Consider the following 223,498-nt stretch of genomic DNA (forward strand, 5'->3'; position numbering starts at 1 on the left):
CGCCTCTTTGGCGGCGAATTTGCCCAGTCCCTTGCGGCCTCACCGGCATCCGACCAATGGACCGGGCCTGTGCGCTCCGCACTGGGTGTCCATCTGGTTCAGGTCAGCGCCAATGCGCCGCCCCGGCTTCCGCCTTTCGAAGACGTGAAGGCAAAGGTGCTGGCGGACTGGCAGGACCAGACACGGCGCGAGGCAAACGAGAAAGCGATCCAGGACATCATCGCCCGTTACAAGGTCGAGGTCGAAGGCATCAATGCCGAATAGGCCTGCCATACTGCGCTGGCTGGCGGCCTGCCTGACAGGGCTTGCCGCGTGGCTGATGATGGCTGCCCCCGCAGCGGCGCACGAAGTCCGTCCGGCCTATCTGGAAGTCATTGAAACGGCCCCCGGCACATATGACGTAACCTGGAAACAGCCGGTGCTGGATGGCCGGCGCCTGAAGATCGACCCGGTTTTCCCGGAGGCCTGCGCACGCGAGGGCGAATATGTTGCCTCGCCCGGCGGCACGCTGGTGCAACGCTGGACCACGCATTGCGATCTCAGCCAGGGCGAAATCCGGATCGACGGACTGGAACGCACACTGACAGATGCCTTCGTGCGGATCGACCGGCTTGAAGGGGACGACATCGGCGCGGTGCTGCGCCCGGCAGCACCTGTCCTTGACCTGACCGTGCCGACCGGTGCGCCGGTGGCCACCTATTTCCGGATCGGGGTGGAACACATCATTTTCGGGTGGGACCACCTTCTCTTCGTGCTGGGCATGGTGCTGCTGGTACGGCCGCGCCAGCTCCTGCTCACGCTGACGGCCTTTACGGTGGCGCACTCCATCACGCTGGCCGCGGCGACGCTCGGCGGCATTACCCTGCCCGGGCCACCGGTAGAGATCACGATCGCGATGAGCATCGCCCTTCTGGGGGCTGAAGCCATGCACCGGATCAAAGGCTGGAACACGCTCAGCCAGCGCATTCCCTGGGCCATCGCTTTCGGGTTCGGCCTGATCCACGGCTTTGGTTTTGCCGGGGCGCTGGCGGAAATCGGCTTGCCCAAGGGCGCCGAAGCCATGGCGCTTCTGCTGTTCAATGTGGGCGTGGAGGCCGGTCAGATCCTGTTTGTGAGCGTGCTGCTGGCACTGGCCTTCGTAGTGCACCGGCTGGCCCAGAAAGCGATGCTGCCTGCGCGCGCCGTTCTTGCCTACTTCATCGGTTTCATGGGCAGCTACTGGGCCATCGAGCGGATCGCCGGCGCCTTCTTCGGCATCTGATCCGCTACAGGCCCAGCGCCTTCCACAGCATACGCGCGGCCACGACGGCCAGCAGGATCGCGAACATCCGGCGCAGGCGCGCCGCGTCCAGCTTGTGCGCCAGCGACGCGCCAACCGGAGCCATGGTGACGGTAAACAGCGAGATCAGCGCGAAGGCCGCAAGGTTCACATGGCCGAGCGAAAAAGGCGGCAGCCCTTCCCGTCCCCAACCGATATAGATCGCCGCGAGGGCAGACGGCAGTCCGATGGCCACACCCCAGCCGGCTGCCGTCGCCACAGCCTGGTGGATCGGGCGGCCATACAGCGTCATGAGGCTGACACCGAACGTCCCCCCGCCGATCCCCATCAGGGCCGAGAGTGCCCCGACGGCCATGCCCAGGCCCCCTCTCAGCGGGCCCTTCGGCATGTCTTCGGCAAGGCGCCATGTGGGACGTCCGAAGAAGAGCTGCGCCGACAGCACAAAGGCCAGCGCACCGAAAATGCCGAGCAGCGCCCGCTTGGACAGGAAGCCGGTCAGCGACATGCCCGCCAGCGCGCCCAGCATGATCCACGGAGCCCAGCCCCGGATGATCGACCAGTCGACGGCGCCATGGCTGTTATGGGCACTGACACTCCGCGCCGAGGTGAGGATGATCGTGGCAAGCGAAGTCGACACGGCCACATGCATCGCCGTCTCGCCATAGCCCATGGCATCGAACAGGAAGTACAGGACCGGAACGATGATCGCTCCGCCGCCAATACCAAACAGGCCGGCCGCCAGACCCGCGGCAGCGCCTGCCAGCGCCAGCGCGACCAGCAAGGGCCCATACTGAACGGCCAGTTCCATCATGTTTTCCCTCCCGCAAAGCCTGTCAGAGGCTTCCCGGCCCCATTCAACTGCGATTTGACTATGCAGGCTGTTTGCACGAGCCGACAGGCCAAGGCCAGCCTGAAACGCTGCGTTCTGTTGCAGGCGCTACGCAGCTCCCTTGCAAAACAGTCCGTTCCGCCTCGCAAAACCTTACCCGATACTTGCACCGCATAAGGAAATTCGGCCGCTTTCTTAGCCCTGCAGAAACGTTAATCGGCCATAACCTATCCCGGGTGTGTACAAGCGGGACAAGCTCATGTTGAAAAAGCTGACCTCATGGAAAGAAAATCGCGACGGCAATGTCGCGATCATTCTGGCGATCGCCATCGTGCCGATTCTCGTTCTGGTCGGCATCGCAATCGACCTGCAGAATACCAATACGAGCCGCCAGTTCATCCAGTACACAATGGACAATGCCGTGATTGCCGGTTCGCGGGAAATGCAGGCGGGCAAGTCCAAAGCCGAAATCAACGCCTACATCAACAAGTTCGTTGACGGTGTGGTGAAGGCAAAGAATTACGCCATTTCCTGCAAGCCGGTCGAAGTGGCCTACTCGGAAGACAGCCAGGACATCAACGCAACGATCAAGTGCCAGCAGGAAACCACGCTGACAGAACTGATCGGGTATCACTATCTGGATTTCACCGTCACGTCCGGCTCTACCTACGGGATCGGCAAGGTCGACGTATCCTTCGTTTTCGACATTTCCGGTTCAATGGGCTGGGACGGCAAGATGGACGCCCTGAAGGATGCGGCGGAAGATGCCGTCGACGTGCTCCTGCCGACCGGCGCGACCGCCGATATGGGCGACGTGCGAATTTCCATGGTATCCTATTCGGACTATCTGGACGCTGGTGACTATTTCCAGAAGGTCACCAACAAAAGCCCGACGAGGACCTATTCAGACACCTATACGACAACCGAACGCGTTTGCGTTGAGTGGAGACGCAACGGCCGTTGCCGACGCTACGAATACCAGTATGTCGAGCACACGACGACCAAGAAGATCACCAATACCTGCGTGAAGGAACGCCTCGGATCCGAAGCCTATACAGACGAGGACCCCGGTCCGTTCGCATGGATTGAAGCAGTTGACGCCGAGTATGATTCCTATCGCGATCGCTGGAATGTTGACAGCTGCAACCCGATCGGACCTCTTCCGCTGACGGACAACCGTAGCAAACTGAAAACCTACATCAATGGCCTGAATGCCAATGGCGGCACCGCCGGCCACATCGGTATCGCCTGGGGCTGGTATGCGATCTCTCCCAAATGGCACAGCGTCTGGCCGTCGGGCTCCGATCCGCTCGACTATGACGAGCCGGATTCGGCCAAGGCCATGATCATCATGACCGATGGTGACTTCCTCAACTGGCATAATACCGGCGAAGGCAGCTCCTTCGATCAGGCCAAGAAGCTGTGCGACAGTATCAAGGAAGAAGGCGTGCGGGTTTACACCGTGGCCTTCCAGGCACCGAACCAGGGTAAGGAAATTCTGGAATACTGCGCATCGGGTACGGAGTTCGCGTTCAAGGCGGAAAGCGCCGACGAACTGACCGACGCCTACACCAAGATCGCCCAGTCCATTTCGGACCTGCGCATTACCTACTGATCCGGCAATTGGCGGGGCCGCTCAGCTGAGCGACAGCCCCGCCAGTTCCCCCGCTTCCCGCCAGCCCTTCAGAATGGCGAAATACGGGTCCGGCCCGGCCCCGTAGGATGCATCCTGACGGCTCCGGTCTCCCGGCTTGCCTTCATTATTGTAGTAACCAGGCGTGCATTCTTCCAGGAACTTCTGGCGCAGCATGGCCTTCTCGATGATCGTGTCGACCCAAGCTTGCTCGGCCTCTTCGGTGAGTTCGAACCGTCCGGCTTGCCGCGCCTTTGTTTCCACCAGCGTGTAGCCGATCTGCACGGCCTGTTCGGCCAGAAGGTGCGGATAATTCGCGGTGAAGCCGGCCTGTGCTGGCCCCATGACGAACATGTTCGGGAATCCGTGCACGAACATGCCATGCAGGCTGCGCATGCCCTCCCCCCAGACCTCGGCCAGTGACACGCCCTGCTTGCCGACGGGATTGTATCCGGCCCGGCGGGTATAGTCGGTGCCGACCTCGAACCCGGTCGCATAGATCAGGCAGTCGACCTTGTACTCCCTACCCTTCACGACCACGCCGTGCTCGGTAATGGCGTCGACACCTTTGCCTTCGGTGTCCACCAGTGTGACATTTTCCCGGTTGAACGCCGCAAGATAGTCGTCGTGGAAACAGGGCCGTTTGCAGAATTGCCGGTACCAGGGCTTCAGGGCTTCGGCCGTCGCAGGGTCTTTCACGATCTCGTCGACCCGGCCGCGCACCTGCTCCATCTTCTTGAAATCGGCGAGCTCTGCGAGCTCTGCCAGTTTTTCCGGCGACAGGTCCTTGTTGCCTTCCTGCGTCGCGATGTGCAGCAGGTTTCGGATAATGTCCGTCCACCCATCCTTCACCATGTCGACCGGCGCAAACCCGCCGGAGACGAGCGTATTGAAATTCTCCATCCGCGCCTTCTGCCAGCCGGGCTGAAGGCTTTTCACCCATTCATCATCCGTTGGCCGGTCGCCGCGATAATCCACCGAGGACGGCGTGCGCTGGAAGACGTAGAGGTGCTTTGCCCCGCGCGCGAGATGCGGCACGCACTGCACCGCCGTCGCGCCGGTACCGATAATGCCGACCACCTTGTCGGACAACTTGTCCAGCCCGCCCGCGCAATCGCCACCGGTATAGTCATAGTCCCAGCGGCTGGTGTGGAAGGAATGGCCCTTGAAGGTCTCCACGCCTGGAATACCGGGCAGCTTCGGCCGGTTCAGCGGGCCATTCGACATGACCACATACTGCGCCGTGAAATCATCGCCGCGATTGGTCAGAACCTGCCAGGCCTTTCTGTCTTCATCCCAGTTGAGACCTGTAATCTCCGTTCCCAGAAGGGCGTTGCGATAGAGATCGTAATGCCGGGCGATCCGCCGGGAATGTTCGAGGATTTCCGGCGCGCGGGAATATTTCTCCACCGGCATATAGCCGGTCTCTTCCAGCAGCGGCAGGTAGATATAGCTCTCAATGTCGCAGGCCGCACCGGGATAGCGGTTCCAGTACCAGGTGCCGCCGAAATCGCCGCCCTTCTCCACCATGCGAATGTCATCGAAGCCGGCTTCGCGCAGTTTCCCCGCGGCGAGCAGACCGCCAAACCCGCCACCGATGACGCAGACTTCCACATGGTCCGTGACCGGATCGCGGGGTTCGAAGTCGCTATAGGGATCGTCGATATAGTGGGCGAAGTCGCCCGCCATGTTGACATACTGGTCGTTGCCCTCGGCGCGCAGGCGCTTGTCCCGTTCGGCGCGATACTTGTCGCGCAGGGCGTCCGGATCAAACGCCTCAGGCCGTGCATCATCTGCCATGGCCGCTTCCTCCTGATGTTTCCTCGTCCGGATCTTTTTGCCCGGCTGGGGCCAGTTTACCGGAACCCGGCCGCCTGAAACAGGCTGACCCAACGCCAACCCGGGGCAGAAAACGGCAACGCGCTGCCAACGACCTTAAATGCCGGTTACTTCTCCGCTTGACGGAATGCGGCGCGGCGGCGAAGGGTCCGGCGCATGCGCCTGCCCCATCCGATCATCCTTGTCTGCCTTGCCGTCCTGTGCGGCTGCACGCTCGACGCGACCATGAAGGGCGTCACGCTGGGCGGTACGGGCGTGATCACGGCCACGGCCTGGCGCTATATCCTGGCGTCCGTGATCATGGTCAGCCTGTTCGTTGCGGCGCGCCGTCCGATGCCGGGGCGAAAGGCCATCCGTTTCCACACATTGCGCTCCATCGCGCAGGTCCTGTCTTCGGTTACCTTCTTCTACGCGCTGACCCAGATCACGCTCGCTGAGGCGGTGGTAATGGGCTTTACCGCCGCGCTGATGATCGCGCCGATTGCCCGCGTCCTGCTGGGCGAGCGCATGAGTCCGGTCACGGTCGGCGCCTCGCTCGTCGGCTTTGTCGGCGCCGCCATCGCCATTTCCGGAGAGCCCGCCAGCGCGCCGGTCGGCGGCACCCGCATCTATGGCATTGCGGCCATGCTGGTCTCCGCTGTCGGCTATGCACTCAATATCGTCCTGTTGCGGATGCGCACAAAGGAGGAGGACGCGCTGACGCTGGTCACCTTCATGAACGTGCTGCCGGCCCTGTTCCTGATCCCCTTCCTACCCTTTGCCGGTCCGCTGCCGGAGACCAATGCGTGGCCGCTGCTGGCGGGGGCAGGTATCGCTGCTGTGGGGATCTGGTCGTTCATGACGCTGGCCTATGCCCGCGCCAGGGCGCAGACGCTGGCGCCGTTCGAGTATACCGGCCTGATCTGGTCGTCCCTGCTCGGCTATGCCTTCTTCCATGAGATTCCGAGCCTGCGCCTCTATGGGGGCGCGGCGATCATCATCCTCGCCTGCCTCGTCGTGGCATTCGAAACCCATTTCACCGCCCGCCGGGAAGCTCGCGCGGCAGCTGCCGAAATCGCGCCCTGACGCCTACCAGACCCCCGCATTCTTGAGCGCCGTGTCGAGGTCGGGCGGAATGTCGAGCGCTGCCTCGCCGGATTTCAGATCCCGCGGGGCATCTTCGGGCTTCAGGTAACGCCAGCCCTGGAAGGGGCGCTTGGCCTGCGCATAGGTCCGCACCAGTTGCGGATCAAACACGAGGGCACACATGTCCCGGCCCTCGGAATCCTGCTCCTGCCGGATGTCGACAATCCGCTGGCGCACGCGGATCGCGCCTTTCACCACCCAATAGATAGATCCGCCGCGCAGGATCTCTTCCGCACGTTTTGGAAACATGCGCGTGAAGTGCATTGGATTCGGGGAAGTTTTCAGGTAGCGCGCCTGCCAGTTCGCGATGTCATCGACATCTTCGGAGCCCACGCTGAGTTTCACCATGTGAATCGTCATGGACGTCAGTCTAGCGCGCCGCTGCGCGCAGGCCAAAGCCGCTACTGTATCAACTGGGCAGATTCGAATTCCTGCTGGGCTTCATTGCTGGCGAAGAAGAATTCGGCGTTCACGATATTGGCGGAATAGCGCCGGTCGATCGTGCGGAACGCGGCGCGGGCCTGCAGGTCGATCGAAAAACCTGAGACATAGCTCATGCCCCAGCGCGGCTCTGTCCGGATGAAATAGGACTGGTCGTAGCGGGTGAGCGTCCCGCCTTCCGGCCCGGAGACCGGATGCGGCAGCGTGTAGTCGATACGCAGGAAACGCTCGCCCACCGGGTCCAGCCAGGCCGTCGCGGCGAGGCGCTGGGCGGCCCAGACGTCGAACTCGCCATCATTGCTGGAGGGGCGGTGGTGGAAGGAGACTTTCCAGGCTGCGCCCTTGTCGTCGACGACCACCTGGGGGCCGAGGCTGGCGCGCAGATCGTCCGGGAAGAGGCGCCCGTCCGGGGCGGCCTCACTGGCCCATTCGGCGGCAACCGTATCGAGTTCCTCGTCGTCCCCCTCCCAGGCCAGCGCCGTCCAGCGGTCCCGGCCCTTCTTGCGCGGATCGAAGCGGTAGACGCGGCGGGCATGGGAGGACTGGAGCTCTACCGTAAAGGCGGCGCGCAGCGTGGTCGGCGCCTCCGTCGCTTCCAGCGCGGCGTTCATCGGGCCCGATCCTGTGGCCAGTGTGAAGGTGAGCAACCAGGCGAGAAACATGACGGCGAAGCAATCCTCCGGGCAGGGTTAGGCCCGGATTACGGCATCACTACGGCGGACTAAGCCGGACTAAACCATGACCAGGGCGGACCACAGCATGCGCCAGCAATGATTTACGTGAGTTGAACAGGACCAGCCCGGACTTCACCGGACTTGATCGCTCAGTCCTTGTCGGCGTCCTTGATCGGCACGCCATAAAGCTCGAGCCGGTGGTCGACCAGCCGGAAGCCCAGCCGTTGCGCGATCAGTTCCTGCAACTCCTCGATTTCCTCGGAGTGGAACTCGACCACTTCGCCGGTGCGCACATTGATCAAGTGATCATGGTGCTCGTCCGGCACTTCCTCATAGCGGGCCCGGCCATCGCGGAAATCATGCGCCTGGATGATTCCGGCATCCTCGAACAGTTTCACGGTCCGGTAGACCGTGGCCAGCGAAATGGAGGCATCCTGGGCGTTGGCCCGGCGGTGCAGTTCTTCGGCGTCGGGGTGATCCGTCGCGGACGAGAGAACGCGGGCAATCACGCGGCGGGGCTCCGTCATGCGGAGACCCTTCTCAACGCAGAGTTTTTCGAGTCGATCCATGCTACGTATTTGCCCTTAGCGCGACGGTAAGTCCAGTTTCAGTTGGTCGTTCCTGATAACAGTGTCAACTGCGGCCAGCCGCGCAAGGCGGGCAAGCTCCGCCTCCAGCCGCACGTCACGGGCCCCGGTCCAGACGACACCCGGCTCCGGCCAGACCTGCTCCAGTGTCAGCGTTCCGGCCGCCCGGTCGGCTTTGACCTCCACCCGGCCGACCATCCGGTCCCCTTCCAGAAGCGGATAGACATAATAGCCCCAGCGGCGTTTGGCCGCCGGGACGAAGATCTCGATCCGGTAGTCGAAGCCGAACAGGCGCTGCAGGCGCGCGCGGTCGCGGATCACCGGATCGAACGGGTTGAGAATTCGCAGGCGCGAGGTCGGCGCCGGGGCCGCCGCCAGCCGGGCCTCGATGTCTGCCGGGGCGAGCGCCGTCGTCCATTTGCCGTCCGCGCCTTCGATTCGCACAGGCACCAGGTCTGTCTGCCGGGCCGCCCAATCCTTCACTTCAGCGAGGTCGGCCGCGTCCCAGAAGCGCTGGATGTCCCCTTCCGTACCAAAGGCGAGCCGGGCGAGCGCCTCGCGGCAGAGCCAGTCCACCTGTTCATGGTCCGGCGGCTCGTCTTCCCGGTGATGGCCAGGAATCACCCGTTCGGTGAGGTCGTAGAATTTGGTGAAATTCTCGCGGTGCGACGTCGAGAGTTCGCCAGCGTACCACATGTAATCAAGCGCCAGCTTGTGCGGCGGACGGCGCCACATCTCGCGCGGGCCTTCGACTTTCGTGTCGAACGCCTTGGTGCTGAGCGGGCCTTCTTCCCGGATCCGGTCGATCAGGCCGGCGCGGCCGTCCTCGTCCAGCATGCCGCGATGCCATTCCCAACCGCGGACTTTCTCCTCCAGCCGCCGGAACTGGCGCCGCCAGTTGGGATAGAATTCCATCGGGATGACCGAGGCATCATGGGTGAAGTGTTCGAAGACGCCGCGTTCCTTGCGCATCAGCCGGTCGAGCATGGGCTCGCGATAATTCTGGTTGCGCGACCAGAGAATATGATGGTGCGCGCGGGAGACGACGCGGATCGAATCGAGCTGCACGAAGCCGAGGCCGCGGATCATGGCAGCCAGATCCAGCGGCCCGGTCGGCGTGGCCGACAGGCCCTGCGCATCCAGCCAGAGGCGGCGCGCATCCCGGTTGCGGATTTCGAATGGTGCCCCGGTCATACGCTCATCACTCGAACAGTTTCAGCTGGCCGCCATCGGGATAAACACCCTCCCGCGCCAGCAAGGCCTTCTTGGTCAGCATACCACCTGGCGCGGAAAATCCACCCAGCCAGCCATTGGCGCCCAGCACCCGGTGGCACGGCACGATCACCGGCCAGGAATTGCGCCCCATGGCCATGCCGATGGCCTGCGCCCCGTTCGGCCGGCCAATCCGGGCGGCGAGTTCGCCATAGGTGACGGTCTTCCCCCAGCCGACTTCGCGCAAGGCGTCATAGGCGGCGCGCTCGAACGCCGAGTGGCGTTTCATGTCCAGCCGCAAACCGTCAAAGCCTGTGGGCTGACCGGACAAAAAGGCCTGCAGATCCGCAATCAGTTCAGCGATTTCCGGCGGGACATCCGCGGCCTTCACCCGTTTCGCGCCATGACGGGTCAGGCGCGCGAGACAGTCTTTCGGATCTGCCTCCGGCAATTGCACGCCGGTCACCCCCGCCTCTGTCCAGGCGAGGCCACACCGGCCGATCGCGGTTTCAAACTGGGAGGCCCACTCCTCGAACATAGGGAGAACATTTCCCGGTTTGAGGTGTGAGTCCATCCCTGTCCGGACCAAATCGCGATCAGGCGAGGTGTTTTGCAAAGAAATTGAGCGTCCGGCTCCAGGCGAGCGTCGCCGCCGCCTCGTCGTAGCGGGACGTCGTGTCATTGTGGAAGCCATGGTTTACGCCCTCATAGAGGTAGACCTCGTAAGGCTTGCCCGCGGCATTGAGCGCGTCCTGATAATTTGGCCAGCCCGCATTCACCCGGTCGTCCAGCCGGGCGAGGTGGATCTGCAGCGGCACTTCCAGCTTCGCGGCATCTTCCGCACTCGGCCAGCCGCCATAATATGGCACCGAACAGGAGAGCCAGGGCTGTTTCACCGCCATCAGATTGGTGATCGCCCCGCCGAAGCAGAAGCCGGTAATGCCGACCTTGCCATTGGTCGCCTCATGGTCGCGCAGGAATTCCGCCCCGGCCATGAAATCGGCCAGCATCTTCGCGCTGTCGCGCTGGGCCTGCAGGGCGCGGCCGTCATCATCATTGCCGGGATAGCCACCCAGCGGATAGAGCGCATCCGGTGCGAAGGCCGTGTAGCCGGCCTTTGCCGCGCGGCGGGCGACATCCTTGATGTGCGGATTGAGGCCCCGGTTCTCGTGCACGACCAGAACGCCGGGGCGGACCGCGCCGCCTGCGGGACGCACAAGATAGCCGGCCATTTCGCCCGCCCCATCGGGGGAGCTGTAGGTGACCATCTCGGCATCCAGCTTACCGTCGCTCTCAGACGTCTGCTGTTTCGAATAATCCGGCATGACGCAAGCGGCCAGCGAGGCAACGCTTAGTCCGCCCACCGCGTACTTTCCAAGTCCCTCGAAAAAGCCCCGCCGTGACAGGTGGCCGTGGCAGTATTCGTCATAAAGGTCGAAAACGCCCTGCGGGATGTCTGCCGGTTTCATGTCGTCTGCCATTGCGTATCCTCCTGCTGCTCAGGCGATCGTAACGCAGCGGGGGGATTTGGGTAGGGTTTTTGGAATCACGATCTTGTGGCACCAGCCCCCTCCGACCACTTCGCGGCCACCTCCCCCGCTTCGCAGGGGAGGATAAGTCCGGAACGTGCCGCAGGATGATCCTCCACCGCTTGCGGGGGAGGTGGCAGACGGCACGGCCGGCTGACGGAGGGGGGGGTTAGAGCCCCATATTCCGCGACATCAGCACGGCATCGACCGGCACATCCCGCCCGGCAGTGTAGTAGCGCGGGCGGCGGCCGTCCTCGGTGAAGCCGAAGCCGCGATAGAGCGCGCGGGCGGGCGCATTGTCTTCGGCGACGTCGAGCGTGATGCGGGAGACGCCCCGTTCGCCCAGCCGGTTGATGAGCGCGCCGATCAGCGTGGTGGCGAGGCCCTGACGGCGAAGGTCCGGATCTGTCGCAACGGTGAGAATGTCGCTTTCCCCGGCAATCGTCTGCGCCATGACGAAGGCGGCGAGGTCCCCGTCCCGTTCCACACCGAGTGTGAGAATGGAGGTGTCCAGCAACAGGCCGCGGAAGGAGACCGCGCTCCACGGGTCGTCAAAACAACGCATATGCAGCCGGCTCATGCGCCCCGCATCTTCTGCGCGCAGGACGAGCACCGGATGGGTCACTTGCGCGGCTCCGGCAAGGTGGCGTCCGGCTCGCGCGCATAGACCGGGGACGGAGGATGTGCTGCCGGATCGAACTCGCCCCCCTTGATGGCGGCGGTGATGGCGGAGGGCCGGAGCGGGCGCAGGTCCAGTCTGTCTTTCAGCTCGCCCAGCGCATCGGCATTGTCCATGAAGATCGGCGCATGAAAGCCTTCCAGCATGGGCAGCAATTGTTCGAGGCGCAGTTCCAGCACGTCGGCAATGCCCTGCCCCTCGCTGATACCCTGTATCCACCAGGTCTGGTCCGGCGGGCGTTTCTGCCCGGCAAGGCAGCCCATGACGGTGCCTTCCATGCCGGCGGGAATTGCGGCCTCGAGACTGGTCACGCCGACACAGGGTGCGCCCGTCACCAGCGACAGGCCGCGCGCATAGGCGACGCCGATGCGGATGCCCGTGAAACTCCCCGGGCCGGTCACGACGGCGATGCGGTCCACATCTTCCAGCGTCACGCCCTCCTCGTCCAGCAGGCGCTGGACAAGGCCGGGTAAATGCTTGTCCTGGCCGCGCGCCATCACCTCGCGCGCATCGGCGAGAATTTCGCCATCGCGCACGAGCGCCACATCCATGGCGGTAAAAGCGGTGTTCAGCCCCAGAACCAGCATCGTCTTGCCCGCCTAGAGAACGCGGCAGGCCTCGTCGAAGGAGAGACGCGGCGAGCGGTCGAAGATGGTCGTGCGGTCGCCATGGCCGATATTGCAGATGAAGTTGGCTTTCCAGTTCTTCATCTCGCCGTCCTGGCTTTCGAAGAACTCCTTGTTCACCGCGTCTGCATCGAAACCGGACATCGGGCCGCAATCGAGGCCGAGCGAACGGGCCGCCAGCATCAGGTAAGCGCCCTGCAGCGTTCCGTTCCGGAAGGCGGTCTCTTCCTTGATATGATGGAACCAGTCCTTCGCTTCCGGTGCATGCGGGAAGAGCTGCGGGATTTTCTCGTGGAACTCCATGTCATAGGCGATGATCACCGTCCACGGAGCTTTTTGCGTCTTCTCGCGATTGCCTTCCGACATCAGCGGCACAAGGCGCGCCTTGCCCTCTTCAGAGCTGACAAAAACAAACCGTGCCGGGGAATTGTTGGCGCTGGTCGGGCCGAGCTTGGCCAGGTCATACACCGCGCGGATCAGCACTTCCGGCACATCTTCCTCGCGCCATCCATTATAGGAGCGCGCGTCGCGGAAGATCACATCCAGCGCATGGTCGTTCACGGGGTGGGCCATCGGGTCAGTCCTTCTGCTTTTGGGATATGCGGCCCGTCTTCGCGCGGGCCGTCAAGAGGTCAGATCGCGCTCAGAGCACGGCCTCGACAGCCGTCACTTCCGGCACATAGGTCTTCAGCATGTTCTCGATGCCCTGCTTCAGCGTCATGGTTGATGACGGGCAGCCGGCACAGGCGCCGCGCATGGAGAGATGGACGATACCCGTGTCGGGTTCGAAACGGTGAAAGATGATGTCGCCGCCATCCTGCGCCACAGCCGGGCGGACGCGTGTCTCGATCAGCTCACGGATTTCCTCGACGATCTCGGCCGCTTCGCCCTCATAGGTCACATCGGCCTCGGCAGAGGCGGACGGCTCGGCGCCCTCCTCCACGACCGGCAGGCCGGCCATGTAGTGGTCCATGATCGCGGCCAGAACCATCGGCTTCACATGCCGCCAGTCCTTGTCTTCGGCCTTGTTGATCGACACGAAATCATTGCCGAGGAAGACCCGCTCCACGCCGTCCACCTGGAACAGGGCCCGGGCCAGAAGGCTGATGCGCGCACTGGCCACGTCCGGAAAATCGAACGGGCCGCGATCGCCCGCCACTTCATGTCCCGGCAGGAATTTGATCGTGTCGGGGTTGGGAGTCGGTTCGGTCTGGATGAACATCGCCGCCTGCCCTTTCTGTCTAAAGCTTCACCTGCGCAACAGATGGCGCGGGTGGGCGGGCGTATCAAGGGCTGAACGGTTAAGCAGCTGGCCTTACTGGCCCGCACCGGCGACGGCCGGATCGAGCTGGGCAACCTCTTCCTCAGCCGGTGGCAGCGGCTGTTCCAGGCGTTCGGCCAGTTCTTCCGAGGTGCGCTGGGCATCGCGGAGGAAGAAGCCGAGGCTGGCGAGGTGATTGGCCATGATGGCGCCATCGCCCTTCTGGTTGGAGACGACCAGCGGGCGGATCTTCGCCGCGCGGGTCCAGGCGGCTTCGGCCTTGTCATAGGCAGCCATGGTGGCGGTATCAGTCAGGCTGTCACGATCGGCGCGGCGGGCGGCCTTCAGCATCTGCAGCGCGATATGGGCGCGGGCCTTGGCACCGTAGAAGACGCGGATGTCCTGTTTGGAGGCCGGCCAGCCGGTCGATTCCTGATAGATCTGGGTGGAGAGGTCGTCCTGGTCGGCAACGGCCCAGCCGGCAAACATGCGGGCTTCCTCGGCGGCCAAAACCCGGCGGTCGGCCACTTTGACCAATCCACGGCTGGCGCGGGAGTCGAACCGGTTCAGCGCTTCGGCGGCGGCGGTCAGGCGCGGGCGCATGTCTTCGCCGGGAATGCCATCGAGCAGGCGGGAAGCGGCAATCAGGTCCGCATCCGGCTCGCCATTTTCGTCAGGCACGGCAGCAGCGGCCATACGGGTAAATTCGGAGAGGCCGTCAGCCGTGGCTTCCTGCCAGGCCGGCATGGCGGTCAGGCGGGCCTGCGGGTGCCAGTTCGGCTTGTCGTCGGCCCAGCCCTTCCCTTCCAGCTCGCGCGCAATCTTGGTGATGGCAATGCCGGATTCCGGGAAGGCCCATGCCTGGCCGTCGGCGAAGACGATGTCGGAATCGTCGATCTTGTGGGACATCATCACCGAGAACGGGTAAGCGCCAACCAGAGCGAAGAAGAGACTCAGTTTGAACAGGAAAATCGTGCGGCGCCAGAAGCCGCGGAAGAAATCCATGATCGGGTGAGGCTCAGCCTCGTCCAGTTCACGCAGGTGCTCTTCGGACACCTCGTTGGGATCTGGTCCCTCTTCAAGATAGGCAGCGTGCAAGCGGCTGTCGAAGGCCATACTCTACAAATCCCCGGCTCTGGCGCGGTGTTGCTTCCAGATCACTATGCTTCCAATTGTGGCATTTTAACAGGTCATTAACTGTTAAATGTCCGCAACCTGCAGGATCTGCACGCAAATGCCGCGCCAGAAGCGCCGGAGATGTTGAATTCAGAGGCAGACAGGGGCTGTCCGCAGTCGGATCAAGCGACTCAGTCGCCGAGTCCCTTGACCTCTGCGCTGGTTACCACGGTCTGCGAGGTGCCATCCGAATCACGGAATTCGAGGGACAGATCGACCGTGTCGCCCTCGGCGATGTCAGGGTCGACTCCAAACAGCATAAGGTGATTGCCACCGCGCTGGAGCACGATGGGGTCGCCCTCGGATGCAGTGAAACTCTCCACCTGGCGCATCTGCATGACGCCGTCTTCCATCGTCATCGTGTGCAGCTCGACCCGGTCGGCAATATCGGTCGAGGCGCCGACCAGCTCCACCGGCGCGCCGGTCACATAGGCCATCAGGCCGCCACCCGCGACATCTCGGCCCGCGGCCGGCTTGATGACGAAGGCATCCTTCACTTCGATAACGGACTCGCCGGCGGGTGCTTCGGCCGGGCCGGAACAGGCAGCGAGCAGCACGGCAGCGGCGGGAATGAGAGCGCGGAACAGCATGGAGCACATCCTTTCAGAACTGATGGGCAAGTCGTAACCCGGCTGCCGGACGGGTCAATGTGCCGGAATGGCACGCCGCCCGCCAGCCTGGTCTTCAGGTCGAAGCTTCAGGGCCGCCAGTAACCGACGGCGCGGCGCACCTCTTCCATGATCGGCGCAGCGATGGCGTCGGCCCGCTCTGCTCCGTCCTTCAGGATCGCGTCGATACCGGACTGGTCCGCCAGGATGTCGCGATAGCGCTGGGTGATCGGCGCCAGATGGTCGACCATGACTTCGGCCAGCGCCGGCTTGAACACGCCGAAGCCCTTGCCGCCATATTCGGCCAGCACCTGCTCGGTCGTCAGGCCGCTCACGGCGGAATAGATTCCGACGAGGTTCTCGACTTCCGGACGCCCTTTCAGGCCTTCCACTTCGGACGGCATGTCGCCTTCCAGATCGGTCTTCGCCTTCTTGATCTTCTTCGCGATCAGGTCGGCATCATCGACGAGGTTAATGCGCGAGAGGTCCGACGGGTCGGACTTCGACATTTTCTTGGTGCCGTCCTTCAGGCTCATGATCCGCGCGCCGGGGCCCTTGATCAGCGGTTCCGGCAGCGGGAAGAAGCCCGGCACATCGTATTCGCGGTTGAAGCGGTCGGCGATGTCCCGGCTGAGCTCGAGGTGCTGCTTCTGGTCCTCGCCGACGGGCACATGGGTCGCCTTGTAGGCCAGGATGTCTGCCGCCTGCAGGACCGGATAGGTGAAGAGGCCCACAGAGGCGCGCTCGGCATCCTTGCCGGCCTTGTCCTTGAACTGGGTCATCCGCTCGACCCAGCCCATGCGCGCGACGCAGTTGAACACCCAGGCCAGCTCGGCATGGGCCGGTACCGACGACTGGGCGTAGACAATCGATGTCTTCGGGTCGATGCCGCAGGCGATGAAGGCCGCCGCGATCTGGCGGGTCTGGTCGGCCAGCACACCTTTCTCCACCGGCATGGTGATGGCGTGCATGTCGACGACCGAATAGACACAGTCCCAGCCGTCATTCTGGAGGTCGACGAACTTCTTCAGCGCGCCGAGATAGTTGCCGAGGTGAAGGTTACCGGTCGGCTGGATACCAGAGAAGACCCGCTGGGGGCCGGTGTATTCGGTTGTGTTCGTGTCAGTCATGGCCAAGCGCTGTAGCCGATTTACCTAGCGGCGCAAGGCCCCCGTGATGTCGCGGGGCCGGATCGCGCCGGTCAGGAAGGCTGCAACCGCGTAAATCAGGCCGCCTGCGAGGATCACAATTGCAGCGGCGAGCGCCCGCGAGTCGATGATATTGTCCCGCAGCCACTGGAAATTGTGGACCATGAACCAGACAGACCCGGCCATCACGCCGCTGGCGATCAGGGCGCGCACCGTGCGTGACACGAGGACTGGCCCCGGCCTGTACCAGCCGCGGGCCGCCAGCGTGGTGGCCAGCAGAAGCGCATTCACCCAGGCGGCCACAGACGTCGCGATGGCAAGACCGATAAAGCCAAGCTGGCCCTGACGGCTGAGCCAGAAGAAGAGGCCCGCCCCCAGCACGATGTTGATGACGACGGAGGTGAGCGCAAAACGCATCGGCGTCTTGGTATCTTCCCGCGCAAAATAGGCCGGCGCCAGAACCTTGATCAGCACGAAGGCCGGCACACCCCAGGCATAATGGAACAGCGCCCCGCCGGAGGCTTCGGCATCCGACTGAAGGAACGCCCCGCGCACAAAGAAGGCTTCGATCAGGAAGACCGGCGCGACCAGCAGCGCGGCCGCCGCCGGAAGCGTCAGCGCCATGGCGAGGCCGATGCCTTCATCCATCGTCGCCTGCCCGCCTGCATGGTCTTCGCTGCGCGCGGCCCGGCTGAGGCGCGGCAGGATGGCGACGCCGACCGCCACACCCACAAGACCCAAGGGCAGCTGGTAAAGCCGGTCGGCGGTGTAGAGCCACGACTTCGCGGCCTGTTCGAAACTGGCGAGGGACTGGCTGACGATGATGTTGATCTGCGTGCCCGATGCCGCGATCGTGCCCGGCACCGCCAGCGCCATGACCTTCTTCACCGCCGGTGTGATGCGCGGCCAGCCAATCAGGCTGAGCCGGACTTTCTGGCGGCGCACGCCCCACCAGAGCAGCGACACCTGCAACACGCCGGCGATCAGCACGGCCACGGCAGCGGCCTTTGACACAATCTCCGGCACGTTGGAGATCAGCGCCGCCGGGATGAGGCAGAGATTCAGCAGCGTCGGCACGCCGGAGGAGAGGATGAACCGCTGTCCGGAATTCAGCACACCCGAGAGCAGCGCCGCCAGCGCCATACAGGTGAGGTACGGCATGGTGATCCGTGTCAGGAGCACGGCCAGATTGTAGTGCACCGTGTCATCCGCCTGCCCGCCATGAATGACCAGCAGCACCCAGGGCATGAAGATCTGCGCCAGAATGGTCAGCGCGGCGGTGAAGGCGAAGAGGACGCGCATCGCCTCCTGCGCCACGGCCTGTGCCGCTTCCGGCCCCTCGGCCTCCAGCGTGCGGGCATAGGTCGGCACGAAGGCGGAGGCGAAGGCCCCTTCGGCAAAGATGCGGCGGAACAGGTTCGGGAATTGCTGCGCCGTTACCCAGGCATCGTTGATCGGTCCGGCGCCGAGCTTTGCCACCAGCAGAATATCCCGCGCAAAGCCGAGGATCCGGCTGCCCAGCGTCAGCGAAGATTGCACCAGGGTGTTGCGGGCGATGCTCATGGGGCCAGTCGTGCAGGGGTTCTCAGAAACTGTCTACGGCCCGCGACCGGCGCAGTTTCCGGGCCGGTGTGTGCGGGGCATCCGGTTCATGGCGGCCCAATACGTCGAGAAGCTGTTCGCGCAGGGACTCTTTGAGGGCAGCGTCCTGTTCCAGTTTCTTTCCGTCCTCGGTCTGCACATAGAAGGCATCGAACATGCGCTCGCCAAACGAGCCGACATGCGCCGAGTGGATCGAGACGCCGGCATCGGCCAGGCAGTTCGCCACATCATAGAGCAGCGCCGGACGGTCGCGCCCGGCAATGTCGATCACCGTATGATCGGCCGAGAGGTCATCACGGATCTGGACAGACGGGTGCACCAGGAAGGCCGCCTGACGCCGGCCCATCCGCTCGCGCACGGTCATGTCGCCCGGCTCACCGGCCAGCACTTTGCGCAGGGCCACTTCCAGCCGCTGCAGGCGGGCCGGATCGTCCTTGCCAAACGGCTTGTCCTGAATGTCGTGCAGCATGAACACGTCGATGATGCCGCCTTCGCGGCTGGTATAGACCTGCGCGGCAATGATGTTGGCGCCATTATGGGCGAGCGTGCCGGCAAGGTCTGCGAACAGGCCCGGCCGGTCTGCGCCGGAAACGAACAGCGCCATCGCGCCGCCCTCCAGCGACAGGCGGTGATGCACCTGGTCACCGCCGCCATTCAGGGCCTGCGCGTGCCACGCAAGGTCTTCGACGTCGAAGCCCGTCCAGTAGGCGGTTTCCATTTCCAGCATCAGCGGCGGAACCGTGCCGAGCCGGTCGACCAGTTCCTGCTGGCGGCGTTCGGCGCGGGCTTCGAGTTCGGCCTGCACGCCGGCCTCGTCCGTCCGCCCGCCGCGCAGCGCAGCGGCGGTGTTGTGATAGAGGTCCGTCAGCAGCTGGCCCTTCCAGGCGTTCCACACGCCGGGGCCGACGGCCTTGATGTCGGCAATCGTCAGAATGTAGAGCAACCGCAGCCGCTCCAGCGAGCCAACCATTTCGGTGAACTTGGTCACCGTGCGCGGATCGGAAATATCCCGCTTCTGCGCCGTCTCGCTCATCTCCAGATGGTGGCCGACCAGCCAGGCGACGAGCTCGGTCTCGTCTTCAGACAGGCCGAGCCGCTCACATGCCTTGCGCGCGGTCTTCATGCCGGCGATCTGCTGGTCGCCCTTCCCCTTGCCGGTGTCGTGCAACAGCATGGCGAGGTAGAGCGCACGGCGGTTCTCAATCAGGTCGAACAGTTCGCCGACCAGCTTGATCGGCTGTTCGTCGCGGCCATGCTCCATTTCGGAAATCGCTTCGACAGCGCGGATCGTATGCTCGTCCACCGTGTAGTGGTGGTACATATTGAACTGCGTCTGCGCGACGATGCCGCCGAATTCCGGAATGGCACGGCCGAGAATGCCGGCTTCGTTCATCCGGCGCAGGATCAGGCCGGGATCGTCCCCGCCGAGAATGGCATCAAGGATCAGCGCCTGCGCCTCCGGCTTCTCGCGCACCCGTTCATTCAGGGCACGGAGCGCCCGCGTCAGCAGGCTCAGCGCGTAGGGGTGGATGTCCTTGCCTTCATCGCGCGCCACAATGAACAGGCGCAGCATGTTCAGCGGATCGGACCGCATCGCCTTGTCGTCATCAACACTGACACGGCCATTGTCCAGAATGAAGCCCGGCGTATCCAGTTCCACCGGCCCGCGCACCGGCAGGAAGCGGCGCAGTCCTTCGGGCTTTTTCTTCTGGTCTGCTTCCAGTTTCGCCGCCAGGATCCGCGTCAGGCCGCCGACATCCTTGGTGACGAGGAAATAGCGCTTCATGAAGCGCTCCACCCCCTGCTGGCCTCGCCGGTCGCGATAGCCCATGCGGGCGGCGATCTCCGGCTGCAGGTCAAAGCTGAGGCGTTCCTCTGCCCGGCCGGTCACAAAGTGCAGGTGGCAGCGTACCGTCCACAGGAACCGCGCAGCACGGATGAAGACAGTGTATTCATGGTCGGTGAACGGCCCGGCCCTCATCACGTCTTCCAGCGTCACGCCGCCATAGATCTGCTTGGAGATCCAGTAGAGCGTCTGCAGGTCGCGCAGGCCGCCCTTGCCTTCCTTCAGGTTCGGTTCGACCACATAGCGCGCATCGCCTTGCCGGGCGTGGCGTGCATCCCGTTCGGCCAGCTTGTCGGCGATGAACTGTGCGTCGCGGCCCTTCACGGCGCCTTCATGGAAGGCTTCGACCATTTCGTCAGCCAGCGCCTCGTCGCCGCAGATATAGCGCGCATCCAGCAGACTGGTCTTGATGGTGACATCTTCCAGCGCCATCTTCACGCAGTCGCTCGGTGTACGGAAGGCATTCCCAACTTTCAGCCCCATGTCCCACAGGGCATAGAGCATGTACTCGACCACGCTCTCGGTGTGCGGGCTCACCTTGTAGGCACGCAGGAACAGCAGATCCGTATCCGAGGACGGTCCCATCACGCCGCGGCCATAGCCGCCGGTCGCCATGATCGCGATCCGTTCAGCCTCTGTCGGGTTGCGGGCCCGGTGCACGTGCGTGGTGGTGAAGTCGTAGAGGGCGCTGATCACTTCGTCCTGCACGGCGGATAGCAGCCGCGCCGTGTCCAGCCCGTCGGCCCCTTGCTGCAGGCGCTCCTGCGCGATCATGCGGCCGCGAAACATGGCCCCGTGCAACAGGTCCAGCGCCGCCTTGCGGGCCGCCTGGGGGTCCCCGTAATTGTCCTGCGCCGCAGCCGTCAGCTTCACGCGCAGGGCGCGGCCATCGATGATGTTGGAGATACGCCATTTCCCCGGCCGGCGCAGAAGCGGGCTGCGGGTTTCGAGGAGCGTCGGGGCCTTGCTGGGCGATGTGTTCATGGGGGCTGTCTATAGCAGGTTCCGGGGCGGGTTCTATGCACCCTTTTCCACACGGACCGGCAGGATGCGGGACTTCTTCACCACGCCATAGGCGAAACTGGTCTCGATCGAGGCGATTCCGGGCAGTTTCTGGATCGTGTGACGCACCAGCTGTTCGTAATCATCGAGACTGCGGGCAACGATTCGCAGCTCATAATCGGCCCCGCCCGTCATCAGGTAACAGTCGAGAATCGCTTCGGTTTCCGCGATTTTCTTCTCGAAGGCCTGCACGTTTTCCTGCGAGTGATTGGCGAGGCGGATGCGCACCAGGCAGGTGATGGGATAGCCGCAGGCCTTCTGGTCGACGAGGGCCGTGTAGCCCTGGATCACCCCGGCGGCCTCCAGGTTTCGCACGCGGCGCAGGCAGGGCGATGGTGAGAGGCCGACCTCCTCGGCGAGTTCGAGGTTGGTGAGGCGTCCATCGCGCTGCAGGGCGCGGATAATTCTGGCATCTATGGCATCCATGAGCGCCAGTATTGGCATATTATGCCAATTTACAAGCTTTCAGCGACGCAGTTCGGCACCCTTCGCCCACATTCCCATGGTAAAATCACCCACAAAGATGGAGATTCCCATGGCATTCGACGCATCCCGCCCCCTAGGCCCTGCCACCCGCGCCATTCATCATGGCTATGACCCGGCTAAAAACGACTATGCGCTGACTCCGCCGGTGCATCTGACGTCTACCTTTGCCTTCCCGGATGCGCAGACCGGCGGCGCGCTGTTTGCCGGCGAAGCGGAAGGCCACATCTATTCCCGCATCTCGAACCCGACCGTCGCCCTGCTGGAAGACCGCATCGCCAGCCTCGAAGGCGCCGAAGCGGGCCTCGCCACCGCCAGCGGCATGGGCGCGATCAGCTCCCTCATGTGGACACTGCTGGCCCCTGGCGACGAGATCATCACCGACCAGACGCTCTATGGCTGCACCTTCGCCTTCATGCGCGATGGCCTCTCCCGCTTCGGCGTGAAGATCACCCATGTCGACCTGCGCGACCCGGCAAACCTCTCCGCCGCCATCAGCGAGAAGACGCGGATCGTCTATTTCGAGACCCCGGCCAATCCGAACATGCGGCTTGTCGACATCCGCGAAACCTCCCGCATCGCGCACGCCCATGACGCGCTTGTGGTGGTGGACAACACCTACGCCTCTCCCCTGCTGACCCGGCCGATCGAACTCGGCGCGGACTTCGTCGTGCACTCGGCGACCAAATATCTCGGCGGGCATGGGGACCTTGTGGCGGGCATGGTGCTCGGCCGGGCGGAGGCGATCAAGGACGTCCGCATGATCGGCGTAAAGGACATGACCGGCTCCGTCATGTCGCCCTTCAATGCGATGCTGGTGATGCGTGGACTGAAGACCCTGCAGCTGCGCATGGCGCGCCATTGCGAGAGCGGGCAGAAAGTGGCGGAGTGGCTGGAAGCCCAGCCCGGCGTCGACACTGTCTACTATCCGGGCCTGCCGAGCCATCCGCAGCACACACTGGCGAAACGCCAGATGGACGGCTTCGGCGGCATGATCGCGTTCGAACTCGCCGGCGGTTACGAGGCCGGCATCAGGATGATGAACCGGCTGCAGCTGATCCGCCGCGCCGTCAGTCTCGGCGATGCCGAAACGCTGATCCAGCACCCGGCCAGCATGACCCATTCGACCTATACCGAAGAAGAACGCCTCGAACATGGCATCAGTGATGGCCTGATCCGCTTGTCCGTCGGATTGGAGGACGTCGAGGACATCCTGGCGGACCTTGAGGCGGCGCTGGTTTAGGGCCGGGGCCTAGCGCGCCAGGAACTCTTCCAGCGTTATGGTCCCGCTGACATCCGCATCGAAGCTTTGGAAGACCTGCCCGATGCGGAGTGCCATTTCGCCGGGGACCTCATCCGTCTTTCCAGTGGCCCAGCGCTGGTCTGCCGTTGCTGCAGCAAACTCTTCCGCCGTGTCGCCCTGCCCGAAAGCCAGCCCCGCCGCCATGCCGGCCACAAATGCCCGCGCCAGATTGTCTGTGGGCGCGGAAAACTCTTTCAGTGCGATGACCCCATCCTGATCGGCATCGAGACGGTGAAACCTGAGGGTCGCATCTGCGATATAGTGAAGGCGGAATTCCTCTGGCGTCACTTCGCCATCCGCATTGGTATCCTGCTCCAAAAACTGGTTATGCACCATGTTGGTCAGCCGCGTGCGAAGCCTGTTTGCGTCGCCAGCCTCCATCGTATCGAAGGATTGCGGCAGATACGGCTCGAGGATTTCTCTTTCCGTGAGGCGACCATCGGCATTCGCGTCTTGCGCCTTGAAGCTGACCTTCCATGACGGCACATCATCGGCCCGCCCCGGCAGTGCGGAAAGACTCGCCCCGCCAACCACAAGGGCCGCCACCCCACCTGCCCGGACCCACCAAGGCGTGCGCCGGATCGCCTCGATAGGCCGGGCAACCATGGGCTGGTGAAATCGCGCCACATATTCCTCGATCAGGCGGCGGATGGCGCCGGAGGCCGTCTCGCCCTGCTGTTCGCAGGTTTCGTGAAAGGCCTGCTTGGTTTCAGGCGAGAGACGCACCTCGATCTTGTCGGTCTTTTTCGATCTGCGCTGGTCCGCCATCGCTGCCTCCGTTTGCTTGCCCTCATCACAAGCGAAACGGGTGCAGCCTGCCAACCCCCGATTGTGTCAGGAAGGCCGAATTTCGTGTCATGACATGCGGGAAACAGCGCTTGGTGGACGGCTCAACCCTACTCCACCGGGCTCTGTTCGTTCAGCAGGTCGGCTTCCTTGCTGCTGGCGCGTTCGGCGTCGACTTTTTCGTCGATCGTGTTGTCGGCGGCGACGTCTGCGGCTTCGCTCGTATCAAGCGGCGCTTTGGGGCGCGGCTGTTCCGGTGGGCTGGCGGCACGTCCGTCCGGCTTCGTGCTTTTCAGCGCGTCTTCCACGCCGCTGTCGAAGCGGACGCGGTAGATCGGTTCCGGCAGGGTGAAGCCGCCGCTCTCGAGCGCGTCCTTGGTCGCTGCGATGGCGAGGCCGCGGGCCTTGCCGAAATTCGTCTCCCGCTGGTCGACCCAGCCCATGAAGCGCAACACGATATTCGAGTCACCGACCGTCTGAATGTAGGCCTCCGGCTCCGGATCTTTCAACACGAACGGCAGCGCCTTCATCCGGTCGAGGCCGAGTTGCATGGCCGCTACCGGGTCGTCGGCGGCATCGACACCGAGATCAAACTGGAAACGGCGCTCTGGATTGCGGGTGTAGTTCAGGATCACCGCCTTGAAGACAGTGGAGTTTGGAATGCGGAGGTGATTGCCATCCAGCGTCATCAGAACGGTGGAGCGGGAGGTCAGCCGCATCACCTTCCCTTCATGCTGGTCGATCACGACATGCTCGTTCGCGCGGAAAGGCTGGCGGACGCTGAGCATGATGGAGGAGATATAATTCTCCAGCGTGTCGCGCACTGAGAAGCCGATGGCGAGACCGATGACCCCGGCCCCGCCGAGGATCGTGCCCATCATGGCCGTGGCGCCGAGAATGTTCATCGCCGCAATCAGCGCCACCAGCAACATCACGATCCGGAAGGCCCCGGAGACCAGTTCCACCAGGAACGGATTGGGCAGGATGAGGCGCCAGAAGCTGCGCCAGGAAGCGAGCAAATGTCCCAGCAGCGCAATCACCAGGAACACGCCGAGCGACACGCCGTATAGCGGCAAGGCGCGGTAGACCTTCTGCAGCCGGCCTGACGGATCCCCGAAGATCGGGGGCGAGCTGTCCTCCACGGCAAGGCGCCGCTCGATCTGGTTCTCCACCGTGACGACGCCATTGACGCGCAGGGCGATCTCCTCGGCGCGGGTCACGGCAGCACTGCTGGCCACTTCACCGCCCAGCGTGACCACGCCATGGTTCACCTCGACCGTCACCCGGCGGAGCGTCGCGATCTCGGCGAAAATGTCGGAGATGCGGGTCTTGATCTCCGTATCGCTCGCCTGCGGGGGCGGGGTCTGGATGGCAGGCGTCGGATCCACCGGGGGCTCCGGCGCCTGAGCTAGTGCAGCAGGGCTCATCAGTATGAGGCACAGCACCAACAGGCCGGTATGGAGCCAGCCTGTCAGCCGTGCGGGCATGCCGCTCAGGTTTCTGTTCGGGTTCACCCTTCCAGAATACACGAGATGCAGGAAGGTTCCATCCGGAGCGTTCCGGACTAGCCCACCACCTCTAACTCATCCCCAAACCAGAGGGGGGAGTTGGCGAGGTCGATGAATTTCTTCTCGTCCTCCAGCAGTTCGGCGCCGGCTTTTGCCGCCGCCTCGCTGGTGTTGGCGGCCATCGCCTCCTCGCTTTCGAACCAGAGTTCGGCAACGCCGTCATAGGAGGGCGGCCCGCCGCGGCTGGCCTGCATGCCGGCATTCATTTCATCATAGGCCGTATGGTTCTGGACGTAGCGGAGGATGCCGAGCGTCTTTGCGTGCTTGGCCACCAGCGGGGCGTGCGTCTCGCGCCAATAGGTCTGGAACTCCTCCCGCGTGAGATGCGGGAGGCGCCGCAGGCAGAATGTCAGCTTGATCACAGCAGGTCTCCGCCCGCTGCGGCAGCGCTGGTGCCGTCCTTCTTGAAGGCGCGGATCACGTTCTTGCCGGTGATCCATTTGTGCACTTCATCCGGCCCGTCGACGAGGCGCTGGGAGCGGATGTGCGTGTACCAGGCGGCCAGCGGCGTATCGAGCGAATAGCCAAGCGCGCCGTGCAGCTGGATCGCGGTGTCGACCACCTTGTGCACCATGTTGGCGAGGAACACCTTGGCGATGCCGTTCTCCTGCCGGATGTCCATGCCGTTCTCGGCCTTGTAGGCAATGTGCATCAGCATCAGGCGTGCGATGTAGAGCTGGCTGGCGCATTCGGCCAGCATGAACTGGACACCCTGCCGGTCTTCCAGTTTCTTGCCGAAGGTCTCGCGGCTGGTGACATGTTCCGTCGCCAGATCAAGTGCACGCTGGGCCATGGCGACATTGTGCATGCCATGGCGCAGGCGCCCATAGGCGAGCCGGTGCTGGCCCATGGCAAAGCCCTGCCCTTCGCCGCCGAGCAGGTTCTCTTCCGGCACGACGAGGTTCTCGATCTTCACCTCGGCATGGCCGCCGCCCATCTCGGCATAGTGCGGGCCATGCACCGCCATGGTGGGGATGTCGCGAATGATGTTGTAGCCGGGGTTCGGCAGTTCCACGATGAAGGTGGAATATTGCTGGTGGCGCGGCGCCTCCGGATTCGTCTTGGCCATGACGACCGCAATGTCAGCGGCAGTGGCGGCGGACGAGAACCATTTCTCACCATTAAGGACGTAGTTGCCCTTGCCGTCTTTCACGGCCGTTGTCTGCATGCCGGTCGCGTCGGCGCCGGCGGCCTTTTCCGTCATCGAATAGCAGATCCGCTTTTCGCCATTGATCAGCGGCTTCAGGTATTTCTCTTTCTGGAAGTCGGTGCCGTGGGCCAGCAGGGTCAGCATGGTCGCATCGTCCGGGCCCTGCGAGTTCATGGAGAGCGCGCCGAGATGGCTCTGCCCGAGTTCCATCTGCACCAACGCATTGGCCAGCGGGCCGAGCCCCATGCCGCCATGCTCGACCGGGAAGAAGGGCAGCCACAGGCCTTGCGCGCGGGCCTTCTTGCGCAGTTCCGCCAGCACGTCCTTGTAGGGTTTGCCGGCCGCCATTTCCTTCTCGGCGGGGATGCATTCCTCCTGCACCCATTTGCGCACGCGTTCGCGGACTTCTTTCGCTTCTTCCGGTATCGTGAAATCAATCGCCATGTTTCGCTCCCTTGTTTTTCTGACAGCGAGGCTAGTGCCAACCGCCGCGCCCGCAAGCCTGACTTCGCGTCAGACCGGGCCGGGCCGGATCGGGGCGCACCTTTCATTCTGGCGGGATCACCCTTACCTCTACGGCATGACACAGGATCATTCCGGCCATCACGATCACGAAGGGTCCGGCAGCCACTGCCACCATGACCATGGGGCGAAACCGGACAAACCCGACAGCGCCTATGATTATATCCCGCCCGGTTATACCGGCACGGTGTGGACTTGTCCGATGCACCCGCAGGTGCGCGAGACGTCCAATACGGGCTGCCCGATTTGCGGCATGGCGCTGGAAGCGGAAACCGCGACAGCAGAAGAGGACACGTCCGAACTGGACGACATGACACGGCGGTTCTGGGTGGGCGTTGTCCTCTCCATACCGCTGCTGGTGCTGACAATGGGCGAGATGATCCCCGGCGTGTCTCTGCCCGGCTTTACGAAGACGCCCGCCTTCAACTGGGTGCAGGCGGCGCTGGCGACGCCGGTCGTAGCCTGGTGCGGCTGGCCATTCTTCGTGCGCGGCTGGCGCTCTGTCGTGAACCGCAGCCCGAACATGTTCACCCTGATCGCGCTCGGCACAGGCGTCGCCTATCTCTATTCGCTGGCTGCCACGGTGGTGCCGGGCATCTTCCCGGACACCCTGCGCGGACATGACGGGCGCGTGCCGGTCTATTTCGAATCCGCCGCCGTGATCACGACGCTTGTGCTGCTGGGGCAGGTTCTGGAGCTGCGCGCCCGGCGGGCCACGTCCGGCGCGATCCGCGCCCTGCTGCAGCTGACCCCGCCGACGGCCCGCATCGTCCGAGAGGATGGGACGGAAGAAGACATCGAACTGGAAGAGGTGAAAACCGGCGATCGCCTGCGCGTACGCCCCGGCGAGAGCGTGCCGGTCGATGGCGAGATCCTCGAAGGAAATTCCAGCGTGGACGAGTCCATGGTCACAGGCGAACCGGTGCCGGTGGAAAAGGCGAAAGGCGACACGGTCACCGGCGGCACGGTGAACCAGACCGGAACCTTCGTCATGCAGGCCACCCATGTCGGCGACGAGACGCTGCTGTCGCGCATCGTGAAGATGGTGGCCGAGGCCCAGCGGTCCCGCGCACCGATCCAGGGCCTTGCCGATACGGTCTCCGGCTGGTTCGTGCCAGCGGTGGTGCTGGTCGCGGTGACGACCTTCGTCATCTGGCTGCTCGTCGGACCTGAGCCGCGCTTCGCCCACGCGCTCGTCAATGCCGTCGCGGTGCTGATCATTGCCTGCCCCTGCGCGCTTGGCCTCGCGACACCCATGTCGATTATGGTGGCCACCGGCAAGGGCGCGCAGGCGGGCGTGCTGATCCGAAATGCCGATGCGCTGGAGACGATGGAAAAGGTCGATACGATTGTCGTCGACAAGACCGGCACGCTGACCGAAGGCCACCCGGAACTGGTGACCGTGGAACCGGTAGAGGGATTTTCGGAAGAAGACCTGCTGACGCTGGCCGCCGGGGTCGAGACCTCGTCCGAACATCCTCTCGCCGCCGCCATCGTACGCGGCGCGGAAAAGCGTGACCTGAAACCGGGCAAAGCCTCCGGCTTCCAGTCGACCACCGGCGAAGGCGCCGAAGCCGACGTGGACAGCCGCAAGGTGGCGGTCGGCAATGCGAAGCTGATGCAGCGGATCGGCGCCTTTGACGAGGTACTCGCCAGCAAGGCAGATGATTACCGGGCCAAAGGCCAGACCGTCATGTTCGTCGCCGTGGACGGCTCCCCTGCCGGCCTGATCGGCGTGGCCGACCCGATCAAGGAAACCACGCAGGACGCCATTGACCGTCTGCATGCAGAAGGCCTGCGGGTCGTCATGCTGACCGGCGACAATGAGACCACCGCCCGCGCGGTCGCCAAGACGCTCGGCATCGACGAAGTCCATGCCGATGTCTCCCCGGAAGACAAGAAAGATGTTGTCGCGAAACTGCAGGAAGGCGGCGCCGTGGTGGCCATGGCCGGTGACGGCATCAATGACGCGCCCGCCCTCGCCCTCGCCAATGTCGGCATCGCCATGGGCACCGGTACGGATGTCGCCATGGAAAGTGCCGGCGTCACGCTGGTGAAAGGTGACCTGATGGGCGCAGCAAAGGCACGAACGCTCAGCCACGCGACGATGCGCAACATCCGCCAGAACCTGTTCTTCGCCTTCGTCTACAACTCGCTGGGCGTGCCCGTAGCGGCGGGGATCCTCTACCCCGTCTTCGGCCTTCTGCTCAGCCCGATGATCGCGGCAGCGGCGATGAGCTTGTCTTCTGTTTCCGTCATAAGCAACGCATTGCGGCTTCGTGCGTTGAAGCTTTAAGCAGCACGGACAAACCCGCGGGAAAATCGAGTGAGTGAAGACCAGTACAAGCAGGGATCGCTGACGCTTTCGGGCACAGTTGCCATGGGCACCGGTGTCATGATCGGTGCCGGTATCTTTGCGCTGACAGGACAAGTTGCCGAACTCGCCGGCAGCCTGTTTCCGCTGGCCTTTCTGGCGGCAGCGATCGTGAGCGGTTTCAGCGCCTATTCCTACATCAAGGTGTCGAACAAGTATCCGAGCGCGGGCGGCATCGCCATGATCCTGAAACGTGCCTATGGACCGTCGACCGTCACTGGCGGCGCGGCCCTGCTCATGGCCTTCTCCATGATTATCAATGAAAGTCTCGTCGCCCGCACCTTTGGCACTTACACCTTGCAGCTTTTCGGGATCGAAGGTGGCATACTCGTGCCATTGCTTGCGGTTGGCCTGGTTGTTCTCGCCTTTGTGATCAATATCGCCGGCAACCAACTGATCGACCGCATCTCTCAGATTACAGCAGTCCTGAAGATAGGCGGGATCCTGATCTTTTCCCTGGTGGCGCTCTGGGCAGCCGGCTTCGGTTTTCAACCCGCAGAAAAGGATCTTGTCAGCGGCACCTCGCCCGGCGGCTTCCTGGCCGGCATCGCCCTGGCCATCCTTGCCTATAAGGGCTTCACGACAATCACCAACAGCGGCGACGAGGTGAAAGACCCGGAACGGAATGTCGGGCGGGCGATCATGATCTCGCTGGCGATCTGCACCTTCGTCTACCTTCTTGTCTGCTTCGCCGTCGGCTCCAGCCTGACAGTGCCGGAAATCATTGCAGCGAAAGACTACGCGCTGGCAGAAGCCGCCCGGCCTGCGCTGGGCAATTACGGGCTGTGGTTCACCGTCGCGATCGCCATCATTGCGACAGCATCCGGTCTGCTCGCCAGCCTGTTCGCGGTGTCGCGCATGCTGGCCATGCTGACCGATATGAACCTCATCCCGCACAAGCATTTCGGCATGCCGGGCACGGTCCAGCGCCACACGCTCGTTTACACTGTGGTCGCCGCCGCGCTTCTTGCTGCCTTGTTCGATCTCAGCCGGATCGCGTCTCTCGGCGCGATCTTCTATCTTGTGATGGACATCATCATCCACTGGGGCGTGTTCCGGCACCTCAGAAAGGATGTCGGGGCGGCATCAATTGTTCTGGTCACAGCCATGGGGCTGGATGCTTTCGCGCTCACCGCGTTTCTTGTCCTGAAGTGGCAAGCCGACCCGGCCATTGTCCTTATCGCTGCATCGGGCGTCCTGATTATCTTCGCATTCGAACGCTTTTTCCTGAAAGTGTGGCGAAACGAATAGGCGCCAGACAGCAATCCGGCGCCCCATGCACTGTTCCGTTTACTGTGTTCAGGAAGGCTCAGCCTGTCCGTAATCCACCTGCGTGAGATAGAGCCCGTCCGCCGGGGCGATGGGGCCGCACTGGGTGCGATCGGCAGCGGCGAGGATGTCGGCAATCCAGCCAACCGGCTGCTTGCCCCGGCCGACATCGACCAGGCTACCAACCATGGAGCGCACCTGCCGGTGGATGAAGCTCTGCGCCCGGCAGGTGACGATGATCCGCTCCCCTTCCTGCCAGACCCTGATTTCGTTCAGCGTCTTCACCGGCGTCAGCGCCTGGCAGTCTGAATCGCGGAACGTGCTGAAGTCGTGCGTGCCGACCAGCGCCTGCGCGGCCTCATGCATCTTCTCTGCACTGAGTTTCGACGGCACCCGCCAGGCAAGCCCCCGCTCGAGCGCAAGGTCTGCACGGCGGTTCACGATCACATAGCGATAGTGGCGCTGGGTCGCGTTGAAGCGGGCGTGAAAGTCCTCCGTCACCTCTTCGGCCTTCAGCACGGCAATCGGGTGCGGGCGCAAGTGAAAATTCATCGCGTCAGCCACTTTGCGGCCGCGGTCTGTCTGCAGATCCATATGCGCGACCTGGCCGGTGGCATGCACGCCGCTGTCTGTGCGCCCGGCGCCGAAGATTTCGACCGGTGCCCCATCCAGCTTCGCAGCCGCCGCCTCCAGCGTACCCTGGATCGTGGGCACGCCGGGCAGCTTCTGCCAGCCCTGGAACGGGCCGCCATGATATTCGATGAGAAGTCTGTAGCGAGGCATCGGCCCGCCCCTAGCCGAAGGCAGCCGGATACGTCAATTCGCCCTCTGCCGGGGCCCCGGGATTGATGACCCGCGCCATGAAGGCCGGTCCCGACCAGGGTGCCTTGAACGGCCGTGCCAGGTCGGCCGAAAAACCGAACGCGGTATAGAATTCCGGATGGCCCAGAACGAAGACAATACTCTCGCCCCGGCCGGTCATGACCGTCAGGCCCATGCGCACCAGGGAGCTGCCGATACCCCGTCCCTGCGCCTCGGGTCTTACACTCATCGGCCCCAGACCGACGCCGGCGGGTTTTCCACCTATGAGAATACGGAAAAACTCGATATGAGCGACAAGCTCATCGTCCCGATGCGCCACAAGGGACAGGAGCGAGTCCTGGTCTGCGTGAAGCCGGCGGACAATCGCCGCTTCTTCCGGACCATTGAAAGCCAGTCTGTTTAGTTCTGAAACTGCATCAAGATCAGCAGGTTGGAGGCGGCGGATCCACGTCTTGTTCATGTCTGAGCCATTCTGGTCGCATGGTGTGAAGCGCGCGTCCACCCCGGCGCACGCCAAACGACAGCAAATTGATCGGCACTCGGCAACCGCCCCCCAGCAGCGCCTTCACCCTAAACGGGAACTGCTGTAAATACAACACAATTGCAGGTTTTCGCCGGTATCGCGGCCCTAGAACAGCATCGTGTCCGGAGGAATGGGCTGGCCATTCAGGAAGCGGACGGCATCCAGCGGTTTTCCGCCCGGTTTCTGCAAACGGGTGATCCGGACGGTCCCGCCATCCCCACAGGCCACCAGCAGATTGTCGTCCAGAACCATGCCGGCCGGGGCCGAGGTCTCCTGGCCTGACCGGCGCGCGCCGAGCAGTTTCAGCCGCGTGGGCGATTCATCGCCGGGCTGGGTCCAGTTGCACCAGGCGCCGGGAAATGGCGACAGGCCGCGGATATGGCAATCCACCTCACGGGCCGGACGGTTCCAGTCGACTTTCTGGTCTGCCGGCCCGAGCTTGTGGGCGTAAGTGATGCCCTCTTCCGGCTGCGGCTGAGGTGTCAAACTGCCATCCGCAAGGCCGGCGAGTGCGGCCGGGGCCAGCTCGGCGGCGAGGTCTGCCAGCCGGTCATGCACGCTGCCGGCTGTGTCTTCGGTGGTGACCGGTGTGCGGCGGGAGGCAAGCACCGGGCCGGTATCGAGCCCGGCATCCATCAGCATCGCGTCGACGCCCGTCTCGTCATCGCCCGCCATGATGGCGCGCTGGATCGGCGCGGCGCCCCGCCAGCGCGGCAGGATCGAGGCATGCATGTTGAGACAGCCAAGGCGCGGCGCGTCCAGAATCGCCTGCGGCAGGATCAGGCCATAGGCGACGACCACGGCCGCATCGAGGCCGAGCGCGGCGAATGCTTCCTGCTCGGGCGCTTTCTTCAGGCTCTTCGGGGTACGGACTTCGAGGCCCTGGCTTTCAGCATAGGCATGCACAGGTGTCGGGGTCAGCTTCTTGCCCCGGCCGGCCGGGCGCGGCGGCTGGGAATAGACACAGGCGATTTCATGCCCGGCAGCGATCAGCGCCTTCAGGACATCGACGGCAATGTCCGGGCTGCCCATGAAGGCGATACGGAGCGGTCTAGTCATGCAAGCTCTCTTCCAGGCCCAGCGAGGCTAACGGAACCATCCGAACCCGCCATAGCGGATTCCGCCATTCAGGCTGAGCCAGAGCACGACACCACCAGAAATAAGAGCCGCGAGCAGCAACCGGAACCATGTCTTTGCGAAAAGCCCCCGCATCCGAGGATCAGGCGACGTTTTCGCGCATCGCGCGCAGCTTCGCCTTCTTCACCTTGTCGACTGCGCGCTGACGCTTCAGGCGGGACAGGTGGTCGATGAACAGTGTGCCTTCGAGGTGATCCATCTCGTGCTGGATACAGACAGCGTAGAGGTCCTCGGCCCATTCCTCGACCTTGAAGCCATCATAATCGAGATAACGGATCAGGCATTTTTCCGGCCGTTCGACCTGGTCGAAAATGTCCGGAACGGAGAGGCAGCCTTCTTCATAAGGCTGGGTCTCTTCCACCGTCTCGACGATTTCCGGGTTCACGAAAAACTTCGGCTGGGGCTCCTCGCCTTCCTTGGCGAGGTCCATCACGATGACGCGCAGCGGTACGCCGATCTGGATCGCGGCCAGGCCAATGCCCGGCGCGTCGTACATGGTTTCCAGCATGTCATCCATGAGCGCGCGAATTTCGTCGGTGACGCCACCCTCAACGGGCTTCGACACCTCTTTCAGGCGCGGATCAGGAACAGTAAGAATTTCGCGAATAGCCATGATTTTTCAGATAGGCGCGCGCCCCCGCCCGGTCAACGGCTGGCAGTCATTCGGCTGCGGGCAGCCGTTTCGGGTCTCCGAGGTCCAGCTGGCCGTTCTCCGGCGTATTTGCGCGGGATTCGATCTGCTTCGGCTCGGCCGGGGCCTTGTTCGGCGGGGCGATCTTCATGTCCTCGAACTTGCGCAGCGTCGGCAGCACACGCTTGTCGAAGGACCCCATCATGGAATTGAAATGATCGACCGAGCCATTCAGCGATTTGCCGAGCTTTTCGACATGGCCCAGCATCACGCCCATCCGCGTGTAGAGGTCTGCGCCGAGCTGCGCCGCCTCCATGGCGTTTTCGTTCATCTGATGCTGGCGCCAGAGATGGGCCACCGTCCGGGCGAGCGCGATCAGCGTTGTCGGCGTGGTGACGATCACTGACCGGCTCATCGCCTTCTCGATCAGGTCCGGCGAATGTTCCAGCGCGGCGGCGAAGAAATTCTCCCCCGGAATGAACATGGCGATATAGTCAAACCGGCCGCCGAGATTGGACTGGTAGTCCTTTGAGGCGAGCGTGTTCACATGCCGCTGGACGCTGGCGGCGTGAGCCTTCAGGTGCGCGGCGCGCTCGGCCGGGTCCTCGGCATTGACCGCCTCCATGTAGGAGGCGAGCGAGACCTTGGAGTCGACCACGATCTGGCGTTCGCCCGGCAGGTGGATCACCGCGTCCGGGCGCTGGCGCCCCGCTTCGGTGTCGTCATGGACCTGTTCCGAGAAGTCGCAATGCGCCGACAGGCCCGCCTGCTCCATCACATTGCGGAGCGTCATCTCCCCCCAGCGGCCACCGCCTTTCGGGGCCGTCAGGGCGCTGACGAGCTTGCCGGTCTCGGACGTGTTCAGCTTCAGGCTCTCATGGATCGCCTTCACCTGTTCCTGGATCGCGGACTTGTCCTCGGTGCGGACTTTCTCGATCTCGTCCACGCGTTTCTTGAAGGCGTCGAAATTCTCGCCGATCGGCTTGATCAGCTCCTTCAGCTGGCCCTGCGCGCCTTCCTTGTGCTTCTCGAACGTCTCGTTCGCGAGCTGCAGGAACTGGGCATTTGCCTGCCGCAGCACGCCCTGCGCCATGTCGGCGAATTTCTTTTCGTCTTCAGCGCTGCGGGCTTTTGCTTCGGCGAGGGCGATCTCGGCTTCGCGGGCGACCGATTCCAGCGTCTGCGCGCGCTGCAGGGCAGCTTCGCGCTCATCGGTGGCGCGCTCAAGGTCCAGCGTCAGCCGCTCGGCCTTTTGCTGCGCGGTGCCAAGCTGCATCCACGCAATGACACCTGCGCCAAGCGCGAGGAAGAAGAGGATCAGATGGGCAAGGTCAAAGCCCTGCCCGGCAATGGTGACAATCGGTTCCATTCCGCCTCTCTGGCATGATTCTGATGGAACATATACGGAACAGAAGCGGGTGTCGAGTTGGTGAATGTAACCACCCAGAGCCCGCGCTCGTGCTTCGACTTCGCTCAGCATGAGCGCTCTTAAAGGACGGACTCATCCTGAGCGAAGTCGAAGGATGAAGCGGCGGAGCCCTGATGGCCCCTCACCCCTGCCCACCTCAGAACGGCAACTTAAACCCCGGCATCATGCCGCCGAAGCCGGCGGTGGCTTCTTTCATGGCGGCTTCCATCGCCTCGTCGAGCCGGCGGCGGGCGTCGGCATGGGCGGCCTTGATCAGGTCTTCCAGGATTTCCGGCTCGTCGCCCATCAGGCTCGGGTCGATGCTGAGGGAGACGAGTTCCCCCTTGCCGCGCAGGCGCACTGTCACGAGGCCTGCGCCGGAGACGCCATCGGCCTCGGTCGACTCAATCTTGGCCTGCACTTCCTGCATCTTGCCCTGCATCTGCTGGGCCTGCTGCATGATCTTGGCGAGGTCTTTCATGGTCGGGTCCTTCAGGCTTGGCGGCGTGAGTTCAGGTCTATGACGTTTTCGGCGTCGGCGGGAATATCGGGGCTCGCCCGCTCCTCGTCGACAACATCCACAATGGTGGCGCCCGGCAGGCTCTTCAAGGCCGCCGCGATGAGCGGATGCGCCGCAGCCGAGGCAAAGCGTTCTTCCCTGGTGCGGATTTCGGCGGCACGTACCGTCTCTGCCCCGCCGCGGATCTGCTCCACCACCCAGTCATCGCCCGTCTGGCGTTCGAGGAAGCTTTTCAGCCGGGCCAGCACGTCCGCCGGGGCGGCGGCTTCCAGTTCGCAGGTGAAGTGGCCGTAGCGGATCGGTCCAGGCTTCACATAGCGCTCCATCTCGACCTGGAGATTGATCTCGCGAAGCTCCGTCAGGTGGGCGAGGATGCTGTCAAAGCTGTCCAGCCCGCCGGCGTCGGGCGGGGCCTCAGCCTGTGCCTCAGACTTTCCCGGCGAGGCTTTGCCCTCCGCGATCATGCGGGCGGCTTCTTCCGGGGACGGAAGACCGGCGGAGGCGACAAGGCGCAGGATGACCATGTTGAGCGCGGTGGCCGGGTCGGGCGCGACCTGCAGGACATTATAGCCCGACAGAAGGATCTGCCAGGTTCGGGCGGCTTCGGCCGGCGTCAGGCGCTGGGCCATGGCGCGGGTGCGCTCCACCCAGTCGGCCGGGCCGCCAGGCTGGTAGTCGTCGCCCGTCGCCTGCGCGATGGAAATATCGGCGGCGATTTCCAGCAGGTCTTTCAGGATGATGGCCGGGCCTGCCCCGCCGCGCACCTGGTCCTGCACTTCTTCCAGCGCCGCTTTCGCCTCGCCTGCGATGGCTTTCTCGAAGGCATCCATCAGGCGGCCCCGGTCGCCGAGGCCCAGCATGTCGCGGACGGCGGCGCCGGTGACGGCCTCCCCTTCCAGCGTCTGCACGATGGCCTGGTCGAGAATGGACAGCCCGTCGCGGACCGAGCCTTCGGCAGCCCGCGCGATCAGGGCGAGGCCCTCTTCGGAAACTTTCGCGCCTTCCTTCTCGGCGATGCGGCCGAGATGGGCGGCGAGCGCGGCAGGCTCCAGCCGTTTCAGGTCAAACCGCTGGCAACGCGACAGCACCGTGACCGGCACCTTGCGGATCTCGGTGGTGGCGAAGATGAACTTCACATGCGGCGGCGGCTCTTCCAGCGTCTTCAAGAGCGCGTTGAAGCTGGCATTCGACAGCATGTGCACTTCGTCGATGATGTAGACCTTGTGCCGGGCCGAGACCGGCGCGTAGCGGGCCCCGTCCAGCAGGTCGCGCATGTCGGCGACGCCCGTGCGGCTGGCGGCGTCCAGCTCCAGCACGTCCGGATGGCGCGAGGCCATGATCGCTTCGCAATGCTCGCCCAGCGGCTTCAGATTCACCGAAGGGCCGTCATGATCGGCGGAGGTGTAGTTCAGCGCGCGGGCCAGCAGGCGGGCGGTCGTCGTCTTGCCGATGCCGCGCACGCCGGTCAGCATGAAGGCGTGGGCAATCCGGCCCGTCTCGAACGCGTTGCGGAGCGTGCGGACCATGGCCTCCTGGCCGATCAGGTCCTCGAAGGTGCGGGGCCGGTATTTCCGGGCGAGCACTTCATAGGCGCCGGGCTTTGCCGGGGCCTCGTCTTCCCCGAACATGGAGAAGGTCGCGTCATCGCGCTCGGTATCGGAATCGGTCTCGCTCATTGGCCGGGACCTTAGCCTCTGCGAGGGGCCGGGCCAATGGGGGCAGTGACTCGCTTCAGCCTTCGAGCAGTTTCTCGCGGATGGTGTCCTGCTGGGCCTCGGTCACGCCGAGGGTTTCGGTGAGGTAGGCGTCGATGGAGCCGACTTCGCCGATGATCGTGCCCATGGCGGTTTCGAGGTAGGGCAGCCGGACGCCGATGAAGGGGCGGAAGACTTCCGGCTCGTAGTTCTTGCCGATATGGGCGTTGAACATGGTGGCGATCTCGCCGAGGCGTCCGTCCACATCCACCGCCTCATTGGTGAGGATGTAGTCGGCGTGGATGTCGTCCTGCGCGACGCCCAGCACATGGTGGGTCAGCGCGCAGAGAATGCCCGTGCGGTCCTTGCCTGCGGCGCAGTTCACAAGGCCGGCTTCATCGTCCTTCAGCTCCGCCAGATGGCCAAACCAGGTGGCGAACAGCTCCCGGTGGTGCGCCTTGAAGGGGGCGACCCGGTAGTAATCGGTCATCCAGGCCTCGGCCTTTTCGGCGTCGGCCTCGACTTTCGTCAGGAACTGGTGATGCGGCGCCTCATGCTCGCGGCCGCCATCATGGGTAATGGTCATTGGGGCGGACCATTTGCCCGGCTGGCGCTCACGCTCGTCCGGACGGCGCAAATCTGCCTGAACGGCGATGCGTTTCTGCCGTATCTGCTGCAGATCGCCATGCGTGGCCTCGGCATAATGGCCGGAGCGGAACAGCCGTCCCTGCTTTACGTGGCCCCCATGACGGGAGGCATAGCCCCCGAAATCCCGGAAATTGCGAACGCCTTCAAGCGGCAGGATACGATCTTTCATAATGAAGGCAGCTAGCGCGGCCCCGCGCGCTCGTCTACCCTGACCCTATGACAAGCCCTTCATGGTGGGGGCTGGGAACCGAATGCTTTCGCCGGGCGTTCAAGTCCCGAGAATAACAGAACCAGGAGTTCACAATGACCCGTCTTCGTTCAATGATTGCTGCAGCCTGCCTTGCAGTGGGGACGGTTTCCGTCACCGCCTGCTCCACCCTGCCCGACGAGGTGGATCGCGCCGAAATCGACGCCGACAGCCGTCAGGCGCTGAACCAGCTCTACGCCAAGAATGACGCCGCCCGTGCCATCGGCCAGCAGGCCCGCGCCGTGCTGGTGTTCCCGTCCATCGTGAAGGCCGGGCTCGGCATTGGCGGCGCTTATGGCGAAGGCGAAATGCGCCAGGGCGGCGCGGTGACTGGCTACTACTCCACCTTCACGGGCTCCTGGGGCCTGCAGGCCGGCGCCCAGCAATATGGCTATGCCGTCTTCCTGATGAATGACGACGCGGTGGAATATGTCCGCGAGTCCGATGGCTGGGAAATCGGTGTCGGCCCGACCGTGGTGCTGGTGAATGCCGGCGTCGCGCAGAACCTGTCGACCACCTCCCTGCAGGACGACGCCTATGCCTTCATCTTCGACCAGAAGGGCCTGATGGCCGGCATCAGCATCGAAGGCACGAAGATCAACAAGCTGGACTAAGCTGATCCACCAAAAGAAAAGCCGGCGCAGCCAAACGGTTGCGCCGGCTTTTTTGTGCGCGATGGCCGGTTACCGGAACGGCGGCTCGTCGAAGCTGCGGAGTTTGCGGCTGTGGAGCTTGGCGCCCTTGTCGGCGGCGAGGCGTTCGAGCGTCTCGATGCCGATGCGGATATGCTCGCCGATGGCGCGCTCGTAGAAGCGGTTGGCGGCGCCCGGCAGCTTGATCTCGCCATGCAGCGGCTTGTCCGACACGCAGAGCAGCACGCCATAGGGCACGCGGAGGCGATAACCGTTGGCGGCGATGGTCGCGCTTTCCATCTCGATGGCGATGGCGCGCGACTTGTTGAACCGCGGGGCCGAGGCCGAGAAGCGCAGCTCCCAGTTGCGATCATCCGTGGTCACCACGGTGCCGGTCCGCAGGCGCTTCTTCAGCTCGTCGCCGGATTCGCCGGTGACATGGGCGGCTGATTCCTGCAGCGCGATCTGAACCTCTGCCAGTGCCGGGATCGGGATCTCCGGCGGCAGGACGGAGTCGAGCACATGGTCTTCACGCAGATAGGCGTGGGCCAGGACGTAATCGCCGATGGCCTGCGAATGGCGCAGGCCGCCGCAATGGCCGACCATCAGCCAGCATTGCGGGCGGATGACGGCCAGATGGTCCGTGATCGTCTTTGCGTTGGACGGGCCGACGCCAATATTGACCAGCGTGATGCCGGTATTGTTCGCCGCGCGGAGGTGATAGGCCGGCATCTGCGAGCGGCGCCACGGCGAGGCGTCGATCTCGGCGCGGGACGTGTCCGTCGGCTCGGTGATCTCCAGCCCGCCCGGCACCGACAGGGATGTGTAGCGCGATCCGTTGGCGAGCTGTTCCAGCCCCCAGTCGCAGAACGCATCGACATAGCGATGGTAGTTCGTGAACAGAATATAGTGCTGGAAATGCTCCACCGGCGTGCCGGTATAATGCTGCAGCCGCTTCAGGGAGAAATCGGTCCGCAGGGCATCGAACAGGGCCAGCGGACGTTCGGTGAAGGGCTCGTAGAGATCGCCATCGGCCACTTCATCGCCGATCTCGGAGAGGTCCGGGCTCGGAAAGTGGCGGGCGAGTTCGGCCGGGGAAATTTCCTCAAGGCCGGACGCCTGCCCCTGCTCCCACACATAGGCGTAGGGCATTTCCGACTGCGAGCGTTCGACGAACAGCTCGATCTCGTAATATTTCAGCAGCGGGGTCAGCTGCTCCATCAGATAGGGACGGAAAAAGTCCGGCCGGGTGAAGGTGGAAATATAAGTGCCGGGTTCCGAGATGCGTCCGAAGGAACGGGAGATCCGCGGGGCCGGCCCATCCGGATTGTAGACGATCCGGATCTGCGGATAGCAGAACGCGCCGGAGGCCCGTAGCGCCGGGTCGGGCGGCGTGCCTTCATGCAGGAATTTATCGAGGGCGGCAGCTTGCGCCTCAACGGCCTCAGCGTAGAGCTTTTCGAGGGCGTCGATGACGGCTTCAGGTGTAGTGAGTTTCGACATGGCGCCATCTGCCCCAGAGGAAGGGGCCTGTCAATTCACCTTGATATGACAGCGGCCAGCACACCTGCCCGGCGCGGGGCAAGCCCGGCCGGTGAAAAGCCATGTGTTTTCAGGAAGCTTCAGCCGGAGTCGAGAACCGGCAACCAGCTGAGCGCCGCATCGTGCAGTGTCCAGAACAGGTCGCGCGTGACGGGCCGGTTCTGCAGCCCGGTACAGGCGGCCGGCGGCACGTCCGCGACGGGCAGCGGCAGCGATTTGTCGGCCCGGATGCGGGCGAGCTTGCGGCGGAAGCGGATGACCTGCGCCTCCGGGTCGCTGAGCGCCTGTTCCAGCGCCGCGAAGCGATTCATCAGCCGCTTGGCCGGCACGAGATCATGCGGGCCAGGCCGCGCGTCGGGATCTGCCCGCCCGGCCTCGTAACGGGCACGGGCCGCAAGCCGCGCAGCGAGGCGGGACGCTTTCTGCGCGGGCGACGGCGATGTCTCGGTCAGGCGGAAGACAGGCAAGGTGAAGACGCGCGGTTCCGGCGCCGGACGGCCAAGCGGCACGTCTTTCGCAGCGGCCTTGCTTGGCGATACCGGCTCGGCCTCGGGCAGCGGCGTCTCCATGGCGGTCAGGAACAGGATACGGCGCACCATCGTCTCCAGCCGCTTCAGCTCGCCGTCCATCGCCCGGCAGACGGCGCGCGGCAGGAAGGCGCGCATGCCCAGCGGGCCGAGGCCCAGCCGGGTGGCAAGCGCAGCGGCCTGCTGACCGGCGAAGGCCCAGGCGAGGCCAAGAGAAGCAGAGAGGCGAACGGGTGAAATCATCATGGTGCTTAGCCTGCGCCCTTCCCTGTTCCGACGGATTGAGGCCTCCCCTGTCCGACAGCAAGCAGCGGGTGGGCGCGCCCTCCGCAAAGGCGATAGGTCCAGCAGAGGAAAAAAGGAGACCTGCCCATGTCATTCCGGATTCGTGCCCTGCCCGCCGCCCCGTTCGCAGGCCTCTCCGGCCTCGACGAGGCGGCCCTGTCCGCCAGGCTTATCAAACGCCTGATGGTGGATACGTATCCTGGCTATCCCTGCCGCGTCAGCCTTGAGGATGCCCGGCCGGGCGAAACGGTGCACCTGCTCCACTACACCCATCAGGAGGCAGAGACGCCCTTCCGGGCCAGCCATGCCATCTATGTGCGCGACGGCGTGGCATCCGCCGACCTGCCGCCCGGCGAGGTTCCGGACATGATCCGCAGGCGTATAATTTCGCTACGCGCCTTCGATGCTGACGGCATGATGGTTAACGCCGAGGTCACCGACGGCATTGACGTAGCGGCATGCATCGGGACCTTGTTCCGGCATCCGTCCACAGACTATATCCACCTCCATTTTGCAAAGCAGGGTTGCTTTGCTGCAAGGGTCGACCGCGCGTAAATCTTGAAGGATTTCTGACAGTTCGCCTGACAGCGGGTGACCGCAGTGCGCGCTGCCTTTGGCAGGATGCGGCAAAGCTTTGGGCAGACGTGCACGAACGGCAGGCGGTCAGGATTCCTACATGCTTCTGGCAGCAGCTGGCTGACAAATGCCTCTTGAAATGCTGCGCATGCGAGACGATTGTTGCGGTGCAGCACGCGACCGCTTCGGGGCTGGCCAGCGTCTGCCCGGGAGTGTGTGTTTCCGGGCCGGCGTGTTTCGGGGCGATTGAGTTGCGTAATGCGCGCTGAGGGAGGAGTTTCAAAGCCGTTGGGAAGACGGCACCAAACTCTGAAGGACTGAATTCTCATGATGAAACAAATGATCGCGGCCGCTGCCCTCGTTGCCGTCGTGCCGTTCGCCGCTTCCGCTGAAGTGTCCACGCCGATCACCGTCGACATCTCCTATGACCACGACCTGCTGGCATCCGATTCGGGCGCCGAGCTCGTGCTCTCCGACATCCGCTCCCAGGCTCGCAGCGCCTGCACCTCTTCCGGCAGTAAGTTTGGCCGCGGCCCGGTTGTTGACCGCGCCTGCGCCGATGACGTGATGGCCCAGGCGGCCGTCAAGATCCTGCAGGAGCGTGAAGAAATGGGCCTGACAACGGCTCCGAAGTTCGCCCGTCTCGCATCGGTCGAAACCGCCTCTTACGAACAACGCTAGACCATTTCCTCCCGGAATAGCGTTGGAGGGGCGCCCGCGGCCACGGGCGCCCCTCACTGATTCCGGCTACAGGGCCCGGAATCCCGAATGCTAGAAAGACCCGGCCGGGAAAACCGGGTCTTTCCGACTGGGCTGGCTGCCGAAGGGGGTCTATTTCCAGCGGCCAGGCTTGCGGTACCAACCCCGATTGGTCTTCACCCACTGGTCCGGCACCCAAAGTGCGCCGGCATGCGGGGGTGAGCGGTCCCAATGACCGTCGACCCAGACAAAGTCAGTTCCCGTCCAGTTCCAGTAGCCGCTGATCCAGACCGACAGGGAGGTCGGACGCGGCGGAATGATCACGGTGCGCGGCGGCGGCGGCGCCGTCGTGATGTAAACGGTGCCCGCCGGGGGCGGCCCATAATGCCGGTACGGCCCGCCGTAGCCGGCACAGGCCGTCAGCAGTGTGAGGCCGGCAACGGCGGCGGCAGCGCGAAGAGCGGTTCTTCCGGACATGGTTCACCCTCCCCTCACATGCCGCGATTGTAGGATTGCAGCTCGCCCCAGCTCAGCTGGCCGTCATCATTCGTGTCGGCCTCCAGCCAGGCGTGCTCGCCAAAGCGCATGTATTCCTCGCGGCTGACAATGCCATCGCCATTGCCATCCATGACACGGTAACGCTCGGTCTTGCGCAGGTTCGCCTGCTGGCGCATCAGCGCCTGGCGTTCCGGATTGGTATCGCTGTAAGGGCCGGGGCCGAAGCGCGTGGCATGGTATTCTTCCAGCGTCAGGCCGTTTCCGTCCGCATCCATCTGGTCGAACATGTCCTTGTGCCAGTCTTCGAATTCGACGCGGTTGACGCGGGCGTCGCCGTCGCGGTCGAATTTGCGCAGACGGTCCTGCGTACCGATGTAACGCCGGTCACGGTCCGGATCGCGGATCATGTCACGGTCGCGATCCCGATCCTGCAGCTTGTCGCGGCCGGAGGCCGGATCCATCACCCGGAGCCGGTCGCGATCGGTGTCGCCAGCCATGGAGCCCATGCCGGCGCCCTGCCCGGTCCCTTGTCCACCACCCTGCCGATTACCGCCTTGCGCATAAGCAAGACCCGAAACAGCAACAGCGCCAGACAGGATCACCGCTACTCCGAGGCATTTCAGTTTCAGCATTTCTACCTCCTCATGCTGAACGCGCCGCAGGCAATACGCGGCTGCCAAACCCTCCCAGTTCAGGGTCTGTCTGACAGAATTGGCTGACATTTGCCTGACGGGTGCAGTCGTCCGCCAAGGACGCGCCCGTCTGCCCTGCCACGGCAGACCCTTGTTGTAAGGTTAACACAGTATGGAAGCTTCGTGCCTGTTGTTTTCCCTATCTCAACAAGGCCGGGGTATCCGCGTGATATGGAAAACTGTCTCTCGCATCTGACGAGCTCACTGGTATCGAAGGATTCCGATACAATGGGCACAGGCAAGTCAGATCTCTTTGCGTCCGCGCTTGCGGTCGTTCGCGAACATCTCGGCCTGGATGTTACCTATATTTCTGAAATCACCGAACGGCACATGGTTTACCACCATGTCTGCGACCCGGCTGGCCGGGACGACCTGGACAATGCGCGGCTCAGCGCCGGCGACAAGTTGGCGCACAAGCAGACCTACTGTCACAATGTCTCCATCGGGAACCTGCCGGAACTGATCTGCGACACGCAGGCGATCCCGTTTTCGCGCGAGCTCTCGGTCACGAAAAACCTCAATATCGCTTCGCATATCGGCGTACCGATCCAGCTGAAGGACGGGCGCATTTACGGCATGATGTGCGGCTTCAGCCACACGGCGAACAAAACGCTGAACGAACGTGACCTGGCAACCATGCGGATCTTCGCCAATCTCGTGGGCGAGCACCTGGACGAAAAGATCCGTACCGAGGCGATTATCGAAACCAAGCGCCGCCGCGTGCGTGACGTGCTCGACTCCGGCTCGCTGGACGTGGTCTTCCAGCCGATTGTCAACATCACCAGCATGCAGACCGTTGGCTATGAAGCCCTCAGCCGTTTCTCCGGCCCGGGCGCTTGCCCGCCGGACATCCTGTTTGCCGAGGCCGACGATGTCGGCTGCCTGGCCGAGCTGGAACTCAGCGCGATCGAAAAGGCCCTCAACGCGATGCCGCGGCTGGAACCGCGCCGGTTCCTGTCAGTCAATGCATCGCCCTCCACCATTGTCAGCGAGGACTTCCTGCAGCTGGTGTCACACTATCCCTTGCAGCGGATTGTTATCGAAGTGACCGAGCATGCGCAGGTCGGCTGTTACGAGGAGCTGAAAACCGCCCTCGCCCCGCTGCGCCGTCAGGGCACGCGCCTTGCCGTGGACGATGCGGGTGCGGGCTATGCCTCGATGCGCCATATCCTCCAGCTGCACCCTGACATCATCAAGCTGGACATGAGCATCACGCGGGACCTGGATTCCTGCGCCTCGCACCGGGCACTCGTCCGCGCGCTTGTGTCGTTCACGCAGGAAACACGCGGCCATGTGGTCGCCGAAGGGATCGAGAAGGACTCAGAGCTCGCGATCCTGCGCGAACTCGGCGTGCACAAGGGACAGGGCTACCTGCTCGGACGCCCGTCGATGCAATTGCCCGACCTGCCGGAATCGGACCTGCGCCTGCGCGCCTGAGGCAAGCCGCTTTTCCGGAAACCCGCCAGACCAGCTTAGGCCTGCGTAATGTCCGCGAAGGCATGACGGGTGTCGCCGCCTGCGGGCAATCGGACGGCTTCCTCGTCGCGGGCATCGCTGAGCCAGTCAGCCCCCGGCACGAAGGCCGCAACCTGCAGGATAAGCCCGCCGCGACGCAGCACGGCCCCAAGATGCTCTACCGCATGGCAGAAGCTGAAAGCGCGTGTTTCGAAGCGAAAGCCAATTGCATCACAATGTGCCGCCAGCCGACAGGCCGGATCATAGGCCCAGGAGATTTGGCACTCAGCCGTTCGACCACTGACGACCAACGGGACCGTTTCATAGACATGATCCGAAAAGGGTCCCTCAGCAAATCCCGGCGGCGGGCCGGGCGGCGTCTTCGGCACAGGCAGGATACGCCGCCAGCCCCAGCTGGGCGGTCGCGACGCCGGTGGCGGCAAAACCGAAGCGGGTTCTGGTGCTGATGTAGGCGCAGGGACGCGCGGCACCTGGCTTATCCAGTAGACATCCTGCCGGGCAATCGCGCTTTCAAGGTGAGGGAGGACATCCTCTGCCGGATAGCCACCAAAGCCACCCTGCCCGACTTCGGCCCGAAGCGCCTCGAAAAGCGCCTGACGGGCCGAAGAATCGGCTGCATCAATGTCCTGAAGCCGGTGGATGACCCAGCCGAGGATGTCGCTGCGCACGCCCATCCCTGCAAGACCATCCGTCCCTACCCGGCCCTATTCGGCCGGGACATTGTCCGGCTTGGCGGCGGGGCGCTTGTCGAACCTGGTCCAGACGCCGTCATCGCCGTGCCATTCGCCCTTCGTGGCACCTTTGGAATATTCCGTGGCGCGCTGTTCGAAGAAGTTGGCGTGCTCGACACCGTTGAGAATCTCGGTCAGCCACGGGATCGGGTGCTTGGTGACGCCATAGATCGGCTCCAGCTTCAGCTGGCCGAGGCGCCAGTCGGCGATGTAGCGGATGTAGTTCTTGATGTCGTCGGCGGTCATGCCTTCAACCGGGCCCATCTCGAACGCGAGTTCGATGAACTTGTCTTCCAGGCTGACCACGGTGCGGCAGCACTCGCGGATGCGCTCACGCAGCTCGTCATTCATCACGCCCGTTTCGGCGCAGAATGTGTGGAACAGCTTGATCATGCCTTCGCAGTGCAGCGACTCGTCGCGAACCGACCAGCTGACGATCTGGCCCATGCCCTTCATCTTGTTGAAGCGCGGGAAGTTCATCAGCATCGCGAATGAGGCGAACAGCTGCAGGCCTTCCGTGAACGCACCAAAGACGGCCATGGAGACCGCGATGTCTTCATTCGTCTTGGTGTCGAACTGGCCGAGATAATCGTGCTTCGCGGCCATTTCCTTGTATTCCATGAAGGCCGAGAATTCGCTGTCCGGCATGCCGATGGTTTCCAGCAGCAGGGCGTAGGCCGCGATGTGGATCGTCTCCATGTTGGAGAAGGAGGATAGCATCATGGACACTTCCACCGGCTTAAACAGCGGCATGTAGTGTTCCATATAGTTGGCGCCGACCTCGACGTCAGACTGGGTGAAGAAGCGGAAGATCTGCGTCAGCAGGTTCCGCTCGGCATCCGACAGTTTGACCGCCCAGTCCTTGCAGTCCTCGCCCAGCGGCACCTCTTCCGGCATCCAGTGGACCTGTTGCTGCTTCTTCCAGAAATCATACGCCCACGGGTAGCGGAACGGCTTGTAAGCGCGGCTCGGGGTGAGCAGTCCGGGAAGCGAAGAATCGGTGGCAGCCATGACGGGCCTCCTTGGCATGCGAGTCGGTTATAAGGGTAATCAACACCACATATAGTGCTTAAGAAGCGTTAATCACGCAAGATGCAGCGTGTCGCGTGCGGCATTAGTCCACAGGGTTGCGCACAGGAAAGGCAAGCATGGCACGATACTCCGCATGCCGGACAGAGGAAATTTTACAGAAAGAGACCAGGCTGCATTATCAGGAACAGGCTCTGAAGAGGCATATGAGATGAGTCGGCAACTCTTCACGCTGGCATTCCCAGAAACCAGCCCTGGTGCGCGGGCCTGGATGGATGGGGTACGCGCTGAACATGATCAGGACTTCGCGAGACGGGTCGCGCCCCACTTCACGCTTGTTTTCGGGGACAGCTCCGTTCCGGAAGAAGACTATCTGCAGCATGTCCGGACTGTCGCCAGCACAGCCGCTCCCTTCCCGTTCGCCTGCAGGCGCGCCGTCACTGGTACGGACCATCAGGATGAAACCGGCTACGCTTTCCTCGTTCCCGACACAGGTGACAGTGACATACTGGAACTGCGGAACCAGCTGCACACCGGCCCCTTCTCGGGCCTGCTGCGCGTCGACATTCCCTATGTCCCGCACATAACGGTCGGCCGGTTTGCCAGCGTCGAAGCCGCCGGGCAGATTTGCGATTCACTGAATGCATCCGGTATCGAAGTGTCAGGCCGGATCACCGCGCTAACGGTTGTTGCCATGGATACACAAGGCACGATCCAGGAGATTCAGGCCATCCCTCTGTCTGGCAGTGCGGCATAGCGCGCAGCTCACCCCCCATCCAGCATCGCTAGCGCCTTTGTCTGCGCGGTCCGGATGTCCGGTTCCACATTTACGTGCGGCGCCTCAACACCGTGGGCGGCCAGAGCGGCTTCGTTGGCGGGGCTGAGGCCGGTCAGCCAGACGGCGATCTTCCGGCGGTGGGCGGCTTCGACCAGGCCTTCGATCGTGTGGGCCGCAGTCGAATCGATGAAGGGCACCTGAGAGAAATCGACGATCAGGGCGCGGTGCTGGTCGCCGATCCGGTCGAGCACTGAGCCGATGGTGGCGGCCGCGCCGAAGAAGAAGGCGCCGGAAATACGGTAGACGATCACGTCCCGGCGGGTGCTGGTGGCCTCGTCATAAGGCACGCGGGCACGCACATCATCGGCCTCGTCCGGACGGACGAGCGGCGCGCCGAGTTCCACCGTCGCGGCCTGTGACATGCGCTGGATGAACAGGGCTGCGCCAAGGGCGAAGCCGACAATGATCGCTTCGGTCAGGTCGCGGAACACGGTGAGGCCAAACGTGGCGAGCAGGACGGCCGCATCCCCTTTCGACGCGTTCAGCAAGCGCCAGAAGGCGTGCTTCTCGAACATGTTCCACGCGACCACGGCCAGCACGCCTGCCAGCGCGGCCATCGGGATGAAGGCAATCAGCGGCGCGGCAAGGATCATCAAGCCGAGCAGGAAGACCGAATGCAGCATGCCGGCGACCGGCCCGTGCGCCCCTGCCCTGACATTCGTGGCCGTCCGCGCAATCGTGCCGGTCACACAGATACCGCCGAAAAGAGCCGAGCCGATATTGGCCGCACCCTGCGCGACGAGTTCGCAGTTGGAGCGATGCCGTCGCCCGGTCATGCCGTCCGCCACCACGGCGGAGAGCAGCGACTCAATCGCCCCCAGTAGCGTGAAGGAAATCGCGGCGGGTAGAACATCGGCCACTTTTGCCATGGAGATCGTCGGCACATGGGGCATTGGGAGGCCGGCCGGCATCGCGCCGAAGCGCGTGCCGATCGTGGCAATGTCCAGATTTGCCAGCGCCGTCACCAGCGCTGCCAGCACCACGGCCAGCAGGATACCCGGCCAGCCCGGGCGAAAGCGCTTCAGCGTGAAGATCACCGTCATCGTCCCCGCGGCAATGGCAAAGGCGCCCCAGTCAGCCGTGGGCGCAGCGGCGGCCAGCACAGGCAGTTTCTCAAGGAAGGGTCCGGGCTCTGGCCCGGCGAGGGTGAGACCGAACAGATCCTTCAGCTGGCTGGAGCCGATGATGATGGCGATGCCCGCGGTGAAGCCGACAGTGACGGGATACGGCACGAATTTCACGAACGTCCCGAGACGCAACCAGCCCGCGAGCGCCAGCATGACGCCGGACAGGAGCACGGCAAGGATCAGCCCGTCCATGCCGTGGGTCGCGGCCGTCGTGTTGACGAGCACGATGAACGCGCCCGCCGGTCCGCCAATCTGGAACCGGCTGCCGCCCAGAAGCGAAACAAGAAAGCCGCCAATGATCGCCGTGATCAGGCCCTGCGCCGGGCTCGCCCCTGATGCGACAGCTATGGCGATGGATAATGGCAGGGCGACGATGGCAACCGTCAGGCCGGCAATCGCATCAGCCCGAAGCTGGTGCAGGCCGTAGCCCTCGCGCAGTACCGTCACGAGTTTCGGCGTGTAGAGATCGGCAAAACCGGGCGCGGGTGGCGCCGCTTTTTGCGTGAATGAAGTCATGGCTGGCCTGCCCCGCTATCCGCGTATGCATACCTCATACACCACCAGAACGTGTAGGCGAAAGAGGCACGACGCCTCAGCTCTGCTCAAGCATGGCCTTTCGGTATTCCGCGTCGCGTTCGGCGCCGATGAGAGAGCGCACCGTGTCCGGCGTGTAGCCGAACTGTTCCAGCGCCCGGGCGGACATCTGCAGACCGGCCTCGATGGCATCCGGTACGACGTGGGTGGCGCCAGCCTGGAACAGGCTGCGCGAATGGTCCGCATCCTGCGCGCGGGCAAGGATCGGGATTTCAGGACGGCCCCGGCGCACGGCGCGTACAATATGCTCGGCCGCCTGCGGGTCATCGATGGTGACCACGACCATGGCCGCGCCCTCCAGCCCCGCCTTGTCTAGGATTTCCTTACGGGCCCCGTCGCCGAAATAGACGCTCCAGCCCTGCTTGCGGAGGCGAGCGACCGTATCCGGCCGGCTGTCCAGTGCGACAACGCGGGTGTTCTCTTCATCTAGGATACGCGCCACCGCCTGCCCCACGCGGCCGAACCCGGCGATGATCACATGGTTTTCCAGCTCTGCCTTCTCCGCCGGAAGCGTCGTGGCCTGGCCCTGCCCTTTGCTCTGCATCCGCCGTACAAGGGATTGTGACCCGCGCCAGGTGACCGGGATCAGCAGCATGGAGAGGCCCGCAACGGCCGAGACGAGCGTTGCCTGATCACCGGTGATTACGCCGCCGGCCGCCCCTGCCGCCAGCACGACGAAAGCGAACTCACCCGCTGGGGCAAGGAGGCCCGCTGTTTCTGTCGCCAGTTCCGGGCTACGCCCGAAGATCCGGACAGCACCCCATGCGATGGCATATTTCACCACCAGCAGCGTGATCAGCCCCATCAGGACCAGCGGCCATTGCTGGGCGATGACGCCAAGGTCGAGCCCGAGACCGACTGTCATGAAGAAGAGGCCGAGCAGCAGCCCTTTGAACGGGTCGAGGTCGACCTCTGTCTGGTGCTTGAATTCGGTCTCTCCCAGCATCAGGCCTGCCAGGAAGGCCCCAAGGGCGATGGAGAGACCGGCGCTGGCCGTCAGCACGGCAGCGCCCACCACAGTCAGCAGCGTGATCGCCATCAGGAAGTCCCGCCCGCCTGCGTCTGCCGCCATCTGGAACAGGCGGCGCAGCAGGAAGCGGCCGATCACCAGAAGAATGCCGACCGCCAGAACGCCCTGCACCGCGGCTTCGAGCAGGACGGTGCCAAGGTTTGCCCCGGCCTCCGACGAGGCAAAGCCGACAAAGATCAGGATGGGCGCGACCAGAATGTCCTGGAACAGGAGCACGCCGAGGGCCGTCCGCCCGACAGGCGCCGATGCCTGATGGTTCGCCGTCATCAGCTGCATCACCACGGCGGTGGAAGACAGGGCAAGCGCCAGCCCCACCACAATGGCCGCCGTCAGGTCGAAATCGAACACCGTGGCCAGGATCGCCAGCAGGATAGCGCTGGCTGCGGCCTGAACGATTCCTGCGCCGAACACGATGCGCCGCAGCGACCAGAGCTGTTCGACCGACAGTTCCAGCCCCAGCAGGAAGAGCAGGAACAGCACGCCCAGTTCAGCAAAAGGCGCAGCGGCTTCGGGCTCGGCAATGGTAAACATGCCCAGCGGAGCCCAGGTGTCCGAGAAGGAACCGAGCCCCCACGGCCCGAGCGCAACCCCCGCCAGGATGAATCCGACCACCGCCGGCAGTTTCAGCATGCGCAGCGCGGGCACCAGCAGGCCTGCTGCGATCAGGAAGACCAGCGCGTCCTTGATCAGGATTTCGTGGCTTCCTTCATGCATGCGGATTTCCCCGTATTTTCGATTCGCTGGCCCCGGTGCCGTCACAATTATCTTCTATCGGACCGGGCCCACACTCTCCAAGGGAAGACATTACGTTGCATCAAGATTCTGCGGAAATGCTGGCACATGGCGTTCCATACCGGCCTGCTGTATGGAAAGTATCTGCTATGCGTTTCATCTATGCCGCGTTTCTGAGTTTGTTTGCCTGGCTGGCCGCGCCGGCGCTGGCCTCTGCCGCCGACGTGTATCGCGATGTGGTCTACAACCACATGCCGGCGGTCAGCGATGGCAATTTCACCATGGACATCTACGCCCCGGACGAGGCGGAAGACCTGCCCATCATCATCATGGTGCATGGCGGCGCGTGGACGTATGGCAACAAGCAGAATGCCATTGGGGAGAAACAGGCCGACTTCTTCACCGATGAAGGCTTCATCTATATCTCGATCAATTACCGCCTGGCGCCGGACCACCCCTTCCCGGCCGCGGTCGAGGACCTCGCCTCCGCCATCGCCTTCGTTTACCGCAACGCCGAGGATTATGGCGGCGATCCGGACTCGATTTTCCTGATGGGGCACTCTTCAGGCGCCCACTCTGTCGCGCTTGTATCCATTGACCCGCAATATTTACGCAATGAAGGCCTCGGCCTCAGCGTCATCAAGGGCACCGTGCCGCTGGACGGCGCCTCCTACAACCTGGTGCGTACCGGCGAGCGGAAGGGCGAGCTGCCGCGTTTCTACCGGCCGGCCTTCGGCAGCCAGGAAACCGTCTGGCGCGAAGCCTCCCCCACGCTTCATGTGATGGATGGCCGGCGCATTCCGCCATTCCGGATTCTCTATGTCGACCGGCCGGTCTCCCCGGACCGGGCCAAGGAACTGGCCGAAACGCTGCGCGAGCACGGTTATGACGCCGAAGCCATTCTGGCGAAGAACCGCTCTCACAAGAGCCTCAACAACAGGCTCGGCATGGACGGCGACAAATACGGCCCGATGATCGCCGACTTCTTCCGCAGCCAGATGAATTAGGATTTCAGGCTTTTCAGGAGTTCCTGAAGCCCGGCAAGGGTCCGGCGGATGGCCGCCCCCGTCATGGCCCCCGGCTCGCAGCGCTGGACCTGTTTGAGAATCGCCATCGCCGCCCGCACGCCCTGCTTCGTCGGCTGGCGCCTTGCCACCTGGTCGATCGCCTCAATGGCGGCCACTTTCGTATACTGGTAGGCATCCGGGTTCGACCGGCCCGCAATATCAGCCAGCGCTTCGATCACTTCCTCATCCGGCTGGCACGTGGCCAGGAGGCGGATGACGTGCTGCTTGAACTCCCTAAGGCCCGCCCGGCGCGCTGTATGGAACAGGATTGAGCGCAACACTTCGATGGTCAGGTGCACATTTGCCGGGGTCTCCGACAGGTCTGTCGAGATCCTGTCCAGCATTGTGTAGAGGTCCGATTCCGGCGCACCCTTCTCAGCCATATTGTCGAGCAGGACGAGACGCGGCGTCAGGTCGAAGTCCGGCCGCTCTACCGAAATGGCCGCGATGAAGGCCCGGGCAACCGGGTCCTTGTATTCGCCATGCATCTGGCCCAGCCGGTCCGCATTGTAGCGGCGGAAGTCGACAAGGCCCGGCCGGGTCGACTGAACATTCAGATTGAAATGAATTTTGTGGGCCTGCTCTGGCGTCGTGTGCTTCTCCGGCCATGGCGCGCCCGGACGCAGGCAGGCCATCATCGTCCGGCGCAATTCGGCTTTCTCAACAAATGTGTCGAGCCGGTCGATCAGGCCCGGACGGAACTTGTTCGCCGGATCGGTGCCCGCCTTGTAGAGCCGCTTCTGCTGGCGGTTGCGGCCTGTGATCGAAATGGCCTGCAGCAACGAGGCGATCAGAACAAGGTCGACCGTCGAACGTGCCATGAAAACCGCATGCTGGGAGGCGACCGTGTTCATCGAAATCAAGTCTGAGTCCGCCCCCGGCCGCGGCTGGCCAAAATTGTAGATCTCGGCCCAGTCGACAATCGGCACCGCCTTGATCAGGGTCACACCGAAATAGCCGAACCAGTCGAGGAAACCTGTCTCCTGCCCTTTCGGCAGCTGGAACATGTCTGGCCCGAACAAGCCGCTCCAATGCGCATTGCTCATCATGATCGGGATCAGGAAGAAGACGAACAGGAAGCCCAGCAGCGTCTCGTCACGATAATCCTCGCGCATGGATGTGCGGTAGGGCGTGGTTGGCTTGAAATCCGTCAGGGCGGCAAGTGCGCGGTCGTCTTCCACCCAGCTCCAGAGACGGGAGACAGAGACCGCCGCAACGATGCCGAGCGCACAGGGAATGAGCCCCCATTTCGGAGGCAGGTACCAGCCGAGCAGGCAGAGGCTGATCAGGATCAACCCCAGAATGCCGTAACGCGCTGCACCGGAGCGATGCTCCATCCCGGTCATCACGGCGACAATCCGGACAAGGAAAGTATCGACCGCGTCATAGAAGGCCGCCAGCGGGCGGGCGCCGCGCGCGGCAAAGCTGAACACACGGCTCAGCCAGCGCACCGGCGTCAGCTGTGACAGCGGATCCATGAACACGACGACGGCGAACGCCCCGACCACCAGGAAGCCGATGGCAATCCCGATTAGATTGTCGAAGGACACGGACTCATTGAAAATCCCGGCACAGATCGCAAAGACGATGATGCTGCCAACAACCAGCGTGGCGACCAGCGCTCCCATCGCTTCGGCATCTTTGGAATCGTTCATGCCGTCGATATTGGCGCGTGGCACGTCCGTCTTGCGGCGCTCAGCAGCCTGAAAACGGGACAGGTTCACGGCGTTCCAGGCGAGCGGCAGGAATGCGAGCGCCAGCGCAGCAAAGACACAGGCAATAAAGGGCGCACCCTGCAGCTGGTCATGCAACGCACCGGACAGGCCCCCGCCCCATTCGGTCACGGCTGCAAGCCCGCCGGACAGACAAACGAGCAGGCCAACACAGACCGCCGGCAGGCGTAGCGATGGACCATGCGCAAAATTGTCAGGTGAGTCCCGCAATAACAGGATCAGCGGCAGCCAGAACACGACTGTCCCGCTGAGGAACCAGAGTTTCGCATCTGACGACTGCAGCACCGGCTGGCCGGAGAACGTGTGCCAGAACACAAGCGCGGTCAGGCCGGCAAAGGCGGCCAGTGCCCAGAGGACAAAGGGTGTCTGCCGCCAGGCCCGGAAACTCTGCCAGCGGCCCGGCGCGCGGGTGTCAGTCCCTGCCTCTTCCGCATTTTCTGCGTCCAGTATGTCGTCCGCCCTGGCTTCCCCATCGGCCATGGCCACCCCCTCGTTCTCTCTCCGAAACGATTTTCACCGGGTGGACCCGAGAGTCAATTCGACTCCGGGTGGACAGGGCGTTCTAGTGGGCGCTGCAGGCGGCGGGCGTGTCGAGGCCGAGGAGCGGTAGCCCTTCGGCACAGAGCTCGTGGCCGCCCTCCCAGATCATGTGCAGCGCGACGTAGAGAATGATGGCCAGACCGGCAAAGGCGATCCAGCGGTGCCGGTTCAGGACTTTCGCAATGAAAGTAGAGGCAACGCCCATCAGAAGGATCGAAAGGGCAAGGCCGAAGACCAGCACGACCGGGTGCTCCCGCGCCGCGCCGGCGACGCCCAGCACATTGTCGATCGACATGGACACATCGGCGATGATGATCTGCGTCACCGCCTGGCGCAGCGTCTTGCGTGACGTCTGTCCGGCCACGGTGCCGTCCGCGTTGAGGTCTGCACCGGCCAGCGCCTCTTCGGCATTAAGCTGGGCCTCTTCCCTCAGTTCCCGCCACATCTTCCACGCGACCCAGAGCAGCAGCACGCCGCCCGCAAAAAGGAGGCCGATAATCAGCAAGAGCTCTGCCGCGACCAACGCGAAAGCGATGCGCAGCACGGTCGCGAAGATAATCCCGATCAGGATGGCCTTGGCGCGCTGGCGCTTCTCCAGCCCGGCGGCCGCGAGGCCGATCACGACAGCATTGTCCCCGGCGAGCACAAGGTCGATCGCCACGACGGCGAAGAACGCCTGCACGAGTTCCGGAGACAGGAAAGAAAGGTCAGCGACCATGGCCCAGAGGCCCCTTTTGCGCACCCGGCCATATGCCGGGGCTCAGACCACCCAATGTGGGGCGCACGGGCCGGGCCTGCAATGAGGCAAACTCAGCCCCATTACAGACCGGCGGCATGACTTACGGTTCGACGACGTTGAACCAGAAGGGCGCGGTTTCCAGCGCGCTGAACCAGGCAAGCAGGGCCGATGGGTCGCCTTCCACTTTCGCCTCTCCTGCCTTCGCAATGTCCTGGAAGCTCCGTGTCTGGAGGATGAGGTCATTGAATGCGGTCCGGGAAATTGTCAGCGTCGCAGCCGGCGATCCGGACGCAGAGCCTGGCCGCGGGAAGGCTGTGCTTGTACCCACATCCAGCATCAGCGTTTCTTCGGTGTCGGGGAAGACGAAGTTCAGCGTGAACGGATCACGCGTCAGCTTCTCCGGCGCATACCGGACGGCCAGCGCATTGAACAATTCCACCGTGGGAACACCTTTCAGGAAGTCTGCATTGCCGAGACGGATTGCCTGATCCGCCGGAAGGCCGCGGCGCAACTCAGCCGCACCGGTCAGATAATAGTCGCGCCACGCCCCGGATTCGGCCTGGAAACCCATCTGCTCATAGGTCGAGGCCAGCCAGTCACGGCCCAGCTTGTTTTCCGGATTGGCAAAGACCACCGCGTTGAACACTTCGGCAGCCCAGCGATAGTCCCCTTCCTTGAAGGCCTTCTCGCCAGCCACCAGCGCGGCATCTTCCCCGCCTGCCAGCGCGACCATCCGTTTGGAGCGCTCTTCCATGGGCCAGGCATTGTAGGTGGCGGGCACGCCATCCCACCAGCCGAAATAGTACTGGTAGACTGCCTTGGCGTTGTGGTTCAGCGTGCCGTAATAGCCACGCGTATCGAAATGCGTTTCCTGGACATCCGGCTCCGGAATGTCCTCCGCGATTTCAAACTGGGTGCTCCCCTGGTTTGCCCGGCGCACCGTCTGGTCATGGGTATAGCGATAGACGTCACGCTGGCCGCGCAGATAGTCCTGCACATTCTCCGTACCGAATGTCGGCCAGTGGTGCGAGGCGAAGGACAGGTCAGACTTGTCCGCATAATTGACCAGCACATAATCCAGCACGCGGCTCCATTCGAGGAAATCACGCACCTTGGCGCCGCGCAGGGTGAGGCCGTTGTGGAAGGTGGCCGTGGCGACCTCCGCCGTACAAAGTGCCCGGAAGTCCGGCAGGTAGAACATGAACTCGGCCGGCGCTTCGGTGCCCGCCGCATCAATAAATTCGAAGCGCACGCCATCGATTGTGCGCTGCGTACCCCGGCCTGAAATCTCCTCCGTCGGCGGGATGAAACCGGCAGTGCCCTGCGACAGGGCCGGCCCCAGACCGGTGCCAACCTGCCCGGTTGCGTCGTTGGGGAGCGTGCCGCCGAACATGAGGATTGCCCGGCGCGACATGTAGTTGCCGGCCAGCAGGTTTTCCGCGATGGCATTTTCGGTAAACCCGATCGGAGCGAGCACCGGCACGCCATTGGCGATGTCAGCCTCTGAAATGACCCCGCGGGCACCGGCAAAATGGTCGGCATGAGAATGGGTGTAGATCACGCCGCTGACCGGGCGTTCGCCCAGCGTGTCATTGACCAGTTTGAGGGCTGCCGCCGCGGTTTCCTTGGCTGTCAGCGGGTCGACAATGATCCAGCCGGTTTCGCCCCGTATGATGGACATGACCGCCAGATCATAGCCGCGCACCTGATAGAGCCCGTCCTTGACCTCGAACAGGCCATGCTTGGCGAGCAGCTGCTGCTGGCGCCAAAGGGACGGGTTCACCGTGTCCGGCGCCGGGCCTGTGATGAAGTCCTGCGCATTGACGGACCAGACGACCTTGCCGGTCTCGTCCACAATGTCTTCCTGGATCTGGGCCAGCAGCCCATGGTCGGCATCTTCGAAGTCGCCGGGCTGATCCAGCGGCAGGCGTTCGGCCAGTGCGGCGTTTGCCGCCTTGGTCGCGTCGGTCGCAACACCCGCCTCGGGCGCCGCATCGGCTTTCGGCGGCGTCATGGCCTGTTCGGAACAGGCAGCAAGGCTGATCAACGCGGCAAGCGCGAGGGCGGCATATCTCATCTGGGTCCTCCCGGAATTTTTTGCGCAGTCTGCGCCGGACCGGACAGAGGCACAAGAAACCCCTCATGATCCCGCGCTAGTGATACAACTCTGGTATGTATACCAGAGCGCAGGATAATCCCAGCATTTATTGACACTTTGGGCGCCACAATATCACATCATCATACTGTCGGTATGTATAACTTCTCACCGCACCTCAGAAATTTCCGGCCCTGGAGTCAAAATCCACATGGCCAGCCCGTCTTGGGACTATGGCGCCGGATGAGCCTGTGCCAGAATTCCACCTGAGGAGACCTCCTGATGCAATTTGCTCTGTTCCTGTTTGAAGACGAAGCCACTTTTCACGCCCTGCCCGAAGACCAGCAAATGGCCATTGTGGAAGAACACATGGCCTTTTCCAAAGAACTGCAGGCCGCCGGCGCCTATGTCACCGGTGTCGCGCTGGAGCCCGCCGGAACCGGGAGGTGCCTTAAGGCCGCCGGCGATATTCAGGATGGTCCGTATGCCGACACCAAGGAACAGATGGGCGGCGTCTATGTCATCAATGCCGGGTCCATGGCCGAGGCGGAGGCCTGGGCCCGGAAATGCCCGGTGCACAAAAGCGGCGGCACGATCGAGATCCGCCCCGTCCCTGATTATGGCAGCGCCTGACTCGTCAGTTACCGATGCACGCGCGGCCGCAGAATGGGCCGCACGAACCTGCTACGGGAAACTCGTAGCGCAATTGACCGCGCAATATGGCGATGTCACCCTTGCTGAAGACGTGCTGGCGGAAGCCTTCGCCAGCGCGCTCGCCAGCTGGCCGGTGAGCGGCGTGCCGGACAATCCGGAAGCCTGGCTGATGAAGGCTGCTTCGCGCAAAGCGGTCGATGCCGCCCGTAAGGCCGGCACCGCTGCGCGCCATGCCCGCACCACCCGGCCCTTGATGACTGACGCCGACATGACGCCCCCAGAAAAAGACGGATCAGTTGATCGCGACCGGCGGCTGGAACTGTTGTTCCTTTGCGCCCACCCGGCCCTCCCGGCCCCCGCCCACACGGCCCTGATGCTGCAGACCGTGCTCGGCTTCACTGCGGAAGACATCGCGGCTGCCATGCTGGAAAGCCCGGCGGCAATCGGCCAGCGGCTCGCCCGGGCGAAACGCCTTCTGGCGAAGGGCAACATCCCGTTCGCCATACCGCCCGACCATATTCGCCGGGAACGTATGGCGGCCGTCCTTCGCGCAATCTATGCCGCCTATACAAGCGGATGGGAGAACATTGCTGGCGGAACGGATCCTGTGACCGGACTTGCGTCGGAAGCCGAATGGCTGGCGCGCTGCCTGATCCGCCAGGTGCCGGGCGATGCCGAAGCGAAAGGCCTCCTCGCATTGATCCTCTATTGCGAAAGCCGTCGCGCGGCCCGGCGGGACAGTGCGGGGCGATACGTCCCGCTGAATGATCAGGATACGGCCCTCTGGGACGAAGCCCGCATCCGCGAGGCCACCGCCCTGCTGACCGAGGCCTCGCAGGCAAAGTCTCCCGGGCGCTTTCAGCTGGAGGCTGCCATCCAGGCCGTGCATGCCGCCCGGCGCGAAACCGGCTGCACGGACTGGGCGCTGATCTGCCAGCTATACCAGGCCCTGAGGAGCACGGCACCGTCCGCCGGGGCGCAGATCGGTGAAGCCGCCGCCCGTTTGCAGGCCGGAGAGCCGGAGACAGCGCTCACCCTGCTGGATGCAATTGCGGGAAAGGAGACCGCGCAACATGCGCCCTACTGGGCCGTACGGGCGCATGTCCTCTATGCTCTGGGCGAGGTGGAAGCGGCACACACGGCTTTGCAAAACGCGGCCTCCCTGACCCCGGACGAAGCCACGCGCACCTGGCTGCTCACCCGGCGCAGGGATACCTGAAATGCTTTGGCAACCGAGCCAAACCGGCAGCAGATAAACACCGCGCCGTCATCCCAGATGGCGGCGCGGTATCAGTGATCAGGTCGATCAGTCGGTCACTTCCGTTTCAGGAGATGTCTCTTCAACTGGCTCGACTTCAGCGTCTGCTTCGACAGTTTCAGCCTCGGCAGGCTCAGCGGCTTCAGGCATTGCCTCTTCCACCGGAGCCACTTCAGCGGAAGGCACCCCGTCGGAATTGGCTTCGATCCAGTCGAAGAAGGCGTTCAGTACGGGCTGGAAAAGCGGACCATCAAGACCGGCCCAGTTGGTCACTTGCCGTTCAACCGCAAAAACCTCGTCCGCGTCACGCGCATCGTAGACATTCATGCGCAGGGTCACCTGATACCCAACACCTGCTTCCAACTCGACATCAGCGAAGAGGAAATCACCAACGATGCCTGCGGCCTTCGACAAGGAGGCAAAGCCGGACACGTCGCCAACTTCGTCCTGAATGCCCTGCTGAATCAGATCGCGCTCGAATTCATCCTTGCGAACGACCTTGTCGAAGAAGCCGTACTTATCGATCGAGTCCTCAAAATAGACGCCGACCTTGTGGATGTCTTCGAAATTGTTCCGGACGAACAGCATCGACTTGGTGTCATCCACGTCGAAAGTTTTCGAGACCTTGATCTCGTCGGGCGCAACGGCCGTCGAGGTCGCAAACCGGTTCGTTGTGGAGTCGAGCTCCGTGACTTTCAGCGTCGATGTGCACCCGGCAGCCAGCAAAAGCGACGTCAACGCAAAAGCAAGTTTCTTCATTTTCAGCCCTCTGAATATACCCATATTTCGACGGCTCCCGCGCCCGACCGGAACAGTCGTACAGGCTCACCGTCTAATTCAAATTATTGCCCCCCGATCCATGCTAATCCGCACGACCGATCACAACGACCTGACGTTAAACTGGAATTCTCCGAAAGCAAGTCGAAGAAAACGCTGTGCGTCGCAGGGGATGCCGCCCAACTAAAAGTTGGGATTTCGGAGCCAGCACTTCAGTGTGCCAGACTGATCGAGACGGCTCCGAATTGCTGGGGGCCGTCCTGATAGGCAAATTGTTCGGTTCGGCTCACCCAGGTGAATGAGACCTGGACATCGCGATAGTGGACGGCAATGCCTGCCTGCAGGTCGCCGACCAGCGCGCGGCGGTCTTCCACGCGGGCCGAGTCCCGCCAGAGATTGCCATCCAGGAACATGTCCCGGGCAATGGCCCGCCCGTCAACGCCGATAAAGGCATATCCGCCCCAGGGGACTTCAGCGGTGCCCGGAATGAACTCACCTGCCCCGGCCAGCGCCGGACGAATGCGCGGCGGACCGAAGCCGGAATCGAGGTCCCAGCCGATCCGGGCCGTCAGGCCGGTGTTCACATAGGTGCGCACATTGCCAAGGGCGAACCCGGCATGACCGCCAAAGTCGGTTTCCAGGCCGAATGGCAGGTCAAACTTGTCGAGTCGCTGCAGGCGCTGGGCGATGATCTCCACGCCCGGCTCGTCCTTCAGCTGGTGGTCCCAGCCCTGCGCGCCGGGAATCCCGAGCATATTGTGCCAGTTGTTCTGGACGAACTCGCCGCCCGCAGATGGCCCGACAATGCCGAGATTGACCTGCAGCGTATCCTGAACGCCCTTCTCCAGGTCTGTCGCCGCAACGGTGGAGGAAAAAGAGAGCCAGCCGGCATAAGGCCGGTCCAGCGGGTTCGGATCCGTGAGCGTGATGTCCTCCGGTGTGAAAATCGCGTGCGAGAGGCCAAAGCCCTGACGCAGGTCCGTCCGCTCGACATCAATCCAGGGCAGCCGCGCCGCCACCCATTTCAGCCCCGGGTGCACATTATCTGCGCCGGATACGTGCTCGATCCGAACGCCGTTGGAATAATTCCGGTCCGTTCCGGACCCGAACATGTCATTCTCGGATGTCAGGGACCAGACACCCGGCTTGCGTGGGGCGACCGGACCGGACGCCTCCTTCGCTTCCGCCAAAGCCGGCGGTGCCCCCAGCAGGATCGCAATGAAAAGGGCCGCTGCAATCGGCGCGGCCCTTGTCTCAGTCAGTGTGTCGGATCGGAGCAGTCTCATGCTCCGCGAGATAGCACCTAACGGCGCATGGTGAAACTGATCCCGGCGAAATCTTCGTTCTCGCTGAAGCCGCCATTCCGGTCACGGTATTTCACTTCGCGCCGGATATAGGACAGGGAGAGCTGCCCCCCACCACGCTGGATGGAGACGCCTGCCTGAAGATCGCCCACGGTGACCTGATCGGTCAGGGCCATATCGTTCAGCTGCGGGGTAAATCCGTTGCGGTCGGCATCCCAGATCAGCGCTTCGCCATCAGCACCGGCAAACAGGTACCAGCCCTGCGGCTGGCCGTTGGAATCAAGCAGGTCAAAGTCCTGACCGATACGAACCTCACCCCCGAAGCGCTGGGCCAGCACTTCGCCATCTTCGCGCACGGCAATGCGGGGGGCCACGCCGACATCGAAGGTCAGACCGGTGACTTCGCTGGGCGCCGAGAAGGCCACTTCGGCGGCAATGTCTTTCTCCACCCTGGCCAGAGCCGGATTGAGGGCGGCAGCAGCCGAACGCTCAGCCGTAACGGCAGTCAGCGCACCCGATCCGGACCAGCCCAGTTCCGGCTTGTCGGCCGGCGCGGCCACGAGCGAACCGGAGGAGAAATCAGCCGGCGTTCCGGCAAATGCCATCGTGGCCATTTCGCTGCCGAGCCCCAGTGGGGTACCCGTAAAACGGGTCGGCAGGCCATCGGCCACATGGACGGAAATCTTGTTGGAGTCCTGTGTGACAGACGTCACGACGGGGCCTGTGCCGGGCGCGGCCATCATCATGCCCACAGTTGGCGGCACAGCGGGTTCGATCCGCACCTGATCGTGCGGGGAGACGGCCACGCATCCCTGGCAAGCCATCGTCAATACTGCACTGGCAATTGCAACGACCATTCGACCCACACCTCTCATGGCTGCCTTCCCTGGGAAATCCGTTAACGGGAATTAGGCCACTGTTCATTTAATGTAGCATGAAGGCTCTGGGCCCTTCAAACCACTTTCCACTCAAAAAAGATTAATTCCGTCTCCTCTAACGCGTTTCTGTAGAGTCTGTTCCAGACTCCGGTTTTTTTAAGGAAAATTCGAGCAAATCCCGGGCCATATGGCTGAATTTCAGCGTTAACCTGTTGAAAATTTTATAATTCCAGATGGAACGCCCGATGGAAAAGCCGCCAGCGAACGGCCACCCTGACGCGAAATCGGGCACTTGCGCCCGGATTTGAAACACGCAAACGGCGAGAACCCGGTCAGAGCTCTCGCCGCACGCGATCTGAATTCTACTTTAGGGCACCGCCTACTGGCAGGCGAGGCACTCGTCATAATCGGTGTTCGGGGTTTCCATCTGACCGGCTTCGGCCTTTTCGGACCCTGCGAACGCGGCCCGCTGAACCGATTTGGAGCGGCAGTAATAGAGCGACTTGAGCCCCTTCTCCCACGCCGTCCAGTGCAGCATGTGAAGGTCCCACTTGGCGATGTCACCCGGCAGGAACAGGTTCAGCGACTGCGACTGGCAGATATATGGCGTCCGGTCAGCGGCCAGTTCCACGATCCAGCGCTGGTCGAGTTCGAAGGCCGTCTTGAAGACCGCACGCTCATGCTCATCGAGCTCTTCGAGATGCTGGACAGATCCCTCATGCTCCAGGATCGAGCCCCAGGTTTCCGGCGTATTGAGGCCCTTGCTTTCCAGCAGGGCTTCCAGCTGCGGGTTCTTCACGGTGAAAGAGCCCGACAGGGTCTTGTGCGTGTAGACATTGGCCGGGATCGGCTCGATGCCAGCCGAGGTGCCGCCGCAGATGATCGAGATCGACGCGGTCGGCGCAACAGCCATCTTGTGGCTGAAGCGGGCCATCATGCCGGCGTCGCGCGCGTCTTCACACGGGCCGCGTTCCTTGGCGAGTTTCACAGAAGCCGCATCGGCGCCTTTGCGCACGTCCTTGAAGATCTTCTCGTTCCAGACCTTCGCCATGGCGCTTTCCATGGAGACGTTCATCTTCTGCAGGAAGGAGTGGAAGCCCATCACGCCGAGGCCAACCGAGCGCTCACGCTTGGCGGAATAGACGGCGCGCTCCATTTCGGATGGGGCGCGTTCGATGAAGTCTTCCAGCACATTGTCGAGGAAACGGAAGATGTCTTCCAGGAAGTTCTCGTCCTTCGACCATTCCAGATACTTCTCGGCATTGACCGAGGACAGGCAGCAGACGGCCGTCCGGTCCTCGCCACGGTGGTCGACACCGGTCGGCAGGGTGATTTCGGAGCAGAGGTTCGACTGCGTCACCTTCAGGCCCAGCTTGCGCTGGTGCGCCGGCATGGAATTGTTCACGGTGTCAGTGAACAGCAGGTAGGGCTCGCCGGTCTGCATGCGCAGCTCGAGAATCTTCTGCCACAGCTTGCGGGCGTTGACCGTCTTCAGCACTTCACCGGTCTTCGGCGAGATCAGGCCGAACTCTTCATCATTGCGGACAGCTTCCATGAAGGCGTCGGTGATGTTGAGGCCATGGTGCAGGTTCAGGGACTTGCGGTTGAAGTCGCCGGAAGCCTTGCGGATTTCGAGGAATTCCTCGATTTCCGGGTGGTGAATGTCGAGATAGCAGGCAGCCGAGCCGCGGCGGAGCGAGCCCTGCGAGATCGCGAGCGTCAGCGAGTCCATCACGCGGATGAAGGGGATGATGCCGGACGTCTGTCCGTTCTGGCCGACCTTCTCACCGATGGAGCGGACATTGCCCCAATAGGTGCCGATGCCGCCGCCATTGGAGGCGAGCCAGACATTCTCGGTCCAGGTGCCGACGATGTCGTCGAGCGAGTCGCCGACCTGGTTGAGGAAGCAGGAGATCGGCAGGCCGCGATCCGCGCCGCCATTCGAAAGAACGGGCGTCGCCGGCATGAACCAGAGCTTCGACATATAGTCATAAAGGCGCTGGGCGTGGGCCTGATCGTCGGCAAAGGCCTTGGAGACGCGTGCGAACATGTCCTGATAGGACTCGCCCGGCAGCAAATAGCGGTCTTCCAGCGTTTTCTTGCCGAATTCGGTGAGGTTTGCGTCGCGGCTGGAGTCGGTCACGACTTCCATGTTCGAAACCACGCGCAACTGCGTATCACCACCCGACTTCGGCTTCCCCTTGCGAGGCGCGTTTTCAGTCACAGCGTTGGCGTTGGTTGCAGACATGCGGCAGCCCTCCGGATCGATTGAAAATATAGGAACTTCAGCCCCAAGCGCCAATATGTGGCGCCCTCCGTCGTTCCTGACACTACATATAGTGTCCGAAGGTTAACATGCGGTCAACGTGGTTTGTCGGGAAAGCTTCACATTCGCCGTGGAAATCTGGTTAACAAAATCCTTCCAACCCCCCAGAAACTCAAGTGCCACGGGCCTTCTGGCCTGTGGAAATCAGGTGTGATCCGCATCGCCCGCGCCGGATTGCCGCCGCAAAACCGGGCATCGCCTGGCCGGGAAAAAAGCGTGGATTCCGGCCGACCCACTATCCCTAGTAGGTGCCCGCGCCCGAACACACGCAGAAAACGATTCCTGAAGGGTCCGATTCCCGGCTCAGGCGAGCGGATGAGTCGCGCCCCTGCTCCCCCGTGCGGGCGGAAAGCGCGGGACATTCGCGAATGTTAGGCGCGAATGTTAGGAGAAGAAGGAGACAGGCGAGCGACCCGGGCGGAAAACTCGTTGGGGCTGCTCCGTTCCCGGCCTGACCCGGTTGGCGAGCGGCCCGTCCGCCACCTGCCTCCCGCGGGCTATATGCGCAGAGGCCGCCCCGGACGCAAGGGCCAGAGTGAGTCCGGACCATGTTCCGGCCAGACCAGACCATGACCAGGACCGGACCAGGTCATGACCATGCCGGACTATAACGGACCATCAAATGCTGTCCTGCTGACGATCCCCATGCTAGCCATGATCTCACTTGTTTAAAGATGGGAGGGTTTCTCAATGAAACAGAGACTGCTTGCGATGGCCGCGGTGGCCGCGCTGCTGAGCGCCGCACCGGCACTGGCGAAAGAAGACGAGGCGCCGTCGAAGCGCTTCACCGCCGAACGTGTCTTCGACATGGAATATGCGACCGACCCGCAAGTCTCCCCGGACGGGAAGACCGTGGTCTATGTCCGCCATTCCATGGACAAGATGACCGACCGCGACACGGGGCACCTCTGGTCCATCGATCTTGCCAGTGGCGCGCACCGCCCGCTGGTGACCGACGTCTCCGCCGGCCGGCCGCGCTGGTCGCCGGATGGCTCTCGCATTCTTTATATGTCGTCGAACGGCAACGGACCGGAAATGCGCCTGCTCTATCTCGACAGCGGCCGCAGCTTCTCGCTCGCCCAGTTCACCGAGGAAGGCCCGAGCGCCGCGACCTGGTCGCCGGACGGCAAACAGGTCGCCTTCTCCATGTTCGTGAAGGGCGAGACGCCGAGCTTCGCCAAGCCCCTCGCCCCGCCGGAAGGCGCCAAGTGGAATGACGGCGTGAAGGTCATCGACAACCTGACCTTCCGCTTCGATGGCGCCGGCTATCTAAAAGACGGCACCGAGCAGATTTTCGTGCTGACCGTCGATGGTGGCACGCCGCGCCAGGTGACCTTCGGAGAGGCCGACCTTGGCGGTCCGCAATGGCTGGACAATGACACGCTGCTCGTCAGCGGCAACCTCGCCGAAGACCGCGACCTCGATCCGGTCGAAAGCGAGGTCTACAAGATTGAACTCGCCGACAATTCGATCAGCGCCCTGACCAGCCGCGACGGACCTGACCTCGGCCCAGTCGTCTCGCCGGACGGGAAGACCATCGCCTTCCGCGGCTATGACGATCACCTGAAGGCCTATGAACAGGCCAATCTCTATCTGATGGATGCCGATGGCGGAAACGTCCGCGAACTGGCCGCCGACTTCCCGCTGGAGTTCGGCAGCATCGCCTGGGCTCCCGACGGCAAGAGCCTGTTTGCCCTCTGCGAAGACCATGGCGTTCTGAGCGTCTATAATGTGAGCCTCAACGGCAAGGTCAGCCAGGTCGTCACCAATGTCGGCGGCGCCTCCATCGGCCGCCCCTATGGTGAAGGCAGCTTCTCCATCAGCGAAGGCCGCAAGCCGGTGATCGCCTACACGGCCGGTTTCTCCGACCGCCCGGCCGAAGTCGCCACGATCGGCGCCAATGGCAAGGACAACAAAGTGCTGACCGAGCTCAATGCCGATGTCCTGCCCTTCCTCGACATGGCGAAAGTGGAGGAGATCCACGTCGCCTCCAGCGCCGATGGCCGCGAGATCGAGGCCTGGGTCGCCCTGCCGCCGGACTTCAAGGCCGATGGCAGCTTCCCGATGATCCTGGAAATCCATGGCGGACCTTACGCGATGTATTCGCCCTTCTTCGGCAGCGAGATCCAGCGCTATGCCGCCGAGGGTTATGTCACCGTGTGGAGCAATCCGCGCGGCTCGACCGGCTATGGCGAAGAGTTCGCCCAGCTGATCGACCTTGCCTATCCGGGCAATGACTATGACGACCTGATGAGCGTCGTCGATGAACTGGTCGCGAAAGACTATGTCTCTGAAGACCGCCTGTTCATCACCGGCGGTTCCGGCGGCGGCATCCTGACGGCCTGGACCGTCACCAAGACCGACCGCTTCGCCGCGGCCGCCTCGATCAAGCCGGTGATCAACTGGATGACGATGGCGCTGGCCGGTGACATCGCGCAGTTCGTGCGCCGCCACTGGATCCGCGCCGACCCGTGGTCCGATCCGGAAGCCTTCCTCAAATTCTCGCCGATCCGCTATGTCGACAAGGTGACGACGCCGACCATGATCATGGTGGGTGAGGAAGACTGGCGCACGCCTGCCTGGGAAGCCGAACAGTTCTACACCGCCCTCAAAATGAATGGTGTGGACACGGTCTATGTCCGCGTGCCGGGCTCCCCCCACTACATCGCCTCCCGCCCCTCCCGCCTGATCGCCAAGACAGACAACATCATGGGCTGGTTCGCGAAGTATGATCCGGCGAAGCAGAAGGATGAGGCGGAAGACAGCGGAGAAGACTGATGTCTGGCCACCCAGCCCTCACCGACAGTCTCGGCCTGCTCTCTGAGCGGGCCGGGGATGTTACCGGTCTTGTTTATGCACGGCTGTTTGCGGCGTATCCGGAGCTGGAAGACCTGTTCCTGATGGATACCGATGGCGGCGTGCGGGGCTCGATGCTGAGCCAGGCGTTCGAGTGCCTGATGGATCTGGCCGAGGGGCCAGGCACGATGGCGGAGACGGTGATCCGGTCAGAACGGGTCAATCATGACACGTATGATGTGCCGGCCGGCATGTTCGAAGTGTTCTTCGACATCATCCGCGATGTGACGAAAGAAGTGGCGGGCAGTGACTGGTCGCCGTTGATGGAGGCAGCGTGGACATCGGTTCTTGCCGATGCGTCGCGCCTCTCCCAGCCCCTGCCCGCCTGAAGCGCTGCGGTCCTGCCTTTGACCGCGGCGCTCCAACCGCAAAACGCTAGTCGCTGGCGGGAGACTCGTCCCGCGTGCGGGTCTTGCTGACGCCAATCACCATGCCGAGGCCGAACAGCGTGAACGCGCCGACCGCAATCCATGTCGTCGCAATGCCGAGCAGGAAGGCGCCATAGGCGAGCCCGGCGATGAAGATCACGAAGCCGATCAGATAAAGCGAAAATGAGGACATCGGCGAAGCTCCCGGTTCTGTATGATTCCGGGAAACAACGCCTTATTCGCCTGCCGGTTCCCGCGTCCAGGCGGCGCCCATCAGCACCTGAATGGAGAATTCCGCGCCCTTAAGTTGCCAGGCGGAAAAAGGCGCTCACCGGCAAAGGGAACGCACGGCATATGGCACCGGTCTTGCGAATTGCCCTGTCCCAATCCGGGACGGAGTGACCCGCAGAAACAGGCCGAGCTCATGCTTCACAGCATCAATACGATCCGGACGCTGTCGTGTATTTCGATTGCGGTTTTCCACATCACCGAATTCGTCAATGCCAGCTCCGACACCGTCACCCTGCCTTTCACTGCGGCGCCCGGCTTTCACCTCTTCCTGCTGATCAGCGGATTCATCCTGGTCTACATCACCAACCCGAATGACCAGCCCGTTCCCTTCATGATGAAACGCGCTGTGCGGATCCTGCCGCTCTACTGGCTGATGACGGCGGTCGCCATCCTGATGATCGCGTTCAAACCCTGGCTCTTGCCAAAGGCAGAGCTCTCGATGGAGCACATCGTTCAGAGCTTCCTGCTGCTGCCCTATTATGATTTGCGCGACCGGCTTCACCCGATCCTCTATGTCGGCTGGACGCTGGGCTACATCATGCTGTTCTACCTGATGTTCGCCATCTCCCTGATGGCGAAGGCAAAACATCAGATCCCGCTGACGATTGCCATGACCGTCGGCCTGATTGTTGCCGCACAGTGGTTTCCCACCCCGGCCTTCCGCGAATTCTATGGCGATCCGATCCTGCTGGAATTTGCGTCAGGCTGCATCATCGGTCTCGCCCTGCGCCAGCCAGCCGTGATCGCCTTCATCAAGCGTACGCCGATGTGGCCGTTCGCCTTGATCGGCGCGGCCGGCCTCTGCGTGGCGGCCTGGCTGCACTATGACGGCTGGGCGAAGATCGCGACCTTTGCGCCGCCTGCAGCCTTGCTGGTGTTCGCGGCGGCGGGCCAGGACATCTTCCGCACGCCGCTGAATAATGCTGTCTTCCGGCTTGGCGGGCAGATCAGCTATGGCATCTACCTGATCCACCCAATCATCCTGCCGGTCCTGGCCGTGATGATCTTCGAGCATATCGACAATGGCCTGCTCGGCGCAGCACTGATCTTTGCGACCGTCCTGCCGCTCTCGATCGGCCTCGCCTATCTCAGCTTCAGATATTTCGAGACGCCGTCGAACAAATGGCTGCGCCGCGTGCTGGGCCTGACCAACACGGCTTCACGGAAGCCGCGTTCGCAAAGCTATGCAGGGTCAGTCCGTGGCAAGGTCGCCTGAGGCCGGTCAGCCCCCAGGCGATCAGGCGTCGGCTTTCTTCGCGTTGCGCTTGCGCTCGTGCGGGTCGAGGAAGATCTTGCGCAGGCGGATGTTCTCCGGCGTCACTTCCACGAGTTCGTCATCGGCGATGTAGGCCAGGGACTTTTCCAGCGTCATCTGAAGCGGCGGTGTCAGGCGCACGGCTTCGTCAGAGCCCGATGCGCGCATGTTCGTCAGCTTCTTGCCCTTGAGCACGTTCACTTCGAGATCGTTGTCGCGCGTGTGCTCGCCGACAATCATGCCGCCATACACCTTGTCGCCCGGATGGATCATCATCGGACCGCGGTCTTCGAGGTTCCAGAGTGCGAAGGCAACGGCCTCGCCCTGCTCCATCGCGATCAGCACGCCCGTGTGGCGGCCCTGGATCTTGCCCTTGTGCGGGGCATATTCGTGGAAGACGCGGTTCATGATGGCCGTGCCGCGCGTGTCGGACAGAAGCTCACCCTGATAGCCGATCAGGCCGCGTGTCGGCGCGTGGAACACCATGCGCGTGCGGCCGGCGCCGGAGGGACGCATGTCCAGCATGTCGGCTTTGCGCTCGGACAGCTTCTGCACGACGATACCGGAATGCTCGTCATCGACGTCAATGACGACTTCCTCGATCGGCTCCAGCTTGTTGCCGTGCTCGTCTTCCTGCATCACGACCTGTGGGCGCGAAACGCCAAGTTCGAAGCCTTCGCGGCGCATCGTCTCGATCAGGACGGCCAGCTGGAGTTCACCGCGGCCGGAGACGGTGAACGCCTCCGCATCGGTCGCGCGCTCAACCTTCAGGGCGACGTTGCCTTCAGCCTCTTTCAGCAGGCGGTCCCAGATCATGCGGCTGGTGACCTTGGTGCCTTCTGTGCCCGCCAGCGGGCTGTCATTGACGCGGAAGGTCATGGAGATGGTCGGCGGGTCGATCGGCTGGGCCGCGATCGGCTCGGAAACGGACGGGTCGCAGAATGTGTCGGCGACGTTCGCCTTGGTCATGCCGGCCAGCGAGACAATGTCACCGGCTTGCGCCTCATCCACCGGCACGCGCTCGAGGCCGCGGAAGGCGAGCACTTTGGACACACGGCCCTGCTCGACCAGACCGCCTTCACGATCCAGCACCTTGATGGTCTGGTTCGGCTTGATGCTGCCGGATGCCACACGGCCGGTCAGGATGCGGCCGAGGAAGTTATCTGCGGAAATCGTGGTGGCGAGGAAGCGGAACGGTCCCTCTTCCACTTTCGGCGTCGGCACATGGTCCACGACCAGCTGGAACAGCTCATCCATGTTTGCGGCGGCCGTTTCATACTGGCTGGACATCCAGCCCTGCTTGGCCGAGCCGTAAAGGATCGGGAAGTCGAGCTGCTCATCCGTGGCGTCGAGGTTTGCGAACAGGTCGAACACATCGTTGACCACTTCGTCCGGACGGCGCTCCGGCTTGTCGATCTTGTTGACGGCCACAATCGGCTTCAGGCCGACTTTCAGCGCCTTGGAGACGACGAACTTGGTTTGCGGCATCGGGCCTTCAGCCGCGTCGACGAGCACGATCGCGCCATCCACCATGTGCAGGATACGCTCCACCTCACCGCCGAAATCGGCGTGTCCGGGCGTGTCGACGATGTTGATACGGTAGCCGTTCCACTCGACCGACGTCGTCTTGGCGAGAATGGTGATGCCACGCTCTTTTTCCAGATCGTTGGAATCCATCATCCGCTCAGCGGTCTTCTCGTTTTCACGGAAGGTGCCGGACTGTTTGAGCAGTTCGTCCACCAGCGTCGTCTTCCCGTGGTCGACGTGGGCGATGATGGCGATGTTGCGCATTTTTTCGATAGGCGTGGACATGTACGGCAGGCTTTCGGGAGGGAAGAAAGGGGAATTCCCGCGCCCGGTACAGGATGCCGCACGGTTTGGCTATGCCCAAGTGTCAGAAAGCCGCCCGGGGGCTGCACACCCGCCCTTCGGCCACCGCGCCGCTTCCTGTTGCAATCGTCATGGAACAGAGCCCTGCCCCACCCATTGATAAGTTACAGGGCTGGACGGGATCGCGCGACACAATCCGCGCGCCACATTAGCAAGAAAGGATTCATCATGACGAAACGTGCCGAAAACCGCACCCTCGCCATTCTCGCAACCGACGGATTTGAACAGGTCGAGCTGACCTCTCCGAAAGAGGCTATCGAGAACGCCGGCGGTACCTGCAAGATCGTCTCGCCGAATGACCAACGTATCCAGGGCAACAAGCACCGCGAACACGGTGACTGGTTTGATGTGGATGTGAAACTGGACGAGGCGATGGCGGAAGACTTCGATGCGCTGCTTATCCCGGGCGGCCTGTTCAATCCGGACGCGCTGCGCCGGGACAGCAGAGCCCTCGCATTCGCTTCGGCCTTCTTCGAACAGAAGAAACCGGTCTTCGCAATCTGTCACGGGCCGCAGGTCCTCATTTCGGCAGGCCTGGTGAATGGCCGTAAGATGACGGGTTTCTCCGCAATCCAGCAGGATTTGAAAAATGCCGGCGCCGTCGTGACCGACGAACCGGTTGTCGTGGACGAAGGCCTCGTCACGTCGCGCAATCCGGACGACCTTGGCCAGTTCAATGCGAAGATTGTTGAAGAGATCTGCGAAGGCAAACACGCCGCCCAGCGCGAGTCCGTGACCGCCTGACCTGTAGGGTTCCGCGCGGTGGCGTCTTGATTGCAGCCGAAAGCTGCTGCATGCGCGTTGCATGACGAACTCAAACGATATGCCGCTTGCGGCGAAACCGATTGATCGCGCCGCGCACCGCCGACTGGACGAGGCCTGGCTGGAAGAAGCTTTCAAGCGCGAGGACGTGCTGGTCCTGCTGATGCGGAACGGAGAGCCTTTCGTGCATCCGGGCCGCAACAGCGGTCTGGTCTGGATGGGGCCAGAGGCCGCGCGAATCTCGCCCGGCTCGCCACGCCTCTTCCTCGGCGAAGACAAGGCCGGCACACCCGTGTTTGCGATCGATCTGCCGGAACGTTTTGCGCTTGACGGTTCACTGATCGAAGGGGCCGGAGAGTTTCTCGATTTCCGCGCCGCCGCCGGATCGATTCCGGAGATGGATGCGAACTGCGCCTCGACCGCGCGGTCGATTTTCATGTGGCACCAGAGCCACAGGTTCTGCTCAAAATGCGGTTCGGAAAGTGCAATGGTCGAGGCCGGATGGAAGCGGCAATGCCCGTCCTGCGGCGCCGAGCATTTCCCGCGCACAGACCCGGTTGCGATCATGCTGGCGGTGAAAGACGGCAAGGCCCTGATCGGAAGACAGAGGATGTGGCCGCCGGGATTCTATTCCTGCCTCGCCGGTTTCTGCGAACCCGGAGAAACCATCGAACAGGCTGCAGCCCGCGAAATCTTCGAGGAAGCTGGCGTCGTTACTGATGCAGCGAGTGCAGAATACATCGCGTGCCAGCCCTGGCCCTTCCCGTCTTCACTCATGGTGGGCCTGATCCTGGAGGCAGAAGGTTTCGAGATTTCCATCGACGAAAAAGAGATCGAGACAGCCCGCTGGGTGACCCGCGAAGAGATGGTGCGGATCCTCAACCACAGTCATGAAGAGATCTTCGGCCCGCCGCCGATGGCGATTGCCCACCACATCATGAAAGCCTGGTCAGAAAAAGGTCATTGACCGCACACGGAAGGCGTGTTTCCGCTCTTCTTGCAGACAAAAATCTGGAGTTGATTTCGCGCGAATCAAAGTACTGAGAATATTGCCACTGACAGGAGATCGGACATGGCAACTGCAACGAAGAAACCGGCTGCAAAAAAACCGGCGGCAAAAAAGCCAGCCGTGAAAAAGCCGGTCGCAAAAAAACCGGCTGCTAAGGCTGCGACAGCGACGAAAACTGCTGCCGCCAAAAAGCCGGCCGCAAAGAAACCTGCTGCTGCAAAGAAGCCGGTTGCGAAGAAACCGGCGGCAAAGCCGGCCGTAAAGAAAGCTGCTCCGAAAGCTGCCAAGCCCGCTGCAAAGAAGCCGGCCGCCGCCAAGAAGCCCGCTGCGAAGAAACCGGCTGCGAAGAAAAAGTAAGCCGGACAATAAAGTTCCAGGAAAAGCGGACGCGGGAAACCACGTCCGCTTTTTTTATTGCCCAGCTTTCAGACCATATGAGAAACCCCCGCCTGGCAGACAGTGCGGGGGTTTCTTTTGTTGCACGCAACGGAGGGGGGACAGTGCGCGCAGTTCCGTCCGGCGGCGGGGACAGCGGGAGCTGGGGTGGGAAACCGCCGGTACGAAAGAGGTAATCGAACCCAGAGAGAACGGTACTTAAACCTGCGTCATGACTCAGATGTAAGCCGCCGTTCTCTCATCAGGCGAAAAGCCTATTCCTGCAGGTCCTGCCATTGCGTGTCGGCCTTTTCGATGAAGCCCGGAATATCTGCATTCCACTTTTTCTGAATGCCGGCATTGTAGTTCAGGTAGAGCTTCCCATCGACGATCTTCCAGTATTTCGCATCACCCTTGGCATATTTGCCATCGGCCATGGCCCAGGCGCAGTAGCCGCCATATTGCGGCGCATAGGCGGCCGGGTCTGCAAGGAAGGCGTCGCGGTTTGCGGCTGACGCAAACTGGAAGGTGGCGTCCTTGTACTCTGTCGAAAATTCCTTGGAGCCCTTCACCGGCTGCCCATCCGTGAAATAAGCCACCGGGTCATAGCCCTGAAGTGCGGTGTTCGAGAACCGGCCGGTATAGACGGCCGGCTCGGCCTGGGCCATTGGCACAAGGACAGTCACAGGTGCAGCAGCAAGGAAGGCTGCCAGGAGGAGTGGACGGAGTTTCATCGGAAAAGATCCTTTCAGAAAGTGGAGCCGGCCGCCAGTAAGGGGTGAAGCATAGCGGCCGGCGTAAAGCCTCAGGCAGCGGCGTGCCGGGCTTCGGAACGGAAGGCGGTTTCAGCAGGCGGCACCAGCACGTCGCGGAGACCGGAGAGGATGGCAAACAGAGTGTCGCGGCGGGCGACAAGCATGGCTATCGAGCTGAGCCAGACCGTCACCGCCATGACGAACAGGCCGCCACCATCATTGTTCGGATCGATGCCGAGCGGCGTCCAGAGGTGGAAGTTCACCGCCCCGGTCATGACAGCCACCGCGATCAGCGCGCCCAGCGTCTGCAGGCGGCGGAGCGCCGGAAACAGGCCGAGCAGAAGCAGCGTGGCAGCCAGCAGTTCCGCCGTTCCGATCACATATTGGCTGAACAGTCCGGTCTGCGCGAACAGACCCGGCGCGCCGAGGCTGGCAGCCCAGGCATCGAGCCGCCCGAAAATTACCTGTGTCTCGATGGCATTGGTATATTTGAACCGCAGGCTGTCGAGGAACACCGCCGAGGCGACAAGGCTGTAGGCGATGGGGGCATATCTCTTTATTCTTGCGATCATGTTGGCGTCTCCCTTTGTTCGGCTTGTCTCACAACGCCCCGCACACGGGCAAAGCAAAGGCGTGTGAGGATCGCTCACGGATTCGTGGGTGGTGCGAGAGCGGAGAAATGCGTGCGCCCCCTCGCGGAATGCCGCCCCCTTCCCTACATTCATGCAGATTCTGCATGGGGGTTTTTGGAATGGACCGGATCGATGCAATGCGCCTGTTCGTCCGTGTGGCGGATGCCGGCAGTTTTTCACGCGCCGCCGCCGACCTCGGCATCGGGCAGCCGACCGTTTCACGACGGATACAGGATCTGGAATCCCAGCTTGATGCGATGCTGTTCCTGCGCACGACACGCGCCCTCAGCCTGACCGAAGCGGGCGAGCGTTTCTATCGCCGCGCCGTCGACATTCTGGCGGAATATGATGAAGCCGAGGCCGAGGCCCGCGGCCTGGAGCATGAGCCGGTCGGCCTGCTTCGCATTTCGTGTTCACACTCTTTCGCGCGCCGCGTCATCGCGCCGGAGATCGCCAGCTTCATGCGCATCTACCCGCATGTGAAGTTCGACGTGATCGGGGACGACTTCCTGACAGACATCGTCGGCGAAGGCGTCGATCTTGCCTTCCGGCTTGGCGAGCTCACGGATTCCAGCCTGATGGCCAAGAAGATGGTGGACGCCCCGCGCGCCTTGTGGGCCTCCCCCGCCTATCTGGAACGCAAGGGCACGCCGCAGGTGCCATCCGATCTCGAAAAGCACGACGCGCTCATTTTCCGCCACGCCCGGTCGACCATCTGGACACTGACCAATGGCAGCCAGAAGGAAGACATCACCGTCGACGGGCCGTTCCGGGCCTCTGGCGGGGAGATCCTGCAACAGGCCGCAGAAGACGGGCTCGGCATCCTGCTGGCGCCAGGCTGGCTGGTGTCAGACTGCCTCGGCACGAACAAGCTGGTCCGCGTCCTGCCGGACTGGAATGCACAAAGCCTGTCGGTTCACGCCGTCTGGGCTGCAGGCAAGCTGCGCGGAAAGGCCAAACTTTTCGCTGACCACCTCGCCGAAGCGCTGAAGGCCAAGACGCAGATCTGCTAGCCTTCGCGATACGGCGTGGCGGGGAAGACGCCGACCAGTTTCAGCATCTGCGTGAAGAAGCCGGTCTCCTCCAGCGCCAGCTGAACTGACCGCTCGTCCGGATGGCCTTCGATTTCGGCATAGAACTGCGTCGCTGTGAAGTTGCCGCCCACCATATAGCTTTCCAGCTTGGTCATGTTGATGCCGTTGGTCGCGAAACCGCCCAGCACCTTGAACAGGGCCGCCGGAATGTTGCGGACCTCGAACAGGAACGCGGTTTTCGCCGGTCCGTCGCCAGCTTCGATTTCCGACGGTTCCCGGGACATGATGACGAACCGGGTCGTGTTGTGGGCCGCGTCTTCAATGTCCTCTGCGAGGATTTCGAGGCCGTAGACCTCAGCGGCAAGGCGCGGCGCGATAGCTGCGACGGTGCGATCGCCGCTTTCCGCCACTTCGCGGGCTGCGCCGGCCGTATCCGAGGCCGTGACCGAATCGATCCCGTGCTCCCGCAGGAATTTCCGGCACTGGCCGAGCCCCATAATGTGGGAGCGGGCCTTTTTGACCTCTTCCAGCTTCACGCCTGGCAGGGCCATCAACTGGAACCGGATCGGCAGGTAATGTTCGGCGACGATCTGCAGGCTGGTGCCCGGCAAAAGGGAGTGAATATCGCTCACACGGCCGGCAATCGTGTTTTCGACCGGAATCATGGCGAGATCGGCCTCGCCCTTCTCGACTGCGGCAAAACAATCCTCGAATGTCCGGCACGGCAGGGGTTCAAGCTCTGGATAGGCCTGATTGCACGCAATATGCGAGTTGGCCCCCGGTTCGCCCTGATATGCGATTTTTCCCGTCATTTTTCCGGCCCTTACCCCGTTTTATGCTGCGTCGGATCGCCGCGACGGACAGGGGAAGCTTCCCTGTCGCGCAGCCTTTATATTGCGGGCCACCCGTTAGCGTGCCAAAAGGCGCGCGCCAAGACTTATGACCAGACAGATTCGAAGGAAGATCCTCATGGGGGAACTCGGTCTCAACAAGATCCTGGGAGCGCTGCTGGCGACTGCACTGGGCCTTTTCGGGCTCAAGACGCTTTCTGATGTGGTGTTTGCCCATGGTGGCGAAGGCCATGGGGAAGAGCACGCTGAGGCGACCTCCCTGTCGGAGCAGATGTGCGAGAAATTCGCCTACTGCGTCGAAGTTGCCGGCGGCGGTGCCGCGGCAGCTGAAGAAGAAGAGGTATTTGACCTCGGTGCCCTGCTCGCTGCTGCGGACGTTTCGCGCGGTGAACGCACCTTCAAGGGCCAGTGCACGACCTGCCACACGATTGATGCCGGTGGCGCCAATGGCACCGGCCCGAACCTGCATGGTGTGGTTGGCGCTGCCAAACACCACCACGCAGACTTCAACTACTCTGCTGCGATGACCAGCCTCGGCGGCACGTGGACGTATGAAGACCTGAACCACTGGCTGGAGAACCCAAGCTCCTTCGCCCGTGGCACGTCCATGTCGTTCGCAGGCCTGCGCAAGGATCCGGACCGGATCAACGTGATCGCCTATCTCGCATCGCAATCGCCGGATGCACCGCCGTTCCCGGACCCGCTGCCGGCGGCCGGTGAAGACGACGGCGCTGACGCGGCAGCTGACGGTGCTGAAGCGCCGGCAGAAGGCGAAGAGGCTGCGGCCCCGGCTGATGATGCCATGGAAGCCGTCGAAGGCGCTGCTGATGCAGCCACGGAAACTGTGACCGACGTCACCGAAGCCGTTGTCGAAGAAGCGGACGCTGCAACTGAAACGGCTGAAGAGGCTTTTGACGAAGAAGCCCCGACACCGACGGAAGAAGAAGGCGAATAAGGTTTCAGGCGCCAGCCTTCCAGGCTGGGGCCAGACCCTTCAATTCAGATACCTGTATACGCCGGGCCCCTATGGGCTCGGCGTAATACGTTTTAATCCGGGTGATTGCCGCTTCCAGCGGCTCACAGGCAGCGGCCATGTGCCAGGCATTGGCATGCAACAGGTGCTCAGCATCGGTCATGATGCCGACATGGCCTTTCCAGAAGACCAGATCGCCGCGCTGTAACGCGCCCGGCGCCCGCCAGTCGGCGATCGCCTCTCCTGCCCAGGCAAACTGCATGTCGCTGTCGCGCGGCAGGAGCACACCTGCGGCCTCAAAAGCCTGCTGGGTCAGCCCCGTGCAATCGATGCCCAGACCTGACCGCCCGCCCCAGAGATAAGGCGTGCCGAGGTATCGTTCTGCCACGCTGGCGGGATCTTCCTCCGAGACGCCCACGTCTGCGAGATGGCGTTGGTGCACCCAGCCCGCATCCAGGCAATGGCGCCAGTCCCCCTCTTCCGCGATGACTTTCACGCTTGCCCCAAGGCTGAGGATCAGTTGGGGCGGGGTTTTCAGGTCCGGCGCAGCATAGGCATGGGTGTGCGGCACAGAAATCCGGTGTGTCGGCGCCAGCAGCCGCTCCGACAGCCCTGCCAGCGGTACCCAGCCGACATAGCGGTCACGCTGGCATTGCACGAGCGCGAAGCCGTGCTGTTCCTCGAACACGTCCAGGATTTCGCCGAACAGCGCTTCCGTCGCCAGACGGGCATCGGGCAGCGGCCCTTCCCGGACAGGCACAGAGCCTGCCCGGACCTGCACGGGCCGGCTGGGCCGGTCCGGCGGCGTCAGTCGTGTATCATTGTAGTCAGGCATGAGAAGCCCCGCAGCGTTGTCCTACGCTGCCGAAGCCTTGCGTGGTTTCGGGCTGACGGCAGCATCCTGATCCTTGCCGGAAGCTGCGGCAAGAACAAGGCCGGCAAATTGGCGAAGATATGTCATCCCGGCCGGCCGGCGCTCCAGGAAGATGTTCCGCAGATCCGCTTCATCCCGCACGCGTTTGATGAAGTCGAGGCGTTCCAGCGCATCCAGCGCACGGGTGACGGCCGGTTTGGCGATGTTCAGCTGCTCAGCCAGGCCGCGCACCGTGTGCGGCCCCGGCATCAGGGCAATGGTCATCAGGATGGCCTGCTGGCGGGCCGTCAGGTCCGGTGCATCGGAGCGTACCGAAGCGGTGACCGCCCGGCGCCAGAGTTCAAGGCCTTCGCGCTCTGACAATTGCATCCCGTTCATCCCCTTGGATTTTCGCCTTTCGCAGGAATCTCAGGTGATTTGCGGACTCCGTCCAGCCCTTCAGCCGCCAGAACGGCAGCCCTTGCCCCTTCACATTGTGGACAAAACACACGACATTGCCCCCATGAGCGCAACTGACAGCCATACACACCTTCACGCGAACACGCCTTGCAGCCCGCAGGATGTGGACGCCTTCCTGAACGAGGCCGAAACCCTGGTTGCCCGGCAAGGCCAGCGGATGACGAAAATCCGCCGCAAGGTCCTGCGCCTGCTGCTGGAAAGCGCCGAGCCGGCCAAGGCCTATGATTTGCTGGCCAATCTCGATGGCGAAGGCTCCGCGAAGCCGCCGACGATCTATCGCGCCCTCGACTTCCTGCAGGAGACAGGCCTCGCCCACAAGATCGAGAGCCTCAACGCCTATGTCGCCTGCGGCCATGCAAGCCATCGGCACTCCGCCGTGTTCCTGATCTGCGACAAATGCCATGGCGCCGAGGAACTCCATGCCGAGGCAACCAGCGAAGCCCTGAAGGCCGAAACGGAAGCCGCAGGCTTCAAGATGTCCCGCGCCGTCGTGGAAGTGCGCGGCACCTGCCGGGATTGTGCTGCGTGAAGACTCTCTGGCGGGGAAGCTGCAATCAGTGGGATTGCGACGAGATGGGGCACATGAATGTGCGCGTCTATGTCGAGAAGCAAATGGAAGGCCTTGCCGTCTTCGCGCACGCCCTCGGCATGCCGCACGCCTTCCGGCAGAATTCGCCCTCAACCGTGGTGCCAGTGGACCAGCACATCCGCTTCATCCGGGAGGTTTTGCCCGGACGGCCACTGACCATGAAGGGCTGCCTGATCGAAATCGGAGACGCCGACGCGCTGGTCTATCAGGAACTGCGCCATGCCGACGGCCAGCTTGCGGCAGCTTTCCGGACGCGGGTCATGCACATCGACACCGCAGGCCGTGAGCCGTTTCCATGGGGCAAAAGCGTTCGCGCCGCCATGGCCGACGATGTCGATACGCCGCCCGACGAAGCCGCGCCACGTTCCATCGACCCAGACGCACCAGGCCTGGCTTTTGAAGACATCTCCATTGAGACGCCACGCGATCTGGGCATTGCCTGTATCGGCATGGGCTCGGTCCCGCCGCAGCACCTGGACGTGCACGGACGGATGGCCCCGCACTGGATCATTGGCCGCGTCTCGGATTCCGTTCCGAACCTTCTGCACGGCTGGCGCAAGAAGGTCGCGGCGGCAGCAGGAGACCTGCGCATGGGCGCGGCTGTGCTGGAATACCGGCTCAAGTACCACCGGATGCCGGAAGCGGGCGACCTGTTCGAGATCTATACCGGCCTCGGCGGTGTTCAGGGCAAGACCCACAGCCTGCTGCACTGGATGATGGACCCGGTTTCCGGACAACCCTGGGCAACCAGTCAGGCCACTGCCATCACGCTGGACCTGGACGCCCGCAAGGCCATCCCTGCCCCGGCCGCCGCGATCGAGGAACTTGAGCGCCTCGCGCCGAAAGGCCTGTCGATCTGACGGGACTAAAGCGCCGTCGCGATGATTTCGGCGACGCGGGGGATGTCCTTCAGGTTCAGCCCGGCGATATTGATGCGGCCGGATCCCGGCATATAGAGGCCAGCTGCCTCGCGGAGTTTCTTCGCCGCCTCCGGCGTCACCGGCAGCTGGCTGAACATGCCGCTCTGCGTGGCGAGGCTGGCGAGCAGGTTTGAGCCGGTCCGGTTCACCAGTTCCCCCGAGAGCGCCTTGCGCAGGGAAATCATCCGCTCCCGCATGGAGGTCAACTCCGCTTCCCATTCGGCGCGGAGGGCCGTATCGCCGAGGATGGTCGCGACAATGCCCGCGCCATGCGCCGGCGGCATGGACCAGGTCGCGCGGGAGATGTCCGCCACATGCGTGGTCGCCGCTGCGATGCCATCCGCCGTCTCACCCACGGCAAGGAAACAGCCGGCACGTTCGCGGTAGAGGCCGAAATTCTTGGAACAGGAATAGGAGATCAGCGCTTCGCCTGCCGCGTCGATAAAGGCGCGCACGCCCGCAATATCCTTGTCGAGCCCATGCGCGAAGCCGTGATAGGCGACGTCCAGCATGACGATTAGGCCGCGGTCCTTCACGAAAGCGCCAAGCGTGCGCCAGTCGTCCAGCGTCAGATCGATCCCGGTAGGGTTATGGCAAGGCCCCTGCACGATCACGCCATCGCCGCGCTCGGCCTTGGCAAGATCCTCCAGCATGGCCGCACGGTCCGCCGTGCCCGTGTCCGGATCGGCATAGCGGTAGCTGCCGGTCGAGAGGCCCGCGGACTGGACGACTTTCGGATGGTTCGGCCAGGTCGGGTCAGACACCCAGACCTTTTTCACGCCGAGGCGGCGCATCAGGCCGACGCCCAGCGACAGCGCACCACAGCCGCCCGGGGCGGTGAAGGACAGCGTGCACCCTTCCTTGCGGACGGGCGCGTCCACGCCGAACACAAAGTCTTCGATGGCGGCGCAGAAGTCCACATTCCCGCGCGGGCCTTCATAGACCTTGGTCGTCTGACGCTGCAGCATCAGCGCTTCCGCCTTGGCCACAGCCGACATGACAGGCGTATTGCCCGCGTCATCCTTGTAAACGCCGACGCCGAGGTCGAATTTCTCGGCCCTCGGGTCTTCGCGATAGGCCGTCATCAGGCCAAGCAGGGCGTCCGGCGGGAGGGAGCTGAGCGGGGAAAACTGAGACATGGGAAATTCCGTTTCTGATGCCGCTGACCTAGCGGCTTTTAAGACCGGTTGGAACCCTTTGCATATTGCCCCGCGGGGCGGGATCGTCGAAGCATGGCGACAGACAAGAAACAGGGAGCCCCCAGATGAGCGCCTATGCCATCCTGATCCGCGAACGCATGCATGACGAAAGCGAAATGGCGAGATATGCCGAAGCCGCGAAGGCCGCACGCGGCGGACACGACATCACGCCGCTCGCTTCTACGGGGATCATGTGACGCTGGAAGGGGCCGACGCCGATGGCGTGGTGATCCTGCGTTTCCCGGACATGGACGCGGCCAAAGCCTGGTATACGAGCCCGGAATACCAAGCCGCGCGCGCCCACCGCTTTCAGGCAGCAGACTATCGCGTGATCCTGGTCGACGGCGTCTGAGGCAAGCTGCCTCAGCCGACGATCGTGGCTTCGGTGTTTTCCTTCACGTCCTGCAGGGATACGCCAGGCGCGAGCTCGACAACTTTCAGGCCGCCATCGACCACGTCGAACACACAAAGGTCGGTGATGATGCGGTTGACCACGCCCTTGCCGGTAAGCGGCAGGGTGCAGGCCTTCAGCACCTTGGTTTCGCCCTTCTTGTTGCAGTGATCCATCACCACAACGATGCGCTTCACGCCGGCGACGAGGTCCATCGCGCCGCCCATGCCTTTGACCAGCTTGCCGGGGATCATCCAGTTGGCGATGTCGCCATTCTCGGCCACTTCCATCGCGCCGAGGATGGCGATGTTGATATGGCCGCCGCGGATCATCGCGAAGCTGGTCGCGCTGTCGAAGAAGCTGGTGCGCGGCAGCGTCGTGATCGTCTGCTTGCCGGCATTGATCAGGTCCGCGTCTTCCTCGCCCTCATAGGGGAACGGGCCCATGCCCAGCATGCCGTTCTCGGACTGGAGCGTGACGTCCATGTCGTCCGGAATATGGTTCGCCACCAGCGTCGGAATGCCGATGCCGAGGTTCACATAGAAGCCGTCGTGGAGTTCCTTTGCGGCGCGCGCCGCCATTTCATCGCGTGTCCAGGGCATCAGTAGGCCTCCCGCTTGCGCACGGTGCGTTGTTCGATGCGCTTCTCGAAAGTGCCCTTCACGATGCGCTGCACGAAGATGCCCGGCAGGTGGATTTCGTCCGGGTCGAGATCGCCGGTCGGCACGATTTCTTCCACTTCCGCCACGGTGACCTTGCCGGCCATCGCCATCGGCGGATTGAAGTTGCGGGCCGTCTTGTTGAAGACGAGGTTGCCCTGCGTGTCGGCCTTTTCGGCCTTCACGATGGAGAGGTCAGACACGAGGCCGGTTTCGAGGATATAGGTCTCGCCGTTGAAGTCCCGGTGTTCCTTGCCCTCGGCCACAAGCGTGCCGACGCCCGTCTTGGTGTAGAAGCCCGGAATGCCTGCGCCCCCTGCCCGGCAGCGCTCTGCCAGCGTGCCCTGCGGATTGAACTCCAGCTCCAGCTCGCCGGAGAGGTACTGGCGCTCGAATTCCTTGTTCTCGCCGACATAGGAGGAAATCATCTTCTTGATCTGCCGGGTCTGCAGCAGCAGGCCGAGGCCGAAATCATCGACGCCCGCATTGTTGGAGATCGCCGTGATGTCCTTCACGCCGCTTTCGCGCAGGGCGAGGATGAGGTTTTCCGGAATGCCGCAGAGGCCGAAGCCCCCGGCCATCACGGTCATGCCGTCGAAGGTGAGGCCCTCAAGGGCTTCCTTCGCAGTATTATAGACCTTGCTAGACATGGACAGGTCCTGTCGCTCCCTGAATTGGGCGCACAGGCAGGCAGGGCCCGCCCGGGCGCGCTTTCTTGTCTCGTATCACACTTTCTGGCCGGCTGAACCGTCCCCTGCCGCCAAAATTTCAACAAGCGTTGAAACACAAGCCTGCCGGGAAAACAAGACGGGTCAGACGGATTCCACGGTCTGTTCAATGGCCCCGAAAATCGAGTGCCCGGCCTTGTCCAGCATTTCCATGCGTACCGTATCGCCCGGCTTCATGAAGGGAGTTTTCGGCGCGCCGTCGGCAATCGTCTCGATCATTCGGATCTCGGCGATACAGGAATAGCCGAGCCCGCCTTCACTGACCGGCTTGCCCGCCCCGCCATCGGCGTCCTTGTTGGACACGGTGCCCGAGCCGATGACCGTGCCGGCCGTGAGGGGCCGGGTCTTCGCAGCGTGGGAGACAAGGCGAGCGAGGCTGAACGTGGCATCGACGCCCGCATTGGCGCGGCCGAAAGGCTGGCCGTTATAATCCACATGCAGCGGCAGGTGGATGACATTGTCCTTCCACGCATCGCCCAGTTCATCCGGCGTGACGGCGACCGGCGTGAAGGCGCTCGGCGGCTTGGACTGGAAGAAGCCGAAGCCCTTAGCGAGTTCGCCGGGGATCAGGCCGCGCAGGGATACGTCATTGCACAGCATGATGAGCTTGATGTGATCGGCGGCATCCGCCTCGGAGACGCCCATCGGCACGTCATCGGTGATGACGGCGACCTCCCCTTCCATGTCGCAGCCCCAGGCAACATCGCCGAGCGGGATGGCATCGCGCGGCCCGAGGAAGGCGTCACTGCCACCCTGATACATCAGCGGGTCATCATAAAAGCTTTTCGGCACTTCGGCGCCGCGCGCTTTGCGCACCAGTTCCACATGATTGATGTAGGCAGACCCGTCCGCCCACTGATAGGCGCGCGGCAGCGGGCTTTCGCAATCATGCTCGTGGAAGCGGAACGTCGGGACGGAGCCGAGCTCCACCTGCTCCGCCAGCTGCTGCAGGCGCGGGGCGGCATGGGCCCAATCGTCCAGCGCTGCTTGTAGCGTCGGCGCAATGGACGCGGCATCGGTCGCGCGCGTCAGGTCTTTCGAGACGACGACAAGACGCCCATCACGGGCGCCGTTTTTAAGTGTAGCGAGTTTCATGGATCAGCTTTCTTCCGCGATTTTCTCGTGTAGCCAGGCGGCGTGGCGGGGGGCCTTCTTGGTGGCGCTCCACTCCTCGATCATCGGTTCGGCCACATCCTTCAGCTGTTTCATCTGCTCCGGCGTGCCTATGTCGGCAGCGAGTTCGATGCGGTGGCCGTTGGGGTCGAAGAAATAGATCGACTTGAAGATGCCGTGATGCGTCGGGCCCAGAACGTCGAGCCCCATGCCTTCGAGGTGAGCCTTGGTTTCCATCAGCTCTTCCAGCGAGCCGACGCGAAACGCGATATGCTGCACCCAGATGGGCGTGTTCTCGTCGCGGCCCATGTCCGGCTGCTCAGGCAGTTCAAAGAAGGCCAGCACATTGCCGTTCCCGGCATCGAGGAAAATGTGCATGTACGGATCATAGGCGCCGGTTGAGGGCACATGGTCTTCTGCGATGGCGAGCTGGAAATCCATGCCCAGCGCATCGCGATAGAACTCGACCGTTTCCTTCGCATCCTTGCAGCGATAGGCGACATGGTGGACGCCTTTCAGGTGTGCGGGTGATGTCATTTGTTATCTCCCTTTCAGTCTTTCGCGGCGTTCTTTGCGCGCCGCCATGCGTTGAACCAGCTGCCGATGCCGAGGCCCAGCGTGACGCCCGGAATGGCCGGGGCGGAAATCACGCCGATACGCCACAGGATGACGCCAACCACCGTGCCCGCCACGGCCCCGATCAGGCCTTCGCCGACCGGGGACAGCTGAACTTTCTTCTTTGGCTCGCTCATGCGTCCTCTTCGACCTTCAAGGCACCTCGCTGGATCTGGTCACGTTCCATGGATTCAAACAAGGCCTTGAAGTTGCCTTCGCCGAAGCCTTCCTTGTAGTCGCCCTTGCGCTGGATGAACTCGAAGAAGACCGGGCCGACCTGGGCCTGCGCAAAGATCTGCAGCAGGAGGCGCGGCTGGCCGCCTTCGGTCGTGCCGTCCAGCAGCAGGCCGCGGGACTTCAGGCCCTCGACGTCTTCACCATGGCCCGGCAGGCGCTCGTCGAGCATCTCGTAATAGGTTGCCGGCGGCGCGGTCATGAAGGGCACGCCCTTCTGCTTCAGGCTGTCATAGCAGGCATAGAGATCGTCACAGATGAGAGCAATGTGCTGGATGCCTTCGCCGTTGAACTCCCGCAGGAATTCCTCGATCTGGCCGCCGCCGCCCTTGCCTTCTTCGTTCAGCGGGATGCGGATCTTGCCGTCCGGCGCTGTCAGCGCCTTGGAGGTCAGGCCGGTATATTCGCCCTTGATGTCGAAATAGCGGATTTCCTGGAAGTTGAAGAGCTTCTCATAGAAGTCCGCCCAATACTTCATCCGGCCGCCATAGACATTGTGCGTCAGGTGGTCGATCAGCTCGAAGCCTGCCCCGACGGGGTGCTTCTCCACATCCGGCAGGTATTCGAAGTCGATGTCGTAAATGTCGAGCCCGTCGCCATAGCGGTCGATCAGGTAGATGATCGAATTGCCGATGCCGCGGATGCCGGGAATGTGCAACTCCATCGGCCCCGTCTGGACGTGCACAGGCTCTGCCCCCTGCTCCAGCAGGTGTTTGTAAGCCTTGCGGGCATCGCGCACCCGGAAGCCCATACCGCAGGCTGAAGGGCCGTGCTCGCGCGAGAAATACCAGGCGGCGGATTTCGGCTCATAATTGGTGATGAGGTTGATGCCGCCCTGGCGCCACAGCTCCACATCTTTTGAGCGGTGGCGGGCGACTTTGGTGAAGCCCATCGTCTCGAAAACCGGCTCCAGCACACCTTTTTCGGGCGCGGAAAACTCAATGAATTCGAAACCGTCGAGGCCTGCAGGGTTGTCAAACAGGTCGGCCATGGGTTCTCTCCCTTAGTGTTAATGACATTTAGTTTCATATGTAACTATTTATGGCCTTCAAGGCAAGTATGAATGGACCCGCCATGCCCGATCCCTCCCGGACCCCGCAGCTTCGCCTGCGCGAATTCCTGCCCTATCGTCTGTCCGTCCTGTCCAACACGATCTCGCGCCGTATCGCGGAGCTTTATGATCGCGAGTTCGGGCTGACGATCTGGCAATGGCGCGTCATGGCTGTCACGGGCGATGCGCCGGGCATCAGCGCCACCGAGATCGGCCAGCGCACGGCGATGGACAAGGTGGCCGTCAGCCGCGCCGTCGCGGGCCTGATCGAAGTCGGGTACCTGGAACGCAAATCCTCGGAAGAAGACGGCCGCCGGTCCAAACTCTATCTCACGCCTGCCGGAACGTCGGTGTATGACGAGATCGTACCGATGGCGATTGCCGAGGAACAGGCACTGGAAGCCGTCCTCACACCGGAAGAGCGCGTGGAGCTGACCCGCCTCATGGAGAAACTGGCCGGGTCCGCCTCTCCTGACCGTCCGCTCTGGTGATCAAACAGGCTCCAACGGCCAGAATATCGGAATCACCCACATCCCTACCAGGAACATGACCAGGTTCAGCGGCAGACCGATCTTCAGGAAATCTGCAAACTTGTACCCGCCCGCCGTATAGACCAGCGTGTTGGTCTGGTATCCGATCGGCGTCGCAAAACTGGCACTGGCCGCAAACATGATCGCGACTACAAATGGCCGCGGATCGATGCCGAGCGAATGACCGATCCCGATCGCAATCGGCGTCAGCAGGATCGCCGTCGCATTATTGCTCATGATCTCGGTCAGGATCATCGCTGACAGATACACAATGGCCAGCGTCGCCCTTGGGCCAAGCCCGCCTGTCAGGATGGAAAGCTGGCCGACCAGCAAGCTGGCAGCGCCCGTCTTTTCCATCGCGGCCCCAAGCGCCAGCATGCCGAAAATGAGCATCAGGATGTCCCAGCGAATGGCCTGGTAGGCTTCCTGATGATTGAGACAGCCCAGCGCGACCACCAGGGTCGCGGCCATCAGGGCCAGTCCCGCAATGGGGAACACACCCAGTGCTGCCAGCACCATGACCAGAAGCACAGCGGCAACGGCAACCGGCGCCTTGTCACGCCGAATGGCGCGGTCCGCAGACTCGGTCAGATTGTTCAGCATGCCATCATCGAACATGGCACGCATGCCGCGTGGCGGGCCTTCCAGAAGCACCGTGTCGGCGACCTCGAACCGCAGGTCTTCCATTTTCTGGGTCAGGTTCTCTCCGCGCCGGTGGATGGCCAGCACGTACACACCATATAGACGCGCAAGGCCGAGGCCCGTCAGGCGCCGGCCGACGAGACGCGATTGTGGCCCGATCACACCTTCCACAATGACGGTTTCGCTTGTCTGGATCGGTTCGAAGGCCGGGCGCTTGTCCGCCGCCGCGCCGATGGCGACATTTCCCGCTTCCTTGAGCGTCAGCATCTCCGAAACCGGTGAGCGCAATACGATCCGGTCCCCCGGCTGGAGCACGATGGATTTGAGATCGGCCCGCAGGGAAAGCCCTTCGCGAAACACGTCAATGACGCTGAAGCCCTTGGCGGCTGTGAACCCCGTCTCGGCAAGCGTGCGCCCCACCAGTTCGGAATCGATCGGGATCAGGATCTGCGCGATAAAGCGCCGCCGTGTCGCATCCGGCAACAATCCCGCAAGCGATTCCCGGACGGGCAGAAGAAAAGGCCCGGCAATTGCCATATAAGCTGCCCCGGCCAGCGCCATGATCGCGCCTGCGCCGGTGATCTCGAACATGCCGAACGGGGCGAGCCCCCCATCCTGTGCGACACCGTCGACCAGGATGTTCGTCGATGTCCCAATCAGCGTTGTCGTGCCTCCGAAGATCGATGCGAATGAGAGCGGGATCAGCAATCTGGACGGCGCAATATTAATTGTCCGTGCGAGCTGGATCGCGACCGGGATAAGGATCACGACAACCGGCGTGTTGTTGATAAAGGCTGAGAGGATGATCACGCCCAGCATCATGACGACGATCGCGATCAGGGGTGTCACATGGCGGGAAAGCTGGGATATACCCCGCCCCGCAGCGCCGATGACCCCTGTCCGCTCCAGGGCTGCTGACAGTACGAACATGGCGCCGATCGTGATCGGGGCCGGATTCGAAAAGACGGTCAGGACTTCCTTCACCGTGAGGATCTGCGCGGCCATGACCGCGCCCAGCGCCATCAGCGCGACAACATCCGCTGGCAGCTTCTCCCGGACAAAGCCAAAGAACACCACGGCCACCAGGACCAGCACAAAGCCGATCTGGACAGGTTGTGATGTCAGCAACTCCAGAACAGACGCAAGCATTGCACGTAGCCTCACCAAACCCGCACAGCTCTACTTTACCGGATCACCCGGGAACAATCAGCTGAAATCAATGCAGAAATAAGTTTCTCAGGCCCTGCGGCGGCGGACACTCAGGGAGCGTGAAACATCAGAGTCTTCTTCCAGTGTGAAGCGTTCCACCAGCCGCGCGATGAAGGCGGATAGCGCGTCACGCACTTCATAAGGTGCCTCCATGGGCAGGAAGTGCGACGTGCCGCGCACGCCTTTCATCATCAGCGCCTGATTCATCAGGATAATCTGTGCCCGGACCTTTGGCGTGATCACGGATGAGCGGTTCGGACGCAGCACGATGATCGGGATCTTGTGCTTGCGTACCTTTCTCAGGGCGCGCCAGGGCTGGTTGCGCTGGGCCGAGAACGTCGCCGACTCCCATTTCGGATCGCAGGTCAGCCGCCAGGTCTGGTCTTCGCTTTGCGCGGAATTATGGTCCACCCGGTCAATGCCATCCAGCAGGTAGTCGGCCAGGAAAGGCTCTCGCCAGGACGCAAACGCGCCGCGGCCGGTATAGGATTCCAGCGCCTCGCGGAAGGCCGGGAATTCGGCCCGGCGTTTCTTCGCGCCGCGCGCAAGCGTGTTACGGTTGGCGATCCAGGTGACCGGCGGGAATATATGTTTCCAGAAATAATAGACGCGCGGCATGATCACCGGATCGGCCAGAACCAGCCCTTTGACCAGATCAGGCCGCTTGCCCGCCACCAGCAGGGCCACGGTCGCGCCCATGGAATGCCCGCTCAGGACGACGCCGTTCGGCGCTTCCTTTTCCAGCCACTCGATCACATCGTCGCGGTAGCGGTGCCAGGATTTCATCCGGCCAGGCTTTGCCGGCATGGTCGACCGGCCATGCCCGCGCATGTCGAGCGCGGCAACACGCTGGCGCAGGCCAAGCGGGGCCAGCATCGACTGGTAGGTCATGGCGTTAAAGCCTGTGGCGTGGATCCACACCGCGGCGAACGGTTTGATCGGATCGCCGAATTCGATACCCGCCAGCTCTCCACCGGCTTTCATCTCAGTTGCAAATCGACGCATCAGCCGCGATTCCCGAACACGCGGCGCAGCAATTCCGTGCTCCGCGCAACCGGGTTTTCCCGGATCTTCTTCTCTTCCTCCGCCACATAGAGGAATATGCCGTCCAGGCCGTAATCAACCGCGTGCGCGGTCAGGTCCGCCTGCAGGCTGGAGGTGATGCCACCCGCTCCATACTGCGAGGCGACATTTTCCATTGCTGTAAAAGCGCCTGACTTGGACAGGGCCTCCCGGGCGTAAGGCGTGAAGGCCGCCCGCAGCTGGGTTTCCGTCTTTGACCGGAGATAATCGGTCGCAGCCGTGTCGCCGCCGTTCAGGATGTTGAGCGCGTCCGTGATGGTCATGTTGCGGATCGCACCGAGGACCAGAGCCTGCGCTTCCGGCACGGCCGATTCGGCGGCACGGTTCATGCGTAATTCCAGATCGTCCAGCGGCTGGCTCGCGCCAACCTTCGCCAGGTTTGTCTGGAGGGTACGGTAAGTCTGCGGCAGCGGGATACGGATTTTCGGATCGCCATAATAGCCATTCGTCTGGCCCAGCTGATTGGCGACAAGATTGGTCCCGACGGTGAGCGCTTCGCGCAGACCCGCATCGATTTCCGCGATCGTGAGCGTCCCCTGTGAAGCAGGCGTCGTGGTGGAACCAAGGACCTCTCCCAGAACGCGGCCGAACTCTCCGCTGGTGCCTGTTTCAGCACACCCTGCCGTGAGAAGCGCAAGTGCCAGCGCTCCCAGCATCCCTCGGTTCATCTGTTTTTACCCTCACTCTGGCCCCTGCCCCGGAACCCTCTGTCTGTCCTACAGGAGCGTTTGCCGGAAATGAAGCCGCGCCCGCAGACAGGATGCATCAAAGCCTGACCTTACGAACTTGTCACGCGGCAGTGCGGAAATTCTCATTGACCACGCTTGTAGTCATAGCTTATGACCACGCTTGTAGTCTTTCCGGGGAGTCCGCAGATGAAGATCTCAGCCGCCGAACTCGATGTGATGAGCGTGTTGTGGCAGACGCCCGGCCTCGCCGCATCGGACGTCCACGATTCGCTGGGCGACGAGAAAGATTGGACCAGCCGCACCGTGAAAACGCTGCTGGCCCGCCTGGTCGAGAAAGGCGCGCTCCGGACGGAAGAGGATGGCCGCCGCTATCTCTATTATCCGGTCATTGAAGAGGGGGCCTACAAGGCCAAGGCCGCCGGCCAGTTTGTCGACCGGGTCTTCTCCGGCCGCGCCGCCCCTCTCGTTGCGCACCTGGCGGATACGCGCGGCCTGACACCGGAAGACATTGAGGAACTGGAACGCCTGCTGGGGGATCTGAAGAAATGAACGCCGCAACGATTTTTCCTGACGCGACATCTGCCGTGCAGACGGTCCTGGCGGTTTCCGTCCTGATCGCCTTGGTTCTGGTGGCGCGCCGCCCCGTCGCGAAGCATTTCGGGGCCGGTACAGCCTATGCGCTTTGGGCACTTCCACTGGCCCGCCTTGTCCTGCCGCCGCTGCAAATGCCTGTTTCGCTGATGCCGCTGCTGCGCCTGCCGAAGTCCGGCTCCGCCGAGGCCGCAGAGCCCGCCGCGGCGCTGACTGTGACAGCCGCTTCGGAAGCCATGGCGACGACCTTCACAGCTTCCCCGTCTGCCCCGGCCGCCGTGCCGCCGGCACCCCTACCGGACACCGCACTTGTGGACGGCCTTGCCTCACCCCAGCCCCTGATGGACACGCTGTCCGCCATGCTGCTGCCAGGCCTCTTTATTGTCTGGGCAGGCGGGGCGCTTTTCGTCTTCGGGCTCAGCCTGTGGCGCCAGCATGTTTTCATGCAGACCGTGAAGCGCGAAGCCGTGAACGTCTCCCCCCGCCTGCAGCACATCGCCCGTCAGGTCGGCGCGCAGGCCGGCCTGAAGCGGCTACCCGTGGTCGCTTCCAGCTTCATCTCGTCCGGCCCGCTGGTGACCGGCCTCGCCCGCCCGGTGGTCCTGCTGCCGGCCTGGTTCGAGACGGACTATGACGACACCCAGCAACGCGCCGCCCTGGCCCACGAGCTGACCCATGTCCGCCGCGGCGACCTCTGGGCCCTGCAACTGGCCGAAATCTTCATCGCCTGCATGTGGTTCAATCCGCTGGCCTACTATGCCTACCGTGCCTTCCGTACGGACCAGGAAGCCGCCTGCGACGCCGACGTCCTGAAAACCGGCACCGCCTCGCCGCATGCCTATGGGGCAACGCTCATCAAGGCCGTGAAGTCCGCCGCGCAGGAACGGCCGCCGGCAGCGGCCAGCCTGCCTCTGACCCACGCCCTGAAGGAGCGCCTCAGCCGCATGACCCACCCTGTCCCGACCCGCACACGGCGCCTCGCCGGTGGAGCCGCCACCGCCGTGATCGGTGCCGCTGCCCTGATCGCCACGTCCTCGGTCCCTGCCAATGCTGGTGAACGTGAACACCGCGAGCTGCGCATCGAGAACGGAACCGTCTACCTGAATGGCGAACTGATCCCCGATCGCCGCATCATTGTGCTCGGCGAACCCTTCGAGGGAATTGAGCCCGGCCCCGAAGTGACGGCGGAGATCGACCGGCTGTCTCAGGAAATGGCCGAGGATGGCAAGCAGATCAGCCAGATCACGGCGAAAATCACCTCCAACCTTCCCGGGATCACGCTCGCCCTGGAAGACGACGCAGAGTTCCAGGCTCTGATGGCAGAGCTGAACGAACTGCCGGTCGTCATGGACTTCAATGATGGCGTCGAAGTCCGCTTTGAAGGCGAGATGTCTGAAGAAGACTGGGAGGAATGGGGCCGCAAATGGGGCGAATGGGGCGAGAAGTTTGGCGCCCGCGCCGAGTCCTGGGCCGCCGCCTATGAAGCCGAGGTCGAAGACATGCATGCCGGCCTCGAACCGGAACTGGCACGGATAACCACCGAACTGGAAACCCGCCTGGAAGAGAAATCCATCAAGCTTGAAGCCCTGATCGACGAAAAGTTTGGCAAAGACTTCGAATTGCGCATCGGCGAGACCTCAGCCGCGCTGGACGATCTGGTCGCAGAATGCCGCGATGCCAGCCTCTCCGATGGCGAGACGAAGGTGATGAGCCGGACGATCGACCTCGGCGATGGCGAGAAAACGGTCAAGATCGCCTGCGTGAAGGGGAATGAGGACGCCCTGCGCTCAGCGAAGACACTGGCTGTCATCAATTCGAGCAAAGCCCTGTGCGATGTGGAGAAGGAATCCTTCCGCGAACAAGTCCACCCGGATGGCGCCCTCGATGGCGGTGAGAACTAAGCCCGCCGCACCGCAACTGAAAAGACACTGCCCCGGCGACATCCCGCCGGGGCTTTTTTTGTCTGAACCGGAAGGCTTTGCAGGCCTGCCAAGCCTCTCTAGGGTGCAGGCGAATTCGTCCCCCAGCCGGAGCCCCTGCATGACACCGCGCCTGACCGCCCTGACCCTGTTGCTCCTGCCGCTTGCGGCTTGTGCAACGGTGGAACCGCCCCCCTGCTCGGCGGAGTGGATCGATTACAAGACAGACAAGACCCTGAAGAAGTTCGCATCCGAAAACCGCGGCCTGATCAATGACTTCCGCAAACTCTCCCGCGAAGACGGTGATGTGGACCCGATGGTCGCCATATCGCTCGCCCGGAAGTCGGACAGAATTCAGACCTTCGCAGACTCCTTCAACAACATCGTCCTGCCGGAACTGGAAGCCGCACTTCAACAATGCGGCCGCAGCGAGGAATTCGTCCCGGCTCTCACGTCCTTCCTGCAGGATGAGGGCGTCAGCGACGAAGCAATCAGCTGGATCATCCCGTTCATTGGTGTAATGACGGAAATGCGTGACGGCACATTCGATCTGGATGGGCATCATGAGGGCTGAGTAACATGCAAACACTGATTGTTGTTCCCGCGCGTTACGCATCTACGCGCCTTCCCGGCAAACCACTGGTCATGATCGCCGGACGCACCATGGTCTCCCGCGTCGCGGCGATGGCGGCACAGGCGGCAGAAGCGCTTGGCAATGCCCGGCACGTCGTCGCGACAGACGATGCGCGCATAGAGACACATTGCCAGGACCTCGGCATCCCGGTTGTCATGACCGATCCGGACCTGCCGTCCGGTACAGACCGCGCACTGGCTGCCGCTACCGCGATGGGCGCGGAGCCGGAAATCGTCGTGAACCTTCAGGGCGACTCCCCCTTCACACCGCCCGCCCACGTGATCGCGGTCGCCAGGGCGGCGCGCGACTCCGGCGCAGACGCGGCCACGCCCTATGTCCGCCTGACCTGGGACGCCCTGGATGCGTTCCGCAAACACAAGGCCGAAACCCCCTTCTCCGGCACGACCCTTGTGCATGATGAGGCCGGCCGCGCGCTGTGGTTTTCGAAAAACCTGATCCCTGCGATGCGCAAGGAAGCAGCCCTGCGAGAAAAGGGCGGGCTCTCGCCCGTCTGCCGGCATATCGGCCTCTATGCCTATCGGCTGGCCTCCCTGCGCCGTTATGTCAGCCTGCCGGAAGGACGCTACGAACAGCTGGAAGGCCTGGAACAGCTGCGCCTGCTTGAAAACGGGATGAGCATCCAGTGTGTTGAAGTCGAGCCCGGCCAGATCGCCATACCCGGAATCGACACCGCCGAAGATGTCGCGCTCGCCGAACGCCTTGTCGCCGAGTATGGCGACCCGCTAGAGGCCTGATTCTCATGGGACGGATCATTGTCTGCCGTCACGGTAACACATTCGACAAGGGCGACGTGGTCACCCGCGTCGGCGGCCGCACGGACCTGCCGCTCTCCACGTCCGGACAGGCACAGGCCGACGCGCTGGGCCGCCATTTCGCGGACACATCTTTCCACGCCGCCTATTGCTCCACCCTGCAGCGAACCCGGCAAACCGCCATCGCCATTCTCAGCGCCCGGCCGGACAGTCCGGAACTTGCAACCCTGCCCTTCCTGACCGAGATCGATTACGGCCCGGATGAGAACGTTGCCGAGGAAAAGGTCCTCGCCCGTATCGGGCAAGATGCCATGCGTGCCTGGGAAGAAGACAGCCGCGTGCCGCAAGGCTGGATCGTCGACAAACCCGCCATTCATTCCGGCTGGAAAGCCCTGCTGGCTGACACCTCCCGCCTGCCCGCCGATCAGACGATCCTCGTCGTCACCAGCAATGGCGTCGCCCGTTTTCTGCCGGATGTCGTGGACGCAGTGCCGACCGGCCTTCAGCCGAAGCTCAAAACTGGTGCGTGGGGAGAGGTCCAGTGCAATACGGGTACACGGATCGTTGCCTGGAACCAGAGGCCACCGGCTTGATCAGGCCGCGTCGCGGTCGTCGCTTTCGTCTTCCGCTTCACCCGGGCCGGCAATCGGCAGGGTGAAGGAAACCGTCGTCCCCTCGCCTTCGATGGACGACAGGATGAGTTCACCGCCATGCATCTCGGCGAAGGATTTGGTCAGGGCGAGGCCGAGCCCGGTTCCCTCATAATTCCGGTCATGCGAGCCAGCGGCCTGTTCAAACGGCCGTGAAAGGCGCGGCAGGTCAGCCGCCGGAATACCGATGCCCGTGTCGGTGACCGATACTTTGATGTCCGGCCCGTATTGCTGCACGGCGACCGTGATCTTGCCCCCCGCATTGGTGAACTTGATCGCATTCGACACGAGGTTCAGCACCATCTGGCGGATGGCGCGATGGTCTGCATCGATCTCGGGCAGGCCCGGCTGGACGTCCAGCACGACTTCGATGTCCTTGTCGGATGCCTTGCGCCGGATCATCCGCACGGCCGCGTCCACCGGATCGACCGGGTCGATTGGCTGCGGGTTGATCGTCATCTTGCCGGCCTCGATCTTCGCCATGTCGAGAATGTCGTTGATCATGTCCAGCAGATGCTGGCCGGAGGCGAGGATGTCCTGCGCATAGCCCTTGTAGCGCGGATCGCCGAGCGGTCCGTAAAGTTCGTGCGCCAGGATTTCCGAGAAGCCGTTGATCGCATTCAGCGGCGTGCGCAGCTCATGGCTCATATTTGCCAGGAAGGCGGACTTGGAGTTCGCGGCATTTTCTGCGCGCGACTTCTCTTCCGTCAGCTTGCGGGCCAGCTCGCCGGCCCGGCCTTCCGAGCGTTCGAGGTCCAGCATCGTCTTGCGCATACGCTCTTTCTGCCGGCGCAGCTCTTCCTCGATGCCGATATTCTCGGTCACATCGATGCCGATCGTGATCAGGCCGCCATCCGGGGATGGCCGCTCCACCAGTTTCAGCCAGCGTCCGCCCTGCAAACCGATCAGGGTAGACTGATTGTCGTCTGCTGACGGACGTTCGGCCCGGATCGCGCCGGAACGGGCGATGGTCACCGTTTCATGCGTCATACCGGTGCGCAGTGTGTCAGTCAGGCCGAAATCGGTGGCGAAAGCGCGGTTCCAGTACAGGAGGCGTTTGCGGTGATCCCACAGAGCGAAGGGGCCGTTGAAGCCTTCCAATGCGCTGCGCAGGCGCCGTTCGGCAGCCTTGACCCGGTCTTCGGCCTGCTTGCGGTCCGAGATGTCGAGGAGGATCCCGCCGAACAGCTTGCCGTCTTCGGTGTCAGATCCCGAACCGCGCATCTCGATCCAGCGCAGCGGCGGCTTTGCCAGCACGAAAGCCACCTGCAGCCATCCGATCTCGCGCGACTTCTCAATCGCCTGGCGCACGCGGGCCTGATGTTCCGGGTGAACCTGTTTGAGAAACGTACCAAGCGAGACGGTCCGCATTCCCTCAAGGTCCAGCATCTCGCTGGAGGCCTCGGACAGGAAGATCGACGTTTGTTCCGGCGTCCACTCCCAATAACCCGCACGCGCGCTGCGCATGACGGTCGCCATGATCCGGTCAGCCTGTTCGTCACGGGCCGCTTCGACGAATGTGTCTGCCTGCTTCTTCGACAGGCGGCCCAGAAGCCCGGTGATCGCCAGAACCGGCGCGGCCAGAAGCAGGGCAAAGATCAGAAGGCTGACCAAATCATCACGCGTGAACACATCGGCACGTGTCGTGCTGCAGACGGCAATCCCGCCGCCCGCGATGTCGCTGCAGGCAAGTGCGGAACGCTGAAGGCCCTGCCCTTTCTCGAAGCGCGCCTGCCGGATCGGCCGCAAACCGTTTGCCGGACGCGGCGCCGGGTCGCCAGCCACAACGCGGAGCCCGCCCGAGACGAGCGACACTTCCCGGCCGTTTGACATCACCGGCAGCCATGTGCCCGCCGGCGCCAGCGCGATCACCGCCTGGCTCCCGCTGCCCGACACAAGAACGACATCGCCAAGTTCGGAGAGCCCCGCCCGCTGCTTGGTCTGCATCAGGGTCTCCGCCACCGTGGCCGCGGCGTCGAGCCGGCTGCCTTCAGGCGCCTGTTTGGCATCTGCCAGCGTCATGACTGCATCGACGCCCGGGGTCGCGGCGGCGATGGCCGAGCGCGACGCATGATTGTCGGTCACGAGGCGGATGGCGGTTTCCACCGTATCGGCCCGTCCGCCGACCCGGCCGGCCAGTGCTTCGGCCTCTGCCTGCAGCGTCAGCAGCAGATTGGCGTCGGCCCGCTGGTGCTCATCCCAGGCTTTCAGGCCCATGGCGGCTGCCAGCAGCACGATCGTTCCGGCGACGGTCCATTTCAGGCGCGAGGACACGACATCAGACACCGGGTCTGAAGCTTGATTTATTTGGGATTTTTTATCCGCTTCTGCCAAAGGACGATCCCATGCCCGCAAGACGGGCGATACTCGCACGAATCTCCTTGTCCGCCGGAATCATTGCCCGAGCGTTAACAAATCTCAAAGTTTCGTTAACGCGCGGCCTTAACCGAGCGCGCGGGCAACAATGTCCGCCGCATTGGAAGAGAGACCGGCCGACTGGAGCCGTTTCAGCGTGGCTTCCGCCGCTGCTTTCGCCTGCGGTTCCAGGATGCGCCACTGTTCGAACGCCGTCAGCAACCGGGCCCCCAGCGCCGGGTTCGCCTTGTCGGCCTTGAGAATGATCTCCTCCACCGCCTGATAACCAGACCCGTCCGGCGCGTGGAACGCGGCAAGGTTCTGCATCGTGAAGGCGGCCACAACAGAGCGAACCCGGTTCGGGTTGCGCAGGTCGAAGGCCGGATGGGCCGCCAGCGTCTTGATCGTTTCGGCATCGCCCGTGGTGGCCTGCAGGGCGAACCATTTGTCCATGACGAGCGGATTGTCCTTCCAGGTCGCCTCGAAATCAGCAAGAGCCTCATTCGCCTTGCCGCCCTTCTGCACCGTATAGGCGCGCAGGGCCGCGAGCCGTTCGGTCATGTTGGTGGCATTGTCGTAGAGACCGCGCAGTGTGTCGGCAGCGCCTGCATCGGGCGACACGCCCAGCAGCACGATCATCGCCGTGCGCAGCGCGCGGATACCGGCCTGCTCAGCCCCCGGATCGAAGGGCGCAGGTGTCGGCTTGCCAAGGGTCTCAGCACTGAAGCCGGAGAGCTTTGCCGCCAGGGCGGATTGCAGCTTTTTCCGGGCCGCATTCAGCGCAACGGCATCAGCCGGCTGACGCTCCAGGAACATCTCGCCCACTTCCGGCAAGCGCGTCAGCAGCGCCGCAAAGGCCGGGTCGTCAACGGCCTGCTCAACAGCGCCGGCAAGCGCAGTGACGAGCGCATCATCCGGCTCAGCCTGGCTGCCTTCGGAGAGAGCAAGAATCTCAGCCTTCACCAGCGTCTGGACGGCATCCCACTGATTGAACGGGTCTGTCTCCATACGGACCATGGCGAGGCGCTGCTCACGCGTGAGAGACCGGTTCAGGCGGATCGGCGCCGTGAAGTCACGGTTCACGGAGACGAGCGGCGGCTCAGTCACCGTGTCCGGCATTTCCATGGTGAGGGTCACATCCTCGTCTTCCAGAATGGTCGTCCACTCGGCGAGGTTACCCTCTTCATCCAGTAGTGCCATTTCCAGCGGGATCGGCACCGGTTTTTTCACCGGCTGCCCGGGGGTCGCCGGCGTCTTCTGCTTCAGCGTGATCTCGATCTCATGCGTTTCCGGCTTCCAGTTTTCCTCGACCGTCACTTCCGGTGTCCCGGCCTGGGCATACCAGAGGCGGAACTGGGTGAAGTCCTCGCCGGTGACATCTTCGAAGCATTTGTAGAAATCCTCGATCGTCACGGCCTGCCCGTCATGGCGCTCGAAATAGAGGTCCATGCCTTTGCGGTACAGCTCTTCGCCGATCATCCGGCGCAGCATGCCGATCAGTTCCGCGCCCTTTTCATAGACGGTCGCGGTGTAGAGATTGTCGATGGAGCCGTAATGATCCGGCCGCACGGAGTGTGCCAGCGGCCCGGCATCTTCCGCGAACTGGCGGGCACGCAGGCGGATGACATCCTTGATGCGCTGCACCGGGCGTGAACGCATGTCGGCGGAGAAGTTCTGGTCACGGAAGACTGTCAGGCCTTCCTTCAGGCAGAGCTGGAACCAGTCGCGGCAGGTGATGCGGTTGCCGGTCCAGTTGTGGAAATATTCGTGAGCGACAATGCTCTCAATGGCTTCGAAATCTGCATCCGTCGCCGTCGCCTCGTCGGCCAGCACATAGGCGGAGTTGAAGACGTTGAGGCCCTTGTTTTCCATGGCGCCGAAATTGAAGTCGCGCACAGCCACGATATTGAACACGCCGAGGTCATAGGCGCGGCCATAGGTCTGCTCGTCCCAGGTCATGGAGCGCTTGAGGCTGTCCATCGCCCAGGCGGCGCGTTCAGCGTCACCCTTGTCGACATGGATGGCGAGCGCGATCTCGTCGCCATTCATCGTGGTGAAGCTGTCGCGGTAGACGTCATAATCCCCGGCGCAGAGCGCGAAGAGGTAAGACGGTTTCTTGTGCGGATCGTCCCAAACGGCGTAGTGGCGGCCATCGTCCAGCTCTCCGGTCTCACCCGGCGTGCCGTTCGAGAGGAGGATCGGATAAGTTGCCTTGTCGGCGGCCATCCAGACATGGAAGGCGCTCATCACGTCCGGCCGGTCGGGATAGAAAGTAATGCGGCGGAAGCCGGTCGACTCGCACTGGGTACAGAAACGCCCACCCGACATGTACAGCCCGGACAGCGCCGTGTTCTGCGACGGCGCGATTTCCACTTCCGTGACCAGCGTGAAAGCATCCGGCACCGATGCGATGATGAGGGCCTTGTCGGTCTGTTCGTAACAGCTGGCGTCGAGCGCCTGGCCGTCAATCGAGATCGACCGGAGCGTCAGCCCCTCCCCGTCCAGCACCAGGGCATCGCCTGCCCCGCCGGTGCGGCGCACTTTCAATTCGGAACGGACTTTCGTCGCATCCGGATCGAGATCGAAGCGCAGGTTCACCTGCTCGATTTCGAACGGATAGGGTTTGTAATCGGAAAGTTGCACAGAAACGGGGGTTTCGGTTCGCATAATGGCTCCGGGGTCTTGGCAATCGCTCCAACGGACATAGGAAATGCAAGGACGCGCGTCGAGGGCCGGAAGGCTGTCAGCCATCCGGCTGGCGCTGACGGCTTGCGGCCATAAAGGGAGCAGATTCCGATGACCCGCTTTTTCCGGTCAGCCGCAGCGCGGCGTACAGCTGGCGCCGCAGTGCTCGTGCTGATGCTCGCGATCGCGGTGCTGTCACTGGTTCCCTCGGGCGATCTGCCGCCGGTCGAAGGCTCCGACAAGCTGAAACACTTCATCGCCTATGGCTGCCTTGGCGGCGCCCTGACGCTCGCGCTCGGGCCGGGCCGCGCTGTCCGGGCTTTTCTCATTACAATTATTTATGGCGCCCTGATGGAAGTGGCTCAGGGGCTGGCGCCGACGGGCCGGGAATTCTCCCTGCTCGACGAAGCCGCGAATATTCTTGGGGCCGGACTGGGCACGAGCCTCGCGCTGGTCCTCCGGCGCTGAACGCCTATTCGGCGGCAACTGTGTCCGGCGCGTCGTTCAGCTGGTAGACATAGCGCAGGATGGACGCGCACTGTTTGGCCACCGGCAACAGGTCTTCCGGCAGGGAGTCCGGATTTTCGGCAGCGATCTCCGCAACCCGGCGGGCAATCTGCAACAATGCGGGCGTCTGTACGATCATCCGGGCCTGGTGTTCGACCCGTTGCGGGTCGCGGTCGAAATCCACCGGATTGACGCGCCAGCCGCCAGTATCTGCCTCATCGGTGAGGATCACCGGAAACGTGCCGAGATTGTCGCCGGAATGATGGCCCATGGCGGTGCGCCATTTGGTCGATCGCCGGCCGATGCGCCAGTGTTCCAGCAGCAGGTCATCACCGGGCTCGGCGTGTTCCTCCTCATGCATGACCTGCTCAGAGACAAGTTCATGCGCCTGGAACTGGCGGCCGAGACCACACTCATAAGTGACCTTCAGCGGCTCGGCGACATCCTTCACCCAATGCGGGATCACCTGTTCGACCAGCGCCCAGGTGCCGACGGGTTTGACGTAGACACGCTGCATCTTGTGAAAATGCGCTTTGGCCATTCAGACACTCCTCCGGGAATCGAGCCTGACACCGCCTGCTTTCGGCGCGGTGAAGCCAGCCTGGTAATTTTTACAGAAAACCTTGCGGCAGCCTTCCGCCGGGTCACGGCTTTCCGTGCACGTAAAGCACGCTATTTTCCAATCCAGAAACGTAATCACGCCCGTATAATGGGCGAAGGGAGGCCATCAACTCATGAACTTCGACTTTTCGGAAGACCAGAAATTCCTCGCCGGCGAGGCGCGGAAATTCCTCGAAGCCGAGAGCGCCATTCCGGTGGTGCGCGAGGTATTGAACGATGACGACAAAGCCTATTCGGAAGCGCTCTGGAAGAAGATCGCCGAAATGGGCTGGCTGGGCACCGCCATTCCGGAAGAGCAAGGGGGCCTCGGCCTCGGCATGCTGGAAATGTGCGTGCTGGCAGAGGAAATGGGCCGCGTCCTGGCGCCGGTCCCCTTCTCGTCCACAGCTTACTACCTCACCGAAGCGGTGAAGCTGGCCGGATCGGATGAGGTAAAGAACGACATCCTGCCGCGCATCGTCGCCGGCGAGATCATCGGCTGCTACGCCGCGAGCGAAGGCCCAGGCCACCCGGATCCGGCGAGCCTGAAAACCACGTTCGACGGTTCGACCGTCTCCGGCACCAAGATCCCGGTCACCGATGGCGGCATCGCCACGCATGCCGTCGTGCTGGCCAAGGAAGGCTCCGGCGCGAGCCTCGTGCTGGTCGACCTCTCCGGCGCTGGCGTGACGCGCAAGACGCTCTCCACGCTCGACCCGACACGCGGGCATGCCGAGCTCACCTTTGACAAGACGCCGGGCATCCGCCTCGGCGCAGCGGGCGACGGCGCCAGCCTCAATGACCAGCTGATGGACAAGGTGGCCGTGCTGCTCGCCTTCGAACAGCTGGGCGGCGCTTCGCGCGCGCTGGAAATGGCGAAGGCCTACTCGCTGGAGCGTTACGCTTTCGGCCGCCCGATCGCTGGCAACCAGGCCATCAAGCACAAACTGGCCGAGATGTATGTGAAGAACGAAGTGGCTCGCTCCAACTGCTTCTACGGCGCCTGGGCCCTGTCGACCGATGCCCCGGAAATGCCGGAAGCCGCTGCTGCTGCGCGCGTCGCCGCATCGGAAGCTTTCTGGTATGCTTCGAAAGAGAACATCCAGACCCATGGCGGCATGGGCTTCACCTGGGAGGTGGACTGCCACCTCTACTACCGCCGTGCCAAACTGCTGGCCGTTCAGGCCGGTGGACCGAAAGTCTGGAAAGAAAAGCTCGTGCGCGCGCTCGAGCAAAAGAACGCCGCCTAAGGAGGAAATATCATGGACTTCAACGATACACCCGAAGAAGCCGCCTTCCGCGCTGAGGCGCGCGCCTTCCTCGAAAAACACCTGAAGCCGAAAGGCTCCGCCCCGGCCTCGCGTGACCGCGTGAACATGCTGGAAAAGGCGAAAGCCTGGCAGAAGACGAAAGCCGAGAACAAGTTCGCGCAGATCACCTGGCCCGAAGAGTGGGGCGGGCGTGGCGGCACGGCCATGCAGAACGTGATCTGGGGCCAGGAAGAGTCGAAATTCGACGCGCCGACCGGCCCGTTCGCCATCGGCCTCGGCATGTGCGTGCCGACCGTCATCGCCTTCGGCTCCGACGAGCACAAGAAGCGCTATGTCCAGAAAGCCCTGATGGGCGAGGAAATCTGGTGCCAGCTCTTCTCCGAACCGTCTGCCGGGTCTGACGTTGCCGGCCTGAAGACCCGCGCCGTGAAAGACGGCGACGAGTGGGTCATCAACGGCCAGAAGGTCTGGACCTCCGGCGCCCACTATTCGGATTTCGGCATCCTCCTCGTGCGGACAGACCCGAAAGTGCCGAAGCACAAGGGCCTGACCATGTTCATCGTGAACATGAAACAGCCGGGCGTCGAAGTCCGCCCGATCCACCAGGCTTCCGGTGGCCGTGAGTTCAACGAGGTGTACTTCACCGACGTCCGCATCCCGGACTCCGACCGTCTCGGCGATGTCGGCGCAGGCTGGAAAGTCGCGCTCGTCACGCTGATGAACGAGCGTCTTGCTGTCGGCGGCTCGCCGGGCCCGGACTGGGCGGAAATCATGGAATACGCCCGCGATCACGGCACGCTGTCCGATCAGGCCTTCCGCGAGAAACTGGCGGACTGGTATGTCGCGGCACAGGGCTACAAGCTGACCAAGTTCCGCACGCAGACGGCCCTCTCCCGCGGCCAGACGCCGGGGCCGGAAAACTCGATCGGCAAGATCATCACCGCCAACCATCTGCAGGACATCTGCAACTCGGCCATCGAGATGCAGGACCATTACGGCATCATCAACGAGACCGACCGGATGCCGGCCGATGCCATCTTCCAGCAGAGCTTCATGTGGGCGCCGGGCCTGCGCATCGCTGGCGGGACGGACGAGATCCTGAAGAACATCATCGCAGAGCGCGTTCTGGGCCTGCCCCAGGATGTCCGCGTCGACAAGGATCTGCCGTTCGACCAGATGAAGAGCGGCTGACAAGCCCTTCAGACCAAACAGCAAAAGCCCCGGCCGGGTTAACTGGCCGGGGCTTTTACGTATGGCGATCCGGAAAACTTATGGCAGACTGCCCCCTTTCTGGAGGAGCCTGCCATGTTGAAGACCAATGAAGGCACGATTGACCGCGTTCTGCGTGTGCTTGTCGGCCTCGCCCTGATTGCCATTGTGTTCGTCGGCCCGCAGACGCCGTGGGGCTGGATCGGCCTCGTGCCGTTGCTGACCGGCCTTGCCGGCACCTGCCCGGTCTACACGATCCTCGGTATCCGCACCTGCAAGCTGAAGAATTAGGCGTCCGGCTCAGTCTCGGGCTCAGGCGCCACAGCCTTTTCAGAAACGAAGCCGGCCACCTGCCCGACACAGGCCCGCCCTGCTTCGGCGAGCGCCAGCGCGCGCGATGCATTGGAGGACGCCGCCGCATCTGCCGTGGACGTGACAGTCTTCTGCGCGATCACTTTGCGCGTGTTCGCCTGCACCAGCGTTGCCTCCAGGCCGCAGCGCGCCCTGGTGCCTGCCAGCGTGAAATCCTCGATCCGCCAGACCAGTTCATAATCGGCCCGGGCGCCGGTCCCCAGCGCAACGCCGACCCCTGCCCCGCTGTCGTCCAGCGCGTCCAGCATCGCCACCTGCATCAGGCGGGAGGCATTGTCGGACCATTCCACGCCGCGCACGAGACGCAACGCCCCGGCACTGTCTTCAGAGGCGATCACCCGGCCGCCAAACAGGCGTGAGGCTTCCGGTTCCCGCACGGCCACAACCGCCTCGACCGGATAGGTCTGCGTCATCGCACCGAACCGGTAGAGGCCTTCGGGCGCCTCAGGTTCCGGCAGGACGCTGACACAGGCGGTGAGCGCAAAGGCTGCGAAGGCAATCGAAATGGAGCGGATCATCAGCGTTTATCCTCATAAGGAACCGGTTCCCCGACAAGCATGCTTTGCGGGTTCTGTTCGAGTTCGCGGGTCAGCCGGTCCATCCGGCTGATCAGGATACGGAGATCCTGCGCGGCAAGGCGGGATTCTTCCACGACGCCTGTGGCAGGACCTTCCAGCAGCGTGTTGACCACACCGACTGTATCCTTGCCCTGCACGATCACGGCATCGGCGGAGGCAACGACCTTCTGTACTTCCGCCAGCAAATCATCGAGCTGTCCGGAGAGGCCGGCCAGTTCCTGATTGGCATTCGTGCTGAATGTGCCGACCGATTCCGAAGCGGATGCAAATTCATTGCTGGCGCGGGAAAGATCCTTCATCGTGCCGGTCGCCTGATCGATCAGGCCGTCATCGGCGGCGAGCTTGGTGGTGATGGTCTCAATATTCTTCAGCGACGTGCTGATGGACTCGACATTCTCATCCGTCAGCAGCTTCTTCACCCGCTCCATCGTGTCGTTCGCCTGGCCCAGCACCTGCGCGCCGCCCGCGACCAGCTGGTCGAGCTGGGTCTTTTCGGCCTTGATGACCGGCACGGGCTCACCGGGCTTAGCCTCCAGCAGGCGCGCCGTGGGGGAGCCGGCACTGATCTGCACGAAGGTCACGCCCGTAATGCCGGCCAGCTGGATCGAGGCTGTGGAGTCCGTTTTCACCGGCGTCTCCCGGTCAATCCGGATGCGCGCGCGCACCTTGGACGGGTCCGCCCGGTCAATGCGCACAGTGGAAACCTCGCCCACCTTGATGCCGATATAACGCACGGCCGATCCGTCTTCGAGAGAGACCGGCCCTTCAAAGACGATGTCATAGGCCTTGTAGTCGCGCTGGAACTGGGACTGGCCCAGCCACAGGACGAAGGCGGCAACCGCCAGGGTCGCAACAATCACGAAAGCGCCGATGACGGCATAGTTCGCTCGCGTTTCCATCGGTCCGGGCCCCCTTTCTAGTGTCCCGTTGCCGCGCGTCCGCGCGGGCCGCAGAAATATTCCTGCACCCACGGGTGATCGAACGCACGCAATTCTTCGATCGTGCCGACTGCCAGCACGTGTTTCTCTCCCAGCACGGCGATCCGGTCGCAGGTCGCATGCAGCGTATCCACATCATGCGTGACAAGGAAGACGGTGAGGCCCAGCGCCTTTTGCAGGCTGCGGATCAGGGCATCGAATTTTTCCGCTGTGATCGGGTCGAGACCTGCCGTTGGCTCGTCCAGGAACAGGAGTTCCGGATCCAGAGACAGCGCACGGGCCAGCGCGGCCCGCTTGCGCATGCCGCCTGACAGGTCTGACGGAAATTTCGGGCTCGCATCGGCGCTGAGGCCCGCCATGCGGATCTTCATGTCGGCCAGCTGGTGGCGCAGCTCCGGCGCGATCTGTGTGTGTTCCTTCATCGGAACTTCCACATTCTCGCGCACGGTCAGGTTCGAGAACAGGGCGCCGTCCTGGAACATCACGCCCCAGCGCTGTTCGACATCGGCCCGCTCCGCCTCGTCCAGCGTTTCAAGCCGCTCGCCGAACACTTCGATACTGCCCTCGGCAAATTCCTTGAGCCCGGTAATGGCGCGCAGCAGGACGGACTTGCCACAACCTGACGGGCCGATGACGCCGATGATCTCGCCGCGACGGATGTCGAGGTCCAGATGCTCATGCACGACATGCGTGCCATAGGCGGTCTTCAGGTCGCGGATGCGGATGATGATGTCGTCCGTCATATGCCAAGCTCCATGTAGAGGATGGCAAAGATCGCATCGAGCACGATCACGGCGAACAGGCCCTGCACCACAGAGGTCGTCGTCGCATTGCCGAGCGACTGGACACTGCCGCCGACATTCAATCCCTGACGGCAGGCAATCAGTGTCACGACAAAGCCGAACACCGGCGCCTTGGAGAGGCCGACCCAGAAATGCTCCAGCGGCACAGCATTGCGCAGGCGGTCAAGGAAAACGCCGGGATTGATGTCCAGCGACGACCAGCCGACGATCACGCCGCCCGCAATCCCTGAGAGCGTGGCCACGAAGGTCAGCGCCGGCGTCATCAGCAGGAGCGCGATAATGCGCGGCGCAACGAGGATGTCCATCGGCTTCAGGCCAAGCGTCTGCATGGCGTCGATTTCCTGGCGCATCTTCATCGTGCCGATCTGCGCCGTGAAGGACGAGTTCGTCCGCCCCGCCAGCACGATGCCGGTCAGCACGACGCCAAACTCACGCAGCATGGAGTAGCCGATCAGCTCGACGGTGTAGATCTCCAGATCGAAGTCGCGGAGCGTCGTTGCGCCGATATAGGCGACGACCATGCCGACAAAGAAAGACAGGAAGGCGATGATCGGCATCGCATCGAGGCCTGCCTCCTCCATCACGGCGACGATGGACGTCCAGCGCAATTTCCAGGGCTGCATCACGAGGCGCAGCGTGGTGACGATCGTCTCGCCGAGGAAGGCGAGCGTCTGGAAGATTTCCGACATGACGCCGACAAAGCCGCGTCCGGTGCGCTCCAGAAGGGCGACGAAGCCGTGGTCCACGGCCTTCGCCGGCGGGGTGGGATCGGACACGGCATGGACCTGATCGATCAGGTTCCGGGCCACGTCATTCGTGCCGGTCAGGCCCGAGCCCTCCGGCGCGGCGCGCAGCGTGCGGTCGATCAGGAAGGCACCGGCCGTGTCAATCCGGGTCAGGCCAGAGACATCCACAAGCACGGTATGATCATGCTTTAGTCCGGCCAGGTCCTCGTCCAGCAGGTGGATGGTCATGACTGTCCAGTCCCCCGTCAGGCGGAGGATGGTGTGTTCGCCGCTCTCTTCGAGCGCGAAACCGGGGACTGTCGCAACTGGCATCTTTGGTAACTAGCCTTCCAACACTAGCAAAACATGCTTAAGGACAGCGAAGCGCGATCGGTGAAATTTTATCGTTCAGGACAGGCCATGAGCAATCGAAACCTTGAAATTTCAGCGATTTCCTCCCCCCTGAAGCGCGCATTTACCATTTCCCGCGGCGCCAAGACCAGCGCGGAGACCGTTCGGGTCACCCTCACTGAAAACGGCGCCACCGGCCGCGGCGAGTGCGTCCCCTACGCCCGCTATGGCGAAACCACCGCCAGCGTCACCGCCGCCATCGAAACGGCCCGCTCCGCCATCGAATCCGGCCTCACCCGCGAAGACCTGCAATCCCTGATGCCCGCCGGGGCGGCGCGGTGCGCGGTGGACTGCGCCCTGTGGGACCTGGAGGCAAAGCTGACGGGCACGCCGGTCTGGCAATTGGCAGGCCTGCCGGAGCCGCAGCCTGTCGAAACCGCCGTTACTGTCAGCCTCGACACGCCGGAGGCCATGGGTACAGCAGCGAAGGCGACGCAGGGCCGTCTCCTGAAGCTGAAACTTGGCGGGCCGGACGATCTCGCCCGGATCGAAGCGGTGCACCGGGCCCGCCCCGACGCCCGCCTGATCGTCGATGCCAATGAAGGCCTCAGCGCAGACCAGCTGCCCGCAATTTCCAAAGCCGCCGCAGAGCTCGGTGTGGTGCTGATCGAACAGCCCTTCCCGGCCGGGGCCGACAACGCCCTGCTGCAACGCCCCGGCCCGGTTGCAATCTGCGCCGACGAAAGCGCCCACACGCGGGCCGAGCTGCAGGACCTTGCCCGCCGCTATGATGCGGTGAACATCAAGCTCGACAAGACCGGCGGCCTGACCGAAGCCCTCGCCATGGCGCGAGATGCCCGCGCAGCCGGACTCGGCATCATGGTGGGCTGCATGGTGGCCGGGTCGATCTCGATGGCACCGGCCGTCCTGCTCGCAGGGCTGGCCGACCTCATGGATGTGGATGGCCCGCTCTGGCTGTCAGAAGACGTCGCGCACGGCCTGGCCTATGCCGACGGCGTGGTGGCTCCGCCTGTGCCCGACCTCTGGGGCTGACCCTTTGCTCAGTGTGCCGCCGCCGGTGCAGCCGTCTTCGGCTTGTCCAGCATGATCACGACCAGCAGGACCAGGGCGAACGACATCGACATGGTCAGGAAGAGGTTGTTGTACGTCATCACCGCCGCCTCCAGCTTTGTCCGGTAGACCAGCTGGGCAAGCGCCGAACCTTCAGGATCCGGTACACCGGCCGCCTGCATCCGCGCCGTCATATTCGACAGGAAGGATTGCACTTCCGGGCGCGACAGAGACAGGCCATTGGCGATCTGCTGCTGGTGCATCTGATTGAAGCTGATCATCATCGTCGTGAGGACGGCAATGCCGATCGCGCCGCCAAGGTTCCGGCAGACGGTGAACAGGCCGGAGGCATTGGCCACACGGTCCGGCGGCAACGTGCCGAGGGCGAGGTTGGTTGTCGGCACCATGGTCAGGATCAGGCCCGCGCCGCGCAGGGCCTGCGGCCAGAACAATTCCCGGAAGCCGGATTCCGCCGTCAGATGCCCGTTCAGCCAGGTACCCATGGCCGCCAGGGCAAGGCCCACGGCCACGACAAAGCGCGGGTCGTAGCGTTTGGTCATGGCGCCGGAAATCGGTCCGCCGATAAACATGGCAAAGCCTGCGACGCTCATGATCTCGCCGATCTGCAGGGAGGAATACCCCCGCACCTGCCCCAGATAGAGCGGTAACAGGAAGACCGAGCCATAGAGGCCGAAGCCCATGACCGAGGCGATCAGCGCGCCGGACGCGAAGTTCCGGTCCTTGAACACGCGCAGGTCCACCAGCGGCACCGGCGAGGTCAGCGCGCGGCGGAAGAAAATCGCCGCCGCAATCGCGCAGACGATGGACGCCTTCACGATGGCCGAACTCTGGAACCAGCTGTCGCCCGGCCCTTCGTCGATGATCCATTCGAACAGGCCGAGGAACAGGGCCATGGAAACAAGCGCCGTGACATCCAGCCTGCGCAGCAGGGCGCTTTCGCCTTTCTGTTTGGGAATGAACAGGAAGACGAGCGTGATCGCGGCGATACCCGGCACGATGTTCACAAGGAACAGCCAGTGCCAGGACATGTGCTGTGTGATCCAGCCGCCAAGCGTCGGGCCGATGGAGGGGGCAAGCGTTGCCACCATGCCGATCATCACCTGTTGCGTCATCGACCGGCCGGCTGGGAACAACGTGAAGCTCGCCGCCATCGTGGTCGGCACCATGGCCGCGCCGGTGAAGCCCTGGATCACGCGGAAAAAGATCAGGGAGTCGAGGTCCCACGACAGCGCGCACAGTATGCTTGAGCTGACAAATCCGACTGCGGACATGATGAACAGTTTGCGGATGCCAAAGGCCCGGTTGAGAAAGCCCGACAAGGGAATGCCCACGACTTCTGCCACGAGATAGCCGGTCTGGATCCAGGCGATCTCTTCCTGGCTGGCCGAGACGCCTGCCTGGATTTCGGAGATGGAACTGGCGACGATCTGGATGTCCAGAATCGCCATGAACATGCCGATCACCATGGCAAAGAAGCCAATGTTGAGAGCGAGTTCTGAAGATGCTTTCTGGCGGATTGCGTTGACCATGGCCGACCTCGCGGGGCGCTGGGCGGCTTAGCCGTCCACCCCTTTCGCGATCACGGTGGCTTCAACCGAAAGCCCCGGGCGCATCAGGCCGGTGGCCAGCGCCTCATCGGAAATTTTCACCCGCACCGGCACGCGCTGGACGATCTTGGTGAAGTTGCCGGTCGCCGTATCCATCGGGATCAGGCTGAACTGCCCGCCCGTCGCCGGCGCGATGGAATCCAGCGTGCCCGTCACTTTCAGGTCCGGATAGGCATCGACATGGATGTCTACTTCCTGCCCAGCCCGCATGCGCTCGACCTGCGTCTCCTTGAAATTCGCGACGATATAAGCGTCCGACACCGGCACAATCGACATGGTCTGCTGGCCGGGGCTCAGCAGCTGGCCTTCGGCGACAACGCGGTTGGCGACAACGCCATCAAACGGCGCACGAAGCTCCGTCCGGGTCGCATCCAGTTTCGCAGCATCGACGCGTGCCTGCGCGGCCTCAACCTGCGCATCGGCACCCGCAACCGCGGCCTTGGCCGAAGCAAGATCTTCCTGCGCGCGGTGATAGTTCGCTTCAGCGACGCTGAGTTCGCTCTGCGCTGTGGTGATCCCGGCTTTCGACTGGTCGAGCGACGCCCGGGCAGCCTGCGCTTTCGTGGCAGCCGCATCAAGGCTCGCTTTCGGATAATGCCCCTTGCCGGCAAGCTCCGTATACCGCTCAAGGTCATTTGCAGCGAGCGTTGCGTCGGCTTCGGCGGCGGCCGCACTGGCCTTCGCCTGAACCAGACGGTCCCGCTGGGCCGCGATCTGGGCCGTGGCTGTCTCGACATTGGCCTCGGCAGCGGCAACGCCCGCGCGGGCCTGGGCCTGGGCGGCAATGGATTGCTGCAGCGCTGCGGCGGCCTCCGATACGCGTGTGGCATAGTCCGCCACTTCCAGCGTCACCAGAAGGTCTCCGGCTTTGACGGCCTGGTTGTCGGTGACATGCACGTGTTCGACATAGCCCTGCACCTTTGGTGCGATTGTCGCGATGTCAGCGCGTATATAGGCATTGTCGGTGGTGATCTCATAGCGGCCGGCAACCAGCCAGTGGATGCCCTGATACCCGGCGAAGAGCGCGAGCAGCAGGCCTGCGCCCGACAGGATGTATTTCCGCGGATCGGCCTTGAAGCGCGCAACCAGTCCCTCGCCCTGCCCCTGCGGGGCGGGGTCCTGCGCTGGAGGCGCATCCTTGGCGGGGGCACGCGCCGGGGCCTCGGCCTTGTTCGGCGCGGCCGCCGGGGCAGGAACGGCAGCGGGCTGGGAGGAGTCGCGCTGGAGAGGTTGTACGGCCATGGGAGGAATTCCGTGGTGTCTGATCCGGAGCCCGGTGGTAGCTCCAAAATGTGTAATTAGCGTTACATCGCTTGCAATGTAATCCGCGTTACACCAAAATCAAGCCATGAACCGAATAAACAAGCCTCATGCGGCCACCACGACCGCCCCCAAGGCACCCGACGGTGCCTCCCGCGCAGAGATCCGGCGCGCCGCTTTTCTGGAAGCGGCCCAGGAAGTCTTTCTGGAACAAGGCTTTGAAGCGGCCAACATGTCGGAGATCGTCCGCCGGGCCGGTGGGTCCCTGGCCACGCTCTACGCCCAGTTCGGGGACAAGGAAGGCATCTTCCTCGCCATGCTGGAAACCCGCATGAAGGAAGTCACCGCGACACTGGAAGTCGAACTGCAGGCCCACACCCCGGTCGAGGAAGGCCTGCGCCGTATCGGCGAGCAGTTTGCCGGCAAGCTGGTCCAGCCCAATTCACTGGAGCTGTACCGCCTGATCGTCGGTATGGCGAAGAAATATCCCGACATCGCCGAAACCTTCATGAAGCTCGGCCCCAATAAGGTGCGCGCCGGCCTCGCCGCCTATCTGCAGGACCGGGCCGAAGCCGGAGAAATTCCGCAATCAGACCAGTTCGAGACGCTGGGCTCGCTCTTCCTCGACATGGTCCGCTCGCCGCTACAAAGCCGGGCCCTGCTGGACTCCAAAGTGCGCCCGACAGAAGACGACGTCCGCACCAGCGTCGACCGGGCCGTCTGCATGTTCCTCCACGGCCTTGCGGGAAAACGCTAAGCCGCTCTGATCTATCGATTGCCGCCGCCCCACTGCCCCGCTACCGTCGCTGGAAAACAGGGAGGCACGAATGGCTGACGGAGAGGTCGGCGGCATTGCGGACGAAAAGTTCGCTGCCGTCAGGGAAAAGTTTGCACAGAACCTTGCGGACGGGACGGACATCGGGGCGTCGTTCTGCGTCACCAGAGATGGCGAGACGGTGATCGACCTGTGGGGCGGCTGGGCGGACGAGGAACGCACACGCCCTTGGGAAAAAGACACGATCGTCAACGTCTATTCGACGACAAAGACGATGACGGCGCTGACCGCCCTCTGGCTGGCCGATCAGGGCAAGCTCGATTTCGACGCCCCCGTGGCCGAGTACTGGCCGGAGTTTGCGGCGAGCGGCAAGGAAGCCATCAAGGTCAGCCATCTGATGAGTCATTCGGCAGGCCTGTCCGGCTGGACAGAGCCGCTGGACAAGCATGACCTTTACGACTGGGACAAGGCCACCCGCCTTCTGGCCGCGCAGGCACCGCTCTGGGAACCTGGCACAGCGCCCGGCTATCACGCGATCACGCAGGGCTATCTGGTCGGCGAAGTGATCCGCCGGGTCGACGGCCGCAGCGTGGGCACTGTCTTCCGGGAAGAATTCGCCGAACCGCTGGGCGCGGATTTCCATATCGGCCTTCCAGCCTCGGAGGATCACCGGGTGGCGAAACTGAAGCCGCCAAATGCCGGGCTCGGGTCCGGGAACCAGAATGAAATCCAGAAAAAGACTCTCACTAATCCCCCCGTCGATGTCACCGAGACCTATACGCGCGCCTGGCGCGGCGCGGAGATTCCGGCCGCCGGCGGCACAGGCAATGCCCGTTCAGTCGCCAGGGTGCAGGCAATCCTCGCCAATGGCGGTGTGATGGACGGCAAGCGCTTCCTGTCAGAGGTCGGATGCCGCCGCGCGCTGGAGCTGCAGATCGAGGGCACGGACATGATCCTCGGCATCCCCGTCCGCTACGGACTCGGCTATGGTCTGGCCGGCCCTTCCATGCCGATGCTGAATGAGCATTCCTGTTTCTGGGGCGGTTATGGCGGCTCGGTTGTCCTGATCGACATGGCCAGCCGGACCACGATCGCCTACGCCATGAACCGGATGGAAGGCACGACGACAGGCGACATGCGCGCCGGCGTTCTGGCCGCGCTCACACTGCAGGGCCTGATGAGCTGAGCCCTACTCCCCCGCACCGTCGAGCATGGATTTGAATCCGCTCGGCGCGTGCGGGCCCATGAACAGCTGTTCGAACGCGCCAATCCCCTCGGAGGTCTGTCCGCCGGGGCCGTTATGCGTCGCGCGCACAATCTCCTGGATGTGCAGGTTTTCCGGAATGTTCCATGGCGCGTTCGGATCCATGTCCTCGCGCTCCACGACCAATTGGTCGCCATGGCTCATGCCGTGCTTGAACTTCGCGTGGCCATATCCGATGCCACGCATCAGGAAAGTGCCCAGAGGTTCAAAGTCGACCGTATGCGGATTTCCCTGTCCGTCTTTCATGCTGAGGCGCGCTTTTGCCATGCGGCGGGTGCCCGGCGCATAGGTCACATCCATCTGCGCATCGTCGAGATGCAGATGCTCACCCTGCGCAGCGCCATCCATGGCCAGCACGGCGCGCTTGTTCCAGGCTTCGCCCGCGCCGTCATCGTTGACGTGGAAATAGAAGGACAGGTTCGGGAAATTCGTCGGCGTCCAGATCCAGTAGAATTGCGGCTCAAGCGGCGGGATCAGCGGCTGGGCGTCCTGCGCTCCGATCGGGCGCACGCCCCAGGACCGGTCGCGCGTACCCGTCCAGCTGTCGGGATTGACCTCGATCTCCTTGCCATCGATGCGCAGCTTGCCGGCCCAGCGGCCATTCTGTGTCATGCGCGTCAGGTCCATCAGCATGCGCGGCCCCTGGCGGCGGGTGAAGCGTGGCTCCTCAATCGGGAAGGCCCGGCCAGTAAATTCGACATCCAGCGCGATGCCCTCGGTTTCTTCCAGCTTCAGGCGGATCCGCTTCAGCGGCTCCAGCACCGACACGGAAAGGCCGCCGATGAACGTGTCCATCCGCTCCATGTTCAGCGGCCGCGAGAAGAAGACCGAGCTTTGTTTGCCCTCGTGCAGCACTGACACGGACCCGTCGATCACGTTCAGGTGCGGATAGACGCCCATGGCTGCCGCGAAAAAGACAGAGCCGTCCGCCGAATAGCCGTTGAAAAAGAACCGGTCATAGAAATTCCGGTCCGACCCGGAAAAGGCCACAGGCTCCGGCGTCTGGTGGATGGGATACTCGTCTCCGGCTGTCAGCATAGTTCGCACTTCCTTCCTCTGGGTGACCTCTTGGCGGGCCTGTCATGCAAGCTAGGGTGTACGAGGCAAGCCCCGTCGACAAGGGGTGACGCAAGGGAGGCGACATGACCTGTAAAATGAATCCGGAGGAAGCCAACACATTCCTGCGCCAGGCCTTTGAAGGCCAGTCCGTGCGCACGGAAATCGTGGAAATGGTGGAAGGCCGCGCGGTGGTGCGGCTAATCGCCGACAAGACAAATCTTCGTCCGGGCGGCTACATCTCGGGACCGACGCAGATGTCGCTGGTCGACACAGCGGCCTATTTCGCCGTGATGACCGTAACCGGGCTGGAACCCATGGCCGTGACAAGCAGTCTGAACATGAGCTTCCTGCGTCCCTGTATCGGGGACGTCGTGCTGGCCGATGCCCGTATCATGAAGATCGGCCAGACCCTCGCCGTGATGGATGTGGATGTGCGCGTTGAAGGCGCGACCAAGCCGTCCAGCCATGCCGTGGTGACCTATGCCCTGCCCCGCAAGGACACGGCCGCTTGAACAGATTGGCTGCCGCTGCCGCGCTGACCGGCTTTCTCGGCGTCGCGCTCGGCGCCTTCGGCGCGCATGCGCTGGATGCCCGCCTGACCGCGGAAGGCACGGAGTGGTGGCACACCGCAACGCTCTACGTCCTGCCGCATGCGGGCGCAGCGCTGGCCATCGGTCTCTCCGTCCGCGCAGGCCTGATCCGGACCGGCGGCTGGCTGATGGTTGTGGGCGCGGTAATCTTTGCCGGCACGCTCTATGCCATGGCGCTTGGCGCACCCAGATGGTTCGGCGCCATCACACCGATTGGCGGCGTGTCCCTGCTGGCAGGCTGGGCGCTGACCGCGCTTGGCAGCCTCAGAAGATCAGACTGAATTCAGGGAAGATCAGGATTTGGCGGAACTGACAGAGGCGTATTTATCAGCCAGATCGTCCGCCGTTTGGCGGGCATTGTCGATCACGTCTTCAAACGCGCCGAGCTCCTTGTCCACCGGGGCGGTGTCGATGTCCATGTCGGAACGGGCGGACACTTCGCCAAGGGCGCTCTGGAAGCTGCGATAAGCCATCTGTGCACGAACAAGCGCGCGTTCATAGCTCATCACGTCGGCCCGGGTTGCCATGTGCGCGCCGGAGTCCTGCAGCAGCGTATGAGCTTCACGGCTGACATCGCTGAGGCCTGCGCGGGCTGCCTGGCTGTCGGAAACGATGCGCGCCAGCACGAGCGCAGGCGCCTCGGTCCCGGCGCCGATACGCGCAGCATAGCTGTCAGCATGAGCCGGATCGCTGGTAATGCCATTGATCAGCGTGTTGGCGAGACCAGCGAGTCCGCTGTTCGATTTCACCCAGCCGGCATCAACGGCCTTGTCGCAATATTCACTGGACGCAGTGCGCAGCGACGACTGGTTCTGCGAGAGCCCGGCCTGAACCAGTGCCTCGCCCGGAACCATGGAAACGGTTGCGCATCCTGCAAGAAGGCATAGGGATACACCCAGAATTACGCTACGCATCAAACAGCCACCTGCATTCTGTTTGGGCCCCAATACGTAATATTCTGTACGTAACGACGGGAACCATGTCCACCTCAGACGGCAGTTTGAACGAAATTAGGTGAAGAGTGAATGAATAGACGCCCGCCCCGCCGCATTTTGTATCCCAGACACGAAGCCCGACGCTCCGGTAGGTTGCGCGTCTCGGACATCCACGAAATCTACTGGGAAGAATCAGGCAACCCGAAGGGCGTGCCTGTCATCGCCCTGCACGGCGGCCCTGGCGGCGGCTCAAGCCCCGAAATGCGGCGCTTTTTCGACCCTGAGCGCTATCGCATCTTCCTCTTCGACCAGCGCGGTTGTGGACGCTCCACACCGCATTCCGAACTTCGCGAAAACACGACCTGGGACCTGGTGGACGATATTGAGGCACTGCGTGACCATGTTGGCGTCAATCAGTGGCTCGTGTTCGGAGGATCCTGGGGATCGACGCTGTCACTCGCCTATGGGGTGACTCATCCGGACCGGACTCTCGGCCTGGTTTTGCGCGGCATCTTCCTCGTCTCGAAACCGGAAGTGCAGTGGTTCTATCAAAGCGGCGCCAGCCGTCTCTTCCCGGATGCCTATGACCGCTATATTGCGCCGATCCCTGAAGACGAGCGCGACGATTTGCTGATGGCATTCCACCGGCGCCTGACCGGCGACGACCGGCAAACCCGGATCGAGGCGGCCCGCGCCTGGTCGCGCTGGGAGGGCGAGACCCTTTCCATAAAGGGCCCCCTGACCACCCCGCCCCGCTTCAATGAAGATGACTTCGTCGACGCTTTTGCCCGGATCGAGTGCCACTATTTCGTCAATCGCGGTTTCTTCGCCAGCGACAACTGGCTGCTGGAACAGTGCGCGGAAAAACTGAAGGACATTCCGGGTGTCATCGTTCACGGCCGCTATGACGTGGTCACGCCGCTGTCGACCGCCTGGGCCCTCTCCAAGGCCTGGCCGAAAGCCGAGCTGCACATCGTGCCGGATGCCGGCCACTCCTCGATGGAGCCCGGCATCGTCGACAAGCTGATTCAGGCAACGGATCATTTTGCGGGCGTCTACGGCTCGAAAGTCCGCGCCTGACCCCTGCCCTCATCCGGATCATGCAAAACGGGCCCTCCACGTCGTGGAGGGCCCGTCTGTATATGGTGTATTCACGGTGTATATATGGTGTTCTTCATGGTGCGGGACGCGCCCTCTGAAGCCCCATTAGTCCGCTGGGGGCAGTTCGTAGTTCGGCCCCAGCAGGCCTTCCAGGAAGCCCGGCAGCTGGACGTGATACTGGTCCTGGATCTTGTCGAAGAAGCCGAAGAACAGGACGAAGCCAACAAAGGCCGGCACGAACCAGCGCATCAGGAAGCGCCAGACATTCATGATGTTCCCTTCGCCAAGCTCGGAGGTCAGCATGTCCCGCGACAGGACCCAGCCGGCAAAGATCGCGACCAGCAGGCCGCCCAGCGGTAGCAGGACATTGCCTGTAATGAAGTCCATGAAGTCGAGATATTCGGTCGAGAAAATATAGGCCGCGCCGACCAGCCAGAGCATGAAGCCCACACCCATCGCCGCACCCATCCGGGTCACGCCCTGGCGCTCTTCCAGCCAGGAAACAGACACTTCAAGCAGCGAGATCGAAGACGTGAACGCGGCAAAGAGGGCGAGCGCGAAGAACAGAACCGACATCAGGTAACCGATAGGTCCGAGGTTGCCGAGCGCCACCGGCATCGACACGAAGAAGAGGCTCGGTCCGCCTGCCGGATCGAGCCCCGCGGCGAACACGATCGGGAAGATCGCAAAGCCTGCGATCAGCGCGACGAATGTGTCCGATCCTGCAATGATGACAGAGGATCGCGGGATATTGGTGCCGCGGTCCAGATAGGCACCATAGGTGATCATCAGACCGACGCCGACACCGATGGAGAAGAAGGCCTGACCGACCGCTTCGAGGAAGGTCTTGAAGCCGACATCCTCCCATTTGGGCTGGAACAGGAAGGCGAACGTCTCTCCGGCATTGCCGCGCGACAGGGAGAAGCCGACGATGACCAGGAGGATCACGAAGAAGGCCGGCATCAGAACACTGGCCGCCTTCTCGATCCCGCCTTTCACGCCCCGGCCAACGATCGCGATGTTGGCAATGATGAAGGCTGCCAGCAGCGCCAGCATGTACCATTTCGACGCCAGCGCATGCTCGCCCTGCCCGATGACATTGGCGAAATTGCTGCCGGAGCTTGCGGCGTCCATGCCGGCAAACCCGTTCTTCATGGCCTGGATCACGAAGGCCAGCAGCCAGGCCGAAATCACCATGTAGAAAGAGAGAATGAAAGTCGCCGTGATCGTCCCGATCCAGCCGACCATGCCCCATTTCTGGGACTTGCTTTCGGCCCGGGCGAGCGATTCCACGCCTTCCACAGCCGACATGCCGGACTTCCGGCCCATGCCGTATTCCGCCATCAGCACCGGCAGGCCGATCAGGATCACACAGGCGATGTAGATCAGAATAAAGGCGCCGCCGCCATTCTCACCGGCGGTGTATGGAAACCGCCAGAAATTGCCGAGTCCGACCGAAGAACCAACGGCAGCCATGATAAAACCGAAGCGCGAGCTCCAGGTGTCTGCCTTACGGGCGATTGTCGCCATATTCCCTCTCCCCAGGGTAAAAAGTTTCGCGCGAACCTATAGGCGGTGAAACAAAAATCAACGCTCTATGCTGCGCTCGGGTCAGAACAACCCTGTTGTATTGAGTTTGTCGTCGCGATGCAGATAGGCCGACAGGATCAGGCCGAAACAGGACATCGCGGTCAGCATGGCTGTGCCACCGTATGAAATCAGGGGCAATGGCATGCCCACCACCGGCAGGAGCCCCAGCACCATCGCCACATTGAAGACGACATAGAAAGCCACCGTCGCCGTAGCGCCTGCTGCCGCATACCGGCCGAAACTGCTGGCCGACTGGAAAGCCGTGTAGAGCGACCAGCCGAGCAGGATGGCAAAGCCGACCAGAATCGCGGTCGCGCCAAGAAAGCCGAATTCTTCCGCAATCACGGTCAGGATGAAGTCTGTGTGTTGCTCAGGCACATAATCCTGCTGGGACTGGATACCCTGCAACCACCCCTTCCCGTTCAGCCCGCCGGCGCCGATGGCAATCTTGGCCTGCTCGATCTGGTAGCTTTCGCCCAGCGAGGTCGACGCGCCGCTGGATCCGAACAGCTGGGCCAGGAACGTGTCCACCCGCCCCCGCTGATAGGGTTCCAGAACGAATTGGTAGACCGGCCAGACGGCGGCGGCGGCCGCACCGATCCCGGCCAGGATCACCCGGCCGGACAGGCCCGCCAGGAACACAACCACGCCGCCGGACGCAACAATCGCCAGGGCGGTGCCAAGATCCGGCTGAAGGAACACCAGGGCCGCCGGGATCAGGATGATGACCGCTGCGCCGATGTGGATGAAGAAGCGAGAGCCGTTCGCCCCCAGCATGCCGTGATAATAGCGGGCAAGCGCCAGCGTCACGGCGAGCTTGGCAAATTCCGAAGGCTGGACGGCAACCGGACCAATCTTCAGCCAGCGCTGCGCCCCGCCGCCCATGACACCAAAGAACTCCACCGCCAGCAACAGCAATATGGTTCCTGCATAGGCCAGCCAGGACAAATTCATCCACCAGGACAGCGGCAGCATGGCCAGCGCGATCATGATGCCGAAACAGATGACGAAACGGATCAGCTGCAGCTTCCACAAATGCTGCTCGGCCGGGTTTGTGAAGGTCGAGGAATAGAGCATCGCGATGCCGATCAGGGCCATGGCAACGATCAGCAGGACAAAGCCCCAGGGCAAGCGCGCCAGCTTGCCGAGAATGCCGGAGGAAGTGCCATCGAAATTGAGTGACCGGGCCGTGCGCGTCCGGGCTTCGCCGCGGCTATAACCGCTGAAGCTGCCATCGCGGCTCATGTCGGCGTGCCTTCTACATTGGACCGATCGATGGACGCGCTCTTCGTCCATGCCGGCTTGCGGCCGCTATTGGTGCGGATCGCGTGTGCGAGAATATCGCGGGCGACCGGCGCGGCGGTGCGCGAGCCCCCTTCCCCGTGCTCAACGACGACAGAGATCGCATATTTCGGATTTTCCGCCGGGGCATAGGCAACAAACAGGGCGTGGTCGCGTAGCTCACGCTCGATGTCCTCCCCTTTTCGCACGCCTGTGGCACGTTCAGCGGCCGTAATGCGGCGAACCTGCGCCGTTCCTGTCTTGCCCGCCAGGCGCGGGCCGCCGAGCCCCAGGTCGCCGGAGCTACGTGCCGTGCCGCCCCATTCGGACGTCACGCCATACATACCCGACTTCATCATTTTCATGATTTCCGGGTCGAGCGGCGCATCCAGCACATGATCGTCCGGATCCTGCGGTCCGACACCGATCAGTTTGGGTTTGAGCGAATGGCCTTCTGTGGCGATCCGTGCAGTCATCAGCGCCAGCTGCAGCGGTGTGACCCCGAGCTGGCCCTGCCCGATGCCGAAATTCAGCGTTTCGCCCTCATACCAGGGCTCCTTGCGGACCCGCATCTTCCATTCCGGATCAGGCACCAGACCGCCGCGCGCACCGGTCATACCGAGCGACCAGGCCTGGCCAAAACCGAATTTGTGCGCCGTATCTGCAATGGCTTGCGCCCCGGCCCGGCGGGCGATCTCGTAGAAATAGACGTCGCAGGAGCCCTTGATGCCGCCGTGCAGATCCACCGTTCCGTGGCCGCCCTTTTTCCAGCAATGCCACGTGCGGTTCCCGAAATGGTAGTAGCCGTTGCAGTGCACCTTGTCCGTCGGCTTGATCGCGCCGGTTTCCAGCGCCGCCGTTGCGACGACCATCTTGAAGGTCGACCCAGGTGGATAGACCCCGCCATGCGCACGCGGATAGAGCGGCGCACGGGAATCATCCCTCAGCTCTGCATAGTCCGAGCCAGAAATCCCGTTGACGAAGTCATTTGGATCGAAGGCCGGCGTCGACACCATGGCCAGGACATCACCGCTTTCGATCTCGACGACAACGGCTGCGCCGCTTTCGCCTTCGAACCGCTCAATCGCGACCCGCTGCAGGTCCATGTCAATTGTTACGAAGAGGTCCTTGCCTGCTTCCGGCGCAAGGCGTTCATCCGGGATCTGATCGATGACACGTCCGGCCGCATTGGTGACCAACTTCTTGAAGCCCGGCTTGCCGCGCAACCATTCCTCGGCGAAGCGCTCCATCCCCTGCCGGCCGGTCCGCATGTCCGGATGCCGGAACATACGTTCAATGGTCGTGGCTTCGTCTGCTGTCTTGCCTTCGGTCAGGCGTTCCAGATCGTCCTGGCTTGCTCGAGCGACATAGCCCAGGACGTGCGCGAAATCCCGGCCGCGCGGATAGGATCGCGTCAGGGCCATCTCGACCTGAACACCGGGCAGTTCCACGGCGTGCACATTCATCCGGGCGAAGTCTTCATAGGAAAGTTCGTTCGCCACGATCACTGGCAGGAAGGCTGCGCGGCGCAGGCGGGCGCGGCGGATGTCTTCCAGCACGCGCTCGACCCGGGAATCCGAAATTTCGATCAGCTTGGCGATACTGGCAATTGTTGCCGCAGGATCGTCCAGCTGTTCGGGGATGACGGTAACACGGCCCGCCCGGCGGTGCGATGCGAGCGGCTTGCCGAACCGGTCAAGGATACGTCCACGCTGAGGCGGGGCGAGTTCCAACTTGATGTGGTTCTCGTTCGCCAGCTTGTCGTATTTCTTGCCTTCCAGGATCTGCAGCTGGAACAGGCGTGCAACGAGACCCGCCCACACGACACCACCGCCAACGCCCGCCATCAGCATGCGCCGGGAGAATTCCTGGTCTGGGTGAAAACTCTTGCTCATGACGCCTGCCCGACTGTCTCGCCCGGCCTGCGGCCGAGATCGAAGACTTTGTGGATCAGCGCATAAAGCAGGCCCGTCGTCAGCATGGCCGCGATCAGAGGCAGAAGGCGCACCGGGTGGTCTTCCAGCGTGGAGGCCATCAGCCAGAGCAGCAGGAAGGCCCCGGCAAACAGGAGTGTCGTCGCGATAATGGCGATCAGCGGTTCATTTGTGACATCAAACTCTGCCGAAATTGCCGTGCTGGCCGCATAGGTCATCAGATTGACGACCTCAAAGCTCCCCATCGGGGCGTGGAAGATAACGTCCTGAATTGCGCCAAATACGATCAGGATAATCATGGGACGGATGGAAAGGCCGACCCGGCCCCAGCCGACCGCGCCCCAGAGCGCAGCGTGAGGCCAGGCAAATGACAGGCCGAAAATGTCGTTCCGGGTCAGGCCGAACAGGCCGACCGTTGCGATCAGGAACGATCCGAACAGCAGGCGCGGTGTCGGGCCTGATTTTGCCCAGAGGCTCTGCCTGCGCCGGGTCAGGAAGGAAGCCGGCATCAGCGGCGCGCCCCCTGCGTCGGACTGGCAGATGTGCCGTCTTCAAGCGCCGGCAGGTCTCCAGCAGAAATCGGGCGCTCGACGGTCGGCGGCGGGATCAACTGGACATATCCGGAAGAGCCATCGCTCATGGCGTATTTGACGCGCCAGTCATTGCCGGACTTGTGCACCTCCCCCACGACGAGACCACGCGGATACGCCCCGCCTTCCGAGGAGGTCAGGATCCGCTCTCCTTCGATAAAGTCACTGCGCTCCGGCAGGTCCGTCAGCGTGCCGGAACTCGTCGAGCCGCCCTGCATGATGGCGTGCACGCCGGAAACCTCCCCGATCACTGGCACCCGGCTGTTGAAGTCGGTGACCAGCAGGATGCGCGAGGAGCGTTCGCCAAGCTGAATCACCCGGCCGACAAGACCGCCTTCATTCATCGCAACAGAGCCCGGCTCGACACCTTGGGAGCGGCCGGCATTGGCCAGAAGCGTCTGCGCGAACGGGCCTTCACTCTCGGAAGTCACCCGCGCCGTAACACCGCGCGCTGGCGGTTCGCCGAGCAGATTGAGGATTTCCTCATAGGCTTCCAGACGGTCAGCCATGGAAATGGCAGCGGCCTTGTAGCGGGACAGGTCACGCACTTGCGCTTCCAGTTCGCGGATACGCTGCTCCTGCGCCGCGCGGCCCGTCAGACGGGCCCAGAGGCCGATCTGTTCCCCGCCGCCAAGACGGTCACCGACTGAGGCGCGGACGGGGTTGAAAAACTGGCTTATTTGCGGAGCGGACTGCGCAACGATCAATGCTGCGAACCCGAAAATGAGCACACCAAGGACGAGGCGCTTGGGAGAGCGCCGGACTCCTTTCTGAGCTGACCGGCCCGAACGTGCCATATGGCGGGTCCTCTGGTGTTTCCCTGATTATACCGTCCTTAGACCTCCGGAGAGAGGACGTTTCGCATCTTGGAGAAGTTTTCGAGCACATGACCGCAGCCATTGACCACGCAGCGCAGCGGGTCATCGGCAATCATCACAGGCAGCTGGGCCTGTTCACGGATCACAGCGTCGAGATTGCGCAGCAGCGCGCCGCCGCCAGTCAGGACAATGCCGCGGTCGACAATGTCGGCGGCCAGCTCCGGCGGCATCGCCTCAAGAGCGATCTTCACAGCATCGATAATGTCGTTGACCGGCTCCGACAGCGCATCAGCGATCATCGCTTCGTTGATCTCGGTTTCCTTCGGCACGCCGTCCAGCGTTCCGCGGCCGCGCACGGTGAGCGACATGCCGGTGCCGTTTTCAGGCGGCTGAGCCGTACCGATTTCCTTCTTGATCCGCTCAGCGGACATCTCGCCGATCAGGATCTTCTGCTCGCGGCGCAGATAGTTGACGATGGCCTGATCCATCTTGTCGCCGCCGACGCGGACAGAGCGTGAATAAACGATGCCGCCCAGTGACAGCACGGCGACTTCGGATGTACCGCCGCCGATGTCGACCACCATTGAACCAGCCGGATCATCGATCGGCAGGCCGGCACCGATGGCTGCGGCCATAGGCTCCTCGATCAGGTGCACCTCACGTGCTCCTGCCGCGAGAGCTGACTGATGGATGGCGCGGCGCTCAACGCTGGTGGCGGAGCTGGGCACGCAGATGATGATGAGCGGAGACACGAACGCCCGGCGGTTGTGAACCTTCCGGATGAAGTGCTTGATCATTTCCTCGGCGACTTCGAAGTCGGCAATCACGCCATCGCGCATCGGGCGGATGGCTTCCATGTTCACCGGCGTCTTGCCGAGCATGTTCTTGGCCTGCTCGCCGACCGCATAAACAATCTTGCGGCCGCCCTGCGTCATGTAAGCGACGACGGAGGGCTCATCGAGCTTGACCCCCTGCCCTTTCACATAGACCAGTGTGTTTGCCGTACCGAGGTCGATGGCCATGTCCGTGGACAGCATGCCGAGGAGGCTACCAATCATGTCTTACCGCGCTCTTTTCCTGAGCGGCCAGGCGACAAATCCCGGCGCGCGTGTGTATTTTTCTACACAGCCCCATACCCCCATTGCCGTTAACGCGGCTTTAATGCAAGGGACGGCACGCAGATAAACGGAACGATCCGTTCCGGTTCGCGATTCCCGTTGCTTTTATTGAAGATTCAAGACTTGGCGGAATATTGCCCCTGTGCGGAACAGAACGGCGCGTACTCATATGCTTAACACATCGTTAGCGCCGTTTAACACTCCACCCTATGCGGACGGTATGACCTGCCAGCTATCCGGATCGAATTCGCGCATGATGGCGGCATATTCGGTTGTCTTGCCGGACCAGTTGTTGGTCACCTGCCCGCTCTCCGTCTTGTACCAGCTGGCACAATCGCCCGCCCAGACCGTCTTGCCGAGATCGGCCTGTAACTTCTCATTATAGGCCTTCATTGCCTCCGGCTTGACATCCAGCCCCGCCACGTCTTTTGCGGCGATCTTTTCAATCGCCTGGAGGACATAGCCAATTTGCTGCTCTACCATCAGGATGATGGAATTGTGCCCGAGATTGGTGTTAGGCCCATAGAGCAGGAAGAAGTTCGGGAAACCCGGGACGGCAACCCCCTTGAACGCCTCCGCGCCATCCTTCCAGACTTCGTTCAGCGATACCCCTTCCCGGCCATGGACCTGCATAGGCGTCAGGAATTCGGTCGACTGGAAACCCGTTGCATAGATGATGACATCGCAGGCGTGTTCCATGCCATCGTCACCAATAACCCCCGTGGGCGTGATTTCCTTCACACCTTGGCGGATCACTTCGACATTCGGCTGGATCAACGCCGGGTAATAGTCGTCGGAGATCAGGATGCGCTTGCACCCCGGCTCGAAGTCCGGCGTCAGCAGGGCCCGCATTTCAGGATTCTTCACCTGGTCTTCGAGATGCTTCAGGCACATCTTCTTCATCGACTTCGCCATGCCGTTTTCACCCTGGTGAAAGGCGGTGAAACCGAAGTCGGCAAACGCACGAATGCGCCAGCGATACCAGTTGATGCGCCAGCGCTGCCGGTCGAAGGCGCGCTTGTCGGCTTCAGTGTATTTGCGCTGGCCGCGTGGACGGCACCATGCTGGAGAACGCTGGAAGCTGATCAGCTTGCCAACCTGTTTCTGGATTTCCGGCAGGAACTGAACTGCGCTCGGCCCGTTTCCGATCACGCAGACCGTCTTGCCAGTGAGATCGACCGAATGATCCCAGCGCGCCGAGTGGAAGGACGGGCCCTGAAAACTATCCTTGCCTTTGAAATCCGGAATGGAAGGAATGTTCAGCTGGCCAAGACCCGAGATGAGCACGTCTGCGGTGTGGGTGCCCCCATCCGCCTTTGTCAGCGTCCAGGTACGGCTCGCCTCGTCATAACTGCAGTCCGTGATTTCAGAATTGAAGTGGCAGTGCGGGCGTACGCCGAACTTGTCTGCGAAGTCCTCAAAATACTGAAGGATTTGAGGCTGCAGGGACCATTTATAGTCCCAATCCGGATTGAGATCGAAGGAATAGGAATAGAGATGGCTTGGTACATCGCAGCCACACCCCGGATATGTGTTGTCGCGCCACGTGCCGCCAACGCCATCTGACTTTTCGAACAGGTCGATGTCTTTGTAGCCAGCTTCCTTGAGTTTCGCGACGGCAGCCAGTCCGCTCATACCCGCGCCAAGCACGGCGATCCGCAGCGACTGATCATCCTTCCCTGATGGCATTCCCTTTTCCTCCGCCTGATCGACTTTTCATCGATACTGGCATGCGGAAGAGGCTGGTCAACCTGTCTCGCAAGGGGAAGTGGATCAGCTGGCAGGCACCACTTTATAGAGGCGTCCGGATGTCTCATCCTGCGGCATTGGCTCGACGGGCCTCAGCCAGCCCGGAACCTCTCCTGCCGCAAGACGGGCCAGGAAACCGTCTGGCCGGAGCGCGGTAAACGTCTTGTTTTCCGGCGCGCCCGGACACAGGAGGACATAGTCGACCTGGTTCTTTGCCAGCAAGGCTGGCACCTCCGCTGGCGGTAGCCCGAAGGCTTCAAGGCTCGCACCGATACCCGCCGTATCGCGGTGATAGTTTGCACTCATGACCGAGTGCGGTGTCTCGTTCAGGAGGTAGGATCCAATGTTCGCATCCGACAGGATCATGCCCGGCGGCACCGACGAAAGCGCGGCGAGGGCCTGATCGGAAAGACAGGCCAGCTCCTCCGATGGCTTATCCTGAGGCAATGGCGCGATAAGCGTCGGGGGAAGCGCCCAAAGCGCAGGGTTGGCAAGAACCAGCGGCAAGAGATACGCGACCCGGTTGCCTCCCTCCTCCGGGCCACGGGCATGGACATCCGACACCCAGAGCGCACAGGGGACAATCGCCAGCAAACTACCGAAGGCATAGAACCGGACCTGATACAACATCAGGACGAGCGCCATCGTCAAAAGCAAGGCAAACAGGCTCCAGGTGCGAATGTCCCGCCTACGGATAATGCCATAGATGGAGACGCCCAGCGCAACCACGCTGGTTCCCATCGCATAGGCAATGAAAGGCCAGCGCCCACCATCCTGCGCGAACATGGGCCGCGCCTCGGTGATCGAATTAAACCAGATCTCGCGCACATCCGGGGCCAGCACATCGATCGGGTTTGCCAGGCATTGCGGCCCCTGAAAGATAAACACCACGCCGCAGGCAAGACCTATGCCGGCGAGCCCCGCAAGCCGGATGCGCATACTGCGCCCTGACAGGAACGCCGCTGCGAGCGCCAGGCCGCCACCACCAATCGCAAGGGCGAGGAAGCTGATAATGGAGAAGCTGTCGCAATAAACCCGGCTCCAGAGCGCCGGAGGTACCGTTGCGAAGAAGCAAGCCGCCGTTGTTCCTGCCAATGTTACGCCAAACGCAATCGTTCCACGCCGCACCTCTGTCCCGCGCGCGGCCCAGTCCAGTGCATGAAATCCACAAATGACCGCAACGAAGGGATAAAGCTCAATCCCGACAGCGACAGACAGTGCCAGCATGACGGCGCTCAGCACCATGTTTTTCGGTGCGGCCTGACGGTCCAGTGAAGCCCCGACCGCGATAGCAAGGAAACCGAATTGAAGATTGTGATGGTCGAGCGCACCGGAGAGGAACCGGAAATGGGCAAACAGGACAGGCAGCGCGACAATGAAGGTAAAGACGAGCAGTCTGCCCCCATCGAGATTCCGCGCGGCCAGAACGAGCCCGCCCAGAACAAACAGCATGCTGAGCGGTGGCCAGACCGAAATGGCCCAGGCCAGTGCTGTGTCCTGCGGCAGGAACAGGTCAAACAGACCCGTCAGCATAATAACCGGAAGATCCGGTATCCGGGACCAGTGCATCAGCGTGCCGCCATCCGGCCCAAGGCGATACTGATGAAGATCGAACCACCCCTGCCCCGCCAGCAGGTCACGGATCTGCACAAGCCGCATGACATCATCGCCATCGGGCCCGGGCTGGCCAAGCCTGCCTTTAAGTAGGCTCACCGCCACAACACTCAGAAAGATTGATCCGCCGAGCAGCCACGTCCAGAGACGCGCCGCGCGTGAGATTGAGCTAGCAGATGTCATACCCGTCCTGACCCACGTGCCTCTTTGGCGGTAACCATAGCCACGGCAGGTATAGGAATAGCTAAAGCCACCGGCGCAGCGACAGGTCGAGCCTTTTCCGGGCCTTGCCTTGTGGAATACTGTGCATAACGAATGAACGCTTTTCAGGACGCGGACATGCCAGTCCTTAATGACGGTGCCAGGCATAAAACATGCAAACTGAAGCAATTGCGACAGGATCGCGGGTGAATGAGTGGTTAATGCCGACCCGCAAAACTCTTTTCGGCGTGAACTATAACTTATCTGAGTTGTGATTATGTGGCCGCATGACCAGTGCGGCGACCCGTTTCACGTTCCTTGACCTGATCCTCTTCGGTTCACCGAAGATCGATGAGAGCGTGCGCGGACCGATGAACCTGCACATGCTCAGCCGGTTCCAGAAATACAAGATCCCGATCAGTGTCGTGACGCTGATCAACGCGACGATCCTGCTCGCCATGTTCTCGGCAGACTCCGAGTCCGGCTTCTGCCCGATCGCCTTTGCGTGGTGGGTGCCGGTTGCCCTCTATTCCGGTTTCATGTTCTGGAGCGGTTTGCGTCCACTCGACCTCAGCACGGGCCGGGTCCCGTCCGGCCGCTTCGTGAAGCGCGCCGAGATCGGATCGTTCATACTCGGCCTCTGGTGGACGGGACTGATGTTGACGCCGGTCGCCGAGACCGAAGCGCAGCAGCTGACCATGATCGGCGTTGCGATGGGCATGTGTTGCGGCGTGGTTGGCTTCACTGCCCCCATGGTTGGCGTGGCCGCCCGCTATATGACTGCTGCGACCGTGGTTCAGCTCCTGGCCCTACTGCAACACCACACAGCGACGGCGATGACAGCCACACTGTTCGGCCTTGCACTTTCGATTGCCCTGCTCGTCAGCTCCCGGAACTTCTTCCAGTCCACCTTGGAACTGGTCGAGTCCCGCACGGAAACTGAGCGTGCGCACGACCTGCTGAAACAGTCGCTCGAAACCTCACGGCACGGATTTGCGATCTTCACCGAGACCGGTGAACGTCTGGTGGCAAACACCTATCACCAGAATTATTTTCCTGACTTCGTTCCGACGACGGTGGATCTCGGCACCAAAGAGATTTCAGTAAAGGGCAGCGACTGGTTTATCCGGTCCGTAACCCAGTCTGCGAACCGTAACTTCATTGTCACGCACACGAACATCAACCTGCAGAAAGAGACCCAGCGGTCCCTTCTCGCTGCGCAGGAAACGATCAATGACGCCCTGGCTGCGCGGTCGCGCTTCATCTCGCGGGCATCAACCGACCTTGCCGGACCGCTGAAATATATCATGACGCTGGCGTCTGCGATGTCGTCAGGTTCGAAGATCGAGTTTTCCCGCGAAGAGATCAGCGGCCACTGCGACAGCATCGACAAGGTTGCCCGTGACTTGCTCGACCTGGTGCGCGACATCGAAGAATATGCCGAAGGTGAATCCGGTGGCACGTTCTCGAACGAGGCGCCGGAAGACCTGCGCGAACTTCTCTCGCCGGAGCAACTCTGGGCCGCCGCAACCTGGGAGACCTCCACCTTCGATCGCATCAAGGTCTCCATTCCGCAGGACCTCGATGTCGTGATGATCGATGGACCGCGCTTCACGTCCACGGTGGTGAAGCTGCTCAAGCGCGCCTCAATGGTTTCGATCGACCCGATCGTGCTGACCTGCACGCCTGACGAGGAAGGCCGTATTCACGTCACGATCGTCGACCGTGGCCGCCCGCTCAGCCCGGCAGAAGTTGCAGACTTCTTCGAGCCCTATGGCGACGAGACCCGCCCCGGCGCCGACCAGTATGTGACTCGCGGCCTCGAACTGGCGCTGATCAAGAAATATCTCAACAGCCAGGGCGCTGAAATCACCGTGCGTCCGCTCAACAAGATCGGCAATGCGATCACGATCACGCTCCCCTCCTCGGCAATCGTGGGCAAACGTTTCGGCCACAAAACCGATACCGTGATCGGCAGCACTAGGCCTGAGCCCCGCCGAACGGCCAACGGCTGAACGCCTTCTGAAGTTTTCCTCCTGAAACCCAGCGTGGGGCAGCATTCGCCTTGCATCGGCGGCGCAATGAGCTAGTCCTGTGGGCTGATGCTGTTGTGAGTAGTTCAGATGAAGCCGGGCGGAAAGCGGATCGCCATTCTCGGCGCAGGTCCAGCTGGCCTGACGATCGCTCGACTCCTGATGGAGCAGAGCGATCATTCCGTCACCCTTTACGAGAAATCTCACCGCGTAGGTGGGAAGTCCCTGAGCGTGCGCCAGGGCGAGGATCTGATCGAATTCGGTACCTGCTACACAATCATGTCCCACCGGCGCGTCATGAAATGGATGCGCGAACAGGGCATCACCATCCAGCAGATCGTGCCGCACAAGATCGACGGCGTGCCGGCGCGGGACTTTTTCAATTCCGGCCCGGGTGCCCCGCTCGCTATTCAGGGCATCTCCTATGTCCGCGCCCGCCGGAAACTCCTGAAAGCGCTGGAAGCCGATACCCCACCCCAGAAAGCCCTCGAGGAAGCCGCAACCCCGGCTGTCGATTGGCTGCGCGCCCGCAAGCTGGGCAAGATCGAAAAGATGATGATGCGCACGGTCACGGGCATGGGCTATGGCGACCTCAAGACCGTGCCGATCGTGCATGCCATGCGCTGGGTGGACATGGACCTCATCCTGTCCGGCACGCTAAACAAGATCTACATGCCGGTCGAAGGCTGGGGCGAGTTCTGGGAACGCCTGGCAAAGCCCATGGATGTGCGCCTGGAAACCCATGTCCGTCACATTGACCGGTCCGGAGACCAGCACCTTGTTGTGCTGGATGACGGAACAGAGGAAAAGTTCGACGCCCTGATCTGCGCCATGCCGGTGGACAGATTCTCAGCCCTACTCGAGCCAACCGAAGCCGAGCGCATTGTCGGAGATGCGATTCATTGGGGCGGCTATGCCACCACGCTGATCTCTTCCGAGGACTGGTTCCAGGAACAGATCGAATACTACAGCGAAACCTGCCTGCCGGGTGTGGAGCCCGGTCTGATGATGTCCGCCCGGCGGGAAGGCTATGATGCGGGGCTCGGCGGCCACCTCTACATCGCCAATCAGCTGCCTGGCGATTATACCGGGCCGGAACTTGTCGAGATCCTGCGCGAGGAGGTGACCCGGCGGGGCGGCACGATCAATGCCGTGATCCAGCAGGAAATCTGGGAATATTTTGCCGAATACGATCCCGACGCGATCCGGAAGGGACTCATCGCCCGCATGCGCCAGATGCAGGGCGAACGGCGCACTTGGTATACCGGCGCAACTTTCTCTCACGAGTCAGTTGCCAATATCTGCATTCACAATGAAGCCCTGGTGCCGGACATGCTGAAGGCACTCGGGTGAGACACGCCCGGAAAGAACGGAGATAATGCCATGTGTGGCCTGATCGCAGGAATCGGGAAGGTGTCGCTCGCGACATTGGACAAGGCTGTGGCCTCTCTCACCCATCGTGGACCGGAATCGTCGGACACCTGGATCTCCGAAAACAAGTCCATGTTTCTGGGACATACGCGCCTGTCGATCATCGGGCTCGACAATGGCGCCCAACCAATCAGCAATTCGGACGGCAATGTCCACATCGTCGTCAACGGCGAGTTCTATGGCTACCGCGAAATCCGTGACCGCCTTCTCGCGGAAGGCGCGGTTTTCAAGACCAAGTCCGACAGCGAGATCGCGCTACACCTCTATCTGCACTATGGCCTGCAGGCATTGAAGGAACTGCGCGGCGAGTTCTCGATCGTCATCGCAGACGAACGCCAGAACTGCCTGATCGCCATCCGGGACCGGTTCGGCATCAAGCCTCTCTTCTACACAGTTCATCAGGGGGCTGTCTATTTCGCGTCCGAGATCAAGGCCCTGCTGGCCCTCGGTGTGCCGGCTCGCTGGGACCTTGAAACCGCTTTTTATGACGGCTTCCTCTTTCGCGACCACGCCCGCACCCTGTTCAAGGACATCTGGTCCGTGCCGCAAGGCCAGTACGCCATCGCCACGCCCGGCGACATCAAGCTATACACCTATTGGGACTGGGACTTCCCGACCGAAGCAGCGCTTGAGAGCGATACACGCAGCGAGGCGGAATGCGTCGAGGAGTTCCGCGCCATCCTGAAGGAGTCGATCCGGGACCGCCTCGTCGCGGACGTGCCGGTGGCCTGTTATCTCAGCGGCGGCATCGACTCCTGCGCTGTGCTCGGTTTTGCCCAGCAAGGCCTGTCGCGGCCCATTGAGTGCTACACGCTCGCCTTCGATGATGAACTCTATAATGAGGCACCGATCGCCGAGAAGCAGGCGGCTTTTGCCGGGGCGAATTACAACCCGATCATCGTGGGACGGAAAGATCTCGCCGCCGCCTATTCCGATGCGGTCTGGCATGCCGAAACACCGTTCGTAAATGCAAATGGCGTGGCGAAGTTCCTGCTCAGCCGCGCGGTTAACCAGCGCGGCATCAAGGTCGTGCTGACTGGCGAAGGCGCCGACGAAATGCTCGGCGGCTACCTGCCCTTCAAGCGCGATGCGATCCTGCATCATGGCGAAGGCCGCAGTGAAGCCGAAGCCCAGGCCATGATCGAGCAGATCTTCGAGTCCAACCCCGCCGCCCGCGCGATCTTCATGCGCGAAGGGGCGGATGACCCGGCCATCAGGGAAGTCGCCACCCGCCTCGGCTGGGTGCCCTCCTTCATGGAGACCTATGGCCAGCTTGGCCGTATCTCGTCCGGACTTTATCGCGATGAAATGATGGCCGGTATCCACCCATCTGCCAACCCGTTCACCTATGTGATGGACCGGTTGCCGGTCAGCCGCGCGCTTGATGGCCGTTCGCGTCTCAACCAGGCGCTTTACCTGAATTCCAAAACGCATATGGCGAACTTCATCCTCACCTTCCTGGGTGACCGGATGGAAATGGCCCATTCCGTGGAAGGCCGGGTGCCTATGCTGGACCACCGCCTGGCCGAATGCGCCGCGCGTCTGCCGATCCATATGAAAGTCCGTGGAACGACGGAAAAGCATGTGCTACGCGAGGCCGCAAAGGACGTGCTGATCGACGAGGTCTACACTCGCGAGAAACACCCCTTCCTCGCCCCTCCGGTCACCGATGCGGAAGACCCGATGATGCAGATGTATGAAGACGTCTTCGCCTCCAAAGCACTGGAAGAACAGCCGGTGATCGATCCTGACCGTGCCCGCAATGCGCTGAACATGGTGAAGATGCTGCAGGGCGAGCAGAAGATCGCTTTCGAAGGCCTGATCCACAAAGTCGCCAGCATCACGCTGATGCAGGAACGCTTCAGCATGACGTAAACAAAGCCTTGCCAGAGGGGGCCAAGTTTCACCCCCCGCCCAAGGCCGGCAGAAACCAAGATCGGTTACCCCTGTACCTCAAGCCCGGGAATGCCCCGGCAAGGATGAGTCTGGGGTTTCTCGTGTCTATTGCGCATTTGCCGCTTTCCGCGATCATTTCCGTTACCGCTGCGCTGCTGGCGCTGGCGGCCTGGCGCTATCGCAGCACGATCCTGCGCATCCGGCTCGCCCCGACACTGTTCTCCGGCGCGCGCCAGGACTGGACGTTCAGCCATATCGCCGAGATTTTCCCGACCGTCGAAATCCCGGCTGCCAAGCACCGCAGCCCCTTCCCCGAGGCAGCATATCAGGACCTGCCCGAAACATTCGACTACGAAGGCCAAACCTGGGATACGGATGCCTTCCTGGAAGACACCGATACCGCTGCCATGCTTGTCCTGAAGGATGGCGAGATCGTCCACGAGACCTATGCCGGCGCTGGCGGACGGATGCAGGACTGGCTGTCCTGGTCAGTCGCGAAAAGCTTTGTATCCGCCCTCGTCGGCATCGCCATCGAGGAAGGCCACATACATTCGATCTACGATCCGGTGACGGACCATGTGCCGACCCTGAAAGGTTCAGCTTATGACGGTGTCACCATCAAACAGGTCCTGCAGATGTGTTCCGGCGCGTCCTGGAACGAAGACTACAGCGACTGGAAATCGGACATCAATCGCTTCGCGCGCACCTTCGCGCTTGGCGGGTCGTTGACCGACTTCGCCCGCTCACTGGCCCCGGCCCGCAAGCCCGGCATGTACCGGCTCTACAATTCCATCGACACGCAGGTACTGGGCATGCTGGTCGCAGCTTCCACCGGCAAGTCGCTCGCCGCCTACATGCAGGAAAAGCTCTGGGAGCCACTCGGCGCGGAAAGCCCGGCACGCTGGATCGTGGATAAGGATGGCGTCGAGATGGCCTTTGGCGGTCTCACCGCGACGGCTCGCGATTATGCGAAGCTCGGTGAGCTCTATCGTAATCGCGGAAACTGGCATGGGCGCCAGGTCGTGCCGGAAGCCTGGGTCGACAAATCTCTGGCCCCGGACATGCCGCACCTGATGCCCGGTGGCTTTGCCCTGCCGGATGCGCCTTCAGGCTACGGCCAGTCGCTCGGCTACGGCTTCCAGTGGTGGGTGCTCAGCACGGCGCCGCTCGAGTTCTGCGCCATGGGCGTCTACAACGAGTTCATCTATGTCGATCCTGCGCGAGGCATCACCATAGTGAAGCTCTCCTCCAACCGCGACTATGGCGTGAAGCCGGACGAGGAACATGCCAAGGAACTGAAAACAATCGAATTCCTGCGAACGGTCGCACGCAGCATTTCGGATGCAATTCCGGAAGCGGAGAAGCGGACGGGGACCGAGGGGTAGCGGTTGCTTGCGCGGCGCGCATTCACATCCTCAAATCGATCCTCGATCGATTTGTGCGCCACAGGCGCACCGGATGTGAATGGTGGGCGGTAACGGGCTCGAACCGCTGACCCTCTCGGTGTAAACGAGATGCTCTACCAACTGAGCTAACCGCCCATCCGGCGGCGTTCATGCCGGGCCTCGGGACAAAAAGCAAGACGGCCGCTCCAGATGAAGCGGCCGCCTGTGTTTTTAATGTGCCGAGCCTTAGTGGGCGCGGGGCTGGTCGCCCGTTCCGCTGCCCTGCCCCGACAGCGATGCGTGCAGCGCCGCCTCGTCGGCTTCCGACCATTCGATCGGTGTCAGCGGCCGGGTCAGCGCAATCTCCAGCACCTCATTGATGTCGGAGACCGGCACGATCTTCAGGCCCGTCTTCACATTCTCCGGAATCTCGTCGAGATCCTTCTCGTTCTCTTCCGGAATGAGGACCGTCTTGATGCCGCCGCGGAGGGCTGCGAGCAACTTCTCCTTCAGGCCGCCGATCGGCAACACCTTGCCACGCAGCGAGATCTCACCCGTCATCGCGACTTCGCGGTCAACCGGGTTCCCGGTCAGCAGTGAGACAATGGCGGTGGTCATGGCGACACCGGCGGACGGACCGTCTTTCGGTGTGGCGCCATCCGGCACGTGGACGTGGATGTCCGTCGTGTTGAAGACCGTCGGCTTGATGCCGAGCATCACCGACCGGGACCGCACGAGCGAGCTCGCCGCCTGGATCGATTCCTTCATCACGTCGCGGAGGTTCCCGGTGACCTTCATGTTCCCGCGGCCGGGCATCTTGACCGCCTCGATGGTTAGGAGGTCGCCGCCCGTCTCGGTCCAGGCAAGGCCGGTAACGGCGCCCACCTGATCGGTCTCGTCGGCAAGGCCGTAACGGAACTTCCGCACGCCTGCGAAGTCGCCGAGGTTCTCCGGCGTCACGGTCAGCGTGGCGCCATCGCCCTGCTCCGCCAGCTTGCGCACCGCCTTGCGGGCAAGGCGCGCAATCTCACGCTTCAGGCTACGAACACCGGCTTCGCGGGAGTAGTAGCGGATGAGATCGCGGATGGCCTGGTCGGTGACGACAAACTCGTCCTCGCCAAGGCCGTGATCCTCACGCACCTGAGGGATCAGGTGGCGCTTGGTGATCTCCAGCTTCTCATCTTCCGTGTACCCGGCGATGCGGATGATCTCCATACGGTCCAGCAAGGGCTGGGGCATGTTGAGCGAGTTCGCCGTCGTCACGAACATCACGTCGGAAAGGTCGTAGTCGACTTCCAGGTAATGGTCGTTGAACGTCGAGTTCTGCTCCGGATCGAGCACTTCCAGCAGCGCCGAGGCCGGATCGCCGCGATGGTCCATGCCCATCTTGTCGATCTCGTCCAGAAGGAACAGCGGGTTGCCCGACTTCACCTTCTTCAGCGACTGGATGATGCGTCCCGGCATCGAGCCGATATAGGTCCGGCGGTGGCCGCGGATCTCGCTCTCGTCACGCACGCCGCCCAGCGACACGCGCACGAAGTCGCGTCCCGTGGCTTCGGCAATGGACCGGCCAAGCGAGGTCTTACCGACACCCGGAGGGCCGACGAGGCAGAGGATCGGCCCCTTCATCTTGCCGGTGCGCTTCTGCACGGCGAGATATTCGAGGATCCGCTCTTTCACCTTCTCAAGACCATAATGGTCGTCGTCGAGCTGCTTCTCGGCTTTGACCAGGTCGGTCTCGATGTCCTTGCGCGTGCCCCATGGCAGGGCCAGCAACCAGTCGAGATAGTTCCGCACAACGGTGGATTCCGCCGACATCGGCGACATCTGCCGCAACTTCTTCATCTCGGCATCGGCCTTGGTACGGGCCTCTTCGGACAGCGGCGTTTCCTTGATGCGGGCTTCCAGTTCGGCCAGCTCGTCGCGCTCGCCGCCTTCACCCTGCTCACCCAGCTCGCGCTGGATCGCCTTCATCTGCTCGTTGAGGTAATACTCGCGCTGGGTCTTCTCCATCTGCCGCTTGACGCGGTTTTTGATCTTCCGCTCCATCTGCAGCATGCCCATCTCGCTCTCCATGAGCGCGAAGACCTTTTCGAGGCGTTCCTTCACGTCCGTGAGTTCGAGCAGTTCCTGCTTGTCGGAAAGTTTGACAGAGAGGTTCGAGGCCACCGAGTCGGCCAGGCGGCCGGGATCGGTCATCGCAGAGATCGTGCCGACGGATTCCGGCGGGATCTTGCGATTCAGCTTCACATAATTCTCGAACTGCTCCTGCACGGCGCGCATGAGGGCTTCGACGTCGGAATTCTCCGTTTCGACCTCGTCCAGAACTTCGACTTCGGCTTCGAAATAGTCGCCGCGGTCAATCAGTTCAGCAACGCGTGCACGCGTCTTGCCTTCGACCAGCACTTTAACGGTGCCGTCGGGCAGCTTCAGCAGCTGGAGGATGGTGGCGATCGTGCCGGTTCCGTGCACGTCATCGGAGCCGGGATCGTCGATCGCGGCATCGAGCTGGGCCACCAGCATGATTTCATTGTCCGCTTCCTCGATCATTTCGAGGGCGCGCACCGACTTGTCGCGGCCCACGAAGAGCGGGGCGACCATGTCGGGGAACACAACGATGTCCCGAAGCGGCAACACCGGAAGGTTCTTGGTCTTTGGCATGTAACTGCCTCCTTCGTATTATGGTCCCGCCGGGCGGCAACCATGTGACCCTACCCGCCAATGATGGCGGGAGTCGGGCGATGCACCAGATGTGGAGAGTGGCCGGGCCTGCTTCAACCCGGCCCCTGCGCAACAAAATTGTGATTTACCCCGCCCCTGCCTGCAATCAGGGCGCTTCGGCCTGCCATGCCTTTGCGGCAGCCTTTTCCGATTTCTGGTTTGCCAGGAAAGCGGACAGCACGCCAAGTTTCTCATCTGGCTCCCCTCCCGCACCGAGCCTCTTCAGCTGCTCATAATACCAGCCCATGGCCCCGAAACCGTTAAGAGCCTTGATGAGTTTGATCGGCGAATGCGGTCCCAGCAGACCCGGTCCGATACGCAGCTTCTTTTCCCATTGGTCGAAAGCCTCCTGCGTACCAGAGAGCAGCCGCGCGGGGGCGGTCGTATCCACGCAAAGCGGACGTCCGATGCCGATCAGGTCTGCCTCGCCGGAGGCCAGCGCTTCGTTCATCGCCGCGACCGTGCGGAACCCGCCGGTGACCATCAGCGGCATCTTTGCCCGGTCCTGCACGGCGCGGGCATATTTCAGGAAATAGGCCTCCCTCGCCTTCGTGGATGCGGACACCGGCTGATCGAAGACAGGTTCAAGCCCCTCCTGGTCCATCATTTTCGGCTGTTCATAGTTCCCGCCGGAAATCTCTACAAAATCAACGTCCAGTGTGTCGAGCGTGTCGATCACGCCGAGGCAGTCCTCGAAACTGAAGCCGCCTTTCTGGAAGTCTGCCGAGTTCAGCTTCACCGAAACGGAGAAGCCCGGCCCGCCGGCGATCTTCGCTTCTTTCACGCAGGCGACCAGCAATCTTGCCCGGTTTTCAAGCGGACCGCCCCATTCGTCCTCACGCCGATTGGCCAGCGGCGACAGGAAGGAGGACAACAGATACCCATGGGCGGCATGGACCTGAATGCCGTCAAACCCGGTCTGTTTCGCGACTTTCGCCGCCCGGCCGAAGCCTTCAATCACCGCCTTGATTTCCTCCACCGTCATGGCGCGGGGCTCCCCGAACTGGCCGCCTGGCAGTCCGAGCGCCACAGGGCTCGGCGCGGCGGGCCTGGGGTTTACCAGTTTCGGCGTCTGGCGCCCGGCATGGCTGACCTGCATGACCAGCGCCGCGCCTTTGGATTTCGCCGCTTCAGCCCAGCGGGCGAAGCCGTCCAGCGCCTCGTTCGAAATCTTCGGCCCGATGACCACATTGCCCACCTGTTCAAGGTGATCCCGGTCGATCTGGACATTGCCGGTGATGATGCCGCCGAGCCCGCCTTCGGCCCAGCGCCGGTAGAGCGTGACATGCGCCTCAGTGACCCTATTGCGCGAATCAGCCAATCCCTCTGTCATTGCCGCTTTCACAAGACGGTTGGGAAATGTCAGCCCGCTGGCCAGGGTTAATGCAGTGTTAATCGTGGCAGTCATTGATGTTCCCCCAATATCGACACTGACTCGTGACGCCCTTAAGGGAGACCATAAATGGCCGCCGCCAAGCAAGCAAAGCTGTTCGACCAAATGAGCTCCGACACGTCCGGTTACTCCGCAAAGGACATTGAAGTCCTTGAAGGCCTCGAGCCTGTCCGCAAACGCCCCGGCATGTATATCGGCGGCACGGACGAGCGCGCCTATCACCACCTCTTTGCCGAGGTGCTGGACAATGCGATGGACGAAGCCGTCGCCGGCCATGCCAACCGGATCGAGATCCATCTCGACGCCGAAGGCTATCTGACCGTCGCCGACAATGGCCGCGGCATCCCGGTCGACCCGCACCCGAAATTCCCCAAGAAATCCGCCCTCGAAGTCATCATGACGACGCTGCACTCGGGCGGGAAGTTTTCTGACAAGGCTTACGCCACCGCTGGCGGCCTCCATGGCGTGGGTATCTCGGTGGTAAACGCGCTGTCGGAGCGCGTGGAAGTCGAGGTTGCCCGTGACAAGCGGCTCTACCGGCAGTGCTTCTCGCGCGGTCTCGTGGAGGGCAAGCTGGAGAAGGTCGGCGCGGCGCCGAACCGGCGCGGCACGTCGGTGAAATTCAAGCCGGACCATCAGATCTTCGGCGAGAAGATGCGCTGGCGCCCGGCCCGCCTGTTCCAGATGGCGCGCTCGAAAGCCTATCTCTACCGCGGCGTCGAGGTGCGCTGGAACTGCGACCCGTCCCTGCTGCCGGAAGATTCCAAGATCCCGGCAGAGGCCACCCTCTCCTACCCGAACGGCCTCGCCGACCAGCTGGCCGAAGTCTTCGGCGGCAAGGCAACGATCACCGAAGCGCCGTTCACCGGCCTCGTGGACATGGGCGATGAGGGCAAGGTCGAATGGGCCATCGCCTGGACGCAGGCCGGTTTCGGCGAGAGCGACGGCTTTGCCCGCTCTTATTGTAACACGATCCCGACGCCCGAAGGCGGCACGCACGAGGCGGGCTTCCGCGCGGCGATCACCAAGGGCCTGCGCAATTTCGGCGAGCTGACCGGCAACAAGAAGGCCGGCGACATCACCGCCGACGACATCATGGGCCATTCCGGCCTGTTGCTGTCGGTCTTCATCCGCGGGCCGGAATTCGTCGGCCAGACCAAGGACAAGCTGTCGACCACTGCCGCGTTCCGTCTCGTCGAGAACGCCGTGCGCGACCGGTTCGACCACTGGCTCGCTGGGTCCCCGAAGGAAGCCGACAAGCTGCTGACCTGGGCGATCGACCGCGCCGATGAGCGCGCACGCCGCAGAAAACAGAAAGAAATCAACCGCAAGTCCGCCACCAAAAAGCTCCGCCTGCCGGGCAAGCTGGCGGACTGTTCGGAAAAAGGCCCGGACGAAACCGAGCTGTTCCTCGTCGAAGGCGACTCGGCTGGCGGCAGCGCCAAGCAGGCGCGCGACCGGAAAACGCAGGCCATCCTGCCGCTGCGCGGGAAGATCCTGAACGTCGAAAGCGCCTCGCTCGACAAGATGATGGCCAACCAGGAGATCAACGATCTGGCGCTGGCGCTGGGCACCCAGCTCGGCAAGAAATTCGCCATCGACGATCTGCGTTATGAGCGCATCATCATCATGACCGACGCCGACGTGGACGGCGCCCACATCGCGGCGCTGCTGATCACTTTCTTCTACCGGATGACGCCGGGACTCATTGAATCCGGACGGCTTTTCCTGGCCATGCCGCCGCTCTACAAGCTCTCCAACAAGGGCACGATCGTCTATGCCATGGACGACGAAGACCGCGCGGCGAAGATGAAAGCGCACTTCAAGCCGAACCAGAAGGTCGACATGACGCGCTTCAAGGGTCTCGGCGAGATGAACCCGGCGCAGCTGAAAGAGACCACGATGAACCCGGCTACCCGCACGCTCGCCCGCGTGACGCTGCCGGATTCCATGGACGAGCTGACCGAGATGAAGCCGGCCGAACTCATCAACACGCTGATGGGCAAGAAGGCGGAACTCCGCTTCCGCTTCATCCAGGAGAACGCGGCCTTTGTTGAGGACCTGGATATCTAGGCCAAACCGGCGCACACTCCCCTCAAAATAAAGGCCAAAAAAGGGGAGGAAAAACAATGTACTCACAGAAAGACTGGCTGCTCATCTTCGGGGCGGGCCTGTTCCTGCTGGGCCTCGTCACGGGCTTTGTCGGGCCGCTTTTGCTCAATCCGCGGATGGGATTGTCCTCGCATCTGGAGGGCCTGATGAACGGCACGTTCCTGATTGCCGTGGGCGCAATCTGGGACCGGGTGCACCTCTCCCCGGCCCTGAAGAAGACGGCGTTTGGCCTGTTCCTCTTCGGCACCACAGCCAATTGGGCGACCGTATTCCTCGCCGCCGCCTGGGGCGCGAGCGCGCTGATGCCGATCTCGGGCGCTGGCCATACGGGCACGCCGTTTCAGGAAAATACTGTCGCGACGCTGCTGATGGGGCTCTCCATCGCGATGCTGATCGCGACCGCGCTGATGCTCGCAGGGCTCCTGCGTAAACGCGCCTGAGGTGTTGGATAAGGGCCCCGCCAGACCGTGTAAAACACCATATATACACCGTGTATGGACCATATATACGCGGGCTGGCGGGCGCCCCTACGCCTTCGGCAGCCGCCGCATGTGTACGTCGCGCACGACATGCACCACCGGCCGGATCGCGAAACAGACCGAGCCGATCAGGAACAGCCACGTCCCGGCCGTCTGCGTCGCCTCCCCAAAGAACAGGACCGAGCCGATAATGAACAGGATCGCCGCCAGCGCATCGACACAGTCATAGACTGTCCCATAGGCGACATAGACCTCCCTGTGGCGCGGCGTCGTAAAACGCATTCCTTCGGTCATGGCGGCTCCCGTGTTTGCGGTGAGATGCTGGAGTGCCGGTTTCGGGCGGGGCTGTAAAGCGGGAGCTAAAGAGGGTCGCAAAGCCACAGCCATTCAAGTAGAATAAATCCACCCCCCTAAGTAGAGGGCAGCCGAGTCAAATGCGAGGAGCTTCGGATGGCGCAAAGAACAAGGTACCCTATCAAATGCGAATGTGGGCACGATGGCACTCTCATTTGCAAAGAAAGTGACCAACCTTTTGGCGGCCAATGGGAGGACTACTCCGTCATTGGGTTTGAAGGGAAATCTTATTACACAAAAGGATTCTCACACACCTCTGAAGCCTTGGAGCACATCAAACCAAAGTGCCCCAAATGTGGAGCAGTCGGAAAGGCAAAGGTTACAAGTGGCTAGTTTAAAGCGAGGCTATTGAATACGGATATAGTCTGTGTACAAACCAAGAAGACATCACTTTGTTCAAGCTGAACATATTCGACAGTTCGTTGATTCAAACGGAACTGTTACAGTTTATTCAAAAGAAGGCCGAAGCTTCGACGTTTCACCAGAAGCAATCTTTTGGCAACGAGATCTCAATTCATATGACACGCCAGATGGTCTGAATACGGAATTTGAAAATTTCATCACCGAGGTTGAGAACCAGACATTTCCAGCACTGGCCAAAACAATAGATTCAGAAATTGTTGCGGCAGAAGCATTGAACGCCCTCACAGCATACCTTGCGCTTTCCAGAATAAGAAGCCCTTCTCTTCAAGCAGGCGTTATTGCCCATCATCAACAATTGGTTAGAACGTCCGCCATCATGATGGACCAACGTGGAGCTTTCGACGAGCTAGGGCCGCTTCCAGACGCTGAGAACCGGTCGCTCACGGAACTGCTTGATAGCGGGGCACTAGAGTTCCAAATCAACAATGCCGTTTACCTAGACAAGATTTTTCAGATGACAAAGCAAACTCATTCAATTCTGCTGAACGGGTTTCGATGGAACCTCGTAAAATCTCCACTAGGTCGTGTAATTATCTCTGATCACCCGCTTACCTTTGTACACCCAGGGCGGCACTTTGGTCTTTATGGCATACCGCCTGGAGGTGATGATTGTGAAATGGCGTTTCCTCTGTCCAAGCATCTTTATTTGGTCGGTCTATGGGAACGTGAATTCGAATCCTTTGAATCGGAAGAGGCAGTGAACGAACTCAATACACGACAAGCCATTTTCGCAAGTCGACACTTCGCAACAAGTTTCGAATCAACTGAGTGGCTGCCTCTAGCGTTGCAGTTTCGAAATTTCAGTTTCCGTACAAAGGCGGACACTCTCGAACATCCCGCAGGGGCCATCCATTCGATTACCGGTGGCGTATTTCCGATTGAATCTGCTGAAGCCGCGGAAGAGGAAAATCCACTCTTGGGTACGAAACCAATCATCGCCCAGAAATAAGCGTTCAGTGAAGAGGAACGTGATAGAATATCCCTATCTTTGGCCCACATCTTCTGATCCGAAATCATTCCACCACACCAATTGCTAATCCCTGCGCAGCCCCCTAAATGCTCTTCATGAGCAAAAATCTGAAAATCCTGGTCGCGCAGCTCAATCCTGTGGTGGGGGACATCAAGGGGAATTTTGAGCTGGCGCGCGGGGCCTTGGCGCAAGCGAAGGACAAGGGCGCTGACCTGCTTGTCCTCTCCGAACTGTTCATCCTTGGCTATCCGGCCGAGGATCTGGTGCTGAAACCGGCGGCCGTGGAAGACTCCATGAAGGCGGTGCAGGCCCTCGCCGCGGAGACCGCCAATGGCCCGGCCGTGATCATCGGCAGCCCCTGGATGGACGGCAAGAAACGGCACAATTCCGCCGTGCTGCTGAAGGATGGCGCGGTGGCCGGGCGCTATGACAAGCGCGAGCTGCCGAACTATGGCGTGTTCGACGAGAAGCGCATCTTCGATGCGGGCGAAGGCCCCCTGCCCGTGTTCGAGCTGAACGGCATTCCGGTCGGCATCGCGATCTGTGAGGACATCTGGTATCCGCGCGTGCCGTCTGCGCTGGCCGAGGCGGGCGCGGAAATGCTGATCGTGCCGAATGGCAGCCCCTGGCGCCGCACCGTGCAGGTGGAGCGGCATACGAGCTTCTCCGCCTGGACGAAGACGGGCGTGCCTTACCTGTTCGTGAACCAGGTGGGCGGACAAGACGAATTGGTCTTTGACGGGGCGAGCTATGCCGTCGATTTCGACGGGACGGAGCACCAGCTGCTGGGCGATTTCGTCACCGGCACGGCGCTGGTGACGTTCGATGGCGAGACGCACCAGTTTGCGAGCGAGTCGAAGGCAGAGCTGTCCAGCGGCTGGGAAGCCGAATACCGCGCGGCGGTGATGGCGCTGGGTGATTATGTCAACAAGAACCGCTTCCCCGGCGTCGTGCTGGGGATGAGCGGCGGCATCGACTCGGCACTGACGGCGGCGATTGCGGTGGATGCGCTGGGGCCGGAGCGCGTGTGGTGCGTGATGCTACCGTCGAAATATACGTCCTCGGACAGTCTGGAAGACGCGAAGCTCTGCGCCCAGCGGCTCGGCGCGCGCTATGACACGATCAATATCCGCCCCGGCGTGAACGCGCTGGACGAGATGCTGGCCGAGCAGTTCGCGGACCTGAAGCCCGATACGACGGAAGAGAACATCCAGTCCCGCCTGCGCGCGGTGACCCTGATGGCGCTGTCGAACAAGTTCGGGCACATGGTGGTGACCACCGGCAACAAGAGCGAGATGGCGGTCGGCTATGCGACGCTCTATGGCGACATGTGCGGCGGCTATAATGCGCTGAAGGATTTCTGGAAGACCGAAGTGTTCGAGCTGGCCCGCTGGCGCAACATGGCGGTGCCGAAGGGCGCGCTGGGCCCCGGCGGCGAAGTGATCCCGATGCGGATCATTACCAAGCCGCCAAGCGCGGAGCTGCGCGAGGACCAGAAAGACCAGGACTCCCTGCCCCCGTATGACGTGCTGGACGACATCCTGCGCGGCCTGGTGGAGGGCGAGGAAGACGTGGAGGACATCATCGCACGCGGGCATGACACCGCCACGGTCAAACGGATCGAGCACCTGCTCTATATCGCCGAATACAAGCGCCGCCAGGCCCCGCCGGGCGTCAAGATCGGCGGCAAGAATTTCGGCCGCGACCGGCGCTATCCGATCACGAACCGGTTCCGGGACGCGTAGACGCCAGCCTCAACCGCGCCCGCACGCCCGGATCCTGGCTTCTCCGTACCTGGCTAGTTTTCAAGGTCCGGGTTGATCGGGACAATGATGCGCCCACGGATTTTACCTTCCAGGAAGAGAGGCGCCGTCGAGATGACGTCTTCGAAGGCCACCTCCGTGGACATGGCTTCCAGCTTTGCTGGGTCCAGATCCGTTGCGAGACGCTCCCATGCAGCCAGTCTTTTCTCTTTCGGGCACATGACACTGTCGATGCCTTTCAATGTGACGCCACGCAGGATGAAGGGGGCCACACTTGTCGGCAGGTCCATGCTGCCAGCCAGGCCGCAGGCTGCAACGGTCCCGTTGTATTTGATCATCGACAGAAGATTGGCGAGGACAACGCCGCCAACAACATCGACTGCACCCGCCCAACGCTCCTTGTTCAGGGCGCGCGGCGTCCCGGAAAGATCGGCCCGGTCGACAATTGAGGACGCGCCCAGGCTTTTGAGATAGTCCGCCTCTTCGGGTCGGCCCGTGGCCGCCGCAACCGTGAACCCCTTGTTTGCAAGCAGGCTTGTCGCGACGCTTCCGACACCGCCGGACGCGCCGGTGACAAGGATTTCGCCGCTGGCGGGGGTGACGCCTTCGTCTTCCAAGGCGATGACACAGAGCATCGCGGTATAGCCGGCTGTGCCAATCGCCATGGCCTGCCGCATCGTCAGGCCATCAGGAAGACGGACAAGCCAATCCCCCTTCACTTTCGCGCGCTGTGCCAGCCCACCCCAATGCTTTTCACCGACGCCCCAACCGTTCAGAACAACGCGGTCTCCGGGCGCAAAATCAGAATGGCGGCTTTCAGAGACGACGCCGGCAAAATCAATGCCCGGAATCATCGGGAAGCTTCGCACGACCGGGGAGCTGCCCGTGATCGCCAGCGCGTCCTTGTAGTTCAGGGTCGACCAGGCGATGTCGACGACGACATCCCCCTCCTCCATTTCGGGAAGTGTCACCTCGCTCCGGGAAACCGTCTGCTCATCTGTGTCTTTGTTGATTACGATTGCATCGAACATGTGTGTCGCCTTTCAATTTGACGTGAGGGCAAAGAAGCCAGTTGCGAACTGGCGCAGGGGGGCCGGACCCTGTTCGAGCTTGGCGCGCAAAACCGCGCCTTCCCAACCAATCCAGAAAAAAGCGGCGAGCGCTTCCGGCTTATGGTGCTTGCCGATCTCGCCCTGGTTTTGTGCTTCAAGAAGGCAGGCCTCTGTCAGGTGCTGCCAGTCCGACAGAGCAGAGGAGAGCAGGCTGCGGAATCCCGGCGGGAGGGCCGCCATCTCCTGCCCCAAGTTTCCAACGAGGCACCCGCGCCTGAACGCGTGCTTTTCCATCCCCTTTTCGGCGTCGGAAATAAATCCCCGCAGCCGGTCCAGCGGAGAGAGGTCAGCGCGTTGGAACCAGGAACGAAGCCTGGAGGAGAAATACTCATTGTAAGCACCGATCAGTGCACGTCCGAAATCCTCTTTGGATTCGAAATGGTAGTAAAAACTGCCTTTAGGCACACCCGCTGCGCGAAGGATTTCATCGACCGCGACCGCGCAGTAGCCCCGCTCGGTCAGATACTCCAGCCCGGTCCGGATCAGCTCCTGACGCGCCGTCTGATCGCCCGGCGGTTTGCGCGGGCGGCCTCTGCGGCGGCCGGGTGTTGGGGCGTCTGTAGAGCTCATTTTTTGTTTATAGACCAAATAGTCTATTAAATGCAATATCTGACACAGAGGAATTGCAGAATTGCCGGAGTCACCTGGCTTGAGAGGGCTTGTTCTGGCGTCCGGCCTCTGAAAATGGCTTTGAGACGGCGTATTCAGGTGCACAGGATCCGGGAATGAGCCGGAGCCCATTCGCGGCTTCAAAAACATCTCTCGAAATTATCCGGCACGCACGAATGATGCACGTGCGGCCTTTCCCGTCACGGCACGAAGTCGAAGCATGCGCGCAGAGGGCGGAAGCCTACTCGTCCGTCCCTTCATCCAGTGCCCCGTTCTGGAAGGCTTCCAGTTCCAGCCCCTCGGCGCGGACCTTGTCGACTTCATCGGGATAGATGTCGGACGCTTCGCCGAAGCCGACGATGGGCGAGGGCACAATATCGTCCTGCGCGATGGCGTCGTCATAGAGCAGCCAGGCGCGCTTGCCGCCGATACAGGCGACCTCGACCCACTGGTCTTCCTCAAGGCTGACCGCCGACATGCTGGAGATGTCGCGCAGCTCCGCCTCATTGATCGTGTATTCCTGCCCGTTCACGCGGAAGATCGCGAAGCCTTCGCCGAGATAGCGCAGATAGGACAGGACATCGCCCGCCTTCAGCTCCAGCACCTGCATGCCTTCATCGCCCGGCGTTTCGATATTGGCGTCGACCTGCATCACCACCGGCTCGATCTTCGAGGCGACGATGAATTCGAGATGGTCGTGCTCCACCCGCTTGCGGTTCCAGATCTGGTAATTGGCATATTGCGGCAGCGTGCAGGCGACATTCGCCGGCGCGTCCGGATTGGGCCGGGCGCGGCCGTTCACCGTCACGCCCTGCTCCAGCACGACGAAGCCGGCCGGATACTCCCCCGGCCAGCCATAGGAGACGTACCAGGTGTCCGGATAGCCGGCGAGCGCGGCATAGTCTGTGTCGTCCGGGGCAGACTCGGTCACCTCATAAGGGGAGGCAATCGGTTCGGAGTCCGGCATGTCCGCTCCGGGCGCCTCGCTTTCGAGAGGCGCAGGCGTGGACCCGCCACCGTCAGCGGGCGTGTCAGCCGGCTGTCCGCAGGCCGCGAGGCTTCCTGCCAAAGCAAGAATCCAGGCTTTTTTCATGACCCCCTCCTCGGGTTGCGACTCACCTGCCGGTGCCACACTAGCATACAGATTAGCAAGAAACTGGCATGGGTCGCTTGGCTTTTTCTGCAATTTGGTGTCGAAAGCGGCACACATTCCCCAGATCCACGGCCATATAACGTCCATGACCTCCCCCATCGTCCGCTTCGCCCCGTCTCCCACTGGCCGCCTGCATGTCGGCAATGTGCGCACCGCGCTCATCAACTGGCTGTTCGCCAAGGGCCAGGGCGGCAAGTTCATCCTGCGCATCGACGATACCGACGTGGAACGCTCCACGAAGGAGAACGAAGACGCGCTGAAAGTGGACCTCGAATGGCTGGGCCTCGTCTGGGCCGACACGTTCAACCAGTCCGATCGTTTCGCCCAGTATGACGCTGCCGCCGAAAAGCTGCGCGGCATGGGCCTGCTTTATCCCTGCTACGAGACCGCCGACGAGCTGGACCGCAAGCGCAAGATCGCCCTCTCCCGCGGCCGCCCGCCGGTCTATGACCGGGCGGCGCTGAGTCTGACGGACGACGAAAAGGCCAAGCTGGAAGCCGAAGGCCGCCAGCCGCACTGGCGCTTCAAACTCTCCGGCGAGCGCGTGGAATGGAACGATCTCGTACGCGGCCCGCAGAGCATCGACACGTCCAGCCTGTCGGACCCGATCCTGATCCGCGAGGACGGCTCTTATCTCTACACCCTCCCCTCCGTCGTCGATGACATCGAGGCCGGCATCACCCATGTCGTGCGCGGCGAGGACCATGTGACGAACTCTGGCGCCCAGATCGAGATCTTCAAGGCGCTCGGCGGCACCGCGCCGGACATGGCGCATACGCCACTGCTGATCGGCGCGGACGGCCAGGGCCTGTCGAAGCGTCTCGGTTCGCTCTCGATGGGCGAGCTGCGCGCGCAGGGCTATGAGCCGATGTCGATCTGCTCGCTGCTGGCGAAGATCGGCACCTCAGACAATGTGGAAGCACGCGAGAGCCTGGACCAGCTGGCCGCCGAGTTCGACTTCAGCAAGATCGGCCGGTCGCCTGCCCGTTTCGACGAAGCCGAGCTGAAAGGCCTGAACGCCTCCATCCTGCACGCCCTGCCCTTCGACGCGGTGAAAGACCGCCTCGCCGCGGTGGACCCGCGCGCCGCCGATGAGGCCTTCTGGACCGTGGTGCGTGAGAACTGTTCCCTCCTGCCGGAAGTGGGCGCCTGGGTCGACACTGTGTTCGGCGACATCACCCCGCTTGTGGATGACGAGGACAAGGACTTCGTCGCCACGGCCGCGACACTGCTGCCGGAAGGCGAGCTGACGGGTGAGACCTGGAGCCAGTGGACAAACGCCGTGAAGGCAGAGACGGGCCGCAAGGGCCGCGGCCTGTTCATGACGCTCCGCAAGGCGCTGACCGGCCAGGAACACGGCCCCGACATGGGCGCCATCCTGCCCCTGATCGGACGCGAACGTGCACTGAAGCGGCTGGGCGGCTAAAATACAAAAGCAGCTAAAACATTGATTTCACATCAAAAAGTTCCCCCTATGTTCACGTGAACAAATGAAGTACTTTTTGCTTGTATTTCCCATAATGTTATGAGTTAATCGTAATCACTCACCACGGGAGAGGAGAGATTCGATGGCTAGACTTGTAATAACTGGTTGCGTAGCAGACGGAGCTGATGCTGATCGGACAATCGACGTCGTGTATGGTGACGGTTTTCGATTGCGTATGGACAAAGCTGTAGAACTTGCTCTCGCGGGCGTGGAATTTTGGGCGAAGATGCCAGGAATAACCATCGCTAGAGTGAGGGTTCAAAAATCCGTATCGGGAAATTATTATCTCCGGACTCACCCTGATGCGTGGGTCGCGAACAATCTTGGAAAAATTTGTTCCACCAACAGGGCTTCGAAGCTCGCATCCGCGAATTCTTTGGCGTCCGGATTTTCATATGGATTGACGCGGCAACGAACTGATCGGAACGCCCTTGCCAATGCTAGCAAACGCTCCCCTTTTCTGAGCAGCCTCACTCGCGACTTGTGATGCACGGACCTCGCGACCGCTAAGACAAGCTTACCCAACTCACTGATTTTGTTCCGTTTTGGTTCGACGTGAACAAAAATGGAACTTTTTCCTTTCCAAATCATAAATATTCTGCTTATGTTCTCATATCGCGGGGCCGACGGAACGCACCCGCAAACTGGGTTCAAATGCATAAGCTGGGAGTTGCGTGATGGTACGGCTGGTTATCAAGGGATGTGAGTTCGATCCGGCGCAGGTGAAGGATGTCGTCTATGGCGACAGCTTCCGCATGGAGCTCGACAAGGCGATGGAACTGGCAGACGCCGGGGTCGAATTCTGGGCCGCAGGGCCGGACGGCGCCATGGCCCGCGTCATCCTCGGCGAGAACGAATATGGCGAGCGCATCCTGAAGACCGAAGCCATCGCCTTCGCGGCCAACCATCTCGGTGAAATCGTTGCCCCGCCTGTGGTGCGCCGCCCCTACCGCGCCGAGACGCATATCCCTGCACGGATGGACTTCGCCGTCGCAGCCTGATCGCTGCCCCTGACGTTACGCAGCGGCCCTCACCTCCCGCCCGCGCCAGAACGGTGCAGTCACCTCCCCCGTATTTGGCCCGGACGCGGGAGGTGAGGGCTTTGAGGGATCAGAAATCGCACTGCGATTTCCCCGACTTCGAAGGATAAGCGAACGCACTGCGTTCGCCCTGAGAAGGCCCAAGCGCAAGCGCAGGGCATCGCAGAATGACCAAGCGCGCACAGAGGTTTCCGCCGATGCCCGCGAAAGCATTGGCTCCTGCGCCCTACTCCGCCATCAGCTGGACGAGCACGTCCCCTTCGGAGACCTGGTCGCCCACCTTGCCCGTCACGGCTTCCACCACACCGTCGCGCGGCGCCGTAAGGGCATGTTCCATCTTCATGGCTTCCATGACGGCAACCGTATCGCCGCGCGTCACCTCTGCGCCCACTTCCACCGAAATCGACAGGATCTTGCCCGGCATCGGCGCGCTGACACTGTCACCGCCGAGGACGGCTTCGACATCCGCGTCGAATTCCGGCACTTCCACCAGCACCGTGTCGCCGCCCGTCGTGACCGCATAGCGCCGGGGCGAAATGTCGGTCACCAGCGGCAAGGGTGTGTCAGGATCGACCGGATGCTCTTCCGGATCCACCCAATTGGCATCGGCGCCAACGGCCACCATGGCCTTATGCACCGGCGCCCTGTTCATACGCCAGCCATCCTGAATGCCCCACGGCGTCGCCCCGCCCGCCTCATTGAGGCGCACATCGCAGACCGCCATGACAGAGGCATGCTGGTGCTCCGCAGGCGGAAGGGTTAGCGCATCGCCTGCCTCTGCAATCCAGTTCACATGATGGGAATGGTTGAGGAAAGCATCCGACGCGGCACACCGGCGCAGGAAGCCCGTATTGGACGGCACGCCCGCCAACTGCAGGTGCGACAGGGTATCGATCAGGCGCTCACAGGCAGCGCGGCGGTTGCCTTCATGCACGATCAGCTTGGCGATCATGGAGTCGTAATTCGACGGCACGCGGTCACCCGTCTCGAAGCCGGCATCCCAGCGCACGATCTCGCCATCGGCGGGTTCCATCATGCCGAATTCCAGGATCAGGCCCGCGCCGGGTCGGAAGCCTTCGGCCGGGTCTTCGGCGCAGATGCGCGCCTCGATGGCATGGCCATGAAGCGGAATGTCCTGCTGGTGCAGCGGCAGCAATTCGCCGGAGGCCACGCGCAGCTGCCACTCGACCAGGTCCTGACCGGTAATCATCTCCGTGACCGGGTGCTCCACCTGAAGGCGGGTGTTCATTTCAAGGAACCAGAATGTGTCGAGCGCCAGCGGTTTTGATCCGTCCACGATGAATTCCACCGTCCCGGCGCCTTCATATTTCACGGCCTTGGCGAGCGCCACGGCGGCATCCGTCATCGCCTTTCGCACGTCTTCCGGCATGCCGGGCGCGGGCGCTTCCTCGATGACTTTCTGGCGGCGGCGCTGCAGCGAGCAGTCGCGCTCATAGAGGTGAACGGCATTGCCGTGGCTGTCGCCGAACACCTGCACCTCGATATGGCGCGGCTGCTCGACCAGCTTCTCAAGCATCACGCGGCCATCGCCAAAGCTGCTTTCGGCCTCGCGTACCGCACTTTCCAGTTCACCCGCCAGCTCCGAGGCTTTCGAGACGAGGCGGATGCCCCTGCCCCCACCGCCGGCGACAGCCTTGATCAGCAGCGGGAAGCCGATCTCCTTGGTTGCCTCGGTCAGCGTCTTGGCGTCCTGCGCTTCGCCGCGATAGCCGGGCAGTACGGGCACGCCGGCTTCTTCCGCGATGCGTTTGGCTTCATCCTTCGGCCCCATGGACCGGATCGCGGCAGCCGGCGGGCCAACCCAGATCAGCCCGGCCTTCACCACGGCCTCGGCAAAGTCGGCATTCTCCGACAGGAAGCCATAGCCCGGATGGATCGCGTCGGCGCCGGTCTCTTTGGCCGCCGCGATGATCGCGTCGGCCTTGAGGTAGCTCTCGGCGGCTGGCGCCGGGCCGATATGTACGGCCTCGTCGGCCTCGCGCACATGCTTGGCGCGCGCATCGGCGTCCGAATAGACGGCGACGGTGGCAATGCCGAGATCCCGGCAGGTGGCAAAGATGCGGCAGGCGATCTCGCCCCTATTCGCGACGAGAAGCTTCTCGATTTTCATGTCCGGGCCCTCCGGTGTCCCGGTGCCCTCCCCGATGGACGGCGGCGACCAGGACGAAACTGATGATCATCAGCAGATACCACGATCCGAGTTTGGATAAAGAGACCGGGTGCCAGCCATCCTCCTGCCCCGGATAGGCCCAGGCGCGGGCGAAGGTGCCGATGTTCTCCGCAAACCAGATGAACAGGGCGACCAGAAGAAAGCCGATCACCAGCGGCATTGGCCGGTGGTGCCGGTCCGGGCGGAACCAGACGAGGCACGGCCCGTAAACCATCACAGTCGCCGCAAACAGCATAATCCGGACATCCGGCAGCCAGTGATGGGCGAAGAAATTCACATAGATTGCCGCCGCCAGCAGGCCCTGCACCCAGAACGGCGGGAACCGGTCGAACCGGAAATCGAAGATCCGCCACACCCGGGCGAGATATGAACCGACGGCGGCATACATGAAGCCGGTAAACAGCGGCACCGCGCCGATGCGCAGCAGGCTTTCCTCCGGATAAATCCAGCTGCCATGGGCAGTCTTGAACAGCTCCATGACTGTGCCGGTGATGTGGAAGACGAGGATGACCTTTGCCTCCTCCAGCGTTTCCAGTCCCGTCCAGAGCATCAGGATCTGGATGAGCACCGCGCCGATGACCAAGAAGTCATAGCGCGAGACCGGCGCGTCATCCGGATACCAGAGGAAGGTCGCCAGCAGGAGGCCCAGCATCGCCCCGCCGAACAGGCAGGCCCAGCCCTGCTTGATGCCGAAACTCACGAATTCGAAGGCCGCGAGGCTCCACGGCCCCTTCACCCAGCGCGCCCTCAGGGCTTCGCGCCCGGCATGGAGGCGCCGCTGGACGGCATTGGGCGGTTTCGGGCCGAAGGCAGGAGGCGCGGTCATTGTCTGGCTTTTACATTGATTCAAGGCGGGTTTCGGGCCGGTTCAAGGCTCTTCCCGGCCCGGCCTGAACAGGCGGCCGCGCGCCCGGCCTCTTGCGCGGGACCGAACCGCCAGTAGGGTTAACCACCTGAATCGGAGGGAATTCATATGGCCTATGCATCTGGCGTCCGGGTAAGCAGCCTCGCCGGGCTCGTTGGGGCGGCTGTCGGCGGTTATATCGGCTACACGCAGGCCGGGCATGTCAGCGAGCTGGAGCCTGTGGCCGGCGCGCTGATCCTCGGCGCCATCGGCCTCGTGGTCGGCAGTGCGGGCGCCTATCTGCTGAAATCGCTGATGCAGTTCCTGATCTATCTGATCATGTTCGGCGTGCTGGCCTATGTGTTCCAGAACCAGATCGAGCAGTTAACCGGGATCAACCCGGTCAATGCCACGGTCAGCCTGATGGAAGACATCGGCCTGCCCGTTAAGAGCATTCGCAAGGCAATCGAATAGGCCCTAGCGGACCCAGTTCGGGCGCCGCTTTTCCAGGAAGGCGGCGATGCCTTCCTTGCCTTCGTCGGAGACGCGCCGCGCAGCGATGCGCTTGGCCGTCTCATGGCCGAGGTCGCGGTCGATGATCTGGCCAGTGACGTCTGCCACCAGCTTCTTCGAATCCGCCACCGCGCCCGGCGCGGCGGAGAAGACGAGATTGGCGAGATGTTCTTCCATCTTCGTCATCTCTTCCAGCGTCTCGACGACATACTGGACGAGGCCGATCTTCTCGGCGAAGGCGGCATCGAAGCTCTCCGCCGTCGTAAACAGCGCGCGGGCCCAGCGCGGGCCGATGGCGTCGATCACATAAGGGCTGATCGTTGCCGGCGTCAGGCCGAGGCGGACTTCGGAGAAGCGGAACTTGGTGTTCGACATGGCCACCGCCACGTCACAGGCTGCCACGAGCCCTGCCCCGCCGCCCATGGCCGCGCCCTGAACCATGGCCAGCGTCATCTGCGGCATCTCGTAGAGCGACTGCAGCATCTCGGCGAGGTTCACCGCATCACGGACATTGTCGTCTTTCGTGTGTGTGGCGGCTCGCTTCATCCAGTTGAGGTCAGCGCCCGCGCTGAAAGTGTGGCCATTGCCGCGCAGGATCATCATGCGGATCGTGGGCTGGTCGGCGATCGTCTTGAACGCGTCGGTCAGCTCCGCAATCAGCTCCATGTTGAAGGCATTGTGCACGTCAGGCCGGTTGATGGTGACGACGGCGAGGCCTTCCTCGGTGGCCTGGAATTTGATGAGGTCGTAATTGGAATCGCGCATGGGGCCCTCGCGTTGAATTTTTGGGCGTTGAATTTCTGGGAGTCTTTTGGACCGCTCACGCGCTGACGGCAACCGCCCTTCCGCTGCAGGGCTGGCCCCTCCCGAAATGCCGACGGCCTCCCGCCGCGCGCAGGAGGCCGTCTTCGGACAGTGCTCAAGCTCAGCTCGTTTTACCGTCCGGTTCCTGTCCGGTCTCATTTTCGGGGGTCAGGCGCGTGGGACCCGCGCGCCAGGCATCAATGGCTGCATTATATTCGGCCTCCAGCACGAAACCGTCCTGATCGGTGTCGAATTTGGTAAATTTGGCGACGGCCTCTGCTTCTGTGGTCCGTCCGGAGGAGGTTTTCCAGGAAACGAATTCCGCTTCGCTGAGGCGTCCATCGGAGTCTGTGTCGAGGCCGGAAAAGTCCGGCATTTCGCCGGCATGGCCCATCAGAGCGGTGGCAAAGGCAGCCACCACGAGGAATGGGGTGCGTTGCATGACGTCTCTCCTTTGTGCTGTGCCGCTTCCAGCTGCGACATGGGAAAGCCTACGTCAGGGGCGCGTTCATGTTGCGTGAAAACGGGTTCACGACACGATTTTAATGATCCGGCGCACCCAGGGGCTCAGACGCCCTCGGCGCCGATCTTGCGGCAGAAGGTTTCCCAGGAACGGAAATCGTCTTCGGCAAGCTCCCCCGCCCCGCCAATGATCGTGTGGTGCAGCGGGTTGAAACCGGACAGGCCGAGCATGCCGCGCTCCAATGCCTTCAGCGCCCCGGCATCCATGCCGAACCGGTAGACGAGGCCCGGCATGCCCATGGAAACCAGCACGCGCGCCGACTTGCCCTTCATCATCTGTTTGGGCCAGCCCTTGTCGCTTTGACCGACGAAGAATTCGCCCCGCGCCGCCTGTTCGAAGAAGGCTTTCAGGATCGCCGGCATATTGCCGAGCCAGAGCGGAAACGCGATCAGCAGATGCTCGGCCGCGGCGATCTTCTCCCGCTCCGACAGGATGGGTTCCGGCGGCGGGCTGGCGAACTCTTCCACCGTGTGCAGCATCGGCACGTCCAGTGCGGCAACATCAATACGCGTGACCGTATGGCCAGCGCTTTCCGCGCTGTCGGCATACACATCGCACAAGGCATGGATCAGGTGTTTCGGATCCGTGTCCGGATGGCCGTTGATAATACAGATCGACTTGGTCATGAGCAGGTCTCCCTTCCTGTCGCACCTTACGGCAGGAAGATGTCAGACCTGCGACGCCGTGCAATCCGCAAACGTCCTTACATCCGCCCGGTTACATCCGGAAGACGCCGAAGCCGCGGTCCGGGAACGGCGCGTTAAGGCTGGCGGAAAGGGCGAGGCCCAGCACACGGCGCGTGTCTGCCGGGTCGATGATGCCATCGTCCCAGAGGCGCGCGGTGGAATAGTACGGGCTGCCTTCGGCTTCGTAGAGGTCGCGGATCGGCTGTTTGAAGGCGTCTTCCTCTTCCGCGCTCCATTCCCCGCCCTTGCGCTCGATCCCATCGCGCTTGACCGTGGCGAGCACGGAGGCGGCCTGCTCCCCGCCCATGACGGAGATGCGAGCGTTCGGCCACATGAACAGGAAGCGGGGCGAATAGGCCCGGCCACACATACCGTAATTGCCCGCCCCGAAGCTGCCGCCGGTAACGACGGTGAATTTCGGCACACTGGCAGTCGCGACGGCGGTCACCATCTTGGCGCCATCCTTGGCGATGCCGCCAGCCTCGTATTTCGAGCCGACCATGAAGCCGGTGATGTTCTGCAGGAAGACGAGCGGGATGCGGCGCTGGTCTGCCAGTTCGATAAAGTGCGCTGCCTTCTGCGCGCTCTCCGAGAAGAGAATGCCATTATTGGCGAGGATCGCCACCGGCATGCCGTAGAGCCGCGCGAAGCCGCAGACGAGTGTCTCGCCATAGAGCTTCTTGAATTCGTGGAACTCCGAGCCATCGACAAGGCGCGCAATCACTTCGCGCGCATCATAGGGCTCGCGCACGTCCTGCGGCACGAGGCCATGTAGCTCCGCCGGGTCGTAAAGCGGTTCTGCGGGCTCGGTCAGCTCGAAAGGCTGCGGCTTCGGCTTTGCCAGCGTACGGACGATGGAACGGACAATGGCAAGCGCGTGGGAGTCATGCGCGGCGTAGTGGTCTGCGACGCCGGAGCGGCGGGCATGCACATCGGCGCCGCCAAGATCCTCGGCCGAGATCACCTCCCCTGTTGCGGCTTTCACCAGCGGCGGGCCGCCGAGGAAGATCGTGCCCTGCTTGCGCACGATGACCGTCTCGTCGGACATGGCCGGCACATAGGCCCCGCCTGCCGTGCAGGACCCCATGACCGAGGCGATCTGGGGAATGCCCTTCGCGCTCATCTGGGCCTGATTGTAGAAGATGCGGCCGAAATGTTCCCGGTCCGGAAAGACTTCCGACTGGTGCGGCAGGTTTGCCCCGCCGCTGTCGACAAGGTAGATGCACGGCAGATGGTTTTCGAGCGCGACTTCCTGGGCTCTCAGATGTTTCTTCACCGTGATGGGGAAGTAGGCGCCGCCCTTTACCGTCGGATCATTGCAGACAATCAGGCACTCGCGGCCTTCGACCCGGCCGACCCCCGTGATGATGCCCGCGGCAGGCGCCTCGCCATCATACATGCCATGCGCAGCCAGCGCGCCGATTTCCAGGAAGGCACTGCCCGGGTCCAGCAAGCGCTCGACCCGCTCGCGCGGAAGCAGCTTGCCCCGGTCGACATGACGCTGGCGCGAGGCTTCCGGTCCGCCAAGCGCAGCTTTGGATGTGTGCGCGCGCAATTCATCAAGCAGGCCTTCCATGGCGGCCTTGTTCGCGGCAAAGCGTGGCCCCGCCACGTCGAGACTGGATTTCAGGACGGGCATTCAGCCTCCCTTCAGAAGTTTTTGGCAGGCTTAGCTGCCTCTGGGTCAGGTGTCACGCGTGTGTCACCGGTTTTTACCAGACTGGGAAACATGCCCACTAGGAAAGGCCGCTGACCATGCGCATGTTCAGGAACATGAAACTGGACATCACCCCCTCTCTGAAGGCGATTGCCTTCCTGAAGGATGTGCCGGCCAAGGTCATGCGCGCGGCCGGACAGGAAGCGTCCTGGTTTTGTGTCCCCGCAGGCGGAACGCTGTTCCTGCGCAATGAACCGGCCGACAAGATCTATTTCGTCCTGTCGGGTGCCCTCGGCGCCTTCCGCGTCAATCCGAACGGCCAGAGCGAATTCATCGGCCATATCCGCCCCGGTGAGCCGGTCGGCGAGATGTCCATGTTCCTCGGCGGGATTGACCTCGACGGCGACGGCGCCCCGGAAGACGCGCCGCATACAAGCTCGGTCTATGCCCTGCGCGATTCCGAAATCGTTGGCTTCTCGCGTGAAGGCTGGCGGCGCATGGTCAAGTCTGAGCCGGAACTGCTGGAGCAGATGATCCGCATCATCCTGCGCCGCGTCGGCCGGGAGGGACAGCGCAATATCAGCGCCGCGCCGAAAGTCTTCACCCTGGTCGCCACCTCCCCCACGATCGATCTGGAACTGCGCGCCGAAGCCCTGAAGGCGAGCCTGGAAGCACTGGGCAAATCTGCCGTGATCGTCGGCGAATCAAAGGGCGCGGAGAAGCCGGCCGCCTTCTTCGACCAGCTCGACCAGAACAATGATGTGGTGATCCTCATCTCCACCATCGGCGATACGCGCTGGTACCGCCTGTCCGTGCGCCAGGCAGACAGGATCTGGGTGTTCGGCCGCGCCGATGCCAAACCGTCCAATCCGCTGATGCCGGAGGACGACTCCCCTGCCCGCGAGCTGAAACTGGTCGACGTCGTGCTGCTGCACCCGGGTGACAACCGGCGGGCCTGCCGTCCGGTCGAATGGCTGGAAGCCGCCGGGGCAAGCCGCCTGTTCCACTGGCAGGGCATGAGCGGACCGAACTGCGACCGGCTTGCACGGGTCATGGCCGGCGTCTCGGTCGGGCTGATCCTGTCCGGCGGCGGGGCGCGGGCGTATTCGCACATCGGTGTTGTGCGAGCCATGCGCGACCGGGGCATCCCGATCGACTTTGTCGGCGGCGCCTCCATGGGGGCCGTCGTCGCCGGCTGTGTTGCCATGGGCTGGGACGATGCCGAAATCGAACGGCGCATCCGCAAGGCCTTCGTGGAGACCAACCCGCTTGGCGATTACACGCTCCCTGTCGTGGGCATGGTCAAAGGCTTGCGGGTGAACGCGCGACTGAAAGAACATTTCGGCGAGGCAGAGATCGGCGATCTCGCCCTGCCCTTCTTCGCCACGTCGACCAATCTGATGACTGGTACGCAGAGAATTCACCGGACAGGCCGTCTGCGCGATGCGCTGCGGGCGACGATCTCCCTGCCCGGCATCCTGCCGCCGGTGGTGGATGGCAACGACCTCCTGGTCGATGGCGCGGTGCTGAACAATTTTCCGGTCGATGTGATGCGGGACATGCATCGCGGCTTTGTCATCGGATCGGATGTCACGCGCCAGCCGGAAGGCCTGAAGATCGAAGAGTTCGAAAAACCGGCTGGTTTCTTCAGCTGGGTGCTGCGGCACGGATTTTCGAACCCGCCCCCGATTGCCGGAATCCTGATGCGGGCAGCAACCATCCGGGCCGACACCCAGTTCGGCCGCGACATCACCGACGTGCTGATCCTCCCGGAACTGGCGGAAACCGAGCTGCGCGACTGGGAGAATTACGAGGCGACCGTGGAGTCCGGCTATCAGGCGGCCCTTCTGGCCCTGGAGGAAGCAGGAATGGGCGCCTCCGCCCGTCCGCAGCCGGCTAAATGACAGACCTGTAATTTTCAATACAGTGTTAAGCATATTCGTGCAGCTTCCCCGAGGGCTGATGGGGAAGGATGGGAGATGCTGCGCATGGATATGGCGCTTTGGGATATGCTGCCGGTTGTCATCTGCGAGACCGCCGCTGTGCGGGACGCGTCCGGCAAGCTGATCGATCTGGAATGGACGGCGTCCAACCGCCTCATGAACGAGTCGATCCGGTCTGACGGCAAAAGCATCGTCGGCATGCGCATCTTCGAATTCGATGCTGCCTACAAGAATTCCGAAATGGTCCGTGCGGTCACTCATGTGATCGAAACCGGTGAGTCCCGTACCTTCCACACCTCTGCCGGCCGCGCGGCACAGATGCTCGGCAAGGTGATGAAGACCACCATTATCCCGGTTGAACGCGAAGGCGAACGCCGCGCCCTGTCGGTGTCCCATGAAGTGACCGAACTCGCCCAGGAGCGTGACGAGGCACTACGGCTCTACGAACTGGCGAAGACCGCCTGCGACAACGCCCTGCACGGCATCATTCTCAACGATACCGCCGGACGCATCATTTATGTGAACCGGGCCCTTTGCGAGATGTCTGAATTCACCGAGGAAGAGCTCATTGGCAAGGATGTCGGCATCCTGACCGGCGATGAAACCTATGAGCCGGATGCCGAACTGGCGATGAAGCTCGCCAGTGGTGAAATGCTGCGGCACGTGACGCAGGCGGAAACGCCGACCAAGTCCGGCGGCACAAACCAGGTCGAGCTTTCACTCACCAGCGCCCGCTGGGGGGAACGCGGCGAACGGATCTTCATCACCTATGTCCGGGACATAAGGGAAGAACGCCGCAAGGCCCACGAGCTGCGCGATGCCCTGAACCGGGCGGAACAGGGCACACGCCTGAAATCAGAATTCCTGGCCAATATGAGCCATGAAATCCGTACACCGCTGAATGGCGTGCTGGGCATGACGCAGGTTCTGGCACACACAGACCTGACGCCGGACCAGAAGGAACAGGTCGCCACGATCCTCGACTCCGGCAAAACGCTGATGTCTATCCTGAACGATATTCTGGACCTGTCGAAGATCGAAGCCGGCAAGCTGGAAGTGACCCCGGTCACCGGGGATTTGCGCCACAAGCTGAGCCGCATGATCAAGCTGCACGCGGCGACGGCAGAGGAGAAGGGCATCAATCTCCAGCTCTTCATCGATCCGAGCGTCCCGTCCCGGATGAAATTCGATCCTGTCCGCGTGCGCCAATGCGTCGGCAACCTGGTTTCCAACGCCATCAAGTTCACGGAAAAAGGCGACGTGATGGTGGTCGTGACCTGCGAGCCCACGCCATCGGGCAGCATGCGCGTAATCGTTCACGTGACAGACTCCGGCTGCGGCATTCCGGCTGACAAGATTGACCGCGTGTTCGAGAGCTTCTCACAGGCCGACGGATCAACCACGCGCCGGTTCGGCGGCACGGGTCTCGGCCTGCCCATCACACGCAAGCTGGCCCAGATGATGGGCGGAGACGTCACCGTCGTCAGCGAACCCGGCCGCGGATCTGTCTTTACGCTGAAATTCGAAGCCGAATCGAGCGACGTGATCCACCTGCATGAAGACGTGCTGCCCAAGCCCGTCGCGCCGAAATCCTCGCGGGATGGCCTCGGCGGCCGCCGTGCGCTTGTGGTCGACGACAATGGCATCAACCGCCGGGTTGCCCGCACCTTCCTGGAGCATTATGGCCTCGAAGTTTCCGAAGCCGGAGACGGCAATGAAGCGCTTGAAGCGCTCGACCATGAGCCGTTCGACATCGTTCTGATGGACATTCACATGCCGGGTCTGGACGGCGCCGAGGCTTTCAAACGCCTGCGCAACTCCGCCAGCCTCAACCGTGTCGTGCCCGTGATTGCGCTGACGGCCGATTCCATGCGGGGCGACCGGGAGAAATATCTCGCAAAAGGCTTCGACGGCTACGTCGCCAAACCGATCGACGAACGGTCTCTGGTCACGGTCATCGGACAGGTGCTCAGCATCCCGACAGAGTTCGGAGAACGCCGCGCCCGGGCCTGAGGGCGCTCAGCAACTGGTTCTGAATTGCTGGAACGGCACAGGCTCATCCGGTACACCGGGTGTATCAGACAGACTTTTCTGCCACCAACCGACGTCGTGCCAGGCACCGAGTTTGCAGCCGACGTCGGTATAGGTGCCGAGGTGCGAAAAGCCGAGACGCTCGTGCAGCGCAATGCTCGCATCATTCGGCAAAGCAATACCAGCAAACGCGTTGCGGAAACCCTGCCCCGCCAGCGTCTCCAGAAGCTGTTGATACAGCCGTGTCCCGACCTTACGGCCCTGAGCCGCCGGGGCGACATAGACACTGACATCGCAGGACCATTTATAAGCTGCACGGGTCCGGTGCTGCGAGGCATAGGCATAGCCGAGTGTATGACCTGCTTCTTCGGCGACCAGCCAGGGATAGATCTGCAGCGTGGTCTCAATCCGCTGTGCCATCTCCTCCACAGAGGGGGGTATCAGTTCGAACGAAATGACCGTGTTGCGGACATAGGGCGCGTAGATGTCAGCGATCCACCCGGCATCGTCAGAACTCGCTACACGGATCGTCAGGCTCATCCCGTCTCGCCGAACAGCTCCCGGCCGATCAGCCAGCGGCGGATCTCCGATGTCCCTGCCCCGATCTCATAGAGCTTCGCATCGCGCAGCAGGCGCCCGGTCGGGTATTCATTGATATAGCCATTGCCGCCGAGGATCTGGATGGCGTCCAACGCCAGTTTCGTCGCGGTCTCGGCCGCGTAGAGGATCGCACCAGCAGCGTCCTTGCGGGTCGTCTCGCCCCGGTCGCAGGATTTGGCAACGGCATAGACATAGGCCTTGGCCGCATTCATCTGGACATACATGTCCGCGACCTTGCCCTGGATCAGCTGGAACTCGCCGATCGACTGTCCGAACTGTTTGCGGTCATGGATGTAGGGGATCACGACATCCATACAGGCCTGCATGATGCCCGTCGGACCGGCGGACAGAACGGCACGCTCATAGTCGAGCCCGCTCATCAGCACACGGACGCCGCCATTCAACGGCCCCATGATATTCTCTTCCGGCACTTCGCAGTCTTCAAAGACCAGTTCGCCGGTTTCCGATCCGCGCATGCCGAGCTTGTCGAGCTTCTGCGCGACGGAGAAGCCTTTCATGTCCCGCTCGATCAGGAAGGCGGTGATGCCTTTCGAGCCCGCTTCCGGTTCGGTCTTGGCGTAGACGACTAGCACATCGGCGTCCGGCGCATTGGTGATCCACATCTTGGTGCCGTTCAGAACGTAGCGGTCACCCTTCTTTTCGGCGCGCAGCTTCATCGAGACGACGTCAGAGCCCGCCCCACTCTCGCTCATCGCAAGGGAGCCGAGATGCTCGCCGCTCATCAGCTTCGGCAGGTAGCGCGCTTTCTGGGCGTCAGATGCCCAGCGGCGGATCTGGTTCACGCAGAGATTCGAATGAGCGCCATAGGAGAGGCCGACCGAGGCAGACGCGCGGGAGATTTCCTCCATCGCCACGACGTGTTCGAGATAGCCGAGGCCGGTACCGCCCCATTCCTCCTCAACCGTGATGCCGAGCAGGCCGAGCTCGCCCATCTTGGGCAACAGGTCACGCGGGAAGGTGTCCGTCCGGTCGATCTCGGCGGCGCGGGGCGCGATCTCGTTCTGGGCAAAACTTGCCACGGTTTCGCGGATCATGTCGGCGGTTTCGCCGAGGTCGAAGTTCAGGGTGGGATATGTGTTCGCAATCATGGCGGTTGATTAGCAGGCCGTTCCCGGCCTGTCAGCAGTCAATCCTGCCGCGTGATCGCCCGATAGAGATAGTAGATCGCCAGCACGCTCAACAGGACCGATCCGAAGGCCAGCAAGGGGCCGACAAAGGCCTCGCCTTCGCTGTCCGGAAACCGCTGCACAGTCGGCGCGGCCGTGCGGCGAACGCCTTCGAAAATGCCCCAGAGACCAAGGCCGGACAGGAGCGCATAGGGCAGCCAGCGCATCACGCTGATGTCGCCGTTCAGCCCATTTCCGCGCGACGGCGGAAGGGCCGGCGGGCGCAGGATTTCCCGGCGGGGTTCCGGAATTTCGGGCGTCGTCTGGCGCAGGACAGGCGCAGCCGCCGGCGAATGTGCCATCTGTACCTGGCGGGCTTCGATGACCGTCTCGTCCGGCCGGTCCTCTCCAGGGCCGTCCGGCTCTGCCAGGGCTGACACCGCCCGGGTGATCTCGTCGGCCGTTGGCACGCCGGTTTCAGACGTGTCCTGCAGCGTGTTGGCGGCCTGCTGTTCACCCAGCAGTCTCGTCATCCGTTCAGCGACGGCGCGAGCCGCGGCCTGCGGGGCTGTGTCAGCGCCCGGAATGAGCGGCGCTGCGGACGTGCGGCCATCTTCGGTTCGCGCCTCGATCACGACAGCCCGTTCCCGCGACACGGCAAGCGCCGCGCCGGGGTCGAACTGCGGACGCATCAGGGCGCCCGGCACAGGGATGCGGCCGGATGGGTGTTCCAGGAAAAGAGCCTTCTCGGCGGCGCGCCGGCGGACCAGCGCATCGACCACGCGGACCTCGCCATCCACCCTGCCCTTCCGCCAGGCCGTCATGCCCTCGGCGGCCTGCAGCCGCTCGCCGCTGTTCAGCAGCGCCAGCACGTTGGATTCCAGAAAGGCGTCCGTCCCGATGTTGAAAGCGAAGGACACAAGCGCGTCGAATTCATTCTGGGTGAGCGGTGTCAGCACGCGTTCGCGGATCATTTCCTCAATCGGCGCCAGGTCATGGTGGCGCAACACGAGTTCGGCGTCGGCGCGCGTGACACGCAGGCCTTCGCGGGCACCGGCTGTGTGACCAAAACCGACGATCCAGTTGCCGTCCGGCAGACGGGTTGCGCGCGCACGAAAGCCCTCGAAGCTCTTGATAAGCTCGACCCCGGCTCCGGACGTGCGCATTGGCAGGGCCATGCAGAATGGCTCCCGTATTGAAACAGTTGGTGTTTTTCTATGCCGCACCCTTGCAAATGGCGCGCCTTTTCCCCTGAGGCGTGAATCCGAAGGCTTTGCCAGGCCTCAGAGCAGGACGAGCGTCGCCAGCCCGAGGAAAGAGAAAAATGCCATCACATCGGTCAGCGTCAACACAAAGACCGAGGAGGCAACCGCCGGGTCAGCCCCCAGCTTCTTCAGGCCAAGCGGCACCAGAATGCCCGAGAAGGCCGCCCAGAGGAATGTCGCCAGCATCGCAGTCCCCAGAACCACAGACAGTTTCACGTCATGGAACCAGACCAGCGCGACCAGACCGACACCGACCGCAAACAGCAATCCGTTCACAATACCGCTCAACGCTTCGCGCAGGATTGCCCGGCGCACGGCATCGCCTTCCAGCTGGCGTTCGGCGATGGCGCGCACCGCCACAACCAGGCCCTGGCTGCCGGCATTGCCGCCGAGCGCCGCGACCACCGGCATCAGGATCGCCAGCTGCACAACCTGATTCAGCGTCCCTTCAAAGAGAGAGATGATGCCGGACGCAATGAAGGCCGTGACGAGGTTCACAGCGAGCCAGGGTGCGCGCGCCCGCACAGTGTCGACAACGGAGTCCGCTCCGTCCGCCGAGCTGACGTTCAGCAGCGAGAACAGGTCTTCCTCGGCCTCTTCCTGAATGACGTCGACCATGTCGTCGACGGTGATCATCCCGACCAGGCGCCCGGCAGCATCTTTCACCGGCGCAGAGGCAAGCGAGTATTTCTGGAACTGGAAGGCCACTTCTTCCTGGTCCATGTCGGTGCGGATGTCCGACAAGGGGTCCGTCATGATGTCCGACAGCTGCACATCGCGCGGCGTGCGCATCAGGGTCGCCAGCTGGACGATGCCCTGCAGCCGGTAGGCCGGGTCGATCACATAGATTTCGTAGAAGACTTCCGGCAGTTCCTCGCCCAGCTCGCGCGCATGGTCGATGGCGTGACCGACGGTCCAGTATTCCGGCACGGCCACGAATTCCGTCTGCATGAGACGGCCAGCCGATTCCTCTTCATAGGCGAGGCCGCGTTCCAGCTGGGCCCGGTCAAAGGGCTCAAGGTCTTCGAGGATGCGCTCGCGGCGCTCGTCCTCGAGGTCTTCCAGGATGACGGTCGCATCATCGGAATCGAGTTCGTCGAGCGCGCTCGCAACCGCGGTGTCCGGCAGGACGTCGACCGCTTCTTCCCGGTAGGAATCGCGCAGTTCGATGAGGATGTCAGACGGCAGCTCTCCGCCCAGCAACTCCACCGCCTCAGAGAATGCGTCGAAGGGCAGCGCTTCCAGCAGGTCAGCCGCATCGGCCGGGTGCATGCGCTGCAGTGTCCGCGCCAGCCAGCGTGTATCCCGCTCATCGACTGCGTCGACAAGGTCGTCCAGCAGGTCCGGATCGACATTCGGCGGCTCTGGCGCCGGATTGGGAGGCGTGGACACGTCGGTCATGGCGCCTGTCTTGCCGCTGTTGCTGCGCCGCGGCAAGGCCCCTCCTCTCCCGGCGTGAAGATGTCAGGACGAAAGAACGTCCGGACGGACTTCCCGCAGGGCCTCTGTCAGGTTGCCGAGATGGGTCTCGCCCAGCACGCCTTCCATTTTTGCCTGCGCGGCTTTCCAGTAGGGGCGCGCCTCTTCCAGCTTCTTCAGGCCGAGCGTGGTGAGCAGGACGCGGCGCTTGCGGCCGGTGCCTTCATTGCCGCGATGGACAAAGCCCGCCTTTTCGAGCGGCTTCAGGTTCCGCGACAGGGATGTCCGGTCCAGATTCATCAACTCGGCAACGCGCGAGATGGAGTCCGGTTCATACCGTCCGATCACATGCAGTAGTCCGAATTGGGTAATGGTTAGTCCGGTCGGGCGCAGGGCATCGTCATAGTGGCGGGTAATCAGGCGCGCGGCGCGAAGCACCTTGCCGGCAACGCAGGTGCCGGTCACTTCAGACAGAAGGTCAGCGGAATCAGTCATCATCTCGTGTATATGCAGCCTGGACGCGGGATGTCCAATCACGACCAGTTTTACTACGCCAAGGCTTTAGATTCCGTGTATGGAAATCTCATTGTAGTGTATATACACTTATATTGGGTTCGGCAAACACCTCCGTATGCCGGCCTCTCTCCCCCGTCCGGCTTTCCCCGGCCGGACGGGCCCTTTCCCGGCATGTTCCGGCTCGCACCATATCGTGCATATACACTAAACTTTGCAAGAAAGGCTCCTCCCATGTTCTCCTCCCGAAGCATCACCGCCGGTCTGCTCGCCCTTGGCTTCGCCGCAGACCCGGCTTTCGCCGCGCCGGACCTCTACCGCAACGGCCCGACACCTGCCGAAACCTGCGCTAACGGCGTCGCCACGCCCGGGGCCGCCTCACCCGCGCTCAAGCGCGTTTGCGAAGAAGCCGTCAGCGAACAGGGCCTCAGCCGCAAGGACCGCGCCGCCACGCTCGCCAATTCCGGCATCGTCAGCCTGCGCCTTGGCGAATACGAACCCGCCCTCGACCGCCTGACACAGGCCGCAGAGCTCGGCCCGATGCACGGCGACATTTCCATCAGCCTTGCGGCCACGCTGATCCGCCTCGGGCGGGCAGACGAAGCCATTGAAGCATTGTCGGACATCGAGGCTGTGTCGCCGGAGAACCGGCATATCGCCTACTACAATCGGGCCCTCGCTTATTGGGCGCTCGAGGATGCGGAAGCAGCCTATCGGGATTTCTACGCAAGCGCCGCGCTCAAGCCTGGCTTCGGCCCTGCCGAGGAAGCACTGGGGCAGTTCCAGGTCGCATCGATTGAGTAGCCCTGCTGCATCAGGGCTGTTTGTGCACACGGACAGCAGCCCTGAGCACGCTTCATCGCGGAACGTCGTGAAGCTGAGATCAACTTGGGAATCATTCATTCGCTAAAATCGATCCAGGGTCGATTTTTGGGCGCGGACCATCGTCGGGAATGAGCAGCCCTGAGCCTGTTTCATCGCGCAGCGTAGCGAAGCGGGAAACATCAAAGGATTCATTCGATTGCTAAAATCGATCCTCGATCGATTTTAGCAATCGAATGGTGCGGTCGAGAGGACTCGAACCTCCACGGGTTGCCCCACAGCGACCTCAACGCTGCGCGTCTACCAATTCCGCCACGACCGCACTTGTCTCATTCGAGGCGAAGGCGCCGTATAAGGCCCGCCTGCCGCTTTGTGAAGCCCCGAATACACCCTATATGCGGGGCGTGATGCACAAATTTTCTCCTGTCCAATGGGCCGTGTCGGATCGGCCGGTTCCCTACGAAGAGGCGCTGGCCTTCATGGAGGCCCGGGCACGGGCGATTCATGAAGAAAACGCGCCCGAACTTGTCTGGTTTCTTGAGCACCCGCCGCTCTATACGGCAGGCACGTCTGCGAAGCTCGACGATCTTCGCGACCCGTCCCGTTTCCCGGTTTTCGATGCCGGACGCGGCGGCCAGTACACCTATCACGGCCCCGGCCAGCGGGTGGCCTATGTGATGCTGGACCTCGGCAAGCGCGGCAAGGATGTCCGCGCCTTCGTGCAGAATCTCGAACGCTGGATCATCACCGCGCTGAAAAGCTTCAACATCGAAGCCGGCCCGCGTGATGGCCGCGTCGGCGTCTGGGTGGACCGGACGCAAGCCGGCGGCCCGCTGCGCGAGGACAAGATCGCCGCCATTGGTGTGCGCCTGAAGCGCTGGGTCAGCTTCCACGGCATCAGCCTGAATGTGGAGCCGGACCTGGAACACTTCACCGGCATTACGCCCTGCGGCATCGCCGATCCGCGCTATGGCGTGACCAGCCTTGCGGATCTCGGCATACCGGCGGCGATGGCGGATGCGGACATCGCCCTCAGGGATGCGTTTGAGACCGTCTTCGACAGCGCGCTGGAGCCTGTGCCCTGCCCGCTTCAGCCTGCTGCGTAAGCAGGCGGCAGCTCTTCCTCGCCCTGCGCAATGTCGCTGCCGGTCCTGAACCGGCCGACGCCGCCGTTCGGCATGCGGGCGACATAAAGCAGCGTCCACAGCATCACGAGAAATGAGGTTGGTGCCCAGACCAGCATGGCAAGGCCGAGACCGCTGCTGGCGGCCATGTCCCGCTCACTTTGCGGCGGCCCCGGACGGCGACGCTGCTGAGGCTGAGGCTTCGCGGCCGCCGCCTCTGCACCATTTTCCGCAGGCGCCTCGGCCGTCACGGCAGGTTTCGGCGCGTGCATCTCTTCATACTGCTTGATGCCGCCCTGCGCGCCGAGAAAGAAGCCGACCAGGCCGAGCATCAGCGGGATCAGGACGATCATCGCCCAGAGCGGCGATTTGTGCGCCTCATTGAAGCGGCGCACATGCGCGACCCATGATGTGAACTCCGTCACGATCACGAACACAAAGAACGGCAGCAGCAGTTCCGGAATCGGCAGGACGAACGCCTCGACCGGTTTCCAGAGGCCGCTGAGGTCTGCGCCGGCCAGCGACGCGATGGACACGGCGAACACCGGAACGATGTAAAGTAACACACGGCCCAGGAACATGAACGTCCACGCCCGGGAGAAGTGCAGCTTCGGGCTCGACCCGAGCGGATTGAAGAACACCTGCCCCCAACGCATGTCGTGGGGATTGTCGCGGGCATCCTTGATCCAGGGACGGTGCGGATCAATCGCTGTGGGGTCGTTGGGTTTCATGAGCGGCGTTTATCCTTGCGCGGGAGAAGTTCAGGAGGCATCGGGGCGGCCGGTTGCCGGCCCGTGGGCATTGGCATCCGGATCGGAGGGCAGCCGCCCTGCGACCAGAGCAAGGCCGGCACTGGTGAGGAGGAAGCTGGCCAGCCGGGTCAGGGCGGTGCCGCGGGCGATCTCGATGGCGTGCTCCTGCTGGGCTTCCAGCATGCCGCTGAAACCATCCTTCAGGCCGGCCTCCTGAATCTGGGTCATCAGCGGCATCATGTCCGGCGACAAAACCGGGAGGAGCACAGCGTCGAGGATCGACGAGACCACCACAAAGCCAAACAGGAACAGCACATTGAACCAGGCCGTATGGCCGGCATCGTGCAGGCGCTTGGCGAGCACGCAGAAATAGCCCCACAACAAGGGATATTGCAGGACTACGGCCCCCACCGACGCACCGACGGTGAGAACCTGAATGATCAGACCGGCACCCGTAAGCAGGATCAGGCCGCGCAAAAAGTCGCGCGGGCCAAGCCGGCCCTTTGGATTCAGCAGGACATAGGAAATGTCCATTCGTTGAAAGTCTCCTTTGGTCAGGTCGGGTCGTCTGCCGGGTTCTTATCAATAAACGATAAATCCGTGCAAGCAAAACCCGCACAATAAAGAGCCGGACCCCTGAAGGGCCCGGCTCTGAGTTCTACCCCCGGCCGGGACCGGGATCGAGGCACAATCGGCGATCAGACGAACGTGTCGGCTGCGCCAGCGGTGGGGTTGAGCGGATCCGGACCGTACTTGTTGGGGCCTTTGGTGCCCGGGATACAAGCGATGACGATCGCGGCAATACCGGCAATCATGTTCAGAACCGGCACGAAATTGGCCGCGACGAGGCCGAGATAGATCCAGCCCGTCTGGTTGATGTCGTGCAGGCGGCGAATGAACAGTGCGATGCCCGGAATGATGATCGCCAGCACATAAATGGCCACCAGGGCGATAAGGATGAAGCCGAGTGGCGACACTTCCTCGGTGCGCATATTGATGCCGCCCAGAACGAAGAACAGTATCGCCCAGACGCCAAAGATGATCAGGTTGAACAGGTAGACCCACCAGTATTCGGCGCGCGTGGAGCGGCCCTGGAAGTCGACATAACGCGAGAAGAACATTTTTACTGCGTCGGGAAAGCTGACCATTTCAGGTCTCCTTGTGTTGCCGGGCCCCCTCTGAAGCACCCGGGCTGTTGATCATTCTGATGAAACGCCGCCCGCAAAGGCCGGCGGGACTCTACCGCTGAACTAGAAGGCAGATGCTGAACCGCCCGGTCCCGGGCCATACTGGTTGTCGTTCGGGTCGGTCTTGAACAGGCTCATTACGAAGCCCACCACGCCGGTCACAAGACCGGTGGACAGGATCGACGGCAGCAACTGGACCTGCGCCATCCGCTTGGATTCCTGCATGGCGTAAGCCATCGCTGCCCCGGGGTCGTTGGAGGACATGTAATCCGCCATGTTCTCCTCCATCTCGCGCTGCATGGCGGCCACATCCACCCCGAACAGGGGCGTCAGAATGGCCTGCGCGACAAAGGAAACGATGATTGCCAGAACCACCATGGCCAGCGTCAGCCAGCCGGTCTTGCCGGCATCGTGGAACCGCTTGGCATGCACGGCAATCCACGGCCAGATGAAGAGGATGCTGGCAAAGCCCAGGAAGGGCGAAACATAGGCCGACAGCACGGTGAGGGCCGCGCTGATCCCAAAGAGTATCAGAACCCCTCGCCAATAGGTTGGCTGGTCGATGCGCCCGTTCGGGCTGAAGAGCAGTTCCATTGCCGTCCCCCAGATCAAATCCGTTGATGAGGGGAACACTGCCCTCCCCCCAGACTGTGCAGATCAGAAACCTGATCTGATCTGCTCACCTGAGGCAGGATAGCGCGGTAATTTGATTATTGGGAGGTTAATTCGCCCTCGGATCAGGCGAACTCGACCATAATTTCGTCGGCTGCGACGCTGTCACCCGCCGAAACGTTGATCGCCTTTACCGTTCCGGTTGCTTCAGCCCTGATAATGTTCTGCATTTTCATGGCTTCGACGACACAGACGGCCTCGCCCTCCTGCACTTCCTGATCAAGCTCCACATCAATGGAGACGACCAGACCCGGCATCGGGGAAATAATCAGCTTCGACGTATCGGGCTTCGGTTTCTCCGGCAGGCGGGCATGCAGCTCGGCGATCTGCGGGGTGCAGACCAGTGCGCGCAGAGCAACGCCGCGGTGGCGGAAGACATAGCCTTCGGTGCGATCAGCGAACTTCACGGCAAAGGTCTTGCCGTCCAGCGTTCCCTCGACGAGGTGCTGGCCGGGCACCCAGTCGGTGACCAGCGTATGCGTCTTGCCGCCATCGATGGTGATTTCCGCATCGCCGTCGCCGCCGAGGTCCAGCGTGACGGGGTATTGCTTGTCGCCGAGGATCACGACCCATTCGCGGCGCGCTTCCGGCACCGGCGCCATGCGGCCCGACGTCAGCGCAGCCCGGCGTGACAGGAAGCCGTGCACATAGGCAGCCGCACAGATCAGCTGCGTCTCCTGAGTCTCCGTCGGCGGAACACCGTCAAAGCCTTCCGGGAACTCGTCCTTGATATAGGCCGTGGTGATATTGCCGGAGCGGAACCGTTTCTCGTCCATCACGGCGGCAATGAACGGAATATTGTCCTGGATGCCTTCGATGTGGAACCGGTCGAGCGCCTCGCCATGCGCGTCGAGCGCCGTATCGCGATCCTTGCCCCAGGTGATCAGCTTGGCGATCATCGGGTCGTAGAACATGGAGATCTCGTCGCCCTCGCGCACGCCGCTGTCCATACGGACTTCGCCTTCGCCCAGCTTGCCTTCGCCCGGCGGGTGGAAGCGCTTCAGGCGGCCGATGGACGGCAGGAAGTTCCGGTAAGGATCTTCTGCATACACACGGCTTTCAACGGCCCAGCCATTGATACCGATGTCGGACTGTTTGATCGCCAGCTTCTCGCCACTGGCGACACGCAGCATCTGCTCGACCAGATCGACGCCCGTGATCAATTCGGTCACCGGGTGCTCCACCTGCAGGCGGGTGTTCATTTCAAGGAAGTAGAAGCCCTTGTCCTTGCCGGACACGACGAACTCCACCGTACCGGCGCTGTCATAGTTCACGGCCTTGGCGAGGGCGACAGCCTGCTCGCCCATCTTCTTGCGGGTTTCCGGATCGAGCAGCGGCGACGGCGCTTCCTCGATGACTTTCTGGTTGCGCCGCTGGATCGAGCATTCCCGCTCATTCAGGTAAATGCAGTTGCCGTGCTTGTCGCCCAGCACCTGGATTTCGATGTGCCGCGGTTCGAGGATGAATTTCTCGATGAAGACGCGGTCGTCGCCGAAAGAGGATTTGGCTTCAGCTTTCACCGCCGGGAAGCCTTCTTCGACGTCCTTGTCATTATAGGCGACGCGGATGCCCTTGCCGCCACCGCCAGCCGACGCCTTGATCATCACCGGATAGCCGATGTCCTTGGAGATCTTCACGGCTTCCTTGGTGTCCTCAATCAGGCCCATATGGCCCGGCACCGTGGAGACTCCCGCTTCGGCCGCGAGCTTTTTGGAGCTGATCTTGTCGCCCATCGCATCGATGGCGAAGGCGTTCGGGCCGATCCAGCCGATGCCCTCTTCTTCCAGCCGCTTGGCGAAACCCGGGTTCTCGGACAGGAAGCCGAACCCCGGATGGATGGCTTCGGCGCCAGTGGCTTTCACCGCCTCGATGATCTTGTCGGCAACCAGGTAAGACTCAGCCGCAGGTGACGGGCCGATGTGAACCGCCTCGTCGGCCATTTCCACGGCCATGGAGTTCGCATCAGCGTCGGAATAGACAACCACCGTCTGAACGCCCATGCGGCGGCAGGTCTTGATGACGCGGACGGCAATCTCGCCCCGGTTTGCAATCAGGATCTTCTTGAACATCTCTACCCCGGCAGGCCTGTTAAAACTTACAGCTTGCCGCAGTTACGCCGCACACCCGAACTTGTCCACACATGACGGAGCGACAAAAGGCCTTGCGAGTTGCAGATAAAAATGTTAGTGATTGATCACTTATATGAAGGAGGCCGTCATGCCGACGATCCGGATTGATCTGCAACAGCTACAGGCCGAAGGGCTGATCGGCGACGATCTGGCCCGCCTGATCGAGACCCGCGCAGTCCCCGATTCCCGCTCGGGCCTGTTCGTGAATCTCTCCCTGATTATGGGGGCGCTGGCGGTCGCGGCAGGGACAATCGCGCTGGTGCCTGACGCTACGACAGGCCTGATCCTGGCGATCCTGGCAATTGCTGCGGCCGAAATGACCCGGCGGTTCGCGCCGGGCGCCTCCCTGAAAGTCCTTTCGGCGGGGCTCGCCCTGATGGGCGTGCTCGGCCTCGCGGGCTGGATCGGCTGGCAATATGAGGACGCGGCCGACACCACGCTGCCTGCCCTGCTGATCACGCTGCTGCTCGGCGCGGGCGCCGTCTGGTTCCGCTCAGCCTTCCTGATGGTGCTGTCTGTGCTGGCCTTCGGTGCCGTGTTCGGTACGGGAACGGGATACTGGCACGCCTGCTACGGCCTCTTCGTCGAACAGCCCGTCATGACCATCCTTGTCTTCGGCGCGCTGACCGCAGGCCTTTATGCCCTGCGCGGCCGGATCGGGGCAGTCTGGCAGACCCTGGCCGGGATTGCCGCGCGCACGGCCTTCTTCCTCGTCAATTTCGCCTTCTGGGTCGGCTCTCTGTGGGGCGACGACCTCGGACCGGACTATCGCTATGGCGAAGGGAATGACTGGGACGCCTGGCGCGCCGCGACGCCGCACGTGCCGGAAGCCGCCTTCTCCATCGGCTGGCCGCTGCTGCTCATTGCCGTCATGGCCCGCAGCCGGAATGGCGGATTCCTGTCAGTAACCGCGACCGTCTTCCTCGCGATCCATGCCTACACGCAATATTTCGAAACCTTCGGCGCGCATCCCTGGACCCTGGTCATCGGCGGGATCGGTCTTGTCGGACTGGCCGTCGGAGCCGCGAAGCTGATGAAGCCGCAGACAGTCGCCTAGTCGTCCCGGCCCTCGATCTTCGCCTCGAAGGCACGCACGCGGGCCGTCAGCGAGACGAGGAAAGCGGTCGACCAGCTGATCAGGAGGAATCCGTTCATGGATTCGGCCACGCCCAGCATCCGCCATTTGTGCGACAGGATCACATCTCCGAAGCCAACCGTGGTGAAGGTCGAAGTGGAGAAATAGACCGCCGTTTCGATCTGGTGGAGTTCTCCAACGAACAGGTAGGCAAAGGCATAGAGCCAGATTTGCAGGGAGTGCAGCGCGAACAGGCTGAACACGACGATCAGGATGCCAAGGCCCTGCCCCAGCGTTTCTCCCATTCTCGACGTCCGGCGCCGGAATTCCCGCCCCCGCTGGCGCAACAGCGCGGTCAGGCCGACAAGCCCGGCAAAATGGATCGAGAAGGTAATCGCAACCATGAGCGTCGCGACGGCCAGATTCTGGAACAGGATCATGTCCTGAGCCTCCAATAGTGCAGGCCTGTTTACCTTGCAGCCATTTAGCTTTCGTTGACGGCGCAAAAATCTGCCGCCACAAGCGCAGTCAAAGCACAACAGACAATCAGAACAGGCAGGGAGGCCGACCATGGCAGACACGAAAGATCTCGCAGGACGCAAGGCAATCGTCACAGGGTCGGCTACCGGGCTTGGGCGTTCCATCGCCCTGAAACTGGCCGAACGCGGCGCCGATGTGATCATCAACTGCACCAAATCGGTCGCCGATGCCGAACAGACGGTCGCCGACTGTCAGGCCTTCGGGGCGCAGGCGCGGCTGGTCCAGGCAGATGTCTCGGCCGAAGAAGGCTGCAAGGCCCTGGCGGACGCCGCCGCTGTCTGGGGCCGGCTCGATATTCTCGTCAACAATGCGGGAATCACCCGTCACGCCCGCGACCATGCCGACCTCGACGCCCTCTCGCGGCAGGATTTTCTGGACATCTATGCGGTGAACGTCGCCGGACCGTTCCTGATGATGCAGGCCTGCAAGCCACTGCTGGAAAAATGCCTTGAAGAAACGGGCCGTCCGGCAGCCGTGCTCAATGTCTCGTCCATTGCCGGGGTCACAGGCGTGGGGTCCTCTGTTGCCTATGCCGCTTCGAAGGGTGCCTTCAACACGATGACCCTGTCTCTGGCCCGGGCACTGGCCCCGGCGATCAGGGTTAATGCAATTTGCCCCGGATTTATCGGCACCCGCTGGTTCAAGGACCAGATGGGCGAAGAACAATACAAAAAAATGGAGGCCGGTGTCGCTGCGTCAGTTCCCCTGAATGTGGCCAGCGGCCCCGATGATATTGCAGATTCCGCCGTTTTCTTCTGCACCGATGCGAGTCGCCATGTGACCGGAGAAACCCTGCTTGTGGATGCCGGCATGCACCTTGGTTATGCGCCACTGGTCGCTCGCTGACCCATTCGCGACGCCCAAAGAGCAGGCAGGGGTGCCTTAAGTCTGCTCAATTCAGCGGCGATCCTTAACTCGGTACCCGGATAAACTCTTTTTCAGTCCGCCGTCTTCGGATGCCGCGTCAATCTGACCCCGGCGCTCAACAGAGCGCGCTCATAAAGAACGGGGAAGTTCAAATGGTATCCAAATTCACTCGGGCGGGGGTCGCCCTCGCAGCACTCGCTGCCGCCGCCGGCGGCGCCTATGCCGAAGGCGAATGGTCGGGCAACGTCGCACTGACGACAGACTATGTCTGGCGCGGGGTGTCCCAGTCGAACGAAGACTTCGCCATCCAGGGCGGCTTCGATTATTCCAATGGCATGTTCTACGCCGGCACCTGGGCGTCGAACATCGACTTCAGCGACGAGCCGGAAGACGCCAATCTGGAACTGGACCTGTATGGCGGTCTCGCGGGGGAGACTGAAAGCGGGATCAGCTGGGACGTCGGCTTCATCTACTATTCCTATCCTGACACGGAAGAAGCAGATTACGACTTCGTCGAACTGCAGGGCGCTCTCGGTTACACCTTCACCAGCGGCGTGTCGGTCGGCGGTGCTGTGTACTGGGATCCGGACAATGAGAACATCTATGTGGAGGGATCTGCGGGATATTCCTTCACGGATAGTTTCTCGATGGACGCCTCTGTCGGCAACTACAGCTTCGATGCTGGTGGCGACTACACCAACTGGTCGCTCGGCGGCACTTATTCCCTGCCGATCGGCATCGATGTTGACCTGCGCTACTGGGATACCGACGGCGACGACATCTATGGCTCGATTGCCGAAGAGCGTGTCGTCCTGACGCTCGCGAAGTCTCTCTGAGGCTTTAAAAACCTCCAACTGCGCGGGGATCATGCCCTCCTCCACGCGCAGCAAGGTGAAGGCCGCTGGTTCCCGCCGGAACTGGCGGCCTTTGTTTTACCCCAATCCCTTCCTATCTATGGCATATAAGGGGGCACCCCATAACCAGACTGGCCTGAAGGAGACGATTGCGTGGCAGCCGAGTTCACACCTGTGCAAGCTGTTGATGCGCTCGTCCCGGCGATCACGCTGCTGGGGTTCGGCGCAGCCTCTGCCCTCGTCACGAAAGCAGCCAGGCTCAGCCCGATCGTGGGCTACCTGATCGTTGGTATACTGATCGGGCAGTACGGGCTCGGCCTGATCCATGAGAGCCAGGCAACTCATTTGCTCGCCGAACTGGGTGTCGTCTTCCTGCTGTTTGACATCGGCATGCATGTCTCCATGCGGGAGCTGAAGGAAAGCCGCCGGGACCTGCTGGGCCTTGCGCCCGCCCACCTCATGCTGACCGGCCTGATGAGTGCCGGTGCCCTATGGATGATCGGCATCGCCTGGCCGATTGCGCTTGCCGTGGGGCTCAGCCTCGGCCTGTCCTCGACCGCCGTGGTCGCCCGCATCCTGACCGAACGTGAGCAGAACTCCTGCCCCATCGGCCGCGCCGCCACGCATGTCCTGATCTTTCAGGACATGGTGGCAATCTTCCTGATGATCTACGCCACGTCTCTCGGCGGGGCAGAAACCGGCGCCTCCGGGCTGGCCGGTGTCATCTCCACGCAATTGCTGGCCGGGGCAGACCTGCCGCTGATCGCCTCTCTGGCACTCTCTCTGGTGCAGGCAGGCCTCGCCTTCTGTGCGGCGGTGCTGGCGGGCAAATATCTGATCAACCCGATTTTCCGGACGCTTGCGATCATTCGCAACGAAGAGGCCTTCACCGCCTTCACCCTGCTCTTCGTCCTGGCGGCCGCCTGCGCGACGGCGATGGCCGGCCTGTCGCTCACGCTCGGCGCCTTCCTGGCGGGCCTGGCCGTTTCCGGTACGCCCTACCGGCATGAAGTGCAGACGGAAATGGCGCCCTTCCGCAGCCTGCTCCTCTCCTTCTTTTTCATCAGCGTCGGCCTCTCCATCGACGTGCCCGCCCTGATGCGCAACCTGCCGCTGGTCCTGCTGGCGGCCGGCGGCCTGATCGGCTTCAAGACCGCACTTGGTTTCGCCGCCGCCCGGCTGAACGGATGGAGCGTGCCAGGTGCGACCCAGATGGCCTTCCTGCTGGCACAGGGATCGGAATTCACCCTCGTCGTGCTGTCGCTCGGCGCCATCGTCACCGGCATGCCCGGCCCGCTGATGAGCAGCGTGGTGGCGGCCGTCGCCCTGTCGCTGGCCATCGCGCCGGTCTGGGCCGACCTCGGTGCGCGCCTCTCCCGCGAGATCGTCCGCCGGACGCAGTCGCGCACGGAAGCCGCCCCCGCCTCGACGCCACTGCTCGACCGCCCGGTCATCATTGTCGGCATGACACAGACCGGGCGACTCGCCGTCGACGCGCTGGAAGATCACGGCATTCCCTATATCGCGACGGAGTTCGACCCCGACCGGCTGCTCTCCGCCGTGGCGGATGGCTACCGGGTGTCCTTTGGCGATGCCTCGAACCTGAAACTGATCGAAGCCATCGGCGGCAACCAGGCCCGCGCCATGGTGCTCGGTTTCCCGCGCTATGAAGTTTCCCAGGAGGTGACCCCGGTCGTGATGCGGCGCTTCCCCGATCTCAAACGCTTTGTCACGGTCGACTCGGCGGAGGACATGGAACGCTTCTCCAACCTCGGCGTCCGCACGCATTTCGCCATGGGGGAACCGCGCGGCATCGAAATGGTGATCGACATGCTGAACGCGCTCGGTGTCCCCGAAGACGAAGTCAGCGCCTGGCTCAGCCACGAAACCGAGCGTTTCGCTATCGGCGAAGCCAAAGCGGACGAGGATGAGGATGACCTCGATCCCGTGGAACCGGACCTCGATCAGGCCGCCTGATCTGCCCCGCTTTCCCTAAAGCGAAGTGTGGGCTGGAAATTGCGCATGATGAGGTCTATAGGCACTTTCGTTCCCTTCAGGAGGCTGAAATGCGCATTGGCGTTCCAACAGAAATCAAGAAACAGGAATCCCGTGTCGGTCTGACACCGGAAAGCGTCGGCGAACTGGTCCGGGCGGGCCATGAGGTCGCCATCCAGGACGGCGCCGGCCTCGGCTCCGGTTTCCAGAATGAGGACTACACCGCCGTCGGGGCGAAGATCCTGCCGGACGCCGATGCCGTCTTCAAAGCCGCCGAACTGATCGTGAAGGTGAAAGAGCCCCAGCCGGAAGAAACCGCCCGTCTCACGCCGGAACATACGCTCTTCACCTATCTCCACCTCGCACCCGATCCCGTTCAGGCCGAGGGCCTCAAGAAATCCGGCTGCCTGGCCATCGCCTATGAAACTGTCACCGACGCGCAAGGCGGCCTGCCGCTGCTCCGCCCGATGAGTCAGGTCGCCGGCCGCATGTCCATGCAGGTTGCCGCCTGGGCCCTGATGCGCACCAAGCGCGGCCGCGGCATCCTGCTGGGCGGCGTGCCGGGCGTGGCCCCGTCCAAGGTCGTCATCATCGGCGGCGGCGTCTCCGGCACCCATGCGGCAGAGATCGCGGTCGGCATGCGCGCCGACGTCACCGTCTTCGACCGCAACAATCGCCGCCTCGACGAACTCGACAGCGAATTCCGCGGCAGCCTGAAGACCATGTATTCCACGGCGCATTCCCTCGCCGAAGCCATCAAGGACGCCGACCTCGTCATCGGCGCCGTGCTGATCCCCGGTGCAGCCGCGCCGAAACTCATCACCAAAGCCCAGCTGAAGACGATGAAGCCCGGCGCGGTGCTGGTCGACATCGCCATCGACCAGGGCGGCTGTTTCGAGACCAGCCACGCCACGACGCATGAAGACCCGATCTATGAGGTCGACGGCGTGCTGCACTATTGCGTGGCCAACATGCCGGGCGCCGTGCCGCGCACGTCTACCTATGCCCTCAACAATGCTACCCTGCCCTTTGTGATGCAGATCGCGAACATGGGCGCGCGCGAAGCGATCAACGCCAATCCGCACCTCGCCAATGGCCTGACCGTGGATGGCGGCAAGATTGCCCACGAAGCCGTGGCACATGATCTGGGTGAAGAATACGTTCGCCCTGCCTGGCTCAAGGGCTGATCCCGGACACCACCGGACACATGACAAAACGCCGCCCGGAACAACTCCGGGCGGCGTTTTTTATTGCAGGCTAAAAATCAGGACAGCGCCGCAATCGCATCGTCGATGGTGGCGCGGGGCCGGTCGAGGATGGCGCTGATCTGGGCGCGCTGTTCAATGGCGAGCCACAGGCCCAGCACTTCCACGTCCACCACGCGCCATTCGCCGTTCCGCTCGATGACGCGCCAGCGCACTTTCATCGGGTCTTCGCCCTTGGGAGTGATCCGGGTTTCGACAATCGAGTCCGTTTCGCTCCGGTCTTTCGAGCCCAGCACGACGATGTCGGCTTCGCGGAAGGTGTCGGCATTCTCACGGAACGTGTCGGCCAGAAACACGCTGAGGGCGTCAGTGAACCGCGCCTGCTCCTCTGCGCTCACGCGGCGGGCGTGCTTGCCAAGTGCAAAACGGGCGACCGCAGCAACATCGATCGACCGGGTGAAGGCCTCCTCACCCTTCACGGGATCGGAAATGTCGGCGGCTGCCCCGGCGATGAGAGCCTCAGCCTCGGGACCTGCCAGAGCCGGCAACGGCGCCAGGGCGATGGCAACGGATGCGATGAGCGTGCGGAGCATGGAACTCAATCCTTCAGGTTGAACGACACACTACATATGGCGCGCCACCCCGCTGAGTTCCCCGCTTAACTATATAGTAATCATGCCGAATGCGCATGAGCCCGTCCCCTTGAAACCGGCGAATCCGAATCGGGCGCGGCTTTTGTGCCACATTGGGACATTTCTGTTTCAGGCTGACCCAGTCCCGGGCGGATTGTGGCGGGCTGGACACAATCACCTGTATCAAAAGGTATTTTTGGTGAACCGGCCGGTAACCATAAAAAGAACGCGTCCGCTGGCTTTCGTAGCCGGCCGGCAGGCGGCGAAGATCTGCCGGAGAAAAACGAACAGCGGATCAGGCGTGGTGCGCGCTGTGGGACTCGAACCCACACTCCCGAAGGATGGGGATTTTAAGTCCCCTGTGTCTACCATTCCACCAAGCGCGCGAACCGTCTGGTTGCCTTACTGGCATACACGCACAATCCGCCACAACACCATGTGTCATCGCAAGCAAACTGTGTATTTCCAGCAGATGGCCGCGGGTGTTGAGCCCCGCCGGGGTGGACTTGGCAGACCCTGCCGGGCGATGCTGCCCCGGCACGTGCGCACCCGCGCCGGACGGAGGAGACGATGCTGAAAGCCCTGCCCTTCCTGTGGTTCCTGCTCGCAGCCCTTGGCGCAGCCGCCCAGCTGTTCGTGGCGCGCATGTCGGGCGGAGATGCCATGGGCACGATGCTGATCAGTGCCGCATCTGCCGTGCTCATCACGACCGTCAGCACGATCGGCATGGCACTGGTCTATCTGCTGATCCTGCGCACGCGCCCGTCCCTCTCCGTGGCAATTGTCGGCTACAGCCATTTCTTCCTGGCTTGTGCCGCCTACACCGGCCAGACAATCGGCACGCTGGAGCGTAACCGCTACCTGGCCGGTACGGGTGACATGACGGCGGCCAGCTTCGCCTACACCGCCGCCGGCCTCGCCAGCCTGCTGGCCGGCATTGTCTTCATCCTGGCGCTGATCGTGGCGCTGAACACACGCCACGAACGCCTTGAGGATATTTTCTAGACGACACGCTCGAACACGGCGGCCAGGCCCTGCCCGCCGCCAATGCACATGGTCTCGACGCCATAGCGGGCTTCGCGGCGGTCCATCTCACGCAGCAGCGTGGTCAGGATGCGGACGCCCGTACAGCCGACCGGGTGGCCGAGCGAAATGCCGGAGCCGTTGACGTTCAGGCGGGTCATGTCGTCATCGCTGAAGTTCAGTGCCTTGGTGCAGGCCAGCACCTGCGAGGCAAAGGCTTCGTTCAGTTCGAAGAGGTCGATGTCCTTCAGCTCCAGCCCGGCGCGCGCCATGGCTTTCTCGGACGACGGCACCGGGCCGATGCCCATGACTTCCGGGCCGACGCCCGCCACCTGCCAGGACAGCATCCGGCCGAGCGGCTTCAGCCCATACTTGTCGGCCGCTTCGCGCGTACAGACGATACAGGCCGCTGCGCCGTCATTCTGGCCGGAAGCATTGCCCGCCGTAACGGTCGCGTCCGGGTCCACCTTGCCGCGGATGGCGCGGAGCGTGGAGAGTTTCTCCAGCGTCGAGTCGGCGCGAATATGCTCGTCCTTGTCGACCACTGTGTCCGCCTTGCGGCCTTTGACCGTGAACGGAACGATTTCCTCGTCGAACTTTCCGGCGGCCTGTGCCGCGGCGGCTTTCTTGTGCGAGTTATAGGCAAACTCGTCCTGTGCCTCGCGGGTGATCTGATAGTCGCGGCGGAGGTTTTCGGCCGTCTCGATCATGCCGCCCGGCACCGGGTGATACTTGCCGCCTGCGGTGTAGCGCCCGCGGGAGAGGCCGTCATGCAGGGTCAGGCCGTCGCCCTTCAGGCCCCAGCGCATTTCGATGGAAAAGAAGGGCGCATTCGACATGCTCTCCGCCCCGCCCGCGATGACGAGGTCGTTCGCGCCGGAGCCGACCTGCATGATGGCATTGATCACAGCCTGCAGGCCCGAGCCGCAGCGGCGGTCGATCTGGTAGCCGCCGGTCGTCGTTGTGAGGCCCGCATCGAGGGCCACCATCCGCCCGAAGGCCGGGGCCTCCATGGTCGGGTAGCACTGCGCGAAGAGACAGTCTTCGACCGCTTCGGCCGGCAGGCCGGTCCGCTTCATCAGCTCGCTGATGACATGGCTCGCCATTTCATGGGCATGCACGGTCTTGAAGCTGCCGCCAAAGCCGCCGACGGCAGTACGTACGGGTTCGCAGATTACAACATCTCTCATCGGGCTTATCCTTGCTGGTCACGGCCACGGGCGGTGACCTGTTTGCGGGCTTCTTCAACGGAATCGGCGGTGACGGAATTTGCGTGCTCGATGGAACGGCGCACTTCTTCCTTCATGGCATCGGCGAAGGGCATGCCGAAGCCGTCATCGATCAGGGCCTTGTACTTCTTCAGCAACACGGGCTGCGTGCCGCACATTTCGTGGGCGAGCTTCATGGCGGCGGGGACAAGTTCGTCGGCCTTGTAGACACGGTTCACGAGGCCCCAGCGCTCGGACATTTCCGCATCGATGAAATTGCCGGTGAAGGAGAGTTCCTTGGCCCGGCTGATGCCGATCAGACGCGAGAGTTTCTGCGACAGGCCCCAGCCCGGGACGATACCGACGCGGGCATGCGTATCGGCGAATTTCGCATTTTCAGAGGCAAGCAGCACGTCGCACATCAGGGCCAGCTCGAACCCGCCGGTGATGGCGAAGCCGTTGATCGCGCCGATGATTGGCCACGGATAGGCTTCCATCGCGGCGAGGATGTTGATCGCCTTGGAGTCTTCGTCGGCGCCAAGCGCAAAACCGGTCTGCCCCGCCTCTTTTAGGTCGACGCCGGCCGTGAAGGCACGGCCTGCCCCGGTCAGCACGACAGCGCGGATTTCGGCGTCGTCCTTCAACTCGGTAAACACACGCACGATCTCGGCGCGCAGCGCGCGGCTCAGCGCATTCAGCGCGTCCGGGCGGTTGAGGGTGACAAGCGCAACCGGTCCGTCGCGTTCAACAAGAATGATTTCGTCAGCCAAGGCGGCCTCCTTTATTTTCGTCAGTCTGGGAATTTTCAGGCCTGTTTCCGGCGAAACAGGTTCACGATGGCAATGATCAGGGCAACAAGCGCAATCGCCGCAGCCAGGAAGAAGAGGCCGAATTTCAGAGGCGTCAGCCATTCCTTGGCATCCAGCACATCGGCGGAGCCTTTCAGTGCCAGCGCCTGCACCGTGTTTTCGGTCAGGTCCACGATGATGGTCGCGAAGGCCGGCACGGCGGCGGCCTTGCCGAAGCTGCCGAAGAAGCGCAGCGCCATGCCGGCCAGAAAGCCGCCATAGGCCAGCGGGTAAGCCGTATCCAGCAACACGGTGACCCAGAAATGCACGTCCCGCTGCTCTGCGGTCATACCTGCCAGGATCTCGCGCGCCTGCACGGCAGACGCTGTCATGTCGAGGAAGGTGCCGCCGACCGCCTTGCTGAACACGCCGAAACCGGCACCGATGACGATCATCAGGACGAACAGCGTCCAGATGACCGGGGTTCGCTTCAGAAAGTCTGTCACGTATTGGCGTCCTCCAGCCGCTCGGGTCTTACGCCCGTTTGTTCGATGATCGCCGACAGTTTTGCGGCGACCTCTTCAATCAGCTCTTCATGGAGGGTGGAGGCGACGAGGTGGACCCCATTGTCGCCCACGGTCCGGAACCAGGGATAGGAGCCGAAGGAAACCTGCGGCATCTCCTTGGCGAGTTGGCCCAGCGGCTCGGCAATGTCCCCTTCCCGGAGGCCCGTGCCGCGGATCGTGATCTTGTGCACCACCGCGCCGGTTTCGAGGCGCGGGCCGATGTCTTCCAGCATGGCGCGGGCAACCTGCGGCACGCCAGCCAGGGTGAACACATTCCCCGTCTGGAAGCCAGGCGCGCCGGATACCGGATTGGCCACGACAGATGCGCCGTGCGGAATGCGCGCCATGCGCCGCCGTGCGGGCGTGTATTCGGTGCCCATCGCGGCATAGCGCTCGGCCAGCATGGCGGTGACTTCCGGGTGTTCTGAAATGCCGACGCCGAACGCCTTGGCGATGGCGTCTGCGGTGATGTCGTCATGCGTCGGGCCGATGCCGCCCGTGGTGAAGACATAGGTGTATTTCGCCCGCAGCTGGTTCACCGCTTCAACGATCTCGTCCTCGATATCCGGCACGGTCCGGCTTTCACGCACGGGGATGCCGAGCGGCGCCAGATAAGTGGCGATCTGCTGGAGATTGATGTCACGGGTCCGCCCGGACAGGATTTCATCTCCGATGAGGAGGACGGCGGCGGTCGGCGAGCTTTTATCGGTCATGCGAGTTCCATCTCCCAAGCAGCGTCACTCTGCAAGCGCGCGATAAACGAGATTAGCGGATTCCGACCGCAGGCTCCGGTCGAGGCCACCCGGAAAACGCTGGATCATGCCGATGAAGAAGAGGTCGTTCAACGGGTCGATCCAGAACCAGGTGCCTGCCGCCCCGCCCCAGTAATAAGTCCCTTCCGGCTGGCTGGCGCCGGTCGCCGACGGGTCGACATAGACCGCGAAATCCAGTCCGAACCCCTGCCCCGCCATTTGAGGATTGGGGCTAACGCCATCGGAAAACAGGCCGACGCCCTCCGGCAGCACATCCGTCCGCATCAGCTTCACCGTTTCCGGCTCAAGAATGCGGACGCCGTTCAGCTCGCCGCCATTCACCAGCATCTGGCAGAACCGGGCATAGTCGCCCATGGTCGAGACGAGGCCGTGCCCGCCCTTCTCCATGCCGATCTCGCCTTTCCGGAACGCGAAGCTCGCAGCCTCCAGCGGTACCAGCTCGCCCGTTTCGGGATCCGGCGTGAAGACATCGGAGAAGCGGACCCGCTTTTCCTCAGGCACATAGAAGCCGGTATCGACCATGCCGAGCGGGCCAAAGATCTCGTCCTGCAGGTATTGGCCGAAACGTTTTCCGCTCAGCTTCTCGACGATATAACCCTGCAGGTCGACGGCTGTGCTGTAGGCCCAGTTGGTGCCCGGCTGGTAGAGAAGCGGCACGGTGGCGAGCCGCGAAACATAAGTATCCATGTCCGGTGCAGCCAGCACTTCCGCCTCGGCGAACATCTTGTTGACCGGGTCGTCGCTGAACAGGCCATAGGCGAACCCGGCCGTGTGGCTCATCAGTTCCCGCATCGTGGCCGGCCGGTCCGTGTTCACGAGGATCGGCTCGCCAGCCTCATCGAACCCTTCGAACACTTTCAGATCGGCCAGTTCAGGCACAAATTTGGTGATCGGGTCGTCCAGACTGAAGGCACCGTCCTCATACAGGGTCATCAGGGCAACGCCCGTAACCGGCTTGGACATGGAATAGATGCGGAAGATCGTGTCCTCGGTGACTGGCGCCTGATCGGCCGCGCGGCGGATGCCGTACTGATCGTAATTGATGACCTGCCCGTCTTTCACCAGAAGCGTGGAGATGCCCCGCACCAGCCCGTCATCGACCGACTTGCGCATCGCGGCATCCAATGCGGCCAGTCCGTTTGCGGAAAAGCCCGCCGGAGACTCGGCGGCGTCCAGATGGTCAAACCTGACGACCTGCGGGTCCGCTGCAGGCGCCGTCGTGCAGGCCGCAAGCCCCAGAATGGCCAGGGATGACAGAAATACGCTTGGGTGCCAGTTCACGGACTTTTCCTCCCAGCCCCCGTGCGGGAGCTTCGTTCTTCGCTTCCCGGCACCCTACAGAGATCGGCGGCCGGGCGCCAAGCCGGAACGTTGCGGCATCCTACGCATTGTTCCTTCAGGTTCTGCCACAACAGGAGATTTCCCATGAAACGCACTGCCACCGCCATATGGAAAGGCAATTTGCGCGAAGGTACCGGAACGCTGGGCACGCAAAGCGGCGCCCTCGATGCCCACCCCTACTCCTTCAAGGCCCGGTTCGAGGATGAAAGCGGCAAATCGGGCACCAATCCGGAGGAATTGCTGGGCGCGGCCCATGCCGGCTGTTTCACCATGCAGCTCTCCCACCTTCTGGCCGAGGCCGGTCACCCGGCGGACGAGCTCAGGACAATGGCGACCGTCTCGGTCGAGCCAAAGGATGGCGGCGGGTTCGAGATCACGCGCAGCGCCCTCTCCCTGGAGGCAAAGGTGCCGGGCATCGAGCGGGACGTGTTCGAGGCCATTGCCGGCAAGGCCAAGACCGGATGCCCCGTCTCCGTTGCGCTCGGCGGCATCGACATCACGCTCGACATGACGCTCCACGGCTGAGCAAGGGTGGAAATTTTCCCTGTTTGCTGCCACATTGCAGCGCATAAGCAGAAAGTTTCCAGATGACCGACACGAACCTCCTCCTGCCCATGCGCACGGGCGAAATCCGCATTCACGATGCCGAAGGCTTCGCAGGCATGCGAAAGGCCGGGCGGCTGGTTGCGGAATGCCTCGACATGCTGGTGCCGGAAGTGAAGCCGGGCGTGACCACCGAACACCTCGACAACCTGATCCGCGAGTTCGTGCTGGACCATGGCGCGACCTCCGCGACGATCGGTTATCGCGGTTACCGCCACGCCTCCTGCATCTCGATCAACCATGTCATCTGCCACGGCATTCCGGGCCCGAAGCCGTTGAAGGAAGGCGACATCGCCAATATCGATGTGACGCTCATCATCGATGGCTGGCACGGCGACCATTCGCGCATGTACGGCGTCGGTGAAGTGAAGCGGAAGGCAGAGCGTCTGATGGACGTGACCTATGAAGCCATGATGGCCGGCATCGCTCAGGTGAAGCCGGGTAACCGTTTCGGCGACATCGGCGGCGCGATCAGCGAGATCGCCCGCAAGAACCGCATGTCCGTCGTCGAGGATTTCTGCGGCCACGGCCTCGGCCAGCTGTTCCATGACGAGCCGAACGTGATCCATTCCGCCGACTACAATACCGGCCCGGAACTGAAACCCGGCATGTTCTTCACCATCGAGCCGATGCTGAACCTCGGCCGCAAGGATGCGAACATCCTGCCCGACGGCTGGACGGCCGTGACACGTGACCGCCAGCTATCGGCCCAGTACGAGCATTCGGTTGGCGTCACCGAGGACGGCGTAGAGATCTTCACGACCAGCCCGAAAGGCTGGCACCAGCCGCACAAGGTGGCGCTCTAGCCCCCTATTCCTGGACAGGTTCCGGCGGAGGTGGCGGCGCATAGAAGGGCGCGGCCGCTTCCGGCATTTTGTCCATGGAAATGATGATGCCATGTTCTGCGGCGAGTTGGCCGATGACGGCGCCGGCCTCTTCGGCATTGGCCGGCTTCGCCTCTGCGATGCGCGGCCCGGCGGATTTCATGAATGCCTCGAACGAGCTGCCGGTCGTGGTCATGATCAGCTCGGTCGGTGTGTCGCTGCCATTCCAGAACATGTGCGCATGGCCCCGGTTGAGGGCGGCAAAGTCCCCCGGATTGAGGCGCAGCGTCTCGCCATTCGAGAGCACGTCGAGCGTGCCGGAGAGAACGTAGAAATATTCGTCTTCCAGGCTGTGCGTGTGCGGCGGCGAGCCTGGGCTCTTCGGCGGCAGCAGGAACTCATAGATCGTCACCTCGCCCGCCGATTCCTCGTTCGACAGGAGAAGACGGACCGGATGGAACGGATTGTCCACCATCTCGCCCGTGGCGGCACGGACCAGCTTGTCCGGATGATCAGCATGGTCCGTTATGGTCATGGCATGATCATCCGCATCTTCGTGCGGGTGCTCGCCATGTGCACAGGCGGCAAGGCCGAGTGCCACCGCAGGCAGGATTGCCGTAGTCAGTTTCATTGAGGTGCCCCCTTTTCTTTTCTGCAGGCCTCTTGGCGGGCCATGCCTGCGACGCTTCCACAAGAATTCACCCCCGGCAAGCGCGTCAAACCCACTTTGTCGAAACGGAATTTCGTGGTTTCTCCGCAAGGATGAAATCGGGAACGGACAAACCTCACTGGCAGGGACATCGCGAGCGCCTGCGCGGCAAGCTGCTGTCGCGCGGCGCTGCGGCGCTGGACGATTACGAGATTCTCGAAGTCCTGCTGATGGCCTTTATCCCCCGGCGGGACGTGAAGCCGATCGCCAAGGCGCTGGAGGCAAAGTTCGGCGGCCTGTCCGGCGTGTTGGCCGCCCCGGCTGCCGATCTCGTCAAGGTGGACGGCGTCGGCGAAACCGTTGCCGCCTATCTGAAAGCCGTGGCCGAACTGCAAAGCCGCGCAAGCCTGCAGGAGATTCGCAAACGCGAAGTGATCTCCTCCTGGTCGGCCCTGCTGGAATATGTCCGCCGGGAGATGCAGCACGAGACGCGCGAGCAGTTCCGCGTCCTCTTCCTGGACCGCAAGAACCAGCTGATTGCCGACGAAGTGATGAGCCAGGGCACGGTCGACCAGGCGCCTGTCTATCCGCGGGAAATTGCCCGGCGGGCGCTGGAACTGGCCGCCTCCAGCCTGATCCTGGTGCACAATCACCCGTCCGGCGATACCACCCCCTCGCGCGCCGACATCGACATGACCCGCGAAATCATCGATGCGCTCATTCCCTTCGAGATTGAGGTACATGACCACCTGATTGCCGGAACAGGCGGCGTCACCAGCTTCCGCACTGCAGGCCTGATCTGACGATTACCTTACGATAAGGCTTGCAGCGGGCGCGCTGGGCACTACCGTGGTGCCATCGCCAGCAAATGCTCCGGTCAGAAGGGCAACGCTGCATCGGAGGAGACTACATGAGCGATACGACAGCCGGCCCGGCGGCACAGCCTGGCCACATCACCGGTTTTGGCTCTCGTGGCTACAGGACGTACGTCTTGATGTCCCTCATGCTGGTCTACACGCTGAACTTCATCGACCGGTCCCTGATCGGCGTGGTCGGCCAGCCGATCATGGATTCCTTCGGCCTCAGCGATGCCCAGTGGGGTCTCCTGAACGGCCCGCCCTTTGCCCTCTTCTACGCCCTGATGGGCATTCCGATCGCCATGTGGGCCGACCGCGGCAACCGCGTCTTCATCATCGGTCTCTGTATCATCATCTGGTCGATCATGACGGCGCTTTGCGGCCTTGCAGCAGGCTTTATCTGGCTGTTGCTCTTCCGCGTTGGCGTGGCCATTGGAGAGGCCGGCTGTACGCCGCCTGCCAACTCGCTTATCACCGACTACTACCCGCCCAAGAGCCGTGCCAACGCACTCGGCATCTATTCCATGGGCGTCACCATCGGCGGCGTCCTGGCCCAGCTGTTTGGCGGCACAATCGCCTCCATCAAGGGCCCGGACATGGGCAACTGGCTGCATTCCCTCGGCCTTGGCTTCATGTTCGATCACCTCAACTGGGAAACGGTTGAAGGCTGGCGCATTGCTTTTGTGGTGATCGGCACACCGGGCGTGCTGATCGCAGCGATGATCTGGTTCACGATGAAGGAACCGCCGCGCGGACACTCAGATGCACCTTCGCTGCATATTGAGAAAGCCGGCATTCTGGAAGCCTTCAAGGAATTCGGGCGCAAGCCCACCTTCTGGACGCTGTCGCTCGGCGCCGCCTTCGTCGCCTTTGTCGGCTATGGCCTGTTCGCTTTCCAGACGCCGTTCCTGATGCGGGTGCACGGCGTCAGCCTGCATGATGCCGCCGTGAAGTTCGGCGCCCCGCTGTCCGCTGTGGCCGCAGGCGGCACCTTCCTGGGCGGCTATCTCTCGGAGAGGCTGTCACACCGTTTTCCGGCCGTATCGGCCTGGTTGCCGGGCGTCGGCCTGCTGATCGCCGTCCCGGCCTATTCCATCGCTTTCCTGACCTCGTCGCTGACTGTGGCCATCTTCTTCTGGGTCATCGCGGCGGTCACGCACTATGCCTATCTCGGCGCCCAGTACACAGTGGGCACAGGCATCGTCAGCCCGCGCGCCCGCGCCACAACGATTTCAGTGCTGCTGTTCATTGTCGCCCTGATCGGCAATGGGATCGGCCCGATGTTCACCGGCTGGATGAGCACGCATTTCATGGTGTCGAGCCTGGCCAGCCAGGGCCTCGCTGACCAGTTCGCCACGTTCGAACCGAAATTCTGCGGCGTGAATGTCGACCAGCTCGGTGCCGACGGCCCGGCCCTCTGCTCGGCCTATGCCGAAGGCCTGCGCCATTCGATGGTCGCCACTGTGATGATCTTCATCGTCGCGGCAGCCTTCTACTTTCTCGCAGCGCGCACGTTCATGCGCGACCGCTACGACCCCGCTGCACCTTCCGGACAAGGATGATTTCGACCCCGGTAGCTTAACAGGAGACGCCCATGACTGACGCCGCCTTGACCCGACCGGGACACGAAACGGGATACGGTTCTGCCGGATACCGTGCCTATGTCCTCAGCGCCCTGCTGGTCGTCTACATCTTCAATTTCATCGACCGGTCGATCTTCGCCATCCTGACCGAACCGATGAAGACATCACTGCAGCTGGAAGACTGGCACATGGGCGTGCTGGGCGGCCTCGCCTTTGCGATCTTCTACACGACACTCGGCATTCCGATTGCGCGCCTCGCCGAACGACGCAGCCGGATCGGCATCATTGTGATTGCCTTGTCCCTGTGGAGCCTGATGACCGTCCTGTGCGGCTTTGCCATGGGCTTCATGTCGCTCTTCCTGTTCCGCCTCATGGTGGGCGTCGGCGAAGCGGGCTGCACGCCGCCGGCCCAGTCCGTCATCGCCGATTATTTCAAACCCTCCAGCCGCGCGACGGCGGCCTCGATCTATGCGCTCGGCGTGCCGCTTGGCGGCATGATTGCCGGCCTCGCGGGTGGCCCGATCAACGACTATGTGACCGGCGACAATGTCCACCACCTGCTGGACAGCTGGGGCTGGACCTGGGCGGTCGAGATGATCGACTGGAAGAGTTTCGAGGGTTGGCGCATCGCCTTCATCGCCGTCGGCCTGCCGGGCGTTGTGATCGCCGCGATCCTCGGCTTCACCATCAAAGAGCCGCCGCGTGGCTATACTGATCCGCCGAACGCGTCCGGCATGCCGACAGAGCGCTCAAGCTTTGTAGCCGCCTTCAAGACGCTGATGAAGAAGCCGACCTATGTGCATGTCGTCACCGGCGCGGCCATCGCCTCCTTTGCCGGCTATGGCATTGCACAATTCTCCACCTCCTTCCTGCGCCGGACCCACGGCCTCAGCCTGACGGAAGCGGCGCTGATCTTCAGCCTCGTCATCGGCCTTATGGCGGCCATCGGCGTGTTCCTGTCCGGCTTCCTGGCCGACAAGATGTCGGTGCGCCATCCGAAAGCGCTGTCATGGATGCCGGCGCTCGGCATGGGCCTGTCGGTCCCGCTCTACTGGCTCGGCTACCTCGCCCCGACCGTGCCGCTGATGCTGCCGCCGCTGATGGCGGCCGCCTTGCTGCACTATTTCTATCTTGGCCCGATGTATGCCGTTTCCACCGGTGTGGCCGACGCCCGCACCCGGGCCACCGCCGTCGCGCTCACCCTGTTCGCGGTGAACCTGATCGGCATCGGCCTTGGCCCCACCCTGATCGGCATCCTGTCGACATTCCTGAAAACCATGATGCTCGGCGGATACGACCTCGGCCTGACGCTGGAGATCTGCAAGGATGTGACCGGCCTTCCCGACGCCCAGGCAGCGGCCTGCAACAGCGCCAATGCCCGGGGCCTGCAATGGTCGATCATCGTCTTCGCCACGCTCTATGGCTGGGCGGCCCTTCATTATCTTTGGGCCGGCAAGACACTGCAGCGTGACATGATCACCCGGTCGGCTTAATCGGGTGGCATGGCTGTCTACACTCAGGTTTCCGACGAGGCGCTCGCCGCCTTCCTAACCGAATACGATCTCGGCGCCGCGCTTTCCTTCAAGGGGATCGCGGAGGGCGTCGAGAACTCCAACTATTATCTTGAGACCGAAAAAGGCCGCTTCATCCTCACCCTGTTCGAGAAGCGGGTGAGTGCGGAAGACCTGCCCTATTTCGTCGCCCTGAAGCAGCATCTCGCCGCCAGGGGCTACCCCTGCCCGTCGCCCATCGCGGCACGGGACGGAAAGGCGCTGCGCACGCTGGAAGGCCGCCCGGCGCTGATCGTCTCTTTTGTCGATGGTCTCTCCCCCCGCAGGCCGAACGTCACCCAGTGCCGGGAACTCGGCGCCGGCCTTGCCCGCATGCACCTCGCCCTCGCCGACTTCGCCATGGAACGCGCGAACAGTCTTGGCCCGGCCGCCTGGCCGCGCCTCTGGACAGGCCGCGAAGCCGATGCCGATGCGCTGCAGCCCGGCCTCGCCGAGGCCATCGCGGGAGACCTCGCTGCCATCGCCGCCGCAAAACCTGCTGCGCTGAACCTGCCACGCGGCACGATCCATGCGGACCTGTTCCCCGACAACGCCTTCTTCCTCGGCGACACATTCTCCGGCGCGATCGACTTCTATTTCGCCTGCACCGACGCCCTCGCTTACGACCTCGCCATCTGCCTCAACGCCTGGGCGTTCGAGGATGGCGGCCGAGATTCCATCGACTATAATTTTTCCAAGGGCGCGGCCCTGATCGCGGGTTATGAAAGCGTGCGGCCACTGGAAGCCGCAGAACGCGAGGCCCTGCCTGTTCTTGCCCGTGGCGCGGCGCTGCGTTTCTTCCTGACGCGCCTCGTCGACTGGTCGTCGACACCGGAAGGTGCCCTCGTAAAGCCCAAAAACCCCCTCGAATATGCCGGACGTCTCGCCTTCCATCGCAAAGTGGAAACGGCGGAAGGCTATGGTGCATGACACGAAACTGGAAACAGTGGCTGAGGCTCATCCTCGCCGTCCTGTTTGCCCCCATCCTGGCCGCAGGCCTGGTCGCGGCGCTTCTCGCCATCATCATGGTACCTGACCTGGTCTTCCAGACCGAGATCGACTCCGCCACCTCCCGCCCGGCTACTGCACCGGAGATCATGGCCAGCCTGTTCGGTTTCGGCGCCATCGGCGGCGCGATGGGAATCGTCCTCGGCTGGCCTGCCATGATCCTTGGCGGCCTGCCGGTGCATGCCTGGCTGGTGCGCAAGGGCCGGACGGACTGGCTGCCCTACGCCCTGATTGGCCTCGGTGTTGGAACGATCACCATGCTGATCTATTTCCTCGCCACTGGCAGCTGGCGCGACCCGATGGGCTTGCTGGATGGCGGCCCGCTCCTGCTGTCCGGCCCGCTGACCGGCTTCCTTGCGGCGAGCCTCTTCTGGCTGATCCGCCTCCCACCCCGGATCCCGGCGCCATGACCGAAGCGCCCGGTTCCAGCCTGCCCGGCTATGCCGGCCCCGCGACACGGCGCAGTTTCCGGCGGATCAAGCTCGGCCTGTTCCTGTCCTCGCTGGCCGCTTGCCTGTTCGTCACCCTCATCGGTGTCGTCTGCACACGCATCATGGCGCTGGCGATGGGCATCACCGGCGCGGCGACCAATTTCGACATGCTGAGCAGCGGCGGCTTCCTCGGCGGGATGAGCGGCGCGTTCCAGCTGGCGAGCTATAATTTCCTGCTCTTCATGATCAATGTGCCCGCGGCGTGGCTGGCCCTCGGCTTTTCCATCGGGCGGTTTCCGTATCGTGGCATCATGCACCGCAAGCCCTACCTCCGCTGGGGCAGTATCTGGGGCGCCATCCTCGTCGGCGGCACGACCGGCTTTTTCGGCACGCTTGCCAGCATTCCGAGTGGCCTCGGCGCGTTGACCGGCGGCGTCTTCATCGGCGCGCTCGCAGGGGCGCTCTGCGGCTGGCTGTTCCATGCCATCGTGAAGCCCGCCAACCAGCTCGCCGATGTGGATATCGACGTCTTCTGAGACTTGAAAATTTCTCCTTTTGGTAGTATTTCTTACCCCCAATGATGGGAGGCTCAAGTATGAAACGCTTGGCTTTCGCGCTGGCGTCCCTGCCCCTTCTGGCCACCGGAACTGCCGCCGCTCAGACAGCCTGCTTCAGGGTGAACTGCCCGCCGCCGGATGCGGCCGGTCTGGGAGATACCGGCTTTTACGACTTTTACCGCGGGCTCTGGAACCTCGATCTCTACAGCGCCCGGACGCAGTGGAGTCTCTCCCAGGCAGACCCTTTCGAAAAGAATGAGGAATGCGTCGCGGCCTGTCGCCAGGCATACCTTCAGAACATCGCTGTCTGCCAGTCCGTCCATGGGACGCCCGAGATGAACGAGGATCCGGCCAATGCCCAGTCACGGCTGAATTGCGTGGATGCCATGCGCCAGCAGGAGATCCAGTGCATCAGCCCGTATACGCTGATGAACTGCCCATCCAGCTAACGCCGCGCTTGACGGCCCCGCCGAAGTTCATCACCTGAGGGCGATGACCGATCTTATCGAAATCTGGACCGATGGCGCCTGCAGCGGCAATCCCGGCCCCGGCGGCTGGGGCGCGCTGATGCGCTGGAACGGCCATGAGAAAGAGCTGTGGGGCGGCGACAAGGCCACCACCAACAACCGCATGGAAATGCAGGCCGTGATCGAAGCGCTGAACGCGCTGAAGAAGCCGTCAAAGATCACGCTGCACGTCGATTCCACCTATGTGAAAGACGGCCTGACCAAGTGGATCCATGGCTGGAAACGCAATGGATGGAAAACCGCCGCCAAGAAGCCGGTCAAGAATCAGGACCTCTGGATGGCGATGGACGAAGCCTGCCAGCGCCACGACATCACCTGGAAATGGGTGAAGGGCCATGACGGCGACCCAGGCAACGAAAAGGCCGACGAACTCGCCCGCCGCGGCACGGACGAAGCGCGCGGGCGCTAGACCAGAAGCTGCGCAGCGGCGGCCCTGAAATCGTCTTCGCCAGTGCCGGTCATCTCGATCACTGTCTCAGGGGCATCCTCCCGCCGCTTGCGGCTGCGGGCGTAGAGCGGGTCGTAATGCTGTTGCATCAGCTGGCGCGCCAGTTCGGTGAAATTCTTCTGCGCGGCGAGATCCAGCCAGGCCTCGATCGTCTCCTTTGACTGGATGCCTTTCAGCTTCCCGATCGCGGCGGAGAGGCGCGGCGCTTCCGCGATAATATCCGCATACGTCCGGACAAGGTAATCCGCCCGCACGCCGAGGCTCATATGCATCTCAATGCGGGGCGCGGCCAGCATGCTCCGCCACAGGCGCCTTGGCACGCGGCGGCGGCCGACCAGTGCCGACTCCGCCTCCACGAAGACCGGCTTCGACAGATCCATGCGGCGCAGCTGGTCCCAGATCTCGGTCTCGAACATGCGCTGCGCAGGCTGGGCGCCGTCGACATCGCCAAAGGCAGAGCCGCGATGATTGGCGAGGCCTTCCAGATCCAGCACCTGCCCGCCCTGCTCTGCCAGCGCGTGCAGCAGCGCCGTCTTGCCCGTGCCGGTCTGCCCGTCGATCAGATGCACCGGCAGCAGCGGCGCGTCGCAGTCGAGCCCGGTCACCACTTCCCGCCGCCAGGTGCGGTAGCCGCCCTTCACCACGCCTGTCGGCCAGCCGACAGAGGACAGGATCGTCGCCATTGCATTCGACCGCATGCCGCCGCGCCAGCAATAGACAAGCGGCCGCCAGCTTTTCGGCTTGTCGGCCAGCGCCGTCTCCAGATGGATGGCAATGTTGCGCGCCACGAGCGCCCCGCCGACACGGTTGGCGCGGAACGGGCTCTCCTGCTTGTAGATCGTGCCAACTTCTGCACGCTCGGCATTCGACAGGACCGGCAGGCTGATCGCGCCCGGCATATGATCGTCCGCAAACTCGGCCGGCGAGCGCACATCGATGATGGCGTCATAACGGGCGAGATTATCCGGGCTGAGATCGGTGACGGTTTCAAGATAAGGCATCTCCATGAGAGGTATCAGGTTTTCCCCGCTGCGCCAGAGCGTTAGACTGCTCCAAACCGGAGGAATCCATGGCAGACACGCTCACTGAACCGCGCCTCACCTCTCTCGCCCATGGCGGCGGATGCGGCTGCAAGCTCGCGCCCAATGTGCTGGCTGACATTCTATCAGACATGCCGCTCGCCATCGGCTCAAAAGACCTGCTGGTCGACGCTGGCACCAGCGACGATGCGGCCGTCTACAAGATCAACGAGACGACAGCGCTGGTGGCCACGACGGACTTCTTTACCCCCATCGTGGATGACCCGCACACGTTCGGGCGGATTGCAGCAACGAACGCGCTCTCCGATGTCTTTGCCATGGGCGCGAAGCCGATTTTCTCGCTCGCCATTGTCGGCATGCCCATCGGGCAGATTTCGCCGGAGACGATCCGCGCGATCCTCGCCGGTGGCCAGTCCGTGGCGGAGACTGCCGGTGCCCCGGTTGCTGGCGGGCATTCCATCGACGCGGCGGAACCGATCTATGGCCTCGTCGCCATGGGGCTCGTCGATCCCTCGCGCATTCTGATGAACTCGAATGCGAAAGCAGGCGATGTGCTGATCCTCGGCAAGCCGCTCGGCATCGGCATCTATTCCGCCGCGCTGAAGCGGGAAATCCTGGAACCGGCCCAGTATGAAGAGATGATCGCCTCCACGACGCGGCTGAACACGCCGGGTACGGATCTTTCCGCCATGGACGGCGTGCACGCTGCGACAGATGTGACAGGCTTCGGCCTGATCGGCCATGGCAGCGAAATGGCGCGCGGCGCGGGCGTGTCGCTGGTCATCGAAAAGGCAAAAGTGCCGGTGTTCGACGGTGCCCGGAAGCTCGCTGAAGACGGCGTAAAAACCGGCGCATCCGGCCGCAACTGGGACTCGGTCAAACACCTTGTCACGGGTGACATGACAGACGTGGAGCGCGACCTGCTCTGCGACCCGCAGACCAGCGGCGGCCTGCTCGTCTCCTGCGCGCCGGACGTGGCAGAGGATGTGCTCGCCCTCTTCGCCCGGCACGGCCACGACGCCGCCGCCATTGTCGGCCGTGTCGAGGCGGGGGCGCCTTCGGTTCAGGTCATCTGATCCGCCACCTGATCAGGGGGCGCACAGCCCCTCTTCCCGGACAAGATCGCGCCGTACCCGGTCGACATATTCGCCGGCCGTTTCGAATTCGGCTTTCGTCACGCTGAACTCGGACTCTGCGCTGCTATCGTCGAGCAGGTTCGCCGCCTCTTCGAGGCCGAGGCCGCGTTCCTCACGCAGATCGGCCAGAATTTGCGTCACCTTGAGAATGGCCGCCTTGTCGTCCGCACTCTGCGTGCTCAGCCCCTTGGTATAGCAGGCGCAATAGTCGGCAACGCTTTTGCCCTCGCGCGCCAGGTCCGGCTCGACCTCGGCATCGCCGCTGAGCATGGTGGTACAGATGGCGGCCGGGTTTCCACCCGCCGATGTGGACACGCCGCACGCCGCGAGCAGCGCGCAGGCAGAAGCCAGAATTGAAAGCCGTTTCATGTGATTTCCTTTGAGGGTCAGGACGCGCGGCAGCTCGCCGGATCGCGGCGGGCTTTCGACATCGCATCCTCGACCGGTTGGGCGCCCCGTTTCATGCGCTCTTCGGTGAGGCCATAGAGGCTGCCGTCCCGGTCATCCTCCATGAGTTCAGCCACATCCTCGGTGGAGAGGCCCGTGCCGTCCCGCATCTCGATGATCTTCGTCATCAGCGCATGATTGTCGGCACGGGTTTCCTCATCCAGCCCGGCTTCAATCTGCACATAGCAGGCGCAGAGATCATCCAGCGTTGCCCCGCGATTGGTGATGCGCAGCTCCAGCTGCGTGTCGCCGGAGACCATTGTCTGGCACAGCGCAAGCGGCTGCACAGCCTGCTCCGCCGGCGTGCTGGCACAGGCCGCAAGCGCGAACCCGGCCAGCAGGCTGGCGGATGTTTTACGTTTTCCCCACCGCATACGGATCAGGCCCCGCCGATCAGGCCGGAACCTTGCCGGCCAGCATGCCCATCATCTGGTTGGAGATGATGTCTTCAGCTTCAGCCATGATCCGGTCGATCAGTTCCTTACAGGTCGGGATGTCGTGGATCAGGCCCGCGACCATGCCGCAGCTCCACGCGCCGGCATCCATTTCGCCATTGACCATGATCTTCGGATAGACGCCGGCCACTTCATCGATGATGTCTTCGAACTTGATGTCGGCGCCAAGGCGCTTCTCTTTCTCAAGCAGGCTCTGCACGCCTGCATTGTTCAGCACACGCTCGGTATTGCGCAGCGGGCGCATGACGAGGCGGGTGTCGAGTTCGGACGCGGCGAGGATCGCCTGTTTCACATTCTCGTGCACCGGGGCTTCCTTCGTCGCGATGAAGCGCGTGCCCATGTTCATGCCCTGTGCCCCGAAGGCCAGCGAAGCAACCAGCGAACGGCCATCGGCCTGACCGCCGGAGGACACGAACGGGATCTCCAGTTCATCTGCGGCGCGCGGCAGCAGGATGAAGTTCGGCACGTCGTCCTCACCCGGGTGGCCGCCGCATTCGAAGCCATCGACCGAGACGGCATCGCAGCCGATCGACTGGGCCTTCAGCGCGTGACGCACGGCAGTACATTTGTGGATCACTTTGATCCCGGCGTCATGAAGGGCCGGCAGCACGGCAGACGGGTTGTTACCGGCCGTCTCGACCACTTTGACGCCGCCCTTGATGACGGCCTCGACGATACCCGGATAGTCCGGCGGCGTGGTCGACGGCAGGAAGGTGATGTTCACGCCGAACGGCTTGTCGGTCATGTCCTTGCAGCGGGCGATCTCATTGGCGAGGTCGGCCGGCGTTTTCTGGGTGAGCGCCGTGATGATGCCCAGCCCGCCCGCATTCGAAACGGCCGCGGCCATTTCCGCAAAGCCGACATAGTGCATGCCGCCCTGGATAATGGGGTGCTCGATGCCGAACATCTCGGTGATCTTGGTCTTCATGGAATGTCTCCTCCAGTCACGGTTTGCCCGTATCCTTGGAGGAATCAGCCTGTTCCGGCAAGAGTGACGAAAGGGAACCCTCCCGGCCCGTTATTATGAGACAGCGATAGACATCTCCGCCGGTTTGACGGACAAAAGCGCCATGAAACATTACATTCTTCTCAGCACCATCGCCCTTCTCGCCGCTTGCCAGACGGCGCCGCCGGAGCCTGCCCCAACGGAAAAGGTCATCGTAAAGGTGATCAAGAAGGTGGACACTCCGGCCCCTGCTGCGCCGACTGAAAGCCAGCAATGGCTCTACGGCTCGGCGGAATCCCGCATCACCATGGTGCAGAGCTGGAACGCCATCGCATCCTATGTTGAGGCCAAGGCGGAAAGCCGCCCGAATGCCAGCGTCGTGCTGGCACCCGGGGCAACGGCAGAGGCCGCCGACTTCCTCGCCTGCGGAGCGGACCAGCCGCTCGCTGCCGTGTTCGATGCCGACGAGACACTGATCTGGAACCTCGGCTCGATGGGCTATTTCACCCGGACCGGTGTCGGCTTCGATCCCGCCATCTGGGATGAGTGGGAAAAGACCGGCGCCGGCAAGGCCCAGGCCATTCCGGGCGTGAAGGACGCGTTCAAACGCATCCGCGATGCCGGTGTCGAGATCATCGTCAACACGAACCGCTCCAATACAAACATTCAGGGCTCCGCCGACACGCTGAAATCGGCCGGTCTCGGCGAGTTTGCCCACGGCCGGTCGCTCTATCTGCGCGGCGACGCACCCGACGGCGGCGCCAAGGATGGACGCCGTTACATGATTTCGGACAATTACTGTGTCATCGCCCTTGCCGGGGACCAGCTGGGCGACATTGCCGACATCTTCAACGACAAGGCCCTCACTCCGCCAGAACGCAAGGCGCTGACCGTCGCCCCGGCCTTCGACCAGATGTGGGGCAATGGCTGGTTCATCCTGCCGAACCCGGTCTATGGCCCGTCTCTGGCTGGCACGATGGAAGAGGTCTTCCCGGAAGATACATACTGGGAGCCGCCGAAGCAGGAGGACTAGGAAATGAAGGTCTTCATCCATGGCGTGCCGGACACGCCGCACCTCTGGAAGCCGCTGATCGCGGCGCTTGGCCTTCAGCCATCTGAGTATTTCGCGCCTGCCCTGCCCGGCTTCGGCACGCCGCTGCCGAAAGGCTTTGCCTGCACCAAGGACGCCTATGCCGACCATCTGATTGGCGAGATCGAGAAGCTTGGCCAAAAGATCGATCTTGTCGGCCATGACTGGGGCGCGCTCCTGTCCCTGCGCATTGCCAGCCTGCGGCCGGACCTGATCCGCACCTGGTGCGTCACCAATGCGGTGATCGACCCGGACTATCGCGGCCACCAGACGGCGCGGATGTGGGCGACGCCCCTGCTCGGCGAATTCGTTATGCTGAACATGCGCAACAAGCCGCGCCTTGAAGCCGCCCTCGTCGAAGGCGGCATGCCGGCCGGTCTTGCGAAGGAAGAAGTGCCGCTGATCGACAAGACGATGCGCCAATCCATCCTGAAGCTCTACCGCTCGGCCGTGGGCCTGCGCTTCTCCGGCGACTGGGTCAGCGACCTCGCCAACCTCCCCCGTCCGGGCCAACTCTTCTGGGGCGAGACCGACCCCTATGTCGACCTCTCCGTCGCCGAGCGCTTCTCGAAAAACCACAACGTGCCCCTGCACATCGAAAACGGCGCCGGCCACTGGGCCTGCGCCGAACGCGCAGATGCGTTCGCCGCCGTGCTGAAAGCGCTCTGGGCAAAGGGCTGATCCGGCATAGTCATTTATAGTCCGGTATGGTCATGGGTCGTCATGCATGGTCATGGCGTAGTCGGATCTAATCCGCCGCCAGTCACCCAACGCACGCCCGTGTCATCCCGGAATTTGCGCAGCAAATATCCGGGAGCCAGCACGCGCCCGTGCTTCGACTTCGCTCAGCATGAGCGCTTCAAAAGTGCGGACTCATCCTGAGCGAAGTCGAAGGATGAACGGCAAAGGAACAAGATCCCGGATAAGCGCTGCGCGCTTTCCGGGATGACGCGTGGAGGGGGCTATCCACCAGTTGGCAAGGCCCATCCTGCTGCAACCACTCACCCCAAAACAAACTTATCCAACACCTCCGTGGCCTGACGTATAGTCAGCCCCATGTCACTCTTTCACCCACCCGCCTGGTTCCCGCCGCAGCTTGCCTTTCTCTGGCCCATTATCTGGGTCCAGGTGCTGATGCTGCGCGCACAGATCCGGGCCGCCTATGGCCGGGGTGTCGTGTATCGCTGGAGCGTGACGGACAATCTGCGCGTCTATCTGGTCAGCATTGAATGGATGCCGGGGCAGAAAAAAGAACGGACGCATCTGCAGCCCGCTTCGCATTATAACGACCGCCTCGCCGCGGCGTGCGATGGCCGTGCGGCAGCCCCCGCCCATTTCCACTTGCTGCCCCTTCTCCTTGGGGAGAAGGGGTTGGGGATGAGGGGTAAAGGCGCTTCCGCACGCGCAGCACTTGCAGAAACGTCGCGCCCCCTCACCCCAACCCCTCTCCCCAAGGAGAGGGGCTTGCCTTTGCCGGAAACCTGACGCCAACCCTGAGCTCAAAACCCAGACCTACACCAAGCGCCTTCACGGGCGTCATCTGTGCTGGTGAAGATGTCAGCCGTCGCTCCGGCCGAAATAATTGTAGAGCGTCGCGATTAGCCAGGCGAGCGCACCGCCCGACAGGCTCCAGACAAAGAGGCCAGCAACGATCCCGGCAGGATTCATCGACCACGCCATGCCATGGAAGTTCGTGTGCATCATGTGTCCGCTGAGCGACATCATGCCTCCCGGGGCGATCCCGACGAGCGCCGTGCAGATCAGCCACGCAATCGCAATGGCTATGGCAACGGCGACAAATAATCTGTTTGGATTCAGTTTCATATCGGCACCTGTTTTCAACAGGCATCAAACGATGCGCCTCAACCGGAGACTCGTCAATGGCGCTCCCGATACCGTGAAACCGGCAGGCGTCTACCAGTAGCCCGCCATGATTTCCTTTGCCCAATCCGGCTCATGGACATCGCCGCGCGGCGCAAAGCCCGACATGACGGGCTTGATGTCCAGCACCGGTGTGCCGTCGATGGCGTCGAGCCCCGTCAGGGTCAGGCGCAATCCGTCGACGGAGACGATGTGGCAAGTGGTGAGGCCGATCCGGTTCGGCCGGTTCTTGCCGCGCTGGGCGAAGATGCCGATGCGGGGCCAGTCCTGCCGGCCGCGGGGGTGGCGTGCGCCGGTCTCGATCTTGTCGTCCGGCACACGGTCGAACAGGAAGACGATTTCGCAATGCGAAAACGCATCGAGGCCCATCAGGGCCTCGGGCGTGAACTGCTCCGGATCGAGATCGATATGCGCCGGGATGGCATCCCAGTCATCATCGATCGGCGTGTCGCGGGTGGAGGAAACCGTACCGATCGGGCGGAGGGTGAACGCCTTGCTCATGTCACCCTCTCCTCCTCGGCTTCCTTTCAGGCGGCTTCCTTGCTGGGGCTACCAAGTTCCTGTTTCACCCGTTCAGCCAGCTGACGGACAGTGAACGGCTTCGGCAGGAAGGAGACCGCGCGGTCGTCGTCCAGCTGCTGGGCAATGTCGCGCTCGGCATAGCCGGAGATGAAGATCACGCGGGCATGGCCCAGCAGGTCTTTCGCCTCTCGGATCAGGGTCGGGCCGTCCTTGCCCGGCATGACCACGTCCGAAATGACAAGGTCGAAGCTCTGCGGATTGTCCTCGAGGATTTCCATGGCTTCCTCACCATCGCAGGCCTCCTCGACCTCATAGCCGCGCGAGCGCAGCAGCGAGGCGGCGATGCCCCGCACGCCGTCCTCGTCCTCGATGAGAAGGATCCGTCCGCGTCCGGAAATATCCATCGGGCGGCTGGCAGCCTTGTCGGCAGCGGTCACTTCGACCGGGGCCGGCACTTCCTCCGGCTTCAGGGCCGGCAGGTAGATGTGGAAGGTCGTGCCCTTGCCCACGGCGGACGTCGTGCAGACATAACCGCCGGACTGTTTGATGATGCCGTAAACCGTGGCGAGACCAAGCCCCGTGCCGACGCCGGCTTCCTTGGTGGTGAAGAAGGGCTGGAAGATCTTTTCCATGACATCCTTCGACATGCCGTGGCCGGTGTCTTCCACCTCGATCAGCATGTACTCGCCGTCCTCGACGAACTTGAAGCCCTTGGCATGGGCATCGGCGCCGGTGGCCCGCGCGGTGCGGATCGTCAGCTTGCCGCCATTCTTGTGGCTCAGCATCGCATCGCGTGCATTGGTTGCGAGGTTGAGGATCGCGTTTTCCAGCTGGTTCTTGTCGGCCTTGATGTGCGGCACATCGCGGCCATGCTTGACCTCCAGCTCGATCCGCTCGTCCAGCAGCTGGCGCAGGAGGATGGAGAACTCGGACAGGAAGTCCGGCACCGCGAAGATCTCTCGCTTGAAGGTCTGCTGGCGCGCATAGGCGAGCAGCATCTTCACCAGTTCCTTCGCCCGCATCGCGAACTCGTTGATCGATTGCAGGTTCGAATAGGACGGATCGCCCAGCGGGTGGCGCACCATCAGCTCCTCATTGTTGAGGATGATGCCCTGCAGGACGTTGTTGAAATCGTGTGCGACGCCGCCGGCGAGCTGGCCGATGGCCTGCATCTTCTCGCCATGCGCGAGGCGGATTTCCAGCTGGCGCTGGTCGGTGATGTCCATGACATAGGCAACCGACGGACGGCCATTGCCATCGAGAGCCACGAATACATTGACGTGGCGCGGGTCCTTGCCCGCAAGCTTCAGGCCGACCGGCTTGTCGATGGCGTCCACCAGAATGCTGGAGAGCGCATCCTCGCCCTCTTCCGCCTGGAACATCGCCGCGAACTGGCCGCCGGGGGCTGCCTGGCCGCCGGTCATTTCCATCAGGGCGCGGTTGGCGTCGAGGATCACTGCGCCCTGAACGCTGTCGCCCTGCAAGCGGACAGCGCCGAATGGCGCATCGTCGAACATCGGGTCGCCGTCCGGGCGCGGCGGGCGCGACCCGGTCAGGGCGAAGCGCTCTTCCCCGCCGTTCAACATCTGTGCGCTCGGCAGCAGGATCGTCCGGCCGGCAGCTTCCGCGCCGCGGCCCGACCAGGTAGTGATCGCGTGAACGGGGATCTCGATCCCGTCCCGGCCGCGGATCTGGATGTCGGTCCGTCCCGGCAGGCCGGTCTTGCGGTCACGCGACAGCATCTTCACGAATTCCGGACGCATGATGTCGTCGATCCGGACATTGCGGGCCGATTCCGGCAGGCCCAGCGTGTCCCGCAGCCAGGAGTTGGCATAGGTGATCGACCCATCCGGGCGGGCGGCAAAGAAGCCCATAGGCGCGTCTTCGACATAAAGCGATTTCAGGTCGGCCGCACCGGTCGCCTCGCGCTCCCCGGCGATCGGGCGGATACGCCAGAGCACCTTGCCGCGCGGCAGCGGGGAGACGGAAATCTCGTACTGGGCGGGCACCTGCTCCGGCCCGATCGTGATGGGCGGCAGCACTTCGCGACGCGCCATGCCGGCCTTCGCATCCTTCGACAGGCGGTAGACCGGCGCGGCAAGGCCGGGGCTCGCGCCGAACAGGCGATCCACGGTCACCGGGGCGTTGTCGCCCTGGCTGACCATCAGCGCCATGCTGGTGAGGTCCTTGTAGGCAGTGTTCGCCGCAACCGGGGCGCCGCCCTGGTCAGCGATCAGCACGCTCTCGTCCAGCGCCTCGATCCAGCCAAAGCGCGGCTGACTGGCCTGCGCGGCGCGGATCGCGGAGCCCTTCTCCGGGAAGAGCCCCAGCATGCGGCCCGCCCCGCGGACGGTCCACAACAGGAAAACGAGGCCGCCTGAGCCCATGGCGATCAGCAGGATCGGCCCCGGCGCACCGGAGGCTTTCGGCCAGGCCAGCGCCACGCTGGCCGCTGCGATGGAAATCAGCAGGCAGCCCCAGAAAAGGAGCTGCATCACGTCGATCCGGGCGCGCGAAAGATCCAGTCCGGAGCCCTCGGCCGTCTCGACCTCGTCAGGCGGGCTCTCATGCATCCGGGTATTGGTGTCCATGCTGCTTTTCACTCCCGCCACCGGCAGACAGGAAAGACCTGCCGGGCAATACTGTCCGGCCGGGCCGGCAAGCCGACTCAGCCGCTATGAATCCTAGTCTACAGAGAGATAGGCGGCAAAGGTTAACGAAAGCGAAAAAAGCGTTAAGACTGCCCGTCAAGATTACAGATTCCCGCTTACCTGGAGACCTTCATGAAACCTGTCCTGATCGCCCGCTCTTCCGTGCTCGCCCTGCTGATCGCGACGGCTGGCTGCGCAATGACTGAGGAAACTGCAGCGCCTGCTGCAGGGACCGAAGCGGCTGCTACGGACGCCGTCGCCTCTCCGTCCGTGCCGAGCGCAGACGACATCGCAGCGGAATCGGCGCGGCTGAACGAATGGTTCGACCAGAAGTTCACTGAAACCGTCGCCCGCAGCCCGATCACGCAGACCTATCTCGGCATCAAGGACAATTATGGCGAGTGGGACGATGTCTCCGATGCCAACGCATTGAAAGAACTGGAGATCCAGCGCGCCGACATCGCGGAAATGGAGGCCAGCTTCAATCCCGACCTGCTGGACCACCAGGCCAAGATTTCATGGCGCATCGCAAAGATGAACCTGAAGCAGGCTGAGGAAGACTACAAATACCTCCACCACGGCTATGTGTTCGACCAGATGAACGGCGTTCAGGCGGAAATCCCGGCTTTCCTGATCAACCAGCACCAGATCACCTCCAAGTCGGATGCCGAGGCCTATATCTCCCGTCTCAATGGCGTTCCGGCCTACATGGAGCAGAACCTCGAAAACGCGCGGATTGCCCTGGCTGACGGTATTCAGCCGCCCGCCTTCGTCTACAAATATGTCCTCTCGGATGCACAGGGCGTGATCACCGGGGCGCCCTTCGATGACAGCGGCAAGGACAGCCCGCTGATGGGCGACTTCCGCAAGAAGATTGCCGGCCTGGTTGATGCCGGAACTGTCTCGCAGGAAGAGGCGGATGAGCTGTTGGATGAGGCGACAGACGCGCTGACCAATTCGGTTGGCCCGGCCTATGAGGCAGCGATCGCGGAACTCGGTGAACAGGCCAAGACAGCGTCGACCGATGACGGCGCATGGAAGCTGCCTGACGGCGACGCCTATTACGCTTCAAGGCTGGCGGACTACACCACGACCGACATGACCGCCGAGGAGATCCACAATCTGGGCCTCGCCGAAGTGGCACGCATCCAGGACGAGATGCGCGGGATCATGAAACAGGTCGGCTTTGAAGGCAGCCTGAAGGAGTTCTTCGACTTCACGCGGACCGATCCGCAATTCTTCAAGCCGAACACGCCGGAAGGCAAAGCCGAATATCTGGACGAAGCCACAACATGGATCGACCAGATGCGCGATGACTTGCCGACCGTGTTCAACACCTTCCCCAAGGCCGACATGATCGTCAAAGCGGTGGAACCCTTCCGCGAAAAGTCCGCCGGCAAGGCCTTCTATTCCCGCCCTGCCCCGGATGGCAGCCGCCCGGGGACCTATTATGCAAACCTCTACCGCATGCAGGACATGCCGACCTATCAGATGCAGGCACTCGCCTTCCACGAGGGCATCCCTGGTCACCACATGCAGATCGCCATCGCACAGGAGCTGACCGGTGTGCCCGAGTTCCGCAAGTTCGGTGGCTTCACCGCCTTCATCGAAGGCTGGGGCCTCTATTCGGAATACCTGCCCAAGGAGATGGGCTATTATAGCGACCCGTATGACGACTTCGGCCGGCTTGCCATGGAGATCTGGCGCGCCGCGCGTCTGGTGGTCGACACCGGCATCCATGACCAGCACTGGACCCGCGAACAGGCGATCCAGTACCTGATGGACAATACGCCCAACCCGGAAGGCGACTGCCGCAAGGCCATCGAGCGCTATATCGTGATGCCGGGACAGGCGACGGCCTACAAGATCGGCATGAACCGCATTCTGGAGCTGCGCGAACATGCCAAGGCGGAGCTGGGTGACAAGTTCGACATCAGGGCGTTTCACGATGTTGTGTTGAAGGATGGGGCTGTGCCGCTGAACATTCTGGAGGAGAATGTGGACGCATGGATCACAGAAACAAAAGCCGGAGACTAGGCACCGGATGGGTCGCCCTGCCCCTCGCCGCTCTGGCGCTGGGCGGATGCACATCGCTGGTTGCGCCGCTGCTGAAGCCGAAACTGTCGGCTGAAATCACGGCGTTGCCAGCGGGCGACTGGAAACTCGACCCAGCGCATGCTGCACTCGTCTTCCGGATCAACCATCTCGGTTATTCCGACCTGATCGGCCGGTTCGAGTCGTTTGATGTCTCCCTGACGGGCGACGCATCCGACCCGGCTTCGGCCCGCGCCGACGCCGTGATCGACATGACGTCGCTCGATATTGCCAATGACAGCTTCGCCCAGGAGCTGATGGGACCGAAATTCTTCGACACCGCCCGGTATCCGCAGGCCGTTTTCCGGACCTTGTCTGTGACTCCGGGCGAAAATGGCGGTGCTGAGGTGAATGGCGAGCTGACCCTTCACGGGCAAACCCGGCCTGTGACGCTGGATGTTCGGTTCAACGGCACCGCGTTCGACGCAATCCGGGGCGCTCAAGTCGCAGGGTTCAGCGCAAGCACCGTCATCGACCGGACTGATTTTGGAGTTTCCGCTTTTTCCGGCCTGGTGACAGACGAAGTCCGCATTGAGATCCAGGCCGAGTTTCTGAAGCAGTAAATGTTAACGGAAGCCGGACACGCGGCGCGAGATTCTGAGGGCCATTTTGTTGCCCTTGCGCCCGATCTGAGCCTCCGCAACGACAGGGCCGTCGCGTCCGCCGGAGAGGAGCTCAACCGGCTGGTCCGCCGGAACACCCAGCAGCAGCGTGGAGCCCGCTGTCAGGTCCGAAAGCCGTGACAGCGGCACGCTGAGAGACGCCACACGGGCGGTCAGAAGGACGGTGACGGACGATGGCGGTGTACCGGCAGGCGGCGCAGCAGCCTGAACGGTCTGCGGGGCCGGAAGAGCCTCCGGCTTATCCTGTTCAGAAATCTCACCCGACAGGATGAGCCGGGCTGCATGACGGCCGCCATCCACGCGGATCTCGAAGTCGACAATTTCCGCCGTGCCCGGACGGGCGAGCGCCGCAGCGAAGTCCACTTCCGTCTCCATGCCGGCAAAGCTGAGCCCCGGTGCGATGGCATGGCCCAACGGCCGGACGAGCCCTTCCAGCAACGCACTGTCGAGCGGGGTCAGGTCACGCGGGGACCAGTCGCCGGGCATGCCGTTTCCGCCGCAAGCTGTTTCAATCAGGGCGTTTGCCAGCTCCGGCGACAGGACAAGCATGGCGTCCACCTCGCCCTCTCCGACGGCGAAGCAGGCGATGGCGGCGCCCTGCCCGGCAACACGCCCCGTCAGGCCGCTGTCGAAATCGCCTTCGCGAACAGCGCGGGCGGCTGCGGCCGCGCGCAGACCGCAGCCCTTGCGCAATCCCAGCGACAGGCGCGAGGCCATCTGCCGGGCCGTCATCGGAATATCCGTGGCCGGTGCGTCCTCTGCCACCGGGGCCGGCACGGGCGTCTCCACATCCGGCAGGAGTTTGTCCGCAATCGATTCCGGCGCAGGTTCAGGCGGATTATCCGGCAGGTCCGACAGGTCAGGGCGCAGGAGCGCCTCGATCTCCGCCGCACTCAGTACGCCGCGTGCGGACGGCAGCGGCCGGTCCGGCGAAAGCGGCTCGAACGAGGTCGGCATGTCCACCATGACCGCCGATTCCCGGCGAGGTGACATGTCCCAGCCGTCATCGGCGGCGAGAGGGAGGTCTGACTTCATGCGGCGCGCTTCCGTAATGGTTACTTTTGCAGCAGAGAGGGTTAACGGACCGTTAGGGATTAGAATTCCCGCGCCCGGTCAATGCCTGTCGAACAGACGTGCGGTCTGGCTGGAGGCTAACAAAACGGGACTTGCTGTTAAACATTAAGCCTCAGCCTTAAGACCTTGATTACCAAGATGTAAGAGATCGTTTGGACCTTGCTGGCATTGTCCATTCACCGCGGAACAAGGCGGCCGCGGAGACGATAAAGCGCCGTGGCGTTGGGATGAGCTAGCCGTGGCGTTGGGATGATAAAAAAAGCGGCGGCGCCTCTATCAGAGACGCCGCCGCAAATAATTTGGGGATCGTGTTTTCAGGCGCCTCAGTCGTCGCGCAGGGTGCGTTCCTTGCGCTCGTGCCGCTCCTGAGCCTCCAGGCTGAGCGTCGCGGTAGGCCGGGCTTCGAGGCGGCGCAGGCCGATCGGCTCACCGGTCACTTCGCAGAAGCCGTAGGATCCGTCTTCGATCCGGCGCAGGGCCGCATCGATCTTGGAGATCAGCTTGCGCTGGCGGTCGCGGGTGCGAAGTTCCAGCGCCTTGTCACTCTCCGCCGATGCCCGGTCGACGATGTCAGGGAGAGACCCGGACTCATCCTGCAGATTCGTAATGGTCTGCTTGGCACCGTCCAGAATGTCGGCTTTCCAGTTCTCGAGCAGCCGGCGGAAGTAAGCCAGCTGCTTCTCGTTCATGAATTCCTCGTCATCCGAGGGACGATAGTCGTCTGCAATTTCGACACTCATCGCAGGACACCTCATTCAAACTTGGCCGGGATATAAAGCCGCAGGCGATTCACCGCAATCGGCAATGCTGTGTTAATTTTGTCCGCCTTTTCAGGCGCGTGAGCCAATACCCCAGAATTATCGTTAAATTGTGACAGGCCTGTTCCTGCCCAATTGGCCAATTCCACTGCAATATGCAGGCCGGGGCTTGATCTTTCCTCCCCCCGCGCGCTCTATAAAAACTCGCCCAACGTACAGCTTTTACAACGGTTTCAGCGTTCATGGCCCGACGCCGGAAAAGCACTGGAAAAACCTCGGGCTGGATGCAGGCTGTCGTTTTTAACTCCATGCTCATCCTGCTTCCGGTCATTGGTGCAGAGGTGCTGGGCGCCGCCTTTTCGGGGTCAGCCTTCTCCGATTCTCCGGGAATCGAGGCAATCGACCAGACCCGCAAGAACATGGACGAGGCCTTCGCCTCCTTTGCGCCGCGCAATCCGGCCGACCGCTATGAGTTCTGGTATGACGTCGTTGACCGGGAACTCAGCGAGCGCGATGTCGCCGCCGCACACGGCTTCCTCCTCGCTGCGCCCCAGATGCTGGACCGCAAGGACGTAAAAGAACTGATGGTTGCGGCGGATGCCGAGCGACTGGACCGCGCGGACGACCGCCTCAGCGCCGCGGCCTTGCGCAAGCTGCCAACGGCGATCAGCCTCAAATATGAGGAAGCCCAGGTTTCCCAGCGGGTCGTCGACGTCCAGTCCGGCCTGGTCGATGCAGCCGAAACACCGGTCGAGGTCGCCGAAGACGCCCCGGAAAGTCAGGGCGGGCTGGAGGTGGAAGTGTCGTCCGAGCGCCTGGCAACGGAAACGCGCTTCCGCCTGCTCGGCACGTTCCAGGACCTGGCGGAAAATTCCGAGCGCTGGCTCTACGGCGACCGGGTCGATGAAATCGCGCTCAAGATCACGGCTATTGGCCTGCTGGAAGCGGAAACCGCCGACGGCCTCTCGGATGCCAATATCCGCGCGGCGTCGATTCTGAAATCGGCCCTCCGCTCGCGGCGCCTGACGGACGATTTCCAGAATTACCTTTCCCAGCGGGTCAATGACGCCCTGCCCGACAGCAAGCTGCGCCCGGCGCTCGAAGAAGCGCTGGGAGAACTCGCCACCGTGGATGTCCGGACCGAACGTGCAAAATCCGCCTTCGTTGAGTCCATTGACGCGCGGGGGCTGCAACGGCTGGAATCAGACCTTGAACAGATCGACCGGATCGGCACCCTCACCAGCCCCGCCGCTGCGGTGACCCTGCTGGAACAGGTGGAAGACGCTTCGGACCTGCGCCGGGTCCGCCTGATCGCCGAAGCTGGCGGAGACCGGGCCGTGGCGCTCGTCAAACAGTCGGGTGCCGGGGCGCTGCGAACCGCCGACACCGGCATTCGCTGGACGCTTGAAATGGTGCTGCAGGTAATGGGCATGACGGCGGCCGGTCTCGCCCTGATCTTCGTGACCTGGTCGACTTTCCGCCGGAATATCCGGAAAAAGAAGAAACTGGAGCCGATGGGCGCCTGATCCCTGCTGAGGGTCAGCCGAGATTGAACGCGCCCTTGATCCCGTCGATCAGGAGCTGGATCGACAAGGCTGCCAGCACAACGCCGAGGATCCGCGTCAGCGCCCCGGCAACACTTGCGCCCAGCATGCGAACCAGCGGACCGGCTGCCAGGAAAATCACCAGCGTCAGGAGCAGGTTCAGCCCGATGGCCGACAGGATCACGCCCTTCTCCATCCAGTTGTCCGCATCCGACATGTAGAACATCGCGGTCGCAATGGAGCCTGGCCCTGCGATCATCGGAATACCAAGCGGAAAGACCGAGACATCGTCCGGCTCCGGATCCGTCTCGTGCTGGCCCAAATGTTCCTCGGTGCGGTGTTCGCGGCGCTCGGTGCGCTTTTCGAACACCATGTCGAGCGCAATCAGGAACAGAAGGACACCGCCCGCCGCCCGGAAGGCGTCGATGGAGATGTGCATGGCGTCCATCAGCCAGGCACCGCCGAATGCAAACGCGAAGATGATCACGGCTGCGACGAAGATCGACTTGAACGCCATTCGCCGGCGGTAACCCGCATCTCCCCGCGCCGTCAGGGTCGCAAACATCGGTGCGACGCCCAGCGAGTCGATCAGGACGAAGAAGGTGACAAAGCTTGCCGTAAAGAGGGAGAGGAGTTCTGCGCTCATGCGCGGCGCTCTAGTCCCTCTGGGTCGCGGCGTCGAGGATTTCCTGCACGCCCGGTGCAATCGTCAGCGAACGCGGCGCGGCCGAGAAACGGGAAAGGTCTGCCGCGCCGGATGCCAGCGCGAGCATCATCTTGTGGCCCCGCAGGCGTTGCAGCAAGCCTTCGCGGCCACGCGGCCCATCAGCGCGCGCCAGACGCCCGTCGCCGAGGTCGACGCAGATGTCAGCCCCCTCCCCGGCCTCCAGAAGGCGGATAGCGTCATCCAGCCCCAGCGGCTTGGTCTCGGGGGCAGGATGCGCGCGCATTGCGAAACCGCCCGGCATCAGGCTGCCGCCCCTTCACCGTCTGCCAGCAGGCGCCGGCACCGGCTGAGGGCACGGTAGAGGTTGGAACAGGCAACATCGGCGGAAATATCGAGCACGGCCGCACGGGAATCCTCGTCCTCGCTGGCAGCCAGCAGGGCAGCGAGCGACTCAGCCGCCTGCGAATAGGTCGGGCCATCCGCCTCACCCAGCAGGTACATCTGCATGACGCTGAAATAAGCCCGTGCTGCAGGGGTCGTGGCATCGCGCGGATGCAGAATATCCTTTTCGCGCAGGACCCGGGCCTGATTCTCCAGCAACAGCACACCCCGGCGGTCGCCATTGCGCACGACGGCACCGTTCACGACGAACGTCTCACCCGGCTTGAGCGACAGTTTGAGAGGCATGGTTCCAGATCCAATGCGGCGAATTTCGCAAAGAATTGCAGGAAGGCGTTAACGCTTGATTGCCGGTTCACCAACTTTCCACGAGTGGGGGATGCGCTTTCAAACCAGCACGAAAAGGTGCCATGCGCGCGATTCCCGGCAGGGTTCTGGATCACAAGTCCTGCATCGGCCCGGGCCTGTCCCCACCCACTGGATCAGACCTGCCCGGACCGGTGCGGCACTCCGCTGAAGCATGAGACGCTGCGGTCGTGCGCATGGCCGGTCTTGTTTACCACAGGCCGCCAGACGCGAAAAATGAAACCCGTGCTGCGGTGCGGGATGCACCTCCCGCCACGTCAGAGCTTGCCCCTGTCCGGGCACTCCTTATTGTGGAGGAAAGACAAATAAGGACGGGACACCCATGCGTTTCGAAGGCACTGAAAACTATGTGGCAACTGACGACCTGCGCGTGGCCGTGAATGCCGCCATTGCACTGGAGCGTCCGCTGCTCGTCAAAGGCGAACCCGGCACCGGCAAGACCGTGCTGGCTGTTGAAGTCGCCAAGGCGCTCGGCTGCGAGCTGATCGAGTGGCACATCAAGTCCACCACCAAGGCGAACCAGGGCCTGTATGAATATGACGCCGTGTCCCGCCTGCGCGACGGCCAGATGGGTGAAGAGCGCGCCAAGGACGTCAGGAACTACATCAAGAAGGGCAAGCTGTGGGAGGCATTCACCGCCGACAAGCGCCCGGTTCTGCTGATCGATGAAATCGACAAGGCCGACATCGAATTCCCGAACGACCTCCTGCAGGAGCTCGACCGGATGGAATTCTATGTCTACGAGACCGACGAAACCGTGAAGGCGAAACAGCGCCCGATCGTGATCATCACATCGAACAATGAGAAAGAACTGCCGGACGCCTTCCTGCGCCGCTGCTTCTTCCACTTCATCAAATTCCCGGACGAAGACACGATGCAGGAAATCATCGATGTCCACTATCCGGGCATCAAGCAGAAGCTGGTGAAGGACGCCCTGACAACCTTCTACGCCATGCGCGAACTGCCGGGCGTCAAGAAGAAGCCGTCGACCAGCGAGCTGCTGGACTGGCTGAAGCTACTGATGAATGAGGACATCGACCTCGAAACCCTGCGCGAGAAGGACCCGGAGCGGCTCACCCCGCCGCTGCATGGCGCCCTCCTCAAGAACGAGCAGGACATCGCCCTCTTCGAACGCCTCGCCTTCCTCGCCCGCCGTCAGGATGGTCCGGGCGGCGGCCGCCGCGGCCCGGCGGGCTGATCACTGCTCAGCGCCAGCTTTGTGCTATGCCCTGAGAAGCCGGTCAGCAAAAAAAGCAACTTGCTTGTCTGATAACAGACGCCGCCTGCTTTTGACGACAGCGGACAGAAAAGCCTTTGGCGAGGTCACCAGAACCGGGGCGTCCCATGCCTTGGTTTCGACGCGCCATCCTGGGAAAAGCACAACGGCTCTGACCGGATGGCGAAACGTGAGGCCAAGCGTCTCGGTGAGGTGCGTCCTGAGCCAGGCTGCCTGCCGGGTTGCCTGCGGCAAAGGATCATGCTGAAGAGGTTTCCCATTCACACTGACGTGATGTCCGTCAAAAGACATGGTCGCCCAGCGGCCAGCAAGGCGCGATTTGTGTTTTGTTTCGACAGCGTAGATCCCGCTCGGATGGATCACCACATGATCAATATTACCGATCGGTCCGCGCAGGTCATGCAGGACATAAGCACCCTGCCGCTCCAGCCCCTTCAGGACTTCCCCGACATTGCGTTCGCCTTTGAGGCCCGCGAGGACACGGTCCATCTTCCTGTCGGCCGCGATCATCGGCACAGATAAGGCAAAGATCGCAAATACGAGACAGGCCGCGGCCGCCCAGGTCCGGTAATCCTGCAGGATGGGTGCTATCAACAACCCTGAGGCAAACGACACGGCGCAGAACACGGCCAAGCTCCAGCCAGCAAAGGCAATAAAAGTGCGCTTGCTTTGTTCCTCGAGACCCTCACCGGCATTTCGCATTGTTGGCTTGCCGATGGCCCAGACTTTTCGGCTCATAGTGCTCCTCCAGCTCCTCACCAAACCAGAACAGCATTAATGGAGCGCTGAATTCCTACTATTAATTGAAAATGTAACGTACTTAGTCGTCCGCCTTCATCGGCGTGACACCTTTGGTCGGCGGGCGGAAATTGACGTCTTCGCGGCTTTTCAGGAAGTCGGCCATCTTCGTCTTGTCGCTGCGCTCATCCCACCAGGTTTTCCAGGCAAGCGTGATCCAGCCGATGTGGAAAGCAACGCCGCAGATCAGCGCCAACCAGCCCGGGATCGGCCCGATATGCGCGCGGCGCACGAAGTGGGCGAAATTGTCCACATCGGTCGGATGAATGGCGATCTTGGCGAAATAGGCTGCCCCCAGGATGGCGAAGATCCAGCCATAATTGCGGCGCAGGCGCCTGCCGACCGACCGGATCATCGAGATCCGGTATTGCGGTTTGACGTAATCGTCTGACAGGGCCGTGCCCCGGTCGAGCGGGATCCGGGCCCCCTCCCCGCGCAGCATGGGCACATAGAAGGCAATTTCCAGCACGCGCGCACGGAACCGCCAGACATAGAAGAAGCGGTAGCGCCGCGCCTCCAGCATCAGGAACATGATGCAGAGCGCCCCCACCAGGACGATCGGAAACGGCGACGCACGCTCTGACGCAAACGCAGCAGACAGGCCGATACCGGTGGAGATGACCGCCCAATTGGTGGTCTGGTCGAGGCGCTGGCGCCAAACGGTCGAACGATAGACTTCCGCCCGGTAGAGGTGCGCAATTGCCCCAACTTCCTTGTTGCCGGAAATACCTGATGGTGGATCACCGTCAGGATCACCATCGGTTGATGTGGCCAGCGCCACATCGTCTCTGTCGTCAAATTCGGTCATGCAGGCGTTTCCTTGCCCCCGCCTACTCCCAAAAAGGCCGCCGGATCAAGCCGGACAGTAGCCTCGCTGAAGAATCGCGCCATAGCCTTCCAGCGCTTCCCGGACGTGACGCGTGTCCTGCTGACCGTTCCCGCCGGAACGCACGCGCGCCGCCAATGGCGCTGCGTTCCCGGTGATCCGGGCCCGCCAGAAGGCATAACGTAGCCCATCCGGTTCCACCGTCAGCTGCACGGCCCGATCGAACATGGCGAGATCGCAGGTCTCCATCGCCAGCTCGCTCAGCACATGACCGAAATCGCCACGCTCGAAGTCCTCAAGCGGCCGGGCATCCCGCTGCGGCGGACCGGCAAGCGCGAACATGGCGTCTGTGACACGCCGGCGGGTGGCTGCATCCGGCGCGAGGCGCGCTCCTGCGGCCATCAGCTCCGGACGGCCGATATTGAAGGGCGGAAGCCCGGCCTGGGCCTGCTGCAGGAAGCGATTCCAATCAGCTTCCCGCAGCTCGGCCTCCGCCCGCTCGCGGAGATAGTCGGGATAGTGCGGCTGCGGCGCTGCCTCGCCGTCCAGCCTGCCCTCCCATTCCGCGAGCAGCGCTGTGTCCCCACTCAGCGCTAAGGTGTTCAGGAATAGTGTTTTCAGGCGATCCCTCTTGTCGGCCGGGAACCCGGCGGCCGACTCCCAGATCGCCTGCATCATGCAGCTTTTCTCGTCCTGCCCCGGCGCACAGCCGGGCATGGCCGCAGCGATCGGAGCAGCAAACAACAGGCAAAAGGACAGGAAACAGACACGCATCATGCCGATACAGGCCTACCCGGCGAAAGCTGAACGCAGGATGAGCAGGCAGTTCGCGTGACGTCAGCTTGGACAGAGGCAGGCAGGCGGGCTATGTTTATGACAAGCCACAGTGAGACATTCCCATGTTCCTCAATTTCTTCAACCAATTGCGCGAAGCCAAGGTGCCCGTCACGCTGAAGGAATACCTGATGCTGATGGAAGCGATGGACGAGAAAGTCATCGATATGGATGTCGAGGACTTCTACTATCTCTCCCGCGCCGCGCTGGTGAAGGACGAGCGAAATATCGACAAGTTCGACAAGGTGTTCTCCCACGTCTTCAAGGGGCTCGACTCCCTGGCAGACGCGGTGGATGTGCAGGACATTCCTGAGGAATGGCTGCGCAAGATGACCGAGAAATTCCTCACCAAGGAGGAAATGGACGAGATCGAGGCCATGGGCGGCTTCGAGAAACTGATGGAGACGCTCAAACAGCGCCTCGAAGAGCAGAAGAAGCGCCACGAGGGCGGCAACAAGTGGATCGGAACAGGCGGCACCTCGCCTTTCGGCGCAAACGGCTACAATCCGGAAGGCGTTCGCGTCGGGCAGGAGAAATCCCGTCACCGCCGCGCCGTGAAGGTGTGGGACAAGCGCGAGTTCAAGAATTACGACGACAGCGTCGAACTTGGCACGCGCAACATCAAGGTCGCCATGAAACGCCTGCGCAAATGGGCCCGCAAGGGTGCGCCGGATGAACTGGACCTGGACGGCACGATCAACAACACCGCCCGCAAGGGCTATCTCGACATCGAGATGCGCCCCGAAAAGCGCAACACCGTTTCCGTCCTTCTGCTTCTGGATGTCGGTGGCTCGATGGACCCCTATGTGCGCGTCATGGAGGAATTGTTCTCGGCCGCGCGGTCAGAGATCAAGAACCTCGAATACTACTACTTCCACAACTGTCCTTATGAGGGGCTGTGGAAGGACAATCGCCGGCGCATGAATAACCGCATCCCGACCTGGGACGTCCTGAACAAATACCCGTCAGACTATAAAGTCATCATCGTCGGCGACGCCACGATGAGCCCCTATGAGATCACCTATGCCGGTGGTTCTGTCGAACACTGGAACGAGGAGGCCGGCGGCCTCTGGATCCAGCGTTTCGTTGAGCGTTATCCGAACCTTGTCTGGCTGAACCCGGTCAAGGAAGGCGCCTGGGAATATACCGGCTCCATCAAGCTGATCCGTGAACTGATCGGCCCACAGCGTATGTTCGAGCTTACGCTGGGCGGCCTTGATGAGGCGATGAAGGAACTCAGCCGCTAAGTCACGTTTCCTCCCACGGACCTTGCAGATGGCCTGACGCACCTCCGGTGCCAGGGCTTGGCGTATTCCGGAAGGGGGAAACAATGATCCGCTATCTAAAGATTGTCCTGATTGTCTTTGTGGGCCTTCAGGGCTTGTTCTATTTCATCTCAAATGCCGTGAACTGGGAATATGCCCAGATGGCGGTCAGTGCTGTCCTGAGCCAGTCGGACAGCCCGGCCTATCCAAATCTGGTTGTGCCGTCGATCACGTCTCCGTTCCTCGTCAAACTCGCTCTGATTGGCATAATGACCGGCGAATTGCTCGTCGGCCTGCTGTGCCTGAAGGGCGCGTTCGACATGTGGAAAATGGCTGACGGCCCGGCGGAAGGGTTCAATGCCGCAAAGACCTGGGCCATTGTCGGCTGCTGCACAGCACTGATCGTGTGGTTCGGTATTTTCCAGGTCTTCGGCGCCGCCCTGCTGCAGATGTGGCAGGGTCAGGTTGGCGTTGGCTCCTTTGAAGGGGCCTTCATGTATCACGCCGCCAGCGGCATCATTCTGATTTTCGTCAATCAGAAAGACGACTGAGAAACATTCATGGCAACCACCAAAGCCACGCTTGAGGTTTGAGCCATGTCTCCTAGTGTGAGCCGGAATAAACTTCCGGAAGGAGATGGCGATGCCGCGTGTCAGAGCGAACGGTCTTGAAATCGAGTATGAGGAGACCGGTTCACCTGACAATCCGATGATTCTTCTGGTCTCTGGCTATATGGGCCAGATGACGGAATGGCCGGACCGTTTCAAGCAAGCCCTGGCGGATGCAGGCCGCCGGGTGATTGTATTCGACAATCGCGACATCGGGCTCACCACGGCGGTTGATGATCCGGCTCTCGAAGACTGTATCCCCCCGCCCATGGAAGAGCTTATGCAGGGCGCTGCCGAGGGTGAGCCAGTGCATGAACGTGTGCCCTATGTCCTCGATGACATGGCTGCTGATGCCGCTGCGCTGATCGAAGCCCTGGGCGCAGAACAGGCAGATGTTCTTGGCCTCTCGATGGGAGGCATGATCGTCCAGCTGATGGCGCTCAATCATCCGGACAGGGTGCGGGCTCTCATTCCAGTCATGACCACGTCCGGAGACCCCGCTCTGCCGCCAGCCCAACCCGAAGCTCTCGAAGCCCTGACAGCCGAGCCGGAAAGCGAGACCCTGGAGGCGATCGGTGATCTGGCAGTGAGAACCTATCACGCGATCGGATCCCATCCGGATCTGCGTGCATCGGATAATGAGCTTCGTGCCGCGGCGATGGCCGACGTGCAGCGTGCGAACCGGCCTCTCGGACTTGCACGCCAATTTGCTGCTCTGCTGGCACAGCCGCGATGGCACGACCGGCTCGAGACAATCGGAAAACCTACACTCGTTCTGCACGGACAGATGGACCGGCTGATCCCGCCAGACTGCGGTCGCGACATTGCCCGGCGGATACCGGGGGCAGACTTCAGGGCGATCGAGAAATGGGGCCACGACCTGCCGGAAGCGGTCGTGCCGGACCTGCTGGACGAGATCCTGCCGTTTCTGGCGCGAATCTAGAACGCGGGACCGGTGTGGGTACGGTGGCCACAATGAAGAAAAGACAAGCGAGGAAGTGACATATGGCAAAGATTCAGGCCAACGGCATCGACATCGAGTATGAGGAGTTCGGATCGAAAGACGATCCAATGATGCTGCTCGTCATGGGGTTTTCAGGTCAGCTGACCGGATGGCCGGAAAGTCTTATCCGGGGGCTGACGGATGCCGGACGACGGGTCGTGATCTTCGACAATCGCGATATTGGCCTGACAACGGAACTCGAAGGCCATACGCCTCCTACACCGCGTGACATCGTGAAAGGGATCGCTGCCGGTGAGCCGATGCATGAGAAAGTTCCTTACCTGCTGAACGATATGGCGGCCGATGCAGCGGCACTGATCGAAGCCCTGGGTGCAGAACAGGCGGATGTGATGGGCATCTCCATGGGCGGGATGATCGTGCAGCTTTTGGCGCTGAACCATCCCGAACGTGTGCGTACGCTCATCCCGGTCATGACCACGTCCGGAGACCCTTCCCTGCCACCTGCGACACCGGAAGCCACCGCCGCACTGACCGCCGTGCCGGAGGAACGCACACCGGATGCCATCGCCGACCTCGCCGTCAAAGGCCGCGCGGTCTATGGCTCTCATCCGGACATCCGCACGCCAGACGATGAAATCCGCGCCAACGCGATTGCGGCCATGCAGCGCTCTGACCGGCCGATGGGAACGGCCCGGCAATATGCGGCTATTCTTGCTCAACCACGATGGCACGAGCGTCTTGCAACGCTCGACGTTCCGACTCTGGTCCTGCATGGCGAAATGGACACGCTGATCCTGCCGGCCGCGGGCGAGGATATTGCCCGGCGCATCCCCGGGGCCAAAATCGAGATTATTGAGAAATGGGGTCACGACCTCTCTGAAACCGTCATGCCTGTGCTGCTGAACCGGATTGTTCCCTTCCTGGGGCAAACCAGTCCTGCAGGAGCGAACTGATGCTCGAAGAGGTCGCCTCAGACATCTGGCTCACCGAGGGCCCGATTGTCGATTTCCACGGATTTCCCTATCCGACACGATCGATCATCGTCCGCCTGCCGGATGGTGGACTCTGGGTCTGGTCTCCTGTGGCTCTGACGCCGGAACTGAAGACGGAGATGGATGCGCTGGGCCCTGTCGCCCACCTCGTCAGTCCCAACAAGATCCACCACCTTTACCTCACCGGATGGCACGAGGCCTATCCGGATGCAAAGCTCTGGGGCCCGTCGAGTACCATCCGAAAACGGAAAGACCTGCCCTTCCAGCCGGCACTGGAAGACGCGCCGCCCGAGGCCTGGCAGGGTGTGTTTGAACAGGCCTGGTTCCGCGGCTCTTTCTTCATGGACGAGATCGCCTTTGTCCATCGTCCGAGCGGGACGGCCATATTCGCTGACCTGTCCGAGCATTTCAGCGAGAGCTTTCTTGACCGATACTGGAAGGGCTGGAAGCGCCTGATCGCCAAGCCCTGGGGCATCGTTGTCGGCAAAGGCTACGCGCCGCTCGAATGGCGGCTCAGCTTCACCAATCGTTCGCCTGCGCGCGCGGCGTTCAAGAAAGTTGCCGCCACACACCCCGACCGGATCATCATGGCTCATGGCGAATGGGTGAAGACCGGCGGGGAAGCTTATCTGCGTCAGGCCTTTGCCTGGCTGATCCGCTGACCCAAGGAGAAACGCATGTCCAGCTCCGGCATCCGCACCGAAACCGACGGTGACGTCTTCATCGTTTCCATCGACCGCCCTGAGGCCCGCAATGCGGTCGACCGTCCGACAGCCGACGCACTCTACGAAGCGTTCAAAGCCTTCGATGCAAACGACACCCTGTCTGTCGCCATTCTGACAGGAACAGGTGGCAATTTCTGTGCGGGGGCCGACCTGAAGGCGGTAGCTGCTGGCCGCGGTAACAAGTCTGTCCCTGAGGGGGATTATGGGCCGATGGGCCCGTCACGGCTCGAACTCTCCAAACCGGTGATCGCTGCTGTGGATGGCTATGCTGTTGCGGGTGGTCTCGAACTCGCTTGCTGGTGCGACCTGCGTGTCGCCTCGCCTAACGCGAAATTCGGCGTCTTCTGTCGCCGGTTCGGCGTGCCGCTGATCGATGGCGGCACGATCCGGCTGCCGCGCCTGATCGGAGCTTCCCGCGCGATGGACATGATCCTGACCGGCCGGGAGGTCGGCGCGGAGGAAGCCCTGTCGTTTGGTCTGGTGAACTATGTGTCCGGCGAAGACACAGCCTTGCCTATGGCCATCGAGGTTGCCCGGCGCATTGCCGGTTTCCCGCAACTCTGCATGCGGACAGATCGTGCCTCCGCCCTGGCGCAGTGGTCGCTGCCGATGGAGGAAGCGCTACGCCGGGAGATCGCAGGTGGCCTGACCGTCATCGAGCGGGGTGAAACCCGGGATGGCGCCAAACGTTTCACCGCCGGCGTCGGCCGTGGCGGCCTCTTCTGAAAGATAGGGCGCGCCCGGACGCTCGGTCAGGCGGCGGCCCTGCCACAAGGTGTAGAAACCGATACCGACCCAGATCACATTGATCGTGGTCGACGGGATGGCACCATTATAGCCGCTGTTGATGATGAAGCCGGTCGCACCGACCACGTTCATCACCTGGTAGGCTTTCGAACGGCCGTCCATCTTTCCAGCGGAAAGCATCAGGTAAGCGATCAGGATGAGAACGGCCCCGGCCCAGCCGGACATCTCGATGAGGAAGTGCGTAACAGACATGGGGCGCCTCGCGAGTCCGGTATATTTTCGCCCCGTAATCTCACTTTTCTTCCCGCGCAATCATAAAATTGCACCGCCTCGAAAATTTCATTTTTCAGACACAGCACCGGGCAGAAAGATCTACCAGCCGCCGCCCCCGCCGCCGCCACCACCACCACCGGACGACCCCCCACCGCCCCCACCGGACGAACTCGAACTTTGCGGCAGGGAGCTGGAAACCCCCGTGCTCATGCTGGACATGATGGCGTCGTTCATCCCGCCAACATTGCGGAAGGACCGGCTGCCAAAATGGCCCCACGCCGGACTGTAATTTTCGGCCTCTGCGGGTAGTTGGTCCTCAAAGTATTTCGTCCATGGTTTCTCAACATTCAGCGCGACGGCATAGGGCAGGAAACGTTCATACCGTTCCAGGCTCATCGGCGGCGGCGCATCGCTGCCCACTTTCACCGCATTCATCTGGAGCTTCTCTGCCGTTTCGAGGTAAAGCCTGAAGCCCTCGATTTCTGTACGGATTTTCTGACCTTTCACCGTCGGCGCAGGCATGAGGTACATGAAGAGGCCATTCAACGCCGCAAATGCCAGAACCACAAGCGTATGCAGGCCTGACCAGTTCGTCGCCTGCGCAATTGCGAAGACCACGGCAGCGATCGTCATCACGGCGGCGACCAGCGTGTAGCCGATGTTCCAGCGGAAATAGGCGCTGCCATATTTACGGGACAGGGACTGGCGGAATGTCTGGTAGGTTGACGTGAAGCCCGCATCATACTTTCCACCCAGCGTCCGTTCGGTGCGGCCGCCAAAAAGGCCAGCATCCAGAATGGCCTCATCCGGCATGATCTTGGCCGCACTGCCCGGCTTTCGGGTCAGGGTTGTTTCCTTCTTGCTCGAAGCATCTATGTCCACCAATCCCTTCACGCCCATGCTGATAAGGGTCGCGATCAGGGCGCCATGCCCGCGTATGCCGCGATAATAGATATGATGGACGGCGGCGGGCGAATAGCCTTCCGGCGGTTCATAGCGCGGGAAGACCGGCCCCTTGGGCGGGTCCTGCCCTACCTTGCGGAACCCCGACATCAGGAACCAGAAGACCCCACAGAAGGAGGCAACCAGGATCGCCAGAGCGCCATTGCGCAACCACCACAGCATCCCCCTGTCCCCGACAGACGGCGGCGCAATTACTCCCTTCGGAACTGAAACAACAATCGTCAGGCCTTCGCGGCGGTCCAGTGGACGGGTTGTCTCGAAGACCTGAACGCCGTTTTCCTGCCTGTAGGAATAGTCGCGGCCGGTCTCGCC

At 62.5% G+C, this 223,498-nt stretch carries 217 protein-coding genes, 3 tRNA genes and 1 other RNA gene (2 of these 221 only partly in view); 88 read left to right on the plus strand and 133 right to left on the minus strand.

The features are described 5' to 3' along the window. On the plus strand, positions 1 to 264 hold the 3' portion of the coding sequence (locus tag HJA_RS00245; protein ID WP_051597195.1) for a peptidyl-prolyl cis-trans isomerase. 603 nt of this gene lie to the left of the window's left edge; only the last 264 of its 867 coding nucleotides appear in the window; the start codon falls outside the window, past its left edge; the stop codon is at positions 262 to 264. Continuing rightward, on the plus strand, positions 254 to 1,261 hold the full coding sequence (locus tag HJA_RS00250) for a HupE/UreJ family protein (protein WP_051597196.1): 1,008 nt from the start codon (positions 254 to 256) through the stop codon (positions 1,259 to 1,261). Before HJA_RS00245 ends, HJA_RS00250 begins: the two co-directional genes overlap by 11 nt. Before the next feature lie 4 nt (positions 1,262 to 1,265). Here the strand turns inward: HJA_RS00250 and HJA_RS00255 are convergent, their stop codons facing one another. Beyond that, positions 1,266 to 2,090 carry a sulfite exporter TauE/SafE family protein gene (locus HJA_RS00255; protein WP_035576836.1) on the minus strand — a complete coding sequence of 275 codons (825 nt, stop codon included), beginning with the start codon at positions 2,088 to 2,090 and terminating at the stop codon, positions 1,266 to 1,268. Positions 2,091 to 2,367: 277 nt separating this feature from the next. Between HJA_RS00255 and HJA_RS00260 the strand changes: the two genes are divergently transcribed. After that, positions 2,368 to 3,723, plus strand: a complete 1,356-nt coding sequence (locus HJA_RS00260; protein ID WP_155839812.1) for a vWA domain-containing protein — start codon at positions 2,368 to 2,370, stop codon at positions 3,721 to 3,723. A 21-nt stretch (positions 3,724 to 3,744) separates the two neighbouring features. Here HJA_RS00260 and HJA_RS00265 read toward each other — a convergent pair whose 3' ends face one another. Continuing rightward, a complete protein-coding gene (locus HJA_RS00265) occupies positions 3,745 to 5,541 on the minus strand; it encodes a flavin-containing monooxygenase (RefSeq protein WP_035576841.1) in 1,797 nt (598 codons plus the stop codon). A 195-nt stretch (positions 5,542 to 5,736) separates the two neighbouring features. Here HJA_RS00265 and HJA_RS00270 point away from each other — a divergent pair, with 195 nt between their 5' ends. Beyond that, the gene (locus tag HJA_RS00270) at positions 5,737 to 6,645 is read left to right on the plus strand and encodes a DMT family transporter (protein WP_035576843.1); all 909 of its coding nucleotides are present in this window, start codon (positions 5,737 to 5,739) and stop codon (positions 6,643 to 6,645) included. Positions 6,646 to 6,648: 3 nt separating this feature from the next. On the opposite strand, the gene HJA_RS00275 is transcribed toward HJA_RS00270, so the two are convergent. From HJA_RS00275 to HJA_RS00350, 16 genes are all read right to left on the minus strand, one after another. Beyond that, positions 6,649 to 7,065 carry a DUF1489 family protein gene (locus HJA_RS00275; protein WP_035576844.1) on the minus strand — a complete coding sequence of 139 codons (417 nt, stop codon included), beginning with the start codon at positions 7,063 to 7,065 and terminating at the stop codon, positions 6,649 to 6,651. A gap of 41 nt (positions 7,066 to 7,106) precedes the next feature. Then, the gene (locus HJA_RS00280) at positions 7,107 to 7,808 is read right to left on the minus strand and encodes a hypothetical protein (protein ID WP_035576846.1); all 702 of its coding nucleotides are present in this window, start codon (positions 7,806 to 7,808) and stop codon (positions 7,107 to 7,109) included. A 161-nt stretch (positions 7,809 to 7,969) separates the two neighbouring features. Next, the gene (locus HJA_RS00285) at positions 7,970 to 8,389 is read right to left on the minus strand and encodes a Fur family transcriptional regulator (protein ID WP_035576848.1); all 420 of its coding nucleotides are present in this window, start codon (positions 8,387 to 8,389) and stop codon (positions 7,970 to 7,972) included. Between the two features lie 15 nt (positions 8,390 to 8,404). Then, positions 8,405 to 9,601 carry a winged helix-turn-helix domain-containing protein gene (locus HJA_RS00290; RefSeq protein WP_035576850.1) on the minus strand — a complete coding sequence of 399 codons (1,197 nt, stop codon included), beginning with the start codon at positions 9,599 to 9,601 and terminating at the stop codon, positions 8,405 to 8,407. Positions 9,602 to 9,608: 7 nt separating this feature from the next. Next, the gene (locus tag HJA_RS00295; protein WP_035576851.1) at positions 9,609 to 10,157 is read right to left on the minus strand and encodes a methylated-DNA--[protein]-cysteine S-methyltransferase; all 549 of its coding nucleotides are present in this window, start codon (positions 10,155 to 10,157) and stop codon (positions 9,609 to 9,611) included. Positions 10,158 to 10,215: 58 nt separating this feature from the next. Further along, complete coding sequence (locus tag HJA_RS00300; RefSeq protein ID WP_051597197.1) at positions 10,216 to 11,100, minus strand: dienelactone hydrolase family protein; 885 nt, start codon at positions 11,098 to 11,100, stop codon at positions 10,216 to 10,218. A gap of 217 nt (positions 11,101 to 11,317) precedes the next feature. Further along, the gene (locus HJA_RS00305; protein WP_051597198.1) at positions 11,318 to 11,773 is read right to left on the minus strand and encodes a GNAT family N-acetyltransferase; all 456 of its coding nucleotides are present in this window, start codon (positions 11,771 to 11,773) and stop codon (positions 11,318 to 11,320) included. After that, positions 11,770 to 12,414 (minus strand): tRNA (adenosine(37)-N6)-threonylcarbamoyltransferase complex dimerization subunit type 1 TsaB, encoded by a 645-nt coding sequence (gene tsaB / locus HJA_RS17670; RefSeq protein ID WP_051597199.1) that lies wholly within the window; start codon positions 12,412 to 12,414, stop codon positions 11,770 to 11,772. The genes HJA_RS00305 and tsaB overlap by 4 nt, the downstream gene beginning before the upstream one ends. Positions 12,415 to 12,426: 12 nt before the next feature. Next, on the minus strand, positions 12,427 to 13,026 hold the full coding sequence (locus HJA_RS00315; protein ID WP_035576855.1) for a malonic semialdehyde reductase: 600 nt from the start codon (positions 13,024 to 13,026) through the stop codon (positions 12,427 to 12,429). Positions 13,027 to 13,096: 70 nt separating this feature from the next. After that, positions 13,097 to 13,675 carry a NifU family protein gene (locus HJA_RS00320; protein WP_035576857.1) on the minus strand — a complete coding sequence of 193 codons (579 nt, stop codon included), beginning with the start codon at positions 13,673 to 13,675 and terminating at the stop codon, positions 13,097 to 13,099. A gap of 93 nt (positions 13,676 to 13,768) precedes the next feature. Beyond that, a complete protein-coding gene (locus HJA_RS00325) occupies positions 13,769 to 14,830 on the minus strand; it encodes a hypothetical protein (RefSeq protein WP_035576860.1) in 1,062 nt (353 codons plus the stop codon). Between the two features lie 191 nt (positions 14,831 to 15,021). Next, a complete protein-coding gene (locus HJA_RS17675; protein ID WP_051597200.1) occupies positions 15,022 to 15,480 on the minus strand; it encodes a copper chaperone PCu(A)C in 459 nt (152 codons plus the stop codon). 107 nt (positions 15,481 to 15,587) lie between these two features. After that, on the minus strand, positions 15,588 to 16,628 hold the full coding sequence (trpS, locus tag HJA_RS00335) for a tryptophan--tRNA ligase (RefSeq protein ID WP_035576862.1): 1,041 nt from the start codon (positions 16,626 to 16,628) through the stop codon (positions 15,588 to 15,590). 24 nt (positions 16,629 to 16,652) lie between these two features. After that, positions 16,653 to 18,209 carry a murein biosynthesis integral membrane protein MurJ gene (murJ, locus tag HJA_RS00340; protein ID WP_035576864.1) on the minus strand — a complete coding sequence of 519 codons (1,557 nt, stop codon included), beginning with the start codon at positions 18,207 to 18,209 and terminating at the stop codon, positions 16,653 to 16,655. Positions 18,210 to 18,231: 22 nt separating this feature from the next. Continuing rightward, positions 18,232 to 21,078 (minus strand): [protein-PII] uridylyltransferase, encoded by a 2,847-nt coding sequence (locus HJA_RS00345; RefSeq protein ID WP_081814436.1) that lies wholly within the window; start codon positions 21,076 to 21,078, stop codon positions 18,232 to 18,234. 33 nt (positions 21,079 to 21,111) lie between these two features. Further along, on the minus strand, positions 21,112 to 21,582 hold the full coding sequence (locus tag HJA_RS00350; protein ID WP_035571329.1) for an Lrp/AsnC family transcriptional regulator: 471 nt from the start codon (positions 21,580 to 21,582) through the stop codon (positions 21,112 to 21,114). Between the two features lie 109 nt (positions 21,583 to 21,691). On the opposite strand from HJA_RS00350, the gene HJA_RS00355 reads away from it, so the two are divergent. Further along, positions 21,692 to 22,882: a methionine gamma-lyase gene (locus HJA_RS00355; RefSeq protein WP_035576867.1), complete on the plus strand. Its 1,191-nt coding sequence runs from the start codon at positions 21,692 to 21,694 to the stop codon at positions 22,880 to 22,882. A 9-nt stretch (positions 22,883 to 22,891) separates the two neighbouring features. Here the strand turns inward: HJA_RS00355 and HJA_RS00360 are convergent, their stop codons facing one another. The 4 genes from HJA_RS00360 to HJA_RS00375 form a co-directional block, all read right to left on the minus strand. After that, positions 22,892 to 23,710 carry a hypothetical protein gene (locus tag HJA_RS00360; RefSeq protein WP_035576871.1) on the minus strand — a complete coding sequence of 273 codons (819 nt, stop codon included), beginning with the start codon at positions 23,708 to 23,710 and terminating at the stop codon, positions 22,892 to 22,894. A gap of 128 nt (positions 23,711 to 23,838) precedes the next feature. Continuing rightward, positions 23,839 to 25,116 carry a mechanosensitive ion channel family protein gene (locus HJA_RS00365; protein WP_206741645.1) on the minus strand — a complete coding sequence of 426 codons (1,278 nt, stop codon included), beginning with the start codon at positions 25,114 to 25,116 and terminating at the stop codon, positions 23,839 to 23,841. 176 nt (positions 25,117 to 25,292) lie between these two features. Further along, the gene (locus HJA_RS00370; RefSeq protein ID WP_035576875.1) at positions 25,293 to 25,658 is read right to left on the minus strand and encodes an EthD domain-containing protein; all 366 of its coding nucleotides are present in this window, start codon (positions 25,656 to 25,658) and stop codon (positions 25,293 to 25,295) included. Next, positions 25,655 to 26,890, minus strand: coding sequence for an acyl-CoA dehydrogenase family protein (locus HJA_RS00375; protein WP_035576877.1), 1,236 nt, complete (start codon positions 26,888 to 26,890; stop codon positions 25,655 to 25,657). The genes HJA_RS00370 and HJA_RS00375 overlap by 4 nt, the downstream gene beginning before the upstream one ends. 136 nt (positions 26,891 to 27,026) lie before the next feature. Here HJA_RS00375 and HJA_RS00380 point away from each other — a divergent pair, with 136 nt between their 5' ends. Together HJA_RS00380 and HJA_RS00385 are read left to right on the plus strand one after the other, a co-directional pair. After that, on the plus strand, positions 27,027 to 29,264 hold the full coding sequence (locus HJA_RS00380; protein WP_035577835.1) for a copper-transporting P-type ATPase: 2,238 nt from the start codon (positions 27,027 to 27,029) through the stop codon (positions 29,262 to 29,264). 30 nt (positions 29,265 to 29,294) lie between these two features. Further along, on the plus strand, positions 29,295 to 30,593 hold the full coding sequence (locus tag HJA_RS00385; RefSeq protein ID WP_035576878.1) for an APC family permease: 1,299 nt from the start codon (positions 29,295 to 29,297) through the stop codon (positions 30,591 to 30,593). A gap of 48 nt (positions 30,594 to 30,641) precedes the next feature. Here the strand turns inward: HJA_RS00385 and truA are convergent, their stop codons facing one another. The 8 genes from truA to HJA_RS00425 all read right to left on the minus strand — a co-directional run bounded on the left by truA (position 30,642) and on the right by HJA_RS00425 (position 38,163). Further along, complete coding sequence (gene truA / locus HJA_RS00390) at positions 30,642 to 31,394, minus strand: tRNA pseudouridine(38-40) synthase TruA (RefSeq protein WP_035576880.1); 753 nt, start codon at positions 31,392 to 31,394, stop codon at positions 30,642 to 30,644. Between the two features lie 10 nt (positions 31,395 to 31,404). After that, entirely contained in the window at positions 31,405 to 31,893 is a 489-nt protein-coding gene (locus HJA_RS00395) for a GNAT family N-acetyltransferase (RefSeq protein ID WP_035576882.1), read from the minus strand. Between the two features lie 168 nt (positions 31,894 to 32,061). Further along, positions 32,062 to 33,015 carry a methionyl-tRNA formyltransferase gene (gene fmt, locus HJA_RS00400; RefSeq protein WP_035576883.1) on the minus strand — a complete coding sequence of 318 codons (954 nt, stop codon included), beginning with the start codon at positions 33,013 to 33,015 and terminating at the stop codon, positions 32,062 to 32,064. Positions 33,016 to 33,175: 160 nt separating this feature from the next. Further along, positions 33,176 to 33,706 carry a peptide deformylase gene (def, locus tag HJA_RS00405; RefSeq protein ID WP_035576885.1) on the minus strand — a complete coding sequence of 177 codons (531 nt, stop codon included), beginning with the start codon at positions 33,704 to 33,706 and terminating at the stop codon, positions 33,176 to 33,178. Between the two features lie 46 nt (positions 33,707 to 33,752). Further along, positions 33,753 to 35,093, minus strand: coding sequence for a DNA recombination protein RmuC (locus tag HJA_RS00410; protein ID WP_035576887.1), 1,341 nt, complete (start codon positions 35,091 to 35,093; stop codon positions 33,753 to 33,755). Positions 35,094 to 35,289: 196 nt separating this feature from the next. Beyond that, positions 35,290 to 35,613, minus strand: coding sequence for a YbaB/EbfC family nucleoid-associated protein (locus tag HJA_RS00415; protein WP_035576889.1), 324 nt, complete (start codon positions 35,611 to 35,613; stop codon positions 35,290 to 35,292). A gap of 11 nt (positions 35,614 to 35,624) precedes the next feature. Then, the gene (locus HJA_RS00420; RefSeq protein ID WP_035576891.1) at positions 35,625 to 37,328 is read right to left on the minus strand and encodes a DNA polymerase III subunit gamma/tau; all 1,704 of its coding nucleotides are present in this window, start codon (positions 37,326 to 37,328) and stop codon (positions 35,625 to 35,627) included. Positions 37,329 to 37,383: 55 nt separating this feature from the next. Beyond that, positions 37,384 to 38,163 (minus strand): tyrosine-protein phosphatase, encoded by a 780-nt coding sequence (locus tag HJA_RS00425; protein ID WP_035576894.1) that lies wholly within the window; start codon positions 38,161 to 38,163, stop codon positions 37,384 to 37,386. 134 nt (positions 38,164 to 38,297) lie between these two features. On the opposite strand from HJA_RS00425, the gene HJA_RS00430 reads away from it, so the two are divergent. Beyond that, positions 38,298 to 38,855, plus strand: coding sequence for a lipid-binding SYLF domain-containing protein (locus HJA_RS00430; RefSeq protein ID WP_035576896.1), 558 nt, complete (start codon positions 38,298 to 38,300; stop codon positions 38,853 to 38,855). 69 nt (positions 38,856 to 38,924) lie between these two features. Here HJA_RS00430 and HJA_RS00435 read toward each other — a convergent pair whose 3' ends face one another. Both HJA_RS00435 and HJA_RS00440 read right to left on the minus strand, forming a co-directional pair. Beyond that, on the minus strand, positions 38,925 to 40,376 hold the full coding sequence (locus tag HJA_RS00435; protein WP_035576898.1) for an AMP nucleosidase: 1,452 nt from the start codon (positions 40,374 to 40,376) through the stop codon (positions 38,925 to 38,927). A 119-nt stretch (positions 40,377 to 40,495) separates the two neighbouring features. Then, positions 40,496 to 41,188, minus strand: a complete 693-nt coding sequence (locus HJA_RS00440) for a hypothetical protein (protein WP_035576902.1) — start codon at positions 41,186 to 41,188, stop codon at positions 40,496 to 40,498. 126 nt (positions 41,189 to 41,314) lie between these two features. Between HJA_RS00440 and HJA_RS00445 the strand changes: the two genes are divergently transcribed. After that, a complete protein-coding gene (locus HJA_RS00445) occupies positions 41,315 to 41,782 on the plus strand; it encodes a DUF1203 domain-containing protein (protein ID WP_035576904.1) in 468 nt (155 codons plus the stop codon). A 348-nt stretch (positions 41,783 to 42,130) separates the two neighbouring features. After that, positions 42,131 to 42,484, plus strand: coding sequence for a UrcA family protein (locus tag HJA_RS00450; protein WP_035576906.1), 354 nt, complete (start codon positions 42,131 to 42,133; stop codon positions 42,482 to 42,484). Between the two features lie 150 nt (positions 42,485 to 42,634). Here HJA_RS00450 and HJA_RS17680 read toward each other — a convergent pair whose 3' ends face one another. Together HJA_RS17680 and HJA_RS00460 are read right to left on the minus strand one after the other, a co-directional pair. Beyond that, complete coding sequence (locus tag HJA_RS17680; RefSeq protein WP_051597201.1) at positions 42,635 to 42,979, minus strand: YXWGXW repeat-containing protein; 345 nt, start codon at positions 42,977 to 42,979, stop codon at positions 42,635 to 42,637. A 14-nt stretch (positions 42,980 to 42,993) separates the two neighbouring features. Next, entirely contained in the window at positions 42,994 to 43,632 is a 639-nt protein-coding gene (locus tag HJA_RS00460) for an EF-hand domain-containing protein (RefSeq protein ID WP_035576909.1), read from the minus strand. A gap of 288 nt (positions 43,633 to 43,920) precedes the next feature. On the opposite strand from HJA_RS00460, the gene HJA_RS00465 reads away from it, so the two are divergent. After that, positions 43,921 to 45,129 (plus strand): sensor domain-containing phosphodiesterase, encoded by a 1,209-nt coding sequence (locus tag HJA_RS00465; protein WP_162177006.1) that lies wholly within the window; start codon positions 43,921 to 43,923, stop codon positions 45,127 to 45,129. 35 nt (positions 45,130 to 45,164) lie between these two features. Here the strand turns inward: HJA_RS00465 and HJA_RS00470 are convergent, their stop codons facing one another. Both HJA_RS00470 and HJA_RS00475 read right to left on the minus strand, forming a co-directional pair. Then, entirely contained in the window at positions 45,165 to 45,836 is a 672-nt protein-coding gene (locus HJA_RS00470; protein WP_155839814.1) for a hypothetical protein, read from the minus strand. A gap of 36 nt (positions 45,837 to 45,872) precedes the next feature. Then, the gene (locus HJA_RS00475; RefSeq protein WP_035576913.1) at positions 45,873 to 46,910 is read right to left on the minus strand and encodes a ribonucleotide-diphosphate reductase subunit beta; all 1,038 of its coding nucleotides are present in this window, start codon (positions 46,908 to 46,910) and stop codon (positions 45,873 to 45,875) included. 229 nt (positions 46,911 to 47,139) lie between these two features. On the opposite strand from HJA_RS00475, the gene HJA_RS00480 reads away from it, so the two are divergent. Beyond that, positions 47,140 to 47,685, plus strand: a complete 546-nt coding sequence (locus HJA_RS00480; RefSeq protein WP_035576915.1) for a 2'-5' RNA ligase family protein — start codon at positions 47,140 to 47,142, stop codon at positions 47,683 to 47,685. Between the two features lie 8 nt (positions 47,686 to 47,693). Here HJA_RS00480 and HJA_RS00485 read toward each other — a convergent pair whose 3' ends face one another. Further along, the gene (locus HJA_RS00485; RefSeq protein WP_035576917.1) at positions 47,694 to 49,409 is read right to left on the minus strand and encodes a SulP family inorganic anion transporter; all 1,716 of its coding nucleotides are present in this window, start codon (positions 49,407 to 49,409) and stop codon (positions 47,694 to 47,696) included. A 76-nt stretch (positions 49,410 to 49,485) separates the two neighbouring features. Continuing rightward, positions 49,486 to 51,231 carry a cation:proton antiporter domain-containing protein gene (locus HJA_RS00490; RefSeq protein ID WP_035576920.1) on the minus strand — a complete coding sequence of 582 codons (1,746 nt, stop codon included), beginning with the start codon at positions 51,229 to 51,231 and terminating at the stop codon, positions 49,486 to 49,488. A gap of 167 nt (positions 51,232 to 51,398) precedes the next feature. Here HJA_RS00490 and HJA_RS00495 point away from each other — a divergent pair, with 167 nt between their 5' ends. Further along, complete coding sequence (locus HJA_RS00495; RefSeq protein WP_051597203.1) at positions 51,399 to 52,256, plus strand: alpha/beta hydrolase; 858 nt, start codon at positions 51,399 to 51,401, stop codon at positions 52,254 to 52,256. On the opposite strand, the gene HJA_RS00500 is transcribed toward HJA_RS00495, so the two are convergent. The 3 genes from HJA_RS00500 to HJA_RS00510 form a co-directional block, all read right to left on the minus strand. Continuing rightward, the gene (locus HJA_RS00500; protein ID WP_035576921.1) at positions 52,253 to 54,529 is read right to left on the minus strand and encodes a hypothetical protein; all 2,277 of its coding nucleotides are present in this window, start codon (positions 54,527 to 54,529) and stop codon (positions 52,253 to 52,255) included. The two genes, HJA_RS00495 and HJA_RS00500, sit on opposite strands and share 4 nt — an antisense overlap. A gap of 82 nt (positions 54,530 to 54,611) precedes the next feature. Continuing rightward, entirely contained in the window at positions 54,612 to 55,307 is a 696-nt protein-coding gene (locus HJA_RS00505; RefSeq protein WP_035576924.1) for a TerC family protein, read from the minus strand. A 121-nt stretch (positions 55,308 to 55,428) separates the two neighbouring features. Beyond that, positions 55,429 to 57,405 (minus strand): alkyl/aryl-sulfatase, encoded by a 1,977-nt coding sequence (locus HJA_RS00510; RefSeq protein WP_051597204.1) that lies wholly within the window; start codon positions 57,403 to 57,405, stop codon positions 55,429 to 55,431. A gap of 300 nt (positions 57,406 to 57,705) precedes the next feature. Here HJA_RS00510 and HJA_RS00515 point away from each other — a divergent pair, with 300 nt between their 5' ends. Together HJA_RS00515 and HJA_RS00520 are read left to right on the plus strand one after the other, a co-directional pair. Beyond that, entirely contained in the window at positions 57,706 to 58,056 is a 351-nt protein-coding gene (locus HJA_RS00515) for a YciI family protein (protein WP_035576925.1), read from the plus strand. A 73-nt stretch (positions 58,057 to 58,129) separates the two neighbouring features. Further along, positions 58,130 to 59,296: an RNA polymerase sigma factor gene (locus tag HJA_RS00520; protein ID WP_206741646.1), complete on the plus strand. Its 1,167-nt coding sequence runs from the start codon at positions 58,130 to 58,132 to the stop codon at positions 59,294 to 59,296. Positions 59,297 to 59,383: 87 nt separating this feature from the next. Here the strand turns inward: HJA_RS00520 and HJA_RS00525 are convergent, their stop codons facing one another. From HJA_RS00525 to ffs, 5 genes are all read right to left on the minus strand, one after another. After that, positions 59,384 to 60,094, minus strand: a complete 711-nt coding sequence (locus HJA_RS00525; protein WP_035576932.1) for a hypothetical protein — start codon at positions 60,092 to 60,094, stop codon at positions 59,384 to 59,386. Positions 60,095 to 60,324: 230 nt separating this feature from the next. Further along, positions 60,325 to 61,398, minus strand: a complete 1,074-nt coding sequence (locus HJA_RS00530) for a lipid A deacylase LpxR family protein (RefSeq protein WP_051597205.1) — start codon at positions 61,396 to 61,398, stop codon at positions 60,325 to 60,327. Between the two features lie 17 nt (positions 61,399 to 61,415). Next, complete coding sequence (locus tag HJA_RS17685) at positions 61,416 to 62,273, minus strand: lipid A-modifier LpxR family protein (protein WP_051597206.1); 858 nt, start codon at positions 62,271 to 62,273, stop codon at positions 61,416 to 61,418. A gap of 400 nt (positions 62,274 to 62,673) precedes the next feature. Continuing rightward, positions 62,674 to 64,446: a ribonucleoside-diphosphate reductase subunit alpha gene (locus HJA_RS00540; protein ID WP_375209125.1), complete on the minus strand. Its 1,773-nt coding sequence runs from the start codon at positions 64,444 to 64,446 to the stop codon at positions 62,674 to 62,676. A 567-nt stretch (positions 64,447 to 65,013) separates the two neighbouring features. Beyond that, positions 65,014 to 65,111, minus strand: an RNA gene (gene ffs / locus HJA_RS18280) — signal recognition particle sRNA small type. A gap of 199 nt (positions 65,112 to 65,310) precedes the next feature. Here ffs and HJA_RS00545 point away from each other — a divergent pair. Both HJA_RS00545 and HJA_RS00550 read left to right on the plus strand, forming a co-directional pair. Further along, positions 65,311 to 67,398: a S9 family peptidase gene (locus HJA_RS00545; RefSeq protein WP_035576939.1), complete on the plus strand. Its 2,088-nt coding sequence runs from the start codon at positions 65,311 to 65,313 to the stop codon at positions 67,396 to 67,398. After that, entirely contained in the window at positions 67,398 to 67,805 is a 408-nt protein-coding gene (locus HJA_RS00550; protein ID WP_035576942.1) for a globin, read from the plus strand. The genes HJA_RS00545 and HJA_RS00550 overlap by 1 nt, the downstream gene beginning before the upstream one ends. 46 nt (positions 67,806 to 67,851) lie before the next feature. Here the strand turns inward: HJA_RS00550 and HJA_RS00555 are convergent, their stop codons facing one another. Continuing rightward, positions 67,852 to 68,037: a hypothetical protein gene (locus HJA_RS00555; protein ID WP_035576945.1), complete on the minus strand. Its 186-nt coding sequence runs from the start codon at positions 68,035 to 68,037 to the stop codon at positions 67,852 to 67,854. A 231-nt stretch (positions 68,038 to 68,268) separates the two neighbouring features. Here HJA_RS00555 and HJA_RS00560 point away from each other — a divergent pair, with 231 nt between their 5' ends. Continuing rightward, positions 68,269 to 69,351, plus strand: coding sequence for an acyltransferase family protein (locus HJA_RS00560; protein ID WP_035576947.1), 1,083 nt, complete (start codon positions 68,269 to 68,271; stop codon positions 69,349 to 69,351). A gap of 21 nt (positions 69,352 to 69,372) precedes the next feature. Here the strand turns inward: HJA_RS00560 and typA are convergent, their stop codons facing one another. After that, positions 69,373 to 71,202 carry a translational GTPase TypA gene (gene typA / locus HJA_RS00565; protein ID WP_035576949.1) on the minus strand — a complete coding sequence of 610 codons (1,830 nt, stop codon included), beginning with the start codon at positions 71,200 to 71,202 and terminating at the stop codon, positions 69,373 to 69,375. Between the two features lie 246 nt (positions 71,203 to 71,448). Between typA and HJA_RS00570 the strand changes: the two genes are divergently transcribed. Further along, the gene (locus HJA_RS00570) at positions 71,449 to 72,024 is read left to right on the plus strand and encodes a type 1 glutamine amidotransferase domain-containing protein (RefSeq protein WP_035576951.1); all 576 of its coding nucleotides are present in this window, start codon (positions 71,449 to 71,451) and stop codon (positions 72,022 to 72,024) included. Positions 72,025 to 72,085: 61 nt separating this feature from the next. Beyond that, complete coding sequence (gene nudC, locus HJA_RS00575; protein ID WP_051597207.1) at positions 72,086 to 73,009, plus strand: NAD(+) diphosphatase; 924 nt, start codon at positions 72,086 to 72,088, stop codon at positions 73,007 to 73,009. A 65-nt stretch (positions 73,010 to 73,074) separates the two neighbouring features. Here the strand turns inward: nudC and HJA_RS18465 are convergent, their stop codons facing one another. The 3 genes from HJA_RS18465 to HJA_RS00590 all read right to left on the minus strand — a co-directional run bounded on the left by HJA_RS18465 (position 73,075) and on the right by HJA_RS00590 (position 74,753). Beyond that, positions 73,075 to 73,368: a hypothetical protein gene (locus HJA_RS18465; RefSeq protein WP_155839816.1), complete on the minus strand. Its 294-nt coding sequence runs from the start codon at positions 73,366 to 73,368 to the stop codon at positions 73,075 to 73,077. A 333-nt stretch (positions 73,369 to 73,701) separates the two neighbouring features. Then, a complete protein-coding gene (locus HJA_RS00585) occupies positions 73,702 to 74,160 on the minus strand; it encodes a YHS domain-containing (seleno)protein (protein WP_035576958.1) in 459 nt (152 codons plus the stop codon). Between the two features lie 71 nt (positions 74,161 to 74,231). Then, positions 74,232 to 74,753 carry a hypothetical protein gene (locus tag HJA_RS00590; RefSeq protein WP_051597209.1) on the minus strand — a complete coding sequence of 174 codons (522 nt, stop codon included), beginning with the start codon at positions 74,751 to 74,753 and terminating at the stop codon, positions 74,232 to 74,234. A gap of 164 nt (positions 74,754 to 74,917) precedes the next feature. Here HJA_RS00590 and HJA_RS00595 point away from each other — a divergent pair, with 164 nt between their 5' ends. Continuing rightward, a complete protein-coding gene (locus HJA_RS00595) occupies positions 74,918 to 75,826 on the plus strand; it encodes a LysR family transcriptional regulator (RefSeq protein WP_241764265.1) in 909 nt (302 codons plus the stop codon). Here HJA_RS00595 and HJA_RS00600 read toward each other — a convergent pair. Further along, complete coding sequence (locus HJA_RS00600; RefSeq protein WP_035576962.1) at positions 75,823 to 76,659, minus strand: prephenate dehydratase; 837 nt, start codon at positions 76,657 to 76,659, stop codon at positions 75,823 to 75,825. The two genes, HJA_RS00595 and HJA_RS00600, sit on opposite strands and share 4 nt — an antisense overlap. A 157-nt stretch (positions 76,660 to 76,816) precedes the next feature. Between HJA_RS00600 and HJA_RS17690 the strand changes: the two genes are divergently transcribed. Next, on the plus strand, positions 76,817 to 77,653 hold the full coding sequence (locus tag HJA_RS17690) for a c-type cytochrome (RefSeq protein WP_051597210.1): 837 nt from the start codon (positions 76,817 to 76,819) through the stop codon (positions 77,651 to 77,653). Positions 77,654 to 77,657: 4 nt separating this feature from the next. Here HJA_RS17690 and HJA_RS00610 read toward each other — a convergent pair whose 3' ends face one another. Both HJA_RS00610 and HJA_RS00615 read right to left on the minus strand, forming a co-directional pair. Further along, positions 77,658 to 78,506: a C40 family peptidase gene (locus HJA_RS00610; RefSeq protein WP_035576964.1), complete on the minus strand. Its 849-nt coding sequence runs from the start codon at positions 78,504 to 78,506 to the stop codon at positions 77,658 to 77,660. Positions 78,507 to 78,527: 21 nt separating this feature from the next. Then, positions 78,528 to 78,914, minus strand: coding sequence for a MarR family transcriptional regulator (locus HJA_RS00615; protein WP_035577857.1), 387 nt, complete (start codon positions 78,912 to 78,914; stop codon positions 78,528 to 78,530). Between the two features lie 133 nt (positions 78,915 to 79,047). Between HJA_RS00615 and HJA_RS00620 the strand changes: the two genes are divergently transcribed. Beyond that, positions 79,048 to 79,533, plus strand: coding sequence for a transcriptional repressor (locus HJA_RS00620; RefSeq protein WP_035576966.1), 486 nt, complete (start codon positions 79,048 to 79,050; stop codon positions 79,531 to 79,533). Then, positions 79,530 to 80,453, plus strand: coding sequence for a thioesterase family protein (locus HJA_RS00625; protein WP_155839817.1), 924 nt, complete (start codon positions 79,530 to 79,532; stop codon positions 80,451 to 80,453). The genes HJA_RS00620 and HJA_RS00625 overlap by 4 nt, the downstream gene beginning before the upstream one ends. Before the next feature lie 5 nt (positions 80,454 to 80,458). Here HJA_RS00625 and HJA_RS00630 read toward each other — a convergent pair whose 3' ends face one another. Then, on the minus strand, positions 80,459 to 81,652 hold the full coding sequence (locus HJA_RS00630) for an amino acid aminotransferase (RefSeq protein ID WP_035576969.1): 1,194 nt from the start codon (positions 81,650 to 81,652) through the stop codon (positions 80,459 to 80,461). Positions 81,653 to 81,777: 125 nt separating this feature from the next. Here HJA_RS00630 and HJA_RS18805 point away from each other — a divergent pair, with 125 nt between their 5' ends. Both HJA_RS18805 and HJA_RS18735 read left to right on the plus strand, forming a co-directional pair. After that, the gene (locus HJA_RS18805; RefSeq protein ID WP_277813094.1) at positions 81,778 to 81,909 is read left to right on the plus strand and encodes a hypothetical protein; all 132 of its coding nucleotides are present in this window, start codon (positions 81,778 to 81,780) and stop codon (positions 81,907 to 81,909) included. Further along, positions 81,906 to 82,064 (plus strand): DUF1330 domain-containing protein, encoded by a 159-nt coding sequence (locus tag HJA_RS18735; RefSeq protein ID WP_241764266.1) that lies wholly within the window; start codon positions 81,906 to 81,908, stop codon positions 82,062 to 82,064. The genes HJA_RS18805 and HJA_RS18735 overlap by 4 nt, the downstream gene beginning before the upstream one ends. 11 nt (positions 82,065 to 82,075) lie before the next feature. Here HJA_RS18735 and HJA_RS00640 read toward each other — a convergent pair whose 3' ends face one another. From HJA_RS00640 to hppD, 6 genes are all read right to left on the minus strand, one after another. Beyond that, on the minus strand, positions 82,076 to 82,705 hold the full coding sequence (locus HJA_RS00640; RefSeq protein ID WP_035576972.1) for a CoA transferase subunit B: 630 nt from the start codon (positions 82,703 to 82,705) through the stop codon (positions 82,076 to 82,078). Continuing rightward, positions 82,705 to 83,412, minus strand: coding sequence for a CoA transferase subunit A (locus tag HJA_RS00645; RefSeq protein WP_035576973.1), 708 nt, complete (start codon positions 83,410 to 83,412; stop codon positions 82,705 to 82,707). The genes HJA_RS00640 and HJA_RS00645 overlap by 1 nt, the downstream gene beginning before the upstream one ends. A 162-nt stretch (positions 83,413 to 83,574) precedes the next feature. Further along, positions 83,575 to 84,585 carry a fumarylacetoacetate hydrolase family protein gene (locus HJA_RS00650; RefSeq protein ID WP_035576975.1) on the minus strand — a complete coding sequence of 337 codons (1,011 nt, stop codon included), beginning with the start codon at positions 84,583 to 84,585 and terminating at the stop codon, positions 83,575 to 83,577. A gap of 3 nt (positions 84,586 to 84,588) precedes the next feature. Beyond that, positions 84,589 to 85,140, minus strand: coding sequence for a VOC family protein (locus tag HJA_RS00655; RefSeq protein WP_035576977.1), 552 nt, complete (start codon positions 85,138 to 85,140; stop codon positions 84,589 to 84,591). A 14-nt stretch (positions 85,141 to 85,154) separates the two neighbouring features. Next, complete coding sequence (locus tag HJA_RS00660) at positions 85,155 to 85,355, minus strand: hypothetical protein (RefSeq protein ID WP_035576979.1); 201 nt, start codon at positions 85,353 to 85,355, stop codon at positions 85,155 to 85,157. After that, complete coding sequence (hppD, locus tag HJA_RS00665) at positions 85,352 to 86,443, minus strand: 4-hydroxyphenylpyruvate dioxygenase (RefSeq protein WP_035576981.1); 1,092 nt, start codon at positions 86,441 to 86,443, stop codon at positions 85,352 to 85,354. Before hppD ends, HJA_RS00660 begins: the two co-directional genes overlap by 4 nt. Positions 86,444 to 86,526: 83 nt before the next feature. Between hppD and HJA_RS00670 the strand changes: the two genes are divergently transcribed. After that, complete coding sequence (locus HJA_RS00670) at positions 86,527 to 86,994, plus strand: MarR family winged helix-turn-helix transcriptional regulator (RefSeq protein WP_051597283.1); 468 nt, start codon at positions 86,527 to 86,529, stop codon at positions 86,992 to 86,994. Here HJA_RS00670 and HJA_RS00675 read toward each other — a convergent pair whose 3' ends face one another. The 3 genes from HJA_RS00675 to HJA_RS00685 all read right to left on the minus strand — a co-directional run bounded on the left by HJA_RS00675 (position 86,995) and on the right by HJA_RS00685 (position 90,635). Further along, positions 86,995 to 88,824, minus strand: coding sequence for an SLC13 family permease (locus HJA_RS00675; RefSeq protein ID WP_051597212.1), 1,830 nt, complete (start codon positions 88,822 to 88,824; stop codon positions 86,995 to 86,997). Positions 88,825 to 88,911: 87 nt separating this feature from the next. Beyond that, positions 88,912 to 89,889 carry an alpha/beta fold hydrolase gene (locus HJA_RS00680; protein ID WP_035576986.1) on the minus strand — a complete coding sequence of 326 codons (978 nt, stop codon included), beginning with the start codon at positions 89,887 to 89,889 and terminating at the stop codon, positions 88,912 to 88,914. Then, positions 89,889 to 90,635, minus strand: a complete 747-nt coding sequence (locus HJA_RS00685; RefSeq protein WP_081814444.1) for a DUF4197 domain-containing protein — start codon at positions 90,633 to 90,635, stop codon at positions 89,889 to 89,891. Before HJA_RS00685 ends, HJA_RS00680 begins: the two co-directional genes overlap by 1 nt. Before the next feature lie 207 nt (positions 90,636 to 90,842). Here HJA_RS00685 and HJA_RS00690 point away from each other — a divergent pair, with 207 nt between their 5' ends. From HJA_RS00690 to HJA_RS00710, 5 genes are all read left to right on the plus strand, one after another. Next, the gene (locus HJA_RS00690) at positions 90,843 to 91,205 is read left to right on the plus strand and encodes a BlaI/MecI/CopY family transcriptional regulator (RefSeq protein WP_035577862.1); all 363 of its coding nucleotides are present in this window, start codon (positions 90,843 to 90,845) and stop codon (positions 91,203 to 91,205) included. Beyond that, a complete protein-coding gene (locus tag HJA_RS00695; protein WP_035576991.1) occupies positions 91,202 to 93,148 on the plus strand; it encodes a M56 family metallopeptidase in 1,947 nt (648 codons plus the stop codon). Before HJA_RS00690 ends, HJA_RS00695 begins: the two co-directional genes overlap by 4 nt. Before the next feature lie 139 nt (positions 93,149 to 93,287). Next, positions 93,288 to 93,740, plus strand: coding sequence for a hypothetical protein (locus HJA_RS00700; protein ID WP_035576994.1), 453 nt, complete (start codon positions 93,288 to 93,290; stop codon positions 93,738 to 93,740). 5 nt (positions 93,741 to 93,745) lie between these two features. Then, a complete protein-coding gene (locus tag HJA_RS00705; RefSeq protein ID WP_035576996.1) occupies positions 93,746 to 94,555 on the plus strand; it encodes a 3-deoxy-manno-octulosonate cytidylyltransferase family protein in 810 nt (269 codons plus the stop codon). A gap of 5 nt (positions 94,556 to 94,560) precedes the next feature. Then, positions 94,561 to 95,166, plus strand: a complete 606-nt coding sequence (locus HJA_RS00710) for a histidine phosphatase family protein (RefSeq protein ID WP_035576999.1) — start codon at positions 94,561 to 94,563, stop codon at positions 95,164 to 95,166. Here the strand turns inward: HJA_RS00710 and HJA_RS00715 are convergent, their stop codons facing one another. Next, the gene (locus tag HJA_RS00715) at positions 95,167 to 97,497 is read right to left on the minus strand and encodes a PAS domain-containing sensor histidine kinase (RefSeq protein WP_155839819.1); all 2,331 of its coding nucleotides are present in this window, start codon (positions 97,495 to 97,497) and stop codon (positions 95,167 to 95,169) included. It abuts the gene before it with no gap. 168 nt (positions 97,498 to 97,665) lie between these two features. After that, positions 97,666 to 100,245 (minus strand): aminopeptidase N, encoded by a 2,580-nt coding sequence (gene pepN, locus HJA_RS00720; protein ID WP_035577001.1) that lies wholly within the window; start codon positions 100,243 to 100,245, stop codon positions 97,666 to 97,668. A gap of 129 nt (positions 100,246 to 100,374) precedes the next feature. Between pepN and HJA_RS00725 the strand changes: the two genes are divergently transcribed. Next, the gene (locus tag HJA_RS00725; RefSeq protein ID WP_051597214.1) at positions 100,375 to 100,731 is read left to right on the plus strand and encodes a VanZ family protein; all 357 of its coding nucleotides are present in this window, start codon (positions 100,375 to 100,377) and stop codon (positions 100,729 to 100,731) included. A gap of 4 nt (positions 100,732 to 100,735) precedes the next feature. On the opposite strand, the gene HJA_RS00730 is transcribed toward HJA_RS00725, so the two are convergent. After that, positions 100,736 to 101,311 (minus strand): hypothetical protein, encoded by a 576-nt coding sequence (locus HJA_RS00730; RefSeq protein WP_035577004.1) that lies wholly within the window; start codon positions 101,309 to 101,311, stop codon positions 100,736 to 100,738. Positions 101,312 to 101,504: 193 nt separating this feature from the next. Between HJA_RS00730 and HJA_RS00735 the strand changes: the two genes are divergently transcribed. From HJA_RS00735 to HJA_RS00745, 3 genes are all read left to right on the plus strand, one after another. Continuing rightward, entirely contained in the window at positions 101,505 to 102,620 is a 1,116-nt protein-coding gene (locus HJA_RS00735) for an acyl-CoA dehydrogenase family protein (protein ID WP_035577006.1), read from the plus strand. A 12-nt stretch (positions 102,621 to 102,632) separates the two neighbouring features. Next, the gene (locus HJA_RS00740; protein ID WP_035577016.1) at positions 102,633 to 103,832 is read left to right on the plus strand and encodes an acyl-CoA dehydrogenase family protein; all 1,200 of its coding nucleotides are present in this window, start codon (positions 102,633 to 102,635) and stop codon (positions 103,830 to 103,832) included. Positions 103,833 to 103,949: 117 nt separating this feature from the next. Further along, complete coding sequence (locus HJA_RS00745; protein ID WP_155839839.1) at positions 103,950 to 104,141, plus strand: YgaP family membrane protein; 192 nt, start codon at positions 103,950 to 103,952, stop codon at positions 104,139 to 104,141. Here HJA_RS00745 and HJA_RS17695 read toward each other — a convergent pair. The 4 genes from HJA_RS17695 to HJA_RS00765 are packed head-to-tail and all read right to left on the minus strand — an operon-like array spanning position 104,138 to position 107,599. After that, positions 104,138 to 104,740 (minus strand): ABC-type transport auxiliary lipoprotein family protein, encoded by a 603-nt coding sequence (locus HJA_RS17695; RefSeq protein ID WP_051597215.1) that lies wholly within the window; start codon positions 104,738 to 104,740, stop codon positions 104,138 to 104,140. The two genes, HJA_RS00745 and HJA_RS17695, sit on opposite strands and share 4 nt — an antisense overlap. Continuing rightward, on the minus strand, positions 104,740 to 105,699 hold the full coding sequence (locus HJA_RS00755; RefSeq protein WP_035577022.1) for an MlaD family protein: 960 nt from the start codon (positions 105,697 to 105,699) through the stop codon (positions 104,740 to 104,742). Before HJA_RS00755 ends, HJA_RS17695 begins: the two co-directional genes overlap by 1 nt. A gap of 17 nt (positions 105,700 to 105,716) precedes the next feature. Then, positions 105,717 to 106,481: an ABC transporter ATP-binding protein gene (locus HJA_RS00760; RefSeq protein WP_035577029.1), complete on the minus strand. Its 765-nt coding sequence runs from the start codon at positions 106,479 to 106,481 to the stop codon at positions 105,717 to 105,719. Beyond that, complete coding sequence (locus HJA_RS00765; RefSeq protein WP_035577032.1) at positions 106,478 to 107,599, minus strand: ABC transporter permease; 1,122 nt, start codon at positions 107,597 to 107,599, stop codon at positions 106,478 to 106,480. The genes HJA_RS00760 and HJA_RS00765 overlap by 4 nt, the downstream gene beginning before the upstream one ends. Positions 107,600 to 107,686: 87 nt before the next feature. Between HJA_RS00765 and dgcA the strand changes: the two genes are divergently transcribed. Then, on the plus strand, positions 107,687 to 108,670 hold the full coding sequence (gene dgcA / locus HJA_RS00770) for an N-acetyl-D-Glu racemase DgcA (RefSeq protein ID WP_035577871.1): 984 nt from the start codon (positions 107,687 to 107,689) through the stop codon (positions 108,668 to 108,670). Between the two features lie 8 nt (positions 108,671 to 108,678). Here the strand turns inward: dgcA and HJA_RS00775 are convergent, their stop codons facing one another. Both HJA_RS00775 and HJA_RS00780 read right to left on the minus strand, forming a co-directional pair. Further along, positions 108,679 to 110,238, minus strand: coding sequence for a DHA2 family efflux MFS transporter permease subunit (locus HJA_RS00775; RefSeq protein WP_035577034.1), 1,560 nt, complete (start codon positions 110,236 to 110,238; stop codon positions 108,679 to 108,681). 27 nt (positions 110,239 to 110,265) lie between these two features. Next, positions 110,266 to 111,558 (minus strand): HlyD family secretion protein, encoded by a 1,293-nt coding sequence (locus HJA_RS00780; protein WP_051597216.1) that lies wholly within the window; start codon positions 111,556 to 111,558, stop codon positions 110,266 to 110,268. 106 nt (positions 111,559 to 111,664) lie between these two features. Here HJA_RS00780 and HJA_RS00785 point away from each other — a divergent pair, with 106 nt between their 5' ends. Next, positions 111,665 to 112,333 carry a TetR/AcrR family transcriptional regulator gene (locus tag HJA_RS00785; protein WP_051597217.1) on the plus strand — a complete coding sequence of 223 codons (669 nt, stop codon included), beginning with the start codon at positions 111,665 to 111,667 and terminating at the stop codon, positions 112,331 to 112,333. A gap of 70 nt (positions 112,334 to 112,403) precedes the next feature. Further along, on the plus strand, positions 112,404 to 113,537 hold the full coding sequence (locus tag HJA_RS00790; RefSeq protein WP_035577036.1) for an EstA family serine hydrolase: 1,134 nt from the start codon (positions 112,404 to 112,406) through the stop codon (positions 113,535 to 113,537). A gap of 3 nt (positions 113,538 to 113,540) precedes the next feature. Here HJA_RS00790 and HJA_RS00795 read toward each other — a convergent pair whose 3' ends face one another. Beyond that, complete coding sequence (locus HJA_RS00795; RefSeq protein ID WP_035577038.1) at positions 113,541 to 114,653, minus strand: Rv3169 family protein; 1,113 nt, start codon at positions 114,651 to 114,653, stop codon at positions 113,541 to 113,543. Positions 114,654 to 114,757: 104 nt separating this feature from the next. On the opposite strand from HJA_RS00795, the gene HJA_RS00800 reads away from it, so the two are divergent. Together HJA_RS00800 and HJA_RS00805 are read left to right on the plus strand one after the other, a co-directional pair. Beyond that, positions 114,758 to 115,186 (plus strand): PaaI family thioesterase, encoded by a 429-nt coding sequence (locus HJA_RS00800; protein WP_035577040.1) that lies wholly within the window; start codon positions 114,758 to 114,760, stop codon positions 115,184 to 115,186. Then, the gene (locus tag HJA_RS00805; RefSeq protein WP_035577042.1) at positions 115,183 to 115,545 is read left to right on the plus strand and encodes a DUF423 domain-containing protein; all 363 of its coding nucleotides are present in this window, start codon (positions 115,183 to 115,185) and stop codon (positions 115,543 to 115,545) included. Before HJA_RS00800 ends, HJA_RS00805 begins: the two co-directional genes overlap by 4 nt. Before the next feature lie 12 nt (positions 115,546 to 115,557). Here HJA_RS00805 and HJA_RS00810 read toward each other — a convergent pair whose 3' ends face one another. Further along, positions 115,558 to 116,118 (minus strand): hypothetical protein, encoded by a 561-nt coding sequence (locus HJA_RS00810; RefSeq protein WP_035577044.1) that lies wholly within the window; start codon positions 116,116 to 116,118, stop codon positions 115,558 to 115,560. Between the two features lie 171 nt (positions 116,119 to 116,289). Between HJA_RS00810 and pip the strand changes: the two genes are divergently transcribed. Continuing rightward, on the plus strand, positions 116,290 to 117,279 hold the full coding sequence (pip, locus tag HJA_RS00815; RefSeq protein WP_035577047.1) for a prolyl aminopeptidase: 990 nt from the start codon (positions 116,290 to 116,292) through the stop codon (positions 117,277 to 117,279). Positions 117,280 to 117,405: 126 nt separating this feature from the next. Here the strand turns inward: pip and HJA_RS00820 are convergent, their stop codons facing one another. The 8 genes from HJA_RS00820 to HJA_RS00855 form a co-directional block, all read right to left on the minus strand. After that, entirely contained in the window at positions 117,406 to 118,830 is a 1,425-nt protein-coding gene (locus HJA_RS00820) for a sodium-dependent transporter (protein WP_035577050.1), read from the minus strand. Between the two features lie 81 nt (positions 118,831 to 118,911). Beyond that, positions 118,912 to 120,135 carry a rod shape-determining protein RodA gene (gene rodA / locus HJA_RS00825; protein ID WP_081814445.1) on the minus strand — a complete coding sequence of 408 codons (1,224 nt, stop codon included), beginning with the start codon at positions 120,133 to 120,135 and terminating at the stop codon, positions 118,912 to 118,914. Continuing rightward, entirely contained in the window at positions 120,132 to 122,066 is a 1,935-nt protein-coding gene (gene mrdA, locus HJA_RS00830; protein ID WP_035577055.1) for a penicillin-binding protein 2, read from the minus strand. Before mrdA ends, rodA begins: the two co-directional genes overlap by 4 nt. Beyond that, positions 122,063 to 122,614, minus strand: a complete 552-nt coding sequence (locus HJA_RS00835) for a hypothetical protein (protein WP_035577057.1) — start codon at positions 122,612 to 122,614, stop codon at positions 122,063 to 122,065. Before HJA_RS00835 ends, mrdA begins: the two co-directional genes overlap by 4 nt. Then, positions 122,614 to 123,492 carry a rod shape-determining protein MreC gene (locus tag HJA_RS17700; protein ID WP_051597218.1) on the minus strand — a complete coding sequence of 293 codons (879 nt, stop codon included), beginning with the start codon at positions 123,490 to 123,492 and terminating at the stop codon, positions 122,614 to 122,616. The genes HJA_RS00835 and HJA_RS17700 overlap by 1 nt, the downstream gene beginning before the upstream one ends. 38 nt (positions 123,493 to 123,530) lie before the next feature. Continuing rightward, a complete protein-coding gene (locus HJA_RS00845; protein WP_034763228.1) occupies positions 123,531 to 124,571 on the minus strand; it encodes a rod shape-determining protein in 1,041 nt (346 codons plus the stop codon). Between the two features lie 267 nt (positions 124,572 to 124,838). Then, positions 124,839 to 126,320, minus strand: a complete 1,482-nt coding sequence (locus HJA_RS00850) for a flavin-containing monooxygenase (RefSeq protein ID WP_035577059.1) — start codon at positions 126,318 to 126,320, stop codon at positions 124,839 to 124,841. Between the two features lie 84 nt (positions 126,321 to 126,404). Continuing rightward, a complete protein-coding gene (locus HJA_RS00855) occupies positions 126,405 to 128,093 on the minus strand; it encodes a hypothetical protein (RefSeq protein ID WP_155839821.1) in 1,689 nt (562 codons plus the stop codon). Between the two features lie 389 nt (positions 128,094 to 128,482). Between HJA_RS00855 and HJA_RS00860 the strand changes: the two genes are divergently transcribed. The 4 genes from HJA_RS00860 to HJA_RS00875 all read left to right on the plus strand — a co-directional run bounded on the left by HJA_RS00860 (position 128,483) and on the right by HJA_RS00875 (position 134,940). Continuing rightward, positions 128,483 to 130,210, plus strand: a complete 1,728-nt coding sequence (locus HJA_RS00860; RefSeq protein WP_035577064.1) for a sensor histidine kinase — start codon at positions 128,483 to 128,485, stop codon at positions 130,208 to 130,210. 108 nt (positions 130,211 to 130,318) lie between these two features. Further along, a complete protein-coding gene (locus HJA_RS00865; RefSeq protein ID WP_035577070.1) occupies positions 130,319 to 131,581 on the plus strand; it encodes an FAD-dependent oxidoreductase in 1,263 nt (420 codons plus the stop codon). A 30-nt stretch (positions 131,582 to 131,611) separates the two neighbouring features. Then, positions 131,612 to 133,534, plus strand: a complete 1,923-nt coding sequence (gene asnB, locus HJA_RS00870; protein ID WP_035577072.1) for an asparagine synthase (glutamine-hydrolyzing) — start codon at positions 131,612 to 131,614, stop codon at positions 133,532 to 133,534. A gap of 122 nt (positions 133,535 to 133,656) precedes the next feature. Then, positions 133,657 to 134,940 (plus strand): serine hydrolase domain-containing protein, encoded by a 1,284-nt coding sequence (locus tag HJA_RS00875; protein ID WP_206741647.1) that lies wholly within the window; start codon positions 133,657 to 133,659, stop codon positions 134,938 to 134,940. 80 nt (positions 134,941 to 135,020) lie between these two features. Here HJA_RS00875 and HJA_RS00880 read toward each other — a convergent pair. The 3 genes from HJA_RS00880 to HJA_RS00890 form a co-directional block, all read right to left on the minus strand. After that, positions 135,021 to 135,096: transfer RNA gene (locus HJA_RS00880), tRNA-Val, on the minus strand. Positions 135,097 to 135,186: 90 nt separating this feature from the next. Continuing rightward, on the minus strand, positions 135,187 to 137,601 hold the full coding sequence (gene lon / locus HJA_RS00885) for an endopeptidase La (RefSeq protein ID WP_035577073.1): 2,415 nt from the start codon (positions 137,599 to 137,601) through the stop codon (positions 135,187 to 135,189). A 166-nt stretch (positions 137,602 to 137,767) separates the two neighbouring features. Then, positions 137,768 to 139,069, minus strand: coding sequence for an NADH:flavin oxidoreductase/NADH oxidase family protein (locus HJA_RS00890; RefSeq protein WP_035577075.1), 1,302 nt, complete (start codon positions 139,067 to 139,069; stop codon positions 137,768 to 137,770). Positions 139,070 to 139,123: 54 nt separating this feature from the next. On the opposite strand from HJA_RS00890, the gene parE reads away from it, so the two are divergent. Beyond that, on the plus strand, positions 139,124 to 141,127 hold the full coding sequence (parE, locus tag HJA_RS00895; RefSeq protein WP_035577077.1) for a DNA topoisomerase IV subunit B: 2,004 nt from the start codon (positions 139,124 to 139,126) through the stop codon (positions 141,125 to 141,127). Positions 141,128 to 141,183: 56 nt separating this feature from the next. Further along, on the plus strand, positions 141,184 to 141,606 hold the full coding sequence (locus HJA_RS00900) for a hypothetical protein (protein WP_035577084.1): 423 nt from the start codon (positions 141,184 to 141,186) through the stop codon (positions 141,604 to 141,606). A gap of 87 nt (positions 141,607 to 141,693) precedes the next feature. On the opposite strand, the gene HJA_RS00905 is transcribed toward HJA_RS00900, so the two are convergent. After that, the gene (locus HJA_RS00905; RefSeq protein ID WP_051597219.1) at positions 141,694 to 141,939 is read right to left on the minus strand and encodes a YrhK family protein; all 246 of its coding nucleotides are present in this window, start codon (positions 141,937 to 141,939) and stop codon (positions 141,694 to 141,696) included. Positions 141,940 to 142,366: 427 nt separating this feature from the next. On the opposite strand from HJA_RS00905, the gene HJA_RS18285 reads away from it, so the two are divergent. Next, the gene (locus HJA_RS18285; RefSeq protein ID WP_081814447.1) at positions 142,367 to 143,371 is read left to right on the plus strand and encodes a DUF4238 domain-containing protein; all 1,005 of its coding nucleotides are present in this window, start codon (positions 142,367 to 142,369) and stop codon (positions 143,369 to 143,371) included. A 116-nt stretch (positions 143,372 to 143,487) separates the two neighbouring features. Beyond that, complete coding sequence (locus HJA_RS00915; protein WP_035577887.1) at positions 143,488 to 145,137, plus strand: NAD+ synthase; 1,650 nt, start codon at positions 143,488 to 143,490, stop codon at positions 145,135 to 145,137. A gap of 53 nt (positions 145,138 to 145,190) precedes the next feature. On the opposite strand, the gene acuI is transcribed toward HJA_RS00915, so the two are convergent. The 3 genes from acuI to HJA_RS00930 form a co-directional block, all read right to left on the minus strand. After that, positions 145,191 to 146,186: an acrylyl-CoA reductase (NADPH) gene (gene acuI, locus HJA_RS00920; RefSeq protein ID WP_035577097.1), complete on the minus strand. Its 996-nt coding sequence runs from the start codon at positions 146,184 to 146,186 to the stop codon at positions 145,191 to 145,193. Positions 146,187 to 146,198: 12 nt separating this feature from the next. After that, the gene (acuR, locus tag HJA_RS00925) at positions 146,199 to 147,026 is read right to left on the minus strand and encodes an acrylate utilization transcriptional regulator AcuR (RefSeq protein WP_206741649.1); all 828 of its coding nucleotides are present in this window, start codon (positions 147,024 to 147,026) and stop codon (positions 146,199 to 146,201) included. A gap of 91 nt (positions 147,027 to 147,117) precedes the next feature. After that, on the minus strand, positions 147,118 to 147,969 hold the full coding sequence (locus HJA_RS00930) for a hypothetical protein (RefSeq protein WP_051597220.1): 852 nt from the start codon (positions 147,967 to 147,969) through the stop codon (positions 147,118 to 147,120). 145 nt (positions 147,970 to 148,114) lie between these two features. Between HJA_RS00930 and gltX the strand changes: the two genes are divergently transcribed. From gltX to HJA_RS00940, 3 genes are all read left to right on the plus strand, one after another. Beyond that, entirely contained in the window at positions 148,115 to 149,455 is a 1,341-nt protein-coding gene (gltX, locus tag HJA_RS00935) for a glutamate--tRNA ligase (protein ID WP_035577892.1), read from the plus strand. Between the two features lie 142 nt (positions 149,456 to 149,597). Next, complete coding sequence (locus tag HJA_RS18825) at positions 149,598 to 150,002, plus strand: DUF3892 domain-containing protein (protein WP_155839822.1); 405 nt, start codon at positions 149,598 to 149,600, stop codon at positions 150,000 to 150,002. Positions 150,003 to 150,192: 190 nt separating this feature from the next. Continuing rightward, entirely contained in the window at positions 150,193 to 150,516 is a 324-nt protein-coding gene (locus HJA_RS00940) for a hypothetical protein (protein WP_035577099.1), read from the plus strand. Positions 150,517 to 150,781: 265 nt separating this feature from the next. Here the strand turns inward: HJA_RS00940 and HJA_RS00945 are convergent, their stop codons facing one another. Continuing rightward, positions 150,782 to 152,686, minus strand: a complete 1,905-nt coding sequence (locus HJA_RS00945; RefSeq protein WP_035577100.1) for an ATP-binding protein — start codon at positions 152,684 to 152,686, stop codon at positions 150,782 to 150,784. After that, positions 152,655 to 153,572, minus strand: coding sequence for a DUF817 domain-containing protein (locus tag HJA_RS00950; protein ID WP_081814448.1), 918 nt, complete (start codon positions 153,570 to 153,572; stop codon positions 152,655 to 152,657). The genes HJA_RS00945 and HJA_RS00950 overlap by 32 nt, the downstream gene beginning before the upstream one ends. Before the next feature lie 147 nt (positions 153,573 to 153,719). Here HJA_RS00950 and HJA_RS00955 point away from each other — a divergent pair, with 147 nt between their 5' ends. Beyond that, complete coding sequence (locus HJA_RS00955; RefSeq protein WP_035577108.1) at positions 153,720 to 154,064, plus strand: hypothetical protein; 345 nt, start codon at positions 153,720 to 153,722, stop codon at positions 154,062 to 154,064. Between the two features lie 3 nt (positions 154,065 to 154,067). On the opposite strand, the gene HJA_RS00960 is transcribed toward HJA_RS00955, so the two are convergent. From HJA_RS00960 to HJA_RS00975, 4 genes are all read right to left on the minus strand, one after another. Continuing rightward, positions 154,068 to 154,868 (minus strand): enoyl-CoA hydratase-related protein, encoded by an 801-nt coding sequence (locus HJA_RS00960; protein ID WP_035577109.1) that lies wholly within the window; start codon positions 154,866 to 154,868, stop codon positions 154,068 to 154,070. Positions 154,869 to 155,028: 160 nt separating this feature from the next. Beyond that, complete coding sequence (locus HJA_RS00965) at positions 155,029 to 155,349, minus strand: EF-hand domain-containing protein (protein WP_035577110.1); 321 nt, start codon at positions 155,347 to 155,349, stop codon at positions 155,029 to 155,031. 125 nt (positions 155,350 to 155,474) lie between these two features. Continuing rightward, positions 155,475 to 156,056 carry an NAD(P)H-dependent oxidoreductase gene (locus HJA_RS00970; RefSeq protein WP_035577111.1) on the minus strand — a complete coding sequence of 194 codons (582 nt, stop codon included), beginning with the start codon at positions 156,054 to 156,056 and terminating at the stop codon, positions 155,475 to 155,477. Positions 156,057 to 156,147: 91 nt separating this feature from the next. Further along, entirely contained in the window at positions 156,148 to 157,755 is a 1,608-nt protein-coding gene (locus HJA_RS00975; protein ID WP_035577116.1) for a carboxyl transferase domain-containing protein, read from the minus strand. A gap of 116 nt (positions 157,756 to 157,871) precedes the next feature. Here HJA_RS00975 and HJA_RS00980 point away from each other — a divergent pair, with 116 nt between their 5' ends. Further along, entirely contained in the window at positions 157,872 to 159,677 is a 1,806-nt protein-coding gene (locus tag HJA_RS00980; protein ID WP_241764268.1) for a patatin-like phospholipase family protein, read from the plus strand. Positions 159,678 to 159,761: 84 nt separating this feature from the next. Then, positions 159,762 to 161,729 carry a PAS domain-containing hybrid sensor histidine kinase/response regulator gene (locus HJA_RS00985; protein WP_035577901.1) on the plus strand — a complete coding sequence of 656 codons (1,968 nt, stop codon included), beginning with the start codon at positions 159,762 to 159,764 and terminating at the stop codon, positions 161,727 to 161,729. Positions 161,730 to 161,735: 6 nt separating this feature from the next. Here the strand turns inward: HJA_RS00985 and HJA_RS00990 are convergent, their stop codons facing one another. The 5 genes from HJA_RS00990 to HJA_RS01010 form a co-directional block, all read right to left on the minus strand. Continuing rightward, a complete protein-coding gene (locus tag HJA_RS00990; protein WP_035577120.1) occupies positions 161,736 to 162,287 on the minus strand; it encodes an arsinothricin resistance N-acetyltransferase ArsN1 family B in 552 nt (183 codons plus the stop codon). Further along, positions 162,284 to 163,456, minus strand: a complete 1,173-nt coding sequence (locus tag HJA_RS00995; protein ID WP_035577122.1) for an isovaleryl-CoA dehydrogenase — start codon at positions 163,454 to 163,456, stop codon at positions 162,284 to 162,286. The genes HJA_RS00990 and HJA_RS00995 overlap by 4 nt, the downstream gene beginning before the upstream one ends. A 38-nt stretch (positions 163,457 to 163,494) precedes the next feature. After that, positions 163,495 to 164,652 (minus strand): lysozyme, encoded by a 1,158-nt coding sequence (locus tag HJA_RS17705; protein WP_051597221.1) that lies wholly within the window; start codon positions 164,650 to 164,652, stop codon positions 163,495 to 163,497. 105 nt (positions 164,653 to 164,757) lie between these two features. Next, entirely contained in the window at positions 164,758 to 166,140 is a 1,383-nt protein-coding gene (gene mgtE, locus HJA_RS01005; RefSeq protein WP_035577905.1) for a magnesium transporter, read from the minus strand. Between the two features lie 63 nt (positions 166,141 to 166,203). Then, positions 166,204 to 166,656, minus strand: coding sequence for a MarR family winged helix-turn-helix transcriptional regulator (locus tag HJA_RS01010; protein ID WP_051597222.1), 453 nt, complete (start codon positions 166,654 to 166,656; stop codon positions 166,204 to 166,206). 249 nt (positions 166,657 to 166,905) lie between these two features. Here HJA_RS01010 and HJA_RS01015 point away from each other — a divergent pair, with 249 nt between their 5' ends. Next, on the plus strand, positions 166,906 to 167,475 hold the full coding sequence (locus tag HJA_RS01015) for a tetratricopeptide repeat protein (protein WP_035577124.1): 570 nt from the start codon (positions 166,906 to 166,908) through the stop codon (positions 167,473 to 167,475). A 255-nt stretch (positions 167,476 to 167,730) separates the two neighbouring features. Here HJA_RS01015 and HJA_RS01020 read toward each other — a convergent pair. After that, a tRNA-Leu gene (locus tag HJA_RS01020) sits at positions 167,731 to 167,815 on the minus strand. Positions 167,816 to 167,900: 85 nt separating this feature from the next. Here HJA_RS01020 and lipB point away from each other — a divergent pair. Continuing rightward, positions 167,901 to 168,599 carry a lipoyl(octanoyl) transferase LipB gene (gene lipB / locus HJA_RS01025; RefSeq protein ID WP_035577909.1) on the plus strand — a complete coding sequence of 233 codons (699 nt, stop codon included), beginning with the start codon at positions 167,901 to 167,903 and terminating at the stop codon, positions 168,597 to 168,599. Here lipB and HJA_RS17710 read toward each other — a convergent pair. From HJA_RS17710 to HJA_RS01055, 5 genes are all read right to left on the minus strand, one after another. Next, the gene (locus HJA_RS17710) at positions 168,584 to 169,348 is read right to left on the minus strand and encodes a DUF805 domain-containing protein (protein ID WP_051597223.1); all 765 of its coding nucleotides are present in this window, start codon (positions 169,346 to 169,348) and stop codon (positions 168,584 to 168,586) included. The two genes, lipB and HJA_RS17710, sit on opposite strands and share 16 nt — an antisense overlap. A gap of 30 nt (positions 169,349 to 169,378) precedes the next feature. Continuing rightward, a complete protein-coding gene (locus tag HJA_RS01040) occupies positions 169,379 to 169,903 on the minus strand; it encodes a DUF805 domain-containing protein (RefSeq protein WP_035577128.1) in 525 nt (174 codons plus the stop codon). 164 nt (positions 169,904 to 170,067) lie between these two features. Further along, entirely contained in the window at positions 170,068 to 170,517 is a 450-nt protein-coding gene (locus tag HJA_RS01045) for a DUF805 domain-containing protein (RefSeq protein ID WP_035577130.1), read from the minus strand. A 102-nt stretch (positions 170,518 to 170,619) separates the two neighbouring features. Further along, complete coding sequence (locus HJA_RS01050; RefSeq protein ID WP_035577133.1) at positions 170,620 to 171,150, minus strand: DUF805 domain-containing protein; 531 nt, start codon at positions 171,148 to 171,150, stop codon at positions 170,620 to 170,622. A 143-nt stretch (positions 171,151 to 171,293) separates the two neighbouring features. Further along, a complete protein-coding gene (locus tag HJA_RS01055) occupies positions 171,294 to 173,297 on the minus strand; it encodes an acetyl-CoA carboxylase biotin carboxylase subunit (RefSeq protein WP_035577136.1) in 2,004 nt (667 codons plus the stop codon). A 148-nt stretch (positions 173,298 to 173,445) separates the two neighbouring features. Between HJA_RS01055 and HJA_RS01060 the strand changes: the two genes are divergently transcribed. After that, positions 173,446 to 174,414, plus strand: a complete 969-nt coding sequence (locus HJA_RS01060) for a hypothetical protein (protein WP_155839823.1) — start codon at positions 173,446 to 173,448, stop codon at positions 174,412 to 174,414. Here the strand turns inward: HJA_RS01060 and HJA_RS01065 are convergent. Further along, positions 174,411 to 174,872 carry an ion channel gene (locus tag HJA_RS01065; RefSeq protein WP_035577139.1) on the minus strand — a complete coding sequence of 154 codons (462 nt, stop codon included), beginning with the start codon at positions 174,870 to 174,872 and terminating at the stop codon, positions 174,411 to 174,413. The two genes, HJA_RS01060 and HJA_RS01065, sit on opposite strands and share 4 nt — an antisense overlap. A gap of 130 nt (positions 174,873 to 175,002) precedes the next feature. Here HJA_RS01065 and HJA_RS01070 point away from each other — a divergent pair, with 130 nt between their 5' ends. The 4 genes from HJA_RS01070 to ald all read left to right on the plus strand — a co-directional run bounded on the left by HJA_RS01070 (position 175,003) and on the right by ald (position 179,875). Then, positions 175,003 to 175,818, plus strand: a complete 816-nt coding sequence (locus HJA_RS01070; protein ID WP_051597225.1) for an SDR family NAD(P)-dependent oxidoreductase — start codon at positions 175,003 to 175,005, stop codon at positions 175,816 to 175,818. Positions 175,819 to 175,991: 173 nt separating this feature from the next. Next, entirely contained in the window at positions 175,992 to 176,675 is a 684-nt protein-coding gene (locus HJA_RS01075) for a TorF family putative porin (RefSeq protein ID WP_035577140.1), read from the plus strand. 171 nt (positions 176,676 to 176,846) lie between these two features. Beyond that, positions 176,847 to 178,670, plus strand: coding sequence for a cation:proton antiporter domain-containing protein (locus tag HJA_RS01080; RefSeq protein ID WP_051597226.1), 1,824 nt, complete (start codon positions 176,847 to 176,849; stop codon positions 178,668 to 178,670). An 89-nt stretch (positions 178,671 to 178,759) separates the two neighbouring features. After that, positions 178,760 to 179,875 (plus strand): alanine dehydrogenase, encoded by a 1,116-nt coding sequence (ald, locus tag HJA_RS01085; RefSeq protein ID WP_035577143.1) that lies wholly within the window; start codon positions 178,760 to 178,762, stop codon positions 179,873 to 179,875. Between the two features lie 77 nt (positions 179,876 to 179,952). On the opposite strand, the gene HJA_RS17715 is transcribed toward ald, so the two are convergent. Further along, complete coding sequence (locus tag HJA_RS17715; RefSeq protein WP_051597227.1) at positions 179,953 to 180,486, minus strand: MlaC/ttg2D family ABC transporter substrate-binding protein; 534 nt, start codon at positions 180,484 to 180,486, stop codon at positions 179,953 to 179,955. Between the two features lie 341 nt (positions 180,487 to 180,827). Next, a tRNA-Leu gene (locus HJA_RS01095) sits at positions 180,828 to 180,911 on the minus strand. Between the two features lie 184 nt (positions 180,912 to 181,095). On the opposite strand from HJA_RS01095, the gene HJA_RS01100 reads away from it, so the two are divergent. Next, positions 181,096 to 181,530: a hypothetical protein gene (locus HJA_RS01100; RefSeq protein WP_035577146.1), complete on the plus strand. Its 435-nt coding sequence runs from the start codon at positions 181,096 to 181,098 to the stop codon at positions 181,528 to 181,530. Here the strand turns inward: HJA_RS01100 and HJA_RS01105 are convergent. The 5 genes from HJA_RS01105 to HJA_RS01125 are packed head-to-tail and all read right to left on the minus strand — an operon-like array spanning position 181,527 to position 186,164. Further along, positions 181,527 to 182,738, minus strand: a complete 1,212-nt coding sequence (locus HJA_RS01105; protein ID WP_035577148.1) for an acetyl-CoA C-acetyltransferase — start codon at positions 182,736 to 182,738, stop codon at positions 181,527 to 181,529. The genes HJA_RS01100 and HJA_RS01105 overlap by 4 nt on opposite strands. A 5-nt stretch (positions 182,739 to 182,743) precedes the next feature. After that, positions 182,744 to 183,526 (minus strand): enoyl-CoA hydratase, encoded by a 783-nt coding sequence (locus HJA_RS01110; RefSeq protein WP_155839824.1) that lies wholly within the window; start codon positions 183,524 to 183,526, stop codon positions 182,744 to 182,746. Between the two features lie 35 nt (positions 183,527 to 183,561). Then, positions 183,562 to 184,050, minus strand: coding sequence for a hypothetical protein (locus HJA_RS01115; protein WP_035577151.1), 489 nt, complete (start codon positions 184,048 to 184,050; stop codon positions 183,562 to 183,564). Continuing rightward, the gene (locus HJA_RS01120) at positions 184,047 to 184,823 is read right to left on the minus strand and encodes a competence/damage-inducible protein A (RefSeq protein WP_035577154.1); all 777 of its coding nucleotides are present in this window, start codon (positions 184,821 to 184,823) and stop codon (positions 184,047 to 184,049) included. Before HJA_RS01120 ends, HJA_RS01115 begins: the two co-directional genes overlap by 4 nt. Before the next feature lie 24 nt (positions 184,824 to 184,847). Further along, a complete protein-coding gene (locus HJA_RS01125; RefSeq protein WP_035577157.1) occupies positions 184,848 to 186,164 on the minus strand; it encodes a serine hydrolase domain-containing protein in 1,317 nt (438 codons plus the stop codon). Between the two features lie 144 nt (positions 186,165 to 186,308). Here HJA_RS01125 and HJA_RS01130 point away from each other — a divergent pair, with 144 nt between their 5' ends. Next, positions 186,309 to 186,749, plus strand: a complete 441-nt coding sequence (locus HJA_RS01130; RefSeq protein ID WP_035577158.1) for an OsmC family protein — start codon at positions 186,309 to 186,311, stop codon at positions 186,747 to 186,749. A gap of 62 nt (positions 186,750 to 186,811) precedes the next feature. After that, a complete protein-coding gene (gene map / locus HJA_RS01135) occupies positions 186,812 to 187,633 on the plus strand; it encodes a type I methionyl aminopeptidase (RefSeq protein WP_035577161.1) in 822 nt (273 codons plus the stop codon). A 4-nt stretch (positions 187,634 to 187,637) separates the two neighbouring features. Here the strand turns inward: map and HJA_RS17720 are convergent, their stop codons facing one another. Next, positions 187,638 to 188,282 (minus strand): cupin domain-containing protein, encoded by a 645-nt coding sequence (locus HJA_RS17720; protein WP_051597228.1) that lies wholly within the window; start codon positions 188,280 to 188,282, stop codon positions 187,638 to 187,640. Between the two features lie 131 nt (positions 188,283 to 188,413). Between HJA_RS17720 and radC the strand changes: the two genes are divergently transcribed. The 8 genes from radC to rnhA all read left to right on the plus strand — a co-directional run bounded on the left by radC (position 188,414) and on the right by rnhA (position 195,222). Further along, positions 188,414 to 189,103, plus strand: coding sequence for a RadC family protein (gene radC / locus HJA_RS01145; RefSeq protein ID WP_051597229.1), 690 nt, complete (start codon positions 188,414 to 188,416; stop codon positions 189,101 to 189,103). Between the two features lie 107 nt (positions 189,104 to 189,210). Continuing rightward, positions 189,211 to 190,719 carry a spinster family MFS transporter gene (locus HJA_RS01150; RefSeq protein ID WP_035577164.1) on the plus strand — a complete coding sequence of 503 codons (1,509 nt, stop codon included), beginning with the start codon at positions 189,211 to 189,213 and terminating at the stop codon, positions 190,717 to 190,719. A gap of 32 nt (positions 190,720 to 190,751) precedes the next feature. Beyond that, on the plus strand, positions 190,752 to 192,233 hold the full coding sequence (locus tag HJA_RS01155; protein ID WP_035577168.1) for a spinster family MFS transporter: 1,482 nt from the start codon (positions 190,752 to 190,754) through the stop codon (positions 192,231 to 192,233). A 9-nt stretch (positions 192,234 to 192,242) separates the two neighbouring features. Then, positions 192,243 to 193,220 (plus strand): homoserine kinase, encoded by a 978-nt coding sequence (gene thrB / locus HJA_RS01160; protein ID WP_035577171.1) that lies wholly within the window; start codon positions 192,243 to 192,245, stop codon positions 193,218 to 193,220. Then, positions 193,217 to 193,708: a hypothetical protein gene (locus tag HJA_RS01165; RefSeq protein WP_035577174.1), complete on the plus strand. Its 492-nt coding sequence runs from the start codon at positions 193,217 to 193,219 to the stop codon at positions 193,706 to 193,708. The genes thrB and HJA_RS01165 overlap by 4 nt, the downstream gene beginning before the upstream one ends. Further along, the gene (locus HJA_RS01170; RefSeq protein WP_035577175.1) at positions 193,705 to 194,265 is read left to right on the plus strand and encodes a hypothetical protein; all 561 of its coding nucleotides are present in this window, start codon (positions 193,705 to 193,707) and stop codon (positions 194,263 to 194,265) included. The genes HJA_RS01165 and HJA_RS01170 overlap by 4 nt, the downstream gene beginning before the upstream one ends. 59 nt (positions 194,266 to 194,324) lie before the next feature. Next, entirely contained in the window at positions 194,325 to 194,735 is a 411-nt protein-coding gene (locus HJA_RS01175) for a hypothetical protein (protein ID WP_035577178.1), read from the plus strand. 43 nt (positions 194,736 to 194,778) lie between these two features. Continuing rightward, positions 194,779 to 195,222: a ribonuclease HI gene (rnhA, locus tag HJA_RS01180; protein WP_035577180.1), complete on the plus strand. Its 444-nt coding sequence runs from the start codon at positions 194,779 to 194,781 to the stop codon at positions 195,220 to 195,222. On the opposite strand, the gene mnmH is transcribed toward rnhA, so the two are convergent. Continuing rightward, positions 195,219 to 196,268, minus strand: coding sequence for a tRNA 2-selenouridine(34) synthase MnmH (gene mnmH / locus HJA_RS01185; protein ID WP_206741650.1), 1,050 nt, complete (start codon positions 196,266 to 196,268; stop codon positions 195,219 to 195,221). The genes rnhA and mnmH overlap by 4 nt on opposite strands. 62 nt (positions 196,269 to 196,330) lie before the next feature. On the opposite strand from mnmH, the gene selD reads away from it, so the two are divergent. Further along, positions 196,331 to 197,377: a selenide, water dikinase SelD gene (gene selD / locus HJA_RS01190; protein WP_035577182.1), complete on the plus strand. Its 1,047-nt coding sequence runs from the start codon at positions 196,331 to 196,333 to the stop codon at positions 197,375 to 197,377. A 12-nt stretch (positions 197,378 to 197,389) separates the two neighbouring features. On the opposite strand, the gene HJA_RS01195 is transcribed toward selD, so the two are convergent. From HJA_RS01195 to HJA_RS01205, 3 genes are read right to left on the minus strand one after another with little or no spacing between them, the layout of a single operon-like run. Further along, positions 197,390 to 197,806 (minus strand): hypothetical protein, encoded by a 417-nt coding sequence (locus HJA_RS01195; protein ID WP_035577183.1) that lies wholly within the window; start codon positions 197,804 to 197,806, stop codon positions 197,390 to 197,392. A 17-nt stretch (positions 197,807 to 197,823) separates the two neighbouring features. Beyond that, positions 197,824 to 198,258, minus strand: a complete 435-nt coding sequence (locus HJA_RS01200) for a hypothetical protein (RefSeq protein ID WP_035577185.1) — start codon at positions 198,256 to 198,258, stop codon at positions 197,824 to 197,826. Between the two features lie 19 nt (positions 198,259 to 198,277). After that, positions 198,278 to 199,267, minus strand: a complete 990-nt coding sequence (locus tag HJA_RS01205) for an NAD(P)H-dependent flavin oxidoreductase (protein ID WP_035577187.1) — start codon at positions 199,265 to 199,267, stop codon at positions 198,278 to 198,280. A 142-nt stretch (positions 199,268 to 199,409) separates the two neighbouring features. Between HJA_RS01205 and HJA_RS01210 the strand changes: the two genes are divergently transcribed. The 3 genes from HJA_RS01210 (at position 199,410) to HJA_RS01220 (ending at position 201,860) form a co-directional block, all read left to right on the plus strand. After that, positions 199,410 to 200,318, plus strand: coding sequence for a 5'-nucleotidase, lipoprotein e(P4) family (locus HJA_RS01210; RefSeq protein WP_035577925.1), 909 nt, complete (start codon positions 199,410 to 199,412; stop codon positions 200,316 to 200,318). Between the two features lie 3 nt (positions 200,319 to 200,321). After that, positions 200,322 to 201,056: an alpha/beta fold hydrolase gene (locus HJA_RS01215; protein ID WP_035577189.1), complete on the plus strand. Its 735-nt coding sequence runs from the start codon at positions 200,322 to 200,324 to the stop codon at positions 201,054 to 201,056. A gap of 375 nt (positions 201,057 to 201,431) precedes the next feature. Further along, the gene (locus HJA_RS01220; RefSeq protein ID WP_035577191.1) at positions 201,432 to 201,860 is read left to right on the plus strand and encodes a hypothetical protein; all 429 of its coding nucleotides are present in this window, start codon (positions 201,432 to 201,434) and stop codon (positions 201,858 to 201,860) included. 72 nt (positions 201,861 to 201,932) lie between these two features. On the opposite strand, the gene HJA_RS01225 is transcribed toward HJA_RS01220, so the two are convergent. The 3 genes from HJA_RS01225 to HJA_RS01235 all read right to left on the minus strand — a co-directional run bounded on the left by HJA_RS01225 (position 201,933) and on the right by HJA_RS01235 (position 205,369). Further along, positions 201,933 to 202,199 (minus strand): DUF5676 family membrane protein, encoded by a 267-nt coding sequence (locus tag HJA_RS01225; protein ID WP_035577193.1) that lies wholly within the window; start codon positions 202,197 to 202,199, stop codon positions 201,933 to 201,935. A 90-nt stretch (positions 202,200 to 202,289) separates the two neighbouring features. Further along, positions 202,290 to 202,757 (minus strand): SAM-dependent methyltransferase, encoded by a 468-nt coding sequence (locus HJA_RS01230; protein ID WP_035577199.1) that lies wholly within the window; start codon positions 202,755 to 202,757, stop codon positions 202,290 to 202,292. 26 nt (positions 202,758 to 202,783) lie between these two features. Further along, positions 202,784 to 205,369, minus strand: coding sequence for a response regulator (locus tag HJA_RS01235; protein WP_035577201.1), 2,586 nt, complete (start codon positions 205,367 to 205,369; stop codon positions 202,784 to 202,786). Between the two features lie 192 nt (positions 205,370 to 205,561). Between HJA_RS01235 and HJA_RS01240 the strand changes: the two genes are divergently transcribed. Then, the gene (locus tag HJA_RS01240; protein WP_035577202.1) at positions 205,562 to 207,466 is read left to right on the plus strand and encodes a DUF885 domain-containing protein; all 1,905 of its coding nucleotides are present in this window, start codon (positions 205,562 to 205,564) and stop codon (positions 207,464 to 207,466) included. Continuing rightward, on the plus strand, positions 207,436 to 208,086 hold the full coding sequence (locus HJA_RS01245) for a YceI family protein (protein ID WP_051597230.1): 651 nt from the start codon (positions 207,436 to 207,438) through the stop codon (positions 208,084 to 208,086). Before HJA_RS01240 ends, HJA_RS01245 begins: the two co-directional genes overlap by 31 nt. Before the next feature lie 3 nt (positions 208,087 to 208,089). Here the strand turns inward: HJA_RS01245 and HJA_RS01250 are convergent, their stop codons facing one another. Next, complete coding sequence (locus tag HJA_RS01250) at positions 208,090 to 209,181, minus strand: FliM/FliN family flagellar motor switch protein (protein ID WP_035577203.1); 1,092 nt, start codon at positions 209,179 to 209,181, stop codon at positions 208,090 to 208,092. Positions 209,182 to 209,543: 362 nt separating this feature from the next. Further along, positions 209,544 to 209,960, minus strand: coding sequence for an RNA polymerase-binding protein DksA (dksA, locus tag HJA_RS01255; protein ID WP_034761969.1), 417 nt, complete (start codon positions 209,958 to 209,960; stop codon positions 209,544 to 209,546). Between the two features lie 326 nt (positions 209,961 to 210,286). Between dksA and HJA_RS01260 the strand changes: the two genes are divergently transcribed. Next, complete coding sequence (locus tag HJA_RS01260) at positions 210,287 to 211,504, plus strand: hypothetical protein (RefSeq protein WP_155839825.1); 1,218 nt, start codon at positions 210,287 to 210,289, stop codon at positions 211,502 to 211,504. A 13-nt stretch (positions 211,505 to 211,517) separates the two neighbouring features. On the opposite strand, the gene HJA_RS01265 is transcribed toward HJA_RS01260, so the two are convergent. Genes HJA_RS01265 through flbT form a run of 3 tightly spaced genes read right to left on the minus strand, consistent with a single transcriptional unit; the run spans position 211,518 to position 212,876 of the window. Further along, complete coding sequence (locus HJA_RS01265) at positions 211,518 to 212,168, minus strand: MarC family protein (RefSeq protein WP_035577209.1); 651 nt, start codon at positions 212,166 to 212,168, stop codon at positions 211,518 to 211,520. 10 nt (positions 212,169 to 212,178) lie between these two features. After that, the gene (locus HJA_RS01270; protein WP_155839826.1) at positions 212,179 to 212,472 is read right to left on the minus strand and encodes a hypothetical protein; all 294 of its coding nucleotides are present in this window, start codon (positions 212,470 to 212,472) and stop codon (positions 212,179 to 212,181) included. A gap of 17 nt (positions 212,473 to 212,489) precedes the next feature. Further along, entirely contained in the window at positions 212,490 to 212,876 is a 387-nt protein-coding gene (gene flbT / locus HJA_RS01275; RefSeq protein ID WP_035577214.1) for a flagellar biosynthesis repressor FlbT, read from the minus strand. Positions 212,877 to 213,276: 400 nt separating this feature from the next. On the opposite strand from flbT, the gene HJA_RS01280 reads away from it, so the two are divergent. Continuing rightward, entirely contained in the window at positions 213,277 to 214,152 is an 876-nt protein-coding gene (locus tag HJA_RS01280) for an AAA family ATPase (protein WP_035577218.1), read from the plus strand. A gap of 24 nt (positions 214,153 to 214,176) precedes the next feature. Here HJA_RS01280 and HJA_RS01285 read toward each other — a convergent pair whose 3' ends face one another. The 3 genes from HJA_RS01285 to HJA_RS01295 all read right to left on the minus strand — a co-directional run bounded on the left by HJA_RS01285 (position 214,177) and on the right by HJA_RS01295 (position 216,592). Beyond that, positions 214,177 to 214,929 (minus strand): nuclease-related domain-containing protein, encoded by a 753-nt coding sequence (locus HJA_RS01285; protein ID WP_051597231.1) that lies wholly within the window; start codon positions 214,927 to 214,929, stop codon positions 214,177 to 214,179. An 82-nt stretch (positions 214,930 to 215,011) separates the two neighbouring features. Beyond that, positions 215,012 to 215,797 carry a DUF2270 domain-containing protein gene (locus tag HJA_RS01290; RefSeq protein ID WP_081814450.1) on the minus strand — a complete coding sequence of 262 codons (786 nt, stop codon included), beginning with the start codon at positions 215,795 to 215,797 and terminating at the stop codon, positions 215,012 to 215,014. Positions 215,798 to 215,842: 45 nt separating this feature from the next. Further along, positions 215,843 to 216,592 carry a hypothetical protein gene (locus HJA_RS01295; protein ID WP_035577221.1) on the minus strand — a complete coding sequence of 250 codons (750 nt, stop codon included), beginning with the start codon at positions 216,590 to 216,592 and terminating at the stop codon, positions 215,843 to 215,845. A 122-nt stretch (positions 216,593 to 216,714) separates the two neighbouring features. Between HJA_RS01295 and HJA_RS01300 the strand changes: the two genes are divergently transcribed. The 6 genes from HJA_RS01300 (at position 216,715) to HJA_RS01325 (ending at position 221,929) form a co-directional block, all read left to right on the plus strand. Beyond that, positions 216,715 to 217,896: a vWA domain-containing protein gene (locus HJA_RS01300; protein ID WP_035577224.1), complete on the plus strand. Its 1,182-nt coding sequence runs from the start codon at positions 216,715 to 216,717 to the stop codon at positions 217,894 to 217,896. An 83-nt stretch (positions 217,897 to 217,979) separates the two neighbouring features. Continuing rightward, the gene (locus HJA_RS01305; protein ID WP_035577227.1) at positions 217,980 to 218,465 is read left to right on the plus strand and encodes a DUF2165 family protein; all 486 of its coding nucleotides are present in this window, start codon (positions 217,980 to 217,982) and stop codon (positions 218,463 to 218,465) included. 91 nt (positions 218,466 to 218,556) lie between these two features. Continuing rightward, positions 218,557 to 219,465: an alpha/beta fold hydrolase gene (locus tag HJA_RS01310; protein WP_035577933.1), complete on the plus strand. Its 909-nt coding sequence runs from the start codon at positions 218,557 to 218,559 to the stop codon at positions 219,463 to 219,465. A gap of 62 nt (positions 219,466 to 219,527) precedes the next feature. Then, the gene (locus tag HJA_RS01315; RefSeq protein ID WP_035577230.1) at positions 219,528 to 220,439 is read left to right on the plus strand and encodes an alpha/beta fold hydrolase; all 912 of its coding nucleotides are present in this window, start codon (positions 219,528 to 219,530) and stop codon (positions 220,437 to 220,439) included. Further along, positions 220,439 to 221,140, plus strand: coding sequence for a DUF4336 domain-containing protein (locus tag HJA_RS01320; RefSeq protein ID WP_035577232.1), 702 nt, complete (start codon positions 220,439 to 220,441; stop codon positions 221,138 to 221,140). Before HJA_RS01315 ends, HJA_RS01320 begins: the two co-directional genes overlap by 1 nt. A 15-nt stretch (positions 221,141 to 221,155) precedes the next feature. After that, the gene (locus HJA_RS01325) at positions 221,156 to 221,929 is read left to right on the plus strand and encodes a crotonase/enoyl-CoA hydratase family protein (protein WP_035577235.1); all 774 of its coding nucleotides are present in this window, start codon (positions 221,156 to 221,158) and stop codon (positions 221,927 to 221,929) included. Here HJA_RS01325 and HJA_RS18695 read toward each other — a convergent pair. Both HJA_RS18695 and HJA_RS01335 read right to left on the minus strand, forming a co-directional pair. After that, positions 221,825 to 222,202, minus strand: a complete 378-nt coding sequence (locus HJA_RS18695; RefSeq protein WP_206741651.1) for a CBU_0592 family membrane protein — start codon at positions 222,200 to 222,202, stop codon at positions 221,825 to 221,827. The two genes, HJA_RS01325 and HJA_RS18695, sit on opposite strands and share 105 nt — an antisense overlap. Positions 222,203 to 222,322: 120 nt before the next feature. Continuing rightward, positions 222,323 to 223,498, minus strand: partial view of a DUF2207 domain-containing protein gene (locus tag HJA_RS01335; protein WP_035577237.1) — the 3' portion only. It continues 534 nt past the right edge of the window; 1,176 of the gene's 1,710 nt are visible here — the last part of the coding sequence; its start codon lies beyond the right edge, outside the window — the gene reads right to left on this strand; the stop codon is at positions 222,323 to 222,325.

It is taken from the genome of Hyphomonas jannaschiana VP2, from assembly GCF_000685215.1.
Taxonomy (GTDB): domain Bacteria; phylum Pseudomonadota; class Alphaproteobacteria; order Caulobacterales; family Hyphomonadaceae; genus Hyphomonas; species Hyphomonas jannaschiana.

What these genes read in the sequence shown, in the direction of transcription:
- HJA_RS17680 (WP_051597201.1), bottom strand. Translation starts at nt 42,979, where the DNA reads ATGTCCGGAAGAACCGCTCTTCGCGCTGCCGCCGCCGTTGCCGGCCTC.
- HJA_RS01215 (WP_035577189.1), top strand. Translation starts at nt 200,322, where the DNA reads ATGAAGGTCTTCATCCATGGCGTGCCGGACACGCCGCACCTCTGGAAG.
- HJA_RS01045 (WP_035577130.1), bottom strand. Translation starts at nt 170,517, where the DNA reads ATGGTCAGCTTTCCCGACGCAGTAAAAATGTTCTTCTCGCGTTATGTC.
- HJA_RS00615 (WP_035577857.1), bottom strand. Translation starts at nt 78,914, where the DNA reads ATGCAATTGTCAGAGCGCGAAGGCCTTGAACTCTGGCGCCGGGCGGTC.
- HJA_RS00970 (WP_035577111.1), bottom strand. Translation starts at nt 156,056, where the DNA reads ATGACCAAGTCGATCTGTATTATCAACGGCCATCCGGACACGGATCCG.
- HJA_RS00765 (WP_035577032.1), bottom strand. Translation starts at nt 107,599, where the DNA reads ATGCCAGTTGCGACAGTCCCCGGTTTCGCGCTCGAAGAGAGCGGCGAA.
- HJA_RS00350 (WP_035571329.1), bottom strand. Translation starts at nt 21,582, where the DNA reads ATGGATGCCATAGATGCCAGAATTATCCGCGCCCTGCAGCGCGATGGA.
- HJA_RS01015 (WP_035577124.1), top strand. Translation starts at nt 166,906, where the DNA reads ATGTTCTCCTCCCGAAGCATCACCGCCGGTCTGCTCGCCCTTGGCTTC.
- HJA_RS00290 (WP_035576850.1), bottom strand. Translation starts at nt 9,601, where the DNA reads ATGACCGGGGCACCATTCGAAATCCGCAACCGGGATGCGCGCCGCCTC.
- HJA_RS00570 (WP_035576951.1), top strand. Translation starts at nt 71,449, where the DNA reads ATGACGAAACGTGCCGAAAACCGCACCCTCGCCATTCTCGCAACCGAC.
- HJA_RS00890 (WP_035577075.1), bottom strand. Translation starts at nt 139,069, where the DNA reads ATGACTGCCACGATTAACACTGCATTAACCCTGGCCAGCGGGCTGACA.
- HJA_RS00670 (WP_051597283.1), top strand. Translation starts at nt 86,527, where the DNA reads ATGCCCGATCCCTCCCGGACCCCGCAGCTTCGCCTGCGCGAATTCCTG.
- HJA_RS00725 (WP_051597214.1), top strand. Translation starts at nt 100,375, where the DNA reads ATGACCCGCTTTTTCCGGTCAGCCGCAGCGCGGCGTACAGCTGGCGCC.
- HJA_RS01060 (WP_155839823.1), top strand. Translation starts at nt 173,446, where the DNA reads ATGCCGACGATCCGGATTGATCTGCAACAGCTACAGGCCGAAGGGCTG.
- HJA_RS00545 (WP_035576939.1), top strand. Translation starts at nt 65,311, where the DNA reads ATGAAACAGAGACTGCTTGCGATGGCCGCGGTGGCCGCGCTGCTGAGC.
- HJA_RS00850 (WP_035577059.1), bottom strand. Translation starts at nt 126,320, where the DNA reads ATGCCATCAGGGAAGGATGATCAGTCGCTGCGGATCGCCGTGCTTGGC.
- HJA_RS01075 (WP_035577140.1), top strand. Translation starts at nt 175,992, where the DNA reads ATGGTATCCAAATTCACTCGGGCGGGGGTCGCCCTCGCAGCACTCGCT.
- gltX (WP_035577892.1), top strand. Translation starts at nt 148,115, where the DNA reads ATGACCTCCCCCATCGTCCGCTTCGCCCCGTCTCCCACTGGCCGCCTG.
- lon (WP_035577073.1), bottom strand. Translation starts at nt 137,601, where the DNA reads ATGCCAAAGACCAAGAACCTTCCGGTGTTGCCGCTTCGGGACATCGTT.
- HJA_RS01290 (WP_081814450.1), bottom strand. Translation starts at nt 215,797, where the DNA reads ATGACCGAATTTGACGACAGAGACGATGTGGCGCTGGCCACATCAACC.
- selD (WP_035577182.1), top strand. Translation starts at nt 196,331, where the DNA reads ATGGCAGACACGCTCACTGAACCGCGCCTCACCTCTCTCGCCCATGGC.
- HJA_RS00530 (WP_051597205.1), bottom strand. Translation starts at nt 61,398, where the DNA reads ATGAGACTGCTCCGATCCGACACACTGACTGAGACAAGGGCCGCGCCG.
- lipB (WP_035577909.1), top strand. Translation starts at nt 167,901, where the DNA reads ATGCACAAATTTTCTCCTGTCCAATGGGCCGTGTCGGATCGGCCGGTT.
- HJA_RS00475 (WP_035576913.1), bottom strand. Translation starts at nt 46,910, where the DNA reads ATGGCTGCCACCGATTCTTCGCTTCCCGGACTGCTCACCCCGAGCCGC.
- HJA_RS00865 (WP_035577070.1), top strand. Translation starts at nt 130,319, where the DNA reads ATGAAGCCGGGCGGAAAGCGGATCGCCATTCTCGGCGCAGGTCCAGCT.
- HJA_RS00600 (WP_035576962.1), bottom strand. Translation starts at nt 76,659, where the DNA reads ATGACGGGAAAAATCGCATATCAGGGCGAACCGGGGGCCAACTCGCAT.
- HJA_RS01065 (WP_035577139.1), bottom strand. Translation starts at nt 174,872, where the DNA reads ATGATCCTGTTCCAGAATCTGGCCGTCGCGACGCTCATGGTTGCGATT.
- HJA_RS00495 (WP_051597203.1), top strand. Translation starts at nt 51,399, where the DNA reads ATGCGTTTCATCTATGCCGCGTTTCTGAGTTTGTTTGCCTGGCTGGCC.
- HJA_RS01205 (WP_035577187.1), bottom strand. Translation starts at nt 199,267, where the DNA reads ATGAAGACCAAGATCACCGAGATGTTCGGCATCGAGCACCCCATTATC.
- HJA_RS00655 (WP_035576977.1), bottom strand. Translation starts at nt 85,140, where the DNA reads ATGACATCACCCGCACACCTGAAAGGCGTCCACCATGTCGCCTATCGC.
- HJA_RS00860 (WP_035577064.1), top strand. Translation starts at nt 128,483, where the DNA reads ATGACCAGTGCGGCGACCCGTTTCACGTTCCTTGACCTGATCCTCTTC.
- HJA_RS00320 (WP_035576857.1), bottom strand. Translation starts at nt 13,675, where the DNA reads ATGTTCATCCAGACCGAACCGACTCCCAACCCCGACACGATCAAATTC.
- HJA_RS00345 (WP_081814436.1), bottom strand. Translation starts at nt 21,078, where the DNA reads ATGAACACATCGCCCAGCAAGGCCCCGACGCTCCTCGAAACCCGCAGC.
- HJA_RS01165 (WP_035577174.1), top strand. Translation starts at nt 193,217, where the DNA reads ATGACACGAAACTGGAAACAGTGGCTGAGGCTCATCCTCGCCGTCCTG.
- HJA_RS17715 (WP_051597227.1), bottom strand. Translation starts at nt 180,486, where the DNA reads ATGCTCCGCACGCTCATCGCATCCGTTGCCATCGCCCTGGCGCCGTTG.
- HJA_RS00375 (WP_035576877.1), bottom strand. Translation starts at nt 26,890, where the DNA reads ATGGCGATTGATTTCACGATACCGGAAGAAGCGAAAGAAGTCCGCGAA.
- typA (WP_035576949.1), bottom strand. Translation starts at nt 71,202, where the DNA reads ATGTCCACGCCTATCGAAAAAATGCGCAACATCGCCATCATCGCCCAC.
- HJA_RS00595 (WP_241764265.1), top strand. Translation starts at nt 74,918, where the DNA reads ATGGGGGTTTTTGGAATGGACCGGATCGATGCAATGCGCCTGTTCGTC.
- HJA_RS00675 (WP_051597212.1), bottom strand. Translation starts at nt 88,824, where the DNA reads ATGCTTGCGTCTGTTCTGGAGTTGCTGACATCACAACCTGTCCAGATC.
- HJA_RS00480 (WP_035576915.1), top strand. Translation starts at nt 47,140, where the DNA reads ATGAGTCGGCAACTCTTCACGCTGGCATTCCCAGAAACCAGCCCTGGT.
- HJA_RS01310 (WP_035577933.1), top strand. Translation starts at nt 218,557, where the DNA reads ATGCCGCGTGTCAGAGCGAACGGTCTTGAAATCGAGTATGAGGAGACC.
- HJA_RS00650 (WP_035576975.1), bottom strand. Translation starts at nt 84,585, where the DNA reads ATGAAACTCGCTACACTTAAAAACGGCGCCCGTGATGGGCGTCTTGTC.
- HJA_RS00525 (WP_035576932.1), bottom strand. Translation starts at nt 60,094, where the DNA reads ATGAAGAAACTTGCTTTTGCGTTGACGTCGCTTTTGCTGGCTGCCGGG.
- HJA_RS00965 (WP_035577110.1), bottom strand. Translation starts at nt 155,349, where the DNA reads ATGCAACGCACCCCATTCCTCGTGGTGGCTGCCTTTGCCACCGCTCTG.
- HJA_RS00900 (WP_035577084.1), top strand. Translation starts at nt 141,184, where the DNA reads ATGTACTCACAGAAAGACTGGCTGCTCATCTTCGGGGCGGGCCTGTTC.
- HJA_RS01300 (WP_035577224.1), top strand. Translation starts at nt 216,715, where the DNA reads ATGTTCCTCAATTTCTTCAACCAATTGCGCGAAGCCAAGGTGCCCGTC.
- HJA_RS01220 (WP_035577191.1), top strand. Translation starts at nt 201,432, where the DNA reads ATGTCACTCTTTCACCCACCCGCCTGGTTCCCGCCGCAGCTTGCCTTT.
- HJA_RS00610 (WP_035576964.1), bottom strand. Translation starts at nt 78,506, where the DNA reads ATGCCTGACTACAATGATACACGACTGACGCCGCCGGACCGGCCCAGC.
- HJA_RS00425 (WP_035576894.1), bottom strand. Translation starts at nt 38,163, where the DNA reads ATGAAAGATCGTATCCTGCCGCTTGAAGGCGTTCGCAATTTCCGGGAT.
- HJA_RS17705 (WP_051597221.1), bottom strand. Translation starts at nt 164,652, where the DNA reads ATGGCCCTGCCAATGCGCACGTCCGGAGCCGGGGTCGAGCTTATCAAG.
- truA (WP_035576880.1), bottom strand. Translation starts at nt 31,394, where the DNA reads ATGCCTCGCTACAGACTTCTCATCGAATATCATGGCGGCCCGTTCCAG.
- HJA_RS00975 (WP_035577116.1), bottom strand. Translation starts at nt 157,755, where the DNA reads ATGCCCGTCCTGAAATCCAGTCTCGACGTGGCGGGGCCACGCTTTGCC.
- tsaB (WP_051597199.1), bottom strand. Translation starts at nt 12,414, where the DNA reads ATGCTGGTTCTGGGGCTGAACACCGCTTTTACCGCCATGGATGTGGCG.
- HJA_RS17695 (WP_051597215.1), bottom strand. Translation starts at nt 104,740, where the DNA reads ATGATCCGCTCCATTTCGATTGCCTTCGCAGCCTTTGCGCTCACCGCC.
- HJA_RS00430 (WP_035576896.1), top strand. Translation starts at nt 38,298, where the DNA reads ATGACCCGTCTTCGTTCAATGATTGCTGCAGCCTGCCTTGCAGTGGGG.
- HJA_RS17690 (WP_051597210.1), top strand. Translation starts at nt 76,817, where the DNA reads ATGGGGGAACTCGGTCTCAACAAGATCCTGGGAGCGCTGCTGGCGACT.
- HJA_RS01235 (WP_035577201.1), bottom strand. Translation starts at nt 205,369, where the DNA reads ATGGACACCAATACCCGGATGCATGAGAGCCCGCCTGACGAGGTCGAG.
- fmt (WP_035576883.1), bottom strand. Translation starts at nt 33,015, where the DNA reads ATGACTAGACCGCTCCGTATCGCCTTCATGGGCAGCCCGGACATTGCC.
- HJA_RS00485 (WP_035576917.1), bottom strand. Translation starts at nt 49,409, where the DNA reads ATGACTTCATTCACGCAAAAAGCGGCGCCACCCGCGCCCGGTTTTGCC.
- HJA_RS00275 (WP_035576844.1), bottom strand. Translation starts at nt 7,065, where the DNA reads ATGACGATTCACATGGTGAAACTCAGCGTGGGCTCCGAAGATGTCGAT.
- HJA_RS00645 (WP_035576973.1), bottom strand. Translation starts at nt 83,412, where the DNA reads ATGTCTAGCAAGGTCTATAATACTGCGAAGGAAGCCCTTGAGGGCCTC.
- HJA_RS00990 (WP_035577120.1), bottom strand. Translation starts at nt 162,287, where the DNA reads ATGAGCCTGACGATCCGTGTAGCGAGTTCTGACGATGCCGGGTGGATC.
- HJA_RS00980 (WP_241764268.1), top strand. Translation starts at nt 157,872, where the DNA reads ATGCGCATGTTCAGGAACATGAAACTGGACATCACCCCCTCTCTGAAG.
- dksA (WP_034761969.1), bottom strand. Translation starts at nt 209,960, where the DNA reads ATGAGTGTCGAAATTGCAGACGACTATCGTCCCTCGGATGACGAGGAA.
- HJA_RS00775 (WP_035577034.1), bottom strand. Translation starts at nt 110,238, where the DNA reads ATGGTCAACGCAATCCGCCAGAAAGCATCTTCAGAACTCGCTCTCAAC.
- HJA_RS00280 (WP_035576846.1), bottom strand. Translation starts at nt 7,808, where the DNA reads ATGTTTCTCGCCTGGTTGCTCACCTTCACACTGGCCACAGGATCGGGC.
- HJA_RS00445 (WP_035576904.1), top strand. Translation starts at nt 41,315, where the DNA reads ATGTCATTCCGGATTCGTGCCCTGCCCGCCGCCCCGTTCGCAGGCCTC.
- mnmH (WP_206741650.1), bottom strand. Translation starts at nt 196,268, where the DNA reads ATGGAGATGCCTTATCTTGAAACCGTCACCGATCTCAGCCCGGATAAT.
- HJA_RS00950 (WP_081814448.1), bottom strand. Translation starts at nt 153,572, where the DNA reads ATGACCGCGCCTCCTGCCTTCGGCCCGAAACCGCCCAATGCCGTCCAG.
- HJA_RS01120 (WP_035577154.1), bottom strand. Translation starts at nt 184,823, where the DNA reads ATGACCGATAAAAGCTCGCCGACCGCCGCCGTCCTCCTCATCGGAGAT.
- thrB (WP_035577171.1), top strand. Translation starts at nt 192,243, where the DNA reads ATGGCTGTCTACACTCAGGTTTCCGACGAGGCGCTCGCCGCCTTCCTA.
- HJA_RS00820 (WP_035577050.1), bottom strand. Translation starts at nt 118,830, where the DNA reads ATGGCGACAATCGCCCGTAAGGCAGACACCTGGAGCTCGCGCTTCGGT.
- HJA_RS01265 (WP_035577209.1), bottom strand. Translation starts at nt 212,168, where the DNA reads ATGAGCGCAGAACTCCTCTCCCTCTTTACGGCAAGCTTTGTCACCTTC.
- HJA_RS00555 (WP_035576945.1), bottom strand. Translation starts at nt 68,037, where the DNA reads ATGTCCTCATTTTCGCTTTATCTGATCGGCTTCGTGATCTTCATCGCC.
- HJA_RS00660 (WP_035576979.1), bottom strand. Translation starts at nt 85,355, where the DNA reads ATGAGCGAGCCAAAGAAGAAAGTTCAGCTGTCCCCGGTCGGCGAAGGC.
- HJA_RS00585 (WP_035576958.1), bottom strand. Translation starts at nt 74,160, where the DNA reads ATGAAACTCCGTCCACTCCTCCTGGCAGCCTTCCTTGCTGCTGCACCT.
- acuR (WP_206741649.1), bottom strand. Translation starts at nt 147,026, where the DNA reads ATGTTTTTGAAGCCGCGAATGGGCTCCGGCTCATTCCCGGATCCTGTG.
- HJA_RS00550 (WP_035576942.1), top strand. Translation starts at nt 67,398, where the DNA reads ATGTCTGGCCACCCAGCCCTCACCGACAGTCTCGGCCTGCTCTCTGAG.
- HJA_RS01105 (WP_035577148.1), bottom strand. Translation starts at nt 182,738, where the DNA reads ATGAGAGATGTTGTAATCTGCGAACCCGTACGTACTGCCGTCGGCGGC.
- HJA_RS17720 (WP_051597228.1), bottom strand. Translation starts at nt 188,282, where the DNA reads ATGAAACTGACTACGGCAATCCTGCCTGCGGTGGCACTCGGCCTTGCC.
- nudC (WP_051597207.1), top strand. Translation starts at nt 72,086, where the DNA reads ATGACGAACTCAAACGATATGCCGCTTGCGGCGAAACCGATTGATCGC.
- HJA_RS01260 (WP_155839825.1), top strand. Translation starts at nt 210,287, where the DNA reads ATGCTCATCCTGCTTCCGGTCATTGGTGCAGAGGTGCTGGGCGCCGCC.
- HJA_RS01155 (WP_035577168.1), top strand. Translation starts at nt 190,752, where the DNA reads ATGACTGACGCCGCCTTGACCCGACCGGGACACGAAACGGGATACGGT.
- HJA_RS01150 (WP_035577164.1), top strand. Translation starts at nt 189,211, where the DNA reads ATGAGCGATACGACAGCCGGCCCGGCGGCACAGCCTGGCCACATCACC.
- HJA_RS00785 (WP_051597217.1), top strand. Translation starts at nt 111,665, where the DNA reads ATGAACCGAATAAACAAGCCTCATGCGGCCACCACGACCGCCCCCAAG.
- trpS (WP_035576862.1), bottom strand. Translation starts at nt 16,628, where the DNA reads ATGACTGACACGAACACAACCGAATACACCGGCCCCCAGCGGGTCTTC.
- HJA_RS00730 (WP_035577004.1), bottom strand. Translation starts at nt 101,311, where the DNA reads ATGGCCAAAGCGCATTTTCACAAGATGCAGCGTGTCTACGTCAAACCC.
- HJA_RS00590 (WP_051597209.1), bottom strand. Translation starts at nt 74,753, where the DNA reads ATGATCGCAAGAATAAAGAGATATGCCCCCATCGCCTACAGCCTTGTC.
- HJA_RS01320 (WP_035577232.1), top strand. Translation starts at nt 220,439, where the DNA reads ATGCTCGAAGAGGTCGCCTCAGACATCTGGCTCACCGAGGGCCCGATT.
- HJA_RS00905 (WP_051597219.1), bottom strand. Translation starts at nt 141,939, where the DNA reads ATGACCGAAGGAATGCGTTTTACGACGCCGCGCCACAGGGAGGTCTAT.
- HJA_RS01315 (WP_035577230.1), top strand. Translation starts at nt 219,528, where the DNA reads ATGGCAAAGATTCAGGCCAACGGCATCGACATCGAGTATGAGGAGTTC.
- HJA_RS01250 (WP_035577203.1), bottom strand. Translation starts at nt 209,181, where the DNA reads ATGAAGTCAGACCTCCCTCTCGCCGCCGATGACGGCTGGGACATGTCA.
- HJA_RS00690 (WP_035577862.1), top strand. Translation starts at nt 90,843, where the DNA reads ATGAAGATCTCAGCCGCCGAACTCGATGTGATGAGCGTGTTGTGGCAG.
- HJA_RS01245 (WP_051597230.1), top strand. Translation starts at nt 207,436, where the DNA reads ATGGATCACAGAAACAAAAGCCGGAGACTAGGCACCGGATGGGTCGCC.
- asnB (WP_035577072.1), top strand. Translation starts at nt 131,612, where the DNA reads ATGTGTGGCCTGATCGCAGGAATCGGGAAGGTGTCGCTCGCGACATTG.
- HJA_RS00395 (WP_035576882.1), bottom strand. Translation starts at nt 31,893, where the DNA reads ATGAACAAGACGTGGATCCGCCGCCTCCAACCTGCTGATCTTGATGCA.
- HJA_RS01210 (WP_035577925.1), top strand. Translation starts at nt 199,410, where the DNA reads ATGAAACATTACATTCTTCTCAGCACCATCGCCCTTCTCGCCGCTTGC.
- HJA_RS00940 (WP_035577099.1), top strand. Translation starts at nt 150,193, where the DNA reads ATGGTACGGCTGGTTATCAAGGGATGTGAGTTCGATCCGGCGCAGGTG.
- map (WP_035577161.1), top strand. Translation starts at nt 186,812, where the DNA reads ATGACCGACACGAACCTCCTCCTGCCCATGCGCACGGGCGAAATCCGC.
- HJA_RS00955 (WP_035577108.1), top strand. Translation starts at nt 153,720, where the DNA reads ATGGCCTATGCATCTGGCGTCCGGGTAAGCAGCCTCGCCGGGCTCGTT.
- HJA_RS01070 (WP_051597225.1), top strand. Translation starts at nt 175,003, where the DNA reads ATGGCAGACACGAAAGATCTCGCAGGACGCAAGGCAATCGTCACAGGG.
- HJA_RS00355 (WP_035576867.1), top strand. Translation starts at nt 21,692, where the DNA reads ATGGCATTCGACGCATCCCGCCCCCTAGGCCCTGCCACCCGCGCCATT.
- HJA_RS00510 (WP_051597204.1), bottom strand. Translation starts at nt 57,405, where the DNA reads ATGAGATATGCCGCCCTCGCGCTTGCCGCGTTGATCAGCCTTGCTGCC.
- HJA_RS01195 (WP_035577183.1), bottom strand. Translation starts at nt 197,806, where the DNA reads ATGAAACGGCTTTCAATTCTGGCTTCTGCCTGCGCGCTGCTCGCGGCG.
- HJA_RS00620 (WP_035576966.1), top strand. Translation starts at nt 79,048, where the DNA reads ATGAGCGCAACTGACAGCCATACACACCTTCACGCGAACACGCCTTGC.
- HJA_RS00270 (WP_035576843.1), top strand. Translation starts at nt 5,737, where the DNA reads ATGCGCCTGCCCCATCCGATCATCCTTGTCTGCCTTGCCGTCCTGTGC.
- HJA_RS01305 (WP_035577227.1), top strand. Translation starts at nt 217,980, where the DNA reads ATGATCCGCTATCTAAAGATTGTCCTGATTGTCTTTGTGGGCCTTCAG.
- HJA_RS00315 (WP_035576855.1), bottom strand. Translation starts at nt 13,026, where the DNA reads ATGGCCCACCCCGTGAACGACCATGCGCTGGATGTGATCTTCCGCGAC.
- HJA_RS00515 (WP_035576925.1), top strand. Translation starts at nt 57,706, where the DNA reads ATGCAATTTGCTCTGTTCCTGTTTGAAGACGAAGCCACTTTTCACGCC.
- HJA_RS00835 (WP_035577057.1), bottom strand. Translation starts at nt 122,614, where the DNA reads ATGCCGGCTTCCTTCCTGACCCGGCGCAGGCAGAGCCTCTGGGCAAAA.
- dgcA (WP_035577871.1), top strand. Translation starts at nt 107,687, where the DNA reads ATGAGCAATCGAAACCTTGAAATTTCAGCGATTTCCTCCCCCCTGAAG.
- HJA_RS00735 (WP_035577006.1), top strand. Translation starts at nt 101,505, where the DNA reads ATGAACTTCGACTTTTCGGAAGACCAGAAATTCCTCGCCGGCGAGGCG.
- HJA_RS01050 (WP_035577133.1), bottom strand. Translation starts at nt 171,150, where the DNA reads ATGGAACTGCTCTTCAGCCCGAACGGGCGCATCGACCAGCCAACCTAT.
- HJA_RS00710 (WP_035576999.1), top strand. Translation starts at nt 94,561, where the DNA reads ATGGGACGGATCATTGTCTGCCGTCACGGTAACACATTCGACAAGGGC.
- HJA_RS18695 (WP_206741651.1), bottom strand. Translation starts at nt 222,202, where the DNA reads ATGTCTGTTACGCACTTCCTCATCGAGATGTCCGGCTGGGCCGGGGCC.
- HJA_RS00440 (WP_035576902.1), bottom strand. Translation starts at nt 41,188, where the DNA reads ATGATGATTTCACCCGTTCGCCTCTCTGCTTCTCTTGGCCTCGCCTGG.
- HJA_RS00435 (WP_035576898.1), bottom strand. Translation starts at nt 40,376, where the DNA reads ATGTCGAAACTCACTACACCTGAAGCCGTCATCGACGCCCTCGAAAAG.
- HJA_RS00465 (WP_162177006.1), top strand. Translation starts at nt 43,921, where the DNA reads ATGGGCACAGGCAAGTCAGATCTCTTTGCGTCCGCGCTTGCGGTCGTT.
- HJA_RS01280 (WP_035577218.1), top strand. Translation starts at nt 213,277, where the DNA reads ATGCGTTTCGAAGGCACTGAAAACTATGTGGCAACTGACGACCTGCGC.
- HJA_RS00790 (WP_035577036.1), top strand. Translation starts at nt 112,404, where the DNA reads ATGGCTGACGGAGAGGTCGGCGGCATTGCGGACGAAAAGTTCGCTGCC.
- HJA_RS01170 (WP_035577175.1), top strand. Translation starts at nt 193,705, where the DNA reads ATGACCGAAGCGCCCGGTTCCAGCCTGCCCGGCTATGCCGGCCCCGCG.
- HJA_RS00540 (WP_375209125.1), bottom strand. Translation starts at nt 64,446, where the DNA reads ATGGAAGTCGTGACCGACTCCAGCCGCGACGCAAACCTCACCGAATTC.
- HJA_RS01295 (WP_035577221.1), bottom strand. Translation starts at nt 216,592, where the DNA reads ATGATGCGTGTCTGTTTCCTGTCCTTTTGCCTGTTGTTTGCTGCTCCG.
- HJA_RS00255 (WP_035576836.1), bottom strand. Translation starts at nt 2,090, where the DNA reads ATGATGGAACTGGCCGTTCAGTATGGGCCCTTGCTGGTCGCGCTGGCG.
- HJA_RS00700 (WP_035576994.1), top strand. Translation starts at nt 93,288, where the DNA reads ATGACACCGCGCCTGACCGCCCTGACCCTGTTGCTCCTGCCGCTTGCG.
- HJA_RS00680 (WP_035576986.1), bottom strand. Translation starts at nt 89,889, where the DNA reads ATGCGTCGATTTGCAACTGAGATGAAAGCCGGTGGAGAGCTGGCGGGT.
- HJA_RS00500 (WP_035576921.1), bottom strand. Translation starts at nt 54,529, where the DNA reads ATGGCCGATGGGGAAGCCAGGGCGGACGACATACTGGACGCAGAAAAT.
- HJA_RS00265 (WP_035576841.1), bottom strand. Translation starts at nt 5,541, where the DNA reads ATGGCAGATGATGCACGGCCTGAGGCGTTTGATCCGGACGCCCTGCGC.
- HJA_RS01130 (WP_035577158.1), top strand. Translation starts at nt 186,309, where the DNA reads ATGAAACGCACTGCCACCGCCATATGGAAAGGCAATTTGCGCGAAGGT.
- pepN (WP_035577001.1), bottom strand. Translation starts at nt 100,245, where the DNA reads ATGCGAACCGAAACCCCCGTTTCTGTGCAACTTTCCGATTACAAACCC.
- HJA_RS17675 (WP_051597200.1), bottom strand. Translation starts at nt 15,480, where the DNA reads ATGCTGTTCCGCGCTCTCATTCCCGCCGCTGCCGTGCTGCTCGCTGCC.
- ald (WP_035577143.1), top strand. Translation starts at nt 178,760, where the DNA reads ATGCGCATTGGCGTTCCAACAGAAATCAAGAAACAGGAATCCCGTGTC.
- HJA_RS01055 (WP_035577136.1), bottom strand. Translation starts at nt 173,297, where the DNA reads ATGTTCAAGAAGATCCTGATTGCAAACCGGGGCGAGATTGCCGTCCGC.
- HJA_RS00420 (WP_035576891.1), bottom strand. Translation starts at nt 37,328, where the DNA reads ATGAGCGAGACCGATTCCGATACCGAGCGCGATGACGCGACCTTCTCC.
- HJA_RS17710 (WP_051597223.1), bottom strand. Translation starts at nt 169,348, where the DNA reads ATGAAACCCAACGACCCCACAGCGATTGATCCGCACCGTCCCTGGATC.
- HJA_RS01040 (WP_035577128.1), bottom strand. Translation starts at nt 169,903, where the DNA reads ATGGACATTTCCTATGTCCTGCTGAATCCAAAGGGCCGGCTTGGCCCG.
- HJA_RS00705 (WP_035576996.1), top strand. Translation starts at nt 93,746, where the DNA reads ATGCAAACACTGATTGTTGTTCCCGCGCGTTACGCATCTACGCGCCTT.
- HJA_RS00460 (WP_035576909.1), bottom strand. Translation starts at nt 43,632, where the DNA reads ATGCTGAAACTGAAATGCCTCGGAGTAGCGGTGATCCTGTCTGGCGCT.
- HJA_RS00960 (WP_035577109.1), bottom strand. Translation starts at nt 154,868, where the DNA reads ATGCGCGATTCCAATTACGACCTCATCAAATTCCAGGCCACCGAGGAA.
- HJA_RS01100 (WP_035577146.1), top strand. Translation starts at nt 181,096, where the DNA reads ATGCTGAAAGCCCTGCCCTTCCTGTGGTTCCTGCTCGCAGCCCTTGGC.
- pip (WP_035577047.1), top strand. Translation starts at nt 116,290, where the DNA reads ATGAATAGACGCCCGCCCCGCCGCATTTTGTATCCCAGACACGAAGCC.
- HJA_RS01010 (WP_051597222.1), bottom strand. Translation starts at nt 166,656, where the DNA reads ATGATGACTGATTCCGCTGACCTTCTGTCTGAAGTGACCGGCACCTGC.
- HJA_RS18805 (WP_277813094.1), top strand. Translation starts at nt 81,778, where the DNA reads ATGAGCGCCTATGCCATCCTGATCCGCGAACGCATGCATGACGAAAGC.
- HJA_RS00410 (WP_035576887.1), bottom strand. Translation starts at nt 35,093, where the DNA reads ATGGAACCGATTGTCACCATTGCCGGGCAGGGCTTTGACCTTGCCCAT.
- HJA_RS00915 (WP_035577887.1), top strand. Translation starts at nt 143,488, where the DNA reads ATGAGCAAAAATCTGAAAATCCTGGTCGCGCAGCTCAATCCTGTGGTG.
- HJA_RS00685 (WP_081814444.1), bottom strand. Translation starts at nt 90,635, where the DNA reads ATGAACCGAGGGATGCTGGGAGCGCTGGCACTTGCGCTTCTCACGGCA.
- HJA_RS00695 (WP_035576991.1), top strand. Translation starts at nt 91,202, where the DNA reads ATGAACGCCGCAACGATTTTTCCTGACGCGACATCTGCCGTGCAGACG.
- HJA_RS00845 (WP_034763228.1), bottom strand. Translation starts at nt 124,571, where the DNA reads ATGATTGGTAGCCTCCTCGGCATGCTGTCCACGGACATGGCCATCGAC.
- HJA_RS00360 (WP_035576871.1), bottom strand. Translation starts at nt 23,710, where the DNA reads ATGGCGGACCAGCGCAGATCGAAAAAGACCGACAAGATCGAGGTGCGT.
- HJA_RS00300 (WP_051597197.1), bottom strand. Translation starts at nt 11,100, where the DNA reads ATGGCAGACGACATGAAACCGGCAGACATCCCGCAGGGCGTTTTCGAC.
- HJA_RS00285 (WP_035576848.1), bottom strand. Translation starts at nt 8,389, where the DNA reads ATGGATCGACTCGAAAAACTCTGCGTTGAGAAGGGTCTCCGCATGACG.
- HJA_RS00630 (WP_035576969.1), bottom strand. Translation starts at nt 81,652, where the DNA reads ATGTCTCAGTTTTCCCCGCTCAGCTCCCTCCCGCCGGACGCCCTGCTT.
- HJA_RS00560 (WP_035576947.1), top strand. Translation starts at nt 68,269, where the DNA reads ATGCTTCACAGCATCAATACGATCCGGACGCTGTCGTGTATTTCGATT.
- HJA_RS00295 (WP_035576851.1), bottom strand. Translation starts at nt 10,157, where the DNA reads ATGTTCGAGGAGTGGGCCTCCCAGTTTGAAACCGCGATCGGCCGGTGT.
- HJA_RS00995 (WP_035577122.1), bottom strand. Translation starts at nt 163,456, where the DNA reads ATGATTGCGAACACATATCCCACCCTGAACTTCGACCTCGGCGAAACC.
- hppD (WP_035576981.1), bottom strand. Translation starts at nt 86,443, where the DNA reads ATGGCCGACCTGTTTGACAACCCTGCAGGCCTCGACGGTTTCGAATTC.
- radC (WP_051597229.1), top strand. Translation starts at nt 188,414, where the DNA reads ATGAAATCGGGAACGGACAAACCTCACTGGCAGGGACATCGCGAGCGC.
- HJA_RS00250 (WP_051597196.1), top strand. Translation starts at nt 254, where the DNA reads ATGCCGAATAGGCCTGCCATACTGCGCTGGCTGGCGGCCTGCCTGACA.
- HJA_RS18825 (WP_155839822.1), top strand. Translation starts at nt 149,598, where the DNA reads ATGGCTAGACTTGTAATAACTGGTTGCGTAGCAGACGGAGCTGATGCT.
- flbT (WP_035577214.1), bottom strand. Translation starts at nt 212,876, where the DNA reads ATGCCTCTCAAACTGTCGCTCAAGCCGGGTGAGACGTTCGTCGTGAAC.
- HJA_RS17685 (WP_051597206.1), bottom strand. Translation starts at nt 62,273, where the DNA reads ATGGTCGTTGCAATTGCCAGTGCAGTATTGACGATGGCTTGCCAGGGA.
- HJA_RS00760 (WP_035577029.1), bottom strand. Translation starts at nt 106,481, where the DNA reads ATGACGGACGACATCATCATCCGCATCCGCGACCTGAAGACCGCCTAT.
- rodA (WP_081814445.1), bottom strand. Translation starts at nt 120,135, where the DNA reads ATGAGCCGCGATGGCAGCTTCAGCGGTTATAGCCGCGGCGAAGCCCGG.
- HJA_RS01270 (WP_155839826.1), bottom strand. Translation starts at nt 212,472, where the DNA reads ATGCGCGCGCATCCTGCCCCCGAGACCAAGCCGCTGGGGCTGGATGAC.
- HJA_RS17700 (WP_051597218.1), bottom strand. Translation starts at nt 123,492, where the DNA reads ATGGCACGTTCGGGCCGGTCAGCTCAGAAAGGAGTCCGGCGCTCTCCC.
- HJA_RS01200 (WP_035577185.1), bottom strand. Translation starts at nt 198,258, where the DNA reads ATGCGGTGGGGAAAACGTAAAACATCCGCCAGCCTGCTGGCCGGGTTC.
- HJA_RS00450 (WP_035576906.1), top strand. Translation starts at nt 42,131, where the DNA reads ATGATGAAACAAATGATCGCGGCCGCTGCCCTCGTTGCCGTCGTGCCG.
- HJA_RS00945 (WP_035577100.1), bottom strand. Translation starts at nt 152,686, where the DNA reads ATGAAAATCGAGAAGCTTCTCGTCGCGAATAGGGGCGAGATCGCCTGC.
- HJA_RS01230 (WP_035577199.1), bottom strand. Translation starts at nt 202,757, where the DNA reads ATGAGCAAGGCGTTCACCCTCCGCCCGATCGGTACGGTTTCCTCCACC.
- HJA_RS00800 (WP_035577040.1), top strand. Translation starts at nt 114,758, where the DNA reads ATGACCTGTAAAATGAATCCGGAGGAAGCCAACACATTCCTGCGCCAG.
- def (WP_035576885.1), bottom strand. Translation starts at nt 33,706, where the DNA reads ATGGCTATTCGCGAAATTCTTACTGTTCCTGATCCGCGCCTGAAAGAG.
- acuI (WP_035577097.1), bottom strand. Translation starts at nt 146,186, where the DNA reads ATGTTCGATGCAATCGTAATCAACAAAGACACAGATGAGCAGACGGTT.
- murJ (WP_035576864.1), bottom strand. Translation starts at nt 18,209, where the DNA reads ATGAGCATCGCCCGCAACACCCTGGTGCAATCTTCGCTGACGCTGGGC.
- HJA_RS01175 (WP_035577178.1), top strand. Translation starts at nt 194,325, where the DNA reads ATGAAACGCTTGGCTTTCGCGCTGGCGTCCCTGCCCCTTCTGGCCACC.
- HJA_RS01325 (WP_035577235.1), top strand. Translation starts at nt 221,156, where the DNA reads ATGTCCAGCTCCGGCATCCGCACCGAAACCGACGGTGACGTCTTCATC.
- HJA_RS00640 (WP_035576972.1), bottom strand. Translation starts at nt 82,705, where the DNA reads ATGCCCTGGACACGCGATGAAATGGCGGCGCGCGCCGCAAAGGAACTC.
- HJA_RS00325 (WP_035576860.1), bottom strand. Translation starts at nt 14,830, where the DNA reads ATGGCCTTCGACAGCCGCTTGCACGCTGCCTATCTTGAAGAGGGACCA.
- HJA_RS00380 (WP_035577835.1), top strand. Translation starts at nt 27,027, where the DNA reads ATGACACAGGATCATTCCGGCCATCACGATCACGAAGGGTCCGGCAGC.
- mgtE (WP_035577905.1), bottom strand. Translation starts at nt 166,140, where the DNA reads ATGACCGACGTGTCCACGCCTCCCAATCCGGCGCCAGAGCCGCCGAAT.
- HJA_RS01240 (WP_035577202.1), top strand. Translation starts at nt 205,562, where the DNA reads ATGAAACCTGTCCTGATCGCCCGCTCTTCCGTGCTCGCCCTGCTGATC.
- HJA_RS00415 (WP_035576889.1), bottom strand. Translation starts at nt 35,613, where the DNA reads ATGAAAGACCTCGCCAAGATCATGCAGCAGGCCCAGCAGATGCAGGGC.
- HJA_RS01225 (WP_035577193.1), bottom strand. Translation starts at nt 202,199, where the DNA reads ATGAAACTGAATCCAAACAGATTATTTGTCGCCGTTGCCATAGCCATT.
- HJA_RS00810 (WP_035577044.1), bottom strand. Translation starts at nt 116,118, where the DNA reads ATGGTTCCGGGCGAGGCACTGGTTCAGGCCGGGCTCTCGCAGAACCAG.
- HJA_RS00780 (WP_051597216.1), bottom strand. Translation starts at nt 111,558, where the DNA reads ATGGCCGTACAACCTCTCCAGCGCGACTCCTCCCAGCCCGCTGCCGTT.
- HJA_RS00985 (WP_035577901.1), top strand. Translation starts at nt 159,762, where the DNA reads ATGGATATGGCGCTTTGGGATATGCTGCCGGTTGTCATCTGCGAGACC.
- HJA_RS00795 (WP_035577038.1), bottom strand. Translation starts at nt 114,653, where the DNA reads ATGCTGACAGCCGGAGACGAGTATCCCATCCACCAGACGCCGGAGCCT.
- rnhA (WP_035577180.1), top strand. Translation starts at nt 194,779, where the DNA reads ATGACCGATCTTATCGAAATCTGGACCGATGGCGCCTGCAGCGGCAAT.
- parE (WP_035577077.1), top strand. Translation starts at nt 139,124, where the DNA reads ATGGCCGCCGCCAAGCAAGCAAAGCTGTTCGACCAAATGAGCTCCGAC.
- HJA_RS01285 (WP_051597231.1), bottom strand. Translation starts at nt 214,929, where the DNA reads ATGAGCCGAAAAGTCTGGGCCATCGGCAAGCCAACAATGCGAAATGCC.
- mrdA (WP_035577055.1), bottom strand. Translation starts at nt 122,066, where the DNA reads ATGAGCAAGAGTTTTCACCCAGACCAGGAATTCTCCCGGCGCATGCTG.
- HJA_RS00490 (WP_035576920.1), bottom strand. Translation starts at nt 51,231, where the DNA reads ATGCATGAAGGAAGCCACGAAATCCTGATCAAGGACGCGCTGGTCTTC.
- HJA_RS00930 (WP_051597220.1), bottom strand. Translation starts at nt 147,969, where the DNA reads ATGAAAAAAGCCTGGATTCTTGCTTTGGCAGGAAGCCTCGCGGCCTGC.
- HJA_RS00755 (WP_035577022.1), bottom strand. Translation starts at nt 105,699, where the DNA reads ATGGAAACGCGAGCGAACTATGCCGTCATCGGCGCTTTCGTGATTGTT.
- HJA_RS00740 (WP_035577016.1), top strand. Translation starts at nt 102,633, where the DNA reads ATGGACTTCAACGATACACCCGAAGAAGCCGCCTTCCGCGCTGAGGCG.
- HJA_RS00505 (WP_035576924.1), bottom strand. Translation starts at nt 55,307, where the DNA reads ATGGTCGCTGACCTTTCTTTCCTGTCTCCGGAACTCGTGCAGGCGTTC.
- HJA_RS00260 (WP_155839812.1), top strand. Translation starts at nt 2,368, where the DNA reads ATGTTGAAAAAGCTGACCTCATGGAAAGAAAATCGCGACGGCAATGTC.